Source organism: Massilia haematophila, assembly GCF_042647645.1.
GTDB lineage: Bacteria > Pseudomonadota > Gammaproteobacteria > Burkholderiales > Burkholderiaceae_D > Telluria > Telluria haematophila.
Map to the genome: position 1 here is coordinate 2,553,028 of NZ_JBHRVV010000001.1, position 227,564 is coordinate 2,780,591.

A 227,564-nucleotide genomic window follows, 5' to 3' on the forward strand; every position below is an offset into this window, starting at 1 on the left:
TGACGAGGATGAGGAGGATGAAGGTCTGGAAAAAGCTTTGTGTCATGGGTGTTCTTGTTCTTGGGTTCCCGACGATTCAGGCATTCGCGGCAATCTTAACCGATTTGCACCGGGGCTGTTGCCTGCATGACGTGCGTAAAGAAAAAAGGCCAGGCGCGTGAACGCACTGGCCTTTTTCCACGGCAGGTGGCGGCCGCTGGCCGCCCTCCTTGCGATTACTGCTCGAACTTCTTCAGCCACGCCGACAGCTGGTGCGGGCGCAGGCCGTCGTAGTCCTCGAACGGCTGGTGGATCCACGGATTGTGCGGCAGGTCTTCCATGTGGTAGTCCGGCTTGAAGGCCGAGGTGCCCTTGACCCAGAGAACGGCCGAGCGCACTTCGGTGACGTCGGGATAGTTCTCGGTCAGGTGCTCGCGCACTTTCTGCAGGGTGACGCCCGAATCGGCCAGGTCGTCGACCAGCAGGATCTTGCCCTGCAGCGGGCCCTTGGTCATCGTCATGTACTTGGCGATGTCGAGGTTGCCCTGCTTGGTGCCGGCTTCTTCACGGTAGGAGCTGGTCGACAGGATCGCCAGCGGCACGTCGAAGATGCGCGAGATCGCGTCGCCGGGACGCACGCCGCCGCGCGCCAGGCACAGCACCATGTCGAACTTCCAGTTCGATTCGTAGACTTTCAGTGCCAGGCGCTCGACCAGGCGGTTGTACTCGTCCCAGGAAACCCAGAGGTCCTTGTCGGTCGATGCAGGGGTATTCATTTCAGGTATTTCCTATTCTTGAACCTCTAAAAACCTACTGCGCGTTGCATTGTCGGCCTGCGATGCTCGCTGTACGTCCGTACAGCTGCGCTTCTCGGCCAACACTGCTGCCGCTCGCTACGGTTTTTTGAGGTCCTTATTTTAATTAGGCTGCGAACGGGTGACGCAGCACGATCGTTTCTTCGCGGTCCGGGCCGGTCGACACCATGTCGATCGGGATGCCGACCAGTTCTTCGATGCGCTTGATGTAGGCGCGGGCGTTGGCCGGCAGCTCTTCCATCGACTTGGCGCCGACGGTCGACTCGGTCCAGCCCGGCATCTCTTCGTAGACCGGCTGGCACAGCGCGGCTTCCTCGGCGCCGACCGGGAAGATGTCGACGTCGCGGCCGTCGATCTTGTAGCCGGTGCACAGCTTGAGCGACTCGATGCCGTCCAGCACGTCGAGCTTGGTCAGGCACATGCCGGTGACGCCGTTGATCTGGACCGAGCGGCGCAGCAGCGCGGCGTCGAACCAGCCGCAGCGGCGGGCGCGGCCGGTCACGGTGCCGAACTCGTGGCCCACGCGCGACAGGTGTTCGCCGACGCCCTGGTCGGTCGGCAGTTCGGCCGGGAACGGGCCGGAACCGACGCGCGTCGTATAGGCTTTCGTGATGCCCATGATGTAGTGCAGCATGCCCGGACCGACGCCGGCGCCGGCGGCGGCATTGCCGGCCACGCAGTTCGACGAGGTGACGAACGGATAGGTGCCGTGGTCGACGTCGAGCAGCGAGCCTTGCGCGCCTTCGAACAGCAGGTTGCCGCCGGCCTTATGCGCTGCGTACAGGGCGGACGACACGTCGCCGACCATCGGGCGCAGGCGCGGCACCAGGGCCATCGCGTCGTCGAAGGTCTGCTGGAAGTCGATCGCTTCGGCGCCCAGGAAGTTGGTCAGCACGAAGTTGTGGTACTCGAGGTTTTCCTTGAGCTTCTCGGCAAATCGATCCGCATTCAACAGGTCGGCGATACGGATCGCGCGGCGCGCGACCTTGTCCTCATAGGCCGGGCCGATGCCCTTGCCGGTGGTGCCGATCTTGTTCTCGCCGCGCTTGGCTTCGCGTGCCTTGTCGATGGCGACGTGGTAAGGCAGGATGACCGGGCAGGCTTCCGAGATCTTCAGGCGCGACGCGACTTCGACGCCGGCGGCCTGCAGCTTGTCGATCTCGCGCATCACGTCCGGCACGGAGACGACGACGCCGTTGCCGATGTAGCAGGCCACGCCTTCGCGCATGATGCCCGAGGGGATCAGCTGCAGCGCGGTTTTCTGGCCCTTGATGACCAGCGTATGGCCGGCGTTATGGCCGCCCTGGAAACGAACGACGCCGGCCGCATGGTCGGTCAGCCAATCGACGATTTTGCCCTTGCCTTCATCGCCCCACTGGGTGCCGATGACGACGACGTTCTTTGCCACGGTAGTATTTGACATCACTTAACCTAAGTTTTTGAGAATCCAATTTCCATCTTCGAGGACGAGCACGCGGTCGCACTCGAACTCGTCCTGAACATTATCGTGACCCGGCATGGACTGGATCACGACTTCGCCTGCCTTGCGCAGGTCAGCGATTTTTTCGCGCAGCTCGGGCGCGTTGCCCCACGGGGCGCGGATCGAATGCTTGCGCTCGGCCGTCGGCAAGAGGCGCGCCAGCTCGCGCAGGTCGAGCGAAAAGCCGGTCGCCGGACGCGCGCGGCCGAAGGCTTCGCCCACGTGGTCGTAGCGGCCGCCGCGCGCCACCGCGTTCGGCAGGCCGGGCACGTAGAGCGCGAACATGGCGCCGCTTTCGTATTGGTAGCCGCGCAGGTCGGCCAGGTCGATCGCCACCTCGGCGCGGCCGATGGCCGATGCCGCCAGCGCGGCCAGTTCGGCCAGCGCGCGGGTGACGCCGGGCAGCGCCGGCAGTACGTCCTTCGCCTTCGCCAACACCTCGACGTCGCCGTACAGGTTCGGCAGCGCGAGCAGCGCGTCGCGCGTCGCCGGTGCGTAATCGCGGGTGATTTCTTCCAGGCCCGGCACGTCCTTGGCGCGCAGCAGCGCGGTGATCCGGGTTTCGTCGCGGTGCGCGGCCTGGTCTTCGGCCAGCAGCGCACGCAGTATGCCGACGTGGGACATGTCGAGGCGCACGTCGGTGAAACCGGCCAGCGCGACCGAGCTCAATGCCAGTTCCTGGATCTCGGCGTCGGCTTCGAGGCCGGCGTGACCGTAGATCTCGGCGCCGATCTGGATCGGCTCGCGGGTCGCGTGCAGGCCGGAAGGACGGGTATGCAGGACGCTGCCGGCATAGCAGAGGCGGGTGACCGAGGCGCGGTTCAGCAGGTGCGCATCGATGCGCGCGACCTGGGTCGTCATGTCGGCGCGCAGGCCAAGCAGGCGGCCGGACAGCTGGTCGATCAGCTTGAAGGTGCGCAGGTCGGTGTCCTGGCCGGCGCCGGCGAGCAGCGACTCGACGTATTCGAGCATCGGCGGCATGACCAGCTCGTAGCCGTACAGGCGGAAGGTGTCGAGCATCAGGCGGCGCAGATCCTCGATCTTGCGCGCTTCGGACGGCAAGACGTCGGCGATATTCTCAGGCAAAAGCCAGTTCGGCATGGGCGACAGCGGATGAGTTGTTAAAGATGAGGCAATGTGGCGTGCTCGTGCAAGACGAAGTCAGCGCCGAATCGGCAATTTTACCCGAAAATGAAACGGGACAGGCAGCCGATGATGTCAGATGGGCTTGGCAAGTTGCCAAATGGCGACTGGAAATCGGTTGTATATGCCATTCATGAGGCGAATCAAGCCCCTCCGCGCCCCTCGATTCAAACGTAGGGTGGGCGCCCCTGTGCCCACGCGTGACGCATGCGTCCCGTCGGCCTTGTTGACGTCTCATCTGCTCGACGTTTACGCGTGGGCACAGGGGCGCCCACCCTACGCGCAAATAAAAAAGCCGCGCTGAGCGCGGCTTCCTTTTACTTGCTGCCCGGATTCTTGAAGTACTTGAAGAACTCCGAGTTCGTGTCGATCACCATCACGTCGCCCTGGTCCTTGAAGCTGGCGCGATAGGCTTCGAGCGAACGGTAGAACTTGTAGAACTCCGGGTTCTTCCCAAACGCTTCCGCATAAATCGCGGACGCTTTCGCATCGCCCTCGCCCTTGACCTTCTCGGCTTCGCGGAAGGCTTCGGCCAGGATCACGGTGCGCTGGCGGTCGGCGTCGGCGCGGATCTGTTCGGATTCGGCGGCGCCGGTCGAACGCAGTTCGTTGGCCACGCGAACCCGCTCGGCGCGCATGCGGTCGTAGACCGAGTCGTTGATCTGGTCGATGTAGTCGACGCGCTTGAGGCGCACGTCGACGATGCCGACACCGATCTGCTTGGCCTCGGCCACGACCTTGTCGCGCACCGCATCCATCACGCGGCCGCGTTCGCCGGAAATCACTTCGCGCACGGTGCGCTTGGTGATCTCGTCGTTCAGGGCCGCCTTGACGATCTGCGACATGCGGTTGCGCGCGGCGCGCTCGTCGCCGCTGAAGCTGACGTAGTACAGGCGCGGCTCGACGATGCGCCACTTGACGAAGGCGTCGACCAGGATGTTCTTCTTTTCGGACGTGATGAAGCGGTCGGCGTCCGGCGTATCCAGGGTCAGGATCCGCTTGTCGAGATAGAGCACGTTCTGGAACGGCGGCGGCAGCTTGAAGTGCAGGCCCGGCTCGGCGATCACCTCGCGTACTTCGCCCAGGGCGAAGACGATGGCGAAACGGCGCTGGTCGACCACGAAGACGGTCGAGGACAGCAACATCAGGGCAATAAAGCCCGCCACGAAAAGGGTTACGAGGCGGTTCATCAACGGGTCTCCCGGTCACGTGAGGTATCGCGGCTGCGGCTGTCGCGCTGACGCACCGCATCCAGGGCTTGGGTCACTGCCTGCGACGACGCCGAATCCTGCTGCGGCGACTGCACCGGGCCGGAATGGGCGCTGCCGACGGCGGCGCTGTTCGCGGACACCTGGGCAATCAGTTTATCGAGCGGCAGGTACAGCAGGTTCGAGCCGGACTTGGCATCGACCATCACCTTGCTGGTGTTGCTGAAGATCTGCTGCATGGTGTCGAGGTACATGCGGTCGCGCGTCACGGCCGGGGCCTTGGCGTACTCGACCACCACCTGGTTGAAGCGGGCCGCGTTACCGGTCGCGTTCTCGACCACCATCGAGCGGTAGGCTTCGGCGTCCTGCTGCAGGCGGAAGGCGGCGCCTCTAGCCTGCGGAATCACCTGGTTGGCATACGCCTCGCCCTCGTTGCGGGCGCGGGCGCGGTCCTGGCCGGCCTTGACGGCGTCGTCGAAGGCGTTCTGCACCTGCTCCGGCGGCTGCACGTTCTGCATCGTCACGTTGGTGATCAGGACGCCGAGCGCGTAGCGGTCGACGATCTGCTGCATCATGTTGTGGACGTCGACGGCGACCTTCTCGCGGCCCTCGTAGAGCACGAAGTCCATCTTGCTCTTGCCGACCACTTCGCGGATCGCGGTCTCGGCGACCTGCTGCACCGTGAGGTCCTGCTCGCGGTTGTTGAAGACCCAGGCCACCGGATCCTTCAGGGTGTACTGGACGGCGAACTGGATGTCGATGATGTTCTCGTCGTCGGTGAGCATCAGCGATTCGTTGGGCTGCTTGTTGCGCACGTTGTCGCGGTAGCCGATCTCGGCGGTGCGGACCTGCGAGACGTTGACGGTCTCGTGGGCCTGGATCGGGGCCGGCCAGCGCCAGTTGAAACCGGCGCCGGTGGTATGCGACAGGCGGCCGAAGGTGGTCACGACGCCGACCTGGCCCTCCTGGACGATGAAGGCGCCGCTGGCGAGCCAGATCAGGGCGATGATGAAGGCGATCACCGTGGCGGTGATGCCGGTGCCGCGCCCTTCCCCGCGGTAGGGGCCGCCGGCGTCGCCGCCGTTGTTGCCGCGGCTGCCGAACAGGCGGTTCAGGCGCGCATTGAAGTCGCGCCACATCTGGTCAAGGTCGGGTGGACCTTCACCCGGACGGCGGCCCTCCTGGGCCTTGTGGTCACCGTCGGGGCGATGGCCCCAACGTGGATCGTTCAGCGACAATTTGAGGCCGAACCGTTTAAGTAAGGAAACGAACATAGGCTTTTAATGGGGCCCGAGATGGGTGGAGGTTGGAATACTTTCGCCGGGATTCTCCGGGGAGAAATCCGGCGCGGCATCGTCCTGCTCTTCGTTTTCAGGGCTCAGGCCTGGCGCGGAAGAAGCCTCGAATGCGTCTTGCGGGGCTCCCTGCGAGGCTGCCTCGACGATCGCATCACGCAGCAGATCGAGGCCGGCGCCGCTGCGGGCGCTGATAAAAACGCGGCTGATTTTATCATATTCATCACGTTCGACCCCTGGCTGGAGGTCGGCCGCATCAATCTTGTTCCATACAAGGATCTGGGGAATATGGTCGGCGCCGATTTCGCGCAGGACGTCGTTGACCTGTTCGATCTGCTCCATGCGCACGTCCGAGGAACCGTCGACCACGTGCAGCAGCAGGTCGGCATGGATGGTTTCCTCCAGCGTGGCGCGGAAGGCGGCGACCAGCTGGTGCGGCAGCTCGCGGACGAAACCGACGGTGTCGGAGATCACCACGCTGCCGACCTCGTCGTTCAGGTAGAGGCGGCGGCTGGTGGTGTCCAGGGTCGCGAACAGCTGGTTGGCGACGTAGACGCCGGCCTTGGTCAGCGTATTGAACAGGGTCGACTTGCCGGCATTGGTATAGCCGACCAGCGACACCGAGAACGTGGCGTTGCGGTTGCGCGCGCGGCGCTGGGTTTCGTGCTGCTTGCGCAGCTTGGTCAGGCGGGCGCGCAATGCCTTGACGCGCTCGCCGATCAGGCGGCGGTCGGTCTCGAGCTGGGTTTCGCCGGGACCGCGCAGGCCGATACCGCCCTTCTGGCGTTCGAGGTGGGTCCAGCCGCGGATCAGGCGCGTGGCCAAGTGCTGCAACTGGGCCAGCTCCACCTGCAGCTTGCCCTCGTGGCTCTTGGCGCGCTGGGCGAAGATGTCGAGGATCAGGCTGGTGCGGTCGATGACGCGGCGGTTCAGGCGGCGTTCGAGGTTACGCTGCTGCGCGGGCGACAGTGCGTGGTTGAAGATGACGATGTCGACGTGGTCGACGGTGGCTGCCTGGGCGATTTCGTCGGCCTTGCCGCTGCCGACGAAATACGCGGGATCCGGGCTGGCGCGTTTAGCGGTGATCGTGGTGATCGGCTCCGCGCCGGCGGAGCGCGCCAGCAAGGCCAGCTCTTCGAGACTGGCGCCGAAGTCGACGGCGCCAAAATCGACGCCGACCAGCGCGGCGCGCAGCATGGGAGTGCCGGGGGCGTCAGCCATCGGCCTTACTCAGCTTCGGAATCGAGGTTGAGATTGACGGCGCGGGCCGGCACGACGGTGGAAATGGCATGCTTGTACACCATTTGGGTCACGGTATTGCGGAGCAGGACGACGTACTGGTCGAAGGACTCGATATGGCCCTGCAGTTTGATCCCGTTGACGAGGTAGATCGAGACGGGTACATGCTCTTTGCGCAAGGCATTGAGGAATGGGTCTTGTAACAGTTGCCCTTTATTGCTCATAACAGCTCCGTAATGTTGTTGTAGTTTAAAAATTGGAGGCAAATGCCTCCTTTTCAAGTGCACGGGGCAAGATTCAGCTTTGCGAATGATGGCCTGCGGTTACTGTAACCTGTTTTAATGCTTTTTGTCGTACTGCTAGACTTAAGGATTTATTAAACAGGCCCATGCGTGGCCGATTTCTCGCCTGCATTTCAGTCCGATTATTTCTGTTCCTTGGCAAACGGGTTCTTTCCGCTGCGCAGCTCGATGCGCAGGGGCGTACCGACCAGGCTGAAGGTGTCGCGGAAGTGCTTTTCCAGGTAACGTTTATAGGGCTCGGTAACCCCTTCCAGCGCATTGCCGTGGATGACGATGACCGGCGGGTTCTGGCCGCCCTGGTGGGCATAGCGCATCTTCGGACGGGTGCTGCCCTTGCGCTTCGGCTCCTGCTTCTCGATCGCTTCCTGCAGCGCGCGCGTCAGGCGCGGCGTCGACAGGTTCGCGGTGGCTGCCGCATAGGCCGCGTCGACCGCGGTCATCAGCTGCTTGATGCCGGTGCCCTTCAGCGCCGAGATGAACTTCAGCTCGGCAAAGCCGAGGAAGTCGAGCTTGCGGTCGATGTCCATCTTGACCTGGTCGCGCTGGTCGGAAGTCAGGCCATCCCACTTGTTGACGGCCACCACCAGCGCCCTGCCCGACTCCAGGATGAAGCCGGCGATGTGGGCGTCCTGCTCCGAGATGTCCTGCTGGGCGTCGAGCATCAGCACGACCACGTTCGCTTCCGACACCGATTGCAGGGTCTTGACGACCGAGAACTTCTCGATCGCCTCGAACACCTTGCCGCGGCGGCGGATACCGGCGGTGTCGATCAGGGTGTAGTGCTTGCCGTCGCGCTCGAACGGGACCTCGATCGAGTCGCGGGTGGTGCCCGGCATGTCGAAGGCGATCACGCGCTGCTCGCCGACCAGGGTGTTGATCAGGGTCGACTTGCCGACGTTCGGACGGCCGACCAGGGCGATCTTCACGCCGCGGTCGGCGGGCTCCAGCTCTTCTTCGTCTTCCGGGCGCTGGGCAAAGGCCAGGTCGAGCGCCTCGTTGACCAGGTCGTGCACGCCGTCGCCGTGGGCGGCCGAGATGACGTAAGGATCGCCCATGCCCAGCTCGTAGAACTCGGCGGTGACCGAGGTGTACTTCATGCCCTCGGACTTGTTAATGACGAGCATGACCTTGCGGCCGGACTTGCGCAGGAAGTCGGTAATGGTCTTGTCATGCGGGGTCAGGCCCTGGCGGCCGTCGACGATGAAGACGACGATGTCGGCTTCCGCCACCGCCTGCTTCGTCTGCAGCGCCATTTCGTGCATGATCCCTTCCTTCGCGACCGGCTCGAAACCGCCGGTGTCGATGACCAGGAACGGACGCTCGCCGATGCGCCCTTCGCCGTAGTGGCGGTCGCGCGTCAGGCCAGGGAGGTCGGCCACCAGCGCGTCGCGCGAACGGGTCAGGCGGTTGAATAGGGTCGACTTTCCGACGTTCGGGCGACCAACGAGTGCAATTACCGGCTTCATGTATTTATTCTATTCGACCGCGATCGCGGCCACAGTTCCATTTTGTGTTTGAAAAATCAGGTTCGATCCGGCCACCAGCGGCGTGCCGCTGACGGCGCTCCCGTCAAGCGCCGCGCGCGCCAGGAAGACGCCGTCCTCGCGCGACAGGAAGTGGATATAACCCTGGTAGTCGCCGACCGCGACCGCGCGGCCGTAGGACAGCGGAGTCGACAGGCCGCGGAAGGCAAGCTTGTCGTTCTTCCAGACGCTGGTGCCGGTGTCGCGGGCGAACGCGTGCAGCGCGCCCCGGTCGTCGGCGGCGAAGACGAAACGCTGGTCGACGGCCACGCCCACTTCCGAGGACAGGTCGCGGTTCCAGCGCGGCGAGCCCGAGGCCAGGTCGAAGCAGGAGACGCGGCCCTGGTAGGACACGGCGCAGACGTCGGATTCGAAGATCACCGGTGCGCCGCCGATGTCGGTGACGCGCTCCAGTTCGGTGGCGCCACGCGCCACGCCCACTTCGACTTCCCAGCGCGGGGCGCCGGTGGCGAGCAGGAAGGAGGTCAGCTTGCCGGCCGGCTGGGCGACGATCACGTCGCGGTCGTGCACCACCATGCCCGGCGCATTGCGCAGGGTCAGCGGCGGCGACGGGCGCTGCACGGTCCACTTCGTCTCGCCGGTCCTGGCGTCGATGCCGACGATGCGGTTGTCGATCGAGCGCGCCACGACGACGCCCTCGCCCACGGCCGGGCTCGACAGGATTTCGCTCGACAGCTGGGATTTCCACAGCGCCTTGCCGTCCATGTCGAAGGCCATCAGGACGCCCTTGGCGCCGCCGACGACGATCACGTTGCCGTCGGTGCCCACGCCGGCGGTCAGGTTCGAACCGGCCTTGATGCGCCACATCGCACGGCCATCGAGCGCTTCGACACGGACGATGGCGCCGTCGGCGCTGGCCACGACCAGGGTATTGCCGGCCAGCGCAGGCGAGAACTGGTAGCCCCGGGCCTTGCCGATGTCGAGCTTCCACGCGGTACGCACGGCCATGGTCGCTTTCAGTTCTTCCAGCTTGGCCGGCTCGTTGGTCTTGTCCTTCGAGGAGAACGGGTTGAGCGAACTCAAGGTCGAGCAGCCCGTCATCAGGGCCAGGACACCGACACCAACCAGCTTACGGGTAATACGCATTTTCTTTAGCCTTGTTCTTAGTCTGAAGTGTATAAGGACGCAAAGCCAGCGCCTGCCGAAAGGCAGGCCCTGGCTGTGGGGTTACCTTAATTCAAGTGCAGGATTACGCTGCCTTCGGCTCGGCCGGGGCGCTGCCGCCGATCGCTTCGAGCTTGATGCGCACCAGCTGGCTGCCCGGATGCTTCGGACCCATGGCGGCCAGCGCGGCCACGTAGGCGTTGCGCGCATCGGCAATCTTGTTCTGCGCGACCAGCACGTCGCCCTTGCGGTCCTGCACCTCGGCGGAGAACTGCGGCAGGAACTTACCGTCCAGCAGCTTCATGGCGCCGTCATAGTTCTTCTCGTCCAGCAGCACGCCGGCCAGGCGCAGCTTGGCGACCGACTGGTATTCGTCGTCGCCGTTGTCGACCACCCATTGCAGCTGGGTCTTGGCGGTCTTCAGGTCGTTCGCCTCGAAGGCGGTCTTGGCCGCGCCCAGGGCGCTCATCTGGGCGTAGGCGGTGCGCTTGAACTTGTCCTGGATGTCGGACGCGACGCGCTGGGCCTTGGCGTTGTCGTTCGCGGTGACGGCGTCGGTCAATTCGTCGTACAGCGCCGACGCTTCCACCGACTGCTTGCGCACGTGCTGGTTCCAGAAGTTGTAGGCGGCGAAGGAGCCGAGCGCGATGATCAGCACCCAGATGATCAGGTTGCCGTACTTGGACCAGAAAGCCTTGAAGGAGGCTATCTGTTCTTGTTCTTCGAGGTCGTATGCCATGGTTCGTCTAATAGTTATCGATGGATCGGAGACTTGAATGCTTCTGGTACTGTCTTACGGGTGGTAATGCACGTGGTCGTGGTCATGGTCGTGCGCGCCGATGATGGCGTCGACCACGTGGTCGACCACCGCGTCGAAGGGCACGCTGGCCTGCTGCTGCTCGCCGGACTGGCCCTCGACCGCGCGCAGCGACTTCACCGCCGCCACGCTGTTGGCGACCTCGTCTTCGCCGAGGATGACCGCGAACGCGGCGCCGCTGGCGTCGGCCTTCTTCATCTGGCTCTTGAAGCTGCCCGCGCCGCTCGGCGTTGCGCAATGTAGCACAACATCCAGGCCCGCATCGCGGAAACGCTCGGCCAGGATGAAGGCCTGCATCTGGGCTTCCTCGCCCTGGTGCACCATATAGACGTCGCACCCGCTCGGCGGGAGCGGCTCGCCCTTGGACTTCATCAGCTCGATGATGCGCTCGATGCCCATGGCGAAACCGACGCCCGGCGTGTTCTTGCCGCCGAAGGTTTCGATCAGCGGATCGTAGCGGCCGCCGGCACAGATCGTGCCCTGCGAGCCCAGCTCGTCGGTGACCCACTCGAACACGGTGCGGTTGTAGTAATCGAGGCCGCGCACCAGGCGCGGGTTGACGGTGTACTGCACGTTGTTACGGTCGAGCAGTTTTTTCAGGCCGTTGAAGTGGGCCAGCGACTCCTCGCCGAGGTAAGCCAGCAACTGGGGGGCACCATTGACCATCTCCTGCATGGCCGGGTTCTTGGTGTCCAGGATGCGCAGCGGGTTGCTGTGCAGGCGGCGCTTGGCTTCGGCGTCGAGCACGTCCATGTGCTGTTCGAAATAGGCGATCAGGTCGGCGCGGTGGCGGTTGCGCTCCTCGGCGTTGCCGATCGAGTTCAGTTCCAGGCGCACGTTCTGCAGGCCCAGGTCGTCCCACAGGCGGCGGCACAGCATGATCAGCTCGGCGTCGATGTCCGGACCGGCAAAGCCCACGGCTTCGGCGCCGAACTGGAAGAACTGGCGGTAGCGGCCGCGCTGCGGACGCTCGTGGCGGAACATCGGGCCCTTGTACCACAGGCGCTTCGGACCTTCGTAGACGAGGTTATGCTCGATCACCGCGCGCACCACGCCGGCCGTGCCTTCCGGGCGCAGGGTCAGCTGGTCGCCGTTCATCGAATCCTCGAAGGAATACATTTCCTTCTCGACGATGTCGGTCACGGCGCCGATGGCGCGCGCGAACAGGCGGGTTTCCTCGACGATGGGGGTGACAATCTTCTGGTAGCCGTAGCTTTTCAGGATCGTTTCGGCGGTGTTTTCGAACAGCTCCCACAGCGGCGCATCGGCCGGGAGGATGTCGTTCATGCCTTTGATGGCGGCGATTTTTTCGGGTTTGGACATGTTTGCGTTCTTCGGTTCTGTAGGGTGGGTTCTTGAACCCACCGGTACGGCATTCGATCAATCGGGCGTCGTCACGCGCTACGGTACGCAACGGCACGACCGGTGGGTTCGAGAACCCACCCTACCTTATTTGCTGTAATTCTTCTTCACATACTCCAGAACGATGTTCTGGAACTCCTCGACGATCCGCTCGCCGCGCAGCGTGGCGACCTTCTGGCCGTCGACGAACACCGGCGCGGCCGGCGATTCGCCGGTGCCCGGCAGGCTGATGCCGATATTCGCGTGCTTCGACTCGCCCGGACCGTTGACGATGCAGCCCATCACGGCCACGTTCATCGCCTCCACGCCCGGATACACCTTCTTCCACTCCGGCATCTGCTCGCGCAGGAAAGTCTGGATATTGTCCGCCAGTTCCTGGAACACGGTCGAGGTGGTGCGGCCGCAGCCCGGGCAGGCGATCACCATCGGGGTGAACTTGCGCAGGCCCATGGTCTGCAGGATTTCCTGCGACACCACGACTTCCTTGGTGCGGTCGCCGCCCGGTTCCGGGGTCAGCGAAACGCGGATGGTGTCGCCGATGCCTTCCTGCAGCAGCACCGACAGGGCCGCGGTCGAGGCGACGATGCCCTTGCTGCCCATGCCGGCCTCGGTCAGGCCCAGGTGCAGCGGATAGTCGCAGCGGCGCGCCAGTTCGCGGTAGACCGCGATCAGGTCCTGCACCGCCGACACCTTGCACGACAGGATGATCTTGTCCCTGGCCAGGCCGATCTCCTCGGCCTTGACCGCGTTCTCGATCGCCGACGTGATCAGGGCCTCGTACATCACGGCCTGGGCGCTGTACGGGTTCGCGCGTGCGGCGTTCTCGTCCATGATGCGCGCCAGCAGGCTTTGATCCAGGCTGCCCCAGTTGACGCCGATGCGCACCGGCTTGTCGTACTTCATCGCCACTTCGATCATCTGGGCGAACTGGGTGTCGCGCTTGGCGCCCTGCCCCACGTTGCCCGGATTGATGCGGTACTTCGACAGCGCCTGCGCGCACTCGGGAAAGTCGCGCAGCAGCAGGTGGCCGTTATAGTGGAAGTCGCCGACCAGCGGCACATCCACCTCCATCTTGTCGAGCTGTTCGCGGATGAGGGGCACGGCGGCCGCGGCTTCCGGATTGTTGACGGTCAGGCGCACCATCTCGGAACCGGCGCGCGCCAGCTCCTTGATCTGGATCGCGGTGCCGATCACGTCGGCGGTGTCGGTGTTGGTCATCGACTGCACGACGACCGGGGCGTCGCCACCGATCCAGACCTTGCGCGCGCCGTGCTGGACCAGCACGCGGCGGCTGGCGCGGCGCGCCATCGGACCGGATGGAATGGGCAGGTTCGTTGAAGTCATTCTGGGCTTTCGATTCTTTGCAGGTACGGCTTGTTGATCGCTGGTCTGTTCGTTACTTGATCGTCACGCGCGCGATCGTCTTGCCCGGCAGTTGCGGCAGCTCGACGGCGGCGCCGCGCAGCGTGGCCGAGACGCCTTTCGGGTTGCCGACCACCAGGGTCGCGCTGCCCGGCACCTCGAACGTCTCGGTGCTGCCAGCCTTGACCAGGCGCGAGATCAGGGCCTTGCCGCCCTGCGGACGCACTTCGATCCACGAGTCTTCGCGCACGTTCAGCACCAGGGTATTGGCGCCGGCGGCGGCTGCGGCCGGGGTGGCGGTGACGACCGCGGCCGGCGCGTTCGCAGCCGGGGCATTGGCAACCGGAGCGTTCGCAGCCGGCGCGTTGGCGCCCGGCGCGGCAGTGGCCGGGGCAGCGCCTGGTGCGGCGTTCGGCGCAGTGTTCGGCGCAGTGTTCGGCGTGGCCGGCGTGGCCGGTGCAGGCGTGCCGCCCGGCGCCGGCACCGAGATCAGCGGCACGGTCGGGTTATGGGCGGCGCCGTCCGTGGCGCCGGCGCCGACGCTGTCGGCAGGCACGGTGGTGATGACCTCGCCGCCGTCCGCAACCTCGCCGCCCGGCAGCGCGATCAGGCCGAAATGCCAGGCGGCGCCGGCGGCGGCGGCCACCAGCACGGCGGCCCCGACCCAGCGCAACGGCAGGCTCGAACGCCTGCCGTGGGTCGGGAAACGCGAATGCGAGAACGAGGTCGGGCGTTCGCGGCGCACGACCGGGCCGCTTTCCACCGGGGCCGGCTCGTCCATCTTGATCATCGCCACCAGCGGCGCGGCGTCGAGCTTGAGGATCTTGGCGTAGGCGCGCACGAAGCCGCGCGTCACCGCGGGGCTGGGCAGCGACGCATAGTCGCCGGCCTCGATCGCCACCACCTGGCGCACCGCCAGCTTGAGCTGCTCGGCCACCTGCTCGACCGACCAGCCCATCGCTTCGCGCTGGGCCGCCAGGGTCGCGCCGGGATGGCCGTGCTGGGGGTGGTTGTCGGGCGTGGCGCTTTGGTCTGCGCGCTCTGAAGTCATTGTCGTCTCACTCATCGAATGCCCCGCGCTCGTACGCCGCGAATTCGGGCGAGCCGGGGAAGCGCCGCCGCAGCTGCGCCAACAGGCTGGCTTCCATCGAGCGGTCGCCCAACTTGCGCTGGACCCGGATGGCCAGCCACAAGGCGTCGGCGGACAGGGTGTCGAGCTTCGACACCTCCGTCAGGCGGTGTATGAAAAAACCGGCGCGCTGGTAGTCGCGCCGCTCGTAGTACACCCGTGCCAGCCCGGCGCTGGTCGCCGGCAGGTCGGGGTTGTAACGCAAGGCGTCGAGCAGGTAGCGCTCGGCTGCGTCGAATTGGCGGGTCTTCAGGCTGCACAGCCCGGCGTTCGCGAGGGCACTCACCGGCGTCCGGTAGGCCGGATTCTTCAGCGCGGACTCGAACTGGCGCAGCGCATCAAGCGGGCGGTTCACGCTCTGGCACAGGAAGGACCCGTAGTTGTTGGCCAGCTCGGGATTGCGCGGCGCCAGGCGCAGCGCATGCTGGTAGTTCTCTTCGGCCAGCGGCAGCTGCCCCATCGCGGTGTAGATCAGCGCACGCACGCCGTAGGCGTCGGCGTAGTCGGGATCGGCCGCGATGGCCTTCTTGATTTCGTCGAGGGCAATGTCGTACTTGCCCTGCTGGTAGTACTCGACCGCCAGTTGCAGGCGGATCGCGGCGCGCTTCTCGGCCGCGGTCTGGTCGGACACGGTCTTCAGCTCGGCCGGCGCGTTGCCGGGGCTGGCGCAGGCGGCCAGCACGGCCAGCGCAAGCGCGGCCGCAAGACGGTTTGCTACGGTCCGACCCGCCGCGTTCAAGAAGGGATCTCCACGATGCGGCCGAAGTCGGCGCCGAACTTCTTCTGGTACTCGGCCATCTTTTCCATGCGCTCGGCGACCCGGGTGCGGTCCTTGACCTCGCCCGCCAGCTGGCCGCAGGCGGCATCGATGTCGTCGCCGCGCGTCTTGCGCACGGTGGTCACGATGCCGGCATTCATGAGCACTTCGGCGAAGGCCTTGATGCGCGGGTTCTTCGAACGGGTCAGGCCCGATTCCGGGAAGGGATTGAACGGGATCAGGTTGAACTTGCAGTTCACGCCGACGATCGGATCGTTCACCAGCGCGATCAGTTCGCGCGCGTGCTCGTCGCTGTCGTTGAAGCCGTCGAGCATGCAGTATTCGAAGGTGATGAAGTCGCGCGGCGCAAACTCGAGGTAGCGCTTGCAGGCGGCCATCAGCTCGCGCAGCGGGTATTTTTTATTCAGCGGGACCAGGATGTCGCGCAGGGCGTCGTTCGACGCGTGCAGCGACACGGCCAGCGCCACCGGCACGTCCTGCGACAGCTTGTCGATGTTCGGCACCACGCCCGAGGTCGACAGGGTCACGCGGCGGCGCGACAGGCCGTAGGCGTTATCGTCGAGCATGAGTTTCAGCGCGGTGACGGTCGGCTCGTAGTTCAGCAGCGGCTCGCCCATGCCCATCATGACCACGTTGGTGATCTGGCGTTCGCCCTTCGGGCCGGGCTCGATGCCCTTCGTGCGGCGCAGCTCGAACTCGGCCATCCACAGCTGGCCGATGATCTCGGCGACCGTCAGGTTGCGGTTGAAGCCCTGCTTGCCGGTCGAGCAGAAGCGGCAGTTGACGGCGCAGCCGGCCTGGGTCGAGATGCACAGCGTGCCGCGGTTTTCTTCCGGGATGAACACGGTTTCCACGGCGTTGCCGTTGCCGACGTCGACCAGCCACTTGCGGGTGCCGTCGCTCGAGGTATGGTCGCTGATGATGCCCGGCGCACGGATCTCGGCGCGGGTCTTCAGCTTTTCGCGCAGCGACTTGGCCAGGTCGGTCATGTCGTCGAAATTCGACGCGCCGAACTGGTGGATCCAGCGTTGCAGTTGCTTGGCGCGGAACGGTTTCTCACCCAATTCGGCGCAGTAAGCGACAAGTTGCGCGGGATCGAAGTCCAGCAGGTTGGTGAGAGTCGTCATGGCAATATTCCTATGTATTACAGAGCCCGCTTGCCCGCGGCCATCGGCCGAAGTCAAGCGGTTTACTCTTTTCAATTAGTCCGGGGAGAAGTCGACCGGGGCGCGCCCGGACTGCGCTCCCCCTGACCAATTAACGCGAGTAGACGTTCAGTGCTGGGAAGAAGTAAGCGATTTCCACGGCGGCGGTTTCGGCAGCGTCCGAACCGTGCACGGCGTTGGCGTCGATCGAATCGGCGAAATCGGCGCGGATGGTGCCGGCTTCAGCCTTCTTCGGATCGGTTGCACCCATCAGGTCGCGGTTTTTCAGGATGGCGCCTTCGCCTTCCAGCACCTGGATCATGACCGGGCCCGAGATCATGAAGTTGACCAGGTCCTTGAAGAAAGGACGGGCAGCGTGCACGGCGTAGAAGCCTTCGGCTTCAGCTTGCGACAGCTGGGTCATGCGAGCGGCAACGATCTTCAGGCCAGCGCCTTCGAAGCGGCTGTAGATTTGGCCGATCACGTTTTTTGCAACTGCATCTGGTTTGATGATCGACAGGGTGCGTTCGATTGCCATGTAAAACTCCAATAAAAAGAAAGGTTTAAATCGAGAAGTTGAGAACTCAATCAACCTTTGATTTTACCATACCTCGCCCCATATAGCCGATATTGCGGCGGCACGCCGCAAAGTGATAGAGTGGCGGCCGAAAACCGCCTTGTCAATGCAGCATCGATCCGCAAGCAAGGCGACAGGCATTGACTTAAAGCATGAAATTGGCTGCCATCTTGCGCGGCCTGACTTATGCTTGGCTTAAGACTGGAACTTGCGGTACGTACGCCATGCTATGCTTGAGTGGAATACCAATCATCCAACCGGAGGCAACATGAACCCCATCCTGCAAAAGCAACCCGCTTACGACGTGGCCGTAGGCCAGGTCGCGCGCAACAAAGTCCTGCGCAACACCTTCTGGCTGCTTGCGCTGTCCATGGTCCCGACCGTGCTGGGCGCCTTCATCGGCGTGTCGATGCAGTTGCCGATGCTCAGCGGCGGCATGGGCTTCGTCATCTTCCTCGCGGTCGCCTTCGGCTTCATGTTCGCCATCGAAAAGACCAAGCACTCCGCCGTCGGCGTGGCCGTGCTGCTGGGCTTCACCTTCTTCATGGGCCTGATGCTCACCCCGCTGCTGCGCCATACCCTGGGCTACAGCAACGGCGGCCAGCTGATCATGACCGCTTTCGGCGGCACCGCCGTCGTGCTGGCCGTGATGGCAAGCATCGCCACCACCAGCAAGCGTGATTTCTCGGCCATGGGCAGCTGGCTGTTCGCCGGCGTGATCGTGCTGCTGCTGGCCGGCGTGGCCAACATCTTCCTGCAGATCCCGGCGCTGACCATCGTGTTCTCGGTCCTGGCGATCGGTATCTTCTCGGCCTTCATCCTGTACGACGTGCAGCGCATCGTGAACGGCGGCGAAACCAACTACATCAGCGCCACCCTCGCGATCTACCTCGACGTCTACAACATCTTCAGCAACCTGCTGGCCCTGCTGGGCTTCGCCGGCGGCGACCGCGACTAAGCGCAACAGCATCACGAAAGCCGACCTGCGGGTCGGCTTTTTTTAATGCCTGGCGGATAAAAATACTTCCGCATGGTTATGCGCAGCAGATTCAACGTATCATTGGGCTTTCTTCTCGCGTAACAATGCATGCAAGCAGCACCTCGCCCCTTCGACCTGCTCGCCAGCGCTAGCGCCATCCGCGTCGGTTACGCCTCGCGCGACTGGTCACGCAGTCCCGCCGGCCATCCCAACACCTGGGGACCCGTGCTGCGCAGCTCGGTCGGCATGATCCTCGACTCGCGCTTCCCGATGTTCATCGCCTGGGGGCCGGAGCTGGCGCTACTCTACAACCACGCCTACATCGAACTTCTCGAAGCGAAGCACCCGGCGGCACTGGGCAGTCCGCTGCGCGCGGTGTGGCCGCAATTGTGGAACGGCGTGCAGCCGCTGGTCGAGCAGGCCCTGGCTGGCCGGCCGACCTATGGCGAAGACGTGGCGCGCACGATCACCCGCAACGGCCAACCGTTCGAAGGCCGCTTCACCCTGGCCTACTCGCCCCTGCGCGACGAAAGCGGCGCAGTGGCCGGCGCGCTGTGCGTGATCAACGAGACCACCGCCCGCTTCGCCCTCGAAAACCGCCAGGCGCTGCAGCTACAGCTGGCCGAGCGCCTGCGCGGCCTGACCGACGCCGACCAGATCACCGCCGTCGCCAACGACATGCTGGGGCATTACCTGGGCGCGTCGCAGATCTTCCACGGCATTAACGACGAGAGCATCGGCCGTTTCCGCATCCACGCCCACTGGACGCCCACCGGGGCCGGTGACCTGGTCGGCCGGGAAGCCATGCTCGACGATTTCGGCCAGGAAGTGCTGCGCGAGCTGCGCGCGGGCCGCCAGGTGGCGATCGACGACATTGCCAGCGATCCACGCACGGCGCCGTATGCCGCCGCCTACGCCAGCCTCGGCATCGGCGCGCTGCTGGTGCAACCCTACGCGCGCGAAGGGCGCCTGCTGGGCGCCATGAACGTCCTCGACGACAGCCCGCGCCACTGGAGTCTCGAGGACCGCAAGCTGGCCTCGGACATCGCCGAGCACGTCTGGAGCGCGAACGAGCGCGCGAATGCGGGCCAGGCGCTGCGCGCCGCGGTGGCGCGCCAGTCCTCGCTGCTGGCCGTGTTCGAATTCCAGCTGAACCTGGCCGACCTGCTGCGCCGGCTCGACAACGTCGACGCCATCCTGCGCGAGAGCGGCGCCCAGCTTGCCCGCTTCCTGCAGGTCAGCCGCGTGGTGTTCGGCGACTTCGACGCCGGGCGCAAGCTGCTGACCTTCCACACCAACCACGTCGACGGCGTCGAGGCACTCGGCGGCACCCACCCCACGGCCGCCTTTGGGCAGGAAAACTTCGCCGTGCTCGAGCGCGGCGACCTGTGGGTGTCGAACGACCTGGCGCAGGACCCGCGCACTGGCGGCGCGCAGGTCTGGCCCGCATTCGCGGCGCGCCACGTGCACGCGGCCGTGGGGGCGCCGCTGAACCGCCACGGCGCCGTGATGACCTGCCTGTTCGTCCACCATGCCGCGCCGCGTGCCTGGAGCGAGGACGAGGTGCGGGTCGTCGCCGACGTCGCCGAGCGCACCTGGAGCGCCATCGAACGGGTGCGCGCCGAGGAAGCGCTGCGCGCGGCCGACCGCCGCAAGGACGAGTTCCTCGCCATGCTCGCGCACGAATTGCGCAACCCGCTGGCGCCGATCGCGGCGGCGGCCCAAATCCTCAACATGGGACAGGCGGATGGCCAGCGCATCGCCCGCACCAGCGGCATCATCACGCGCCAGGTGGCGCACATGACGGGCCTGATCGACGACCTGCTCGACGTCTCGCGCGTGACGCGCGGCCTGGTCGTGCTGCAAAGCGCGCCGGTGGACCTCAAGCGCGTGGTGGCCGACGCCGCCGAACAGGTGCGCCCGCTGGTCGAGGCGCGCCGCCACGCGCTCGCGCTGCACCTGGCGGCCGAGCCGGCGTTCGTCGAGGGCGACCACAAGCGCCTGGTGCAGGTGCTGGCCAACCTGCTGAACAACGCTGCCAAGTACACGCCGGAAGGCGGCCGCCTCAGCCTGGCGATGACGGTCACGCCCGAACAGGTCGCGATCGTGGTCAGCGACAACGGCATCGGCATCGACGCCGCGCTGCTGCCGACGGTGTTCGAACTGTTTGCCCAGGCGGAGCGCACGCCCGACCGCACCCAGGGCGGACTGGGCCTGGGACTGGCGCTGGTGAAGAGCCTGGTCGAACTGCATGGCGGCAGCGTCGGCGCCGACAGCGGCGGGGACGAGGCCGGCAGCCGCTTCACGGTGCGCCTGCCGCGCCGGACCGCGCCCGCGGCAGTGGACGCCGACACCGCAGCCGCGCACGTGTTCGCGCCGGCGCCGGCGGCCGGCCTCGATGTGCTGGTGGTGGACGACAATGTCGATGCGGCGACGACGATCGCGATGCTGCTCGAATCGAGCGGCTACCGCGTCACCGTGCTGCACGATCCGAAGGAGGCGCTGCTGGCCGCGCAGGCGGGCCGCTTCGATGCCTGCGTGCTCGACATTGGCCTGCCGGGCATGGATGGACATGAACTGGCGCGCCGCCTGCGCGCCTTGCCGGGAACCGCGAACGCCCTGTTGCTGGCGCTGACCGGCTACGGGCAGCGCGAGGCGGCGCCGCATGCCAGCCCGGCCTTCGACCATTTCATGGTCAAGCCGGCCGACCCGGCCCGGCTGTTTGCGCTGCTGGCAGGCGGCGCCAGCGCGAACCGGGCCGGCGCCTAAGGCTTAAGCGGCGTCGCCTTCCGGCAGCTCGAACACGCCGATCGATTCGACGTGCGAGGTATGCGGGAACATGTTGACCACGCCCGCCTTCTGCATCACATAGCCGGCGCGGTGCACCAGGATCCCGGCGTCGCGCGCCAGCGTCGAGGGGCTGCACGAGACGTACACGATCCGCTTCGGCAGGAAGGCGGTCTGGCCGCTTTCGCGCAGCTCGGCCAGGGCCAGCGCCAGCGCGATCGCACCGTCGCGCGGCGGATCGACCAGCATGCGGTCGAAGCGGCCCAGCGCCACCAGGTCGGCGGCCGTGACTTCGAACAGGTTGCGCGTGTAGAAGGTGGTCTTCTCCGCCAGGCCGTTGGCTTTCGCGTTTTCCAGCGCGCGCGTGGTCAGCGTGGTGCTGCCCTCGATGCCCACGACCTCGCGCGCCTGGGTCGCCAGCGGCAGCGTGAAATTGCCCAGGCCGCAGAACAGGTCGGCGACGCGCTCGTCCTTCTGCACTTCCAGCAGGCGCAGGGCCTTGTGCACCAGCACCCGGTTGATCTGGTGGTTCACCTGGGTGAAATCGGTCGGCTTGAAGGGCATGCGCACGCCGAACTCGGGCAGCGTGTAGTACAGCTCCTGGTCGAGCGGGTAGAACGGGTAGACGGTGTCCGGGCCCTTCGGCTGCAGCCACCACTGGATGCCCCATTCGTCGGCGAAGGCCTTGACCAGTTCCTCGTCCTTGGCGCTTAGCGGCGCCATGATGCGCAGCACCAGCGCCGTGGTTTCCTCGCCGACCGCCACTTCGATCTGCGGCATCTGGTTGTAGATCGACAGCGAGCCGACCAGTTCGCGCAGCGGCATGAGCATGCCGCCCAGGTGGGGCGGCAGGATGTGGCAGTAACGGATGTCGGCCACGTAGGAGGAGGCGCGCTCGTGGAAGCCGACCAGCACCGTGCCCTTCTTCTCGACGTGGCGCACCGACAGGCGCGCGCGGAAGCGGTAGCCCCAGGTCGGGCCCTGCAGCGGGCGCATGATGTTGCCGGCCTTGACCTTCGAGAGGTGCCAGAGGTTATCTTCCAGCGTGCGCTGCTTGATCGCCACCTGCGCGGTCGGTTCCAGGTGCTGCATCGAGCAGCCACCGCAATAGCCGAAATGCTCGCAGCGGGCTTCGACGCGCATCGAGGAGGCGCGCTGCAGGGTCACCATGCGGCCCGACTCCCAGTTCTTCTTCTTGCGCTTGACCTCGTAGCTGACGCGCTCGCCCGGCAGTGCGTCCTCGACGAAGATCACCTTGCCCGGGGTGCCGTCCTCGTTCTCGAGGTGGCCGACGCCGCGCGCATCCGCGTCCAGCGACTTAATTTCGATAAAAGTTTCTTGCATTGATAGAGATGAGGTAACGCGAATCGGAGAGAGAACGTAGGGTGGGCACTCCGTGCCCACGCGGAACGGTGATCATTGTTGGCGCATCAAACGGCGCACCACCAACTTCAACTGCGGCCTGCGGCCACAAAATTGGACAACCGCCAGATCAGACGCAAAACCGCCGCATCATAACAAGGAATCGCGCACGACGCCACGGGCCGCCATCGCCCGCTTGAGCTTGACGAGCGCCTCCTGCTGGATCTGGCGCACGCGCTCGCGCGTCACGCCCATCTCCTCGGCCAGGGTTTCGAGCGTGGCCGGGTCGTCGTTGTCCAGGCCGAAGCGGCGCATCACGACCACGCGCTGCTTCTCGGGCAGGCGGGTCAGCCAGTCGCGCACCAGCAGGGTCATCTCGTGCTGCTCGGCGCGCGCGTCGGGACTGTCGTCCGCTTCGCCGGGCAGCATGTCCATCAGGCTCGAGCCGGGATCGTTGTCGAGCGGGGCGTCGAGCGAGGCGGCGTGCTCGGACAGCGCCAGGATGTCCTGCACTTCCTCGACCGGACGGCCGACCAGGCTGGCGATATCCTCGACGCTGGCATCCTTGCCGTCGTGGTGCTGGGCCTCGAGGTGGTACTTGGCGCGCAGCACGGCATTCAGTTCGCGCACCATGTGCACCGGCAGGCGCACGGTGCGCGCCTGGTTCATGATGGCGCGCTCGATGCTCTGGCGGATCCACCAGGTGGCGTAGGTCGAGAAGCGGAAACCGCGCTCGGGCTCGAACTTGTCGATGGCGCGCATCAGGCCGATGTTGCCCTCCTCGATCAGGTCGAGCAGCACCACGCCGCGGTTGATGTAGTGCTTGGCGATCGAGACCACGAGGCGCAGGTTATGCTCGATCATCTTCTGGCGCGCGTCGAAGTCGCCGGCCTTGGCCAGGGTTGCGTAATGCGTCTCCTGCTGGGCCGAGAGCAAGGGCCGGGTGCCGATCTGGTTCAGGTAGTGCTGGGTGGTGTCGGTGGACAGCTCGGCGGCCAGCACGGTCTTGAGTTCGTCGACGCTGTCGACGCCGGCGCCGGGAAGCACGTCCGCGCTATCGGCCGCCTCGTCGCCGGACCCGCCCTCGCCGGGCGCAGCGCCGCCGGACGCGCCGTCGCTCTCCAGCTCGTCAGGCAGATCGTCCGAAGCGTCGTGGTCCTGGGAGTGCGGCGGCAGCGTCATTGGCCCTCTCTAGCGGCTGGGCAGGAACCTCGCCGGATCGACTGGCTTGCCCTGCTGGCGAATCTCGAAGTGCAGCTTCACCGTATCGGCGTCGGAATCGCCCATCTCGGCGATCACCTGGCCCTTGGTCACGTTGTCGCCTTCCTTCACGACAATGGCGCGGTTATGGGCATAGGCCGACAGCAAGCTGTTGCTGTGTTTGACGATGACGAGGTTACCATAACCCCGGATGCCACTGCCAGCATACATTACCTTGCCGGCGCCGGCGGCCATCACCTGCTGGCCCGGACGGCCGGCGATGTCGATCCCCTTGTTCTTGCCTTCGTCGAAGGTGGCGATGATACGCCCGTCCGACGGCCACATCCAGCTCAGCTTCTCGTCGTCGGTGGCGGTGACGGTGGCGCCCACGCGCGAAGCGGCGGGCGCCGCGGCGCTGGCGACAACGGTCTCGGCCTTCTCGCCGCGCTGGCTTTCCGCGACGTTTTCTTCGCTATACGGCTTCTTGTCGGCGCGCGGCGCGGTCTTGCGCGGCGCTTGCGGCGGCATCGGCACCGGCTGGGTCACGACATTGTTACCGGCGGCGACCTTCTCGCCCGGCGGATCGACGCGCAGCACCTGGCCGACCTTGATGTCGTCCGGGTTGGCCAGGTTGTTCCAGGCCACCAGGTCGCGGTAGCTCTGGCCATGGTCGAGCGCGATGCGCAGCAGGGTGTCGCCGCGGCGCACGGTATAGGTGCCGCGAGCGTCCGGGCGCGGCGCTTCCACGCGCGGCGTCGCCGGACGGGCCGCGCTGGACGACGAAATCGGGCGCTCGACGACAGGCGCCTTGCGGGTAGCGGTGTTGCAGCCCGCGAGCAGGCCAAGCAGAAGGGTGAGCAGGACTAAACGGGGTGGTTGTTTCATTCTCTCTTTATTACCTATCACATACGGGCAGCGCTTAGACGGTGCCGGGGCGCAAGGGGACGAAATGGCAGGCTTCCAGCGTCTCGCTGGTCCATTCGGACTTGCCGGTGCGGGTAATCCGCTGCAAATGCTGCACCTGCCCCCCTACCGGGGCCACCAGGCGCGCGCCGATGGCAAGCTGTTCGAGCAGTGCACGGGGCACTTCCAGGCCGGCCGCCGCCAGGATGATCCCGTCGAAGGGCGCGACTTGCGCGAGCCCGAGCATACCATCTCCGTAGTGCAAACGCAGATTGGAAATACGCAAGGGCCGCAGGTTGGCCTTGGCCAGCTCGTGCAGCGGCTTGATGCGTTCGATGGAGTAGACCTCCTTCGCCACGCGCGCCAGCACGGCCGCCTGGTAGCCGCAACCGGTGCCGATCTCCAGCACGCGGCTGGGAACGGTGCCGTTTGAAAACTTGCCGTCGCGCATCGCCTCAATCATACGCGCAACAATATAAGGCTGGGAAATAGTTTGATTGTGCCCGATTGGCAGCGAGGCGTCGATATATGCCTGGCTCGACAGTGCAGGTTCGATGAACAGGTGGCGCGGCACGGCTTCGAGTGCCGCCAGCACGGCCGCATCCTTGACGCCTTGCCCGGCCACCCGCGCCACCATCGCGCGCCGGATTGCCTCGGTCGCCATCAGTTCCGAGCGCTGGGCGGTTGGCGCCGCCTGCGCGGGCGGCGCGTAGCCCGGCGGCTTCGGTCCCGGCTGCGGCGGCTTGGGTGGCTGGGCGTGGGCGCCGACCGCGCGTGCCGCGTTCTGGGTCGCGGTCTGCGGCGTCGCCACCGGCGCCGGCGCGCCCGGCTTGCGCGCGCCTCCGGTCACCGAGGACAGCGGCAAAGGAAAACGCTTCCCTTCGGGGTTGTCGGCGCGGTCGGTCATGTCAGCCCCTGGGCCAGCAGCTCGAGTTGCGGCCTGTGCGTCAGGTCGACCTGCAGCGGCGTGATCGAGATCCGCCCCTGCGACGTTGCGTGGAAATCGGTCCCCTCCCCGGCGTCGCGGCAGGCGCCGGGCGCACCGATCCAGAAGATCTCGCGCCCGCGCGGGTCCTGCGAGCGGATTACCGGCTCGGCCTGGTGGCGCCGTCCGAGCCGGGTCGGCGTAAGCGGCCCGAGCTCCTCGTACGGGAGATTCGGGATGTTGACGTTCAGTAGGTAGGGCGCAGGCAGCATCTCGAAACGGCGCAGGACGATGTCGCGCGCCGCCCTTGCTGCGGCATCGATGTGGGCCCAGCCGGAGTGGACCTGGGAAAACGCGATCGCCGGAATGCCGAACAGGAAAGCCTCGGTGGCGGCGGCGACGGTGCCGGAGTACAGGGTGTCGTCGCCCATGTTCTGGCCGTTGTTAATGCCGGACACCACCAGGTCGGGCGGCGCTTCCTGCATGCCGGTCAGGGCGATATGGACGCAGTCGGTCGGGGTTCCATTGACAAAATAGAAACCGTTGGCAGCCTTGGTGACCGACAGCGGACGGTCGAGCGAAAGCGAGTTGGACGCGCCGGAGCGGTTGCTTTCCGGCGCGACAACGATGATCTCGGCCACCGCCGCAAGGGCGTCAGCCAGGGCGTTAATACCAGGGGCGAGGTAGCCGTCGTCGTTACTGATAAGAATTCGCATCACGCGATTTTACCTGAAGCAACGGCCGCGTCGCGCGCCGGCGGTACATAAATTCTGCCCTGCGGGCGGGAACGCCGTTGCCCGCATACGACGCTGCCGGGCAAAGCTGGCAAGCCCGGCAACATGCTAGCGCAGCGCCAGCGACCGCCCTCCCGCCGCCTCGATCAGCGCGCCTTCGAGCGAAGCGACCTCGTCTTCGGTGAAGGCCAGCAAGGCATCCTTGTCGCCATCGTCGAGGTAGACCTGCTTGATCATCGTGATCCCGCGCCGGCGCAGCGGCTGGGCAACGGTCGGACGCAGGATGGTTTCGCGCAGGCTGTCGGCAAGCGCCCGGGCTTCGTTCGCGCGTCCGCTGTCGATCAACTTTTGCAATTGCGTCAACTTATGGTCCAGCATATCCGGGGACGGCTGGTGGGACCCCTCGCGCCCGCCGCGCTGTCCGCCGCCGCCCATGCCACCCGTGCCACCCGTGCCACCCGTGCCACCCGTGCCACCCGTGCCCGAGCGGGGAAAGCCGGCCTGGCCCAAGGCCGCATGCGCGGAGCTGGGCACGGCATGCGAGGCCGGCGCGCCGGGTCCGGAAAACCCGGGCGCATCCTCGGCCGGCGTCACCAGCCGCGGCGCGAGGCCGCCCGCCGTGGTGACGCCCGGTGTGCCGACATGCGGCGCCGCGAAGCGCGACGTAGCGACGCCCGGCGTGGCGACACCCGAGGCGGACACACGCGCCGCCGCCACGCCGTGGGCAGGGCTGCGCAACGCCATGCCCGACGTAGCGGGGCCCGGCGCACCCAGGCCCGAGGTGGCAAGGCCGGACGAATCCGGCAATCCAGCCGACATCGCGCGGATGTTCAACAGGCGGCTGCTGCCCTCCTCCACGCTTTCCTCGAGCCGGCGCGCGGCCTGGCTATGCCCCTGGCTCGACAGGGTCCGGGCCAGCATTTGCTTGCTGCGCAGGGTTTCTTGATCGTCCATGCCGCGCAGGCGTTCGTGCAGGCTGACCACGTGCTGCTGGAGCCGGCGCGCTTCCTCGAGCTCGCCCTGTTCGGAGAGCGTCGAAGCCAGCCGCAGCAGGATGCTCAGGGTGTCGGGATGCTCGGAACCGAAACGCCGTTCGCGGGCGGTGGCGAGCGACTGCTGCATGTCGCGCACCGCGGCCAGGTCGCCCTGGGCGGCGAAGATCTCGGCCAGCGCCTCGCGCGCCTGCAGGGTGGCGGGCGCATCCGGTCCGGCCTGGCGCTCGCGCACCCGCACCACCAGTTCCTGGAGCTTGCGCGCGTTGCCGAGGTCGCCCATGTCGCGCAGCAGCGCCGCCAGCAGCTGGGTGCAACGCAGCGTGTCCTCGTGTTCGGTGCCGAGGATGCGCTGGCGTCCCTCGAGCACGCGTTCGTAGACCATGCGCGCGCGCGAATACTCGCCCTGGCGCGCCAGGGTGCGCGCCTGTCCGGCAAGGGCGTCGAGCGTGACGATATGGCCCGGGCCGAACAGGCGCTCGCAGGCCTCGACCACCTGTTCGTGCAGCGCCAGCGCGCGCGGGAACTCGTCGAGCGCCGCCAGCGTGGCCGCCAGTCCGGACCGGGCGCTCAAGGTCTCGGCGTGTTCGGCGCCGGCGTCCTGGGCGCAATGCTCGACCAGCAGTTCGTACTGGGCGCGCGCCTCGCGCAGGCGGCCGCTCTCGCGCAGCAGCGCCGCCAGCGCCGATCGGCTGGCGCGGGTGTCGGGATGGGCGTCGCCGAGCAGGCGCTGGCGTAGCGCGGTGCTCTCCTCGAAGCATTCCTGGGCCAGGGCCGTGCGTCCCTGCTGGCGGTGCAGTTCGCCCAGGCGCAGCAGGTCGCGCGCCAGCGGCGCCGCGTTCGGATCGGGCGCGCTGCCGCCCAGCAGGCCGCCGCCCGCACTGCGCTCGCCGGCCGCCAGCGCGGCGCGGGCCGCGGCGACGGCGGCGAGCAGGTCGAGCTCGGCACGCGACTGCCAGGGAAAGCGCCCCTGCCCCACCCAGCCCAGCAGGGCCGCGACGCTGCGCGCGCTCGAATAGCGGTCGGTGTCGCGCTGGACCGTGCCGGCGAAGGGTTCGGACGGGACGCCGAGCGCGTGCAGCTGCACCTCGTCGAGGTAGCTGTCGAGCGACAGCTGGGACAGGCCATAGCAGTTGCGCAGCAATTGTTCGAGCACGCTCTGGTAGCCCTGGACGCCGCGCTGCGGGTCGCCGCGGCGCCACAGGGCGCGCCGCTCGGCATCGGCGCCGTCGAGGCAAGGCACCGGGTAGACCAGCAGCGGCCGCTGCTCGTCCTCGTGGCTGCAGCGGTACTCGACGGCGCGGGTGACGACGCCGGCCAGCCCGTCGAGGCTGCGCCCGCCGGGCGTGAACAGGCCGACCAGCCGGTCCGGCAGCAGCGTGGTGCACACGCTCACCGCCGCCGAGCGCCCGCCGCGGGCGTCGATCAGCACGTGGCGGAAATGGCGCGCCAGGTGGGCGGCGAAGGCGCGGTACAGCGCCGGGCAGGCGGCGAACAGTCCATCCCAGTCCATGCGGTCGGCGCGTTCGCCATAGCTGTCGTCGAAGCGGCCGGCGCGCATCAGGTAGAGCGAGCGACTCTGGTCGACCCGTTCGACGTAGGCTTCCCAGTCGATGGCCTCAAGCACCAGGCGGGCACGCTCCTCGTGGTCGAGGTCGGCGCCGGCGCGGCCCAGCGACTGCAGCTGCTCGCGGCAGGCCTCGAAGTATTCGAGCAGGCCGGGGCGCGCGGCGCCGGCGGCCGGGTGCATGTGCTCGAAACGCTCGTCCTGGGGCGGGAAATAATGGTGCAGGCCGGGCGCCTCGGTGTCCCAGTCGATCATCAGTACCGGTACCGTCGCATTCTGGCCTCCCGCCAGCAGCACGGCCGCATGGGCCAGCGCGACGCTGCGCGCGGTGCCGCTTTCGAACGAATAGAAGGTCGTCACTTCGCCGGGGCTGGGGATCGGCGGAAGCGTTATGCGGTTGATTTCCATGTAGCTCCTCATTTTTTGGGAAAAGTCAGATCCGGGATGGCGCGCCATTCAGGTGGGACATCGGGAAGCACGAATTGGTTGCAATCATGACCAGGCGGCATGTAGAGCTTCTGGTACTGGTAGTGCGTCGCGATCCGTTTCACCATCTTGTCGATGTCGGGAAGGAAATCGGGATTCGATTTCAGGTCCGCGGTGGCCATCGTGAAATGCGAGAAGTCGACATAGAAGCTGGACGACGCGATCTGCGGCGGCAGCTTGTCGGGATGTTGGGTCATGATCACCGGAATGATCAGGTGGCTGGGCAGCGTGTACCACTTGCTGCGCTCGGCCTCGAGCAGGCGCATTGCAGCGTACTCGCGGCGCGTGTAGGCATGCGCCTCGTACTTCGGCGTGTAGATGAGGATCATGCAGACGCTCTCGCACATCGCGCGGGCGATCTTGCGATCGAGATCGTCGCCGCCGCCAAGCTGCTCGGTGTCGACGAACAGCTCGTCCTCGTTGTCGAAATATGGTTCGAGGTAGCAGCGCAGCGCATCGGCCAGCGCTGTCTTGAACCGCTGCATCAACGCATGGCGCCCATGGGCGTAGCTGAAGAAGCAGCCGTACCGAATTGTCATTGCCTTTCCCCTGTTCAATACGCCGGCTGGCGCGCATGCGCATCCATCACTGTAGCGTCGCGGACCCTCCCCATTTTGCGGGCGCACAAACGCGCCGGACACCGCGCTGCCGGCACACTGAAGCATTCCGTGAGGCATAATCATTGCGATCCATAGAACAACCACCACCAAGGAGATGCAAATGAAAGCCATCGTATGCAAGGACTGGGGCCCGCCCGACAGCCTGGAACTGCAAGACCTGCAGGACCTCGTTCCCGATGCCGGCGAAGTCGTGGTCGACGTGCGCGCGGCCGGGGTCAACTTCCCCGACGTGCTGACGGTGCAGGGCAAGTACCAGTACCGTCCCGAGCTGCCCTTCACTCCCGGCAATGAATTCGCGGGCACCGTGCGCGCCGTCGGCGCCGGCGTGAACGGCCTCAAGCCGGGCGACCGCGTGATCGGCTTCACCCGCGTCGGCGCCTTCGCCGAGCAGGTGCGCGCGCTGGCCGAGGTCATGATGCCGATGCCGCCGGGCATGGACTTCGACATCGCCGCCGCCATCACCCTCACCTACGGCACCTCGCACCACGCGGTTGTCGACCGCGCGCAGCTGAAGGCCGGCGAAACCATGCTGGTGCTGGGCGCGGCCGGCGGCGTCGGCCTGGCGGCGATCGAGATCGGCAAGGCGCTCGGCGCGCGCGTGATCGCGGCTGCCTCCAGCGCGGAGAAGCTCGAGGTCTGCCGCGCCCACGGCGCCGACGTGCTGATCGACTACACGAAGGAAGACCTGCGCGAGGCCCTGAAGGCGGCCACCGGCGGCCGCGGCCCCGACGTGATCTACGATCCGGTCGGCGGCCCCTACAGCGAGCCGGCGCTGCGCTCGATCGCCTGGCGCGGCCGGCACCTGGTGGTGGGTTTCGCCGCCGGCGATATCCCGAAACTGCCCTGGAACCTGATGCTGCTGAAGGGGGCCTCGGTGGTCGGGGTGTTCTGGGGCGAGTTCGCCAAGCGCGAGCCGAAGGCGAACCTGGCCGCGATGCGCGAGATGCTGGGCTGGATGGCCGAGGGCAAGCTCAAGCCGCTGGTGTCGAAGCGCTACCCGCTGGGCGAGACGGCGCAGGCCCTGAACGACATGGCCGAGCGCAAGGTGACGGGGAAAGTGGTGATCGTGCCGTAACGGCACAGACGTAGGGTGGGCACTCCGTGCCCACGCGTGAACGGTGGGCATTGTTGGCCTGCCTTTCGCGCCAACATGACGCAGACTTCACGCGTGGGCACGGGGGCGCCCACCCTACTGCGCGTCCGGCTTGAAGAACTTGATGACATCCTCCTGCACCCGCGTCCGCTTGAACGGCGGCAGGCTCTGCCAGATGCGGCGGCCGTAGGGCTTGCTGATCAGGCGCGGGTCGCAGATCATCAGGACGCCGCGGTCCTCGACGTCGCGGATCAGGCGCCCGGCGCCCTGCTTGAGCGTGATGATCGCTTCCGGCAGCTGGTGGTGCATGAAGCCGTTCAGGCCCTGCTTTTCCATCACCTCGATGCGCGCCGCCAGCACCGGATCGTCCGGCGGGGCGAACGGCAGCTTGTCGATGATGACCAGCGAGAGCGCCTCGCCGCGCACGTCCACGCCCTCCCAGAAGCTCTGGCTGCCCACCAGCACCGCGTTGCCGGCGTTGCGGAAGGAGTCGAGCAATTCGGTGCGGCCGCGCTCGCCCTGCACGAACAGGGGGAAGTCCAGGCCGCGCTCGGCGAACTCGAGACGCAGGCGCTCGGCCACCTTGTTTACCGCGCGGATGGTCGTGCACAGGAAGAAGGTGCGCCCGCCCGCCGCCTCGATCACCGGCAGCGCGATGTCGACCACCGCATCGGTGTACTGGAAGGAGTTCGGTTCCGGCAACCCGGTCGGCACGTACAGGATGCCCTGCTCGCCGTAGTTGAACGGGCTCGGCCAGGTGCGCGCCGGCTCGCCGGTCAGGCCCATCTGGTCCGAGAAATGCTTGAAGTCGTTCTTCACCGCCAGCGTCGCCGAGGTAAAGATCCAGCTGCGCGGCGTGCCTTCACGCTGGTTCTGGAAGATCGGCGCGATCGACAGCGGGGTCTTGTGCAGCTGCAACGAGGAATTGAAGGCCTCGACCCAGAGCACGGCCTGGTCGCCCTCGACCACTTTGCCCTTGGGCGCGGGATCGGCTTTCCATGCGTCGTAGGACGCCTTCAGCTCGACCGCGCGCACGCGGCAGGCTTCCAGGGTTTCGGCGCGCTCGGCGTTTTCTTCCAGTACCTCGATCAGGCCGTCGAGTTCTTCCTTGAGCTTTTCCAGGGCGGGAAAGAAGGCCGAACCGGGCAGGACTTGCGGCAGCGACAGGCGGGTGCTGCCTTCCGGGAAGGTCAGGCGCAGGTCGCGCGCGGCCTTCTCGACCACGGTCACGACCTTGGCCCAGTCCGGGCCGCCGCGCGCGTGCGCCAGGCCTTCGGCCAGCACGTCGCGGCACAGTTCCAGCACCTGGGAAGTCGAGACCGACTGGCCGAAGAACAGGGTCGCGGTGTCGGGCAGCTGGTGCGCCTCGTCGAAGATGATGGTGTTGGCCGACGGCAGCAGCTCGGCCACGCCGGTGTCCTTCAGCGCCACGTCGGCGAAGAACAGGTGGTGGTTGACCACCACCACGTCCGCCTGCTGGGCTTCCCTGCGCGCCTTCATCACGAAGCAGTCCTGGTAGTACTGGCATTCGGCGCCCATGCAGGTGTCGCGCGTCGAGGTGACCAGGTTCCAGACGCTGGCGTTTTCCGGCACCTTGGCCAGTTCCGCCTTGTCGCCCGAATTCGTCATCTTCATGAAGCGCGAGATCTCGCGCAGGTGGCCGACGTCGTCGCGCGAGGTCAGGCGCCCGTTCTGCAGGGTGCGCTCGAGGTGGAAGTGGCAGACGTAGTTGGAGCGGCCCTTGAGCAAGGCTACCGAGACCGGCGCCTTCAGGGCCTTGCGGATGGTCGGGATATCGCGCAGGAACAATTGGTCCTGCAGGTTCTTGGTCCCGGTCGAGACGATGGTCTTGCCGCCCCACAGCAGCGCCGGGACCAGGTAGGCGAAGGTCTTGCCGGTGCCGGTGCCGGCCTCGGCCATCAGCACTTGCTGGTCGGCGATGGCCTGGGCAATGGCTTTCGCCATCTCGGTTTGAGACTGGCGCGGCTTGAAGGTGCCGACGGCGGGCGCGAGCGGGCCGCCGACGCCGAACAGGCGGTCGAGTTCTTCGTCGTACTTGCCGACAGGAGCGGATGGCGTCGCGTCGGCGGACACGTCCGACGACGCGACGCTTGGCACAGGGAGGTGATCGGTCAAAATGGGCGTTTCTTGATGCGAAGAGAACTTACGCCGGCACGTCCGGCACCAGTTGCATCTTCAACAGGGTGATATGGTCTTTCAGCTGCAGTTTACGCTTCTTGAGGCGGCGCAGCTGAAGCTGGTCGGCATGGCCATCGGCCGTCAGCATGGCGATGACCGCATCCAGGTCACGGTGTTCGACGTCGAGTTCGATAATGCGGCGCTGGATGTCTTGGACATCGGTCATGATGGCGGTTCCAAACAGGTTTTTCAACAGGCGGGGGATGGCGGGACAGCAGGCTGGCGCCGTGCCGCGTGCACCTTACGGCTTGCAACACGGTGGCTTCTCGGTGCATAGTTTAATCTACAGCGACGTTGCCGCCAACAAACAATGGCTGTCAAGCCACGGAAAGCATCAAGTTTATGAATCTCTTCAAGATCGAAGCGGGGACTGCGCAACACATCGGTAACCGTCCGCGGCAGAACGATCGGGTCGCCATCCTGACCGGCGCGCGCGCGCCCGGACATGTGCTGGCGGTGCTGTCGGACGGCATCAACGGCGCGGCGGCAGCCGAGCAGGTACTGCACACGGCCAAGCAGGTGTTCGACAGTTTCAAGCCGGGCGACGGCCCGCATCCGGAGCGCCTGGCCCAGCTGCTGCGCGAGATCGTGCGGGAAACCCACCTCGTCATCCAGATGAATTCCGTCACCACCGGCGAAGAGGCCCAGGCCAGCTTCGTCGGGCTGCTGCTCTCGCCCCACGGCGAGGCGGTCTGGGCCCACGTCGGCGATTCGCGCCTCTACCGTTTCGAGAATGGCCAGTGCAGCCACCGCACGGGCGACGCCGCCTACATCGAGCACCTGGTGGGGGACCGCCTGCCGCTCGACGCGGCGCGCAACCACCGGCGCTCGAAATTACTGCTCAATGTGCTGGGCAATAGTCGCAAGGAACCATTCGTGACCGTGGGCATGCACACCGGCGCCGCGGCGGGCGACCACTTCCTGCTGTGCTCGGACGGCCTGTGGCATTTCTTTACCGACGCCGAGCTCGGTGCCGCACTGTCGCGCTCGACGCCACGCCAGGCCTCGGAGATGCTCATCGAGAAGGCGACGGAGCGTTCCCAGGGCAAGGGTGGCAATTGCTCGATGGCGATCGTGAAACTGGTCAAGCCAGCGTAGGCCCGTAGGGTGGGCACTCCGTGCCCACGCGTAAACGATGAGCAGACGCGGCGCCTTTGAAAACGCCAACTTGACGCCGGCTTCACGCGTGGGCACGGGGTGCCAGATTGCGCCAACGCGATGCGTGCGTCACGCGTGGGCACGGAGTGCCCACCCTACTGCGCCGGTGACGTTTTCTCTGCAGCCGCCTTGTCCTGCTCGGCCTTGGCCGCCTGCTTCGCCTCGCGTTCGGCCTTGCGCTCGGCGACGTCGCGCTGGCGCTCCTCCGACTTGCGGCGGCGTTCCTCGTAGGCGGCGGCGTTGGCGGCGCGCTTCGGGGCATCGGCCGCTTCCTTCGCAGCAGCCTCCTGCGCGCGTTGCTTGTGGCGCGCCATGCGGTTGGCCACCGGCGCCGGGCGCGGCGGCGGGGTCAGGTTCGGCGCCTTGGGCGGGGCCGGCGGCTCGGCGGCCAGGCGCGCCTCTTCCGCCTGGTAGGCGGCTTCGGCCTCGGCCATCGCGCGGTCGCGCTCCTCGACCTTGTGCTGGCGCTTGAAGCGTTCGGCCTCGATCTCGATTGCGCGCTGCACCGCCAGCGCGCTGCGGCGGGTTTCCTTGGCCTGGTCCAGGCAGTTATTCACGAAGAACTTCTCGTAGCAGACGGCTTCGCGCTCGGCAAACCGCGCCTCGATCGCGGCGCGCTCGGCGGCGACCGCGGACAGGCGTTCGTCGGCCTGGGCCACCGAGGTGGTCGGCGAGGCCGGCGCCAGCGGCGGCGCCTGGCGCTCGCTGGCGCAGGCGGCCAGCAAGCCCAGGACCAGGGTGCAGGCTGCGCTGCGCAATAGGGACTGTGCTTTTCTCATCTTGTTCCTTGTGGCCTTGTTACCTTGTTGATCATGCGATGGCGTCGGCCGCGCCGCGCCGCTCGGCGAGCATGTACTCGCGCGACTGCATCTCAATGATACGCGAGACGGTACGGTGAAATTCGTTCGCCAGCATGCCCTGGGTATACAGCTCCTCGGGTTCGCTGGCCGCCGACATGATGAGCTTGACCTTGTGGTCGTAGAACACGTCGATCAGCCAGGTGAAGCGGCGCGCTTCCGAGGACTGGCCGGCCGACATCACGGGGATGCCGGACAGGATCACGGTGTGGAAGCGCGTGGCCAGTTCCAGGTAGTCGTTCTGCGAACGCGGCCCGCCGCACAGGGTCGCGAAATCGAACCAGATCACGCCGCCGGCCCGGCGCAGGGCGCGGATCTCGCGGTTCTCGATGTGGACGATCGGGCTTTCGTCGGCGGTGTCGGCCACCTTGGCATAGGCCTCGCGGAGCAGGTGGTCCGACGCGGCGTTCAGCGGCGTGTAGTACGCCTGCACCTGCTCGAGCGCGCGCTTGCGGTAGTCGTTGCCGGCGTCGACGTTCATGACGTCGAGCTTTTCCTGCAGCAGTGCGATGGTCGGCAGCATGCGGTCGCGGTGCAGCCCGTCCGGATACAGCGTGGACGGCTCGTAGTTCGAGGTCATCACGAAGGACACGCCGTTGTCGAACAGGGCATTGAGCAGGTTATACAGGATCATCGCGTCGGCGATGTCCGAGACGTGGAATTCGTCGAAGCAGATCAGGCGGTATTTTTTGGCGATGCGCTTGGCGACCTCGTCGAGCGGATTGGCGACGCCCTTGAGCTCGTCGAGTTGGCCATGCACGGCGCGCATGAACTCGTGGAAGTGCAGGCGCGTCTTGCGCACCACCGGCACCACCGAATAGAAGCTGTCCATCAGGAAGGACTTGCCGCGCCCCACCCCGCCCCACATGTAGACGCCCTTCGGCACCTCGGGACGGTTGATGAGGCGCCTGAAAGCGGACGACCGCTGGGCCTTGTACTGGACCCAGTCGTCGTACGCCTGCTGCAGCCGCTCGACCGCACGGGCCTGGGCTGGGTCGGACTTGAAGCCGCGCTCGGTCAGCGCGTGCTGGTAATACTCTTGGACGTTCATGAGATGTGCAATTCAAGACGTGCGTGACCGTCGTAGCCACGAACGTGGATAAACGTAGGGTGGGCGCCCCGTGCCCACGCGTGACGTTTGCATGGCGTTGGCACAGGAATCAAGCCAACAATGTCCATCGTTCACGCGTGGGCACAGGGGCGCCCACCCTACCGACATGCGATTGTCGTCTTAGAAGTTCAGCGAACGCTTGTCGACCGCCAGCGCGGCTTCCTTGACGGCTTCCGACAGCGACGGGTGCGCGTGGCAGATGCGGGCGATGTCTTCCGACGAGGCCTTGAATTCCATCGCGACCACGGCTTCCGAGATCAGTTCCGAAGCGACCGGGCCGACGATGTGCACGCCCAGGATTTCGTCGGTCGTGGCATCGGCCAGGAACTTGACCATGCCCGAGGTGTCGCCCAGCGCGCGCGCACGGCCGTTGGCCATGAACGGGAAGGTGCCGGCTTTATACGCCACGCCTTCGGCCTTCAGCTGCTGCTCGGTCTTGCCGACCCAGGCGATTTCCGGCGAGGTGTAGATGACCCAGGGGATGGTGTTGAAGTTGACGTGGCCGTGCTGGCCGGCGATGCGCTCGGCAACCGCGACGCCCTCTTCTTCCGCCTTGTGCGCCAGCATCGGGCCGCGCACGACGTCGCCCACCGCCCACACGCCCGGCAGGCTGGTGCGGCATTCGTCGTCGACGACCACGAAGCCGCGCTCGTCGAGCTGCAGGCCGACGGCTTCGCCGTTCAGGCCGGTGGTGTTCGGCACGCGGCCGATCGAGATGATCAGACGGTCGAACGTCGCGGTCTGCTCGGCGCCGGTGCTGTCGGCGTAGGCGACGGTGACGTTGTTCTCGCCCTTGGTGATCGCGCCGATCTTGCAGCCCAGGTTGATCTTCAGGCCCTGCTTGGTGAACAGCTTGTGCGCTTCCTTGGCGATCTGCTCGTCGACCGCGCCCAGGAAGGTCGGCAGGCCTTCGAGCACGGTGACGTCCGCGCCCACGCGGCGCCACACCGAACCCATTTCCAGGCCGATGACGCCGGCGCCGATCACGCCCAGCTTCGACGGAACCGCGTCGATGGCCAGCGCGCCGGTGTTCGACAGGATGATCTTCTCGTCGAACGGTGCGCCCGGCAGTTCGCGTGCGTTCGAGCCGGTGGCGACGACGACGTTCTTGGCCGTCAGGGTCTCGGTGCTCGGACCGGTGACGTTGATGGTGTAACCGCCTTCCGCCTTGCCGGCGAACGAGCCGCGGCCGTGGAAGAAGGAGACCTTGTTCTTCTTGAACAGGTAGAGAATGCCGTCGTTGTTCGCCTTGACGACCGAATCCTTACGCTTGAGCATCTGCGGCAGGTTCAGTTCCAGGCTCGACACGTTGATGCCGTGCTCGGCGAAGGCGTGGCCGGCGTGCTCGAAGTGTTCCGACGACTGCAGCAGCGCTTTCGACGGGATGCAGCCGACGTTGGTGCAGGTGCCGCCCGGGGCCGGCTTGCCTGCCGCGTTGCTCCACTCGTCGATGCAGGCGGTCTTGAAGCCCAGCTGGGCCGCGCGGATGGCGGCGATGTAGCCGCCAGGGCCGCCGCCGATGACGACGACGTCGAATTGTTTCTCGTTACTCATGAATAGCTTCCTTATTTATTCTTCTGGGACAAAAATCCACATCAGCAGGTAGACCAGTGCGCCGAACCCGGAGGTCAGCAGGGAGAACAGCACGAAGACCAGGCGCCAGACCCAGGCCTCGATGCCCAGCACGCCGTTCAGGCCGCCGCAGACACCGCCGATCCAGCGGTCGGTACGCGAACGGCGCAGCGCGCGCAACTGGGTTTCGACCACGGTGCAGCCGGCCTTGAACTCGCTCGCGCCCTTGTTCAGGTTGACGCGCGGCCCGGCGCTGGTGCCGGCGCCGGGTGCCGCACCCGATAACACCCTGGCCTTGGCCTGTTCGAATTCGGCGTCGCTCAGGGCGCCGGCCTGGTGCAGCTCGTGCAAACGCCGGATTTCATCGGAGATCATGGCAGTCCTCACTAGTCGGTGAACATGCGCGCTCGGCGCGCATGTCCGGGTACTACTTAAATACCTACCTGCTACGTTGCTGCGGAATTACAGGTCGAGCAGCAGGCGCGCCGGATCTTCCAGCGCTTCCTTCATGGCGACCAGGCCCAGCACGGCTTCGCGGCCGTCGATGATACGGTGGTCGTACGACATGGCCAGGTAGTTCATCGGGCGGATGACGATCTGGCCGTTTTCCACGACAGCGCGGTCCTTGGTGGCGTGCACGCCCAGGATCGCCGACTGCGGCGGGTTGATGATCGGGGTCGACAGCATCGAGCCGAACACGCCGCCGTTCGAGATCGAGAAGGTACCGCCCGACAGGTCTTCCAGGGTCAGCTTGCCGTCCTTGGCCTTCTGGCCGAATTCGCCGATCTTCTTCTCGATCTCGGCGATCGACATCTGGTCGGCGTTGCGCAGGATCGGCACCACCAGGCCGCGCGGCGAACCGACGGCGATACCGATGTCGAAGTAGCCGTGGTAGACGATGTCGTTACCGTCGAGCGAGGCGTTCAGGATCGGGTACTTCTTCAGTGCGGCAACGGCGGCCTTGACGAAGAAGGACATGAAGCCCAGCTTGACGCCGTGCTCTTTCTCGAACTTGTCCTTGTACTTGTTGCGCAGTTCCATGACCGGGGCCATGTTCACTTCGTTGAACGTGGTCAGGATCGCGTTGGTCTGCTGCGACTGCAGCAGGCGCTCGGCGATACGGGCGCGCAGGCGGCTCATCGGCACGCGCTCTTCCGGACGGTCGCCCAGGTTCGCGACCGGGGCGGCGACTTGCTGCAGGGCCGGCTTGGCGGCAGCAACAGGTGCAGCAGCAGCGGCAGGTTTGTTGGCAACAGCAGCCAGGGCGTCGCCCTTGGTCACGCGGCCGTCGCGGCCGGTGCCGGTGGCATCGGCTGCGCTCATGTTGTTGTCGGCCAGGATCTTGGCGGCGGCCGGCATGGCGACGTCGCCCTTCGAGCCAGTCGAGGCGGCTGCCGGAGCGGCGGCCGGTGCTTCAGGGGCTTGCTGCACCGGGGCCGAACGCACGGCGACCGGGCTGGTCTGGGCCGAGGCTTCGGTGTCGATGATGGCGATGACTTCGCCCGAGGTGACGGTGGCGCCGTCGTTCTTGATCAGTTGCACGATCACACCGGCGCTCGGGGCCGGCAGTTCCAGGACCACCTTGTCGGTCTCGATGTCGATCATGTTCTCGTCGCGGTCAACCGACTCGCCGACTTTCTTGTGCCAGGACAGCAGGGTCGCTTCAGCAACCGATTCCGACAGTTGGGGGACCTTGACTTCGATTTGTGCCATTTTTATGTAACTCCGTTATGTATTCTGTACAAAACCCCCGGCGCATGCGCGCACGGGGGCGTGGTGTGTCTTCTTACTTGGTCAGGATGAAACCCTTGAGCTTCGAGAACGCGGTTTCCAGCAGTTCCTTCTGCTGCGCCACGTGCTTGTCGGCATAGCCGACCGCAGGCGACGAGGAAGCAGGACGGCCGGCATACGCCAGGCGCTGGCCTTCGTCCATGCTTTCGAAGATGTTGTGCTGGATCTGGAACCACGGACCCTGGTTCTGCGGTTCATCCTGCGTCCACACCACTTCGGTCGCGTTGCTGAACTTCTTCAGCTCGGCCGCGAACGACTTGTGCGGGAACGGATACATCTGTTCGATACGGATGATCGCCACGTCGTTGGCATTGCGGGCCTTGCGGGTGTTGACCAGGTCATAGTAGACCTTGCCCGAGCAGACCAGCACACGCTTGACCTTCGAGGCCTCGATCTTCTCGTCGACTTCGCCGATCACGGTCTGGAAACCGCCCTTGGCCAGGTCGGTCAGCGGCGAGCCGGCGTCCTTGTTGCGCAGCAGCGACTTCGGCGTGAAGATCACCAGCGGCTTACGGAACTGGCGCACCATCTGGCGGCGCAGCAGGTGGAAGATCTGGGCGGCCGTGGTCGGCTGCACCACTTGCATGTTGTTGTCGGCGCACAGCTGCAGGAAGCGCTCGATACGGGCCGACGAGTGCTCCGGACCCTGGCCTTCGTAGCCGTGCGGCAGCATCATGGTCAGGCCCGAGGCGCGGCCCCACTTCACTTCGCCCGAGGCGATGAACTGGTCGATGACGACCTGGGCGCCGTTGACGAAGTCGCCGAACTGGGCTTCCCAGATGGTCAGCGTGTTCGGTTCGGCGGTCGAGTAGCCGTACTCGAAGCCGAGCACCGCTTCTTCCGACAGCACCGAGTCGATCACGGTGAAGTTGGCCTGGTTGTCCGAGACATTCGCCAGCGGCAGGTAGATGCCCTGGTCCCAGCGCTCGCGGTTCTGGTCGTGCAGCACGGCGTGGCGGTGCACGAAGGTGCCGCGGCCGGCATCCTGGCCCGACAGGCGGATCGCGTAGCCCGAGGACAGCAGCGAGGCGAAGGCCAGGTGCTCGCCCATGCCCCAGTCGAGGTTCATCTCGCCCTTGCCCATGTTGGCGCGGTCGTTCAGGACCTTCTCGACCAGCGAGTGCGGCTTGAAGCCTTCCGGGACCTTGGTGATGCGTTCTGCCAGGCGCTTCAGCTCGGTCAGCGGCACGGCGGTGTCGGCGGCGTCGGTCCACTTCTTGTTCAGGAACGGCGCCCAGTCGACGGCGTACTTGCCCTTGAAGTTGGTCAGGACCGGATCGACGGTGTGCTTGCCGGCGTCCATCGCGTTGCGGTACTCGGCGACCAGCTGGTCACCGGCCTCGGCCGGGATGGTGCCCTGGGCAGCCAGCTTCTCCGCGTACAGCTTGCGGGTGCCCGGGTGCTTGGCGATCTTCTTGTACATCAGCGGCTGGGTCAGGGCCGGGGTGTCCTGCTCGTTGTGGCCCAGCTTGCGGTAGCAGACGATGTCCACGACCACGTCCTTGCCGAATTCGGTGCGGTAGTCCATCGCGATCTGCGATGCCAGCACGACCGCTTCCGGATCGTCGGCGTTCACGTGCAGCACCGGCGCCTCGATCATCTTGACCACGTCCGAGCAGTAGATGGTCGAACGGGCGTCGCGCGGGTCGGAGGTGGTGAAACCGATCTGGTTGTTGATGACGATGTGGACGGTACCGCCGGTGCCGTAGCCGCGGGTCTGGGCCAGGTTCAGGGTTTCCATGACCACGCCCTGGCCGGCGAATGCGGCGTCGCCGTGCACCAGGATCGGCAGCACTTCCTTGCCCTTGCGGTCGCCGCGGCGTTCCATGCGCGCCTTGACCGAACCTTCGACGACCGGGTTGACGATTTCCAGGTGCGAGGGATTGAAGGCCAGCGACAGGTGGACCGGGCCGCCCGGGGTCGAGATGTCGCTCGAGAAGCCCTGGTGGTATTTCACGTCGCCTGCCGGCAGGTCGTCGGCGTGCTTGCCTTCGAATTCTTCGAACAGGTCGGCCGGGCTCTTGCCCAGGGTATTGACCAGCACGTTCAGGCGGCCGCGGTGGGCCATGCCGATGACGATTTCCTGCACGCCCTTTTCACCGGCGCGCTGGATGACTTCGTCGATCGAGGCGATGAAGGATTCGCCGCCTTCCAGCGAGAAACGCTTGGCGCCGACGTACTTGGTGTGGAGGTAGCGCTCCAGGCCTTCGGCCGCGGTCAGGCGCTCGAGGATGTGCTTTTTCTTGTCGGCCGAGAAGGTCGGGGTCGAGCGGATCGATTCCAGGCGCTCCTGCATCCAGCGCTTTTCCGTCGGATCGCTCATGTACATGAACTCGGCGCCGATCGAACGGCAATAGGTGTCGCGCAGCCAGTTCAGGATGTCGCGCAGTGGCGCGGTTTCCTTGCCGAAGTAGGTATTGCTGATGGTGAAGACGGTGTCGAGGTCCGCTTCGGTGAAGCCGTAGAAGCTCGGGTCGAGTTCCGGGAGGGGTGGGCGTTCCTGGCGCTGCAGCGGGTCGAGATTGGCCCAGCGGGAGCCGAGGTAGCGGTAGGCAGCGATCAGCTGGGTGACGGCCACGCGCTTGCGGCCGAGTTCGGCGTCCGGGGAAGCGATCACGGTGCGGATCGGACCCTGTTTCGCGCGTTCCGCGAACGAAGCGACCACCGACGAGTGGACCACGTCCGGGCGGTTCGATCCGTCGACCGCTGGCACGTGCTGCATCTGGTCAAAGTATGCGCGCCAGTTTTCCGGAACCGATCCCGGATTGTTCAGGTACGCTTCGTATAACTCTTCCACGTAGGGCGCATTACCGCCGAACAGGTACGAGTTCGCATTCTGTTGCTGCATCATTCTTGCTCACCTTTCTTCGCGCTTCGCGAGTATGGGGCGGGTTAATCTAACCTTCCGCGACACGGCCTGACCGGTTAGCGGATCGCACTTACTACATCAAGTTGTGGGGGAAGGGCGTGTTACAAGGCAAAGGAATTCCCGACCACGGCATGGCGGGGCTTGGCCCGCAACATTGTAACGCAAGCGCAGTAATGAGGCGGACTCTGAGGGTAGAAATTAATTATTTCTAATTGTAAAGCCACATTTCACACCGCATTGCGCTGTTGACCAGGTAAATGATAATCGTTATCATTTGAAGATGAGCTCAAGCGGACCATCTTCCCTATCAACGCCAGGCGCCCTTCCCGGTGCCCGCCGTGCCGTCTATCTCAAGCAGCTGCACCAGTGGCACTGGATCAGCTCGGCGATCTGCCTGATGGCGATGCTGCTCTTCAGTATCACCGGCTTCACCCTGAATCACGCGGCCCAGATCGGCGCCACGCCCGAGGTCACGAAACTGGCCGCCAGCGTCCCGCCGGCGCTGCTGCCGCAACTGCGGGCCTTCGCCGAGGAACATGCCGACGCCGAGGCGCCGCTGCCGGACGGCATCGCCAGCTGGGCCGGCGGCGCCTTCGCGGTCGACCTGCGCGGCCGCGCCGCCGAATGGACCGAGGAAGACGCCTACGTCGCCCTGCCGCGCCCGGGCGGCGACGCCTGGCTGCGCATCGGCGTCGACGGCAAGGCCGAATACGAGAAGACCGACCGCGGCTGGATCTCCTGGCTCAACGACATGCACAAGGGGCGCAACACCGGTCCGGTATGGAGCTGGTTCATCGACATCTTCGCGCTCGCCTGCGTGGTGTTCTGCATCACCGGTTTCCTGATCCTGAAGTACCACGCGGCCAACCGGCCGTCGACCTGGCCCGTGATCGGCCTCGGCATCGTGTTGCCGGCCGTGCTCGCGCTGTTATTCGTTCACTGATATGAAGAAGGCATTCATGAAACTGTCCCCATCGCTCGCCGTCCTGTCGCTGCCGCTGGTCACCAGCAGCGCGCTGGCGGCCGACCTGTCCGTCAAGTTCGAACTGCCGCGCCTGAACGTGGCCGAATACCACAAGCCCTACGTCGCGATCTGGATCGAGCGTGCCGACCAGAGCGTGGCCGCCAACCTGGCCGTGCTGTACGACCTCAAGATGAAGAACCGCGAGGGCGAGAAGTGGCTGAAGGACCTGCGCAGCTGGTGGCGCAAGGCCGGCCGCGAAGCCACCATGCCGATCGACGGCGTCAGCGGCGCGACCCGTCCGCCGGGCGCGCACACGATGAAGTTCGACGCCGCACGCCATGGCCTGGACAAGCTGGCGGCCGGCGACTACACGCTGGTGGTCGAGGCGTCGCGCGAATCGGGCGGGCGCGAAGTCGTGAAGGTCCCATTCAACTGGACCGGCAAGGGCAAGCTGAGCGCCAGCGCGGCGGGCAAGGACGAACTGGGCGCCGTGTCGCTCCAGATGCAATGACAGACCAGACAACACCACAGGAGAACCCCATGCAACAACACCGCCTCACCAAGACCATCGCCCTCGGCCTGATGTTTGCCGGCCTCTCGCTGACGGCCCAGGCGCACAGCCCCTGGCTGCTGCCGAACGCCGCCATGGTGGACGCCAAGGAAGCCTGGGTCTCGCTCGACGCCGGCATCTCGAACCAGCTGTTCGAATTCAACCATGCCCCGCTGCGCCTGGACAACCTGACGGTCACCGATCCGGACGGCGTCACCACCAAGGCCGAAGGCGCGGTGCTGGGCAAGTTCCGCAGCACGCTCGACCTGCGCCTGCCGAAGGACGGCACCTACCGCCTGGCGATCGTCAACAACAACGTGATGGGCAGCTACAAGCTGAACGGCGAAACCAAGCGCTTCCGCGGCGCCCAGGGCAGCCCCGGCGCCCAGGTCCCGGCCGGTGCCACCGACGTCCAGACCACCAACACGCTGGCGCGCATCGAGACCTTCGTCTCGGCCAACAAGATGAACGAGACCGCACTCAAGCCTAGCGGCGTCGGCCTCGAGATGATCCCGGTCACCCACCCGTCCGACCTGCGCGTCGGCGAGCCGATCCGCGTGCGCTTCCAGCTCGACGGCAAGCCTGCCGCCAACCTGCCGTTCAGCGTGATCGGCGGCACCGCCAAGTACCGCAGCGGCGCCGGCGAACAGCGCCTGAACACCGACGCCAAGGGCGAAGCCTCGTTCACCGTGACGGCGCCGAACATGTACTGGCTCAGCGCCGCCTTCCCGCACGGCGAAGGCAAGGACAAGCCGCAGGCGGGCGCCAAGCGCTACACCTACGCGGCCACCTTCGAAGTGCTGCCGCAGTAAGCAGCGGCCAGCAGCCAAGCCGTAAAGCAGCATGCGCGACGTCCTGGTCCCCCACGCGATCGACCTGGCCCTGCCCGCCCCGGGCAGCCGGCTGCGCCAGGCGGGCGGCCTCACCATGGGCACCAGCTGGTCGGCCCGGATGGCGGTGCCGCCCGGCGCGACGGCGGACCTGGACGCCCTGCTCCAGCGCGAGCTGGACGGCGTCGTGGCCCAGATGAGCCACTGGGACGAGGACTCGCTGCTGTCGCAGTACAACCGGGCAGATGCCGGCAGCTGGCATGCGCTGCCGTCCGGCTTCTACGACGTGATCGACTTCGGGCTGCGGGTGCATGAAGACACGGCCGGCGCCTACGATCCGGCCGCGGGCGCCCTGGTTGGCCTGTGGGGCTTCGGTCCGCGAGGACGCCACAGCCACGCCGGCTTCGCGCCGCCTTCGGCCGGCGCCGTCGCGGAGGCACTGGCGCGGCGTGCAAGCGCCACTCCACGGCTCGACCGCGCCGGCCGCCGCCTGCTGCAGCCGGGCGGCGCCCGGCTCGATTTTTCCTCGATCGCCAAGGGCTACGCCGTGGACCGCCTGGGCGCCTGCCTCGAACAGGCCGGCGTGCGCCACTACCTGGTCGAGGTCGGCGGCGAGCTGCGCGGCGCCGGGGTCAAGCCGGACGGCGACCCGTGGTGGGTCGAGATCGAGGGCGTGCCCGATGCCGGCGCCGATGCCGACGCCGGCCCGGGCCAGGTCGTCGCTGCCCTGCATGGCCTGGCGGTCGCCACCTCGGGCGACTACCGCAGCTATTTCCACCAGGGCGCGCGCCGCGTGTCGCACACCCTCGACCCGCGCAGCGGCCATCCGATCGCCAACGGCGTTGCTTCCTGCACGGTAGTGGCCAGCACCTGCATGGCGGCCGACGCGCTCTCGACCGCGCTGACCGTGATGGGCGCCGGGGACGGCATCGCCTTCGCCGACGCGCGCGGCATCGCCGCCCGCTACCTGGTCCGGCGCGACGGCGGCCTGGTCCAACACACTTCCGCCGCCTGGCGCGACCTGCTGCAATGATGCTGACGATCGACCCCGTGCGCCTGGGCGGCGCGCTGGCCCTGTCCGGCGGCTACCTGGCGATGTGCGCCGCCATCTGGCGCGCCCGCATCGGTTCCCGCCGCCCGTTGCCGGCAAGCGGCGCCGACTGGCTGGTGGTGCACGCCAGCCAGACCGGCAGCGCCGAATACCTGGCCGGGCAGACCGCCGCCACCCTGGCCGCCGGCGGCCTGGACGCCCGCGCGCTGTGCATCTCGACGCTGACGCCGGAGCTGCTCGCCGGCGCCAGCCGCGTCCTGTTCATCGCCAGCACCTATGGCGAAGGCGACGCCCCCGACGCGGCGGCGCGCTTCGCCGGCGTGACCATGGCCGGCGACGCCGACCTGTCGCGCCTGCACTACGGCGTGCTGGCCCTGGGCGACAGCAGCTACGCGAATTACTGCGGCTTCGGCCGCGCGCTCGACGCCTGGCTGCGGGGGCGCGGCGCCACGCCGCTGTTCGAGCGCATCGAGGTCGACCGCGGCAACGTCGATGCGATCGCCGGCTGGCAGCACCAGCTCAGCCACCTGGCCGGCACCAGCGACGCGCCGGACTGGGAAGCGCCGGCCTATGGCAAGTGGCGCATCCTTGATCGCACCCTGCTCAATCCCGGCAGCGCCGGCGCGCCCCTGTACCGCATCGCGCTGACACCGTCGGAGGGTTCGCTGCCCGCCTGGGAAGCGGGTGACCTGGTGCAGGTCAGCGCCCCGAGCGACCCGGAACTGCCGCGCGAATACTCGATCGCCTCGATCCCGGGCGAAGGCAACATCGAATTGCTGGTGCGCCTGCAGCGCCATGCCGATGGCAGCGCCGGCGCCGCGTCCGGCTGGCTGTGCCTCGACGCCGGCCTCGAGGACGAGATCGCCCTGCGCGTGCGCGGCCACGCCCGCTTCCGCCTGGGCGAGAACGCCACGCGCCCCCTGATCCTGGTCGGCAACGGCACCGGCCTGGCCGGCCTGCGCGCCCACCTGAAAGCGCGCATCGGCGGCGGCGTCTTCGACAATTGGCTGGTCTTCGGCGAGCGCAACGCCGCCCACGACTTCCTCTGCAGCGACGAGCTGCAAGGCTGGCTGGAAGACGGCAAGCTGGCGCGCCTCGACCTGGCTTTTTCGCGCGACGGCGCGGGGCCGCGCTACGTGCAGCACCTGCTGCGCGAACGCGCCGGCGAACTGCGCGCCTGGGTCGAACGCGGCGCCGCGATCTACGTGTGCGGCAGCCTGCAGGGCATGGCGACCGGGGTGCACGAGGCGCTGGCCGACGCGCTGGGGCCGGATGCCCTCGACGCCTTGACGGCCGAGGGCCGCTACCGGCGCGATGTGTACTGAACGCCCCCTTTCCTCACTTCTTCACATAGCCATCCACCGCTGCCCGCCCTACCGCCGGGTCGTCGGTAAAGAAGCCATCGATTCCGGCGTCCAGGAAGGCGCGGATCTCGGTCACGCTATTTCCGCGCTGGCTGGGCGAGTCGAGCGGCGCCGCGCGCAGGTTCGCCGGCAGGAAGGGATTCTCGGGACGCAGCGTCCAGGTGTGCACGGCCAGGCCGGCGGCGCGCGCGTTGGCGACAAAAGCCGTCGGCGCGCTCAGGTTGTTCGCCGCGTTGCGCGGGATGATCACGTCCTTGTAGGGCGACACCACGTCGGCATAGGTCGCCACTTCCTTCAGGCCGCTGGCCGTCACCAGGTCGGCGTAGGTACGGCCGTTACGCGCCAGCACGAAGTCGTAAGGCGCGTTGCGCGGCGTGCCGTTCGCCGCCGGCGGGTTGGCCGGATTGTCGATCAGCTGCACCAGGCGGATGGCCGTCATGCCGCGCAGCTCCTTCAGGTTCGCCACCTCGAAGGACTGGATGAAGACCGCCGCCTCCCTGCCCCGGTAGCCGGCCGCCGCCAACTGGTCGACCAGGCGCTTTTCCAGCGGCAGGCCGATCGCCTTGAAATAGCTCGGGTGCTTGGTTTCCGGATACAGGCCGATGACCTTGTCGCGCGACTTGCTCTCGGCCTGCACCAGGTCGATCACTTCCTGCAGCGTCGGGATCTGGAACTGGTCGTTGTAGGCGACGTTGGCCGGGCGGTTGGCCGGAATGCGCTCGCGTGCGCGCAGGGTTTTCAGTTCGGCCAGCGTGAAGTCTTCCGTGAACCAGCCGGTCACCGGGATGCCGTCGATGGTCTTGACCGTCCTGCGCGCGGCGAACTCGGGCCGCTCGGCCACGTTGGTGGTGCCGGAAATCTCGTTCTCGTGGCGCGCCACCAGCACCCCGTCTTTCGTCACCACCAGGTCTGGCTCGATCACGTCGGCGCCATCCTCGATGGCCTTGCGGTAGGCCTCGAGCGTGTGCTCGGGGCGCACGGCCGAGGCGCCGCGGTGGGCGGTCACGGTGCGCGCCGGCGGCCAGGAAGCGCCCGGATTGACCAGGTCGCGGTCGCCGCCGCAGCCGGCGAGCAGGCCCAGGCCCAGCCCGGTGAGCGACAGCGCAAGGATCGCGCGGCGGGAAAAAGCTCGGTTCGTTACATGTTTCAGCACGGTTGGCTCCTGTTGACAATCATGCGAAAAATATAACTGCCGCGTATGACCGGGCCGTGACAGCAGCTCGGCCGCGCTCATCCAGATCGCACTTCGTTCAGCGCACTGAATGCAAATGATAACGATTCTCGTTTACATATGAAACGATTCTCATTACCATATTGCTCAGTTCGACAAGCCGGCCCCGCGCACGGCGGGCCCCATAACAATCAGAGAGAAAACAGACCATCCATGCAAGCCATCACCAGCCGCAAACATGCCCACAACCACGCCGTCAGCCGCCTCCAGGTCCAGATGAGCGCCGCGCTCGCGACCATGCTGCTGCCGCTCGCGGCCGGCGCCGCCGAGACCACGGCGCCCGCCCTTGACGATGCCTCCAGCGCCGTGCCGATGGCAAAGGTCGAAGTCGCCGGCAAGAGCGAGGGCGGCTTCCTCGCCGAGCGCCCGTCCTCGCCGAAGTACACCGAGAAGCTGGTCGACACCGCGCAATCCGTGCAGGTCATCAGGAAGGAACTGATCGAGCAGCAAGGCGCCCTCACCCTGACCGAGGCGCTGCGTAACACCCCGGGCGTGGGCGCTTTCTTCCTGGGCGAGAACGGCAACACGAACACCGGCGACGCCATTTTCATGCGCGGCTTCGACACCTCGGGCAGCATTTTCGTGGACGGCGTGCGCGACGTCGGCTCGATCTCGCGCGACGTCTTCAACCTCGAGCAGATCGACGTGGTCAAGGGCCCGGCCGGCACCGACAATGGCCGCGGCGCGCCGACCGGCTCGGTGAACCTGGTGAGCAAGAAGGCGCGCCTGGACGAGGTCTCGAGCGCCTCCGCCACCGTCGGCAGCGCCTCGCAGAAGCGCCTCACCGCCGACATCAACCGCGTGCTGGTCGCGCAAAACGGCATCGCCCTGCGCCTGAATGCGATGGCCCAGGATTCGGGCCGTGCGGCGCGCGACGTCGTCAACGACAAGCGCTGGGCCGTGGCGCCGAGCATCGCCTTCGGCCTGAACGGACCGACCCGCGTGATCCTCGACTACCTGCACGTCAAGCAGGACAACATCCCCGACGGCGGCGTGCCGACCGTGGGCCTGCCCGGCTACACCAGCCCGGACCGCGCGAACAAGCCAGAGCTGTCGAACGCCGCGCCGGTCGACCCGCAGAACTTCTACGGCTCGCACAGCGACTACGACAAGGTGAAAGCCGACATGGCCACCGTGCGCGTCGAGCACGACTTCTCGCCGCGCTTCAGGCTGCACAACATTGCGCGCTACGGCCGCACCAGCCAGGACTACCTGCTGTCGGCCTTCCTCGCCAGCGGCGCCAACCTCACCCTGGTCAACCCGGCCGATCCCGCGACCTGGACCCTGGTGCGCAATACCCGCACCGTGAAGGACCAGGAAAACCGCATCCTCACCAACCAGACCGCGCTGACCTCGCAGTTCGACACCGGCAGCCTGCGCCACACCCTGGTGACCGGCATCGAGTTCACCAGCGAGAAGCAGGTCACCCACGGCCTCACCGGCCTGGGCACGCTGCCGGCGGCGAACCTCTACCGTCCGGATGCGGGCGTGCCGGTCACCGGCCTGGCGCCGCGCCGCACCGGCGCCTTCAACCAGGGCGAGATCGACACCCAGAGCCTGTACGCCTTCGACACCATCAAGTTCGGCGAACAATGGATCGTCAACGCCGGCCTGCGCGCCGACCATTACAGCGGCGACTACACGGTGGTCGCGCTGACCAGCAACGTGCTGACGCCGACCCGTTTCACGGTCGGCGACACGGTCGTCAACGGCAAGCTGTCGGTGCTGTACAAGCCGACCGCCAACAGCAGCGTCTATGCGATGGCGGCCACCTCGAAGCAGCCGCCGGGCGCGAACTTCACGGTCTCGGGCAACGCCAACAGCGCCCAGAACCCGATCTACGACCCGCAGGAAACCCTCACCACCGAGGTCGGCGGCAAGCTCGACCTGTTCCGGGGCAAGCTGGGCCTGACCGCCGCCCTATTCCGCAGCGAGGTGAAGAACGAGGTCGAGCAGGATCCGGTCGACCTCACCTGGTCGCAGTCGGGCAAGAAGCGCGTGCAGGGCGTGGAACTGGGCGCCACCGGCGAACTGGCGCGCAACTGGATGGTCAGCGCCGGCTACCTCTACATGGACACCAACGTCGAGGCCGGGCGCCTGCTCACCGCGAACGGCGAGAACCAGCTCACCTACACGCCGAAGCAGTCGTTCACGCTGTGGACCTCCTACCAGCTGCCGATGGGCCTGAAGATCGGCGGCGGCGCGCGCTTCAGCGACAAGCTGCTGCGCGGCACCGATGGCGCGGTAGGCACCCCGGCCTATACCGAGTCGTACTGGGTGTTCGACGCCATGGCCTCGTACGCGATCAACCGCAACGTCGACCTGCGCCTGAACGTCTACAACCTGGCGGACGAACGCTACGTCGCCAGCATCAACAAGAGCGGCTACCGCTACAACCCGGGCACGCCGCGCTCGGCCAGCCTGACGGCGAACGTGCGCTTCTAAGCGTATTGTTCCGTCTTCCGTCAACGCCCTCGCCAACCCGGCGCAGGGCGTTTTTCCTTGTGATGACCTGGACCGCGGCTTCGCCTAGAATGGGGTGCTTTCAATCCGCCCTGGCGCCTCCTTGAAGATCTCGATCGGCCTTCGCCTGTTTATCTCGGTCCTGTTGGCCATCCTGGCCGTGGCGGCCAGCGCCGTCTGGCTGCTGCGCCAGAACGTACTGGAGAGCTTCGGCGTCTATGCGACCGAGATCGAACTCGACCGACTGACGGAACTGAACGCCGACCTGGCGCGACGCTATGCCGCCCACGGCGGCTGGGGCTTCGTTCCGTCCGGGGACAAACGCGGCTGGATCGCGGCCGAACTGGGCAGGCTGAAAGACGCACGCACAGCGCGCCCCGACGTCGCTCCGGCAGCCGCCCCGCGTCCGCCCGCACCGGCGCCACGGCCTGCCGGCCCGGCTGCCGCTTTCCCCCACACCTCACCTGTCCCGCCGCCTCCACCCGCCCTGCCCGCCCTGCCCGCCCTGCCCGCGCCGCCGGCCCCGCCTTTGCCGCCGCTGCCGCCCCCGGCGCCTGGAATCGACGGCATGCCGTCCAGCCTCGACCGGCGCATCGCCCTGCTCGACGCGCAGGGCCGGTGGCTCGCGGGCCAGCAGCCGGGCGCCTTGCCGCTGGCGCGCCGCCCGATCCTGGTCGATGGCCGCACGGCGGGCTTCCTGGCGGTCGCGCCCGCGGCCGGGCCGACCGATGCCCTGGCTGACGCTTTCCTGGAGCAGCTGCGCGCCAGCCTGTGGCCGATCTCCGCCGCGGCCGTCATCCTGAGCGCGCTTGCCGCCACCTTCCTGGCCGCCCACTTCCGGCGTCCGATCGGGCGCCTGGCCGAGGGCGCGCGCGCGCTCGCCGAAGGCCGCTTCGAGACCCGTCTGCCGCAGGACCGCAGCGACGAGCTGGGCGAACTGGCGGGCCACTTCAACATGCTGGCCGGCCGCCTGGCCAGCGCGGAAGCGGCGCGCCGCCAGTGGGTGGCCGACACCTCGCACGAGCTGCGCACGCCGCTGGCGGTGCTGCGCGCCCAGCTCGAGGCGGTCCAGGACGGCGTGCGCAGCGCCGACCCGGCCCACGTCGGAGCGATGCTGCGCCAGGTGCTGGCCCTGAACCGCCTGATCGACGAGCTGTACACGCTGGCGCGCGCCGACGTCGGCGCGCTCGACCTGCGGCGCGAACCCGTCGATTTGTGGCAGCTCGCGCTCCAGGAAGCCCAGGCCTACGGCGAGCGTTTCGCCGCGGCCGGCCTGGCGCTCGACGTCAAGCCCGCGCCGGCGCGGGCGACGGTCGCGGCCGATCCGGACCGGATGCGCCAAGTGCTGCGCAACCTGCTGGAAAACAGCTTGCGCTACACCGCGGCCGGTGGCCGGGTGGCGCTGTCGGCGCGCATCGAAGGGGACAGCCTGCAGCTGATGCTCGACGACAGCGCGCCCGGCGTACCGGAAGATGCCCTGGCGCGCCTGGGCGAACGCTTCTACCGCGTCGACACCTCGCGCAGCCGCGCCGGCGGCGGGGCCGGGCTGGGACTGGCGCTGTGCCTGCGCCTGGTCGAGGCGCAAGGCGGCAGCCTGCGGCTCGCGCACTCGCCGCTCGGCGGCCTGCGCGCCACGCTGTCGTTCGCGCTGGAGGGGCCATGAGCGCCGCGATCTACATCGTCGAGGACGAACCGGCGCTGGCCGAGCTGATGGCCGACTACGTCCGCGCCGCCGGCTGGGTCCCGACCGTGTTCGGCGACGGCGCGCTGGCCCTGGCTGCGATCCGTGCCAATCCCCCGGCCCTGATCGTGCTCGACCTGATGCTGCCCGGACTCGACGGCCTGGCCCTGTGCCGCGCCGTGCGCGAGCATTCCGACCTGCCGATCATCATGGTGACGGCAAGGGTCGAGGAGATCGACCGCCTGCTGGGCCTGGAGCTGGGCGCCGACGATTACCTGTGCAAGCCGTTCAGCCCGCGCGAACTGGTGGCGCGCATCAAGGCCATCCTGCGCCGCGCGCGGACAGAGGCGCAGGAGCAGATCCTTGCCATCGACGCCGCTGGCCGCCGCGCCCTCGTGCGCGGCGCGCCACTCGACCTGACGCCGAGCGAATTCGACCTGCTGGCGGCGCTGGCGCGGCGCCCCGGCCAGGTGTTCTCGCGCGCGCAGCTGTTGGAATTGGCCTATCAGGACAGGCTCGACGTCCACGACCGCGCGGTCGACAGCCACATCAAGAACCTGCGGCGCAAGATCGAGGCGCTGGCGCCGGGGCTCGATCCGATCGTCTCGGTCTACGGCGTCGGCTACCGCTTCGAACTGTAGTCTCCATTTTTCCTCCACATTTCGCGCGCACCATGGCTGTGTGGCGCGACGCCCGCTCGCGCCGGACCGAAGGAGGAAACATCATGCATATTCGTTTACTTGTCCCGCCCCTGTTCCTGGCCCTGCTGTGCACCGCCGGCGCCGGCAAAGCGGCAGTGCGCATCGACTGCCGGCCGGCAGGCAGCGGCCCTTGTGTTGCACCGCCCGCGCCTCCCGCACCGCCGGCCCCTCCAGCACCGCCGCCCGTGCCTGCCGCACCTCTTCCCGGCAGCATGACAACGGCGATCGCACCGCCGCCGCCGCCCGCGCTTCCCACGCTGCCCGCACCGCCGGCGCCGCCAGCGCCACCGCCCTTGCCCGACATCCCCGCACAAGCGCACGCCGCCTGCGCCGGCAAGGCAAACGGCAGCGCGGTCACGGTCCAGCTGACCCCGGGCGAGACGATGAGCGGCCGCTGCGAGCGCGTCGACGGGAAAGCCGTTTTCCGGCTGCGCAGCTACCGCCACGACTGAGCGGACGAACGGGCATGTGGCGCCCGGCATTGCCGCGGCCGAAGCGGGCGGCATCTTGTTGCCGGCTTGATTAGAATGAGCCCATCAGTTTGTCATTGCCGGAGGTCTTATGTTCGACATGGATTTGCCGTGGTGGGAATTCATCGTGCGCGGGGCGGTCGTCTACCTGGTGCTGCTGGTGATGGTGCGCCTCTCGGGCCGGCGCACGGTCGGGCAGTTCACGCCCTTCGACCTGATCGTCATGCTGCTGCTGTCGGAAGCGGTGTCGAACTCGATGACCGGCGGCGACAATTCGCTCGGCGGCGGCCTGATCATCGCGGCCACGCTGCTGGCGCTGAACACGCTGGTGGCCATGCTGTCGGCGAACAGCCGCGGCATGGCCAAGGTGCTGGACGGCACCGCGGTCCTGATCGGGCGCGACGGCCAGTTCTTCGACAAGATCGTGCGGCGCTGCCACATCACCGAGGCCGACCTCGAACAGGCCCTGCGCGCGGCGGACTGCCCGCGCCACGACATGCAAACGGCCTTCCTGGAAGCCGACGGCGACATCACGATCCAGAAGAAAAAGTAGCGGCCTAGTCTGAGGAAACATGATTCGGTTTTTCGGCATTTGCTGCCAAAATTGAATCATGATCCAAGCAGTCCTGCATCGTTTCACTGCTGCGGTAACATTCCCGGCCGAGCCAATTGTTCAGTAGCCAGTGCCCATCCGTATGGTGTGGTCCCCCTCCATCCAGCGTGCTAGTTTTTTGTGCAGCGTCACGTCGTGGCGCGTTGGATTCTTTCCTGATCAGGAGGTCTACCATGAAACGCAGCTTGACCATACTTGCACTGGCCGCGGCCGCGGCCTGCGCGCCGGTCCTGGCGCAGGCCCAGACCATCATCAAGGCGACCGCCAGCGGCCCGGGCGAAAGCCCGCCGAACGGCTCGCCCGGCTCGAGCGTGGCCACGTTCGAACTCGACGGCACCATCCTGCGCGCCGAAGTGCCGTTCCGCGACCTGCTCAGCGACACCGTCGCGGCCCACATCCACTGCTGCACGACGGCGTCGTTCACCGGCGTGGCGCCGGTCGCGCTGCCCTTCGTCGACTTCCCGCTCGGCGTCAGCGGCGGGCTGTACACCCACGCCTTCGACCTGAGCGACGCCAGCGTCTACGATCCGGCCTTCCTGGCCGCGTACAACGGCACGCCGCAGTCGGCGAGCGCCGCGCTGATCGACGCCATCAACGCCAGCGAGGCCTACCTCAACATCCACACCAACCGCTATCCGCAAGGGGAAATCCGCGGCTTCATGGTCGCCGCGCCGATTCCGGAGCCGGCAACCTGGGGCATGCTGGGGATGGGCCTGGCGAGCCTGGGGATGATGGCGCGCCGCCGCCGGGCCCAGGCGCCGGACAACTAGGGGCGCACCTCCCGCTCGGCCAGCAGCGCTGACCAGGCGGGAATCGCCGCACGCCAGAAGCTGGCGAGCGTATCGGGGCGTTCGAGGGGCAGGCCGAGGAAACGCGCGGCCTCGAGCAGGGCCTGTACCGCCGCCGGCTCGTCGCCGGGCAGGACCGCCAGCGCGCCGGTCTGCTTCGACAGCTTCTCGCCGTCGGCATTGCGCACCACCGGCACGTGCAGGTAGCGCGGCGTCGGCACCCCGAGCAGGCGCTGCAGGTAGATCTGGCGCGCGGTCGAGTCGATCAAGTCGGCGCCGCGCACGATGTCGGTCACGCCCTGGTCGGCGTCGTCGACCACCACCGCCAGCTGGTAGGCCCAGTAACCGTCGGCACGCTTCAGGACGAAGTCGCCGGCCTCCAGGGCCAGGTGCTGGGTCAGCGTCCCCATGAAGCGGTCGGTGAAGGTGATCGCATCCTGGCCCGCGTCCGGCACCCGCAGGCGCAGGCTGCGCATGCCGCGGCCCTCGGGCAGGCCGGCGCGGCAGGTGCCCGGATAAATCGCGGCGCCGTCGGGCGCAACGCCGAGTCGCGAGTCGATGATCTCGCGGCGGTTGCACCCGCAGGGATAGGCGAGGCTGCCGAGGCGGTCGGCGGCGTCCTGGTAGCGCTGCTTGCGGCGGCTCTGCCAGACCACTTCGCCGTCGGCATGCATGCCGAGCGAATCGAGCAGCGCCAGGATCGCCGTGTCGGCGCCAGGCACGCTGCGGCCTTCGTCGATGTCCTCGATGCGCACCAGCCACTGGCCGTGGTGGGCGCGCGCGTCGAGGTAGCTGGCCAGCGCCGCCACCAGCGAACCGGCATGCAGCGGTCCGGTGGGCGATGGCGCGAAACGGCCGATATAGGTGTTGCTCACGTGTGGAACAGGATGCGTTTTACAGGGGCATCACGATACCACAGGGGTTCAGCGCCGGCTTTCCTTCCAGCCGTCCTTGGCCTCGAAATCCTTGATCAGGCGTGTCACCTGCCCGCCCACCTCGTTCGGCACCGCCATCGACAGCTGGTAGTGCACGATCTCGAAGCTGTCGCCCTTGCGCCGCATGACGCCGCTGGCCTGGCAGACGCCCATCTGGGTGTCGAGCAGCTCGTCGAACCAGACCATCGATCCGTCGTCGGAGGCGTAGACGTGGCGCTTGATGGCCTTGAAGGCCCAGGCCGACTTGCGCTTGAAATAGGGACGCGCCCAGGCCTTGAATTCGTCGCGCCGCCAGCGCTCGGTCTTGTCGGTGCCGATGTAGATGCCGTCCTTCGCGATCTTGTCGAAGTAGCTCATGCGCGCATGGGCCGCGTCGTCGTGCCAGCGGTCGACGAAGGCATCGACCTGGCGCTTCAGGTGCGGGTCCGCATGGGCGGTCATCATGGAGAACAGCAGACAGCAGGCGAGCAGCAGGCGTTTCATGGACATGTTCCGTTGACTGAAAGTGTCGATTGTACACAGCAGCATGTAACCGAATGTACAAACCACCACATGCAGTCGATGTTCGTGTACATTTGCCAACGTCCTTCCGATTCAGCCAACCATGCGCCGACCTGCCGTTTGCCTGTTCTGCCTTGCCATTGCCGCCCTCCCCGTCCAGGCGGCGCAGCCTGCCTCGGCGTCCATCCCCGTCGAATCCGAACTGAGCGGAGCGAAGAAACCGGAACTGCCGGCATCGGCGCCGCTGCGCGCGCGTATCGATGACGACGCCATTCGCAAGGCCGTCAGGGCGACGCTGGACGAAGCCAGGGAGCATCCACGCCAGGTCGACGGCGACACCATCAGCGGCACGCCCTACGAGGAGTTCGGGCGCGAATTTTCGGAAGCTAAGGTGCCCGACTGCCTGCATCCGGATGGCCTGAAGCGGCAGCCGACCTTCTTCCTGGGCGGCCTGCTGGCCTTGCCCTTCGTGGCGGTGGCGAAGATCCGCGGCAAGTGTCGCTAAAGCCGCCGCGCAATCCGCCGCCGCTCAAACAAACTCAGCGGTGCAATTCGCCCGCGCGTTCCGGCTGGTAGACGATGTCGAGCACGCGCACCTGGAAGGCGCCGCCGTCGGGACGTTTCCACTCGATGCTGTCGCCCACCTTCAGGCCGAGCAGCGCATTGCCGACCGGGGTCAGCACCGACAGTTTGTCGGCCGCGCCGTTCACGTCCTTCGGATAGGCCAGCTGCATGTCGAACTCCTCGGCCTGGCCGTCGAGCACGAAGCGCACGCGCGAATTCATGGTGACGACATTCGGCGGGATCTCCTGCGGCTCCACCATGTCGGCGCGCGACAGTTCCTCCAGCAGGTTCGCGCAGTTGTCGGCCTGGGCCGCCGGCAGCGAATCGATCAGCGCCTCCAGGCGCTCCATGTCCAGCGACGATACGATGATGTTCGGTCTCATGTTCTAACTCCAGTGTGTGTGGCCGCATCCATGGCGGCCGGATAAGGGAAACGTACCCGCAGGCGCGGGCAAAGGTCGATACGAGGGAGAGGCTCGGGAGGACGGGTGGCGTGGCGCCGACCGGGTTTATCCTCGCCGAGCCCCGGAGAGCCAGGCGAGATTTCGCGCGAAGCGCTGCACCGCGCGCGCGGCCATGATCGCGCGCTCGGACGGCGCGCGGGAAGAACGATCGAAACGAACGGGCACGCAAAGACCTCCCTCGTTCAGGGGCGAACCGCAATGCTGGCAATTGCTCAGTTGGTTCATGGTCTTTGACTTTCGTAGGGTGGGCTCTTGAGCCCACGCGGTACAACGCATGCGGTGTCGAACAAGGTGTAGGATCCGGCTTTGCGTAGGGTGGGTTCTCGAACCCACCTCCCACAACGCGTGCGATTCGATCAGCCGCACAAGAGCCCAGTATATCCCCCCTGCCCATTCCGTCAACACCACCCGTGCCGGCTTGACAATAAAAAAGCGGGCCGCAGCCTAATGCCGGTCACTTAAGGCATTGACCAGTCGGCGGTTTGAGCTAAAACGGATTCACGATCAACGTGAATCCGTTTTTTATTATGGCTCTCCAACTTGACCTGGACTATGCGGCTGAGCTGGCACCGCATGAGTTTGAACGCTTCGCCAGCCTGATCGATCCAGCCTGGATCGACGAAGCCTTGCAGCAGACCAGGACAGTGTCATTGCGGCGGCGGCGCTTGCCGGCCGAACGCATGGTCTGGCTGGTCATCGGCCTGGCTCTGTTTCGCAATGAACCGATCTGGCATATCGTCCAGCAGCTCGATTTGGCCGAGGGCCCGACACCCAGTGCTCCCGTGCCCAGTGCTGCTGTAGCAGGGCGAGAGCGCCTTGGTGAGGCACCGATGGCATGGTTGTTCGAACGCTTGGCAAGCTGCTGGGGGAGCACTGCCATACCTGAACAAGGGCTGTTTCATGGGTTGCGCAGTTACGCCGTCGACGGCGTGGTGTGGTCGCTGCCCGACACACCAGCCAACGGTGAAAAGTTTGGCCGAGGCTCGAACGCGCATTGCAAAGGCGCTTGGCCACAATTGCGCGCAGTCTGCTTGATGGACACCTACACTCACCTGATCCGCGCTGCCGAGTTTGGCGACTATGGCACCTCAGAGCTGAGCTTTGCCAAATCACTAATGCATAAGGTGCCAGATGGATCGTTGACGATCTTCGATCGTGCCTATCTCTCGGCAACCCTTCTTCTGGACTGGCAGCAGGCAGGTGAGCAAAGACATTGGCTCATGCGGGCTAGAAGCGGATTGCGTTATGAAGTGGTCTGCCAGTTTGCCCCTGACGACTGCCTGGTGAGTTTCGAGGTATCCCAGCAGGCACGCAAGCAGCGACCGGATTTGCCATCGCATTGGCAAGCACGACTCATTACCTGCATGGTTGGTGGAGAGCGCCGGCAGTACCTTACCTCTCTGTGGGACGCGCACCGTTTTCCAGCGCGTGAGATCGTTGCGCACTACATGCAGCGCTGGGAGATCGAATTGGGTTTCAGGGAAATCAAACAAGGCATGCAGAAGAATGCGACGACACTGCGCAGCAAGTTGCCTGCGCTGGTACGCCAGGAAGTATGGGGCACGCTCATCGCCTACAACCTGCTGCGCCATGAAATTGCCCAAATGGCCGATGAACTACACGTACCGCCACAACGCCTAAGCTTCCAGTGGCTGGCCCTGGCCATTACCACGGCCCTGTACCACTGGCCTCTGCAAACGCCTGGCACCTTCCCCAAGCGTCTGGCACTGCTACGCGAGCAGGCACGCGCCTATCTCTTGCCAGAACGTCGAACGCGGTCCTATCCCAGAGTCGTCAAACAGTGCAGATCCAAGTTTCCAATGAAAAATGCCAGTCAGCTTAACTGACTGGCATTAGGCCGCAGCCCGCTTCCTGATGACGCAGCGTGAAAATCAGCGCTTGTCCATGGCCGGCACGTCACGCACCGGCGAACCGACGAACAGCTGGCGCGGACGGCCGATCTTCTGTTCCGGATCGGCAATCATTTCGTTCCACTGCGCAATCCAGCCGATCGTACGGGCCATTGCGAAGATACCGGTGAACAGCGAGACCGGGATGCCCAGGGCCGACTGCACGATGCCCGAGTAGAAGTCGACGTTCGGGTACAGCTTGCGCGACACGAAGTATTCGTCTTCCAGGGCGATGCGTTCCAGTTCCATGGCCAGCTTGAACAGCGGGTCGTCCTGCAGGCCCAGTTCGTTCAGCACTTCGTGGCAGGTTTCGCGCATTAGCTTGGCGCGCGGGTCGAAGTTCTTGTAGACGCGGTGACCGAAGCCCATCAGCTTCACGCCCGAGTTCTTGTCCTTGACCTTCTCGATGAAGGCCGGGATGTTCTCGACCGAGCCGATTTCCTTCAGCATGGTCAGTGCGGCTTCGTTCGCACCGCCGTGGGCAGGGCCCCACAGGCAGGCGATGCCGGCGGCGATACAGGCGAACGGGTTCGCGCCCGACGAACCGGCCAGGCGGACGGTCGAGGTCGATGCGTTCTGCTCGTGGTCGGCGTGCAGGATCAGGATGCGGTCCAGAGCGCGCACCAGCACGTCGTTGACCTTGTACTCTTCGCACGGGTTGGCGAACATCATGTACATGAAGTTGGCGCTGTACGACAGGTCGTTGCGCGGGTACACGAACGGCTGGCCGATCGAGTACTTGTAGGCCATCGCGACCAGGGTCGGCATCTTGGCGATCAGGCGGATCGCGGAGATTTCGCGCTGTTCCGGATCGTTGATGTCGAGCGAGTCGTGGTAGAACGAGGCCAGGGCGCCGACGGTGCCGACCAGCACCGACATCGGGTGCGCGTCGCGGCGGAAGCCGCGGAAGAAGAAGTTCATCTGCTCGTGAATCATCGTGTGACGGGTCACGGTGTTCTCGAACTTGGCCTTCTGCTCGGCGTTCGGCAGTTCGCCGTTCAGCAGCAGGTAGCAGGTTTCCAGGAAGTCGCAGTTCACTGCCAGCTGTTCGATCGGGTAGCCGCGGTACAGCAGCTCGCCCTTGTCACCGTCGATGTAGGTGATGCTCGAATTGCACGAGGCAGTCGACATGAAGCCAGGATCATAGGTGAACTTGCCGGTCTGGCCGTACAGCTTGCGGATGTCGATGACGTCCGGGCCGATCGAGCCTTTGTAAATCGGCATGTCGACCGATGGGCTGCCGTCCGAGAACGACAGTGTGGCTTTGGTATCAGAGATATTCATGGCACTTCCTTCTTGGGAGTGGATCTACAAAATATAAAACGAAACCGGGTTTCGCTTACGCTTCGCGCAGGCGCGCCACCAGGGCGCGCACATGCGGCAGGTCGACGTCCCCTTCGGGCTCGGCGCGGCCCAGCAGCAGGTCCATCAGCGGATTGTCCGCCAGGTCCAGCAAGCGGGTCAGCGCATCGACCTCTTCGTCGGTCAGCTCCTCTTCGTGCGCATCCAGGAAGCGCGTGAGGATCAGATCGTTCTCGAGCAATCCCCGGCGTGCACGCCAGCGCAGGCGGGCACGGTTGGTGGGGTCGGATTGATGCGTGATGTGCTGCGGGTTTTGCTGTGCTTTCACACTAGAGTCCCTTGTTGGGTCAACACTATACTCCGGCTGCCGTCATTCGGCAGTACCGTATTTCTACTGTATTTATGACAATACAATGGGCGCAATCAGGCGGAGGATATCCGATTTTTGCGACGCGGGACGGACGCTTGACTGTTCGCCCTGCTTGTTACCTACACGGACGGATGTGTCCGATTGCACGCGCAATGGTGCGCTTGCTTCGTACCGCGTGGGTTCAAGAACCCACCCTACGATGCGTGGCGGATCTACCGCTGGCTGAACGCGTGGGCAGGAGACCTGCCCACCCTACGGTTCCGTTGCCGGGGTTCGTAGGGTGGGTTCTCGAACCCACCGCTCCACGGCCGGCAATACGGCGCCGGCCGCAGCAGCCAGGACCTTAGATCGCCCGGCGAACCAGCAATTCCTTGATCTTGCCGATTGCCTTGTTCGGGTTCAGGCCCTTCGGGCAGACGTCCGTGCAGTTCATGATCGAGTGGCAGCGGAACAGGCGGTACGGGTCTTCCAGGTTGTCCAGGCGCTCGTTGGTGGCTTCGTCGCGCGAGTCGGCGATGAAGCGGTAGGCCTGCAGCAGGCCGGCCGGACCGACGAACTTGTCCGGGTTCCACCAGAACGACGGGCAGGAAGTCGAGCAGCAGGCGCACAGGATGCACTCGTACAGGCCGTCGAGCTCTTCGCGCTCTTCCGGCGACTGCAGGCGTTCCTTCTCCGGCTTGATCGAGTCGTTGATCAGGAACGGCTTGATCGAGTGATACTGCTTGAAGAAGTTGGTCATGTCGACGATCAGGTCGCGCACCACCGGCAGGCCCGGCAGAGGACGCAGCACGATCGGCTGGCTCAGCTCGTTCAGGTTGGTGGTGCAGGCCAGGCCGTTCTTGCCGTTGATGTTCATCGCGTCCGAACCGCAGACGCCTTCGCGGCAGGAGCGGCGCAGGGCCAGCGAGTCGTCGACGTCGGACTTGATGCGCTGCAGTGCGTCGAGCAGCATCTTGTCGGTGTCTTTCAATTCGACGGTGACGTCTTGCATGTAAGGCTTCGTATCCTTGTCCGGATCGTAGCGGTAGATCTTCAGGTGGACTGTGCGTGCCATGTTTTACCTATCTAGTCAGGACGGGAGCTTGTGCCCCGTCCTCATCAATAATGTTGCGTGGATCAGAACGTACGTGGCTTCGGTTTGAAGGTATCGACCGTCAGCGGCTTGGTCACGACCGGCTTGTAGTCGAGACGGTTGCCTTCCGAGTAGAACAGGGTGTGCTTCATCCAGTTCTGGTCGTCGCGTTCCGGGAAGTCGCTGTGGGCGTGGGCGCCGCGCGATTCCTTGCGCGCCGCTGCCGAGACGATGGTCGCCTTGGCCACTTCGATCAGGTTGTCCAGCTCGATCGCTTCGATGCGGGCGGTGTTGAACACCTTCGACTTGTCCTTGAACGAGACGTGCTTGCGGCGCTCGTCGAGCTTCATGATTTCCCTGACGCCCTGGTCCATCAGTTCCTGGGTACGGAACACGCCGCAGTATTTCTGCATCGTGGCGCGGATGTCGTTGGCGACGTGCTGCACCTTTTCGCCGCCGGTCGAGGTTTCCTGGCGGTTCAGGCGGTCCAGCGCGTAGTCGGCGAAGTCCTTCGGCAGCGCGCGGTTGCCCTGCGCCTTCAGGTTCTGGCCGACGATGTGGTTGCCGGCGGCGCGGCCGAAGACGACCAGGTCGAGCAGCGAGTTGGTGCCCAGGCGGTTCGCGCCGTGCACCGAGACGCACGAGCATTCGCCGATCGCGTACAGGCCGTTGACGACCTTCTGGCCGCCGGTGCCGTCAGGGGTGACGACCTGGCCGTGGATGTTGGTCGGGATGCCGCCCATCTGGTAGTGGATGGTCGGGACGACCGGGATCGGTTCCTTGGTCGCGTCGACGTTGGCGAACTTGTGGCCGATCTCGAGAATCGACGGCAGGCGCTTCTTGATGGTGTCGGCGCCGATGTGACGCAGGTCGAGCAGGACGTGGTCCTTGTTCGGGCCGACGCCGCGGCCTTCCTTGATCTCCTGGTCCATCGAGCGCGAGACGAAGTCGCGCGGCGCCAGGTCCTTCAGGGTCGGCGCATAGCGCTCCATGAAGCGCTCGCCGTTCGAGTTGATCAGGATGCCGCCTTCGCCGCGCACGCCTTCCGTGATCAGCACGCCCGCGCCGGCCACGCCGGTCGGGTGGAACTGCCAGAACTCCATGTCCTGCAGCGGGATGCCGGCGCGCGCCGCCATGCCCAGGCCGTCGCCGGTGTTGATGAAGGCGTTGGTCGACGCGGCGAAGATACGGCCGGCGCCGCCGGTGGCGAAGATGGTGGTCTTCGCCTGCAGCATCATGACGTCGCCGGTTTCCATTTCGAGGGCGACCACGCCCAGCACGTCGCCGTCGGCGTTGCGGACCAGGTCCAGGGCCTGCCATTCGACGAAGAAGTGGGTGCGCGAACGGACGTTACGCTGGTACAGGGTGTGCAGCAGGGCGTGGCCGGTACGGTCGGCGGCCGCGCAGGCGCGCTGCACCGGCTTCTCGCCGAAGTTGGCGGTGTGGCCGCCGAACGGACGCTGGTAGATGGTGCCGTCCGGATTGCGGTCGAACGGCATGCCGAAGTGTTCCAGCTCGTAGACGACCTTCGGTGCTTCGCGGCACATGAATTCGATGGCGTCCTGGTCCCCCAGGTAGTCCGAGCCCTTGACGGTGTCGAACATGTGCCAGTACCAGTCGTCTTCGCTCATGTTGCCCAGCGAAGCGCCGATGCCGCCCTGCGCCGCCACGGTGTGCGAACGGGTCGGGAACACCTTCGACAGCACGGCCACGTTCAGGCCGGCTTCGGTCAGTTGCAGTGCGGCGCGCAGGCCGGAACCACCGGCGCCAACGATGACCACATCGAATTGACGGGTGGGGATTGCAGTATTGATTGCTGCCACGATTACACGCTCCAGAGAATTTGCACAGTCCACACGGCGTAGGCAATCAGCACGAGCACGGTGGCGATCTGCAGGGCCAGCTTGATGCCGGCCGGTTTGACGTAGTCCATCCAGATGTCACGGACGCCCACCCACACGTGGTAGAACAGGCCGAAGAAGGTGACAGCCGTGAAGAGCTTGAACCACTGGCGCGAGAACAGCGAAGCCCAGCCTTCGTAGGTGAAATTCTGTGCGGTCAGGAAGGTGCCCAGCAGGATGACGGTGTAGACCACCATCACGATCGCGGTGACGCGTTGCGCCAGCCAGTCCTTGACGCCGTAGTGTGCGCCGACGACGAGGCGGCGCGGGCCGATATTATTCTTGGTTGCCATGATTAGAATACTCCAAACAGTTTCAGGCCGACGATCAGGGTCAGCGCCAGGCTGATGACCAGCACCCAGCGTGCGGTCTTCTGCGCCGCGTCCTTGTCCAGGGCCATGTGGTTGTCCATGAACAGGTGGCGGATGCCGGCGGTGAAGTGGTGCAGGTAGGCCCAGGACAGGCCGAGCAGGATGATCTTGACGAAGACGTTGTCGACCACACCGGCGAAGTGGGCGAAGGAAATCTCCGAGCGCAGGCTTTCCTGCAGCAGGTAGAGCAGGAAAGGCAGCATCAGGAACATGGCGAACCCGCTGATGCGGTGCAGGATCGACACAATCGCCGAGGGCGGCTGGCGATAGTTCATCGTGATGTCGGTAATGTTGACATTACGAATCGGCTGCCCCCTCTTTTGCTGCTTTGTTATGGCTTCGGACATACAACACCTCCTTAACTGACAAAATTTAAATAACCCTTAATTTTCGCCGATTTTTTGATCCGCACCAATAACCGAAGCCCGATTATCAGGATGCAGCGCGAGGAACAGGGTTTTGTTCGGCGCTTTCTCCAAACCAACATATTTTAATCGCATGAAGCGATTGCTGCCGGGACCGACCTGGCCCTGGCAAATTCCTTCGCGGCGCCCCGTAGGGTGGGCACTCCGTGCCCACGCGTTACGTGCGCCGGCACGCTCGGGCGGCGGTCACATCACATCCGTTCGCGGCGCCGGGACCGTGATCGGGGCATCCCCGCACCGCTGCGGGTTTGCCATTTGTACGAATCGTCGTTGGGCCAACAATGATCCCCGTTCCGCGTGGGCACGGGTGCCCACCCTACGAAAACCGCTACGCCTTACGACAACTCGTTCTGGTAATGATGCTTCGCGGTCAGATACAATCCGCGCCGCAATTCCACTGCCTTGTCGCCATAGGTGAACGAGACCCGGTCCGCGCACAGCAGCGGGGTGCCTTCGGCCACCTGCAAATACTCCGCGGCCGCGCTGTCGGCGCCGACCGCGCGAATCTTCTCGGTCGCGCGGATCATGCGCGTGCCGAATTCGGATTCGAACAATCCATACATGGGACCCTTGTACTCGACCAGGCGTTCCGCGGTCAGCCCCTTGAACAGCTGGCCCGGCAGCCACAGCTCTTCCAGGATCGTCGGCGCGCCGTCGAAGGACTGGACGCGCTTGATGTAGACCACGGCGTCGCCCGACTTCAGCTCGAGCAAACGGGCGACCTCGGCCGGCGCACGGATGCGCTTGACCTCGACGATGCGGTTGTCGGGATGGTGGGGAACGCCCTCGTCGGGCATCAGTTTGAGGAAACGGAAGTGGGCGCGCTCTTCGTGGTGGGTGGCAACGAAGGTGCCCTTCCCTTGCCGGCGCACGACCAGGTTTTCGGCCGCGAGCTCATCGATCGCCTTGCGCACCGTGCCCTGGCTGACCTTGAAGCGGGCTGCCAGTTCGACTTCGCTGGGCATCAGTTCGCCGGGCTTCCACTCGCCCGCTTGCAGGCTCTGGGTGATCAGCGCCTTGATTTGCTGGTACAGCGGGCGGAACGAAGGCGAGCCGTTGCCGCTTGTGCCGTCGCTGGGCGGGTTGGACGAGACAGGATTCATAGACCGCGATTTCACCACAAAAGCACTGCCCCGTCCAGTGTATGCATGGCAATGACATGTGTCTTATATAAGACATATGATATCAATTGACAGGTAGAACTACCGAGGACTACACTCGCGGTCGATCGGACGCCAGCACGCCGCTGGCCGCGCTCCGGCGAAAAGCGCCGCGCGGCCGCCGCTGCCCAATTGGACGCGGTGCGGTTTTGGTATCATTGCAGTTTTCCCGAACAGGCGTATCCTCGGCTTCGACCGTTTTCATTCCCACTTTTGGAGATTCATCATGGCTAAAACCCCAATGCGCGTTGCCGTCACCGGCGCAGCCGGCCAGATCGGCTATTCCCTGCTGTTCCGCATTGCCAACGGCGACATGCTGGGCAAGGACCAGCCGGTCATCCTGCAGCTGCTCGAGATCGACAACGAGAAGGCACAGAAGGCGCTCAAGGGCGTCATGATGGAAATCGACGACTGCGCATTCCCGCTGCTGGCCGGCATGACCGCCCATAGCGACCCGATGACCGCCTTCAAGGATGCCGACGTCGCCCTGCTGGTCGGCGCCCGTCCGCGCGGCCCCGGCATGGAGCGCAAGGACCTGCTGGAAGCGAACGCACAGATCTTCACCGTGCAGGGCAAGGCGCTGGACGCCGTCGCTTCGCGCAACGTGAAAGTGCTGGTCGTCGGCAACCCGGCCAACACCAACGCCTACATCGCCATGAAGTCGGCCCCGAACCTGCCGGCCAAGAACTTCACCGCGATGCTGCGCCTGGACCACAACCGCGCCCTGTCGCAAGTGGCCGCCAAGGCCGGCAAGCCGGTCGGCGCGATCGAGAAGATGGTCGTCTGGGGCAACCACTCGCCGACCATGTACGCCGACTACCGCTTCGCCACCGTCGACGGCCAGTCGGTCAAGGACATGATCAACGACGACGCCTGGAACCGCGACACCTTCCTGCCGACCGTCGGCAAGCGCGGCGCCGCCATCATCGACGCGCGCGGCGCCTCGTCGGCAGCTTCGGCCGCCAACGCAGCGATCGACCACGTGCGCGACTGGGTGCTGGGCACCAACGGCAAGTGGACCACCATGGGCATCCCGTCGGACGGTTCGTACGGCATCCCGGAAGGCGTGATGTTCGGCTTCCCGGTCACCACCGAAAACGGCGAGTACAAGATCGTCCAGGGCCTGGAGATCGACGAGTTCTCGCAAGAGCGCATCAACCTCACGCTGAAGGAACTGACTGAAGAGCGTGAAGGCGTGGCACACCTGCTGGCCTAACTACGACGCGGCGTCCATGGAACCGGCCAAGCCGACCGTGCGCCGCAGCCGCCGTGCCCCTGAACAGGGCGCGGCGGCTTCTTCATTTCCCGCCAGCGTCTCTACCGATATATACATGCATCCTTCCGAGGTTTTATTCCAGGGCAAACGCCAGCCGCTCCTGCTTCCCGCCTGCGACCACTATTGCGGCTCCGAGAAGCTGATGCGCAAGTCGATGACCCTGCAACAAGAGCTTGGTCCCCTGTTCGACATCACCTTCGATTGCGAGGACGGCGCCGCCGCCGGCAACGAGGCCGCGCACGCCCAGCTCGTCGCCGATCTGGTGAACAGCGAGGACAACCGCCACAACCGCATCGGCGTGCGCCTGCACGACATCGACAGCCCCTTCTTCGAACAGGACGTCGCCACCATCGTCGGCGCCGCCGCGAACCGCCTGGCCTACGTGGTCCTGCCCAAGCCGAACGGCGTGGCCGACGTGCGGCGCGCCCTGGAGGTGATCAACCGCGCCGCGGTGCCGGCCGGGCGCGCGGCGCTGCCGGTGCACGTGCTGATCGAAACCCATGGCGCGTTGCGCGAAGCCTACGATATCGCCGCCCTGCCCCAGGTCGAATGCCTGTCCTTCGGCATCATGGATTTCGTCTCCGCCCACTACGGCGCGGTGCCGGCGAGCGCGATGCGCACTCCGGGACAGTTTTCGCATCCATTAGTTGTCCGCGCCAAGCTGGAAATGGTTGCGGCATGTCATGCGCACGGCAAGGTCGCCTCGCATAATGTGACGACCGAGATCAAGGACAGCGCGGTTGTGGCAAACGACGCACAACGCGCTGGCGCCGAATTCGGTTTCACGCGCATGTGGAGCATCCATCCGGACCAGATCAAGCCGATCCTGAAGGCGTTCACGCCGCGGCTGTCGGAGGTGAACGAAGCCACCAACATCCTGCAGGAAGCGATGGCCGTGAACTGGGGACCGATCGCTCAGCATGGGCGCTTGCATGACCGCGCCAGCTACCGATATTATTGGACCGTTTTGCAGCGCGCGAAGCTGGCCGGCCTGGCGCTGCCCGAATCCGCGACGGCAATCGTCAACCAAACGGAATCCAACTGATGGCCACCCCAGTCAAACACCTCCTCGCCGCCGGCACCTTCGTGCTCGCGGCTTTCGGCCTGTGCGCCGCGCCGGCATCGGCAGCCCCCGAAAAGAACCACCCGAAAGCCGCCGACGTCCTCAAGTCGAAGGCAAAGACCAAGTCCTCGAAGGCGAAGAAAGCCGCCGCAGGGGCAGCAGCAGCAGGGGCGGCAGCCGCTGCTGCTGCGGCTACTTCTCCTATCGACGAGCCGGAACCGGACATCACCGACACCCGGGTCACCGACTACGCCTGCGAGCTGGGCAACAAGATCACGATCTACACGAACGAGAAGGACGACTCGAACATCGCGCTGCGCTGGAAGAAGCGCCTGCACCGCCTGGCGCGGGTGGGCACCACCACCGGCGCGCTGCGTTTCGAGAACAAGAACTACGGCCTGGTCTGGATCGGCATCCCGTCGAAGGGCATCCTGCTCGACTCGAAGCTGAACCGCCAGCTGGCCAACGAATGCAAGAACGCCGACCAGGCCAAGCCGCTCGTCACGGCCGGGCTGGAGGAAAAGAAAAGCTGACACACAGAAGCGCCAATACTGCGCGTTACCCTACCGTTGCTGATTACGTCGTACTGAAGCAATAACAAGAGACCCCTACTGAAGGAGAGCTTATGTCTCGCAACACCCTGAACACGCTGAAGGACTTCCCGCTCGCGGGCGGCCAGTCCGGCCAGTTCTATTCGCTGCCGGCGCTGGGCGAAAGCCTGGGCGTGAACCTGTCGCGCCTGCCGGTGTCGATCCGTATCGTCCTCGAGTCCGTTCTGCGTAACTGCGACGGCAAGAAGGTCACCGAAGAACACGTCCGCCAGCTGGCGAACTGGGGCGCGACCGCCGAGCGTACCGACGAGATCCCGTTCGTCGTCGCCCGCGTCGTGCTGCAGGACTTCACCGGCGTGCCGCTGCTGGCCGACCTGGCCGCGATGCGCAACGTCGCCGCCAAGACCGGCGCCGATCCGAAGAAGATCGAGCCGCTGGTGCCGGTCGACCTGGTGGTCGACCACTCGGTCACCATCGACCACTTCCGCGAGCCGGGCGCGCTGGACCTGAACATGAAACTGGAATTCCAGCGCAACAACGAGCGCTACCAGTTCATGAAGTGGGGCATGCAGGCATTCGACACCTTCGGCGTCGTGCCGCCGGGCTTCGGCATCGTCCACCAGGTCAACCTGGAATACCTGGCACGTGGCGTCATGAAGAATGGCGACACCTACTACCCGGACACCCTGGTCGGCACCGACTCGCACACCACCATGATCAACGGCGTCGGCGTCGTCGGCTGGGGCGTGGGCGGCATCGAAGCGGAAGCGGGCATGCTGGGCCAGCCGGTCTACTTCCTGACCCCGGACGTCATCGGCGTCAACCTGAAGGGCAAGCTGCGCGAAGGCTGCACCGCGACCGACCTGGTGCTGACCATCACCGAACTGCTGCGCAAGGAAAAAGTCGTCGGCAAGTTCGTCGAATTCTTCGGCGAAGGCACCCGTTCGCTGTCGACCACCGACCGCGCCACCATCGGCAACATGGCCCCGGAATACGGCGCGACCATGGGCTTTTTCCCGGTGGACGAAGCGACCGTCGACTACTTCCGCGGCACCGGCCGTACCGAAGAAGAACTGGCTGCCTTCGAGAACTACTACAAGGCCCAGGGCATGTTCGGCATCCCGCAGGAAGGCGAGATCGACTACACCCGCGTCGTGACCCTCGACCTGTCGACCGTCACCCCGTCGCTGGCGGGTCCGAAGCGTCCGCAGGACCGTATCGAGCTGGGCCACGTGAAGAACACCTTCACCGAACTGTTCAGCAAGCCGACCACCGAGAACGGCTTCAACAAGTCGGCCGAAGACCTGTCGAAGGTCTACGAGACCACCAACGGCGTGCGCGTGAAGAACGGCGACGTCCTGATCGCCGCCATCACCTCGTGCACCAACACCTCGAACCCGAGCGTGCTGCTGGCTGCCGGCCTGCTGGCCAAGAAAGCCGTCGAGCGCGGCCTGACCGTCGCTCCGCACATCAAGTCCTCGCTGGCGCCGGGATCGCGCGTCGTGACCGAGTACCTGACCGCCGCCGGCCTGCTGCCCTACCTGGAAAAGCTGGGCTTCGGCGTGACCGCCTACGGCTGCACCACCTGCATCGGCAACGCCGGCGACCTGACCCCGGAACTGAACGCAGCGATCACGTCGAACGACATCATCGCCGCCGCCGTCCTGTCGGGCAACCGTAACTTCGAAGCGCGTATCCACCCGAACATCCGTTCGAACTTCCTGGCCTCGCCGCCGCTGGTCGTCGCTTACGCGATCGCCGGCAACATGACCCGCGACCTGATGACCGAGCCGGTCGGCAAGGACACCAACGGTGTCGACGTCTACCTGGGCGACATCTGGCCGTCGTCGCAGGAAGTGGGCGAACTGATGCGCTTCGCGATGAACTCGGAAGTGTTCAAGAAGAACTACGCCGACGTCAAGGGCAACCCGGGCGCACTGTGGGAACGCGTGTCGTCGACCGAAGGCCAAGTCTACAACTGGCCGGAATCGACCTACATCGCCGAACCGCCGTTCTTCGCCGACTTCGAGATGACCCCGAAAGCGGCCGCCACCGGCATCACCGGCGCCCGCGCGCTGGGCGTGTTCGGCGACTCGATCACCACCGACCACATCTCGCCGGCCGGTTCGATCAAGGAAGACGGTCCTGCAGGCAAGTGGCTGAAGGATCACGGCGTGCTGAAGGCCGACTTCAACTCCTACGGCTCGCGCCGCGGTAATCACGAGATCATGATGCGCGGCACCTTCGCCAACGTGCGTATCAAGAACAAGATGATCCCGCCGAAGGCCGACGGTTCCGCAGTCGAAGGCGGCATCACGATCCACCAGCCGACCGGCGAACAGATGTCGATCTACGACGCGGCCATGAAGTACGTGGCCGAAGGCACCCCGACCATGGTGTTCGGCGGCGAAGAGTACGGCACCGGCTCGTCGCGCGACTGGGCAGCCAAGGGCACCCAGCTGCTGGGCGTGAAGGCCGTCATCGTGCGTTCCTTCGAGCGTATCCACCGCTCGAACCTGGTCGGCATGGGCGTGCTGCCGCTGCAGTTCATCGGCAACGACAGCGTCGAAACCCTGGGCATCACCGGCAAGGAAACCTACGACCTGAAGGGCCTGGAAGGCGAGATCAAGCCGCAACAACTGGCGACCCTGGTGATCCACCGCGAAAACGGCGAGACCCAGGAAGTGCAAGTGCTGCTGCGTATCGACACCCCGATCGAAGTCGACTACTACAAGCATGGCGGCATCCTGCCGTTCGTGCTGCGCCAGCTGCTGGCTGCGTAATGCAGTAACAAAAGCGCCGTCAGGCGCCCCCGCTGGGGAGCCTGAACGAGCGACAAAAAGGCCGGAACCTGCAAAGGTTCCGGCCTTTTTTCTTTCTTCCCTCTTTCGCGTTCGCTAGCGTCCGATGCCGATGCCGATACCGATGCCACTGCGCCCGCCACTTCCCAGGCCGCCGAAAATGGAGGTCGATACGCCCCCGCGTGCACGGCCGTCCTGCCCGGCCGACCGGAGGATGCATTCCCGCCAGGGGTCGGTGTCCGGCGTAAAACCCACCTGCGCGCATGCGGGCCCGTATTCGGCCATCATGCGTTCCACTTGCGCTTGCTGGGCCAGTGCCCGGTCTTGTGGGGTCGCACATCCAATCAGGCACAGTGCACTTGCTGCCGCCAATATGAAAACGCGCATGATTGTTCTCCTTAAGCAATAGATCGAACCGGCTTCAGGCTGACAGCCCATGGAACGATCATACGCTTCTATTGAGCTCGCCTGATTGGCTGGGCCGCCCTATCGAGCGCTTCCCACCGGGCTGGCGGCAAGCCGCCCCTGCTTCCACACAATCGGGCGCGACGCCATTTGCAAATCCACTTATCATTGTTCCACTTCAAGACGAGATCGAACGGGGGCACGTGCGATGCGATCGAAGGACTTGCAATATGGCCACAGGTGCTGACTTGCTTGATGGGGCCGAGCCGGATTTTCGGCTGTTGTTCGATGCAACACCGGTTCCCTACCTGGTCCTGACGCCCGACTTCATCATGGTCGCCGCCAACGAGGCACGCCTGCGCGCAACGCTGACGACGCGGGAACAGATCCTGGGACGACACCTTTTCGACGTCTTTCCGGACAATCCCGCCGATCCCACGGCGACCGGCACCCGCAACCTGCGTGCGTCGCTGATGCGGGTACTGCAGAACCGGTGCGCCGACGCCATGCCCTTGCAAAAATACGATATTCCCATACCGGATTCGGCCGAGGGGGAATTCGAGGTCCGGTACTGGAAGCCGCTCAACAGCCCCATATTCGGTCCGACGGGCGAAGTCGCCTACATCATCCATAGCGTCGAAGACGTCACGGAACATGTGTTGAAGCAGCAGGCAGTCGAGGAAAGCGAAGCCCGCTTCCGCCTGATCGCCGATGCCATGCCGCAGATGGTCTGGTCAGCCCTGCCGGACGGTTATCACGATTACTACAACCGGCAACATTATGAATTTTCCGGCATGCCGGTCGGGGCCACCATCGGCCAGAATTGGGGATCCATATTGCATCCCGACGACCTGCCGCGCACCACGCAAGCCTGGGAACACAGCCTTGCCACCGGCGAGCCCTACGACATCGAGTACCGCTTGCGGCATCGCTCGGGCGAGTATCACTGGGTGCTGGCGCGCGCCCTGCCGGTCCGGAACCGGGCTGGCCTGATCGAACGCTGGATCGGCACCTGCACCGATATCCATGCCCAGAAAGTCCTGCGCGCACAACTGCAGGACGCGCAACTGCGGCTCGAAGGCACCTTGAGCGCCGCGGAAATCGGCACCTGGACCTGGGACATCCAGGCCGACCGCGTCTTTGCCGATTGCAACTTCGCGAAGCTGTTCGAGATCTCCGAGCAGGACGCCAGGGGCGGTCCGCTGGAGGCCTATCTCGCTCCCATCCATCCCGACGATCTCGCGGGGGTCCAGGCGCATGTTGCAGAGTCGCTCGGCACGCGCAAGCCCTACCAATACCAGTTCCGCCTGTGTCTCCGGGACGGCGGCATCCGCTACATCCATGCACGCGGCAAGATCGATGTCGGCGCCGATGGACAGCCTGCGTGGATGCCGGGCGTCGCCCTCGACATCACGCAACAGAAACTGGCGGAAGAAGCACGGCAACGCACCGAGTTCCAGTTCAAGACCATTACCGATTCGAACGTCATCGGGGTAATGCAGTATCGTTACGACGGCAGCATCGTCAAGGCGAATGACGCGTTCCTGCGAATGCTCGGTTATTCGCGCGAGGACTTCGAACGCAACGGCCTGTCCTGGCGCGACCTGACGCCGCCCGAGTGGGAAGACGTGGACAGGAAGAGCCTGGAGATCCTGCAGTCGACGGGCAGCGTGGAAGCGTTCGAGAAGGAATACCTCAGGAAGGACGGCAGCCGCCTGCCAGTGTATGTGGGCGCCGCCAACTACCGGGGCAACAGGGAGGAAGGCGTCTCCTATATCCTCGACATCAGCGAGATCAGGAAGGCCCAGTCGGCGCTCAAGGAAAGCGAAGTGCAGTTTCGCACCCTGGCGGAAAACATCCCGCAGCTGGCCTGGATGGCCGACAGCGACGGCGCCATTTTCTGGTACAACAACCGCTGGTTCGAGTACACCGGCACGACACTGGAAGAGATGCGCGGATGGGGCTGGGAACAGGTGCACCATCCCGACTTCGTGGAAGCGGCCAAGGCCAAGTACCGCAGCCAGATCGTCGAGCAACAGGTCGCGTGGGAAGACCTGTTCCCGTTGCGCAGCGCCAATGGCGAATACCGCTGGTTCCTGTCGCGGGCGGTACCGATCCGCGACCAGCACGGGCAAATCATCCGCTGGTTCGGCACGAACACCGACATCACCATCCAGCGCGAAGCGGAAGAGGACCTGGAAGCGGCGAATCGGCGCAAGGACGAATTTCTCGCCATGCTCGCGCATGAACTGCGCAATCCGCTGGCGCCGATCAGTACGGCGGCCAACCTGCTGGCGGTCGCCAGCCCCGACAAGAACACGATCAAGAAATATAGCGCGATTATCTCGCGGCAGGTCAGGCACATGACCGACCTGGTCGACGACTTGCTGGACGTGTCGCGCGTGACGCGCGACCTGGTGTCCATCGAAAAGTCGGCGCTCGGCGTCAAGGAGGTCATCCATAGCGCGATCGAGCAGTCGACGCCGCTGATCGACTCGCGACAGCATGCGTTCACCGTGCGCCTCGCGCCGGACGATGTCCTCGTGCTGGGCGACCGCACGCGCCTGATCCAGGTGTTGACGAACCTGTTGAACAATGCGGCGAAATACACGCCGATGGGCGGTCATCTGCTGCTCTGCATGGAAGTGCAAGCGCCCTGCGTCTGCATCAGCGTTGCCGACGACGGCATCGGCATGGATGCGCAGCTCGTACCGCATGTATTCGATTTGTTCACGCAGGCGGAACGCACGCCGGACCGGTCCCAGGGCGGCCTCGGGCTCGGCCTGGCGCTTGTCAGGAGCATCGTGACGCTCCATGGCGGCAATGTCACCGCCAAAAGCGAGGGCCCCGGCAAGGGGAGTACCTTCACGCTGTCGCTTCCGATGTTGAGCAGGGAACGGGGGGACGCCGACGGCCTCGCCCCGGCCACGGCGCAAGAGCGTGCGCTGCGGCCATTGAACATCCTGGTCGTCGACGACAATGCCGATGCGGCGGAATCGCTGGGAGCGCTGCTCCAGGCACAAGGCCATGACGTGACGATCCGCGAGAACGCACGAAGCGCCCTCGAGGAAGCGCACACCCTGCGTCCGGACGCCCTGATCCTGGATATCGGCCTGCCCGACATGGATGGCTACGAGCTGTCGCGGCGGCTGCACGGGATTCCCGGAACCAGGGACGCACTGTATATCGCCCTGACAGGCTATGGGCAGGCACACGACAAGGTGCTCGCCAAGGCGGCCGGCTTCCAGCACTACTTCGTGAAACCCGCCGACATGAGCGCGTTAGGCAGGGCGCTGGCGGAGGCGGCGCCGACGACCACGTCCACCTGGGCGACACCCGGCTGAGCGCGTTTTGCGCTGCCGGCAAGGCCAACGCGCGCCAGCGCGACATGCATACCCGGTTTTTCTTGAAACTGAACCAATAATCAGGAAAATGGATCCCACACAAAACAGGGAGGCCGCATGCGTACGACCGCGACGATCGTCATCACCGCCATCATGGCCTTGCTGCTGGGCTGGCAGCACCTCGACGGCGGCGTGCCCGCCCACCACCTGCTGGCCGATCCCGGCATGCCTGCCCTGTCGAACTGGTGGGGCCTCCTGAGCCTGCCCCTCCTCGCCTGGTACCTGCTCGGACGCATCGAGCGCCGCCGCGCCGGCGATCCGGCCAGCGCGCCGCGCATCCGGGGCGCATTCGGCGGCGCCCTGCTGTTCGGCGCCACGCTCGCCATCTTGTTTACGGCCGGGCAGCACGACGCCACCGACATGATGGCCCTGTCCCTGGCCGTGATCGCCCTGTTCTACCCGATCTACCGCGCCGAATACGTGCTCGGCTTCGTGCTCGGCATGACCTGGACCTTCGGCGCCGTGTTGCCGACGATCGCCGCCTGTGTTTTTGCGCTGGTGGGCGCCGTCATCCACGTCGGCGTGCGCCTGATCTACGCCCGCATGCTGCTGCTGCGCCGCTGAGCGCATTCAGCCCGCTGCATGGCGCTCGAAATGCAGCCTGTCGTACCACACGCCATGCAGCGCGAAGCTGCGGCGCGAGTGGCCGAACTGCGTGAAGCCGTTGCGTAGCAGGACGCGCACCGAGGCGGCGTTTTCGACCCGGCAGTCGGCCTCGAGCCGGGCGAGACCCAGTTCGCCGAAGGCGATCGCCAGCACCTGGCGCACCGCTTCGCCGGCATGGCCCTTGCCGCACTCGGACTGCGCGATCCGGTAGCCCAGCGTTGCCGAATGGAAGTGGGCGCGCCGCACCCCGCCCAGGTTCGCCCGTCCAAGTATCGTCCCCTTCCCGTCCTTGAGCAGGTATTGGTAGCCGCGGTCGCAGCGCGCGTCCTCGAGCGCCAGCACGATGGCCTGCTCGACACCTCCGGTGTCGTAGTAGGCCGCCGGGCGGGCGTTGATGGTGGCCTCGAAAAACGCGCGGTTGCGGGTCTCGAAGTCGCGCAATGCCGGGGCATCGGACAGCTGGATGGGGACGAGGATGGGCGTCATCGGAGCGAATGAAATTCGAAACGCTCATCCTCGCACGCCCGCCTTTGTCAAGGCAACAATTGTCGGGTGTAGCAGCCTGTCCACGCTTTCCATGCAGCATAACTAACGCCTGCCAACGCATAACATCCAGTTATGATGAGTTGTCGTTACAAATGACACATAGACACAATTGACGGCGTAACAAAGACAGGGGACGAACAATAATGAAGAAACAACACTTACGACGCGCGCTGCTCGCTTCCGCGATCATGGCGGCCTTTGCGCCGGCGCTGGCCCAGGAAGCCGAACCGACGGCCCAGGTGATCGTGCTGGGCTCGCGCACCCAGGCCAAGACCGCGCTCGACACCGCGGTGCCGGTGGGCCTGGTGAACCTGAAGGACATGCAGTCGACCGGGATGCAGGAACTGGGCAAGGTGCTGCAGGACCTGGACCCATCCTTCAACTTCAGCACCACCTTCATCAGCGACGGCACCGACATCATCCGTCCCGCCACCCTGCGCGGCCTCGGCCCCGACCAGCTGCTGGTCCTGATCAACGGCAAGCGCCGCCACCAGCAGGCGCTGGTGAACGTGCAGCAGACCATCGGGCGCGGCTCGGCCGGCACCGACATCAACGCGATTCCCCTGTCCGCAATCCAGAGCATCGAGGTGCTGCGCGACGGCGCGGCAGCGCAGTACGGCTCGGATGCGATCGCCGGCGTCATCAACATCATCCTGAAGAAAGGCGCGGACCTTGGCCAGCTCAGCGCCAACATCGGCACCACCGATGAGGGAGACGGCGACAACTATGCCGCCAGCGTGCACAAGGGCTTCGCCCTGGGCGGCGACGGCGGCTATCTGAACCTGTCGCTGGAAGGACGCAAGCGCAACGAGACGAATCGCGCCGGCGTGGACGCTGCGCGTCGATCCGCCGCGCGTGACCCAGCGCATCGGCGACAGCAACGCCAAGGACGCCTACCTGTGGCTGAACTCGGCCCTGCCGGTGCCGAGCACCGGCGGCGAGTTCTACCTGTTCGGCGGCGCCTCGCGGCGCAAGGGCGACTCGGGCGGCTTCTTCCGCCCGGCCGAGGACGCGCGCACCGTGCCCGAGATCTACCCGAACGGCTACCTGCCGAACATCATCACAACGGTGAAGGACGCCTCGCTGGCCTTCGGCTACCGGCACGAGCTGGGCCGCGAATGGAGCATGGACGCCAGCGTCAACCATGGCCGCAGCGAGCTGGCTTTCCACGAGCGCAATTCGATCAACGTCAGCTACTGGTACGAGGACAACCTGCGCGCGTCGCCGCTCGAGGCCGACACCGGCGCGTTGAAGTTCAACCAGACCACCTTCAACCTCGACTTCAAGGGTCCGGTCCAGCTGGCGGGCGCGCCGCTATACGTGGCGACCGGCTTCGAATGGCGCCGCGACGGCTACGAGATCGAGGCCGGCGACCCGGTGTCCTACCAGTACGGGCGCAGCAACAACCCGGCCAAGATCATCCGCGACCGCACCGGGGGCATCGCCGCCTCGGGCATCCAGGGATTCCCCGGCTACACGCCCGGCACCGAGGTCGACGAGGCGCGCCACAACATCGCCCTCTACCTCGACCTCGAGCGCAAGTTCGGCGAGCAGGTCTCGGTCGGTGGCGCGGTGCGCTACGAGCGCTATTCCGACTTCGGCTCGACCACCACGGGCAAGCTGAGCGCGCGCTGGGACCCCTCGCCCGTGCTCGGCGTGCGCGGCAGCGTCTCCACCGGTTTCCGCGCGCCGGGCGTGCAGCAGAAGTTCTACAGCTCGGTCTCGACCAACCTGAACAACGCAGGCGTGCTGACCGAGACCCTCACCGCGCGCGAGAACAGTGCCGTGACCCAGGCGTTCGGCATCGCGCCCCTGAAGGAGGAAACCTCGAAGAACGCCAGCATCGGCCTGGTCCTGCGTCCGGCGAAGAACTTCTCGGTCACCGCCGACCTGTACCGCACCAACATCGACGACCGCATCGTCTTCTCGAGCAACATCGCTCCGGAAACCGATGCGGCTGGCAATGTCTGCACGGATCCGGTGCGCTGCCCGATCGGCGCGCTCCTGGCGCCGCTGCGCGTGGGCCAGGCGCAATTCTTTACCAACGCGATCGACACCACCACCGACGGCTTCGACCTGGTGGCCCAGCACACCACGCGCGGGCAAGGCTCGACCCTGGTGCTGTCGGGCCAGCTCGGCTTCAACAAGACCAAGGTAAAGGCGCGGAACTCGCAGTCGCCGGTGCTGAGCGGCGTCCAGCTGTTCGACGACGCCCAGGTGACGCTGATCGAGCGTGGCCAGCCGCGCCAGCACCACGTGGTGGCCGCCGATTACACCGTCGGCGCCTGGAACGTGACCGGCCGCGCCAACTACTTCGGCGAGGTGCAGGGCCAGGGCTTCACGGCGCCTTTCGTGCAGACCTGGGACGCGAAGTGGATCGTCGACCTGACGGCGCGCTATGCGTTCAGCAAGGCGCTCGGTGTCTCGGCCGGCGTGAACAACCTGTTCGACACCTATCCGACGCGTTGGGATCCCGAGCGCGCCGCGCCCTTCCCGCAGATGGGTTTTACGCACTGCTGGGAGACCTGCCCGTTCGGCATCAACGGCCGCTCGATGTACGCGCGGGTGGATTACGCGTTCTGACGTAGCGCGTGGGCGGAGATCACACCTCCGCCCACATCCGCAGCAGGTTGTGATAATGCCCGGTCAACCCGACCGTGGCATCCGACTCCCCATACGTCCCGCGCAGCTTCTGGATGTTGGTATCGAGATCGAACAGCATCGCGCGCCTGCCGTCGTCGCGCACCATGCTCTGGGTCCAGAGGAAGGAGGCGATGCGCTCGCCGCGCGTGACCGGCAGCACCTGGTGCACGCTGCCCGCCGGGTAGACGATGGCGTCGCCGGCCGGCAGTTTCACTTCGTGGGTGCCGTAGGCGTCGACCACGACCAGCTCGCCGCCCTCGTACTCTTCCGGCTCGCTCAGAAAGACGGTCGTCGACACGTCCGCGCGCACCGGCGGCATGCCGGGCCGCTGGGCACGGATCGCGCCGTCGACGTGCAGGCCGTAGTGCTCGCCGCCGCCATAGCTGTTGAAATAAGGCGCCAGGATGCGCAGCGGCAGCACCGATGAGAAGAACAGCGGATGGGCCATCAGCGCCGCGCTGACGATGCCACCCAGCTCGACGGCCAGCGGCGAACCCTCGGCCAGCTGGCGGTTGCGTTTCACTTGCGCACCCTGCGGGCCGACGCTGGCGCGGCCGTCGACCCAATCGGTCTCTTCGAGGCGCTTGCGCATCTGCGCCACCTGTTCCGGGCTCAGGACGCCGGGAATGTGCACCATCATTTGTCGCTTCCTTTCGAAAACAGCACGGCCCTCCCCGCTTCAAGCCAGGAGGGCCGTGCAAAACTACGAATTCATGACTGGTCGCCTGGAGCCAGGCCCCTCCATCAGAACTTCAGGTTCGCGGTCAGGGTCGCCGACCGGCCGGCGCCCACACCCGCGTAGTGCGGCGAGGACAGGCGGTCGAAGTAGACCTTGTCGCCCAGGTTCTGGATGTTCAGCTGGAGCGACACGTTCTTGTTGACCGCGTAGCTGGCCATCGCATCGAAGCGGGTGTAGCCCGGCGCGTACTTGGTATTGTTGACGTTGGCGTAGACCTTGTCGACATAGTTCATGCCGATACCGGCGCTGATGTCCTTGGTGAACGCATACGAGGTCCACAGCGAGGCGCTCTGCTTCGGCGTGGTCGGGAACACGTTGCCGTTGTACGGCGACGGCTGGTACACCGCCGGGCTGCCGCTCGGCGCCACGTTGACGAAGCCGTTGTCCTTGACGATCGCATCCAGCCAGGTGTAGCCGCCGAACACTTGCCACGCATTGGTCAGCTTGCCCGAGAAGCCCAGCTCGACGCCCTTCAGGTCCTTCTTGCCGACGTTCTGGCTGGTGCCGTCCGGCGAGGTGACGCGGGCATTATCCATCTTGCTCTGGAAGATGGCCGCGTTCAGCGACAGGCGCCCGTTCAGCACTTCCCACTTGGTGCCGAGTTCAAAATTCTTGCTCGTTTGCGGCTCCAGGTTCTGGATCGCCACGGTCAGGCCATCGATGCCGTCGCCGCCGTCGTTGCCCGGCGGGGTGGCCGAGGTGGCGTAGGAGACGTAGATGCTGCCGTTGGCGGACGGCTTGAACACCAGGCCGGCCTGGTAGGTGTCGAAGGTGCTGCTGACACGGGCGTTCGAGGCCGGTGCGTTGCTCACGTTCAGTTTGCTCGTGAAGTCGTCCCAGCGCACTCCCAGGTTCAGCATCCACTGCGAATTGAATTCGATGGTGTCGAAAGCGTAGACGGCGCGGGTGGTGGTCTCGATCTCGTTCATGGCCGGCCCCACGCTGCGGGTGTATACCCACGGATCGTACGGGTTCGGGTTGTTCAGCGGCGCGCAGTTGTAGCCGGTGGCCGGCCCCGAGCTCGCGCAGACGGTGTTGTTGGTCAGCAGGTTGTTGGTGCCCGGCGTGAAGACGTAGGTGCCGCGCTCGGTGGTTTCCTTGCTGAACTCGACGCCGACGTTGTAGCTGTGCTTGATGCCGGCGGTGACCAGCTTGCCCGACAGGCTGGTCGCGTTGGCGGCCGTCTCGGTGTCGGTGAAGCGGGTGTTGGCGCGGCGCCAGACGGTATCGTAAAGGATCACGTTGCCCTTCGAATCGTCGGGCTGGGTCCAGACATAGTCGTTCTTCGACTTGCCGTAGCGCGTCACGTTGCGCAGCACCAGGCCGCCGCCGAAATCATGGCGCAGGTCGACGGTGCCGATGTCAGTCTTGGTGTCGCGGAAGTCGCGGTTGGCCAGGCCGTAGAAGGTCGAACGGTCGACGTTGACCGGGGTGCCGTTGCCGTTGCGGGCGACGTTGGGGCCGCTCGAGAACGGGTTGTTGAACGGGATGCCGGTGTCCGGGATCTCGCTCGTGGTCAGGTGGTAATAGCTCAGGATCGCTTTGGTCGGACCGGTCAGGCCGAAGGTGACCGTCGGCGCGATGCCCCAGCGATCGCCACCGACGACGTCGCGGCCGGCCACGTTATTCTCGTGCGCCATCACGTTCAGGCGGAAGGCGGCGTTGTTGCCCAGCGTGCGGTTGATGTCGCCGGTGACGCGGCGGTAGTCGTGGCTGCCGACGCCGACGCTGGCGTTCGAGAAATTGTCGGCCTGCGCGCTCTTGCTGACCAGGTTGATGCCGCCGCCGGCCGAGGAACGGCCGCCGTAGGCCGAGTTCGGGCCCTTCACGACTTCGACCTGCTCGAGGTTGAAGACTTCGCGCGACTGCGAACCGGAATCGCGGATACCGTCGACGTAGGTGTCGGTCTGGGCGTTGTAGCCGCGGATGAACAGGTTGTCGCCGACCGGGTTGCCGCCCTCGCCGGCGCCGATGGTGATGCCCGGCACAGTGCGCAGCGCGTCCGCCAGCGACACGGCGGCAGTCTGGGAAATCACTTCCTGGCCGATGACGGTGACCGACTTCGGCGTATCGAGCAGCGGCGCGGTGAACTTGTCCGAGCTCGACATCACCGGGGTTTGCACGTCGCGGTGCGCGGCACCGTTGATTTCGACCACGGGAACCGCCGGATCGATGTCCTTGTAGCCGCCCTCGGCCTGCACCGCCGGCGCCGCCAGCGTCGCCAGCACCGCCAGCGCGGAACCGGTCAGGCAAGGGGCCGCGCTGCGTGCGTGCTTGCGGCTGCGAATGAAAGAGGTGGCTTGCTGCACTGCTGGAGCTGCTTTGCTATTCATATTATTGGGGTGCCGTCAGGTCCTGGCGCCGGGGCGCGGATCGCGTAAATTTAATGAGAACGATTCGCATTATGATTTTTATTGCCCAGCTTGGCAAGCTTTGTACGCGAATCATGGCTGAGCGCGCGTGCAAAACAGCGGGCACGTGCGCTTTACACAACAAGAACTGGGGCGAGCTGCGGGTCCGCGTTGACGGCAGGACTGCCGTTGTGTTCGTGGCATGTGGCCGAATCAACTACAATACCGGGGATATGGGTTTATCATGACCCTTTAGGAAGTACTGATTTATTCGTGGCGGCCGTCTTGGCCCGGAAAAAAACGCCCTGCTGCGTTGCAAATCCTCGCCATACCACACGGTATGGCTGTGGTTTGCGCCTTGCCGGCCGCTTTTTTCCATGGCCAATCCCATCCGCCAGAATAAACCAGTGCTTCCCTTGGACTTCGTCCCTCACCTATTTACAAAGAGACTCTTTCAGCGCCATGCGTCGTCCCTCCAAAGATTCATCCCACAAACTCTCCGCAGAAAGCCAGCGTCTCTCCAGCATTGCCCAAGCCATCGTGCAGTCCGCCAGCCGCGTCGAAGAACGGGCCTGGGAACGGCAACTGGATACGCAACTGCAAAAGCTGCTCAAGACCAACCACCAGGACAGCATCGACGCCGCGCTCAACGCCTTGTTCAAGGACGATCTCGCCGCCTATGACGTGCTGATGGACGGCGTCGAAGCGGTCAGCGAATCCTCGACCATGGTGGAGCAGCAGGACGGCAAGGATGTTGCCTGGCAAGCCCTGCTGGTGGCCGCGCCGATCCTGGCCTGGACCCGTTTTTCGATCGGTTCCGGCACCATTCCGCAAGAGCTCTTGAACACGCTGTCGGCCCACTTCTCGGCCCACCTGCTGGCCGAAGGCACGCGGATGGCGATGGCCCCGACCCTGTACGCGATCGACCAGCTGCCGCGCAGCCATGCCGAAACCTATGCGCTGACCCACAAGCTGGCCCAGGCCGCGCACAAGGGCAGCAGCATCAAGCCGGCCGTGCGTGCGCCCGAGACGGCGCCTTTCCTGGCCGACACCCGCTACCTGCTGGTCGCCATCGTCGCCCCGGCGGGCGCGCCGCTGTTCCGCTGGCAGGAGCCGCAGCACCAGCTCGTCTTCGAGACCGAGCGCAACAACGCGCTGCTGGCCTGGCGCGACCAGGCCACGGCCAACGTCGCGCGCCTGCTGCCGGGCTGCGGCGTCGAGCTGTTGCTGCCGGAAGCCTATTACGTCGCCTGCCGCGAAGCCGACAAGCTGATCCGCCCGGTCTCGATCCGCGCCGCCGTGCACTATCTGACCAACACGCTCGACGTCGAGCCGTCCGACCTGCGCGCCGTGATCGCCGGCTTCGGCGAAGAAGCGGCCGACGGCCAGGTCGACGAATACCGCGTCGGCTTCACCATGCGCCAGAGTCCGGAAGTGGTGTACGGCATCGTCTGGCCGCTGTACGGCCAGGAAGACGAGGAAGGCAGCCCGATGGAAGGCGCGGGCTTCGGCGGCACGCTGCCGCCGCCGCTCACGCCGGTCAACGAGATCATCGCCTACCTGAACGAGGCCGGCGTCACCCACGTCAAGCGCATCAACGAGCGCTACGTGGTCGAGTATTGCGACGACTGCGGCGCGCCGCTGTTCGCCGACCCGACGGGGGAACTCGTGCACGCCGAAATGCCGGAGGACACCCCGGCCGGGACCGAGCACTTCCACTAATTAAAAGCAAGGCGTAACGAAAACGCCCCACGACTGCTTCGCGCAGTCGTGGGGCGTTGTTTTTCGTTCTTATTTTATTAGCGGATCGCCGCGATCACACGCTTGGTGAACTCGGCGGGGTTGCCGGCATGCCAGCGCCACACCACCACCAGGTCGTGATCCGGCGAGATCACGATGGTGTTGCTGCCTGCCCCCAGGGCGGCAAAGGCGTTCGCCGGCAGGCCCGGCAAATTCTTGCCCTTGGTATTGAGCCACCACAGGTAGCCGTAGTCCGGACCGTGGGCGCTCGGGGTCAAGGCTTCCTTGACGTAGGCGGCCGGCACGACGGTGCGTCCGTTCCACTGGCCGCCGCGCAGCCACAGGTAGCCGAAGCGCGCCATGTCCCAGGAATTGATCCACATGCCGCCGCCCCAGCGCGTGCCGCCGCTGACCGAGGGCGCTTGCTTGCCGTTCAGTTCTACGTAGCTGTTGTGGTAAGGCACCCATTTCCAGGTGTTCGAGGCGCCGATGACGTCCATCACCTGCTCCTGGAACACCTCGGGCACCGGCTTGTCCAGCACGCGCAGCAGCGACAGTGCGAAGCGGTTGATGCGCACGTCGTTGTACTCGTAGAAGCTGCCCGGCGCCTGCAGCGTGCGCGGCTTGCGCTCGCCCGCGCCGAACTCAGCCTTGCCGATGAAGTCGGCATTCTTGCCGAACAGGCTGCCTTCCCACTCGGTTTCCTGCTGCAGGTGCTGCTTCCAGGTGACCTGCGCATTGCGCGCCGAGGCATAGCCGCCATCGTTGACGCGCTTCGCGACGGGCTCGTCGAGGGCGCCGATGCGGCCGTCGCGCTGCGCCACGCCGGCCACGGTGGCCAGCATGCTCTTCGCCACCGAATAGGTCGGATCGACGAAAGCCGTGTCGCCGAACTCGGCCACGACATAACCCTTGTAGATCACCACACCGTTGGTATGGGCGCGGCGCGTCGGTAGCGAGCCCAGGGGCTTGCCGAAGGTTTTTTCCTGGTCGGAAAAATCGAGCGCGCGCTCGGTCTCGTGCGACTGGGCATACTGGACGGCGGCGGCCAGCGCGGCCGGATCCATGCCCAGCTCGGCCGGCGCCTTGCGCGCCCATTCTCCGGCCGGCGGGAAGTAGCTGGCTGCGGGTTTTGCGGGCTCGGCGGCCAAGCTTGCGCCTGCCGGCAACATCAATGCGAATCCAAGGGCCAGCGCCGTGCGCCGCGTGATCAGGGTCATGCCAAATCTTTCCATTGCGAATAAGGGTGACGAATCAGGTTGGAGTTGAAGTAGCGCGCCTCGCCCGTCACCTCGCGCCCGATCCAGTCGGGCTTGTCGAAGGCCTCGTCTTCGGAGGCCAGTTCGATCTCGGCGACCACCAGGCCGGCGTTCGCCCCCAGGAATTCGTCGACTTCCCAGGTGTGCGGGCCGGCTGCGATGCGGCGCCGCACCTTCTCGACCAGGGGCTGCTGGCACAGGCCGTCCAGCAGCTCCGCGGCTTCGGCCACGGGAATCGGGTATTCCCATTCGCCGCGGGACGCACCCACGCTCTTGCCCTTAATGGTGAGAAAAGCGCGTTCGCCGTCGATGCGCACGCGTACGGTGCGTGCCGGATCCGCGCTCAGATAGCCCTGGCGCAGCAGGGTCGCTTCGCCCAGCGTGCGCCAGGCGTCGCCATCGACCAGGAACTTGCGTTCGATTTCAACGCCCATGGACGATGCCGGCGATCAGTCCAGCGACTGCAGGATCGGCTGCAGCATCGCGGCGCCCAGGGCGGCGCTGCGTGCGCCGTTCCAGCCGGTGTACGGGTTCGGCAGGTTGGCGTTGTCCTTGAACGGCATTTCCAGGGTCAGCGACAGGCACTTGAAGGTGTGGCCGATGTACTTCGAGGCCAGGGTCAGCAACTCCTCGTTGTACTTGCTGGCCGCATAGCCGTAGACATTCTGGAAGTCCGGGCTGGCCGCCATGTAGCGCTCGATGAAGACGTTCTGCTCCGCCAGGCGCTCCGGGGTGAAGTCCGCCAGCATCTCGCTGCCGGCCACGAAGTTGTAGGGCAAGGCTTCGTCGCCGTGGATGTCGAAGAACATGTCGACACCGGTTTCGTGGATCTTGTTCTTCACGCACAGTACTTCCGGGCTGCGTTCAAGCGTCGGCGTCATCCACTCGCGGTTCAGGTTGGCGCCGGCCGCGTTGGTGCGCAGGTTGCCGCGCACCGAGCCGTCCGGGTTCATGTTCGGCACGATGTAGAACACTGCGCGCTGCAGCAGCTTGGCCGCGATCGGGTTGGCGTCGTCGAGCAGCGCATCCATCATGCCTTCGACGAACCATTCGGCCATGGTTTCGCCCGGGTGCTGGCGCGCGATGACCCAGATCTTTTTCTCGGCCTTAGGATTGCCGATCACGACCAGGTTCATGTCGCGGCCGTCGAGCGTGGTCCCGATGTCGTGCACGCGCGCGATCGGGTTCTCGGCCACTTCGCCCAGCAGGCGCAGATGGCGCTCCCAGGTGTAGGGCTCGAAGTAGGCGTAGTAGATGCTGTCGAGCTCGGGGGTGTGGTTGACGGTCATGACCTGGCCGTCGAAGCTGGTCGGCACGCGGAACCAGTTCTCGGTGTCGTAGCTGGCCGCCACCTGGTAGTCCTCGAAGCCCTTCGGATAGGTTGCCTGGCCGGCATTCAGGAAACGGATCGTGCAAGCCTGGCCACGTGCGCCCTGCAGGCGGAAGTGGAACCATTGGTGGATGTCCGCGTTGTTGTCGCGGCGCAGGTTCAGGTCGATCTGTTTCGCATTCTCGCAGGCGACCACCTCGATGGCGCCGGAGTCGAAATGCTGGCTGATTTTGATAGGCATGGCTGATCCTTTGTTGGCCTGTTCACAAAGTGGAGCATGATAACGCGAACCGCGCGTACCGCACGTATTGCGGATTTGACCACGCCCCTTTTCCGGCTGGATGCGGGATCGCTTAAGCGTCGAGGTTGATCAGCTCGCGGCTGTACATGACCAGGATCTGGCGCAGCAGCTCGACGTTGCTGCGGTCGAGCACCAGGACCAGGTCCGGCTTGCGGTCGAGGTTGAACGCCATGCGCAGCTTGCCCGGCAGTTCGCGGCAGTTCAGGCTGATCGCACGGGGATTGTTCGGGTTCTGCCAGTCGAACTGGGTGATCTGCGGCGGTGCCGGCGGCGCCTGCAAGGTCGGATCCTGGTTCACCGGCAGGTGCTTGATCAGCCAGAACACGATGTTGGCCGGGATGTGCAGGCAGACGTCGCTTGCGCCTTGCGTGGAAAATTTCGCGAGCAGCGTATTGCCGACGCGATCGCACGACATGGACATGCTCTTGACTTGACGAATGACCGCTTCTTTCACGACGATGTTCCTCAGTTTGGGTTGAAAAGGCGCAGCGATTCTACCTGATCCCATCCCTGAATTGTGTGTATCTTTGGAAAGAAAACGGGGAGCACTGGGCTCCCCGTCTTGCGGTCCTGCAGTGTGTTTGCCTACCGCCCCGATCGGCGGTAAGAGGCGCGTGCTGCCGGCACGGCCTTGGTCAACGGGGCGTGCGGCCCCGTTTTGCCCTTACTTCGAGCTACGGCTCTTCGACGAAGTACGCGAGCCGCTGGACGAGCCGGCGCTGGCCGACTGGCGGTTGCCGTGGCTCATGCTGCCGGCACGGCGTGCTTCTTCCGAAGTGAATTCATGGGCGGTGCCCTTCTGGTGCGCTGCCTTGCCACCCTGGCTGGCGATTTCGCGCTGGCGCGCCGGATCCATCGAAGCGAAACCGCGATTACGGGTGCCGCTGCTCTGGCTGTTGGACTGGTTGCCGCCCTGCTTGTTACCTTGGTTAGCCATGATCATGTTCTCCCTGTTCACTTGTAAAACCGCCGCGTCCTGCGGCAGGTGTACCCGATGCCCATCCGCAATTCGCCGATGAGCGTCCGGTTGAATTCATCTTAGGCAGGGCAATTGGATGAGGGTATAGGACGTTTTCAGATGACTTTGTAGGACTTAAGGAAGGAGAAAATGCACTTACGAAATGTACTGCCGCTCGACAAAAATACCCATCAGTTCTAGTCCTACACACTACCGCTGCGTCTTCCTATACTGGATGTCGGAAGGGGCGCGCATCATGGCGGGATCAGGCGGCGCCAACGGCGCACCGGGTTCCCATGCCCCGCCAGCGAACACGTTTTTTTGAAAGGAAACGATATGGACGCGAACCAACGCAGCGAGATGAACAACCAGACCAACAACGGCGGCAACGAGAAGTGGAACAAGAACGCCAAAGGCAAGACTGGTCCCGACGCACCGCTCGACCACACCTACCCGCAAGGCGCTTCGCAGCAGCAGGGGCGCCAGGGCATCGACCAGATGGGCACGCAGCAGAGCGGCGCCGGTCCCGGCCCCTGGCTTGAGGAAAGCAGCCGCTGGGACCTGCCGGGCGGCTCGATGCAGACCCAGCAGAGCGGCGGCAGCGGGCCGCAGCAGGGCATCACCGACAGCCACCAGGTGCAGATGGAGCAGCGCTCGCAAGCCTATGGCCAGATCGAACAGCCGGTCGGGCACCGCGCTGCCGACAACGGCACCGACCTCCTGCATCGCGAGGGCGAACATGCCGGCAACACCCAGGCCACGCAGCGGATGAACCCGCAGGATCCGCGCCAGCCCGAGCTGCAGGGCGGCTCGCTCGGCCATCACCACGGGGTGCAGCAGGAAGCCCTGCGGGCGATGCAACAGCCCCCGCGCGGCGCGATGCAGGGCGGCTCGGTCCAGGGCGCCCAGCAAAGCACCGACCGCGGCGGCTCGCAGACCGGCGCCGGCGGGCGCGAGCTGGGCACCGAGGGCCAGGCAGAAATGCACAAGTCGAACGACACCACCGGTGGCCTGCCGCGCAGCCCCGGCAACAGCGGTCCGACCACCGAAAGCGAGGGCTGGCGTCCGGGCGCCAGCATGCAGCAAGAACCGAATCCGGTGCACGACTCGAACGACGCGGCCGGCGGTTACCCGCGGAGCCCGGCAGGCGCGAACAAGCTCGCGGGCGACCGCAAGATGGACGACGACACCGGTTTCTCGCGCAAATAAGACCTTCGCTTTGAGCTGACTCCTACCTGCTCCCATAAGTTCCGGCGCCCGCCGGGCTTCCTCAACCGGCTGCCGCAAGGCGGCCGGTTTTTTTATCCGCGCGGCTTGCTTGATGCTCTCCTTCCCGGTTTTTCTTAGGCTCGCTGTAGGACAAATCCTTCTCAAGCTGAGAAACTTTCTGGGATCTGCATGCTGCCGCTTTCGGCCTGCGCTGCGTCTCCGGGAACCGATTCGGGACTGCGCGTGTTCATCCCGCCTGGCAAGCTTCTCGAAATAACCGAGCAGTATTTGAGCCATCACAGCAATCGAATGCGATGGCCACGCGCGTTCACGGTCCAACGACCAGGCCATCACGGGACGCGAGCGATGACGGGCAGCGCCAACCACAAGCGGGCGGACACGCGCATCAGCGCCGAGCTGTGGCAGGTGCTCGCGCGCCACCGCTGGCGCATCGTCGCGGCCGTGGTCCTGCTGCTGGTCGCCAAGCTCGCCACCGTCGCCGTGCCGCTGCTGCTCAAGCGCATCATCGACGCCTTCCCGCAGGGCGGCCTGCCGGCCCGTCTGCCGGCCTACCTTCTCGCCGGCTACGCCCTGCTGCGCTTCTCGTCGACCCTGTTCAACGAATGGCGCGACCTGCTGTTCGCACGCGTGACGCTGGCCGCCGTGTCGGCCTATGCGCAAAAGACCTTCGCCCACCTGCATGCCCTCGGCCCGCGCTTCCACGCGCGGCGCAAGCTCGGCAGCCTGCTGCCCGACATCGACCGCGGCACCAGCGGCATCGCCTTCCTGCTCGGCGTCGGCCTGTTCACCATCGTTCCCACCCTGGTCGAGATCGGCCTGGTGCTGGCCATCATGCTCAACCGCTACGCCGCCGGCTTCGCCGGCATCATCCTCGTCACCTTCCTCCTGTATGCCGGCTTCACCCTGGTGTTCACGGCGCGGCGCGTGGTCTACCAGCGCCGCGTCAACAAGCTCGATTCCACGGCCAAGGGCCGCCTGGCCGACAGCCTGATCAACTACGACACGGTCAAGTACTTCACCAACGAGGCGCTCGAGGCGGAGCGCTTCGCGGCCATCATGCGCGACTGGCGCGAGGCGGGGGCCGGCAACCAGCGCGCCCTGTTCACCCTGCACGTGGGCCAGAGCGCCGTCATCGCGGTCGGCGTGGGCGCGATCATGCTGCTGGCCGGGCAGGCGGTCATGGCGGGCCGCATGAGCGTGGGCGACCTGGTCCTGATCAACGCCTACGCGCTGCAGGTCTGCCTGCCGCTCAATGCCCTCGGCTTCGTCTACCGCGAGGCGCGCGACGCCTGGGTCAACACCGAGCGCCTGTTCGAACTGCTGCGCGAGCGCCCCGAGGTGGGCGACGCGCCGGATGCGCCGGCGCTGCGCATGGGCCGCGGCGAAGTCGTGTTCGAGCACGTCAGCTTCCATTACGAGCCCGCGCGCCCGGTGCTGGTCGACCTCAGCCTGCGCATCGCCCCCGGCACCACGCTGGCGGTGGTCGGACGCAGCGGCTCGGGCAAGTCCACGCTGGCCCGCCTGCTGCTGCGCTACTACGATCCGTCCCACGGCCGCATCCTGGTCGACGGCCAGGACATCCGCACGGTCAGCGCCACCAGCCTGCGCCGTGCGATCGGCGTGGTGCCGCAGGACACCGCCCTGTTCAACGACACGATCGGCAACAACGTCGCCTATGGCCGCATCGGCAGCACCCACGAGGAAGTGGTGGCCGCCTGCCGCGCGGCCCACGTGCACGAGCTGATCGTCTCGCTGCCCAAGGAACACGACACGCCGGTCGGCGAACGCGGCGTCACCATTTCCGGCGGAGAAAAGCAACGCATCGCGATCGCCCGCGCCATCCTGAAGGATCCGCCCATCCTGATCTTCGACGAAGCGACGTCGGCACTTGATTCAGATTCAGAGCACGCCATCACGCAGGAACTCGACCGTTTGTCGCGCAATCGAACCACCCTGATTATTGCGCACCGGCTGTCCACCATCGTTAATGTCCACGTGATCGTCGTCATGGATCGCGGCCGCATCGTCGAACAGGGCAATCACGCCGAGCTGCTGCGCCACAAGGGCATGTACGCACGACTGTGGCTGCTGCAGCAGCGCATGGACAAGGATATGGCGAGGTAGAGCGCGCCCCGCCTTGGCGCTCCGCCCTGGCAACCGCCTGGCGACCAATCGACATGGAGACGAGGATGCCCACAACGAATGCAGCGACGACCAGCAGCACGCTAGCGGTCTCGGTCGTGGTGCCAACCTGCGGCCGCATGGACCTGCTCGACCGCTGCCTCGATGCCCTCACCCGCCAGACGCTGCCGGCCGGCGCCTACGAAGTCATCATCGTCGACGACGAACCCAACCACAACACCCTGCACCTGGTCGCCGGCTGGCGCGCACGCACGGTCGAGCGCGGGCCGCGCCTGGTCTACCTGGCCAATTCCGGTCAGCATGGTCCAGCCGCCGCGCGCAACCTCGGCTGGCGCGCGGCCCAGGCGCCGATCGTCGCCTTCACCGACGACGACACCGTGCCCGCGGTCACCTGGCTGGCCCAGGGCCTGGGCGCCTTCGACGAACAGGTCGACGTCCTGTGCGGGCGCATCGAGATGCCGGTCCCGCGCAAGCTCACCGACTACCAGCGCGAGGCGCGCCGCCTGGAAACCGCCGAGTTCGTCGCCGCCAACTGTTTCTGCCGCAAGAGCATCCTCGAGCGGCTGGACGGTTTCGACGAACGCTTCACCGAGCCCTGCAGGGAGGACAGCGACCTGTATTTCCGCCTGCTCGGCATCGGCGCGCGCATCGCCCGCGCGCCCGAGGCGCTGGTCGTGCACCCGCTGCGGCCCGCGCCCTGGGGCGTGAGCCTGCTGCAAACGCGCAAGGCCGTGTTCGACGCCCTGCTCTACAAGAAGCACCCGGAGCTGTACCGCGCCAGGATCGAGCCCATGCCGCGCTGGGACCACTACCTGGCGGTGGCGGCGCTGCTGGTGACGCTGCTGGCCGGCAGCGCCGGCGTCACGCTCGCGGCCGGCCTCGCCTGGCTGGTCCTGACCGCGCGCCTGTGCCTGACGCGCCTGCGCGGCACCGCGAAAACCGCATCCCATATCGCCGAGATGATCGTGACCTCGGCCCTGATCCCTCCGCTGGCCGTGTTCTGGCGCCTGGCCGGGGCCATCCGCTACCGCGTCCGTTTCACCTGAGGTTCCCATGCGCCGACTCAAGGTCCTTACCTGGCACACCCACGGCAGCTACCTGTACTACCTGTCGCAGGCGCCGCACGAGTTCTTCGTCCTCTCGAAACCCGGCCGTCCGCCCGGCTACGGCGGCCGCTGCGGCCATATTCCCTGGGGCGACAACGTGCACGACCTGCCGCTGGCGAACGTGCGCGGCCAGGAGTTCGACTGCATCCTGTTCCAGGACGACCACCAGTGGGAAAAGGACCAGTACGAATTCCTCACGCCGGCGCAGCGCGCCCTGCCCCGCATCTACCTCGAACACGACCCGCCGCGCGCCCACCCGACCGACACGCCCCACCTGGTCGACGACCCGAACGTGCTGCTGGTGCACGTCACGCCGTTCAACGCGCTCATGTGGGACAACGGCCGCACGCCTACCCGCGTGATCGAACACGGCGTGCTGGTGCCGGACGGCGTGCGCTACCGGGGCGAACTCGCGCGCGGCCTGGTGATCAGCAACCACCTCGGCCGGCGCGGCCGGCGCATGGGGCCCGACCTGTTCCTGCGCGCGCGCGCCGAGCTGCCGCTCGACCTGGTCGGCATGGCCGCCGAGGAGCTCGGCGGCATCGGCGAAATCGAGCATGCCCGCCTGCCGGCCTTTGCCGCGCACTACCGCTTCCTGTTCAGTCCGATCCGCTACTCCAGCCTGGGGCTGTCCGTGATCGAGGCGATGATGGTCGGCATGCCGGTGGTGGCGCTGGCCACGGCCGAGATGGCCACCGTGATCGAGGACGGCGCCAACGGCTATTCCGACACCCGCTTCGAGCGGCTCGGCGAATGCATGCGCGAACTGCTGCGCAGCCCCTCGCTGGCGCGCGACATCGGACAGGCCGGCCGCCGCCGCGCCCAGGAGCGCTTCTCGATCGAGCGCTTCAGCGCCGACTGGGATGCCGCGCTGCGTTACGTGACCGGCCACGGCGGCTAGCGGGAGGACGCATGAGACTGAACGAACATCCCGCCCGGGCGCCGGCCGGCGCGCCGCTGCGCCGCATCGCCATCATCAGCGACCATGCCTCGCCGCTGGCGCAGCCGGGCAGCATCGATTGCGGCGGACAGAACGTCTACGTGGCCAACCTGGCGCGCGAACTGGCGCTGGCCGGCTACCTGGTCGACGTCTTCACGCGCCGCGACGCGGTATCGCAGAAGACCCTGGTGCGCTGCCCCGGCAACGTGCGCGTGGTGCACGTGCCGGCCGGCCCGGCCCACTACGTGCCCAAGGAACACATGCTGCCCTACATCGGTCACTTCTCGCGCTTCGTCGCCCGCTTCTGCGCGCGTGCCGCGCGCGGCCAGCAGGGCGGCTACGACATCGTCCACGCCAACTTCTTCATGTCGGGCATGGTCGCCCAGCACCTGAAGCACACCCTCGGCATCCCTTTCGTCATCACCTTCCACGCGCTCGGCCACGTGCGCCGCCTGGCCCAGGGCGCGGCCGACGCCTTTCCCTCGGCGCGCATGTGCATCGAAAGCGCGCTGATGCGCCACGCCGACCGCATCATCGCCGAGTGCCCGCAGGACCGGCTCGACATGGAGCAACTGTACGGCGCCCACGCCGACCGCATCCGCATCGCGCCCTGCGGCTTCGATCCCGAGGAACTGTGGCCGGAACCCCAGGACCAGGCACGCGCGCGGCTCGGCATCGCCCCGGGCCGCTTCGTCGTGCTGCAGCTCGGGCGCATGGTGCCGCGCAAGGGTGTTGACACCGTGATCCAGGGCGTCGCCCTGCTGCGCGACCGTCACGGTGTCGATGCCGAGCTGCTGGTGGTCGGCGGCGACCACGAACGTCCCGACGGACGGGACCTGCCCGAGATGGCGCGGCTGCGCACGCTCGCGCACCAGCTCGGTATCGCCGAACACGTGCGCTTCGTCGGCCAGCAGCCACGCGCCGCCCTGCGCCACTATTTCAGCGCCGCCGACGTTTTCGCCACCACGCCCTGGTACGAGCCCTTCGGCATCACCCCGGTCGAGACCATGGCCTGCGCGCGTCCCGTGATCGGCGCCGAGGTCGGCGGCATCAAGAGCACCGTGGTCGATGGCGTGACCGGCTTCCTGATCCCCTCGCGCGACCCGCGCGCGCTGGCCGAACGGCTGGCGCGGCTGCAGGCCGATCCGGCGCTCGCGCGGCGCATGGGAGAAGAAGGCCTGCGCCGCGCCTACCGCCACTACACCTGGCGCGCCGTGGCCCAGGAGGCCGCCGCCATCTACGCCGCCGTGCTCGAGGAAACGCGCGCACGCCACCTCAGCGGAGTTTCCACGTTTTAGCGGAATGTCCACTTTTTTTTACCCTCTTCAGGAGCAGACATGCTTGTAGCGCAGGCAGCAAGGCAGGACCACACCCCGGCATCGCTTCGCGGCCAGGCCGTCTTCATCACGGGCGCGGCCAGCGGACTGGGCGCGGCGCTGGCGTCGACCCTGGCGCGCGCCGGGGCCGACATCGTCGCCGCCGACATCCGTCCCCAGGCGCTGACTGCCGCGGCGGCGCAATGGCGCGAAGCCGGCGTGCGCGTGCACCCGATCGGCCTCGACGTCGCCGACCCGACCGCCGCCCGCCGCGCGATCGAGGAAGCGGTCGACACCATGGGCCGGCTCGACGTCCTCGTCAACAATGCCGGCACCGACGTCATCCTGCCGATCTCCGAATTGTCCGAAGAAGAATGGCTGCGCGTCATCGGCACCAACCTGAACGGCCCTTTTCTCCTCGCCAAGCACGCCGCGGCCCACATGCGCACCCTGGGCGGCGGCCACATCGTCAACGTCGCCTCCACCGCCGCCAAGCGCGCCTGGCCCAACGCGGCGGCCTACCACGCCAGCAAATGGGGATTGCTCGGACTCTCGCATGCCCTGCATGCCGAGCTGCGTCCGCAGAACATCCGCGTCACCGCCGTCGTGGCCGGCGGCATGCGTACGCCCTTCCTGCTCGAACGCTTTCCCGAGCTCGACCCGGCACAGCTCCAGGACCCGGCGAACGTCGCCGAAGCCATCCGCGCGGTCCTCTGCATGCCGCCCGCGACCGTGATCGCCGAACTGACCGTGCTGCCGATGCGTGAAACCTCCTGGCCCTGACATGAAAGCCATCTTTCTCGACAAGGACGGCACCCTGATCGACAACCTGCCGTACAACGTGGAGCCGCGCCGCATCCGCCTGGCGTCCGGCGCCGGCGCCGCGCTGCGCCTGCTGACCCGGCTCGACTACCGCCTGTTCGTCGTCAGCAACCAGGCGGGTATCGCCGAAGGCCGCTTCCCGGAAGACGCGATGCACGCGGTCGGCGACCGGATTGCCGACCTGCTGTTTCGCGAAAACCTGCTGCTCGACGGCTTTTATTACTGCCCGCATCATCCCGGCGGCACGGTTGCCGCCTATGCCATCGAATGCGATTGCCGCAAGCCGCTGCCCGGCCTGCTCTTGCGGGCGGCGTCCGAGCACGGCGTGGACCTGCGTTCGTCCTGGATGATCGGCGACATCCTGCACGATGTCGAAGCGGGCAACCGCGCCGGCTGCCGCACCATCCTGCTCGACAACGGCAACGAAAGCGAATGGCGCCTCGGCCCGCGCCGCATCCCCACCCGCATGGCGCCCGATCTCTACGCGGCCGCCGTGCTCATCGCCAGCCACGAAAACGAATGACGCCCGCCCCGTCCTCCCCCGCCTCCTCTTCCTCCTCCTGGACGCAGGCGCGGCACGTCTTGTGCGTGCGCCTCGACGCGCTCGGCGACGTCCTGATGTGCACGCCGGCGCTGCGGGCCCTGCGCGCCCAAGCCCCCGAGCGCCGCCTCACGCTCCTGAGCTCGCCGGCGGGCGCGGCCCTCGCGCCCTACCTCGACGACGTCGACGCCGCCATCGCCTGGGAAGCGCCCTGGATGAAGAGCAGCGCGGTCCTCGCATCGCAGCAGCACCTGGACTGGATCGCCATGCTCGCCCGCCAGCGCTTCGACGCGGCCGTCGTGTTCACCTGCTACAGCCAGAGCGCGCTGCCGGCCGCCCTGCTGTGCCAGCTCGCAGGCATCCCCCTGCGCCTGGCCTATTGCCGGGAAAAGCCCTACCAGTTGCTGACCGACTGGATCGCCGATCCCGAGCCGGGCGCCATGGTCCGCCACGAAGTGCAGCGCCAGCTCGACCTGGTGCGCCACGTCGGCGCCGAGATCGCCGACGAGCGCCTGGCGTTCACCCCGAGGGAAGCCGACCACGATGCGGTACGCGCGCGCCTGCGGCAGGCCGGCATCGATCCGGAGGGGCGCTGGCTGGTGCTGCATCCCGGCGCCAGCGCGCCCTCGCGCCGCTATCCGGCGCATCACTGGCGCACGCTCGCGCGCGCTCTCGTCGAGCGGCTCGGCTGTCCACTGGTCTTCACCGGCGCCACGCACGAGGAGGCGCTGATCGCGCAGGTCGCGCCGCCCGGCGCCGCGTCCATGCATTCGCTGGCCGGACAACTCGGCATCGGCGAACTGGGCGCCCTGCTGGCGCAATCCTCGCTGGTGGTCAGCAACAACACCGGCCCGGCCCACCTCGCGGCGGCGGTCGGTGCACCCGTGGTCGACCTCTACGCCCTGACCAATCCCCAGCACACGCCCTGGCGCGTGCCGAGCCGGGTGCTGAACCACGACGTCGACTGCCGCAACTGCGAACGCAGCGTCTGCCCCCAGGGCCACCACGACTGCCTGGAAAAACTGCTGCCCGAGCAGGTCGTCGATGCGGTCTGCAGCCTGCTCAAGCAGACCGAGCCCTACAGGCGAAAGGAGGCGCGAACGAGAATGTGAGCGGCGCCGCTTGAACTTTCGTAGGGTGGGCACTTGTGCCCACGCGGTCTCACCGGTTGATAAACCTGCGCGCCGTGATCTCGCCCACGATCGAACCAATCCGCGAACGACTATTTCTGTCCGCGCGTTCCCGATGACGCCTGCACGACGTGATTGCATCGACTATGCGCCATCGACCGCTGTCCTTTGCCACGCTCGCGTGCTTCATGCGCGCCGTCTGGATGTTGCAGTTGTAGGGTGGGCACTTGTGCCCACGCGGTCTCATCGTTTGATGGCCTGCGCCTCGTGATCTCGCCCGCAGCTGAACCGATACGCAAAAGAATTTCTATGCACACATTCTCGATCACGCTTGCGCGCCGTCTGACGAACCAAACGGCGCGCTCCCTACCCCCGCAAACTCACTTGCGCTTCTGCTGCCCGGCCGGCAGCGCCGCCACACTACCGCGGAACAATTCGAGCGGAATCGCATTCGCCATCGCCTGCATGCCCAGGTCATTCGGATGCAGGTGGTCGCCGCTGTCGTAGGCCGGCAGCATGCGCGTCGGGTGGGACGGGTCGCGCACGGCGCGGTCGAAGTCGATCACGGCGTCGAACTCGTCGCTGGAACGGATCCAGTTGTTCACGGCCTGGCGCACCGCTTCCTTCTCGGGCGTGTAATAGCCGGGGAAGACCGTGCCCTCGAACGGCGTCAGCGTCGCGCCATAGACAGGGATACCTTTGGCGTGGGCACGCGCGATCAGCTGGCGGTAGCCGGCGATCAGGTCCTGGGCGGTCACGCTTTCCGAAACCGGAATCGTCCCGGTGCCCGGATGGCCGATGTCGTTGATGCCGATCAGGACGATCAGGTAGCGCACGCCTGCCATGGCCAGCACGTCGCGGTCGAAGCGGGCCAGGGCGGCGCGGCCGAACAGGGGCTGCTCGCCCGGGTCGCGCAGCAGGCGGTTGCCGCCGATGCCCCGGTTGACCACGCCCAAGCGGCTGTTCAGCGCCTGCAGGGCGGCCGACGTGGAGGCCGAAGGCGCGCCCGGGCTGGCCTTGGCGCCGGCGACCTGGTCGCGCGTGGTCTGCAGGCGCAGGGCCAGCAGGTCGGGCCAGCGGCGGTTGGCGTCGATCGTGGTCACGGCGCCGTCGGTGATCGAATCGCCCAGGGCGACGATGGCGCCCGCGCCCGGGGCATCGACGTCGACCTCGGTCAGGAAAGGCCAGGCGTTAATGGTGCGCTGGGTCGGCAGCGTGGCCGCGCCGGTAAAGTTGCCCGGCAGGGACACATAGTTGGTCTGGAAGGCCGAGCCATGGATGGTGGTGGCCTGCACCTCGCCCGGCAGGTAGAGGCTGACGGCGAGATCGCCCAGCGCCGGCACGTTCAGGGCGACCGGATCGGACAGCACCGGCGCGCCCGGCGGCACCGTGATCGAGGTGGCGCCGCTGAAGGTCAGCACGCGGTCGCTGCCCGGCACGATGTCGGCGCCGCTCTGGCGCAGCGCGATGTGGGCGGCGCCGATGCGCAGCGGCGTGGTGCCGAGCTCGTTCGACACGCGGATGCGCACCTGCGAGCCACCGATGCTGGTGTGCACGATCAGGCGCAGGGTCTGGTCGGTGAAGGTTTGCGTCTGCGCCGGCAGCGGCGGCCCGGCGGGCGCCGTGCCCCAGGTGCCGACCCACTGCTGGCTGGTGTCCCACAAGCCCTTGTTGTCGGCATGGACGCTCAGCGGCAGGGCCAGGCCGGCCAGCGCCAGCGCGCCGGCGGCCAGCACGCCACGGCGCGTCCGGCGCAAGGCCGCCAGCGAGCCCGTCACCGACTGCCCTAGCGACTGCACCAGCGACTGCATGAGCGAACCGCGCGCACGCGGCGCCGGATACACGGGACTGGACCGAGACTGCAACATCATCTTCATGTTTGCGCTCCTCAATATTTTTCGATGGACACCGGTGCCGCGCGTGCGGCTTTCCGGCGGAACGCCCAATCTATCGAGCTCGACCGTTACGGACAAGCCGCGCGCAGCGAGCGACATTGCGCGATGTCGAATCATACGTAGAAACCTGATGAGTTCAGGGAACTTTATTGAAGGGGGAGAATAATGCGGGAACCAGTCCGCACTTGGAGCGTAAGGAATGGACGGCAGGACGGGCAACGTAACAAGACAAGGCCGCCATCGACGGTACGCCCCGGAACAGAAATAAAAAAGGCCAGCTCGAAAGCTGACCTTTTCCACTGATTCTATGGTCGGGGCGAGAGGATTCGAACCTCCGACCCCCTGCACCCCATGCAGGTACGCTACCAGGCTGCGCTACGCCCCGACTAGCCAGCAATTATACCAGAGCCAGGAAAATTTCTTAGGTTTTTGTCACACGTTATCTGTTGAGGTCCGCCAAGCGCGCTGCCGCCGTCCATGACGAGCCAGTCGGCTACGGCAACGCGCCCTATTTCCAGTCCCCGCGCAGGGTGCGCACCTGCTCGTACAGGTACTCGGGCGTCGCCTCCTGGGGCGGCACCGGCACGCCGACGGCGAGCGCCAGCTTCGAGCGCCAGCCGCGTGCGAACGAGCGCTCGAACAGGTTGCCGGGGTCGCGCGTGAAAACGCTGCCCCACAGGCCGCGCAGGGCCATCGGGATCACCGGCACCTTGCTCCGTTCGACGATCCGGGCGACGCCGCTACGGAATTCGTTCATCTCGCCGGTCGAGGTCAGCTTGCCTTCGGGGAAAATGCAGACCAGGTCGCCCTGGTGCAGGGCCTCGGCGATGTCGACAAAGGCGCGCTCCATCTGGAACGGGTCTTCCTTGGCCGGGGCGATCGGGATTGCCTTGGCGGTGCGGAAGATCCAGCCCAGGAAAGGCGTCTTGAAGATGCGGTGATCCATCACGAAGCGGATCGGGCGCGGGCTGGCGGCGCCGATGACCAGGGCGTCGACATAGCTGACGTGGTTGCACACCAGCACGGCCGGGCCTTCTTCCGGAATGCGCTCGACGTCGACGGTCTTCACGCGGTGGATGGTATGGATCAGCAGCCAGGCCAGGAAGCGCATCAGGAACTCCGGCACCAGCGAGAAGATGTAGATCGCCACCAGGGCATTGAGCAGGGCCGTCACCAGGAACATCTGCGGGATCGTGAAGCCCTGCCCCAGCAGCAGGATGGCCACGCCGGCGGCGGCCACCATGAACACGGCGTTCAGGATGTTCATGCCGGCAATCGTGCGCGAGACGTGCTTCGGGTCGCAGCGGGTCTGGATCAGGGCGAACAGCGGCACGATGAAGAAGCCGCCGAAGACGCCGATCAGCACCAGGTCGGCCAGGATGCGCAGCGTGCCCGGCAGCGCCAGCAGCGCGAACGCGTCCACCGTCACGGTGTTGGTGAAGGCCTGGCTGGCGAAATACAGGTCGATGCCGAACACCGACAGGCCGATCGAGCCGAAGGGCACCAGGCCGATCTCGACCTTGCGGCCGGACAGTTTTTCGCACAACAGGGAGCCGGCGCCGATGCCGAGCGAGAACACGGTCAGCAGCAGCACGAAGACGCTGTGGTCGCCGTGCAGGTAGTCCTTGGCGAAGACCGGGAATTGCGACAGCACCAGGGCGCCGTAGAACCAGAACCAGGAATTGCCCAGCATCGAGAGGAAGACGGTGCGATTCTGGGCCGAATAGCGCAGGTTGCGCACCGACTCGGCCGCGAAATTCTTGCTGATGCGTAGTTCAGGGACCGGCGCCGGCGACGCCGGGATGCGCCAGCTCGCCGCCAGGCCCAGCAAGGCCATGAGCAGGCTGCCGCACGCGACCAGCTCGATTCCCCAGGGCTTCTGGGCCACCAGCAGCGCGCCCATCACTTCGCCCAGCAGGATGCCGACGAAGGTCCCCATCTCGACCACGCCGTTGCCGCCAACCAGTTCTTCGGGTTTCAGGTGCTGCGGCAGGTAGGCGTACTTCACCGGGCCGAACAGGGTCGAATGCACGCCCATGCCGACCACCGCCGCGATCAGCAGCCACAGCGTGTGGGTCAGCCAGCCGATCGCGGCGATCGCCATGATCGCGACTTCCAGCAGCTTGACGAAGCGCGCCAGCCTGCCCTTCTCGACCTTGTCGGCGATCTGGCCGGCAGTGGCGGAGAAGACCACGTAGGGCAGGATGAACAGGCCCGGGATCAGGTTGTTCAACAGGCTTGGCGACAGCGTGGTCCAGGACAGGGCGTCATAGGTCAGCGCGACCATTAGCGCGGTCTTGAACAGGTTGTCGTTGAAGGCGCCCAGGAACTGGGTCCAGAAGAAGGGCGAAAAACGGCGCTGGGTCAGCAGGGAAAACTGGCTCGATTGGCTCATTCTCAGTCTCAAAAGCGGGTCTCGAAAGCGGGTCTCGGAAAACGGGGGCTCGATAAGCGGGTTTCAATAAGCGAACGCTGCGTAATCTACAGCACCGGCCTGGCTTGCACATCAATATTTCCTGCGGTGCAACGTACCGGCCGAATAGTAATACTTCCGGTGGCGCAGCGCGATACCCGCCGCAAGGGCAACAGGCTCCTTGCGGTCGCACAAAGCAAAAAGAACGATGGGGACAAGAAATCGGCAAACAAAGAGCAATGTCCACCGTGCAAATGCAGCGCCATTGACACGCTTCAACGCGCTTGAGACAAGACAAGGGCGGCCAGCGTATGACTTGTTGTGCAGTGCAGCGTGAGTAGAATGCTCGGATGAATTCGCCCAACCTCCAAACCACACAACACGGCGCACCGGATGCGCTGTTCGACGACATCGAGCAGGAACTGCTCGCGCTCACCACCGCCTCGCTCGACGAGGACGGCGCCGTCTCCGGCGCTTGCGTGGACGAGTTTGCCGATGAATACCTGGCCGAACTGGGCCTGACGGAAACCATCCGCCCCTGGCGGCCGGGCCAGGTGCCCGGCTAGCCGAACCTCCTGCCCGACGCCGGAGCGGCGCCCCCGGTCAGCTGAGCGTTTCCAGCCTGATGCGAATGACCTTGCCGACGACCGAAACAAGCGCCTCGATGCGCTCGATGGCGGCATCGACGTTCTTCTCGCGCGTCTGGTGCGTGATCATGATGATGTCGGTGCGGGCGCCGCCGCGGGTGCCCTTTTGCAGCACGGCGTCGATCGAGATGCCGGCGTCGGCCAGGATGCGGGTCAGGTCGGCCATCACGCCGAGCTGGTCGTTCACGTACACGCGCAGGTAATAGCTGGTCGTGATTTCCGACATCGGCAGGATCGCCACGTCGCTCATCTGGTTCGGCTGGAAAGCCAGGTGCGGCACGCGGCAGTAGGGGTCGACCGTGGCCAGGCGCGTCACGTCGACCAGGTCGGCGATCACGCTCGACGCGGTCGGTTCCGAGCCGGCGCCCTTGCCGTAATACAGGGTCGAGCCGACCGCGTCGGCCTCGACCAGCACCGCGTTCATGGCGCCCTCGACGTTGGCGATCAGGCGCTTGGCCGGGATCAGGGTCGGGTGCACGCGCAGCTCGATGCCGGTGTCGGCGCGGCGAGTGATGCCCAGGAGCTTGATGCGGTAGCCCAGTTCTTCGGCGTAGCGGATGTCGTCGGCCTGCAGCTGGCTGATGCCTTCCACGTGGGCCTTGTCGAACTGGACCGGAATGCCGAAGGCGATCGCCGACATGATGGTCAGCTTGTGGGCCGCGTCCACGCCCTCGATGTCGAAGGTCGGGTCGGCTTCGGCATAGCCGAGTTCCTGGGCCTGCTTGAGCACGGTGGCGAAATCCAGGCCCTTGTCGCGCATCTCGGACAGGATGAAGTTGGTGGTGCCGTTGATGATGCCGGCCACCGATTCGATGCGGTTCGCGGTCAGGCCTTCGCGCAGCGCCTTGATGATCGGCACGCCGCCGGCCACCGCCGCCTCGAACGCGACCATCACGCCCTTCTCCTGGGCGGCGGCGAAGATCTCGTTGCCGTGCAGGGCCAGCAGGGCCTTGTTGGCGGTCACCACATGCTTGTTGTTGGCGATCGCGCGCAGTACCAGTTCGCGCGGCAATTCGTAGCCGCCGATCAGTTCCACGACGATGTCGACCTCGGGGCTGTCCACCACCAGGAAGGGATCGTCGACCACGCGGCACTGGCCGCCGGTCAGCTGGGCCGCGCGTTCCAGGTTGCGCGCGGCGACCATGGTGATCTCGATGCCGCGGCCGGCGCGGCGCCGGATGTCTTCCTGGTTGCGTTGCAGGACGTTGAAAGTGCCGGCACCGACGGTGCCGATGCCGAGGAGGCCAACTTTGATGGGTTTCATGTGGTTCGTGTCTGTTCTAGCGCGCGTGGCGTCGTCGGTAACCGTCGAGGAAGCGTGCGATACGGCCGCAGGCGTCGGTCAGGTCGTCGGAATTGGGCAGGAACACCAGCCGGAAATGGTCCGGGGCGATCCAGTTGAAGCCGGTGCCTTGCACCAGCAAGACCTTTTCCTCGGCCAGCAGCTCGCAGATGAACTGCTGGTCGTCGGCGATCGGATACATCGCCGGGTCCAGGCGCGGGAACATGTAGAGCGCCGCTTTTGGCTTGACGCAGGACACTCCCGGAATTTCGGTAAGCAGCTTGTAGGCCAGGTCGCGCTGCTTGAGCAGGCGGCCGCCCGGGCGGACCAGGTCGTCGATGCTCTGGTAGCCGCCGAGCGCGGTCTGGATCGCGAACTGGCCCGGCGCGTTGGCGCACAGGCGCATCGAGGCCAGCATGTTCAGGCCCTCGATATAGTCTTTCGCGTGGCGCTTGTCGCCGGAAATCACCATCCAGCCGGCACGGTAGCCGCAGGAACGGTAGTTCTTCGACAGGCCGTTGAGCGTCACGAACAGCACGTCGTCGGCCAGCGAGGCGATCGACTCGTGCACGTTGCCGTCGTACAGGACCTTGTCGTAGATCTCGTCGGCATAGATGATCAGGCCGTGCTGGCGCGCCAGCTCGATGATCTCGAGCAGGATCTCGCGCGGATACAGGGCGCCGGTCGGGTTGTTCGGGTTGATGACGACGATCGCGCGCGTGTTCGGCGTGATCTTGCGGCGCATGTCGGCGATGTCCGGCAGCCAGTCGGCCTGCTCGTCGCACACATAGTGGATGGGCGAACCGCCGGCCAGGCTGACGGCGGCGGTCCACAGCGGATAATCCGGCGCCGGCACCAGCACTTCGTCGCCGTTGTTCAGCAGGCCCTGCATGGCCATCACGATCAGTTCCGATGCGCCATTACCCAGGTAGATGTCGTCGATGCGCACGCCCGAGATCTTCTTCTGCTGGGTATAGTGCATGACCGCCTTGCGCGGCGCGAACAGGCCTTTCGAGTCCGTGTAGCCGGCGGCGCCGTGCATGTTGCGGATCATGTCCTGCATGATCTCGTCGGGCGGATCGAAACCGAAGACGGCCAGGTTGCCGATATTCAGCTTGATGAGCTTGTGGCCGTCGTCTTCCATCTGGCGCGCCTTTTCCAGCGCGGGGCCGCGGATTTCATAACACACGTCGTCCAGCTTGTTCGATTTGCGAATCGGTCTCACATTGTCACCCGTGGTTGGCCTGCATGTTGCAGTGCGAAAAATACCATTCTGCCGAAAGCGCCTCATTTGCGCAACCTTGCACCAATCGCCGGCGAAAACGGCCTGCGCGACGAAAAGTTTATAATCGTCTTCCATGGCCGCCCAGCGCGGCGCTTCCCGCCATCACTGCGGCGCATGCCGCCCCAAGCCACCGACGACATGAAGCTTCACTCCGACAACACTCAACAATACCAGACCGTGACCGGCTACGACGCTTCGGGTGTCGAAATCAATGCGGAACGTTTCAACTACAGCCTGCTCGTGATGCCGGAGACGCCGCCGCGTCCCTGGAACGTGACGCGCTTCGAGGACCTCACGGGCGAGCACTTCGAGCAAATCGCGCTTGATGAGCCGGACGTCGTCATCCTCGGCACCGGCGAGCGCCAGCGCTTCGTGCACCCGCGCCTGATCGCCAGCCTGAGCGCGCGCCACACCGGCGTGGAAAGCATGGACAGCCAGGCCGCCTGCCGCACTTATAACGTGCTGATGGGCGAAGGACGCAAGGTGACGCTGGCGCTGATCATCGATCCGGCCTGAGCCGGTGACGAAAAACGGTGGGCACGGGGCGCCCACCCTAATGTGATGGACTCCACCCTCCTGATATCGGCATCATTGTGCCAAGCGTGCCAGATTGGACTGGCAAGCTAAAACAAGAGGGGGAGTCACCATGAATGCTAGCGCAAAAGTGGTTGGTTTGGATATTGCGAAGGACGTGTTCTTCGCGGTCGGGCTCGATGGACACGGCAAGCGGGTGTTCAAGCGTAAGCTTTCTCGAGACCAGGTGCTTGCGCAGTTCGCGCAGATGGCCCCGGCGATGATTGGTATCGAAGCCTGCGCAGGTTCGCATTACTGGGCACGCAAGCTCGTGGAAATGGGGCACGACGCCAAACTGATTGCGGCCCAACACGTCAGGGCATATGTCACTGGTAACAAAAACGACATGAACGACGCTGCTGCAATTGCCGAGGCACGCTCGCGCGGTTCGACCAAGTATGTGCCGATCAATACGGCTGCACAGCAAGATTTACAGATGCTGCACCGCGCTCGCAGCGCCCTGATGACAGAACGGGTGGCGATGATCAACAGGATCCGGGCATTTGCCGGCGAATATGGCCGGGTATTTCCCAAGCGCGTGGAAAGATTGCGCGACGGACTGAAAGCATGGCTGAACGATCCGGACAATGGTTTGTCTGGTATGGCCCTGGAGACATTCCGGGAGCTCAAGGCCCAGCTGGACGACAAGGACGAGAGGATTCAGGCGTACGACCGACGTTTGAATCAGGCAGCCAGGTCGGAACTGGCGAAGAAACTGATGGAAGTGCCGGGTGTAGGGCCGTTGACGGCAACGGCAGTGCAGGCAACGATCGCCGATCCGCACCACTACAAGAGCGCGCGAGACTTTGCAGCGAATTTAGGCCTCGTGCCACGCGAGCATAGCAGTGGAGGCAAGCAGCGCTTGTATGGCATTACCTGCAGGGGCGACAGCTACCTGCGCACCCTGCTCATACACGGAGCGCGCAGTGCGCTGAGAACAGCAAGCGGCAAGCCCGACAAGCTGCTGCAATGGGCAACAAGGCTGGCAGAACGGCGCAGTTTCAACGTTGCCGCGACTGCGCTGGCCAACAAGATGGCCAGGGTGATCTGGGCGCTGATCGCGCACGGACGTCCTTATGTTCCGGCCTGGTCGAAAGACACGCCCAGGCCGGCCTGAAAAGACTGTCGAGTAACTCAGCAACAACAAGGAGCAATCGCCAAGTTTGCGACGAGAAGAACGAATGATGCCAACAGGTCGAACCGGCGTCGGGTGAATCCGTAAACTGTAGTGGCCATCAAGGCCGTCACCCTATGAGGATCCTGACGCGCGTATCACATCAGGGCCAGAGCACTGGAAACGCTCAACATACAGGCCGAATAGATACAAGCAAACTCTTCCTAACGGCAAAAATTCAATCTTCTTCTTGCAAATCGGGTGGAGTCCATAGATACGGTACTTCTACGCTAACCATGAGGATCGTAGGGTGGGCGCCCCTGTGCCCACGCGTAAAGTTTGCATTATGCTGGCGTTCATAAAGCGCTGCGTCTGCTCATCGTTCTATCCCACGGCAAACGATATTTGCCTCTTCCGCTCCCTGTGCAAATATCCTTTGCACCTGTCCCCAATCGAACCACCCTCCTCCGGTTTTCTCGTGTAAATTCCGACTATTGTGGTTGAAAGGCAATTTTTCGGCCCCATCTAGTCCGCCAACGCGCTGCAAACGTGCCAATTCGACGGTGTAAGTACTACCGCCCGGCAGCGCCGCAGATTATGATGAGGGCTAACCAGATAGCCCGATACCAGTCCAGGAGAATCCACGTGGCCGACAGCCCCAGCGCAGTAACCGTAGAGAACTTTAGTGCCGCCATGACCGGCGACCAGACCTTCCAGCTTGGCGGGCGTCCCGCGAAGTACACGGTGCTGTATTTTTATCCAAAGGACAATACCCCGGGCTGCACCACCGAGAGCATGGCCTTCCGCGACAAGCACGAGGAATTCCTCGCCGCGAACACCGAGATCTACGGCATCAGCCGCGATTCGCTGCGCTCGCACGAGAACTTCAAGTCGAAGCTGGGCCTTCCCTTCGAACTGATCTCCGACCCTGACGAACTGGTCTGCAACCAGTTCGGCGTCATGAAGATGAAGAACATGTATGGCAAGAAAGTCAGGGGGGTCGAGCGCAGTACGTTTGTCGTTGACGCTCAAGGCCGATTGGTGAAAGAATGGCGTGGCGTGAAAGTCAACGATCACGTCGATGAAGTGCTGGAATTTGTGAAGAGCCAGCCCTGAACGGATGGCTCCCAGTCGATCAACCTGCTGGTCCAACCACCTATTTTGAGTCGAAGCGTTTTATCCCTGCATCATTCCAATCTGGCTGCCTGCCAAGCCGGTGCTCATCCGGCCCTGGTCCGCGCCCCCAAGTATTTTCCAGTTGCATCGATCCCGCCCGGCAGCGCGTCCCGCGACGCGCTGGCGCGAGGCGTCCTCCACTTTTTCTAGATTGAGAACCTGATGCCACTACCCAAAATCCCGACCAAACCGGCCACCCTGCTGCCGGTCAGCGATTACCCCAAGGCCGAACCCGGCAAGTCTCCCGTGCGCGCCGTGAGCGCAGCGCCGGTCGAGGCCGATCCGGTCGAAGACCTCATCAGCGGCAAGGCCGTGCCCGCCGCAAAATCCACCCGTGCCCGCAAGCCCAAGGCCACGCCGCTGGCCGCGGTGCCAAGCGCCCAGGCGGCGCCCGAGCGTGCCGCCAAGCCGGAAACGGTCGCCAAGCTGCGCGAAACCGACATCGACGTGCCGCATCCGGTCAAGCACAAGCCGGTCGAAGTCAACGTCAAGTCCTCGGCCAGCCGCAAGGCCGACAAGGCCGGTGCCACCAAGGTCTTCGTGCTAGACACCAACGTGCTGATGCACGACCCGACCTGCCTGTTCCGTTTCGAGGAACACGACGTCTACCTGCCGATGATGACGCTCGAGGAGCTCGACGACCACAAGAAGGGCATGTCCGAAGTCGCGCGTAACGCGCGCCAGGTGTCGCGCACGCTGGACGCCCTGATCGCCGACATCGACGACGACGCCATCGAGGCCGGCATCGAGCTGGCCAAGCTGGGCAACAAGGATGCCAAGGGCCGCCTGTTCTTCCAGACCAGGCTGCAGAACGGCCCCGCCCTGCCCGAAGGCCTGCCGACCGGCAAGGCCGACAACCAGATCCTCGGCGTGGTGAAAGCCTTGGCCGCGGATCAACCGGATCGTGCGATCGTGCTGGTGTCGAAAGACATCAACATGCGCATCAAGGCGCGCGCCCTGGGCCTGCCGGCCGAGGACTATTTCAACGACCACGTGCTGGAAGACACCGACCTGCTGTATTCGGGCATCAATCAGCTGCCGGAAGACTTCTGGGACAAGCACGGCAAGAACATGGAGTCGTGGCAAGACACCCGCAACGGCACCACCTTCTACCGCGTCACCGGCCCCTTCATCCCCAGCCTGCTGGTGAACCAGTTCGTCTACCTCGAGCAGAACGGGGGAGAAGCGCCGTTCTACGCACAGGTGAAAGAGATCAACGGCAAGACCGCCGTGCTGCAGGTGCTGCGCGACTACACCCACACCAAGAACAGCGTCTGGGGCATCACCGCGCGCAACCGCGAGCAGAACTTCGCGCTGAACCTGCTCATGAACCCGGAGTGCGACTTCGTCACCCTGCTCGGCCAGGCCGGTACCGGTAAAACCCTGCTGGCCCTAGCCGCCGGCCTGGCGCAAGTGCTGGAGACCAAGCAGTACAACGAGATCATCGTCACCCGCGTGACGGTGCCGGTCGGCGAGGACATCGGCTTCCTGCCGGGCACCGAGGAAGAAAAGATGTCGCCGTGGATGGGCGCCTTCGACGACAACCTGGAAGTGCTGAACAAGTCGGACAACGACGCAGGCGACTGGGGCCGCGCGGCCACCCAGGACCTGATCCGCTCGCGCATCAAGATCAAGTCGCTCAACTTCATGCGCGGCCGTACCTTCGTGAACAAGTTCCTGATCATCGACGAGGCCCAGAACCTGACGCCGAAGCAGATGAAGACCCTGGTCACCCGCGCCGGCCCCGGCACCAAGATCCTGTGCCTGGGCAATATCGCCCAGATCGACACGCCGTATTTGACCGAGGGCTCGAGCGGCCTGACCTATGTGGTCGACCGCTTCAAGGGCTGGTCGCACAGCGGTCACGTGACCCTGGCGCGCGGCGAGCGTTCGCGCCTGGCGGATCACGCGAGCGACGTGTTGTAAGCGTCGCCGCTTCAACAAAAAACCTGCGCGCCGGAAGGTTCGCAGGTTTTTTTTACGTCTAGGATCGGTGAGGTAGGCGTAGGGTGGGGACTTGTCCCCACGCGGTACGGCGGTGGATACCCGATTGCGTACGCAGATAACCGGTCCGCAAGCATGGCGGCTCGCGTTCATTGGCGCCGCCCATACAGGGTGAGACCGCGTGGGCACAAGTGCCCACCCTACGAAAATCAACACCCGGTTTCAGGACCTCACCCCACCCGCCGTCTCGAACGCGCGCCCGGCCTGCGGCTGGCTTTCCCCCGGCGGCACCGGGCGCGAAAAGAAATAGCCCTGCCCTTCGTCGCAGCCGAGCGTCTTGAGCAGCTGCATCTGCGCCTGGCTCTCGACGCCCTCGGCCACCACGCGCATGCCCAGCGCATGCGCCATCGCGATCATCGAGGCGATCAGGGTGTCGCCTTCCGGGTTCTCGATGCGCAGCACGAAGGCGCGGTCGATCTTCAGGACGTCGAAGCGCAGGCGCTGCAGTTGCGACAGCGAGGAGTAGCCGGTGCCGAAGTCGTCGATGCACAGCTTGATCCCGAGTTCGCGCAGCTGGCGGAACACGGCCGACTCCACGATTCCCTCCTGCATCATCGACGACTCGGTCACCTCGATTTCGAGCAGCGCGGGGTCGATGCCATGGCGTTCGATGGCGCCCCGAAACAGCGCCAGGATGTCGGACTGGCTGAACTGGCGCGGCGAGACGTTGACCGAGACCGGCACCAGCGCCCCGCCGTCGCGCGCCCAGTGGGCCAGCTGGTGGCAGACGCTGTCGATGACCTGCTCGCCCAGCCGCACGATCAGCCCGGTCTCCTCGAGCAGGGGGATGAAACCGTCGGGCCCGGTCAAGCCCTTGCCAGGGCGCTCCCAGCGCACCAGCGCCTCCATGCTCGAGGCCGTTCCGGCGGCCAGGTCGACGCGCGGCTGGTAGTGCACGACGAACTGCCGCTGGTCGAGGGCGTGGCGCAGTTCCATCTCGGTTTCCAGGCGCGTGCGGATGGCCTCGAAAAAGCGCGCCTGGAAGAAGCGGAAGTCGCCCTTGCCGCCCGTCTTGACCGAATACATCGCGATGTCGGCGTTCTTCAGCAGGGTCTGGGCATCGTCGCCATGCTCGGGAAACAGGCTGATCCCGATCGAGGCGTTCAGTACCTGGGTCGACTGCTGCAGGTGGAAGCCGTCGCGGAAGGCGCCGAGCACGCGCCCGGCGACCTGCTCGATATCCTCGACGCTGCCGGCCTGTTCCAGCACCACCACGAACTCGTCGCCGCCCAGGCGCACCACATGGTCGCGCGGGCGCACCGCGGTCTTGAGGCGTTTGCCGACGGTGCGCAGCAGTTCGTCGCCGGCCGCATGGCCGAGCACGTCGTTGACGGTCTTGAAGCCGTCGAGGTCGATGAACAGCACCGCCAGCCGCTGCCCGCCCGCGCGCGCATGCTCGATCGCCCCCGGCAGGTAGTGCTGGATCCAGTAACGGTTGGGCAGGCCGGTCAGCGCGTCCGAATTGCTCCTGCGCTCGAGTTCGGACAGGTGCGCTTTGCTCTCGCTGATGTCGCGGATCGTGACCGCCAGGTCGTCGCCGGCGCGCACCGCCTTGTAGCGGATCCATTGCGCCTTCAGCGGCTGGTCCGGCGCCTGGTGCACCGGCAATTCCTGGTCGTAGACGCCGGTCTCGAGCGCCTGGCACAGCCGGGTGCAGGCCGCCTCGAACAGCTTGCCGTGGTAAAACTCGGACAGGCGGTGCCCGATCAGCTGCACCGGGTGCTTGCCGAACATGTCGGCCCCGTACTGGTTGCAGTCGACGATGTCGAAATCGCGCACCACGCCGCGGGCGTCGCGCACTGGCCGATTGATGAAGAAGCCCTCCCCCGCTTCCTCGGTCGCGCGGCGGTAGGTGGCGCGGATGGTTTCGATCTGGTGCTGCTTCCACTTCGCGTGCACGTGGAGGCTGGTGGCAAGCAGCGCGGCCAGCACCAGCCAGGCGGTGTTCCACCAGGCGTTGTTGATGGCGGCCTGGCGCCTGGCGCGATAGGGCGCCAGCGCCGCGTTCTCGTCCACGCCCACCATGCCGACCAGGCCCACGTCAGGCAACGGATGCCAGCCCACGATCCGGGTATGCCCGTCCGCGAACCAGCGCCGGCCATCGAGGCGGGCGACGCCCACCGGCCGCTCGGCCGGCAGCGGCGCCAGCAGGAAGGGCGAGCGGCTGGTGTGGACGATGCTCCCGCTACGGGTGGCCAGCATCGCGCCATTGTCGCGCACCAGCCCGGTAAAGCCATATTCGCCCAGCACCGGCTCGGCGTAGTGCTGGGTGAAGAAGGACGGAAGGACGGCGACCAGCACGATGCCGTCGAACTTCCCTTCCGGCGTCAGCAGCGGGCGCGAGAAGGCGATGACTTCCTGGCCCGTCAGTTTGCCGGCGAGGGGACCACTCAGGTACAGCCTGTCGCCGGCGGTGCTCTGCGGCGCGGCGAAATATGGCCGGTTGCCGAAATACTTGCCGACGACCTCGGGCTGCGAGCAGGTCGTGACGATCCCGTTGCGGTCGAGGATCGCCACCGCGGAAATGTACTGCTCGGAGAAGATGCCGGCATCGATCGTGCCCTCCAGGCGCAACTGCTTGCCGGCATGCGCCCACTGGTGGCGCAACAGCAGCAGCAGGCGGTCGGTATCGTCGATCGAGCGGCGCGCACGGATGACCATGCTGCGCGTATAGGCATCGACCTGCTGCTCCAGCTCGACCTGGCGGTCGCGCTGGTCGTGCTGGAGGTCGAGCAGCACATAGCCCCATAACGCGCCGATCGCGGCCAGCGCGAGCGCCGGCCACACCAGCAGCAGCGGCAGCCGCCGGCGCACGAATGCGAGGAAGGGGCGCAGGCGGCCGAGTGCACGACGCCAGCGTGCAGCCGCCGTCGCCTTGTCGATACGCAAGTCCATCGGGTTCCAGCATGTCGAGGCACAGGAACAGAGTATGACACGCCGGCACCGCGGCGGATGAACGCCGTCGCGCAGGCGGACGGAATCCGGCGCGGCAAGTCGCATGGCCTTTGACTTGCCCACTTGTGGGGAAACACCTTGGTCACGATGATCGGTTGACGCAGCAACATTCCCCATCATTAAAGGCGAGGACACCATGAAGGCGCTCATCCAGGACATCGCGCGACGTTTCGGCAGGCTTCCCAGGGGGTATCGGGCCATCGTGGCCGGCATCCTGGCGGTGCTGGTGCTGTACAAGGCCATCGACATCGGCGCCGCCTGGTACTGGTTTGCGCCTTGACACGGCACCAGAAATGATGAGGGCGCCAGAAACGAAAACGCCCGGCGCGTGGCCGGGCGTTGTCGGGTCAGGCGAGACCGCGATTACATGATGTGGGTGCCGATCCACCAGGCGATCGCCGCCATGAAGGCCGACGCCGGGATGGTGAAGATCCAGGCCCAGACGATGTTGCCCGCCACGCCCCAACGCACGGCCGAGGCTTTCTGCGAGGCGCCCACGCCGACGATGGCGCCGGTGATGGTGTGGGTAGTCGAGACCGGGATGCCCCAGAAGCTCGCCATCAGCAGGGTCATGGCGCCGCCGGTTTCGGCGCAGAAGCCGCCGACCGGTTTCAGCTTGGTGATCTTCTGGCCCATGGTCTTGACGATGCGCCAGCCGCCGAACAGCGTGCCGAAGCTGATCGCCGCGTAGCAGGAGATGATGACCCAGGCCGGCGGATGCGTGTCGGCCGGGTTGGTGTAGCCGGCGGCAATCAGCAGCATCCAGATGATGCCCATGGTCTTTTGCGCGTCGTTACCGCCGTGGCCCAGCGAGTAGCCGGCGGCCGAGGCCAGCTGCAGGCGGCGGAACCAGACGTCGACCTTGCGCGGCGTGCTCTTCACGAACACCCAGGAGACAATCAGCATGATGATCGACCCGAGCACGAAGCCGAGCAGCGGCGCGACGACGATGAAGATGACGGTCTTCCACAGGCCGGCGGCGATCAGGGCGCCGGTGCCCGACTTGGCGACCGCAGCGCCGACCAGGCCTCCGATCAGGGCGTGCGAGGAGGACGAAGGAATGCCGTAGTACCAGGTGATGATGTTCCAGACGATGGCCCCGACCAGGGCCCCGAAGATCACGTAATGGTCGACCACATGAGGGTCGATGGTGCCCTTGCCGATGGTTTGCGCCACCTTCATGCTGACCACGAAAATGGCCATGAAGTTGAAGAAGGCGGCCATGGCGACGGCCGATTGGGGCTTGAGCACGCCGGTCGAGACGACCGTGGCGATCGCATTCGCCGAATCGTGAAAGCCGTTCATGAAGTCGAATACCAGTGCCAGCAGCACCAGCATACCCAGCACGTAAATGCTGATATGTAGAGATTCCATAATTATTCTTGTTCTGGGTACGCGTTACGCGTTTTCGACGATGATGCCTTCGATGATGTTCGCGACGTCTTCGCAGCGGTCGGTGACGGTCTCGAGGATCTCGTAGATCGCCTTCATCTTGATCAGGTTGCGCACGTCCGGTTCGTCGCGGAACAGCTTCGACATGGCGGCGCGCATGACGTGGTCGGCGTCCGACTCGAAGCGGTCGATCTCTTCGCAGATGGCGACGATCTTCTGGGCGTTGCCCATGTCGTGCAGCAGGGCCACGGCTTCCTGGACCTTCTGGCAGGCGGCCAGGCACAGCTCGGCCAGGCGCTTGGCTTCCGGCGTGACGGCATGCAGGTCGTACAGGGAAATGGTCTGGGCCGCGTCTTCCATCATGTCGAGGATGTCATCCATGCGGGTGATCAGCTTGTGGATGTCGTCGCGGTCGAGCGGGGTGATGAAGGTCTTGTGCAGCAGGTCGACGGTGGCGTAGGTGATCTTGTCCGCCTGTTTTTCGATGCTCTCCACGGCGTGGGTGCGGTTTTCCAGGTCGTCGAAGTTGGTCATCAGACCAACCATTTCCTGTGCACCCTTCACGCACAAAGCGGCGTGCTGGTTGAACAGATCAAAAAACTTGCCCTCAGTGGGCATCAGGCGTCCAAACATTTAACTCTCCGTTGTAAAACTCTTGGGACTGCGAGGGGCCGTGGACCAACAGGGACCACGGCGACGCAATATCGGCTTAATCGCCCTGGTAGATGGCGAGGTTGCCGCTGTAGTTGCCGAACTTGGTGTACTGGCCTATCCAGGTCAGTCGGATGGCCCCGATCGGACCGTTACGCTGCTTGCCGATGATGATTTCGGCGGTTCCCTTATCGGGCGAGTCGGGGTTATAGACCTCGTCGCGATACAGGAAGATGATCACGTCCGCATCCTGCTCGATAGCGCCGGATTCGCGCAAGTCGGACATCACGGGACGCTTGTTCGGCCGCTGTTCCAGCGAGCGGTTCAGCTGGGACAGTGCGATGACCGGACAATGCAATTCTTTCGCCAGGCCCTTGAGCGAACGCGAGATCTCGGAGATCTCGGACGCGCGGTTGTCGCCCGGCTGGCTACCCTGCATCAGCTGCAGGTAGTCGACGATGATAAGGCCGAGCTTGCCACATTGGCGGGCAAGGCGGCGCGCGCGTGCGCGCATCTCGATCGGATTGAGCGCCGGCGTCTCGTCGATGTAGAGCTGGGCATCGTTCATTTTCTGGATGGCGTGCGTCAGGCGCGGCCAGTCCTCGTCGTTCAGGCGGCCGGTACGCAGGCGGTGCTGGTCGAGCTGGCCGACCGAACCGAGCATACGCATGGCCAGCTGGGCGCCGCCCATCTCCATCGAGAACACGGCCACCGGCAGGCCGGCTTCGATCGCGACGTTCTCGCCGATGTTGACCGAGAACGCGGTCTTGCCCATCGAGGGACGGCCGGCGACGATCACGAGGTCGCCCGGCTGCAGGCCCGAGGTCATGCGGTCGAGGTCGATGAAGCCGGTCGGCACGCCGGTGATCTCGCCCTGGTTCTCGCGCGAATACAGTTCGTCGATGCGCTCGACGACCTGCGTCAGCAGCGGCTGCACCGCGGTCCAGCCCTGGGCGCCGCGCGCGCCCTGCTCGGCGATGGCGAAGATCTTGGATTCGGCTTCGTCAAGCATCTGCTTGACTTCCTTGCCTTGCGGATTGAACGCATTGCCCGAGATTTCGTCGGCAACGGTGATCAGCTTGCGCAGCACGCCGCGGTCGCGGACGATCTCGGCGTAACGGCGGATGTTGGCGGCCGACGGCGTGTTCTGCGCCATCGCATTCAGGTATTGCAGGCCGCCCACGTCTTCCGCCTTGCCGAGCGAAACCATCGCCTCGTAGACGGTGATGACGTCGGCCGGCTTGCCGCTATTGATCAGGCGCACCATCTGTTCGAAGATGATGCGGTGATCGTAACGATAGAAATCGTCCGCGTGCATGAAGTCGGCAATGCGGTCCCAGGCCGCATTATCGCGCAGCAAACCGCCGATGACGGACTGTTCTGCTTCGATGGAGTGCGGGGGGATGCGCAGCGATTCGATTTGCGGATCTGCGGGGGTATTCATGGCGGGCATTATACCTTCTCCGGTCACACGGCTGAAATAATTGGCGAGTTTCTGGGAATAAAAAAAGCCGGGCAAGCCCGGCTTTTTCCTTTTTGCAACAGCTCCAAAGGAGCTGTGCGGTCATACTTGCTTAGGCAGCTTCGCCCACGACAGCGATGGTGACATCCACCACGACGTCGGTGTGCAGAGCGACAGCAACCGGGTGCTCACCGGTGGTCTTCAGCGGGCCGGTCGGCATGCGCACTTGCGCCTTTTCGACGGCGAAACCTTGCTTGCTCAGGGCTTCAGCGATGTCGAAGTTGGTGACCGAACCGAACAGACGGCCGTCGACGCCGGCTTTCTGCGCGATGGTGATGGTCATGCCGCTCAGCTTTTCGCCCTGGCCTTGTGCAGCAGCCAGCTTCTCGGCAGCAGCTTTTTCCAGTTCGGCGCGCTTGACTTCGAACTCGGCCACAGCAGCCTGGGTAGCGCGGCGGGCCATTTTTTGCGGGATCAGGAAGTTACGTGCGTAACCGTCCTTGACCTTGACGACGTCGCCCAGGTTGCCGACGTTGACGACTTTTTCCAGCAGGATAACTTGCATATTATTCTCCAGTATTTACTTGTGCTCGTTGCCGTAGCGACTTAAGCGTTGTGCAGGTCGGTGTACGGCAGCAGGGCCAGGTAACGTGCGCGCTTGATCGCGGTGTCCACTTGACGCTGGTAGTGCGCTTTGGTGCCGGTCAGGCGTGCCGGCATGATCTTGCCGTTTTCCTGGACGAAGTCCTTCAGGGTGTCGACGTCTTTGTAATCGACCTGTTCAACGCCGGCGGCGGTGAAGCGGCAGAATTTCTTGCGCTTGAACAGCGGGTTCTGCTGTTTGCGCTTCAGTTTTTCTTTGGCTTTGTTTTTGTCGAACTTTTTACCGAATGCCATTTTGAGGCTCCTGTATATCTAAAAGGTGGGCCGCTGGGTAATTAAGCGGCAGCACTGAAATCAATGATGTGAAACACCAGGGCTTTGCTGTTGCGGTTCTTCCTGGCCAGGAATCCCGTGAACTGGTGTGCGGCGCCGAGCTCGGCGCTGGCGAATCGGCCCGAAATCTCGCCCGCGGCGAACGCGGAAATCTCGAACTCGACCAACCTCGTCACCCCTGCCTCGACCTGCTGCGAACTGTGCATCAGGATTGCCGAGACGACCGGCACGCCGGCGGGGGTGTAGCGCAACAGGTCGCGTTCAGCGATGGTAGCGACGACCTGGAGCTGGTTCACTGCACGTCGGGCACTGGGCCCGTCCACGAAATCTGGCGAAAGACCTTAGGCAGCGGCGGCCGGGGCAGCAGCCGGAGCTTCTGCGCGGTGGCTCTTGGCTGCGTCTTCGCGCTGGACCGACTTCATCATTGGCGACGGAGCGGTTTCAGCTTTCTTCATCTTCACGGTCAGGTGACGCAGCACGGCATCATTGAACTTGAATGCGGTTTCCAGCTCGACCAGGGTCTCGTTGTCGCACTCGATGTTCATGCAGATGTAATGTGCCTTCGGCAGCTTCTGGATCTGGTAAGCCATCTGGCGACGGCCCCAGTCTTCCACGCGATGGATGTTACCGCCGCGGCTGGTCACCGTGGTCTTGTAACGCTCGATCATCGCCGGGACTTGCTCGCTTTGGTCCGGGTGGACGATAAAAACGATTTCATAATGACGCATGCAACACTCCTTGAGGACGTTTAAACAAATGCCCACCTCGGCGTCAAGACGAGTGTGGGAAGGGAAAGCCTGCAATTATAACCCGAAGCGGACAGCAACACAATCCGGGGCCTGCCGTCCCGCTTTCGCGACAGCCACGCCCGAAAAAGCGCGGAAAAATGCCGGAAAAAGGCCGATTCCCCTTGCATTCTTCGGACTACTGTACAAAAATACAGTCTGAATCGATAACCAGTGGTACATCCATGCTCAAGCTCACTGCACGGCAAGAACAGATCCTCAACCTGATCAAGGAAGCGATCGACAACACCGGCTTCCCGCCGACCCGCGCCGAAATCGCGAAGGAATTGGGCTTCAAGTCGGCCAACGCGGCCGAGGAGCACCTGCAGGCGCTGGCCCGCAAAGGCGCGATCGAGATCGTCTCGGGCACCTCGCGCGGCATCCGCTTGATCGGGGCGGCATCGGAGCCAGCGGTTCCGGCCATCCCGCCTGCCCTGCTGATGTCGCTGCCGCTGGTCGGCCGCGTCGCCGCGGGCTCGCCCATCCTGGCCCAGGAACATGTGGAGGCAACCTACAACGTCGACCCGGCCATGTTCGGCGCCCGCCCCGACTTCCTGCTGAAGGTGCGCGGCTGGTCGATGCGCGACGCCGGCATCATGGACGGCGACTTCCTGGCGGTCAAGAAAATTGACAGCGCCAAGAACGGCCAGATCGTCGTCGCCCGCCTGGGCGAGGACGTGACCGTCAAGCGCTACCGCAAGACCGGCGACGTGATCGAACTGCTGCCGGAAAACCCGGACTTCAAGGTGATCCGCGTCGAACCGGAAGACGAGTTCGCGCTCGAAGGGCTGGCGGTGGGGCTGATGCGTAGCTGGCACTGAGCCGCACATACCAAGTCGAACGCTGAAAGGGCCGCTAACGCGGCCTTTTTGCTTGATGGGATTTGTGCGGGGAACGGTATTGGCGAAGCGTCGCATTGCCGGGTTCCGTAGGGTGGGGTCTCGACCCCACGCGGCGCAAGGCTTGCAACTCGCCACCTCATCCGGCAGGCCGACCGTATCACTGCTGCGCGACATGGCGCGGCTGATCAATCGCTGTACCGCGTGGGGTCGAGACCCCACCCTACGAAAACAAAAGGCCGCTGACGCGGCCTTTTTGCCTTACCTCTGCGCTTACTTCGTGCGCAACGACTGGTCCTTCGGCGCCTTGTTGACGATCGCATTGTGCTCCGCGATGTAGGCCTCGGTGGCGCTGCGCCATACGGCGACGTCGGCCAGCACCATCTTGGCGCCGACCTTGGCGTCTTCCGACAGGTTTTCCTGGACCTGGGCCAGGTGGGCCTTGGCCTTTTCCATTTCCGCCAGGTTCATCAATTTGGCGACGTCAGGCGGGATCTGTTTGTCGAGCGGCGATGCGGCGTTCAGGTTCTGCACGAAGCCGTTGTAGCAGTCCTGCCACTTGTTGATCGCATTCGAGACCCGGTCGATCTCCTCGGCCTGCTTCGAGATCGCGGGCACGCGCGGCTTGGGGCAGCGGAACTTGCCGGACCGCAGTTCCTCGCCGTCGTACTTCGACATCCAGTAATCGATGTCGGCGCGGCGCGCCACGCGCTGCTTCATGATCTCGAGCGACGCGTCGGCGACCTTGTTGCCGCCGGCGGCGGCCTTCTGGAACCACATCGTCGCCTTGGCCTCGTCGACCGTGCCGGCTTCGCCATACCAGTACATCTGGCCCAGGAGCTGTTGGGCTTCGACGTTGCCGGCGTTCGCCAGCTTGGTGTACACGGCCATTGCTTCAGGATACTTCTTCTGCTCGAACAAGGCCTTGGCATTCTCCAGTTCGCCGGCATGGGCCAGGCCCGCCTGCAGCAGGCCGGCCAGCAGCAGGCCCGCAAGTGTCAGCGCATTCTTTTTCATGTATTCGCGTCGTCCAGTCAGGTGATTGAGGTCGATCAGGCGTCCAGCGCTGCCCGGAAGTCTTCCAGCAGGTCCTCGGTATCTTCGATGCCCACCGAGACCCGGATCAGGGACTCGGCGATGCCCATGCTGGCGCGGCGCTCGGCCCCCATCTCGAAGAAGATGGTGTGCGCCACCGGAATCACGAGGGTGCGCGTGTCGCCCAGGTTGCTCGCGGGGATGGCCAGCTTCAGGCGGTTCAGGTAGTCGAAGCAGTCGATGCCGTCCTTCAGCTCGAAACTGAGCAGCGAGCCGCCGGCGCGGAACAGTTCGTCCGCGATGCCGTGCTGCGGGTGCGATGCCAGGCCCGGATAGTGGACGGCGGCGACGCGTGGGTCCGCTTCCAGCATGCGCGCCAGCGCCAGCGCATTGGCGGTGGTGCGCTCCATGCGCAGCGCCAGCGTTTCGGCGCCGACCGCAATGTGGTGCGCCGCTTCCGGCCCGAGCGAGGCGCCGAAGTCGCGCAGGGCTTTCGCGCGCAGCTGGGCCATGCCCTGGGCCGCGGGCGGCTGCTTGCGGAAGTTGGCGGCGATGTTCGGGTAGGCGCTCCAGTCGAAGAGGCCCGTGTCGGTCAGCGCGCCGCCGAGGGCGATGCCGTGGCCGGCGATCGACTTGGTCAGCGAATTGACGACCAGGCCGGCACCGACCGTCTTCGGACGGAACAGATACGGCGTGGTCATGGTGTTGTCGACCACGTAGAGGATGCCGCGCTCGCGGCACAGCGCGCCGATGCGCGCCAGGTCGGCGACCTGGGTGCGCGGATTGGCGATCGTCTCGACAAACACGAAGCGGGTGTTCGGCTGCAGCGCCGCCTCGACATTGGCGACGTCGGTGGCGTCGACAAAACTCACCTGCACGCCCTGCCCCGCCACCGTCTGCCACAGGCTGTTGGTGTTACCGAACAGGAAGGAAGACGAGACGATGTGGTCGCCCTCGCGCAGCAGCGCCTGGAACAGCGCGCCGATGGCGGCCATGCCGGTGCCGAAGCACAAGGTGGCGACGCCGTCTTCCATCTTCGTGACCTTGTCTTCCAGTGCGGCGACCGTCGGGTTGCCCTGGCGGCCGTAGCGGAAGCCAGGCTCCTTGCCCTGGAACACAGAGGCAAGCTGGCGCGCATCGCCGTAGCCGAAGGCCACCGAGGTGTGGACCGGCTTGTGCAGCGAGCCTTGCTCGATCGTCTTGCGGCGATCATTGTGCAGGATGGTGGTGGTGAAACCGTACTGTTTGGTGTCGCTCATGATGCAGTCGTCCCAGCGTTATTCGGCGGCGACCGGGGGATTCAGGTTCAGCTGGGTGCGCACCACGTCGTCCGAGGACTTGCCGGAACTCTTGTGGCGATGGTGCTCCAGCTTGTCCAGGTACTCGGGCGTGACGTCGCCGGTGACGTAGACGCCGTCGAAGCAGGACGCCTCGAAGTTGGTCAGGGCCGGGTTGACGTCCGAGATCGAACGCTTCAGCGCGTCGATGTCCTGGTACACCAGGCGGTCGGCCGTGATTTCCTTGCAGACTTCCTCGACCGTGCGGCCGTAGGCGATCAGTTCGTCGCGGGTCGGCATGTCGATGCCGTAGACGTTCGGGAACAGCACCGGCGGCGCGGCCGAGGCGAAGAACACTTTACGGGCGCCGGCGTCGCGCGCCATCTGCACGATCTCGCGGCTGGTGGTGCCGCGCACGATCGAGTCGTCGACCAGCAGCACGTTCTTGTCCTTGAACTCGGAACCGATCGCGTTGAGCTTCTGGCGCACCGACTTCTTGCGCATGCCTTGGCCCGGCATGATGAAGGTGCGGCCGATGTAGCGGTTCTTGATGAAGCCTTCGCGGTATTCGACGCCGAGCTTCAGCGCCAGCTGGATCGCGGCCGGGCGCGAGGAATCGGGAATCGGCATGACGACGTCGATGTCCTCGACCGGGATTTCCTTACGGATCTTGTCGGCCAGGTATTCGCCCATTTTGAGGCGGGTGGCGTAGACCGAGGCGCCGTCGATCACCGAATCCGGACGCGCCAGGTAGACGTACTCGAAGGCGCAGGGATTGAGCGACGGATTCTCGGCGCACTGGCGCTCGTGCAATTGGCCGTCTTCGCCGATGAAGATGGCTTCGCCCGGGGCGATGTCGCGCACGAAGCGGAAACCGATGCCCTCCAGCGCCACCGATTCGCTGGCGACCATGTATTCGACACCATTCTCGCCTTCGTTCATGCCCAGGCACAGCGGACGGATGCCGAACGGATCACGGAAGGCCAGCATGCCGTGGCCTGCGATCTGGGCCACGACCGCGTAGGCGCCACGCACGCGACGGTGCACCACGCCGACCGCCTTGAACACGGCTTCGGGGGTGAGCGAGAAGCCGTCGGCGGCTTCCTGGATCTCGTGCGCCAGCACGTTGAGCAGCACCTCCGAGTCGGAATTGGTGTTGATGTGGCGGCGGTCGTTGCGGAACAGCGCCTCCTTCAGCTCGGCCTGGTTGGTCAGGTTGCCGTTGTGGGCCAGGGTGATGCCGAACGGGGCGTTCACGTAGAACGGCTGCGCCTCTTCCTCGCTCGACGAGCCGGCGGTCGGATAGCGGCAGTGGCCGATGCCGGTGTTGCCCTGGAGCGAACGCATGTTGCGGGTACGGAACACGTCGCGCACGAGGCCATTCGCCTTGTACATCGAGAACATGCTGCTGTGATTGGTTGCAATCCCCGCCGCGTCCTGGCCGCGGTGCTGCAACAGCAGCAATGCGTCATACAACAGCTGGTTGACGGGAGTTTGCGAGACGACGCCGACGATGCCACACATGGTGTGCTCCTAAGAACAGAATGCTGTTACGGAAAAGTTCAAAACTGCAGGTGCTGCGCCAGCGCAGCAGGGAGGAAGGGCTTGACGGTACGCGCGCCGGTCTCCACCAGCGGAGACAGCAGCGCGTCCTTCCAGAAATCTTGTTGGGGGATGGAAGTCATCGAACACAATATGACGGCGGCCAGCACGATTACAACGCCGCGCGCGAGGCCGAACAGGCCGCCGAGGCCACGGTCCGCCAGCGACAGTCCGGAGGCCTCGATCACGGCGCCCAGCGCCAGCGACAGCAGGCCCATCAGGATGCGCACGCCGAGGAACAGGGCGACGAAAGCGACCATCAGGCGCAGCGTTTCGCCGGGGATCAGTTCGGGCAACATCGGACCCAGTTGCGCGCCGTAGGCGTTGGACACCACGAAGGCGATCACCCAGCCCAGCAGCGACAGGATCTCCTTCACCAGGCCGCGCATGGTGCTGATGACGACCGAGGAAACCAGCACGAACAATACCAGATAATCGAAAATCGTCACGCCGCCCCGACCAAGCTTAAACCGGTACCAGGAAACCGCTGAAGCCCTGGGCGCCGAGCTTGGCGCGTGCCTTCTCGGCCTCTTCGCGGCTGCCGAACGGGCCGACCTGCACCCTGATCAGCTCGCCCGACTTGCGGGTATGAGCGCTGACGCCGGCTGCGCGCAGGCGCGCCTGCAATTCCTCGACCTTCTCCTGGCTCGCCAGGGCGGCGACCTGCACCACGAAGCGCTGGGCGGCTTCCGGCTTGTTGGCCCACTTCTCGGCGGGCTTCTCGGCCGGCTTCGCGGCGCTCTTGCCTTCGAGCAGCGCCAGTGCGCGCGCCGCATCCTCGTCCTTGGCGCGCGCCGGCAGCGGCTTGTCTTCCGCTTTCTTCGGCGCCGGCTTCTCGACGGGCTTCTCGGCCACCTTCGGTTCTGGCTTCTTCGGTTCGCTCTTGTGCTCGGCCGGCTTCGGCTCGGGCTTCTTCGGCTCGGGCTTTTTCGGCTCGGGCTTCGGCTCGGGTTCGATCCGCACCGGCTCCCTCGGATCGGCCTTGGCGACCTCGACGGTCTTGACCGGCGGCGGCAGCGCGGCCGGGGCTGGGGCAGGCGGCGCCTCGACGATTTCCTCGCCCTGGTCGACGCTCTCGGCGGCCGGCACCGGGTCGGACGGCACCGGCAGCGCCGGCGCCTTGTCCTTCGCGGGAATCTGGATCGCGATGTCGCCCACCAGCGGGCGCGGTTCGGAATCGAGCAGCATCGGCAGGCCAACGGCGGCCGCCAGCGCCAGGGCGATCGCGCCTACCAGGCGGCGGCGCGCGCGCTTCTTCTCGGGCAGCATGGGATCGCCGCCGCTGCGGCTGCGGCGCGAAGCGGCCGCGGCCTCTCCCGCGTAGGCGGCACGCTTGGCGCGGGCGCGTTCGGCGAGATTGTCGTCATCGCGGGAAAAACGGCCACTGTCCTGGGCGCTGCTTTCTTGCTTGTTTTTACTAAAGATCGAGAACAAGCCCATGCGTCTTTAATCAGTGAAGAGAGTTTTTTCGGGCCGCCATCACGCCGGCGACGGTATAGAACGAGCCAAAGACCACAATTCTATCATTCTCCCCGGCACGGCTGACGGCATTTGCGAAGGCGGCGGCCGGATCGGCAAAGTTTGTAACCGAAAAGTCGCCCTCTTTCGCACCCGCCGGGCGCAGCGCGGCCAGCTGGCACGCCAGATCCTCGCCCTTGGCCGAGCGCGGGGACGGCAGGTCGGCCACGCACCAGTGGTCGACGTACTGCGCCATCGGCGCGATCACGCCCTCGATGTCCTTGTCGGCCATGATGCCGAACACGGCGTAGGTGTAGCGGTGGAAGCCCATGTTGCCCAGGTTCTGGGCCAGCGTGGCCGCCGCATGCGGATTGTGCGCGACGTCGAGCACGGTGGTCGGACGCCCCGCCAGCACCTGGAAGCGTCCCGGCAGCTCGACCAGGGCCAGGCCGGTGCGCACTTCCTGGGCGCCGGCCGGCAGTTGCAGGCGCAGCACTTCCAGCGCCGCCAGCGCGGCCGAGGCGTTCAGCAGCTGGTTCGCGCCGCGCAAGGCCGGATAGGCCAGCGCATTGCGGCGCTGGCTGCGTCCGCCATAGCTCCACTGCTGCTGGTCGCCCTGGTAATTGAAATCGCGGCCGATCAGCCAGAGGTCGGCGCCGATGTCCTCGGCATGCTTGATCAGCGTGCTGGGCGGCATCGGGTCGCTGCAGATCGCGGCCTTGCCCGGACGGAAGATGCCGGCCTTCTCGAAGCCGATCGCTTCGCGCGTGTCGCCCAGGTAGTCGGCATGGTCGATGTCGATGCTGGTGACGATGGCGACATCGGCGTCGACCACGTTGACCGCGTCCAGGCGCCCGCCCAGGCCCACCTCGAGGATCGCGACGTCGACGCCGGCCTTCGAGATCAGGTGCATGATGGCCAGCGTGGTGAACTCGAAATAGGTCAACGAAATGTCGCCGCGTTGCGCCTCGACGACATTAAAGGCGTCCACCAGCATGGCGTCGCTCGCCATCTCGCCGTTGATGCGGGCGCGCTCGTTGAAGTCGAGGAAGTGCGGCTTGATGTACAGGCCGACGCGGTAGCCGGCGTGCAACAGGACCGATTCGAGCATCGCGCAGGTCGAGCCCTTGCCGTTGGTACCGGCGACCATGATGACCGGGCATTCGAAAGCCAGGCCCATGCGTTCCTTGACGGCGCGCACGCGTTCCAGGCCCATGTCGATGTGGGTTTCGGCGTGGCGCGACTCGATCAGCGCCAGCCAGTCGGGCAAGGTGGTGGGGAGGTTTTGCATGGGATCGTGGTAAGGATGAAACTCAAACGGAGAAAAAAACGGCCGGCAGTCCGCAAGGCGGAGGCCGGCCGTTTCGTAATTCTACAAGGACTTAGGCGATGCTTTCGGCCGGCTGATTTTGCAGCAGGGCCAGCAGGCGGGCGATTTCCTCGCGCATCTTGCGGCGGTCGACGATCATGTCGACGGCGCCCTTCTGTACCAGGAACTCGGCGCGCTGGAAGCCTTCCGGCAGTTTCTCGCGCACGGTGTTCTCGATGACGCGCGGGCCGGCGAAACCGATCAGGGCCTTCGGCTCGGCGATCACGACGTCGCCCATGAAGGCGAACGAGGCAGAGACGCCGCCCATGGTCGGGTCGGTCAGCACGCTAATGAAGGGCAGTTTCTTCTCGGACAGCTTGGTCAGCATGGCGGTGGTCTTGGCCATCTGCATCAGCGACAGCAGGCCTTCCTGCATGCGCGCGCCGCCGGTGGCGGTGATGCAGATGAAGGGCACCTTCTGCTCGAGCGCGATCTGGGCGCCGCGCGCGAAGCGCTCGCCGACGACCGAGCCCATCGAGCCGCCCATGAATTCGAATTCGAAGCAGGCGACGACGACCGGCAGGCTCATGATCGAGCCGCCCTGCACGATCAGCGCGTCGGTTTCGCCGGTGGCATCCATCGCGGCCTTCAGGCGGTCCGGGTATTTCTTGCTGTCTTTAAACTTGAGGGTGTCGACCGGCAGGGTTTCCTGGCCGATCTCGTAGCGGCCTTCCGCGTCGAGCAGCGCGTCGAGGCGCTCGCGGGCGCGGATGCGCATGTGGTGGTCGCACTTCGGGCACACGTGCAGGTTCGACTCGAGGTCGGCGCGGTACAGGACCGCTTCGCACGACGGGCACTTGACCCACAGGCCTTCCGGCATGGTCTTGCGGTTGGCAGCATCGGAGCGCTGGATTCGGGGGGGCAGCAGTTTTTCCAACCAACTCATGTTCTCTCCTTTGCGGCAATTCTTGGGGTGGCGCGTAGTGTAGCCGCTAGCGCCGGGCTTGTCGACCGCTTGAAATTCCGACAATTAGTCCTTGGCGAAGTTCCTGCCCGCCTCGGCCGTGGTGAACTCGAAACCGCCGATGCGCGCCGCAATGAGGTTATACACCCATGCGCCAAAGAGGGTGAACACGAAGCCGAACAGGGTGTAGAACAAGGGCATCAGCACCGCTGCCATCAGCGACACCCCGACGCCCTGCGTCAGCAGCGCGGGAATGGTCATGAACAGGGTGAGCGGGATCGAAATGACCAGATACAGCGCTGCCATCACCTTGGCGTTTTGCAGAATGGATACACTGACTACTTGCTTCTTCATGGAATGCCTCGTCCGTACAAACATTGAGTTTGGTTAATGTACCGTACTCGATAGCAACAAGACAAGGAAAATTGTGGGTACCAAGGCTAGAACCTTGCAGGCCTAGTCTGGCAAACAAAAAGCCGGCAGCGCGTTACCGCACGGCCGGCCTGATTGCAACGCGGGCGAGATCTACTTGATGCTGACTTCCTTGGTGGTGAACTCGAATCCGCCCACCATCGACGCCACGAGGTTGTAGATCCATGCGCCGATCAGCGTGAACACGAAGCCTGAAGCGGCGTACAACAGCGGGAACGCGATCATGGCGGCGACAGACATGCCTGCCTGGCCGGTCACGGACGCCACGGCAAGCAGAATGGCGACCATGGGCGCGGATAGCACGAGATACAGCACCGACATCGTCTTAGCGTTTTGTACTAACGAAACACGTTGGATTTGCTTTGTCATCTTGCTGACTCCGAGCAATATTGAAGTGGGGAAACCAATATAGCCCGGTCAGGGGAGTGGCATGCCGCGCCGGCTGTGCACTCCCGCTTGATCGACCTCAGGAAATTCGCTCAAAAGGATCGTGTTTAAGCCCCATCCAGCGCCGTACGGATGCCGCTCACGAAATCGCGTACCGCCGGCACGGCAGCTGCGGCGCCGGCGTTCTCGATCTCCTGGATGATGCGGCTGCCGATGACGACCGCGTCGGCCACCGATGCGACCGCCTTCGCCGTCTGGCCGTCGCGGATGCCGAAGCCGACGCCGATCGGCAGGCGCACGTGTTCGCGGATGGCGGCGACGCGGCGCGCCACGTCCTCGGTATCGATGCTGCCGGCGCCGGTCACGCCCTTGAGCGAGACGTAGTAGCTGAAGCCGCTGCCGTAGCGCGCCACCTGCTGGATGCGTTGCGTGGTGGAGGTCGGCGCCAGCAGGAAGATCAGGTCGAGGTCGTTGGCGCGCATGGCCTCGGCAAAGGCCTCGCACTCTTCCGGCGGGTAGTCGACGACGATGGCGCCGTCCGCGCCGGCTTCCTTCGCGCAGCGGATGAATTCCTCGGGACCGATGCGCTCGATCGGGTTGGCGTAGCCCATCAGGACCACCGGCGTCGTGGCGTTCGTCTTGCGGAATTCGCGCACGAAGCCGAAGACATCCTGCAGGCCGATGCCGAATTTGAGGGCGCGCTCGCAGGCGCGCTGGATGACCGGGCCTTCGGCCATCGGGTCGGAGAAGGGAACGCCGAGTTCCAGGACATCGGCGCCGCCCTCGACCAGGGCGTGCATCAGCGGCACGGTGAGGTCGGGGCCGGGGTCGCCGGCGGTGATGAAGGTGACGAGGCCGGTCTTGTTCTGTTCGCGCAGGGCGGCGAAGGTGGGTTCGATGCGGGACATGGTTGTTTTCTCTATCTTGGTAGTCGGGACGGTCGTGGACTGCAGCTCGTAGTTGAACGCTTGCATATCGCGTCAAGCGTTCAACGATGGATCAGCTGAAATCCAGCCCCATCCTTTGCGCCACCGTGTGCATGTCCTTGTCGCCACGGCCCGACAGGTTGACCAGGATGATCTCGTCCTTCTTCAGGCTCGGCGCCAGCTTCACCGCGTAGGCGATCGCGTGCGAGGATTCCAGCGCCGGGATGATGCCTTCGATGCGGCAGCAGTCGTGGAAGGCGGCCAGCGCCTCGTCATCGGTAATCGACACGTACTGCGCGCGCGCCGTGTCCTTCAGCCAGGCGTGCTCGGGACCGACGCCCGGATAGTCCAGGCCGGCCGAGACCGAATGGGTCTCGATGATCTGGCCGTTCGCATCCTGCAGCAGGTAGGTGCGGTTGCCGTGCAGGACGCCGGGGAAGCCCGCGCTCAGCGAGGCCGCGTGCTTGCCGCTCTCGATGCCCTCGCCCGCCGGTTCGACGCCGACCAGCTTGACGCCCGGCTCGTCGATGTAGGGGTAGAAGATGCCCATCGCGTTCGAGCCGCCGCCGACGCAGGCCAGCACGTAGTCGGGCTGGCGGCCGGTCATGGCCGGCATCTGCACGCGGCATTCCTCGCCGATCACCGACTGGAAGTCGCGCACCATCATCGGGTACGGGTGCGGACCTGCCACCGTGCCGATGATGTAGAAGGTGTTTTCGATGTTGGTGACCCAGTCGCGCATCGCTTCGTTGAGCGCGTCCTTGAGGGTCTTGCTGCCCGACTCGACCGGCACCACGGTCGCGCCCAACAGCTTCATGCGGTAGACGTTCTGGGCCTGGCGCTTGACGTCCTCGCTGCCCATGTAGACCACGCACTCCATGCCGAAGCGGGCGCAGATGGTGGCGGTGGCCACGCCGTGCTGGCCGGCGCCGGTCTCGGCGATGATGCGCTTCTTGCCCATGCGGCGCGCCAGCAAGGCCTGGCCGATCACGTTGTTGATCTTATGGGCGCCGGTGTGGTTCAGGTCTTCGCGCTTGAAGTAGATCTGCGCGCCGCCGGCCAGTTCGGACCAGCGCTTCGCGTGGTACACCGGCGACGGGCGGCCGACGAAGTGGGCCAGCTCGTAGCGGAATTCTTCGAGGAATTCGGGGTCGGTCGAGAAACGGGCATAGGCCTCGTTCAGCTCGGCCAGCGCGTGCGACAGGGTCTCGGCGACGAAGCTGCCGCCGTAAGGACCGAAATGGCCGCGCGCGTCGGGCAGTTGGTAATCAGGGGTCTGGAACAATGCGGCGGCGGCGCCCTCAGTTCCTCGGGTCAGGTTGGTGTCTTTCATGATCGTGCTCGCTTTCGATGATGGCATCGGCTGCCCGCACCGCGGCAATGAAGTCCGCGATCTTGCGGGCGTCCTTGATCCCCTTGCTCGCCTCGACACCACTGCTGATGTCGACGGCGTAGGGACGTACGCTGGCCACCGCGTCAGTCGCGTTCTGCACGCTCAACCCACCACTCAAAACGACCCGAGGCGCGAGCTCTTTTGGGATAAGAGACCAATCGAAGACCTTTCCTGCACCGCCGTAGGCGTCCACGTAAGCGTCGAGCAACAGGCTCGAAAACCAGGGACTGGCGGCGCGGTATGCGAGTTCGCATTCTAGCAGCTGATTAGGCGTCGTGTCCGGCTTGACGCGGTAGGCCCGCACGAAAGGACGCTTCACCGCGTCCGCGATCGCCGCGCACTGTTCAAACGTCTCGTCGCCGTGGAACTGCAGCAGCGCGACCGGGGCCGCCTCCACCACCGCCCTCACCTCGTCGAGCGTCGGGTTGACGAACAGGGCGGTCGAGCTGACGTAGGGCGGCAGCGCGCGGCCCAGCGCGGCAAAGGTGTCGAGGCTCACGTAGCGCGGGCTCTTCGGGTAGAACACGAAGCCGAGCGCATCGGCGCCGGCAGCGACGGCGGCGAAGAGGTCCTGTGCGCGGGTGATGCCGCAAATTTTGACGCGGGTACGATGCATGGATAAACCTACAATTTACAGCCAGGGCAAGGGCGAGAGCAGCTCCTGCGGCAGCCCCCACTTCGGATCGTAATCGATTTTCGCGAAGTACAGGCCGTCCGGCATGAAGGTGGGCGCGGCGGCGTCGCGGTCGCGCGCGGCCAGCACCTCGGCCATCCAGTCGGGCGCGTTGCGGCCGGTGCCGACATAGACCAGGGCGCCGACGATGTTGCGCACCATGTGGTGCAGGAAAGCGCTGGCGCGCACGGTGAAGACGATGATGTCGCCGCGCCGCTCGATCGAGATTTCCTGCATGTCCTTCACCGGCGTGTTGGCCTGGCAGCCGGAAGCCCTGAACGAGCTGAAGTCGTGCAGGCCGATCAGGTGGCGCGCGGCGGCGCGCATGCGCTCGACGTCGAGCGGGCGGAACACCCAGCCGGCGCGCCCGGCCAGCAGCGCCGAGGGATTCGGGTTGTTGTACAGGACGTAGTGGTAGGTGCGCGCACGGGCCGAGAAGCGGGCGTGGAACTGGTTGCCCTCCAGGTCTGGCGCGACTTCCGCCGCCCAGCGCACCGAGATCGAATCGGGCAGGAAGGTGTTGGTGCCGCGCACCCAGCTCTGCATCGTGCGGTCCAGCTCGGTGTCGAAGTGGACCACCTGCTCGACCGCGTGGACGCCGGCGTCGGTACGGCCGGCGCAGGTCGTGTGCAGGGGCGTGCAGGCGAACTTCGCGAGCGCGATCTCGAGGGCGTCCTGCACGGTGTCGCGGGTCGGCTGTTTCTGATATCCATTCCAGCCGGTGCCGACGTACTGGAGTCCGAGTGCGATGCGCCTCACGCTACGCATCAAGCCAATTTTGCGCGCATGGCGCTGGCACGGCTGGCCTGCTCGCCGCTGCCGCCCTTGATGACTTCATCGAGCAGCTCGCGCGCGCCTTCCTTGTCGCCGATCTCCTGGTAGGCGATCGCCAGGTCGAGCTTGGTCTCCATCTCCATCTGGGCCGGGGTCAGCCCGTTCGGGATGCCCTGCTCCTGGGGCGCACTCTCGACCGCCTGCTCGAGGTCGCCAAGGTCGCCCGCGGGCAGGTCGAGGTCGAAGCCCGACATGTCGAAGCGCGGCACCGGCGTGCCCGGGTTCGGGATGGCCGGCACGTCCGGCAGCGCGAACGGATCGTCCTGCGGCGCGGCAGGCGCGGCAGGCTGGCCGAAGTCCATGGCGTCGAGGTCGAACAGCGGGTCCCTGGCCTGTCCCGAAGTGGCCGCATCGGCGACGGCTGCCTCCGGAGTCGCCGTGGCAAAGTCGAGATCGGTCGAGAAGTCGAAGTTCTGTCCTGGCGCGGCCGGGGTGGCCGGCGTCACCGGGGCAGCGTCGGCCAGGCTGAAGTCCATGGCGTCGAGGTCGAACAGCGGGTCCTTAAGCTCGGCCGCCTGCGGGGTCTGCGGCACGTCCGGCAGCGGCGGCAGTTCGAATTCCTTGGCCAGCTGGGCCATGTCGATGTCGGTCGACGGACCGCTGCTCGACAGGTCGAGGACGAAACCGTCGTCGTCGTCCTGCGGGGTCGCCGTGGCCGCGGCCGCCTGCGGGGCGGCCGGCGCGTCGAACTCCATGTCGAACGCCAGGTCGTCGAGGCTGGTGACCGGAACGTCCGGGCTCGCGGCCGTCGCCGGCGCCGGTTCCAGCGGCGCGAACGGCTCCATGTCGAACTGCAGGTCGGGAACCGCGGTGGCGTCGGCAGATGCGACCGCGCCCGGTTCGGCGACCGGGACCGGTTCGAAGCTCAGGCCGCCCAGGTCGAAGTCGAGGAGGTTGTCGTCCCTGGCGTCGGCTTTCGGGTCGATTTTCGCTTCCGTGCCCGCCTGCGGCAGCGCGGTGGCGTCCGCGCCCAGGCCCAGGCTGTCGAAATTGAACGTGGTGTCGAGCGGCGCGCCGGTGACTGCGTCGAGCGTTGCGGCCGGCTCGACGATCTCGGTGTGCTCGCCGCGGTTGCGGAAAGCCTGTTCGAGCTGCTGCGACAGCAGGGTTTGCGGATTCGCCTCGGGTGCGGCGGCAGCGGCAGCGGCAGTGGCAGCAATACCTGCGCCGGCAGCCAAGCCGCCGGCCGCGGCGCCCGCGCCGTACATCGGATTGGCCGGATCGAGCGCGCGGCCCAGGCTGGCGGCCTGCGCCCATTCGTCGCCCTTGCCGCCGGTCAGGCTGTACAGCTCGGTCGCCTGGGTTTCGAAGGCGCGCACATCCTTGCGCGCAGCATAGATTTCGAGCAGCTTGAGGCGCACCGGATGGCGGTGCGGATCGTTGCGCAGGGCTTCCTTGAGGATGTCCTCGGCCTGGGTGTCGAAGTTATACGCCAGGTAGAGCTCGGCCTCGGCCAGCGGATCGACCTCGTTGGTGTCGAGCTGGCTTGCCGACGGCGCGAAGCTGGAGTTGAACACGCTGTCGTTGGTGTCGACGCTCTGGCCGCCGGTCTCGGCGAACAGCGCCTGGCCTGACGCCGGCTGGGCGGCGCCACCCAGGATGCTCGGCTCGGCGGCGGCCACCTTCGGCGCGGCCTGCTTGCGGCGGCGCTGCGACAGGCCCAGCGCGGCCAGCAGCAGCACGGCCGCGCCGGCGCCGATGTAGACGATGTTGTCCATCAGCGTGTCGAGCAGCGACTTTTCCTGCGGCGCGGGCTTGGTCTTCGGCTTGATCTTCGGCGCCGGCTTGGCGGCTTCTTCGGTCGCGGCCGTACCTGCAGCGGCGCCTGCAGCCGAACTCTCGGCCGGCTGGGTCGGCTTCATGCCCTCGGCTGCGCGCTGGGTGGCGGCGGCGCCGGTGCCGCTCTTTACCGTGATCAGCTCTTCGAGCTGGTTCACGTTCTTTTCCAGCTCCTTGACGCGCTGCTGGGCGTCGGCCAGTTCCTTTTCCTTGGCGATCGTGTCTTCGGCGCTGGTGGTTGCACCGGCTTTATCGCCCTCACCCGCTGCCGCCGGCGCCGGCAGCGCCTTCGACAGGCGCAGCTGGTCCTGCGATTCGTTGGCGGCGGTCGGGCGTTCCTCGACCTTGGCCGTGATGCGCCCGGTCGCGCTCTGCCCGGCCGGGGCCTCGCGCGCCGGCGTGCTGGTGGCGACCTGCCCGGCCAGCTTGGCACGGTAGGCGTTGAAGTCGGCCGCATGGGCAACGACCGTGCCGCGGGCTTCGCCGCCGTCGATGTCGCGCAGGGCATCGCCGGCGGGCACCGACAGGATCTGGCCCGACTTCAGGCGGTTCATGTTGTTGCCGATAAAGGCGTCCGGGTTGGCGCGGTACAGGGCGACCAGCATCATGTCGAGCGAGACGTCGACCGGCTTGATGCGGGTGGCGATGCCGCTGAGCGTATCGCCCGACTTGACGCGGTAGCGCGACGCCGCGGCAGGCGCGCGTGGCGCGGCATTCCCGGTGGCGGCGGTCTCGTCGGCGCGGGCGCCGCTCTGCGGACGGGCCGGTGCCGGGGCCGGCTGGGCCGGCGCCTCGGCTGCCGGCGTGGCTGCGCGCGGACGTCCTGCGGCAGTGGCGGAACCGGCGGCAGCTCCGGCGGCAGACCCGGCGGCGACCTGGGCCGGCTGCGGCGCGCGCAGGTCGGCCGGGTCGAGCAGGAAGGTGTATTCGCGCACCAGGCGGCCGTTGTCCCAGGCCAGCTCCAGCAGCAGGTCGACGAACGGCTCGTTCAGCGGCTGGGTCGAGGTGATGCGGACGAACTGGCGTCCCCCGCGCTGCTCGACGTTAAAGCGCAGCGACAGCAGCGCCGGATTGAATTCGATGTTCGCCGCGCGATAGGCATCCGCCGACGCCAGCCTGGCGACCAGGCCCTTCGCTTCCTCGTTCGACACCGCCGTCAGCTCGATCTCGGCGCGCAGCGGCTGGCCGAGGGCGGACAGTACGGTCAGCTTTCCCAATCCCGCTGCAGTCGCCGCCGACGACAGCAGCACTGCACTGGCGACCGCGGCGGTGAGTGTTTTCAACGCGGACGACACGATCTGAGGGCGGCGGTTCAATGACATAGTTGAGAGCGGAAATGGTTAGCTGCGGAAAGGACGGTTTCCCGGAAGTCTCAACATATCATCATGCACTGTGGCATGCAAGCTCCACGGGGCGTAGCGAGGTCAAACTGTGGGAGGGATGCGCGAACGATGACGAATCGATATCGTCGTGGAAGGCGGGGAATTGGCGGGGTGTTAACGGGTGTGATCGGGTGATCAATGTAGGGTGGGCACTCGTGCCCACGCGGTATGGTGCGGATGATGAATCGTGAACTCTGCCATCCCAATACGTTTGCGCCTTGATTGTGCCGGAATATCGATTGATCGAAAGCCGCACCGCGTGGGCACGAGTGCCCACCCTACGAAAACCAGCGCCGTGGTTTGCTTGCGGCGCCGGCTCCGAACAACTTACTTGTCCAGCACGATGCGCAGCATGCGGCGCAGCGGCTCGGCGGCGCCCCACAGCAGCTGGTCGCCGACGGTGAAGGCCGACAGGTAGTCCGGGCCCATCGACATCTTGCGCACGCGGCCGACCGGGATGCGCAGGGTGCCGGTGACGGCTGCCGGGGTCAGGTCGACGATCGAGGCTTCGCGCGTATTCGGCACGAACTTCACCCACTCGTTGTCCGAGGCGATAATGTCGTTGATCTCGTCGAGCGGCACGTCCTTCTTCAGCTTGATGGTCAGCGCCTGCGAGTGGCAGCGCATCGCGCCGATGCGCACGCACAGGCCGTCGACCGGGATCGCCTTATTTGCGTCACCCTTGCCGAAGCCTTCGCCGCGGCCGAGGATCTTGTTGGTCTCGACGCCGGCCTTCCACTCTTCCTTCGACTGGCCGTTGCCCAGGTCCTTGTCGATCCAGGGGATCAGGTTGCCGCCCAGCGGCACGCCGAACTGTTTCGTTTCGTCGGCGCTCAGGCCGTGCTGGGTCGCCAGCACGGTGCGGTCGATTTCCAGGATGGCCGAGGCCGGGTCGTCCAGCAGGTGCTTGACGCTGCTGTTGATGGTGCCGAACTGGGTCAGCAGTTCGCGCATGTGCTGGGCGCCGCCGCCCGACGCCGCCTGGTAGGTCATGGACGTCATCCATTCGACCAGGTCGTTCTTGAACAGGCCACCCAGGCCCATCAGCATGCACGAGACGGTGCAGTTACCGCCGACGAAGTTCTTCACGCCGCGGCCCATGGCGTTCTTGATCACGTCCAGGTTGACCGGGTCGAGCACGATGACGGCGTCGTCCTTCATGCGCAGGGTCGAGGCGGCGTCGATCCAGTAGCCGTTCCAGCCGGCTGCGCGCAGCTGCGGATAGACTTCCGTCGTGTAGTCGCCGCCCTGGCAGGAGATGATGATCTCGCACTTCGACAGTTCGGCGACATCAAGCGCGCTTTTCAGTTTGGTCTCGTTCTTCGCCATCTTCGGGGCGTCGCCGCCCGGGTTCGACGTGGTGAAGAACACCGGCTCGATATGGTCGAAATCGCCCTCGTCCTGCATGCGCTTCATGAGGACCGACCCGACCATCCCGCGCCAACCCACTAGGCCTACTAACTTCATTTTGTTCCTTCACATTTCAATGATGATCATCGTTCACGCGTGGGCACGGGGCGCCCACCCTACGGTTCTCGGATTGTCAACATTGCGTGCGGGCGCGCAGCCCGCATCGCGTTATTCTAAGCGTTTCGCATTAACGCCGCTTCAGCCCAACGCGTTGACCACCGCGTCGCCCATCTGCCCGGTCGAGACACGGGTCGTGCCTTCCTCGTAGATGTCGGCGGTGCGCAGGCCTTGCGCCAGGACCCGCTTGACGGCGGCTTCGATGCGGTCGGCCTGTTCGGTTTTACCCAGCGAGAAGCGCAGCATCATCGCGGCGGACAGGATGGTCGCCAGCGGATTGGCGATGCCCTGCCCCGCGATGTCCGGCGCCGAGCCGTGCGAGGGTTCGTACAGGCCCTTGTTGTTGGCGTCCAGCGAGGCCGAGGGCAGCATGCCGATCGAACCGGTCAGCATGGCGGCGGCGTCGGACAGGATGTCGCCGAACATGTTGCCGGTGACGATGACGTCGAATTTCTTCGGTGCGCGCACCAGCTGCATCGCGGCGTTATCGACGTACATGTGCTCGAGCGCGACGTCCGGATAATCCTTGTGCACGTCGGTGACGATGTCGCGCCAGAACTGGAAGGTTTCCAGCACGTTCGCCTTGTCGACGCTGGTCACGCGCCTGTCGCGCTTTTGCGCGGCCTGGAAAGCGACGTGGGCGATGCGGCGGATCTCGCCTTCTGCATAGCGCATGGTGTCGAAGCCTTCGCGCTGGCCCTTGAACGGGCCGTCCGGGCATTCGCGCACGCCGCGCGGCTTGCCGAAATAGATGTCGCCGGTCAGTTCGCGGATGATCAGGATGTCCAGGCCCGACACCACTTCGGGTTTCAGGGTCGAGGCGCCGGCCAGTTCCGGATACAGGATGGCCGGACGCAGGTTGGCGAACAGGCCCAGCTCGCGGCGCAGGCCGAGGATCGCCTGCTCGGGGCGCAGCGCGCGCTCGAGCGTGTCGTACTTGTAGTCGCCGACGGCGCCGAACAGGACCGCGTCGGCTTCTTTCGCCAGCTTCAGGGTCGACTCGGGCAAGGGATGGCCATGGGCCGCGTAGCCGGCCCCGCCCACTTCCGCGCGCTCCATCTCGAAGGATTCGCCGAGCGCTTCCAGCACGCGCACGGCCTGGGCCATGATTTCGGGACCGATGCCGTCGCCCGGCAGGATGGCGATCTTACTCTTATGCGTCGTCATGCGTTCGTCTTTCAGATGGTGTTGGCCAGCCAGGGCTGGCGCGCCAGGTGGCGTTCCTCGAAGGCGCGGATCTCGTCGGCGTGGCGCAGGGTCAGGCCGATGTCGTCCAGGCCGTTGAGCAGGCAGTACTTGCGGAAGTCGTCGATGGCGAACTCGAGCTTGACGCGCCCGTCGGGCGTGCGCAGCACCTGGTTTTCCAGGTCGACAGTCAACTTGAAACCAATGGACGCCTTCACCTCGTTGAACAGCTGGTCGACCTGGGCTTCGGTCAGCACGATCGGCAGCAGGCCGCTCTTGTAGCAGTTGTTGAAGAAGATGTCGGCAAAGCTCGGCGCGACGATCGCCCGGAAGCCGTACTGCTGCAGCGCCCAGGGCGCGTGCTCGCGCGAGGAGCCGCAGCCGAAGTTCTTGCGGGCCAGCAGGATCGACGCACCCTGGTAACGCGGCTGGTTCAGCACGAAGTCCGGGTTCACTGGGCGGTTGCTGCAGTCCTGGCCCGGCTCGCCGTGGTCGAGGTAGCGCCATTCGTCGAACAGGTTCGGGCCGAAGCCGGTGCGCCGGATCGACTTCAGGAACTGCTTCGGAATGATGGCGTCGGTATCGACATTGGCGCGGTCGAGCGGCGCCACCAGGCCTTCGTGTACGGTGAATTTATCCATGCTCCTGCTCCCGAATCTGTTGTCTTCGTTGTTACTTGCCGCCGGCGCCGGTGACCACCTGGCCGACTTTCTGCACATCGCGGCCGAAGCCGGAAATCGTGTTGCAGCCTGCGAGAGCGATGGCAATCAGGGAGAGGGCGAATACTTTTTTCATGTTCTGTCGATGCGTTGAATGTGAATGAAAGAATGCGAATCAGAGGGCGCGCACGTCGACGAAGTGACCCGCGATGCCCGCCGCGGCGGCCATGGCCGGCGACACCAGGTGGGTGCGTCCGCCCTGGCCCTGGCGACCTTCGAAGTTGCGGTTCGAGGTCGAAGCGCAGCGCTCGCCCGGTTCGAGGCGGTCGGCGTTCATCGCCAGGCACATCGAGCAACCCGGTTCGCGCCACTCGAAGCCGGCGGCCTTGAAGATTTTATCAAGACCTTCGCGCTCGGCCTGCTCTTTCACCAGGCCCGAGCCCGGCACCACCAGCGCCAGCTTGACGTTCGAGGCGCGCTGGCGGCCGCGCACGACGGCGGCGGCAGCGCGCAGGTCCTCGATGCGCGAGTTGGTGCAGGAGCCGATGAAGACCTTGTCGATGCGGATGTCCTCGATCGCGGTATTCGGCGTCAAGGCCATGTAGGTCAGCGCCTTTTCCATGGCGTCGCGGCGCACCGCGTCCTTTTCCTGCTCGGGATCGGGCACGCGGCCGTCGATCGAGGTGACCATCTCGGGCGAGGTGCCCCAGGTGACCTGCGGCCGGATCTCGGCGGCGTCGAGCGTGACGACCATGTCGAACTTCGCGCCCGGATCGGTGTGCAGGGTGCGCCAGTAGGCGACCGCCTGCTCCCACTGCGGGCCGACTGGCGAGAACGGACGGCCCTTCACGTAATCGATGGTGGTGTCGTCGACCGCCACCATGCCGGCGCGCGCGCCCGCTTCGATCGCCATGTTACAGACCGTCATGCGCCCTTCCATCGACAGCGAGCGGATGGTCGAGCCGGCGAATTCGATGGCGTAGCCGGTGCCGCCGGCGGTGCCGATCTTGCCGATCACGGCCAGCACGATGTCCTTCGCGGTCACGCCCGGCGGCAGCGCGCCGTCGACCTGCACCAGCATGGCTTTCGACTTCTTGGCCAGCAGCGTCTGGGTCGCCAGCACGTGCTCGACCTCCGAGGTGCCGATGCCGTGCGCCAGGCAGCCGAAGGCGCCGTGGGTCGAGGTGTGCGAGTCGCCGCAGACCACCGTCATGCCCGGCAAGGTGGCGCCCTGCTCCGGGCCGATCACGTGGACGATGCCCTGGCGCTTGTCGTTCATGTTGAAGTAGGTGAGGCCGAAGCTCCTGGTGTTGGCGTCGAGCGTCTCGACCTGCAGGCGCGAAGTCGGGTCGGCGATGCCTTCGCGGCGGTCGGTGGTCGGGACGTTGTGGTCGGCCACCGCCAGGTTGGCGGAGGTGCGCCAGAGGCCGCGGCCGGCTTCGCGCAGGCCCTCGAAAGCCTGCGGGCTGGTGACTTCGTGGACCAGGTGGCGGTCGATGTACAGCACCGTCGTGCCGTCGGCGTCGGCACGCACGACGTGGGCATCCCAGAGTTTGTCGTAGAGGGTCTTTAACATGCGGTTTCCTGTGGCAGGCGCCTGAAAATGGGGAGCGCTTTTGATTATGCACATAATTGTGCAGTGCGGCAAGCGCCCCCTTTCCGCATGATCCTGCCAATTACTCTATTTCAATGCAAATTTTATTTGCACGTAAAGATAGGTATGCAAATAAAAAAAGCCTGTGCAGGAAATGCACAGGCTTTTTGTTGCATGGGCCCGCTGGCCCGATTTCACCGAAAAGGTGCGTTCCCGGGGCCTTAGGCGGCCATGCGCACCGTGCTGCGGCAGCCGTCCATCAGGAAGGACAGGCCGACCACCAGCACCAGTTCGCCTTCAGCGGAACGCGCGGTGCCGGTGATGCCTTCGACGGTCAGCGCCGTCATCGGCTTGATCACCAGGTCGGCGGTGCCGTCGACCGCTTCCACCGCCAGGATGTAGGGCTGCGGCGCGTTGATGACGATGCCGACGCGTTCCGGGGCTTCCTCGTAGCCGAGGGCGCCGGCCAGCGAGCGCACCGGCAGCGGACGGCCCTGGTCCTTCAGCACCGGGGCGCCGCCGACGTTCGAGAAGGTCTCGGGCAGCTCGACCACGCGCTCGACCACCGCCATCGGCAGCGCCAGCGAGGCGCCCGAGGTGGAGACCAGCATGGTCGGCACGATCGACAGTTCGATCGGCAGGCGGATCGCGAACTTGGTGCCCGAACCGAGCTGGGAATCGATGCGGATCGCGCCGCGGTTCTTTTCCACCGCGGTCTTGACCACGTCCATGCCCACGCCGCGGCCCGAGACCGAGGAAGCCACTTCCTTGGTCGAGAAGCCCGGCAGGAACACCAGCTGGTAGGCGTCCTCGTCGTTCGGGGCGCCGTTCTCGCCGATCAGGCCCTTCTCAAAAGCCTTCTTGCGCAGCTTGACCGGGTCCATGCCCTTGCCGTCGTCCTGCAGCACGATCATGACGCTGTTCGCTTCCTGCCAGGCTTTCAGCAGGATGAAGGCCTTGGCCGGCTTGCCGGCGGCGAGGCGGTCCTGCGGCGACTCGACGCCGTGGTCGAGCGCGTTGCGCAGCATGTGCACCAGCGGGTCGTACAGGCTGTCGACGACGACGCGGTCGACTTCGGTCTCGGCGCCTTCGATGGTCAGCTCGACGTCCTTGCCGAGGTCTTTCGCCAGCTCGCGCACCAGGCGCGGGAATTTCTGGAACAGGCGGCCCACCGGCTGCATGCGGGTCGCCAGCGTGGCGCGCTGCAGTTCGGCCGAGTAGCGCGAGGCGCGCTCCAGGGTTTCGGTCAGCGTCGCCATCAGGGTCGCGGCCTGCCCTTCGAACTTGAACTGCGACAGGCGCTCGAGCAGCACGGCGGCCTGGTTGGCGGCCTGCACCGATTCGCCGGCCACTTCCAGCAGCGCGTCGAGCTTGACCGCGTCGATGCGGATGCTCTCGTCCTTGGCCGGGGCGGCGGCGGCGCGCGCTTCGGCCACCTTGTTGTCCTGGCGGCGCTCGATGCCGTCCCAGCCCGGCTTGGCGCCGGCTGCGGCAGGGGCGGCGGCAGGCGCGGCTTCCGCTTGCGCGGCCGGGGCCGGCGCGGCAGGCGCCGATGCGTCGGCGCCGATCGCGTTCGCGGCCGGCACCACGGCGTTGTACATCGCGGTCCAGTCGAGGCCGTCCTCGCCCGCCGCGGCGGCGGCAGGTGCCGGCATGGCGGCCGGCACAGGCTCGGCTGCAAACGCGACTGCAGGCGCAGGTTCGGCAGGGGCAACCTGGGCTGCCGGCGCGGCCTCGGCCTTGCCTTCGATCGCGTCCATCAGGATGCGTTCCAGGTCCTGGGGCATCGAGGCCAGCTGTTCCGGCGCGGTGCCGTTGTTCAGGTCGCCCAGCTGGTCGGCCACGAAACCCGAGGCCTGCAGCGCCGCCTCGATCGCCAGCGGCGTCACGGGAGCGGCGCCGGTGCGCAGCGCGTCGAACAGGTTTTCGGTCAAATGGCAGGCCGCGACCAGGGCCGGCAGGCCCATGAAGCCGGCGCCGCCCTTGATCGTGTGGAAGGAGCGGAACACCGCGTTCAGCGTTTCCTTGTTTTCGGGGTCGCGTTCGAGGCGCAGCAGATGCTCTTCAACATTGACTGCCAGATCCATCGCCTCGACGACGAAATCCTTGAGCATATCGTCCATTAGAATCCCAGCTCGGCAAGAAGGTCGTCGACATTGTCCTGGTCCAGCGCCACTTCCGGCACGGACGGGCCCTGCATCAGCGGCGCCGGTGCGGCTTCCTTCTCGGCCAGCTTGGCACGGGTTTCCGGCGGCGCGTTGTCGCGCAGCAGCTGGGCCAGCTCGTTCTCGACGGTCTTGGTGATCGCGACCACTTTCTTGATCAGCTGGCCGGTGATGTCCTGGAAGTCCTGGGCCATCATGATCTCGAGCAGGCGCGCCTTTTCGGCTTCGGTCGCTTCCGAGACGGCTTGCGCGAACTGGCGCGAGTCGCCGGCCAGGGCCTTGAACTGCTCCAGGCTAAGCTTGCCCGAGAACAGGTCGTCCCAGCGCGTTTCCATGTCCTGGGCCTGCTTCGACAGCTTGTCCTGGGCCGGCATGCCGTCGTCCAGGGTGTTGAGCACCTTGTTGGCGGCCTGTTCGGTCAGCGTGGCGACGTATTCCAGGCGGTCCTGGGCGTCGACGATCTGCGACGAGGCTTCGGTCAGCGCGCGGTCGTAGCCCAGCTCGCGCAGCGAGTCGTGCAACAGGCGCACGATGCCGCCCAGGCGTTCGTACATGTTCTTGTCGCCCTCGCCTTCGGCGGAAGGTACGGCGCTAAGCGCCACATCGGTTGCCGGGGCGGCGGCCGATGCGGCGGCGGGGGCGGCGCTTTGGCCTGCGGCCACCTGCTCGAACAGCGCTTCCAGGTCGTCCTCGTCGGCGCTGGCGGCTGCCGGGGCAGGCGCGGCGGGAGCCGGCGCGGCACTGGCACGCTGGGCCGCCACTTCCTCGAAAAGTGCGTCGAAATCGTCAGCGGCGTCGGTCATAATCCCTGCTTCTCCATAATATAAATGTCGCGGTCTGCGTGCTTTGGTCCGATGGGTAATGCGGACTTTCGCGCGCGTGAACCACCTCGCTGAAAGCCCAAATAGTAGTTGGCGAGTGTAGCAGCGCAGTTGCCGTAGGTAAATGTCGGAGATCGCGTTACAACAAAATGGACAAGGAAACTTAATTCCGCGACAATAAAACCGGGCGGTTACTGAATCTTTTCACAAGCCAGGTGTTGTTTTTGTGGTCGTGCCGATTGTGCGCCGTTTTCCCGGGGGCTCTTGCTCAAGCGAGCTCATGTTTGACCAAAATCAACTGGTTGCGCTATCACAATCAAACGACCGCGTACTAGGCGCCACAATAGGTGCCTCAGGGAGGGCTCATCATGTACCGGAAAATTCTGATCACCACCGACGGTTCGGCCGTGTCGCAACACACGGCCTGCGCCGGCGTCAAGTTCGCGCAGCAAATGGGCGCCGAAGTGCTGGCCCTGTTCGTCGCGCCGGAGTACCAATATCCCGTTTACGTCGAGATCATTCCACCCTCCTACCCGAGCGAGGAGGAATACGTGGCGCAAATGAAGCGCATGGGCGAGGACTACATGGGCCGCATCATGCGATCCTGCGCCGCCGCCAGCCTGCAGCACAGCTGCATGACGGCGTTTTCCGACGCTACCGCCCTGAAGATCGTCGAGGTCGCCGAGCAGCAGGGCTGCGACCTGATCTTCATGGGTTCGCACGGGCGCAGCGGCTGGGGCCAGCTCCTGCTCGGCAGCGTGACCAACAAGGTGCTGTCGCAAACGACCAAGCCGGTGCTGGTGCACCGCCTGATCAGCGAACCGGCCGCCAGCTGAAGCGGCGCGTGGTTAAATCGAAGAGACGGCCGCGGCATGCCGCGGCCCAAGGGGGGAAGCAACATGATAAGAATCGTCATCGCAGATGATCACACCATCATGCGCGAGGGGCTCAAGCGCATCCTCGACGGCGCGCTCGACGTCGAGATCGTCGGCGAGGCCACCAACGGTTTCGAGGTGCTGTCGCTGGTGCGCCAGGGCGGCTTCGACCTGCTCCTGCTCGACCTGTCGATGCCGGGACGCAGCGGCGTCGACCTGATCCGCCAGGTGCGCAGCGAAGCGCCGAAGCTGGCGATCCTGATCCTCACCATGCACGAGGAAGAACAATACGCGGTGCGCGCGATCCGCGCCGGGGCCCAGGGCTACCTGACCAAGGAAAGCGCGGGCACCCAGCTGGTCGGCGCCATCCGCAAGGTCGCCTCCGGCCGGCCCTACATCAGCACCGAGGTCGCCGAACAGCTGGCGCTGAACATCATGGCGCCGAACGAACAACTGTTGCACAAACAACTCTCGGACCGCGAGTTCGAGGTATTTTCGCTGCTGGTGGGGGGGCAAGTCGATCACCGAGATCGCCAACAACCTGCACCTGTCGGTGAAGACGGTCAGCACCCACAAGACGCGGATCATGCAGAAGATGGGCATGACCTCGCTGTCGGAAATGGTGCAGTATGCGGTGGCGCACCGCCTGTTGGCGCCCATGAAAGCCTAGTACAGCGGCCCGGGCAAGAAGCGCCGGGTCAACACAATTTGACACCGTCCAGTCGCATTCGTGCCACCGGCGCCACACGCAGCTTGCGCAAAGCGGTATCCTGCCCGGTATCTCCTTCCCCGCCCTTCCCTCGGTAGTACGCATTTTCGGTAAGAATATTCCTACAGTCCTACCAACCCTCCTACCTACACATTCAGCCATTGCTGATACCCCTGCCGAACTCGTGTTGGCATACTGAATCCAGCGTTTCGACTTGCTTGCGATCTACTTTCCCACCGTAAGCCAAGCCTGCCGCTTTTCTGGATTCCTATTGAAGCACCGGCAAGGCCCGCATGGCCAAGCCCGAAAGTTTTCTTCACTGGAGATGAGCATGCAGTCCCAGCCAACGACAGATCAACGCAGTGCCAGCACGTCGACCATGCATTCCGCCCCGATGGAAGCCGGGCGCCAACGACAAGGCCGGCTGTGGTCCAACCTGAAGGAGGTCTGCGACCTGCTCCATATTCAGGCCGCCGTCTCGGTCAACTCCGAAGAGTTGCTGTTCCAGCACGTACAGTTCAAGACCGGCCAGCGCGTCCACACCATCGGCCAGGCCTTCGACACCCTGTACATCGTCAACTCCGGCTTCCTGAAAACCGTCCTCATCGACGAGTTCGGCAACGAGCAGGTCCTGAGCTTCCCGATGAAGGGCGACATGCTCGGCGTCGACGGCATCCACACCCGCCACTATGCTTCGGAAGCGGTGGCGCTGTCGGACTGCGACCTGATCCTGCTGCCGTTCAAGAAGCTGACCGCACTCGGCCGGGTGCACATGGAGCTGGAAAACCTGATGTACGGCGTGATGAGCCGCGAACTGGTGCGCGAACAGGCCATGATCGGCATGCTCGGCGCGCTGTCGGCCGAAGCCCGGGTGGCGCGCTTCCTGGTGTCGCTGGCCGACCGCTTCGCGGCAATGGGTTACTCGAGCAAGCTGTTCAACCTGCGCATGACGCGCCACGAGATCGGCAGCTACCTCGGCCTGACCCTGGAGACCGTGAGCCGCACCTTGTCGGCCTTTAACGAAATCGGCCTGATCACCGTCGACCAGCGCACCATCGGCATCAAGGACGCCGAGGCCCTCAAGACCCTGCGCCGCCTGCCGCCCTCGCGTTCGCGCACCAAGCAGGCCGGCGCCAAGCAGAAGGCCGAACTCGACGCCGCCGGCGACGACCAGATCCTGGCCACGGCTTGAGCGGCCCGCATCGCCGGGACAGGCCCGGCCGATGGGCGGCTCCGGAAGTTCGCGGTTTCGCAAGGAGACCGTGAACCTCCGGGGCTGTTTTTTTTGTTACTGGCGCTTGCGCGGTTTTACTGGTCGCGCGAGAGCACGCCGTCGTTCACGCGCACGGCCTCGCCGACACGGAAGCCCGGATCGTTGTCGTACTGCAGGGTCTGGGTAGCGCCGTTGCCTGCATAGCGCACCACCACTTCGTAGCGATCCTTCGCGCGGGCATTGCGTTCGACGCTGCGCCCCACCATCGCGCCGCCAACGGCGCCGGCCACCGTGGCCGCGGTGCGGCCGCTGCCGCTGCCGACCTGGTTGCCCAGCAAACCGCCGACCACGGCGCCGCCGGCCGTGCCCAGCATGCTGCTCTCCCCTTCGGCCCGGACCACGTTCACCGATTCGACCGTCGCGCAATTGGTACAGTAGCGCGCCGTTCTCGGCGCCGTGGTCGTGCGCTGGGCCGTCAGCTCGCGCCGCGCAACCGGCGGCGCGCCGTTGCGCACCAGGGTTTCGCGCAGCGTCTCGCTGGCGAAGCGGGTGCCCAGGCGCAGGTCGGCGCTGGTCCTGCTGTCGTTCCTGATGCGGTCGTGGGCGCCGACGGTATAGGTGCCGACGTACTGGCCGGGATCGGTCTCGGTCAGGTGCAGGTTGCGCGTTGCGCCGTCGATCTTGACGGTCGCGTTGCCGCCGGGCGTGCCGTACAGGTCGAAGTGCAGCTCGACGCCGGGCGCGATGCGCGGCACCTCCTCGACGTTGAAGCCGCGGATCACCGGCGTGGCCAGGCTGTCGCGCGCGTCGTATCTTGCCTGTGACTGTGACTGTGCCTGCGTCGACAGCGGCGCCAGCGCCATCGGAGCCAGCGGCAACAATGCGCACAGCAGGCTGGACAGGGTAGCTCGTACTTTCATGATTGCCTCCATCGGATAGGACAAGTCCGATACCTGGCCTTCAAGGTACGCCTGAGGGCGCGCGCCGACCGTGCGCCAGCGTACCGTGCGCAGCGAGCACAGCCGTATTAGATCCGATGACCTTACATTTGGCGGAATAAATGCGCGTAAACCGGACTCACGCGAAGCTTTTCGGGACGGTTGCGCAGCACCAGCACCACCTTCCCCATCGTATCGCGCGAGGCGGCCGACACGCAGCGCATGTTCACCACCGTCCCGCGGCTGACCTGGTGGAAGCGCTCCGGGTCCAGCTGGGGCAGCAATTCCTTCAGCGACAGGCGGATCAGGGCTTCGCTGTCGGCGGTAGCGACGTTCACGTACTTGTCGACCGCCTGGAAGAAGACGACCTCTTCCACCGGGATCATGCGCACCATGTTGCCGACCGCGGCGCGGATTACCGTCAGGCGCTCGGGCGCCGCCACCGCCGGCAGCAACGCCTGCAGCTGGGTCAGCAGACCGTCCAGGCCGCCGTTGCCCTGGCGCGCGGCCAGCAGCGCGCGCAGGCGCTCGACCGTGCGCGCCAGGCGCGCCTCGTTCGCCGGCTTGAGCACGTAGTCGGCGGCGGCCTGCTCGAAGGCGCGGACCGCGTACTCGTCGTAGGCGGTGACGAACACCACCTGCGGGAAGGGCTCGGGACCGTCCCAGCGCTCGGCCAGCTCCTCGGCCGCCTCTAGTCCGGTCTGGCCCGGCATCTTGATGTCGAGGAAGAGCACGTCAGGCTTGAGCGCCAGCGCCTGCTCGACCGCGGCCAGCCCGTTGGGCGCGGTGGCGGCGATCTCCAGCTCCGGCCACAGGCGCTGCAGGCTGCGCGCCAGGGTGGCGGCGAGGATCGGTTCGTCTTCGGCAATCAGGGCGCGGATGCTCATGGGGTCTCCAGTGGAAGGGTGAGTCGGACGATGGTGCCTTCGGGCTCCGCCTGGGCAAGGACGACGGCGGCGCGCTCGCCGTACAGCACCTGCAGGCGTTCGCGGGTGGTGGTGACGCCGACGCCGCCACCGCGGCGGGTGCCAGCCTGCCCGGCCTGGTTCAGGCCGAGCCCGCTGTCGCGCACGGTGATCTCCAGCAGGCCCTCGCTGGCATGGGCGGAAATCAGGATCTCGCCGCCGTCGATCTTCGCTTCCAGTCCATGCACGATGGCGTTCTCGACCAGCGGCTGGAGCAGCAGCGGCGGCAGGGAAGCCGCGCGCAGCGCCGGCGGCAGCGCCAGGCGGTAGGCCAGTCGCTCGCCCATGCGCACCTGCATCAGCCCGAGGTAGGCGTCCATCGCCGCGAATTCCTGTTCCAGCGTGGTGCGCTCCGAGCGCGTGGCGCCCAGGGTGGCGCGCAGGTACTGGATCAACTGGTCGAGCATCAGGCCGGCCCGGTCCGGGTCCAGCGCGATCAGCCCCTGCAGGTTGGCCAGGGTATTGAACAGCATGTGCGGCTCGATCTGCGCCTGCAGCAGGCGCAACTGGGCCTGCACCGCCTGGCGCTCGACCACTTCGGCGCGCAGGCGCGCCTCCTGGTGCTCGCGCCGGATACGGGCGACGCGCTCGCGGTGTTCGACCAGCAGCACCATCAGGCAGATGCAGAGGAAGGTCAGGACCACCATGCTCAGGCGGCCGATGGTCGGGTAGTCGACCAGGGCCGGCGGTTGGTGGCCGAACAGCAGGCCGCCCAGCCTGGTGCCAGTGTAGTGCGTGACCGCGGCCGTGACCAGCATCAGCAGCAGGAAGGCGGCCCACTGGCCGGGACGGCGTCCCGGCCCCGGCCAGAGCCGCAGGCGCGCCAGGTCGACGATGAAAAAGGCACCCACGCCGATGAAGCAGGAATACACGAGCTGCTCGTACAGGGTCTCGGGCTGGCCGACGACCAGGGTGATGCAGACCGCCGCCGCGATGCTGATGGCGGCGGCGACGCCCAGGTCCGGGAGCATGCGCGCCAGCAGGGAGCGGTGGACCCCGTCGGAGTCGGAATGGAGGGACATCGGCGCTCTCATGTTAATGAAAAGGAATGAGCGCATTGTGCCGATGCGGCTCCTGCCGGGCAAGCCGCCTGCGACGAAGCCCGCGACGACGGCGACGAAACAGGGGGCGAGCGGCGCGAAACGTGGCTTGCTAGCGTACTACTGCGTGAACCGCCTCGCCCGAGGTGACGTAGATGACGTCGCCCGCCTCGCGCGTGACGACGTGCCCGCCTGTGAAGGAGCCGAAGGACGGCAGGATCATGCGCCCGCGCCCGACCACGAAGCACGGCAGGCGCAGCGCGTCGAAGCGCGTGGCCAGCACCCAGGCCGGGTGCACGTGGCCGGCCAGCGCATAGCCGGGCGTGTCCAGGTCGGGGTGGTGGCAGAAGGCGAAGGGGCCGGCCGCGTGCGGCTCGTCCACCAGCGCGATGCCGAGGGCGGCGGCCGGGTCGCCCGCGTGGCGGTCGTGGTTGCCGCGCACCAGGGTCAGCTGCAGGTCCGGCCGGGTATGGCGCCAGGCCAGCATCGCCTGCTGCGTGCTCGACGCGTGCGCTGCGCGCGCATGCAGGAAGTCGCCCAGGAACATCACCTCGCGCGCCCCGTGGGCCTGGACCAGGGCGTCGAGCGCGTTCAGGTTCTCGGTGGTGGTCCCGCGCGGCACCGGCACCCCGAGCGCGCGGAACGAAGCGGCCTTGCCGAAGTGGATGTCGGCGATGACCAGCATCTCCCGCGCCGGCCAGTAGACCGCCTTTTCCGGCAACAGCAGCAGGCGCTCGCCCGCGACCTCGACGGCGACGTGAGCGGAACCCGCGCTCATGCGGCGGCCGCCTTTTCCAGTTCGCGCACCATGCGCGCCACCCGGTCGGACAGCTTCTCGGTGCTCACTTTCTCGCGGAAGCGCTCGACCATCAGGGCGAAGCCGAAGGGCGTGGCGCGCCGCACCTCGCGGTAGGCGATCTTCCGGGCATGCAGCTCGACCAGGGTGTCGCGCAGGCGGGTCAGTTCCAGTTCCTGTTCCAGCACCTCGCGCTCGGCTTGCGTGAGCAGCAGGTTGGCGCGGTCGTGCTTGCGGAAGACCTCGAAGAACAGCGAGGACGAGGCCTGCACCTGGCGCGTCGACTTCGGCTGGCCCGGATAGCCCTGGAACACCAGCCCGGCAATGCGCGCCACCTCGCGGAAACGCTGCTGCGACAACTGGGTCGCGTTCAGGCTCTCGAGCACGTCCTCCAGCAGCCGGCTTGTCTCGAACAGGCCGACTTCCAGCCCGGTCTCGCCGTCGAATTCGCCGGCCCAGTCGACCGGATCGGGCGAGAGCAGCTCGAAGCCGTAGTCGTTGACCGCGATCGAGAAGGTGATCGGCTGGCGCCGTCCGATGCGCCAGGCGAACAGCGAAGCCAGCCCGGTGTGCACCGAGCGCCCGGCGAACGGATAGACGAACAGGTGCCAGCCTTCGCGGCTCTTCATGGTCTCGAGCACCAGGGTGTCGCGGGTGGGCAGCGCCGACCAGCGTTGCTGGATCTCGATCAGCGGCCGGATCGCCTGCATTTCCGGCCCCTCGAAGCGCCCTTCGCCAGCCTGGCGCAGCTGCTCGAGAGCCGCGTGCGCCAGCTCCGAGGACATCGGCATCTTCGCGCCCTGCCAGCGCGCGATCGCGCCGCGGCTGCCGGTCGCGCGTTTCACGAACGCCGTCATCTCGTGCACGCGCACGAACTCCAGGATGCGCCCGCCGAACAGGAAGTGGTCGCCCGGCTTCAGGCGCGAGATGAAGGATTCCTCCATGCTGCCGATGCGCCCGCCGCTGACGTACTTCACCTGCATGGTCGCATCCGAGACGATGGTGCCGATGCCCATCCGATGTCGCCGTCCAATGGCGACATCGGGTACGCGATAGACGCCCTCCTCGTCCGGCAGCACGCGCCGGTACTCCGGGTATACGGTCAGGCTCTGCCCGCCGCGCGCGACGAAATCCAGCGCCCACTGCCACTCTTCCTCGGTCAGCTCGCGGTAGGACCAGGCGCGCCGCACTTCCTCGAACAGCTCGCCGGAGCGGAAGCCGCCGCCCAGCGCCACCGTCACCAGGTGCTGCACCAGCACGTCGAAGGGTTTGTTCGGCACATAGCGCCCTTCGATCCTGCGCTGGGCGACCGCGACCTTGGCGCCCGCCGCCTCCAGGATTTCCAGGCTGTTGGTCGGCACCAGGGTGACGCGCGAGACCCGCCCCGGCGCGTGGCCGCTGCGCCCGGCGCGCTGCAGCAGGCGCGCGATGCCCTTGGCGCTGCCGACCTGCAGCACGCGCTCGACCGGCAGGAAGTCCACACCCAGGTCGAGGCTGGCGGTGCAGATCACGGCCTTGAGTTCGCCCTTCTTGAGGCCCATCTCGACCCAGTCGCGCACCTCGCGCGCCAGCGAGCCGTGGTGCAGCGCGATCACCCCGGCCCAGTCGGGACGCGCATCGAGGATGTTCTGGTACCAGATCTCGGACTGGGCGCGGGTATTCGTGAACACCAGGGTCGCGTCGTAATGCTCGATCTCGTCGATGACCGGCTGCAGCATCTGCATGCCCAGGTGGCCGCCCCAGGGAAAGCGCGAGACGTCCTTCGGGATCAGCGAGTCGACCACGATCTGCTTCTTGGTATCGCCCTCGACCAGCACGCCCGGCGCATCCCCCAACAGCACCTGGCGTGCCAGCGTCAGGTCGCCCATCGTCGCCGAGACGCCCCAGGTGACCAGCTCCGGCCGCCAGGTGCGCAGGCGCGCCAGCGCCAGCTGCACCTGCACGCCGCGCTTGCTGCCCATCAGCTCGTGCCACTCGTCGATGACGATCATGTCGAGGTGCTTGAACTGCTCGCGGGCGGCGGCATGCGAGAGCAGCAACGACAGGCTCTCGGGCGTGGTGACCAGCGCCGTCGGCCAGCTGCGCGACTGCCGTGCGCGCTCGGCCGAGCCGGTGTCGCCGGTGCGCGCGCCGATCGTCCAGCCGGGCGCCAGCTCGGCCGCGGATTCCTCGAGTGCGCGCTGGGTGTCGGCGGCCAGTGCGCGCATCGGCGTGATCCACAGCACGCGCAGCCCGCCCGCCCGTTTGGCCTTGGCGAGGCCGCCGCGCTGCAGGGCGGCGAGCCAGACCGCGAAGGTCTTGCCGGCGCCGGTGTTCGCGTGCAGCAGCCCGGACTGCCCGGCCAGGGCAGCCTTCCATACTTCGCGCTGGAACGGAAAGGCTTTCCAGCCGCGCGCGGCGAACCAGGCGCGCACCATTGCGGGCGTCGGGCCGCTCATGCCCCCGCAGCTGCGGACGAGGCGGCCCGGCCTCGGAAGGGATCGAAATAATTGTGATTCAAGGTTTCCTGTGTCATGTCGCTTACATTCCAGTATGCCGCCGTGGCGGCCGGGGCCGCGCGGGGCTGGTCAAGGCTGCTGTTCTCGCCCGAGTGTATCGCGATCCCGGCAAAACGTCGGGACATTGACGTGCGGCATCCCACGAGAAAACGCTAGGCGAAGTGACGCGATGCGTGTATCGTCAATCGACACATTGGCATGCCATCGCCAGCCCCCTGAATGAGATGATGCAATGATTAAACGTCAACAGCGGACCGACGCCGGTCTTGCCAATGCGGTCGTACGTGGCATCAACATTCTGTCCATACGAAATCGCTCAATCGCGCAATCGTACATGGAATACAAGGAAGTGCCGCCGCGCGTCATCGAGCGCGTGCTCGACGCGCCGGCATTGCGTCGCAAGCCAAGCGAAGAGCAGGTGGCGTCGGAAGCAATCACGCCGGGCCTTTCCGGCCCTGCGGACAAATAGGCGGACGCTGTGCGGATGCAGCGCACATGCCGCAAGGCCAGCCTTGGTGATGATCGAGTTCTGGTACCCGCGCCGCTTTCCCCTCTCTCGTCGAGAACGCCATGGAAACTTCCCCTACCCTGCCAGCAGCCGCCTCGTCGCTGGGCATCTCGTTCGACGGCCGCGCCTATCACTACGAATCCCACACCTACGACCGGCTGGCGGACGCGCTCGCTTATGCGAGGCTCGACCGTGCGCGCCCCGGGCTAAGGGAAGAAACGGCGCCCCACCACTGGCGGCAATGGCCCGGCCCAACCCCCGAAGAAGCGCTGCGGATGGCGGAGCACGGGATCGCCTACGAAAGCGGCTATTACCGGTACGGGCCATACCGCTATGAGCAGCTGGCGGCCGCGATCGACTATGCCCGCCGCGAGCCCGGCCTGGCGACGGCCCGGCCGGCGAACGGCCAAGAGCAAGGGCAATGAAGAGCGCACCTGAAACGCCGCGCCCGCTCGACGCGGACCAGCTGCGCAAACTCCTGGCGCTGGCGCGCGAGCTGTTCCAGACCGACGATACGGACTACTCGCTCGCCCTGCTTGGCCGCACGCTGACCGACCTGCTCCACCCCGATTCGGCCCTATTGCTGCTGCGCGGCGCGCGGCTCGACGCCGTCGGGTTCGATCAGCGCGGCGCGGCCCGGCACACCGGGGCCGACCACCCGCTTTACGATGCCGGCATGTCCGTGCTGTCCGGCGTGACGCCTCCCGCCGGCGCAAGCAGCGGCCAGTGCGAGAACGGCAGCGCGCGCATGCTGGCCCTGGCGCTGCCGGCGCAGGACGCCGTCGCGGGCCTTGCCGTTGCGTGGCAGCACGACCTGGACCAGGCACAGCGCGACGGGAGCCGGCAGGCGCTGCTGTCCATCCTGGAACTGGGCGCCGCCGCGCTGGGCAAGATCGACGCGCGCAGCACATTGGAACGGCGGGTATCGGACCAGCAGGCACAGCTCGCGTCCACTTCGCAGGCGCATGCCACGGAACTGGCGCAGCGGGACGAGGCGGCGGTCGAGATGCGCACGCTGTCGCTGACCGACGTGCTGACAGGCTTGTACAACCGGCGCGGCTTTTTTCTACAGGCAGAACAGATTTTCAAGGTAGCCCGTCGCAAGCGCACGAAGAGCGCCGTCATCTTTGCCGACATCGACGGCCTCAAGAGCATCAACGACAAGCTCGGCCACGACATCGGCGATCGCCTCATTTGCGACGCCGCGCTCGTGTTCCGCCAGTCCTTCCGCCAGGCCGATGTGGTATCGCGCCTGGGGGGCGACGAATTCGCCGCCTTCACGCTGGACGACGAGCAGCCCGACATCATCCTGGAGCGTATCCAGGCCAACCTGCGCGCCTTCAACCTGATGGGAGAGCGGCCCTACCCGGTGTCGATCAGCGCAGGCGTGGTGCAGTGCGACCCGTGGGACGAGCATCCTCTGTCACACTATGTGGTGCTGGCAGACAAACAGATGTATTTCCACAAGCGCAGGCGGCTGCATTAGCGCGCATGCTGGGGAAGCGTGTGATCGGCCTCGATCGATTCCTCGTGCCGCGCCGTCGTGCGCTCGGCGGCCGTGCTGTCCTCCGATGACTGGAGATCGTCGTCGGCCACTTCCGGCGGGTCCAGCATATCGCGCAGCATCGCCTGCAATTCGGGCGTGTCCCAAGGTGCGCCCTGACGCTCTTTCGTATGGATGTAGTGCCTGATTTCCCGCTCCTGCTCTTCGCTCAAGGGCAAGCCGCGGAAAGTGGTTCCCGGGTTAGTCTCGTTCATGATGCTCACGCTTTCGATCGGCAACGCCACCCTGTTGCGGTCGTGCTCGACGCGGGGCGCTGCGCTGTCGGCGGCGAGACGAGGGACTGGTTCGAGCAGTCCAATCTACGCCCAATCCCTCCCGGCAGGCGCGCGCTTGCCCCGGCATGGCTGTGCGCCGGCGGAGAATGATCGCGCCGCGCTCAGGCGCGCGCCGCCGCGAGCAGGCCCTTGAGCGTATCGAGGGTATCGGCATCCTCGACCGGCTTGTCGTCGCGCCGGCGCAGGATGCGCGGGAAGCGCACCGCGATGCCCGCCTTGTGGCGTGGCGACAAGGCGATGCCCTCGAAGCCGATCTCGAACACCATGGTCGGCTTTACCGAACGCACCGGGCCGAACTTCTCGACCGTGGTCTTGCGGATCGCATTGTCGACCTGGGCGATCTCGGCGTCGGTCAGGCCGGAATAGGCTTTCGCGAACGGCACCAGCCTGCGTTCGCCGTCCTCGCCGTCCCAGACCGCGAAGGTATAGTCGGTATACAGCGAGGCGCGGCGGCCGTGGCCGGCCTGGGCATAGATCAGCACGGCGTCCACCGTGTAGGGGTCGATCTTCCACTTCCACCAGGTGCCGACGTCCTTGGTGCGTCCGACCCCGTACTGGGCGCTTTTCGCCTTGACCATCATGCCCTCGACGCCGCGCGCGCGCGATTCGGCGCGCAGCTCGGCCAGCGCTTCCCAGGAATCGGCATGCACCAGCGGCGAGATTTTGATCTGCGGCTGGTCGAGCTGGGCGACCTGGGTTTCCAGCAGCGCGCGCCGTTCAATCTGGGGCAGCGCGCGCAGGTCGACGCCGTCCAGTTCCAGCAGGTCGTAGCAGACCAGCACCGCAGGCAGCTCGGCCAGCAGCTTGGCCGACAGGGTCTTGCGGCCGATGCGGCGCTGCAGCTCGGCGAACGGGGCCGGTACGTCATGCAGGTGGTCCCAGACCAGCACCTCGCCATCGAGCACGGTGCCCTCCGGCAGGCGCACGTTGCACAGCTCCGGGAAACGCTCCGAGATCAAATCCTCGCCGCGCGACCACAGGTAGTTCTGGCCGCCGCGCCGCACCAGCTGGGCGCGGATGCCGTCGTACTTATCGTGGTTCAATGTACGTGTCTCATACTCGATTGAGGCCCAGAAACACCGGTTATGCCTAGTAGCCAAAGCCATCTTACCCGGTCAGAACCCTTGAGACAGGCTCAAGACCTCAGCAGATCGACTTTTTGAGACACGCCGCTCATGATGGGCTAAAGACAAGACCAGAGCGCCAAAATTCGTTAACAATCAGTGAGTTGCTGCAGACGTGCTCACAACGATCGAAAGTAGCTCATCGCTCTCAATAATTGGATCGGCCTATCCTAATGTGCCTCGCCCGCAGCAACTGGAGCAGTACTGCTGTCAAACGATGTTACCTCCGCAGCAATTGCAGCCCATAATTGGTCTCGTTCTGCCTGGCTCGAAGGAAGGTATGCATACGCAATCAGCGACAAAGGATGTACGCCGATTACTGTAGCGATTTGGTCAACTTTTGTGATCGTAGGTGCCTTCATTCCACGCTCTAAGCTACTCAGGTACGTTCGGCTCGACACCTCCGAGAAGTCTTCTTGAGGCCATCTCGAAAAACCTCGGCCAAGATGCGTACGGCTGGGTAGAATCCTGACATCGAACCAAGCCAGCGAGTGCCGTCATGATGAAACCCCGGGTCAGCCTATTTGCCGAGCAGGAGCGTGAAGATCGGCGTGCAAAACTGGGCGATCCATTGGTAGGCCTGGTCGAGCACGTGGATTTCGAGGCGCTGGCGGCACGCATCGATGCCGCCGCGCCGCGTCCTTCGCGCGCCAAGGGCGGCCGACCGCCGTACCCGACAGTCCTGATGATCAAGATCCTGGTGCTGCAACAGCTCTACAACCTGGCCGACGACGCGCTGGAGTATCAGTTGCTGGACCGTCGCAGCTTCCTGCGTTTTCTGGACCTGACCGAAAGCAGCAGCATCCCGGACGCCAAGACGATCTGGCTGTTTCGTGATCGGCTGGCCCAGGCTGGCGTTGGCAATCAGGTATTCGAGCAGGTCCAGCAACAACTGCTGTCGCAAGGCTATCTGGCTCGCTGCGGCCAGATCGTCGACGCCTCGCTGGTCCAGGCCCCGGTCCAGCGCAACAAGCGAGAGGAAGCTGAAATGGTCAAGGAAGGCACGATGCCGCTGGGCTGGAAACCGCACAAGCGCGCGCAAAAGGATGTCGATGCCAAGTGGACCAAAAAGCACGGCAAGAACCACTTTGGCTACAAGCTGCACGCCAGCGTCGACAAGCGTTGCAAGCTGATCCGCAAGATCGCCATCACGCATGCTGCCGTGGCCGATACCAGTGTCTTCGAGGAGTTGCTCGACCTGAGCAACACCAGCCGGGATGTCTATGCCGACCGTGGCTACCCCAGCATTGAACGCGAAGCCCGGTTGAAGGAAGCCGGCTGGCGCGTGCATATTCAGCGGCGCGGCCATGCGACCAAAGGCATTTCCGAGACGCAGAAACGGCGCAATCGCGCAATTGCGACCCCACGTGCTCGTGTCGAGCACGTGTTTGGCGCCTTGGCTCAAATGGGTGGCAAACTGGTGCGCTGTCTGGGAATTGTGCGCACCACGTTCGTCTTGCAGTTGAAGGCTGCCAGCTACAACCTCAAGCGACTCGTGTTTTTGAAAGAACGAGGCCTGGCGCCGTTCTAAAACGGCAGTTTGGCAGCCTGCGGCTGCCGAATATGCTCGGCCCGACATGCTCGGCGCTTTCAAAATCCGGCTACCAAGGCGATGCTGGAACGCGGAATCACGCTTCACATTGCATTGCTGATGTGGAAAGCGGGTTATTCGAGGTGACCTTGAGTTAGCTCGCGGCTCTTCCGTGCTTTCTGCAGTCCTAGTCCAAACCGTTTGAGTAACACCACATGTACCTCCGCACAAAAGGTACGATGTACTCACGTCGAACACTTTAGGGCTACAATCTATAGTGTTCATTGATGACTTTCGGGGAAGCAGATGATTACGACGCATGAGGCTCATGAGGCACCGATGTTCTCAATAGGGCCTAGATTTTCGACCTGGCGTACTGCAACCCTTACTTTCGGAATGCCTTACGTCTTCGTCAACTATGGTCTAAAGGAAGGGCGCCTTTGGGTCTACCAGACCTCGATTCTTTGGGATAGCAACGACGTGCTAGATTTTTGCCGGCGTTTGAAAGCTAACAAGTTTGCAAAAATCGTTGATATTTCTGTGTTGGAACCTTTTAGACGGGAAAAAAAACAAACATGGCGTTGGACAAAGGTTCTGGAAGTTCGCTCGTATGAAGAGGATTCTGTAGAGCACCCAGTCTATATTAACGAGGCTGGTGAAGCAGTAGGGCTAACTCCAGAAGAGGCAAAGCGAAAAATGAAGCTGATCTGCAAGACCCCTCGCAATTCTGCTTGATGCACAGTGCTTGATCCGTGTTTACGGCGATAGGTAATTCGCCAACGCGGTCAAATGAGCTCGGCTCTTACGGGTAGCTCAACCTTTATGTGTCCCCCCGGGGATGCGTTCTTCACGAGTGTAAAGTTGGATATTCCAACAGTTCGTGTCTGCTTCCGACCCAAAGAGGACATTGCAGTTCCCTCAGTCAACCCTGCGGCTGTCGAATAGGTGTAAATGCAACCTCCGCCTTCGAGGTCGTATAGCCTTCGATAAACCCGCTTGAAATTTCTTCCATTGCGCCGGGTGCAAGCCATATAAAGGCCGCTATCGCAAGCAAGTCTCGGTTATTTTTTTTGAAGCCGTACACTAGAACGGCGGCCCCCGCCACGAAGTAAAACAGAGAAACTAAAAACATCCTGCCCCCTTCGATTTCAAAGTTAATTTTAGTTGGAGGCCACGCACCAGAGCCTCCGCTTCCGACTGCAAGTGGGCGAGCGACGACTAGGCGTTAGGAACTGATAGAGCGCAGCTTGCATATGCGCAGCAGCATGCGCCCAGTTGCAAACAGGGCAACGGCGATCAATACGACGTTGCGAACCATCAGCAGAGGCGTATCCCACGCACGTGCACCTTGGTCGATCAGCCCGAAGTAAAAGATTGACTGGCAGATAATGAGCACCCACAGCAGACGCTTATACTTGGCGACCTGCGATGCTGTGTCAGTAAAGATTTCCGGCGTGCGCGTGGCGTTCCGCGGGGTGCGCCACACATGCCAGCCAACCGAGCTGTCAACATGATCCCATCCGGCGTCGGCAAACAACTGAAGGTAATCTGCGGAGGCCTTCCATACGCGGAAGTCAAGGCGATAGGTCATTTCCGCCGGTTCGCCGCGCTTGAATACCCATCTAGAACGCAGGCAGTCGACGCGCTGCAAGTGCAGCCCTTGATGCGCCAATTCCTCCAGCCAACGGTCCAGTGCCTCGTCGTTGTCATCCAAGACGATCTTGAACTTAGTGACCAATTGATCGCTCATACTCCATTTTCCTTCTTCAAAAACGTAGCAGTTTCATTCCCGCTTCGAACCATGATGTTCAACCGGCGCAGTTGTTCGGCCAGCACGTCCCGCCCTCGGTCTGTCAATGCATAAGACTTACGGCGTGCTTCTTCCTTGACCATCACAATCAAGCCCTGCTTTTCCAAAGTGGCAAAGGCGCCGTATAGGGTGCCGGGCCCAATGACCACGGTGCCTTCGCTCATCACCTCGACCTTTTGCATGAGGGCGTATCCATGCAGGGGTTCGTTGAGGGCGACCATGATGTAATAGGTCGCTTCTGACAGAGGAAGGTATTTCAAGTAATCGTGCGTCGACATGCGTACTCCTCATTTTTTGCATTGGCACCCGATATATCTTTATTCGGTACATTGCATTCCGATATAACGAGTAACGATATAGTAGCAGAGTTAAGTTGCTTGTCAGCAAAAAATACCGCTGGTATTGGGGGAAAGACTTCGGGGATATTCCACAGGCCCATGACCGACACACGATGCGCGCCGAAGTCAGCGCTGTCTCAGCTGGGTTCGTCTTGTGAGGAGATCGTAGGGCGAATCAACGACTTGCGCGCTAGAGCTTTGAGCTACCGGTCGCAGCTTACGCCGATCGCCCAGTCAATGACGATATGTAAAGCTGACTTGCAGTGATGCGGCGCGAATGTCCGCTTTTGGCCCAGGCTGTGTAAAAACGCCACCCTAGGCGAAATCGCTGTGCGTCTTCGATTGTTTGCGCCACGGCTTTCAGAACCTCATCGCCAACCTCGTGACCATGCGTATCGTTAACGCGCTTGAAAAAATCAATTTCGAGCACGGCAAAGACGAGGTCGTGCGATAGCGCCGGACTGCAGAGAATGCCTGCGCGGCCTGCTGGGCCAGCCAGCTGCGGTTGTGGATGCCGGTCAGCGGGTCATACGTGGCGTCCTGGAGCAGCTTCGTTTCAACCGACAAGGCATGACTGCGAATGGCGACTGAAATGCGCATCTGCATGAAAGCCACCGCGATTGCGGAGCCGTGCAGGAGCAGGCCCCTCGCCAGCTCAGGCAAGGTGCATTGCACGACGCTGCACAGGATAAATAGTACACCCGGCGGTGCGATGACCATTGCAAAACGGCCGGACCCGTTGGCAATAAATGGAATCAGGAAAAGGCCGATGACGATACCCCCCACTCCCTCGACGAGACCGCCGTCGAGCTGGGCGGTTGCAAGGATGACGCCACTGGAGAACATCTAGTGTATCCACGCTGCTCGAAACTGCGCGGACCAGCTGGAAATGAGCGGCCAAAATCCTATTGCAGCCAATCCGGCAAACAGCACGCGGGTCATGCCCGATTGCAGTGAGTTTGCGGGATCGCGCAAGAGGTCCCACACCGAATAGACGATGAGCAGCGCGGCCAGTGCCGGTCCCAGGGCTGCGGAGTTGGCCAAGCGAAAAGAAGCTGTAGCCACGGCGGCTGCCAGCATACGCCTTCAAGGGTTCCATCCGGATTCCTGAAGCGGAAGTCATCAACGCCCTGCACGTGAATGGGGAGATTGATGCAGCGGTGCAGGAGCGTCGAATTTTGGAGTCGGTGGGCCGGAAGGCAAAGTAGGTGTCTCCCGAAAATCTCGTACTCTTCTAGCCCTTCTTGGGACACGCTGCCACGCCGTTGTTGCTGAGCTCACACATATATGTCTAAGGCAAAATTTATGCAGTCATTTCTATTGCCTGTAGGAATGTTCTTACGTAGACTCATGGTCTTGCCTTTAACGTTGGCGGTCGTCGACGTCCAACCCATTTCTGAGCAGCCTTCCACGAAAGTACTTGTATGAAACTCAGCCGTAAACTTCCTCTCTGCTTCGCAGCCGTCGCCTTGGTGGTGGCGTGCGCCGGTTTCTTCGGCCTGGCAGAGCTGAACCGTTCCATCAGTACCTACGAGGGGGCAGTGACCAGCTACAGCCACGCCCAAGGAGTCGAGACCCTGCAATCGAGCTTCAAGACCCAGATTCAGGAATGGAAGAATACGCTCCTGCGTGGCAAGGATGATGCCCAGCGCGCCAGGTTCTGGAAATCGTTCCAGGACGGCGAACGCAAGGTGGCCGACGAAGTGGCAAGCCTGGTCAAGGCGCTGCCGTCTGGCCAGGAGCGCGAGGTCCTCGAACAGTTCGCACAGGCGCACGCGCAGATGGGCCAGGACTACCGCAAAGGTTTCGAGCAATTCGAGGCCGCCGGCTTCGATTCGGCAGCAGGTGACAATGCCGTCAAGGGCAAGGACCGCGCGCCGTCCGAATTACTGGTGAAGGTACGCAAGCAGATCGTGGCCAAAACAGAAAACAATGTTGCGCAAGCTGCCGCGAGCAGCGAGCGCGCGACATCGCTGAGCCTGCTGGCCATGGTGCTGGGTGCCGGTGCCGCGATCCTCGCCGGGGTCGTTGTGTCGCGCTCGATCGTGCGGCCGATCGACCACGCAGTCAAGGTGGCACAGGCGGTCGCCGGGGGCGACCTGCGGGCCCGCATTGACGTGACATCGAACGACGAAACAGGCCAGATGCTCGACGCGCTCAAGACGATGAATGCCAGCCTGACGGGCATCGTGGCGAAAGTGCGCAGCGGCGCCGAGACGATCTCGGTGGCGTCGAGCGAAATCGCGCAGGGCAACCTCGACCTCTCGAGCCGTACCGAACAGCAAGCCAGCGCGCTGGAAGAAACCGCGGCATCGATGGAAGAACTGACCTCGACGGTGAAACAGAACGCGGAAAATACGCGCCAGGCAAACCAGCTGGCCGCCAGTGCCTGCGACATTGCGGTCAAGGGCGGCGACGTCGTCGAGCGCGCGGTGGGCACGATGGCATCGATCACGGAATCGTCGAAACAGATCGCGGACATCATCGGCGTCATCGAAGGCATCGCGTTCCAGACGAATATCCTGGCGCTCAACGCGGCAGTGGAAGCGGCCCGTGCCGGTGAACAGGGACGCGGCTTTGCCGTCGTCGCCTCCGAAGTGCGCAACCTGGCCCAGCGTTCGGCAACGGCGGCCAAGGAAATCAAGACCCTGATCGGCGCTTCGAGCGAGCGCGTCGAGGCCGGCAGCGTCCTCGTCAATGAGGCGGGCGCGACCATGAAGGAAATCGTCGCCAGCGTCCAGCGGGTCATGCAGGTCATGACCGAAATTAACGCCTCGACTTCGGAGCAGGGTGCGGGCATCGATCAGGTCAACCGTGCGGTTGCGGAAATGGACAGTGCAGTCCAGCAGAACGCCGCCCTGGTCGAGGAAGCGGCGGCAGCTGCCCAGGCGCTGAGCGAACAGACAATCGCCCTGAACCAGGTCGTGAGCGTGTTCAAGCTCGATGGCGATGCGCATGCGGCCAACGATCACCTGCCGGCACGAAGCCGCCAACCGGCGCGCGCCGCTGGTGCGGCCGGTGGCGGTTTGGTCCGGATCGCCTGAACGAAGCACCGCAGCCGGGGAAGCCCGGACCGGCTGCGTGCACAATCCGTCGCGCCCCGGGGCCCGGCGAATTTTTATCGTCAGCGCCGGCGCCGGAGAAGCATCCTGCGGTTCCGGCGCAATCAGCTGCTTGGCGCCAGCGTCTTTTCGCGGAACTCGCACAGGTCGTTAGTGATGCCGTTCCGGCAGTGCTGGACGGCCACCAAGCGGCCCAACCCATGGCTCGCCCGTCAACGGGACCATGCTAATGCAGTCGGCGGGTACGGCGCCAGGCACAGGTCGCACCCCGTGCACGGGCTCGGCACTATGGTATGCATCTGCTTGGCTGGCCGATAATCGCATCCACCGGATAGGCCTGGATGCACAAAGTGCAGCCGATACAGAGCGATTCGTCGAGACGCTTTATATCGCACATTACCGGCAAAACCTTGCACGATCGTACAGGCAGAATGCCCGGTACCGGGCAAAATCTCGCACGATCCGTGCAAGGCAGTGCACCTCCTATTCGTGAAGTCTAGTCAGAAGTGCTCGGCCATGGCATTCAATCCATCTGCGAACACGGTCGCAATCTTAACACCCGCACTCTGCCCGCGTACGTCCGCTAACGACCCAAAGCAGACATAGTTGGAGAGGTCCATAGCAGCGCTCGCGTGTCTAAAGAGGCCATGGCGATTCAGTCCATAATCGCGCATGTGTTCAGTATTAATGTGCAAAACAGTGTTTGAAGAGTTGCACTTTTCGTTGAAAGCAGACACTACGTGTACCATTAGCAGAACAATCGTCGAGAATTAACCCGTGCTCTGTCTGCTCAGGAGGAGACGCGCCGCAGGACAGCAACGAGATGCTCTGGATCTACTGGTTTGATCAAGTGTTCGTCGAAACCGGCGGAGGCTGACTCTGCAAGGTCTTCCTTTCGGGCGCGTCCCGTCAATGCGATAAGAAAAGGTCTTGGTGAAATGAGCGTGAGCTGCCGTGCGACCTGGAGCCCGTCGGTACATGGCATGCCAAGGTCGAGAATGGCAACGTCAAATCGACGCTCGCTAAACATTTGCAGGGCCTGGTCTCCATCATAGGCTACTGCAACATCCGCACCACGGGCGCGAAGCAACAGAGCTAATGAGTCGGCTGCGTCGACGTTGTCATCGGCGACCAATATAGTCGTGTTCAACTTCGACGTTGCCGCGTCGTTCGTGGATGGAGCAAATGCCGCCTGCTGGTTAGCCGCCAAGGGTAAATCGAAGGTAAACGTGCAACCTTTGTTCTTCCCTTCGCTCTTTACAGTTAGCGTTCCGCCATGCAGCTCTGCCAGTCCCCGCGAAAGCGACAAGCCGATTCCCAGGCCTCCTTGTGCCAGGTGGCGCGCACTTCCCACCTGTACAAATGCTTCGAAGACGTGGGGCAACATTTTGGATTCGATGCCGATGCCGTTGTCACGAACGATGAACGCGCAGCTTTGGTCTGCCGCCTGCAACTGGACCTCGATTCGCCCGCCTGGCGGCGTGTACTTAGCCGAATTGTTCAACAGATTCGACATGATCTGTGCAATTCGCACCGGGTCAGCATTGACCCATATCGGTCCGTCCGGTAGTTTGACTTCGACATGGTGCCGTGCGGCCTCGAGAAGAGGCATGCTAACCTGAAGTGCCTCATGTACCAGGCTGGTCATATCTACCAGCTCTTTACGCAGTTGGATCTTGCCGCGACTGATACGCGATACATCGAGCAGGTCATCGAGCAAGCGCGCCATGCGAGTGCTCTGCCGACTGATCATCGAGGCGATCCACGTGACTCGCGCCGGATCTGCACCTTGACTTAGCAGAAGAGAAGCTGCGTTGGCGATTGGCGCCAAAGGATTGCGCAGTTCGTGCGCCAACGTGGCAATGAACGTATCCTTTCGCTGCTCGGCTTCCTTGACCTGTTCCATTGCCGTCTTGCGCTCGGTAATATCGAGAGCGAGGGAAAAGAGGGCGTCGACCTCACCCGATTCATCACGCAAGACCGAATTATGCCATTCGCATTCAATGACGCGCCCATCACGCGTGAGGTTGCGGTTCTCGCTTTTGATGTAGTTCGCTTCGCCGCTGATGAGCGCCTCCGCTATCGCGTGTACGGCCGGGATGTCATCTGGATGAACGAATTTCAGCGTATCGATCGACTTGCCGATTACCTCGGCAGCCGAATAGCCGAACAGCTCTTCTGCACGCTTGCTCCACCTGCGCACGATACGATCGCGATCCCATTCAACAGCAGTCAAGGGGGTGTTTTCCAGAAGGGCCTGCAGGCGCGCGAGGTAACGCTGCAGCGCCTGATCGGCCTGAATCCGCTCGGTAACATCATTGACGACGACAACTTTCGCTGCTAGGCCACCTGCGGCATCATGTATCGCCGTGCCACTTACCGAAACGACCCGCTTAGCGTCATCATCGAACAGTTCCATGATCTGACCTTCAAACGAGCCCTGGGCGCCGACTCGACGGGCCTGGGCGACGACCAGATCCATGAAACTGGAATTGCCATGGCCGCCCTCATTGCCCGTCGCGCGGGTACTGATAAGTGCCATCCCACGTTCATTGATGATGGGAGAGTCCCGGCTTTCATCGAAGACAAAAACACCCTCAGGCAGCTTGCGTAGAACTGCCGCGAGTAGTGTGTTGGATTTTTCGCGAACGCGGACCTCGATAATGCTGTCGACTGCCGCCCTAAGTCTCGCGTTCATGGTCAGGTTTTCCATGCCAAGAATGCCTAGCATCAGAATCGAGCCCAGCAAACTAGCCAATCTGCCGACATAAAACCCGAGGTCGAATGACTGGTTCTCGAACGAAGTCGCCAGCGCGACGTCGAAAATCCATGTCAGCATAGCCACGCTCAGCCATCCGTCGAGCAGCGTACAGGGCCGCTTTGCCAGCACTGCTGCAAACCCCCACAGTGAGATGAGGATAACAACGCTGATTCCAATTTCGTAGTTTGCCGCATGACGGTTCGCCGCTAGCGCAGGCACGATGGTATCGAGCCCGGAAAGAACGGCGACCCCGGCAACCGACAAGATAAAAACGAGCACGATCAGCTGGCGCCGGAGCAATGGGCCTGACAGCTCCATGCTTGTTAATGCATAGCCGAGCACTGCTAGAGAAAACGTGCCGTGCCAGATAAGGTAGAGCCAGTCGTTCAGCTGAATGCTCTCGCTAACCTCGGAAAAGGCAATGAGTTCCGGGAAAAGGAAGGTGTAGACGCAAGCGCACACAGAAGAGACAAAGTAACCAAAGGAAAGTAGAGAGACGGCGACAGAACGACGTAGTTGCAGCTGCCCCAGCAGGAGCAAGGCGGTAAGCAGGTTCGTGATTGCAAGCCCTACACTCTGCATCGCGATTGTGCCGAGTGCAGGACTGACAAGCTTTCCGACGTATGGGAGAACGGCGATATATCCGGCGATGCCCGCTGACAGGACAAGCACTATGACGACCCACTGGCTTTTTTGCAGCCTTCTGTTTGCGAGGTCTACCAAATCGGTCTCAATGCTAAGGGGCATGTCTGCTCTGTCGGTGTCGTGGGCGCGCTCGCGCAGTCGGAGAATGGCTCCTCAATCCTACAACAAAATCTTCCTTACAGTTGATCAAACGAAATAAAATTCGGTGTCGGGGGGGCTTGCTTCAGATGTCAACGAAAGAAACATACTGGACACATAAGCTATGCAAGGCTGCAACCAGCAGGCGTTTCGACACTGGCAGGAGCTGGCTCGTCAGGCGAGTTCAATATGCGCGCATGTCCGCGACGTCTTACCGACCGCGTGAAACGAAGAGTTAGGTTAATTGTCGTATCGACGCAAATTCGCCACATCATATAAGTTTCCACTGGGAAACTATCTTATAATAAATCCTAGGCGCCCGCAGAAGGGCCATTTATCAAGGCCTGGAACCATGTTGTATCGTCGCTATCAAATTTTTCCGCACTGTCGCGCCATTGCGGTGCTGGCCGTACTTCTTTGTGTAGGCGGACCAGCATTTGCTCAAATGACACCGCTGCGTGAGCGCTTGGTTGAGATTGAAGAAGTTACACGTATTTCGCCTCAGCGTGCTCTGCGTCAGCTCGACGAAATAAAGCCAGAGGTAGAGCGCGCAAGCCCGGCCGAGCAAGCCGCGTTTCTGAGCGCGTCCAGTGACGCCCTGCATCGTTCAGGACGAAATGCGGAAGCCATTGCACTGTCTGATCGTGCAATGAATATCGGTGCACGTCTTCACGACACCGACGTTATCGCACGTGCCTCTCTTGCAAAGGCTTATGCCCTATTTCGGTTAGACAAAGTCGCTGAAGCACATCGTCTTGTCTGGGAAGCCGAAAAACTTGCCAGCAACACCAAGGACGCCCGCCTTCGTGTTTTGCTGCTCATCGCATCTGGGGATTCATACGTTGACGAGGGCAACTTCACTAATGCACTCGAGAAGCTCCAGTCCGCCACTACGGTCGCACGCAACAGCGGTGATCCGCTGCTGGCCGTAATTTCACTGCGCTCGCTCGCGCTGTTGTATGACCGTATGCGCGAGTACGACAAGGGTTTCGCGTTGCTGGACGAAGCGGTGATTGCCGCAAAAAAGACTAACTCGCTTGGGCGTCTGGCGCTTCTGAAGAGCACTGAATATGCGCTCGCGATGGACTCCAATCAACTACCGCGTGCCTTGAAGGCTATGCTCACTGCCCTCCAGCTGCAGCGCAAACTCGATGCAGGTCCCTTGATTGGCGTCTCGCTGGTCAACTTGGCCGATTGCTATTTGAAACTGCATGACTACCCGAAAGCATTGTCGTATGCTCAGCAGGCGCTAGAGCAAGCGAACCGCTTCAATGACGAGCCCTTGGCTGCGACTGCACGCTTGAACATTGGCCAAGCTTATCTGCACATGGGACGTCGGCTCGAAGGGAAGAAATACATGCAGTTGGGCATGAACCAGTACGAGAAAGCGGGTAGTAAACCAGAACTGCAAATGGTAATGGGTGAGTATGCAGATGCCTTGGCAAATGCAGGGGATTTTCCCAGCGCGGTGACTGCTTACAAGCGTGAGCGCACACTGCTGAGCGAGCTTTTCGAGGAGCGCCGCCAGAAAGCGATGTCTGAGCTGCAGGAACGGTACGAGGCAGACAGCAGGCAGCGCCAGATCGAGATGCTGCGCAAGGAAAATCAAGTCAAGTCGGTAGAAATTGACAACCGTCGACTTCAGCAGCGTGTCTGGTGGTTGCTGGCAGTAGTATCCGCTCTAGTTTCGATCATTGTGGCAGCGCTGTATCGCAAAGTGCGCCAAGCCAACGCGCAACTCGAAACCAAGAATCAGGAGCTCAAGCAGCAGAGTGCTCGGGATCCCCTGACTGCACTGTATAACCGACGCCATTTCCAAGAGTTCATGCGCGGGCATCAGGAAATCGTTCAGCGGACTATGAGCTCCAGCGAAGACATGGTCAGCGCGATTTTCTTGCTTGACGTTGATCATTTTAAGACCATCAATGATACCCATGGACATGCCGCTGGGGATGCAGTGCTTAAAGAGATCGCTAGTTCAATGCGTGACATCCTGCGCGAAACAGACATGATCGTGAGGTGGGGAGGTGAAGAGTTCCTGGCTTTCCTGCCCTCAGTGCGTCGAGGAAGCCTGGAGGATGTCGCATACCGCCTGCTTACGGGCATTCCAGCCCGTTGCATTGATTACCAGGGCACTAAATTGTCAGTCAATGTATCAATTGGCTTTGCACCCTTCCCCTTGACGCCAGGTTCGTCGGCAGTTTCTTGGGAGCGAGCGATCAATCTCGTCGATATGGCGCTATACCTGGCCAAGGGACATGGACGGAATCGCGGATATGGCGTGCAGAGCTTCTGTGACGTTAACGATGCTGCGATGACAGAAATCGAGCTCGATATCGAAGCTGCGTGGAAGGCAGGGAAAATTGATCTTTTAATGGTTCACGGCGCCCCAATGCAGATGCTGTCAGTTGCATGAAGAGCATGCATACGCTTCTAAGCAGATGCGCGATAGATAGCAATTGAAATCGGCTGCCATGACTGACCTATACATGCTGCTCTTAGGTCAAAAACATATGTAGTAGGGCAAGGAAAAGATTAGCCCTATAGTCAAGCATTAACAACGAGAAAAAATTTGCGACTGAGGCTTTAGCGCGACCCCAAGCGCATTGGTACAGAACGCGATGACCTTTCGGATGTATCGCCAACACCATGACCTGCGACAGCTTTACACAGTTGAAGGTTTCCCTTTTGTCGGGTGTACCGGACTTAACAAAGGATTTTGTTCTAAGGAGTTCTGTCTTGTGCCACCTGATGTCTCCCCTAGGACGCGCATGGTAACGTCGAGCGGCACGCAGTGCTTGTCCATGAAACGTGCAACAGCCAATTTTCCGCTAGTTCTCATCATATGGATTGCAATATCGACTTTGAAGGCCGTAGCTTTGTCACGTCGTTCAATCATGTTCAGTTCCTCGCGGCGCCTTACTGATTACATACTGCTGATCAGACGCTGACCATGCTACCATTGGTAGCTTACTGCTGCCCAGTGCACAATAGCTGTCCATTCTAGGCAATGGAAGAGCTGCGTTGATCCGCCCCATTAAAAGCCCAATGTCTTCAGGATTCCTTGATTCATCGGTTAAACGCAACCACAAGCCGATAGCCCCACAAGCCTTAGCAAGCGCATCCTCACGTTGATGAGCGTCTGCAGCTCTGCGCATTTGGGCATCAACCTCGGCTAGTGTACAGCTCAGCAGATCACGATAAGTCCAATTAGGTTCGTTGTTCAACATCGTGCAGTCTCCTATGCTCTCATTGTCTAGCTCACTGTCTATTTTTGGACAACTACAGCCGGGTCACGTTATTTCAAATACGTAGGCCGTTTGTATGAGTCAACTTGCTTTTTGATTGTTCTTACAAAGCAAAGTAGACGATGGAACTTAAGTACTTTTAGCCTACGAAGGCACGCTTACATAACAAGTCAAAAATATCGTTGCAAAACCCGTGCAATTGCAGCAGGTAAAAATCTTTATCCAGCTGCCACATGGTTTTCGTACTCAGGGGTTGACTAGCAAGGCCGTTTAGCATCGGTAGAAACTGCGGCTCAACGTTGCGCGGCAGGGCGCGTTTACGGTTCCGAACTGTGGTGGAAATACAAAAACAGCATCCACAAGGCTGCAGCTACTTTCCGTTGGAAGCGCTAAGCCGGCATTGAAAAAAGAGGCAGTGATTCTTTTCAACCATCTGCCCCACAACGGAGAACCACCACTTTACCTCATGCGCTAGTGTTCGATCCTCACTAAAAGTCACAATTTTGTCAAACTTGTGTGATAGTTAGGTGGTCAAAAGGCAACCCGATCCAACGGCCAAGAGCGCGCTTAAAAGGTGATCATACCAACCACATCGTGTGGTACTTGATCACGCTCGAAAAATGAACCTGGACATCCAGCTACACCGGTTGCCAGCTGGGTTGTAGCTCAGCTAGCACACGGACGAGCGATTCTTTCGCCGGTGCGCCGATGTTTCGGTGCATTATGAAATGACCGTCCCGATGCCCCTCCTTCGTCGCTGTTGAAGCAAAGTCTGGCGCCTGTTCACTTGTTGGAATGAGTTAAAAACGAAGAGTGACTCTAGCGCAATCTCTCATAATGGAGAGTGAACAAGGATTGCTGTATATGCAATAGTAGCGCCACGTAAAAGTACGGCAGCGCAAGACTGTCACTTCATCTTCTGAAGTCTTAATACTTTGCGGAGTCCAAAAATTATGTCCTCAAAAATCGAGCTGCAATTGATGCTCATCGATTCCGATGTTGACTTACTGTTCCTCTTAAAAGCCTTGCTCGAGTTGACCGGTTGTAAAGTACAAACTGCCAAAAGTTACACCGAAGCTTTTGAATTGATTGAAGCAGGTACACCCGATGTTATCTTCACTGAACTTTTCTTGAACCAATTAACAATTCTCGAGTTGAGCAAGAAAATTCGATCGATGCCTCGTGCCAACGATACATTGCTTGTTGCGCTAACCGGTCACTACTACAGCGGCATAGCACAAGATGCTTGGACAGCCGGGTTTGACAGGTTTTTACTCAAACCAGTTCAATTTGATCAGATCCTAGTTATCCTAAGGCGTGTAGCAAAAATAAGTAGGCGCAATGTTGGCGAATCGGTCAGTCTGCCTAAGGCGGCTGCTTAATTGGCTAGCATTGTTCAAGCAAGGACCTTGTGCCGGTCATCATGAGGCGAATCGAGGACAAATATGAGGACTCGTTGAACGTTTTAATCGTAGCTGACTGTTTCAATGCCTATCACCATCGCTAGAACGCACATTGATATTGCTCAAGCTAAGTGTCGCCCACGGCAGGGAAGTCATTTGCCCATAAATAATAATTTCGCATACTGAGCAGACGTCCGGTTCTGGCCAATCTCGGCCCTTGATCTCAGCATAGCAGGTCAACATGGCCGAAAAATCGCAGACTGTCACGAAGGACCGGGTCCGACCCAGAGCGGACCTATCCGGTTAAGTCAGAGTTGCTTTGCGCGCAGCGTTAGGCACTGCAGTGCGGTGCTTACAGTCGGCGGCCTGCCTGTTCCCTGAACAATCCGCATCAACCCGTGGGTTAAACTAGCGTATTCAGATCTACCGACTTTACGCATGCTCTACAAGTACCTTAGCCCTGAGCGCATCGATGTACTTCAGAATCTCAAGATTCGTTTCACTCAGCCTTGCAGCCTAAACGACCCGTTCGAGTCCGCGCTGCTCATCCGGACGGATGCTTTCCAGACGTTTAAAGAGAACTTGGAGAGGGAAGCTGCGAACCTCGCTCCCAAAAGCGAACAGGACAGGCAGCTTCTCGAGGAAACCAAGGCCGAGTTGCTCGAGCAGGCAAAGCATTCCATGGCGCCGCACGCGGTTGGACGGGAACTAAGCGATTACCTGAACCGGTCGCAGGGTGTGCTGTCACTGTCGCGGACGAACGATAGCCTGTTGATGTGGGCGCATTATTGCAATTCGCATCGAGGATATGTGCTGGGCTTGGACGACACCCATCCATGGTTTTACCAACAGAACGGGCTCGGCGAATCTACGCGGCCGCACAACGTGATCTACACCTCTAGGCGTATCGCCGTTCAAGAGGATGCCGAGGATCTCTACGACAGACTGCTCTGCTACAAGTCCCTCGAATGGGCGTATGAGCAGGAAGTGAGAATATTCAGGACCTTTGGTGCGCATGACGAACCATCTGTCGACAACGACATCAACAAGGTACATCTCTTCGATATTCCAAAGGAATGCATCAAGGAGATCTACATCGGCGCCAACGCCGATTCCTCATTATTTAATGCGGTTTTCGAGGCCATCTTCCGCAAGAAACTGGACGTCAAGATTTTCGTGGCCTACGTCGACGACGAGCGGTACGCGTTGAATTTCCGCCCTATCGAGGACCATTCACCGGATTGAACGGCTCCTAGCCTTTCACGCGCCTCCACGCCGTATCGCGCAATACGTGCTGCGATGCCCCGTCGGCGCAGCCAAGCCCGATATGCACGTGAAGCGTAGGCCCGATCGGCATGCAACTTAGCTGGACGTTTGCGTGCACGGTTGCGAAGCCCCCTGATCTACAGCTGCCGAGCTCGCCACAATCTTCCCTCTCTCACTCAAATTCATGTTGTGTATAGCCGAGCCGCGGAGCTTGCGACGTTCATTGGGCGGCGATCGCCTCGATCCATTCCTCGCTCGTGATTTCCAAGCGCTTGAGGATATTCGCGGCGAGGAAGGCGGGAATTGTCGGATTGTTGCCGTAATGGTCGCCCAGTCGGAACGGCCGCTTGGCCTTGCGCAGCAACTTGATCTCTGAGCCTTTACCTTGAGCGATCTCAACACCGCAATATTCCAGCAGCTTGAAAAAGTATCGTCGTCGCAGCTGCGGCAGCCTGACGGTTCCCGTACTGACATCCTCGGCAAGTGCTGCGGGCGTCTCGACGAGATCGGCTTCCTGTGCGGGCTGCTGTCCATCCGATGCCCTGGCCAGCGATACATACAGCAGGGTTTCGTCCGCCGAGGCACCTATATCGACCTCCACTGGCTCGACATCGGTTCGGTCTAAGTAATAATGCTGAATGTTGAGGTAATCCTTGACCAGCTGCGCATGGACTTGCTTGAGTAGCCACCAGGACAGCGTCACCGCGGCTTCCGCGCCAAATACCTTGTCGAGCGTAAGCCAAGGATGCATCCACCAGCTGACGCGACCATCATATCGGCTTTGTTGAGCAAATCGAGTGAAGGCCGAGCTGACGCTGTTTGTAATCAGTTTTACAACACTGGGACCGTGACCGGGGTACCCAGCCGAGTGAAGCGGTTGAGCACGGCAGCGCGTATCTGCAATTCGGCCACCTGACGATCGAAGTCGCGTGCCATGACCCGTTCGCCCAACAGCTTGAAGCAGCGCATTTTGGTTTCGACAAGACTGCGCCGGTGGTAGCCGCTCCACTTTTTCCAGATCGCCCGACCCAGTCTGCGCGTCGTGTGCAAGATCTCGTTGCGTGCATCGGCACCGCAGCGGTTCGCCTTCCAGGGCTTGGCGTTCTTGCGGGTTGGGATGATGGCATGGGCGGCGCGCAAGGCGATCGCCTCGTGACAGTCCTTCGTGTCGTAAGCCCCATCGCCACTAACGCTGGCGATGGACTCGTCGGCTGGAATTTGATCCAGCAGCGCTGGCAGGACAGGCGCGTCGCCGATACTGTTGTCGGTTACTTCCATCGCCCGGATCTCGAGCGTGGACGCGTCGATCCCGAGGTGCACCTTGCGCCACTGGCGGCGATAGTCCGCGCCATGCTTTTTCGTCTTCCATTCGCCTTCGCCCAACATCTTGATGCCCGTGCTGTCCACCAGCAAATGCAAGCCTGTCGTAGTCGGCGTGGCGCCAATGGCCACCTGTAGTGTTTTTTGCCGCCGACTTACCGTGCTGTAGTCCGGCACCGGCCAATGAAGTCCAGCCAAGCGCAGCAGGCTTTGCGCCATGCCCATGGCCTGCCGTAATGGTAAATTGAAGAGGCACTTGATGCTCAGGCAGAACTGGATCGCCTCGTCGCTGAACGTCTGGCTGCGCCCGCGCTTGCCGCTCGGCTGGCCGTGCCAGTTCATCTTCGGATCAAGCCAGATCAGCAGCGAACCGCGTGACTTGAGGGCTTCGTTGTACGTCTTCCAGTTGGTCGTGCGGTACTTCTGTGGGGCTGGTTTCATCCGCTCAGGCTACCAGACCTGCGGGAGCTACGCTGGTCGAGCCTGATTTGCGCAACAAAGCCGCCCTCTTATGTACTTTGGTAAGGCCTGGAACCAGCGTGTAACAAGGATGGGTTCTACGTAGCAGAAAAGATTTGATGTGCGACAGCGATAGACCCCGACGCGGCTGATTTTTCAACTGGCTCAATGTCCGCTTCTGGCCGATAGCGGACGGTCGGAACTGCTCAGTGTACTCGGCTGTTGCCTGCTGAGCAACTACAGGGTTTTGTTAGGCGCTCTAAGTAACCGAGCTTGAAACAAGAGTGTCCGCTATTAACAGTACACTTCACCCACCTTTGGCCGACTCAATCAAGTGAACGTTTGTCGAAACTAGGTTCTCCCGCGCCCCGCCCGCTCTATGTGCCTGGTTTTCGTGACGTTGGAGCAACAACGTGAGGACCTGAACCTGATTTGCCAGCTTCTCGTTGAGCGCGCGTAGAGAGCGAATCTCCTCGCGATACCGATCCTCGACAGGTTCTGTCGCGTTGTTGATCAAACGGCGGAAATTGGCCGAAAACGGAGCTGCGCCCCTCACACTGGACGGACCACTCCTGCCATCGCAGAAAATTGGTCGGCGAACGACATCGCCTCGGCGCCGTCGATCTCGAACTGACCTTTGCGGATCATGTGAATCAGCTCAATTCCAGCCAGCACCGAACTGGCGGACCGGAACGATTTGAAGTTGAGCATCGGCCTGGTCACCCGCTTAATAGCCCGATGGTCCTGCTCGACGATGTTGTTGAGGTATTTGACTTGGCGTACCGCAATCCGGACGTCGCGACCAGCGTTGACCTCGTCGATCGCCGCCTTATTGGCACCACTCTTGTCCATCGCGATCTTGTCGGGATTGCCGTTCGCACCCATCGCCTTTTCGAAGAAGCGCTTCGCTGCAGGCATGTCGCGCTTGGCCGTTAGCAGGAAGTCGACAGTCTTGCCCTGCTTGTCGACGGCGCGGTAGAGGTATTTCCAGACCCCTTTGACCTTGATATAGGTCTCATCCATTCGCCAGCTGCCACCGACGGGGCGCTTGTATTTCCGGGCCATCTTCTCGATGAGCGGCAGGAAACGAACCGCCCACCGGTTGATCGACGAATGGTCGACCGACACGCCGCGCTCTTCCATCATCTCCTCGAGGTGCCGGTAACTCAGCGGGTAGGCTGCATACCAACGGATGCAGACCAGGATCACGTCGATAGGAAAACGCATCCCTTTGAAGTTGAGCATATCGATTCGTCCTGGGTTCGGGCGCCGCAGTTTACCCGATTGACCCGTCGACGTTCCCTAATGCGACAGAACCGGCAGGTCGGCCTGTCTTCGCCGGCGCCACCCGCGTAAAACCCATACTGGCAAGATCAAGCTCTTCGACAAAAACATCAACTACACGGACTGGATTATCTTCAGTCACGTAGTCGTCCAAATGCTCAGGCAGCAGCGTGCCTTGTCCGCGTTCTTCGCCTTCAATAAAGCGCTTCATTTGGGACCCTAGTGATGAGATACTTCCTCAACGTTTACCGGATCGGTTTCGTTTACATCGGCCTACGTTTTTACACAGCCTGGGCCGAGAGCCGACACTCAAAATGCTCAGTGAACGGGGGCATTGTCTCCAAAAGCAGCGGTCTTGTTGATTAATGTAAAGACGAGTCACTTCCGATTCGTGGAACCTGGCCCCTTGAGCAGTGGCTGTACTAAGCGGTCGTCTCGAGTCACGCCGTCACAGACTCATGCGATTTTACGGTGTCGGAATCTTTTACACGTTTTTTTCAGGAAAATCTTAACGCACTGAATTGAATCATATTTTCTATGTGGCATGGTTATTGCTATGACGTAATCACTAAAAGTTAACTTGAAAGGGTAACTCCACATGGGAAGCGGAAAAATTTCTAACGTTTTGTGGAACGCGATGCGCCATCAGGTGGGTGCAGCTCTTCGAACCCAACCCGCCGTCCGAGACGCGGCCGCCAAGGTAGAAACTTGGATGTTGAGGCAACAACATTCGGTTGGAAGGATCGCTCCCTCGGTGATTCGACCAAGTCCCCATCTGATCATGCTTGCCCTAACAAGTTATTGCAATTTGCGCTGCCAGGGGTGCAAATACGGCCGGGATTTCATGGCAGGTTCGCAGTTGAGCTGGGAACACATCCGGGACGTGCTCGACGATGCCAGGGAAGCGGGCATCTACAATGTCCGGCTCTACGGCGGGGAGCCGCTACTTCACCCGGATCTGCCAAGGATCGTCGCCTACTGCAAAGAAATTGGGCTTTCGCCTATGGTAACCACCAATGCCGTCGTCCTCTCGTCTCGAATCGACGAGCTGTATGCGGCAGGGCTGAGAGACCTGTCCATCGGTTTTTACGGAGTTGGCGCCGAATACGACGAGTACACCCAGAGGCCCGGGCGCGCAAGGCGAATGGAGGCGAGTATTGCCGATGTCAGGCAAAAGTATGGCGATACAGTCAAGATGCAGCTCAACTGGTTACTGCGGCGCCAAACCTGTAATCGGGAATCCCTCCGGGAGGCATTCGAATTTGCGCGCAAGTACAACACGACCTTGCAGGTCGATATGGTGCACTACTCCTTGCCCTACTTTACAGAGGGTCCGGATCGCGAACTCCAGTTCCGCGATGAGGACAGGGAAGCGATTGATGTCGTTATCAATGACTTGCTAATGTTAAAAGAGCAGTACCCCGAGATGATTCGCCATACACCTGAAGCGATTCGTTCGATGCCGGACTGGTTGCTGCTCGGTCCGAAAATGAAGGTTCCCTGTGCCGCCCGCGAAATGATATGGGTGGGCGCAGATGGTACGGTGCAGCTGTGCTACGTCACGTTCAAGCTCGGAAACCTGCATGACATGCGCCTGCGCGACATGCTGTACACGCCGACACATACTGCAGCTTCGCGTGCCGCATTTTCGGTTGACTGTCCAAACTGTCATTGTGGCGCCGGCGATCGGATCATGCGCGATGCACGGTCCGTTGGCAAATATAAGGCGTAAGCCGCCAACTGCGCAACACGGCGATGTGGCAAAAAAATAAAACGGCTGACCAGACACGAACCATCCAGGCAAGGCCAGGCTTCCCCGATGCTGCATGGAAGGATGCGCCGCTCATCGTGCACGTCATTTACCGGTTCGATTTTGGCGGACTGGAAATGCTGCTTGCCGAGTGTATCCGCCGCATCCCTCGACAGAGATATCGCCACGCTATCATCTGCATCAGCGGGTATTCCGCTTTTGTGGAAAAAATCGAGGGCACCGGCACGCCTGTTTATAGCCTCGACAAACCAGCCGGTCTGGGCCTTTCCGCGCACCTCAGGCTCTGGAAACTGCTCAGAACGCTACGTCCGACGATCTTGCATACCTACTGCATAAGTGCCGTCGAATATACGGCGACAGGAATGTTGGCAAGCGTGCCGGTCCGCTTCCATTCCGAACACGGTCGTAACCTGAACGAAGCAGACGGACGCAATCTCAAGTACAACGTATTGCGCCGTGTGATGGCGCTGTTGATGCATTCCTGCATTGCGGTGTCCAGTGACTTGCAAAGCTGGCTTGCGGACATCGTTCGCGTGCCCCGGTCGAAAATCTCCTGCATTTCAAATGGGGTCGATACAGACAAGTTCTCGCCAGGTTCGATGCAGCTTCCCCCAGGGCCTGCACATGCCTCCCGGCCGAACCGTTTCGTGATCGGGACGGTAGGTCGTGTGTCTGAGGTGAAAAATCAGGCGGCCCTTGTTGACGCCTTTGTCCTTTTGCTGGACCGTTTAAGGGGGAGCAGGCCGGAACTGTCACTGACCATTATTGGCGACGGGCCGCTGTTGACGCCATTGAAGGAAAAAATCTCCGCCTTGGGGATTGCTCATCTAGTATCTACCCCAGGGGCTCGCAATGACATCGCGGAAATTATGAAAACATTCTCCGTGTTTGTACTGCCGTCACTCTCGGAAGCAATGCCAGTAGCGGCGCTGGAAGCGATGGCAACCGGAGTGCCGGTAATTGCTTCCCGTGTGGGCGGACTTCCCGATATCGTCAAGGAAAACATAACCGGCATGTTGGTAGACTCGCCGTGTCCCGAGTATCTCGTAGAAGCAATTGCTGAGTATGTTCAAAATCCGGATATGGGAAAACGGCATGGTGCAGCCGGTCGCAAGTTCGTCGAACAACATCATGGTATTGATCGGATGGTAAACGAATACTTGGCTCTTTACGATGCCGCTGCGAGACACAATTAATGAGCTAAGTTCGTTTGTAACTGCTACAACTGTCCTTGACGTGACGTCTGCATTGATGCGTGCACGCTTTCGGCCCACCGTGCATTCGGTGGGCAAGCACGACCAGCCGGGTCACAGCCCTTAACTAGAGTACGTTCCTCCAACAACCAGCGGCACTGCGATTTACAGACCGGCTAAATCCGATATGGGAATCGGCCAACACGATGCTCCCCAATGCTGGGCTGATGACTGCTCCTGGCCGATAGCGGACGGTCGGAACTGCTCAGTGTACTCGGCTGTTGCCTGCTGAGCAACTACAGGGTTTTGTTAGGCGCTCTAAGTAACCGAGCTTGAAACAAGAGTGTCCGCTATTAACAGTACACTTCACCCACCTTTGGCCGACTCAATCAAGTGAACGTTTGTCGAAACTAGGTTCTCCCGCGCCCCGCCCGCTCTATGTGCCTGGTTTTCGTGACGTTGGAGCAACAACGTGAGGACCTGAACCTGATTTGCCAGCTTCTCGTTGAGCGCGCGTAGAGAGCGAATCTCCTCGCGATACCGATCCTCGACATTCGCCAACTCGTCCCGCAGGCGATCTGCAACAACCTGCGGGTGGGAGGCTGCCGCGTTGGTTTGAAGCTGCTTTACATTTGCAAAGAACTCGTCACGTAAGTCGATAGCGCGATTGAGCGTCGCCCTCCCGATCCCCGCTTCCACGGCAAGGTTGGTTGCGGTCAGTTCATGACTGCTCGATACGATGGGCTTTCCGGCAAGGAGGCGCGTCGCTGCAGCCTTAATCTTTGCACGGGCCTCATCTGACACCTTAGACGGTTTCTGATTCGTCAATTTGACCTCTCTTCCTTCCGTGTGTCTTCCTCCAGCACCATGGACACTTCCTGGCGAGCTTGCATAATCCGCTCGATCTGTCCGCTCGGCAGCTCTTTGTGATGGACAAGGTACTGATCGAGTTCTCCGGCGTGCTTCAGCCAGCGCACCTTATGCTCGGCTGTGACGTAAGAGTTCGCACAACTGTTCGGGCGGCATGCTTCACGGCGCGGTGCCGTGGAACCACCGCACTGTGCATAGTTCGGGTCAAAGCTACAGTCGCTCAACAAGCCCGGATACAAGTGCTTAGCTCGATGCTTGAGCAGCGCGCGCAACCGTGCTCCGTCGGCGACCATGGGTCCGCCTCCGATCGATGTCTGTATGGATTCGAATTCACGCTCGAGTACGACCGCTCCTGGTCCGGCGAGTTTTACTCCCCGATGCCAGTCATCGTATCGGTCGACCAGACTGTCAAGCGCGCCAAGCATCCGCTCTTCGTCCAACTCGGCTGCAAAACCGGAGGCACTCATGCCACCGTAGCCTTCCATGATTTGTATTCCAAGATGCTTGAAGTGCCGCATACCTGCCACAGTGCCAAACGGACGATTGACAATGTGCCACGCAAGGGTGCGGCGGAATTGTCGGGAACCAAAGCTCCAAACCTGCCCTTCCCATTCCGGAATGGGTTGTGTCATCGTTGAGCGCTTCGCCAGGACGTTGACATGGTCTCGGAACAGGTCGAGCAGACGACCGATGCCTTGCCCAATTGGCAGATCGTCGCGGCTCTGCTTGAACGAATCGGAGAGCCTGAGCCCGAACAAATAGCATTCCTTCGGTGACCCCATGACCTCGTGCAAGCGCTCAATGACCTGAACCGTTTTTGCTACCTCATCGATCGCGACCCACTGCTCCGGATCTCCCATCACGTTGCGCGCTTTCCACACACGGCTCCGGATATACCAACGTGTGTGGCCACCGTCATCCGATCCCTGTCGACGCAAACATCCTCGACGCATATCTTGTACTTCAGAGTCACGCATGCCGGTCAAATACGCAACAACAATAAATCCTGCGAGTACCAGCATGGTCATCTCCCGGACCAGCGCCTTGCCGATAAGGGAGCCGCGTCGGAGCATAACCAGCGTTTCCCTAGGCAATTTCGCAGCACACTGCCAGTCCAATCCGATTTCATCGGCCGCCTGTAGCAAGAGCCCCTGAATGTGCGCTGAATTGGTCGCACTTTCGCCGATAATCTTTTTCTTCAGGTGGGTTACAGCAAGGAGAATTTGCGCATCACTCATGGTTTCACTTGCCCAAGCCCGCGTACGGGTCACCCAACCAGTGGCAGCCCTCGTCTTCCTGTCATTGACTAGCGCCTCAAATTGGTCGTCTGTCGGAAGTACGGGAGAATGCGACGGCAATCCGCCCCCTGTGACCCTTAAGTGTGTCAGGTACTGCTCCAGTCGTTGCTCGACGCGCCGAGCATTGATACCGTCGGCCGCCGGACGCTTGTTCAGCTGAGCTTCCAAAGCGTGAATGATGTCTGCGCTGAATTCGTCGATATACCGAAACGCCCATTGCAACAACGGGCCGGCAAGGGCCTCTGGAATTCGCGGAGTCGTGTTCTCTGGATTCTTGGCGCCATGCTGCACGCCGGTCACGCGAGAGCCGCTGCGTCCTCTCCATGGGTTGAATTGCAGCGGTTCCGAAATATGATCACGATAGGCGTAGAGAAGCTTCAACTGATAAACGTGAGCCTCCACGGGTATACCTTCGACCTTGGAGCGAGCCAGCCAGCAGTCCAACATCTCTTGGGTAACCTCGGCCATGGACTCTATTCCTTCTGCTTCATGCAAAGCTGCGAAAGTCCTAATCAGTCCTGTCGTATTTGAGTGCATAGTCGCCGGCTTGCTGACGCGATAGCCCCCTGCCGCGAAGCGGACACGTGTGTAGGAAAACTCCTTGAGGGCGACCTGGATTGCCGCCGGACCGACTCGGGCAAAGTCAATTCGGTACGGAACATCGTGCTGATTGGGGGCGAGAATGACCTCGTTCACATGCCATACGTCTTGTCCGAACCGGAGTACGCTGGGCTCGCCCGACTTCGTTGCAAACCCAGCGAACACAAGCGCGTTGTCGGGGACTCGTTGGTTTGGGTGGCCTTGGATCTTGGGCTTCGTACGCGCGCGCTCAGGCATTACACCATCCCATTCAAGATGATTGCCGGAGGCAGGATAGGGACGTCGTGATCAGCGTTAGCAACCGCTTGCGCTTGCGTGATCATCGGCTCGGGAAATCTCGGCAAGATGACACGTTCAATATTCAAGTAGCCCATGCCGTGCAAGTGGTTCCATTCGGCGTCACCCATGGTCTCCCGCTCGTTTTCAAGCCAAGTCCGGTACGCTAAGATTTTGGGCAGATGTCGCTCAAGGACCACAGCGTTGTTGCACTCAAGGCATATTCCGGGTCGCGATGTACAGGTCTCCCCCTTCTTGCCAAAGGGCGATGTGTGCAAGTCCAGACATCCGGACACCCACATATCACGCGCGCCTGTCGCCAGTTCTTTGGCGTCTGAGACGTCCAGCCCAGCTTCTTCGGCAATCCCTTCCGCAGTTGTCGATACCGCGACTCGAGGTTGCAGTACAGCCTGCATCGCCGCACGCTGCGCGTCTTCAATTGTTGAGTCGTGGGTCTCAGCAAGCGCGGGAATGTTTCCGTAATTCGCAGCTGCTACGGCCCGGCTGTGGTCCTGACGTGCGAACCTGTCGATTTGCCCGCTAGTAGTCTTATACCAGCGCTCCTTGTGGGATTTACGAAGACGCGCTGGCTCTAAAGTCGTGAGAAGCGTGCCGTCGTCGCCCGCAAGCCCGATCTCCGCGCAGAATGTCCCTAACGCCTCTTTTACTTGGGCACGAAAACGAACCTGATGTACTCTTGGACCAGATGCCGCAACGAAAAGGAACGGTAGTTGAGTGAATCGTCGCACGCGTTCGGTAATTGCGATGACCTTTGCAACTAGGCCGCCTGCACTGAAGTATCCATTTGCCCTGAACCGTTCACTGTGCCGCTTATGCCCCGCCCGGTACTTTGTCGTTGTAAGCGTCACATGATTTCGAGTGATGTTGCTTCGGCAGTCGACATGAAGCTCCATGATTTCGGCGGGTGTCCAGCCGGTCTCAAGTGCGATCAGGATAAAGAACGGGGTGAGATCAATGGGAGTTGGGAAGATCCTCGTGTTTACCGATGTCAGCGACTCCGCTCCCCGCTCTCGTAACGACGTCCTCATACCTTGGGCAAGGTAAGTGGACGGCAGGGGACCGATCTCGTTCGCAAGCCAAGCCTGATTCGCCGGTTGGCACCACGCCTCGATGTCGCGCCCCCGCGGGTCAGTGCCAGAGGACAGCAGTTGCTCTGCTTCGACCGCCAGTCGCGCGACTATCTTTGGGATTCTTTCGCGGCATGCAACTACCAGCTGATCGACCACATGTGGGGAGTAGCTGTCCCTCGGGGTACGGGTTGGACTGCCCTGCGGATGGATATATCCCAATCGCTCCTTGGCGGGCCCGTTTAGCGCATGCTCGGGCAACTCTTTAAGCACGCGGAAGACGTCCATGCAGGTATCGTACGCCGACCACCCAGAAGCTGGCCCTTGAGGCATCGTTCGCAGAACCCAGTCATCAAAGATCCTTGCAGTGAGGTCCTCCGTCCTGACGACATCTGGGTCCCGCTCTGCCAGATCTTTCAGAAATCCCAGAAGGTCCCGGTTGGTACGATTCGCCTGGCCAGCCATGACACGCAGCCCTTCGAGCGTTTTGCTAAAAGCCAGCACTATGTCCCGCTCCAGGCGCGTTCCGCGGAGTGCTGTGAAGTCCATTTCTGCCTTGCCCGACAAGGTGGACACCGCGAACCTCAATAAGCCGATCTGCGAAGTCTTCGACGCATCCGCCGTCGGCGCTATGGACTTAAAGTTATGGCGGCTCATGCGACCTCTAGCTCATTGGGATGGAGTTCGCTCTGCAGAGCGTCATGTGCCTTCAGAGCAATTTCAACTGCTTCGTCAAGATGTGTCAGGTAGCGATACGTGGTCGTGATCGAACGATGACCAAGCATTCGTTGCAGTTGTCGCAATGGGTCACCGATCAGTCGCCTGTAGGCTCGAGCTCCTGGCGCGCTCTTTAGTTCGTTATGGTCGGTCGTCGCAAGCATCGCTCGGATGAGCTTTTCGAGCATGTTTACCGCGAAGGTGTGCCGTAACGTATGTGGTGACACGTCCATCGGATAACCCATGTCTGTACAGCGTTTAGAGGCAGCTGCAAAGATATCGCGCCAGCGCTCGGGCGATAACATGGAGCCGTGCTCTCCAAGCCAAAGTGCGACGGGCTGAACGGACCCGTCTTTATGACGCTCAACAAAGCGTCGGCGAGCGCCAAGGGAAACCTCGGCGAACTTACTTCTCTTCTTTGCTCCTTCATAGACGAACTCCGTTACGGAAACGCGCGATACGCGTATGGCATCCGGCGTCTCGTTTTGCTCCGAAATCACATTGGCACGTTCAATCTCGATGTACTCGTGGAGTCTTCGTAGCAGCCGAGCATGTACTCGAACCTTCCGGGACTTGCGGCCCTTTGCCAGGGCAGGCGCAAGGGCACATTCAACGCTGCCGCTATTTGCGCGGTGCGGCGCCAGCTCCGGGACTTCCCAAGTGAGTTGCCCTGCCGCTTCAGTGACCCGAAGACCAGTTTCTATCAGCATGTCAGCGAACAACGCATCACGAATGGAGTGCCGTCGTTCCACGCCGGGTTCCTGTGTGCCATCAGGAAGCAGACCCCGGAGCCCCACATCCCGGAAAATTCGGTATTGTTCAAGAGTGATGCAACGTATCGTGTCGCCGCTCGCGTGTTCAGGATCCCGGAGTCGGTTACGCCTCACACCGGCCGGTGCACCACTGTGGCTGGTCCGTACTACTGTGTCCCGGTATCGAAACGGGGTTCGGTCGATCCAGCCTTCTTCTACTGCGAACCGATAAAGCCGTTCAAGTGCTGCCAGAGCACGGTTCCACGACGAACCGCTGATCTTCGTATTGTGCTTTTCAGCGTCGTCCCCACGCCGAATCTGCCGATAATGAGTGAGATGCCTGTTATCGGCGTCCAACCAATGGACCTCGTACACGTCGTGCAGGAAGGTGAGGAACGCGTCGATGTCCCTCGCGTACGCCAGCCAAGTTCTAGGGGAGTGGCAGCCGTCACTTGGTAAGTACCTGAAGAACGCGTTCAGGTCGTCCAACGGATATTTGCCGTCGGTTGTCACGAAGAATGGCATGCCCTCCACCAATTGCAACTGACGGTCGAAAGGCGACACTGGATTGCCTATGCCCGTTGTATCGGACGACACCAATCGCGTGAAGAACAGTTCGTAACGCCCCGTGTAGCGCGCTGTGTCTGCCTGTTCCAAGATACTCGAAGCCACAAGATCCTTACGTCATTGTTGAGACACCTAATCTTACCTCGGATAACACATTCCAGTGAGCCATTTTTAAATAGCAGCGATAATCGTACTTCCACTCGACCTGCCAGTCGGCCAGGTCGCCCAGCGCCGCCGGCTCGCCCTGCAGCTGGTGGGCCAGGAAGAAGGGGTACGGCTGGCCGCCGCGCAGCTTGTGCTCCTCGTCGCTCTGCGCGGCGATCAGTTGCAGGAAGCGTGGCGCCGTGGGCCGCACGCTGCCGTCGGTCCAGCCCATCAGGCGCTGGGCGATCAGCTTGCTGTCCACCGCCGCGATGTGCGCCAGCGCGCGCGTCACCAGGAGTTTCGAGACGCCGACGCGAAAGCCCCCGCCGATCAGTTTGCAGAACAGGAAGCGCTCGCGCCAGTCGAGCTCGTTCCAGTAGCTGAACAGGGCTTCGCGGATGGCGCCCGGGTCGGCGCCGCGCAAGGGACCGATGCGCTCCTCCATCCAGACGGCCAGGCCGACGTCGCTGCGCTTTTCCGGCGGCGGCAGGATGTGGGCGATGGTCTCGGCCAGGTCGCCGACCGCGTTGTACGACTCGTCGAACAACCACTCGTCGAGCACCGCGTATTCGATGGCGTACTGGCGCAGCAGCTTCGTCGGCACGGCCTGGCGCGGCTTGCCGCCGGCCAGGAAGTAGACCGCCCAGGCGGCGTTTTCGGGGGCCGCGGTCGAGAAGTACTGCTGCAGGGCTTCGAGCTTGCGGTTGGTGGCGGTGGTTTCGTCGAGTTCGGCGTACAGGCGGGCGAATTCACGCATCGCTCGCCTCCTTTGCTTCCTTTGCCTCCTGTCCTTGGACAGATTCCTCGGCCGGCTGCGGCGGGATCGCGACGTCGTCATCGTCGTCGCCATACTCCGTGTCGAAGCCGGCCGCATCCAGCCCCTGCTGGCACAGCCAGCGCACCAGCACCGGAATCGAGCCGTGGGTGACGATGATGCGCCCGGCGCCGGTGGCGCCGATGGCCGACATCAGGCCGGGCCAGTCGGCATGGTCGGACAGCACGAAGCCGCGGTCGACCCCGCGCCGCCGGCGCGCCCCGCGCAACTGCATCCAGCCGCTGGCAAAGGCGTCGCTGTAGTCGCCGAAGCGCTTCATCCAGGGCGAGCCGGAGGCGGACGGCGGCGCGACCACGATCGCACGCTTAAAGTCCGCCTTGCTCACGTCGCTCACCATCAGCGTCGGCGGCAGGGCGATGCCGCCCTCGCGGTAGACCCGGTTCAGCGGTTCGACCGCGCCGTGGCAGACGATGGGGCCGATCGCGGGATCGAGCCCGGACAGGATGCGCTGGGCCTTGCCGAAGGAGTAGCCGAAGATCACGCTGCAGCGCCCCTCGTCGGCGTTCTTGCGCCACCAGCGGTTGATGTCGTCGAAAATGCTCTGTTCTGGCTCCCAGCGGTAGATCGGCAGCCCGAAGGTCGATTCGGTGATGAAGGTATGGCAGGGCACCGGTTCGAAGGGCGCACAGGTTTTATCGGGCTCGACCTTGTAGTCGCCCGAGGCGACCCAGACTTCGCCGCCGCATTCCATGCGTACCTGGGCTGAACCCAGCACGTGGCCGGCCGGGTGCAGCGAGATCGTGACGCCGTTGTGGACGATGCGCTCGCCATATTCCAGCCCGTCGACGGTGATCTCGCCCAGGCGCGAGCGCAGCACGTGCACGCCGGGCGCGGCCGTCAGGTAGCGTCCGTGGCCGTAGCGCGCGTGGTCGCCGTGCGCGTGCGTGATCACGGCCCTGTCCACCGGCCGCCAGGGGTCGATATAGAACTGGCCAGGGACGCAGTACAGGCCTTCCTTGCGCACCACTACCATGTCGCCCATACGGTCCTTTCGCGTTATGCAGGTGAGACAAAGTCTGCCATGAAACTGCGGTGCTCGCCGTCCGGGAAATCGATGCCGACCTGGTCGCCGGCCACGCTGGTCACGACGCCCTCCCCGTACTTCGCCACCTTCACACGCATGCCGGTGTCGAACTGCGGGCCGGCCGGTTCCGGTTCGGGCTCGTGGTCGAACTCGTCGTCGCGGATCTCGATGTCTTCCAGCGCCAGCGCCGGCGGGTTCAGGCAGTTGTCGCAGCGGCAGCACTTCTCGAAGCCCTCGACCTCGTCGCCGAAGTAGTCGAGCAGCAGCTTCCAGCGGCAGAAGCCGCTCACCGCGTAACTCACCATCTTCTCCAGTGCCTCGCGGTCGTGTTCCTGCTTCTGCACGTAGACCTCGGCCAGCTGCTCGAAGGTGACCGCCTTCGGTTCGGCGTTGGTCAGGACAAATTCGAGCTTGCGGTTCTGGCGCACCAGCTTGGCGTCTTTCAGCAGCTTGAGGCAGACCTTGACCTTGGCTTCGTTCAGGTCGCCGAGCTTGTCCTCGATGCGCTCGCTGGTCACCGGCCCCTCCTCGGCCAGTTCCCTGGCGGCCTCGTAGACCGAGCGGATCTCCGCCGCGTCGGGGTAATGCTTCACCAGAAAGAACTGCTGGACGCGCTTGTCGTCTTGCAGGAACAGCAGCGTGCACTTGGCGTCCCCGCCGTCGCGCCCGGCCCGTCCCGACTCCTGGTAATAGGATTCGAGGTTGGCCGGGATCTGCAGGTGGACCACGAAGCGCGTGTCGGGCTTGTCGATGCCCATGCCGAAGGCATTCGTCGCGACCATCACGCGCCGCTCGTCGTTCATGAACAGGTCCTGGTTGGCGCGGCGCTCGGCGGCCGGCAACTTGCCGTGGTAGATCGTCACCGACTCGCCCGCCTCTTCCAGGATGCGGTGCATTTCCTCGGCCGCCTTGACGGTGGCGGCATAGACGATGCCGACGCCCTCGGTCTCGGCCACCAGACGGCGCGCCTCGGCGAACTTCTCGTCCAGGCTCGTTACCTGCAGCACGCTGTAGTGCAGGTTGGCCCGGTAGATGCCGGTATTGATGACCTTCATGCGCGTCCGGTTCAGCTGACGGCCGATGTCCTCGATCACCTCGTCGGTGGCGGTGGCGGTCAGCGCCAGCACGGTCGGGCTGCCGATGGCCGCGATCGCCGCCGCCATCTCGATGTAGGCCGGGCGGAAGTCGTGGCCCCATTGCGAGATGCAATGGGCCTCGTCGATGGCGACCAGGCTCACGTTGGCGCCCTTCAAGATGGCGATGAACTCCGGCGAAGCCAGGCGCTCGGGGGTGCAGAACACGATTTCGCAGGTGCCGCCACTGATCGACTCCAGCGCCTGGTGCTCTTCTTCCGCATTCAGGCTGCTGTTGACCTGGCAGGCGCGCACGCCGAGCTCCTCGAGCTTGCCGAGCTGGTCCTTCATCAGCGAGATCAGGGGCGAGACCACGACGGTGGTGCCGCCCAGCATGCGGGCCGGGATCTGGTAGCACAGCGACTTGCCGCCGCCGGTGGGCATGATCGCCAGCGTATCCTTGCCGTCCAGGACGCTGTCGATCACGCGTTGCTGCCCTTCGCGCAGGTGTTGTATGCCAAACACGGAGCGCAGCAGCTTGCGGATGGAATTACGGCGCACCGCGAGGAGGCCGTTATGGAGGAGTTTGGGTTCGTGTCGGGTCATGATGGCCCTACTCTAGGTCGCGCGCGCGAACCCGGCTATAGGAGACAAGCCATGAAAGATGTAGGAGCGCCGCTGTCGGCGCCGCCGTTCGCCCGTGCCCGCTCATGTTGAGACAGGGGGACAAGGCTTTTTCCTACACAACGGCGGAGTCCGCGCCGATGTCCGGAAAGCGCAAGTGTGTCTAAGATGGCACTGTACACAACGAAAACAACGAACGACACACCGCCCCGGAGAACGATCATGATGCGCTCAATCCCCACCACCCTGACCGCACTGCAACTTGCCCTCGCCAGCGCCGCCGCCTGGCTCCTGTACGAGACCAACGCCCTGCAAGGCGCGGCACTGATGATGTTCCACTGATTTCGGGCCGAATACTTGCCTGCGAGGCAAGTTCGATAGCCCATTCTACTGTAGCCGCGGCCTGAAGCCGCGCACGATAAGGGAAGCGCCGTACCACTGACGTGGCATGGCGCTTTTTGTATGTCGCGCTTGGTTTTCGTAGGGTGGGCACTTGTGCCCACGCGGTCTCACGGGTTGAAACCACGCGGCACGAGGCGCAGCCCGGCGATGTGTCACCGTTGTTTTCAATTGCCGACACATAGCAAGCGCCGTACCGCGTGGGCACGAGTGCCCACCCTACGAAAAACGCCATCGCGACAATGTCGGGATGGCGTTTTCACTTTCATGCATGCGGCCCGCGGGCCGCACCGTCTTACGCTGCCTTGGCGTCCAGCGCCTCGGTCTCTTCCGTCGGCAGGCGCATCAGGTAGTCGAAGGATGCCAGGGAAGCCTTGGCGCCCTCGCCCACGGCGATGACGATCTGCTTGAACGGCACGGTGGTCACGTCGCCGGCCGCGAACACGCCCGGGATCGAGGTTTCGCCGCGCACGTCGACTTCGATCTCGCCGTACGGCGACAGCTCGAGCGTGCCCTTGAGCCATTCGGCGTTCGGGACCAGGCCGATCTGGACGAAGACGCCGGCCAGTTCGACGCGGTGGATCTCGCCGCTGTTGCGGTCCTTGTACGACAGGGCCGTCACCTTCTTGCCGTCGCCATGGATTTCCGTGGTTTGGGCGCTCTTGATCACGTTCACGTTCTTCAGGCTGTAGAGCTTGCGCTGCAGGACCGCGTCGGCGCGCAGTTCCGCGCCGTATTCGATCAGGGTCACGTGCTCGACGATGCCGGCCAGGTCGATTGCCGCTTCCACGCCCGAGTTACCGCCGCCGATCACCGACACGCGTTTGCCCTTGAACAGCGGGCCGTCGCAGTGCGGGCAGTAGGCCACGCCGTGGTTCTTGTACTCTTTCTCGCCCGGCACGTTGATTTCGCGCCAGCGGGCGCCGGTCGAGATGATCACCGACTTGGCCTTCAGCACGGCGCCGGACTCGGTCGTCACTTCGAACAGCTTCGCATCCTCGTTCTTTTCCAGCTTGGCGGCGCGCTGCAGGTTCATGATGTCGACGTCGTAGTGCTTGACGTGCTCTTCCAGCGCCACCGCGAACTTCGGCCCTTCGGTTTCCTTGACCGAGACAAAGTTCTCGATCGCCAGGGTATCCATCACCTGGCCGCCGAAACGGTCGGCAATGACGCCGGTACGGATGCCTTTGCGCGACGAGTAGATCGCCGCGGCCGCGCCGGCAGGACCGCCGCCGACGATCAGCACGTCGAACGGGTCTTTCTGGCTCAGCTCGGCTGCCTTGGCGGCGCCGGCGCCGGTGTCCAGCTTGGCGAGGATTTCCTCGACGCTCATGCGGCCCTGGCCAAAGTGCTCGCCGTTCAGGAACATCATCGGCACCGCCAGGATCTGGCGCGACTCGACTTCATCCTTGAACAGGCCGCCGTCGATGGTCGTGACCTTGATGCGCGGATTGATGATGGACATCGAATTCAGCGCCTGCACCACTTCCGGGCAGTTATGGCAGGACAGCGAGATGAAGGCTTCGAAGACGAAGTCGCCCTTCAGGTTCTTGATCTGGTCGATGACAGGCGCATCGAACTTGATCGGGTGTCCGCCGACTTGCAGCAGGGCCAGCACCAGCGAGGTGAATTCGTGACCCAGCGGGATCGCCGCGAATTCGATGCCGATGTCGGTGCCGACCCGGTTGATGGCGAAGGACGGCTTGCGGGTCGCACTGCCGCCATCGCGATAAGTAATCTTGTCGCTCAGGGAAGTGATTTCCTTGAGCAGTTCTTCCATTTCCCGCGCTTTCGGCGAGTCATCAAGCGACGCAACGATCTCAATCGGCTGCACCACTTTTTCCAAATAGGCTTGTAACTGCTTCTTGAGGGTTGCTTCGAGCATGGTTATTCCTTTTATTCAGTGATGGACACCCGCAGGTGAGCGAGTGTCCGTACTACGAGGTATTGCTAAGGTATTACTTGGGTCTTACTGTGCTACTAGTTGGCTTATCGGGACCTCGAGAAACCGTAGCGAGCGGAAGGAGTGGCGTTCGAGAAGCGCAGCTGTACGGAAGTACAGCGGGCTATCGCCTTGGCGGCGCAGGACGCCAATCCGACGCGCAGTAGGTTTATCGAGGTCCACCGCCACCTTAGATTTTGCCGACGAGATCGAGCGACGGGGTCAGGGTCTCGGCGCCTTCGGTCCACTTGGCCGGGCAGACTTGGCCCGGGTGAGCGGCCACGTACTGGGCAGCCTTGACTTTGCGCATCAGTTCCGAAGCGTCGCGGCCGATGCCGTTGTCGTGCACTTCCATCACTTTGATCTGGCCTTCCGGATTGATCACGAAGGTGCCGCGCAGTGCCAGGCCTTCTTCTTCGATCATGACTTCGAAGTTACGTGCCAGGGTGCCGGTCGGGTCGCCGATCAGCGGGTAGTTGACCTTCTTGATGGCGTCCGAGGTGTCGTGCCATGCCTTGTGGGCGAAGTGGGTGTCGGTCGACACGCCGTAGACCTTGACGCCCATCTTTTCGAATTCCGGCTGGAAGTCAGCCAGGTCTTCCAGTTCGGTCGGGCAGACGAAGGTGAAGTCGGCCGGGTAGAACATCAGGACGGACCAGGTGCCTTTGAACTGCTCTTCGGTCAGATCGATGAACTTGCCGTTGTGGTAAGCGGTTGCCTTGAACGGCTTGATCTCGGTATTGATAAGGGACATGGAATCTCCTGTTGGTGGGTCAAAAGTTGATAAAAGAGAGTGTAGACTCTTGCTGATGCTTTGTAAAATTAATTGATCGGATGCCTTCGATTAATTTTAGCTATCGTGCAGAGGTGACAGGACCTGCATGGACAGGATGTCGGTCTCGCAAGAGACCAGTCAGTGTGAGGGAAATGGGCGGTCTTTGCAACCACCGCCCGAATGGGGCCCTTCCCTAGGCCGTGACCTCGGTGCAGGAAACCACCTCGTTGCAGGGCAGCGACAGCCTGAACGTCGAGCCCTGGCCGGGGGTGCTGCGCACCGTCAGTTCGCCGCCGTGGGCCGTCGCCAGCTGGCGCGAGATGTACAGGCCCAGGCCCAGGCCCTTCGGCTCGCCGTTGCGGGTGCCGCGCTCGAAGGGCTGGAAAATGCGCTCGATGTCCTCGGGCGAGATGCCCTTGCCCTGGTCGGCGACGTCGATGCTGGCGCAGCCGCCCTCGACGTGCACGCTGACCTCCACGTTGCAGCCGCCGCCGTAGCGCAGGGCATTCGTCAGCAGGTTGACGATCACCTGCTCGATGCGGAATTCGTCCCAGTGCCCGGACACCGGCCCGTGCGGCGCCAGCGTGATGGCGCAGCCGCTGGCCGCGGCCTGCAGCGACAGGTCGGCCACCACCCGCTCGAGCATGCCCATCAGCTCGACCTGGGCCGGGCGCACCGACAGCGTGCCGTTCTTCATGCGGCTGACGTCGAGCATGTCGTCGATCAGGCGGATCATGGCCTTGATCTGGCGTTCGTCGCGCTTGATCATCGCCCCCATCTGCTCGGCGTTGAAGGCCTGCAGGTTGCCGCGCTTCAGGTGCAGGGTGCGCATCTGGGTTTCCAGGAACAGCGTGTTCAAGGGCGTGCGCAGCTCGTGGGCGACGAGCGACATGAACTCGTCGCGCATGCGCAGCGAGCGCTGCAGCTCGGCCTGGGTCGCGTTCAGCTCCTGCACCAGCAGTTCCTGCTCGCGCCGGCTGCGCTCGAGCGCCTCGACCTGGCGCTGGGTCTCGCGGCGCTGCTGGTCGAGCGCGACGAAGACGTTGACCTTGCCGCGCACCGCATCCGGGTCGAGCGGCTTGTAGAGGAAGTCGACGGCGCCCGTTTCGTAACCCTTGAAGGCGTAGTTCAGCTCGCGCCCGGCGGCCGAGACGAACACGATCGGGATATGGCGGGTGCGGGAGGTAGCACGCATCAGCTCGGCCAGCTCGAAGCCGTCCATGCCCGGCATCTGCACGTCCAGGATGGCCAGCGCGAACTCGTGCTCCAGCAGCAGCGCCAGCGCCTCCTCGCCCGAGTGGGCATGGAATACGAGGCGGCGCTCGTCGCGGATCAGGGCGTCGAGGGCGCGCAGGTTGTCCGGCAGGTCGTCGACGATTAACAGTTTGCTTGGCTCTTGGACGCTCATGATGTTGTTATCTCCAGCAGGGGCAGCAAGGCCCGGATGTCGGCCAGCGGCAGGACCAGGTGCGGCGCGCTCAGGCGGATCGCCTGCGCGGGCATGGTGGCGGCCTGCGCTTCGCCCGGGTCCTGCACCACGGTCAGGCCGCCGCGCTGCCTGATCCTTTGCATGCCCTCGGCGCCGTCGGCATTGGCGCCGGTGAGCAGGATGCCGGCCAGGGCCGGGCCGTAGGCGTCGGCGGCCGACTCCATCAGCACGTCGATGGCCGGGCGCGCATAGTGCACCGGCGGCTCGCAGCTGAGTGAAAATACATGACCCTGTTCGATCGACAGGTGGTAACCGGCGCCGGCGAAATACACGGTGCCCGGCTCCACCGGCTCCTTGTCCATCGCCTCGCGCACTGGCAGCGCCAGGCGCGCGTCGAACAGCTCGGCCAGGCGGCTTTCGCGGTCGCTCGGCACGTGCAGGATGCAGACCGTCGCCAGCTTCGAGGCGGCCGGCAGCGCCGGCAGCAGCTCGACCAGCGCGTCGACGCCGCCGGCCGAGGCGCCGATCACCAGCGCCTCGATCCGCCGCCCGGCCAGGACCGGGCCGAACCTGTCCGCGGCTGCCATCATTCGGCCGCCTTGCGGAACAGGCGCTCGCGCCGCGCCAGCGGCTCGAAGCGGCCCGCGTAGGTGGAGAAGTCGATGCTCTCCTTGCTGCCCAGGCCGAGGAAGCCGCGGTGGCACAGCGACTCGTGGAACAGGCCCAGCACGCGGTCCTGCAGGCGCCGGTTAAAGTAGATCATCACGTTGCGGCAACTGATGAAATGGGTTTCCGAGAACACGCTGTCGGTAGACAGCGAATGGTCGGCAAAGGTCACGTTCTCGACCAGGGCGCGCTCGAACAATGCACCGCCATAGGCCGCCGTATAGTAATCGGAAAAGGCGCGCCGCCCGCCCGATTTCTGGTAATTCTCGGTGAACAGGCGCATCCGGTCGAGCGGGAACACGCCGCGCCGCGCCGCGTCCAGCGATTCCGGGTTGATGTCGGTCGCATAGATCGTGGTGCGCTCGAGCAGGCCCTCCTCGTGCAGCAGGATGGCCAGCGAATACACTTCCTCGCCGGTGCTGCAGCCGGCCACCCAGACCTTCAGCGAAGGATAGGTGCGCAGGTGCGGCACGACCTGGCTGCGGATCGCCGCGAAATACTCCGGGTCGCGGAACATCTCGGTGACGGGAATGGTCAGGTATTGCAGCAGCCGCGAGAACGCCTCGGGCTGGTGCAGCACCCTGGCCTGCAGTTCCGACACGGTGGCGCATTCCATTTCGCGCATGGCCACCAGCACGCGGCGCTTCTGCGAGGCGCCAGTGTAGTCGCGGAAGTCGTAGTTGTACTTGAGGTAGACCGCCTCAACCAGCATCCGCAGTTCGATGTCGATGTCGTCCGGACGATTCTTCAAACGCGCTCCATCGTGGGCATCCAGACCCGCAGCAGCGAGTACAGGCGGGCCAGGTCGATCGGCTTGGCCAGGTAATCGTTGGCGCCGGCGGCCAGGCATTGCTCCTGGTCATCCTTCATCGCCTTGGCGGTGATGGCGATGATCGGCAGGCGCTCGAAGCGGCCGTCCGCACGGATGCGGCGCGTCGCTTCCAGGCCATCCATGCCCGGCATCATCACGTCCATCAGCACCAGGTCGATGCCCGGCTCCTCGTCGAGCTTCGAGATGGCCTCGAAGCCATTGCGTCCGACCACGACGTTGGCGCCGCGCTGTTCGAGCGCGGAAGTCAGCGCGAACACGTTGCGCACGTCGTCGTCGACCAGCAGGATTGTACGCCCTTCGAACACACGGTCGCGTCCGCGCACGGCTTTCAGCATGTGCTGGCGCTCGGTCGAGAGCTGGGATTCGACCTTGTGCAGGAACAGGGTCACCTCGTCGAGCAGGCGCTCGGGCGAGCGCGCGCCCTTGATGATGATCGAGCGCGAATACTTCATCAGCTCGGCTTCCTCGTCGCGCGTCAGGTTGCGGCCGGTGTAGACGATCACCGGCGGGAAGGAGCACAGCTCTTCCTGCGACATGCGTTGCAGCAGCTCGTTGCCCTGCATGTCGGGCAGCTTCAGGTCGATGATCATGCAGTCGAAGATCTGGTCGTGCAGCAGGGCCAGCGCTTCCTCGCCCGAGCCGACCGCGGCGATCCGCACGTCCTCGTCGGCGATCAGCTGCACCACGCTGTCGCGCTGGCGCTCGTCGTCCTCGACCAGCAGCACGCGCTTGATCTGCTGCGCCGATTTTTCCTGCAGCTTGCGGAACACCTGCTCGAGCTGCTCGCGCGTGGTCGGTTTCAGGGCATAGCCGATCGCGCCCAGGTGCAGAGCCTCGCCGCCGTTGTCCATGCTCGACACCACGTGCACCGGGATGTGGCGGGTGGCCGGATTGTCCTTCAATTGCTGCAGCACCGACAGGCCGGAACCGTCCGGCAGGCGGATGTCGAGCAGGATCGCGTCCGGGCTTTGCGACGCGGCCAGCTCCAGGCCCTCGCCGGCGGTCAGCGCCACCAGGCAGCGGTAGTCGAGATCGTGCGCCAGGTCGTACAGGATGCGCGCGAAGTCGGGCTCGTCCTCGACCACCAGCACGGTGCGCACGCCCTCGCCGCTCTGCTCGCGGTCGTCCGGGAAGCGCGCGGAGGCCGCTTCGTCGGAGGCCGGGGCGGCCGCCGGCGGCGGCACCGGAATGCTCGGCCGGGGGGCACGCGGCAGTTGCGGCTCGTTGCGCGGCGGCGGCGGCGTGGCCGAGACCGCGCCGCTCTTCGGCAGGCTCAGGGTGAAGGTGCTGCCCTCGCCCGGTGTGCTCGCCACCACCAGGGTGCCGCCCAGGAGTCCGGTCAGGTCGCGCGAGATCGACAGGCCCAGGCCGGTGCCGCCGAAGCGGCGGCTGGTGGTGCCGTCGGCCTGGTGGAAGGCCTCGAAGATGCGTTCCTGCTGTTCGGGCGCGATGCCGATGCCGGAGTCGCTGACGCTGAACTGGACCCAGCCCTCGTCGGTCGCGCCCACGTGCAGGCTGACCGCGCCCTGCTCGGTGAACTTGACCGCGTTCGACAGCAGGTTCTTCAGCACCTGCTCGAGGCGCTGGCGGTCGGTGTGGATGGTGGCGGGCACGTTCGGCTCGACCGTCAGGCTGAAGGAGAGGTTCTTCTGCTTGGCCAGCGGTTCGAAGGTGCGGCCCAGGCCCTCGACGGTGCGGCGCAGCGGCAGGTCTTCCGGCAGCAGTTCGAGCTTGCCGGCCTCGACTTTCGAAATATCGAGGATGTCGTTGATCAGGTGCAGCAGGTCGTTGCCGGCCGAATAGATGGTCTGGGCAAAACGGACCTGCTCCTCGTTCAGGTTGCCAGGCACGTTGTCGGACAGCAGTTTCGCCAGGATCAGCGAGCTGTTCAGCGGCGTGCGCAGCTCGTGCGACATGTTGGCCAGGAATTCGGACTTGTAGCGGCTGGCGCGTTCCAGTTCCAGGGCGCGCGCGCGCAGCTGTTCCTGGGCCTCGGTCAGGGCCGCGTTCTTCATGTCCAGGTTCAGGGCCTGTTCGGCCAGCTGGTCGTTGGTCTGCTCCAGTTCCGCCTGCTGGTTTTCCAGGCTGGTCTGCGATTCTTCCAGCGCGCGCGACTGTTCTTCCAGTTCCTCGTTGGCGGTGCGCAGCTCTTCCTGCTGGACCTGCAGTTCCTCGTTCAGGGCCTGGGTTTCGGACAGCGCGTCCTGCAGGCGCTGGCGGTAGACCACGGCCGCGACCGAGGAGCCGACGGCGTCGCCGATCAGCTTCAGGAACTCGATGTCGCGCTCGCGCACGCCGTGCAGGAAGCCGATCTCGAGCACGCCCTTGACCTTGCCGAAGTTCGCGAACGGCGCGATCACCACTTCGCGCGGGGCGGTTTCGCCCAGGCTCGATGCGACCTTGATGTAGTCTTCCGGCAGTTCCTTGATCGTCAGCAGGCGGTTCTCGTTGGCCGCCTGGCTGGCCAGCGAGGCGCCCGGCGCGATGATCTTCGCGCGCTCCTCCTCGTTCGAGAAGCCGTAAGCGCCGATGCGGCGCAGCACGCCGTCGTCGCTGCGCACATACATGGCGGCGACGGAGCCGCCGAGGTAGCGCACCACCTGGTCGAGCACCGCCGGGGCCAGGCCCTCGAGGGTGTGCAGGCCGGCGCTCTTCGCCGCCAGCTCGGCCTGGCCGCTGCGCAGCCAGCCCTGGTGGCGCAGCTCGGCGTTGTGCTCGGCTTCGTTCTCCAGCACTTCCGTGTACGAATCCGACAGGCGCACCAGTTCGCGGCGGCCGAAGGCGGCCAGGGTGCCGCCCACGATCAGGGTGAACAGCAAGTAGAAGCCGACCGACCAGGTCGTCACCGAACGCGCGTCCTCGTTGCGCTCCTGCAGCACGGCGGTTTCGTTGACAATGAAGGCATTGAACTGGCCGCGCATGTCGTCGGTCAGGATCTTGCCGCGGCCGCTCTTGACAGACTCGGTCACGTCCTGCCCCGTGCGGCGGCGCTCGATCATCTCTTCGGTGTACTTGACCCATTCGGCGTGGGCGCGCCGCACCCGCGTCAGGCGGTCGGCCTGGGCCGGGTTGTCGTCGACCAGCTTGATGAGCCCGTCCAGTTCGGCCTCGACCTTGGGCTTGGAGACCACATAGGGACCGAGGAAGCTTTCGTCGCCGGCGATCAGGTAGCCGCGCATGCCGGTTTCCATTTCGGATACCAGCTTGCTGACTTCGGTGGCGCTGCCGATCACGCGCTGCGAATGCTCGACCCAATTGAGCACATTGATCAGGTAGGCGATGATCGCAACGAACACGCCGGCACTCAGCACGCTCAGGCCGAGGGGCAGCGCGACATTGCGTGTCAGGATGCGGCGAAACTGGGAATTATCGATGGAGGAGCCGGTCATTCGTTGCGATTATCTTAAGAAAAATATCCTAAGTTTAACGCAATTGTGAAATTGTTGGTCGGCTCAAGCGTGCGCGGGCTCATCCTTTGCGATTGTACTTACAACTGTAAATAGGGTCGCAGGTAAGGCGCGGTCCGGCTGGTCCGGTTCCGTGCGACCTGCTCGGGCGGACCGGCCGCGACCACGGTCCCGCCCTCGTCGCCGGCGCCGGGCCCGATGTCGATCACCCAGTCGCAGGCGGCAACCACGCGCATGGTGTGCTCGACCACCACCACCGTGTTGCCGGCATCGACCAGGCGCTGGAGCTGGACGATCAGGCGGTCGACGTCGGACGGGTGCAGGCCGGTGGTCGGCTCGTCCAGCACATATAAAGTGTTGCCGCGCCCGGTGCGCTGCAGCTCGGTGGCCAGCTTGATGCGCTGCGCCTCGCCGCCGGACAATTCCGTGGCCGGCTGGCCCAGGCGCAGGTAGCCCAGCCCGACCTCGCGCAAGACTTCCAGCGAGCGCTCGACCAGCGGCTCGCCGGCGAAGAAGTCAAATGCCGCGTCCACCGTCATGCCCAGCACCTCGGCGATGTTGCGGTCCTTGTAGGTCACTTCCAGCGTCTTCGCGTTGTAGCGTGCGCCGTTGCAGACCGGGCAAGGCGCATACACGCTGGGCAGGAACAGCAGCTCGACCATGACCGAGCCCTCGCCGGCGCAGTTCTCGCAGCGGCCCTTGGCGACGTTGAAGGAAAAGCGGCCGGCGTCGTAGCGCCGCGCCTTGGCCGTCTTGGTTGCGGCGAAGAGTTTGCGCACCTGGTCGAACAGGCCGGTATAGGTGGCCAGGTTCGAGCGCGGCGTGCGCCCGATCGGCTTCTGGTCGACCCGCACCATGCGCCGCACGGCGTCCATGCCGGCGACGATGCGGCCTTCGAGCGGCAGCGCCGCTTCCTGCTCCAGCTCGTCGCCTTCCTCGACTTCCGCTGCGGGCGCGCCCTGCCCCAGCGCCTGCGCCACCAGCTCGACCAGCACCTGGCTGACCAGGCTCGACTTGCCCGAACCGGAGACGCCGGTCACGGCCGTGAGCACGCCGAGCGGGAAGTCGACGTCCAGTTTATCGAGGTTGTTGCGGGTCACGCCTGCCAGGCGCAGCCAGGCGGCCGGCGCGCGTCGCGTGCGCGCTTCGGGCGCCGCCGTGTCGAACAGGTAACGGCGCGTCTGCGAGGCCTCGACCTTCTTCAGCCCTTGCGGCGGGCCGCTGTAGAGCACTTCGCCGCCGCGCTCGCCGGCGGCCGGGCCGACGTCGACGATCCAGTCGGCGCAGCGGATCACGTCCAGCGCATGCTCGACCACGAACAGCGAATTGCCCGAGGCTTTCAACTGGTCCAGCGCCGTGAGCAGGGCTTCGGTATCGGCCGGGTGCAGGCCGGCCGAAGGTTCGTCGAGCACGTAGACCACGCCGAACAGGTTCGAGCGCACCTGGGTCGCCAGGCGCAGGCGTTGCAGTTCGCCGGGCGAGAGCGTCGGCGTGCTGCGCTCCAGCGCCAGGTAGCCCAGCCCCAGGGCGAGGAGCACGTCGAGGCGCGCGACCAGGTCCTCGGCGATGCGGCGCGTGACGATCAGCTGCTCGGGATGCAGCTTCGCCTGGCGCGCAAGGTGTGGCAAATGCGCGGCGGCATCGCCGCTGGCATAGGGCTGCAGGAGACTGTGCAGGCGCGCCAGCGGCATGCGCGAGATGTCGGCGATGTCGACGCCGGCGAAGGTGACCGACAATGCTTCCTGGCGCAGGCGCTTGCCGCGGCACAGCGGGCACTCGGCACTGACCATGTAGCGCGCCACGCGCTTCTTCATCGAGGCGCTTTCGGTGTTGGCGAAGGTCTGCAGCACGTAGCGCTTCGCGCCGGTGAAGGTGCCCTGGTAGCTCGGCGTGTCCTTGCGCTTCAGGGCCTGCTTCGTTTCCTCGGGCGTGAGGCCGGCGTACACCGGGACGGTGGGCGTTTCGTCGGTGAACAGGATCCAGTCGCGGTCCTTCTTCGGCAGGTCGCGCCAGGGCGTGTCGACGTCGAAACCCATGGTGACCAGGATGTCGCGCAGGTTCTGGCCGTGCCAGGCCGGCGGCCAGGCGGCCACGGCGCGCTCGCGGATGGTGAGCGTATCGTCCGGCACCATCGACTGCTCGGTGACCTCGTACACGCGGCCCAGGCCCGAGCACTCGGGACAGGCGCCTTCGGGGGTGTTCGGCGAGAAGGATTCGGCGTAGAGCAGCTCCTGGCCCGGCGGATAGTCACCGGCGCGCGAATACAGCATGCGCAACGAGTTCGACAGGGTGCTCACGCTGCCGACCGAGGAGCGCGTGGTCGGCGAGCCGCGCTGCTGCTGCAGGGCGACCGCCGGCGGCAGGCCGTCGATCTCGTCGACTTCCGGCACCGGCATCTGGTGGAACAGGCGGCGCGCGTAGGGCGAGACCGATTCCAGGTAGCGCCGCTGGGCTTCCGCGTACAGGGTTCCGAAGGCGAGCGAGGACTTGCCCGAGCCGGAGACGCCGGTGAACACGACCAGGGCGTCGCGCGGGATCTCGAGTTCGACGTTCTTCAGGTTGTGTTCGCGCGCCCCGCGCACGCGCACGTAGCCGGGGCGGCCCTGGCCGCCCTGTGCCGGTTTGCTCGGGTTGTCCTCGGTTTTTCGGCGCATCGTTGTTCCTGTTTCCTTCGTTATCGTCATTAAAGCGTGCCCGGCCGGGGAAGACGGTGCGGTAACACACGCACCGCTTTCGTAGGGTGGGTTCTCGAACCCACGCGGTACGGCACATGCGCTGCGTGGACGCATGCATGCAACCGATGAGCACGCGCGCCGAGGGCGTCGTGCGAGATCGCCGCTGCGCCGCCGGTGAGACCGCGTGGGTTCGAGAACCCACCCTACCAGGGCGCGGTCAATACACCCGTCGGGTGGACAGCGCGGTGGACAAGGTTTCCAGCGCCGTCACCACCGCGTCCATGCCGGGATCACTTCCGAAGTTCTGCGCCACAGCCCGGCAATGCCCGCGCAGGTGCTCGTCGTCGAGCAGCTTGCCCAGGCAGCGCACCAGGCGCCTAGAGCTGACGCGGGTCGCCGGCAGGCTGTGCCCCACGCCGAGCGCCTCGACCCGCGCGCCGTTGTCGAACTGGTCGTGCGCGAGCGGCACCACCAGTTGCGGCGTGCCCGCCTGCAGGGCTTCGGCCGTGGTGCCGATGCCGCCGTGGTGCACCAGCACCGACACCTGCGGCAACAAGGCGCGCAGCGGCACGTAGTCCTGCCACAGGACGTGGCGCGGCAAGGGGTCCGGCAGCTGGTCGCGGTGCGGCGTCAGGAACACGGCGCGCTCGCCGAGCAGGCGCGCCGCCTCGGCCGCGTGTTCGAAATAGCTGCGCGCCTGGCGGTTGCCGGTGCCGGGCGTGAACGCCAGCGGGCGCCCGCCCTGGCGCAGGAAGTGACGCAACTCCTCGGACAAGGGCGCGTCCGGGTCCGGGTCGTACAGCGGGAAGCTGCTGCGCACCAGCGGCTGCGGCCAGTCCGGCTGGGTCGGCGCGAACCACTCGGGAAACAGCGCGATCGACAGGTCGGCCACCCCCGGAATGTAGTCGACCAGGGACGCGACCGGCGCCAGGCCGGCCCGGCGGCGCGCCGCGTTCACGTCGGGCAGCGCCACCGGGTCCAGCAGGCGCGCGCCGATGCCGCGCCACAGCCGGCGCCGCAAGCCGTGCGGCACCCAGCGCGGCACGCGCCAGGGGCCCAGCATCAAGGGGTCGTGCACGGTCGGCAGGTTGGACGGCGCGAGATAGGCGGCGGCGATGCGCAGGCCGGGCCGCGTGGCGCGGCACAGGTCGGCCTCGGGCAAGGCCAGCGGGTGGACCAGCATGGTGCACTTCTCCCCTGCCGGCAACGCCTCGACAAAGGCCGGCACGCGCGCCATGGCCGGACGCGTCGCGCGCCAGACCACGGCCAGGCCGCGGGTCGGATGCCACAGGTCGGGATGGTCGAGCACCGCCTCGTCCGCCGGCAGGCCGTGGAAAGGCAGGCCGGCGGCATCGACGAAGGGGCCGTGCTGCTCCGGCCCGAGGAAGCTGACGCGGTGCCCGGCCGCGCGCAGCGCCAGCGCCATGCGCAGGAAGGGAAACAGGTCGCCGGCCGAGCCGATCGTCACCAGCACGATGTGCATCGGAGTGCGGGCGATGTCCACGGCCGGCCTCCCCGTCAGGCTCCGCTTATGGAATCAGCCGCTCGGCGCGCAGGCGCGCGAACAGGTCGAAGAAGGAGTCGTCGGTGGCCTGGTAAGCGCTGAAGCCGAGACGGCGGCTGTTGGCCATGTCGGTCATGACTTCGAGCGGACGGCCGAGGTCGAGATCCGTGTGCCAGGCCGAGGCCAGGCGGTCGAGGTCGGGCTCGGCCAGGTCGTGGCGGGTGGCGATCTCGCGCCAGAGCGCGTGGTCGTTGCCCATCGCGGCCTCCAGCGGCTGGACCTGCCCGTTGTAGCCGGCCGCCTCCACGCCGAACCAGTCGGCCAGTTTCGGCCACAGCCAGCTCCAGCGGAACACGTCGCCGTTGACGATGTTGAAGGCCTCGTTTTTCGCCGCGTCGGTATCGGCGGCCCAGGCCAGCTGCTTGGCCAGCATGCGCGCATCGGTCACGTCGGACAAGCCTTTCCACTGCGCCTCCGAGCCGGGGAACTGGAACGGGCGCCCGGTCTCCTTGCAGATGCTGGCGTAGACGGCCAGCGTGGTGCCCAGGTTCATGGCATTGCCGACCGCCAGGCCGATGATGGTGTGCGGGCGGTGGATCGACCAGGTGAAGCGGTCGCGTTCGGCGGCGGCGTAGACCTCGTCTTCCTGGGCGTAATAGAAATTCTCCAGCGGCAGGCGCGGCTGGCTTTCGCGCAGCGGCGTGTCGGGCAGCGTGCCCGAGCTGGCATAGGCCTCGAAGGGGCCGAGGTAGTGCTTCAGGCCGGTGACCAGGGCGACGTGGCGCACGCTCTTCTGCAGCGACAGCGCGTCCAGCAGGTTGCGCACCAGCGCGGCGTTGACGCGGATGTTCTCGGCTTCGGTGTCCTGGCGCATCCAGGTGGTGATGAAGACGTGGGTCGGCGCAAGGTCCGCCAACGCGCGGCCGAGGGCGGCAGGGTCCATCAAGTCGGCTGCGACGTGGCGCACGCCCGGCAAGTCCTTCGGCGCGCGGCGCGACAGGCCGACCACCTCCCAGCCATTGGCAAGCAGTTCGCGTGCGAGATGATTACCGCCGATGCCGGTCACGCCCGCGATCAATGCTGTCCGTTTCATGAAACCCCCTTCTGTTCAAAAGTGGGCCCATTCTACTGGTTAGACGCAAATCGGGTGCACGGGTGCCCACGATGCGAACGGCCGGGGCCGTCGCATCGTGGGCACCATCGTCTCATTTCCTTTCAGGCGATGACGCGGCTGACGACGCCGTAGCGGTTCGGACGCGGCTCCTGGGCCAGGAACACGATCAGGATGATCCAGCCAACGATGGGGACGAACCAGATCAGCTGCCACCAGCCGCTGCGGTCGGTGTCATGCAGGCGGCGGGTAGCGGCGGCGATGTTCGGGATGAGCGTGGCGATCGAGAACAGCATCGACAGGCCATCGCTGATCAGGCTGAGGCCGAAGTTGCCGACGACAATAAACAGAAAGAACCACCAGTACTCGGAACGCGAAGCGGTTCCATCAAAGGTGGCGTATTTCTTGAAGCATTGCTCGATCGATTCGGTAAAGGTCATCCAGGGCTCCAGGCGGGACGGCCGCGCGCGGCGTGACCGTCGTGGTTAAATGCTCAACGCAAAGAGTATGTCACCGTGCAACAGTTTGCGCTATATCAAAGGAAAAATTACCCTGTGAGCATAGTCGATGGGATAAGCCTAGAGCGTGAGCCGGCCTTCGATCGAATCGTCCAGGGTCTTGCCGACCGCTGCGCCGACCAGCATCTTGGCGCCGGCCACTGCCTGGCCATGCTTGTTGTCCCAGTAATAGCCTTCGCGCGGCGTCACCTTGATGAGAGTGATGCGCGGATCGTCTTCGCCTTCCGTGAACCAGGTCTTCAGCGTGAAGTCCCACAGTTCCTTGATCTTCGCCTTGTCCCGCGAAATCGTCGCCTCGCCGTCCAGCTGGAGGAAACCGGCGTGCTTACTTTCCTGGAAGAACAGGATGACGGCGGGGTTGGCGGCCAGCTCCTGGTTCTTGTGGCTGTCGCTGGCGCTCATGAACCACAGGTTGCCGGCTTCATCCGCCTGCAGCACGCTCATCGGACGCACGCCGCGGCTGGGACCGGTATTCCCGCCGGTGCAGAAAAAGCAGGTCTTGGCCGTATCGGCGGTGTCGCGGATGCGCGCGATGGCATCAAGACCGCTCAGGTCGCGGCGGTTGGTTTCCGGCTGTTGCTGGTTGATCGAATCCATGGATGCCTCCTGGCAGGTGACGGTTCGCCAACTCTAGCGCCGCCGCCCGCCCCCGTATGTGCTGTGCTTCACCCAGCCGGTCGCTCTCCTCCCTGGCCTTCCGAACGCGTGCGCGGATAGGCCGGCAGGCCATCGCTCATGCGCATCCACGGCAGCCGATATTGATCGAAGGTATGGTCGCCGGGCGGCATGCGCGCCGGGTCGTCGAGCGTGGCGCTGGCGATGTCGATCTCGTCCGGATAGCGGCCGTCCTGGAAAGTCAGGGTGGTGCCGCAGGTCGCGCAGAAGCTGCGCAGGATGTGCTCGCTCGAACGGAAGGTGGCGGCGTTTCCCTGCGAAAAGCGGAAACCATCCATGCCAGTGCTGAACCAGGCCACGGCCGGCGCGCCGGCGATGCGCCGGCAATCGCTGCAATGGCACAGGGTGCTGTTGAAGGTGTCGCCGTCGACGACATAGCGCACTGCGCCGCAATAACATCCACCTTGCAAGATCATGATCGCTCCCGTTGGCCAACGCTGGCGTTCAGGATAAGCCAGCGCGCGCCGCGCTTCAAGCGCGCACGCCTCAGGCGTCCGCTCCCTGCCCCGCTCCGGTCACGCGCGCGCTGTGTTCCAGCCAACGCGCCACCACTTGCAGCTCGTCCTGGCTGAAGCCTGCCGTCAGTTGCGCGTTGAGTTCGGCCAGCACGACGTGCGCGCGGTCGCTGGCCTGGCGGCCGGCAGCGGTCAGGCGCAGGCGCGTCAGGCGCGCGTCGAAGGCATCGCCGACGCGCTCGACCAGCCCGGCCGCCTGCATGCGCTTGGACAGGTTGGTCACGGCGGCCGGCGCCACGTCCAGCGCCTGGGCGATCTCGCCGATGGCCGCCTCGTCGCGCGCGGCCAGCACGAACAGCAGCCCGGCCTGGGCGCCGCTGGCGCCTTCCCAGGCGTCTGGACGGCACTCGATCCAGCGCGCGATCGCCCGCTGGGCGCGGTTGACGAGGTAGACCAGGCGCGGCGGCCTGGCGCCGGGCGTTGTGCTGTCTTTCATGCTGTCTTTCATGCCGTCGCTCCGGCCGCCGCGCGCGGCGCGCCGAGCCTGGCCAGCAGCCAGGCGCCGGCATCGATCCACAGCGCCGCTTCGCAACGGCGCCGGAAAAAGCCCATGTGGCCGATACCGGCCAGGCCCAGCGCGCGCGCATCGACCTGCCGGCGCTCGAGCGGCGCGCCGGTGTAGCGCGACAGCAGGATGTCCATCGCCTGCTGATTGGCCCAGGGGTCGTCGCCGAAACCGAGCGCCAGCAGCGGGATGCGCACCTGCGCCATGCGCCCGGCCGCGTCGAGTGCGGGGTCGTCGAAGAAATAGCGCGGCAGCGTGGTCCAGCGGCTCCACTCCAGCATCACGCCGCGCGGCAGGTCTTCGCCGAGCCCGATGCGCCGGCCCGGCATGTAGCCGCAGACCGCGCACAGCAGCGGCGCGAGCAAGCGCATCACGCACCACACGCGCAGGCGCTCGGCGCGGCCGCGGATGGTGCGCGTGATGCCGGCATGGGTGGCCACCAGCAGTGCCGCGCGCAGCCTGCCGGTTTCGGGCGAAAGGCCGATCGCGTGGCCGCCGACGCTGTGCCCGACCGCCAGCAGCGGCAGATCGGGAAAGCGCGCCGCCGCCCAGCGCGTCACCGCGCCGACGTCTTCCAGCATCCACTGCGACATCGTCGCCTCGAAGCCGCGCAGATCGGACGGCCGCGACTGGCCGGTGCCGCGGTAGTCGTAGGTCAGCACGTGCAGGCCGAGGCCGCACAGGTAGCGGGCGAAAGCCTCATAAAAGCCTTGCGTCACCGCCGTGGCGGGATGGACCAGCACGAGGCCGCGCGCCTGCGGTGCGCGGAACAGCCGCGCGCCTGCGGTGCGCGGAACAGCCGCGCGCCGAGCTCGAAGCCGTTGGCGGTGGCAATGCGGATCGGTTCGGCGCTCATCGCGGACTCCATTATCGTTAACATGTTAACGACATTAGCAGCCCGGCGCCGGGCGGGCAAGCAAACGGCATGACGATTGGAGGAAGTACTCGAAAAAAGAACCGCCGCGGGGCCTGTTGGCCGTGCGGCGGTTTCAGTGCGTTTTTTGGTGCGCTTACAAGAAGCGATCCAGAATCTTGCGGCTGCCCTTGTCGATCTTGAACATGTCGCGCACCAGGAAATTGATGCCGTGGCTGTCCGCGATCAGCAGCGAAGCCTCGCCCACGCGGCGGATGTCCTCGTCGACCTTCAGCACGAACGCGGTGTCGCCGCGGTCGGTCGCCACAAGCCAGGTGCAGGGCGTGGCGAAGCTCGACACGCTCTTGATGGTGAGGATCTCGGGGATGAATTCGCGTCCTTCGAGTTCCTCGGTGACGAGCGTGCGGATCTCCTCGGGCACGGCCGCCAGGTCGTCGATCCAGGCGACTTCCTTGCCGCCGTCGCGCAGCAGCGAAATGCCGCGCGTTGGCGCCTGGATCGGGAAGGCGCGCACCGGCGTGATGCCGATCACTTCCTCTCCTTCCGTGCTGGTGAAGACCAGTTTGCCGAAGCTGTCGCGGCGCAATTGAAACGGGGTAGTCATTCTTAATCGTCCTTGTTGCCGTCGTCCATGTCCTGGTCCACGTTGCGCGCCTGCGCTTCGTAGAGGCGGTGGTAGGCGCCCTCGCGCGCCATCAGTTCGTCGTGGCTGCCCTCTTCCACCACCACGCCGCGGTCCAGCACGACCAGGCGATCCGCGCGGTGCAGGGTCGACAGGCGGTGCGCGATGGCGATCGTGGTGCGGCCCTGCACCAGGTTGTCGAGCGCCTTCTGGATTTCCTTCTCGGTTTCCGAGTCCACCGACGAGGTCGCTTCGTCCAGGATCAGGATCGGCGGATCGATCAGCAGGGCGCGCGCGATCGAGATGCGCTGGCGCTCGCCGCCCGACAGGCCCTGGCCGCGCTCGCCCACCATCGAATCGTAGCCCTGCGGCAGGCGCAGGATGAATTCGTGGGCGTGGGCGGCGCGTGCGGCGGCAATGATCTCCTCGCGCGTCGCATGTGGTTTACCGTAGGCGATGTTCTCGGCGATCGTGCCGAAGAACAGGAAAGGCTCCTGCAGCACCAGGCCGATGTTGCGCCGGTAATCGGCCACCGCAAACGATCGGATATCCTTGCCGTCGAGCAGGATCGCGCCTTCGGCCACGTCGTAGAAGCGGCAGATCAGGTTTACCAGGGTGCTCTTGCCCGAGCCGGAATGCCCCACCAGGCCGACCATCTCGCCGGCCTTGATGTTGAGCGAGATGCCGCGGTTCACCGCGCGGTTGCCGTAGCGGAAACCGACTTCGCGCAGCTCGATGTTGCCCTGCACCTTGTCGACCTTGATCGGGTCGACCGGGTCCGGCACGCTCGAGACATGGTCCAGGATGTCAAAGATGCGCTTGGCGGCCGAGGCCGACTTCTGCGTCACCGAGACGATGCGGCTCATGGAATCGAGCTTCACGTAGAAGCGGCCGCTGTAGGCGATGAAGGCTGTCAGGGTACCGACGGTGATGTCGCCGCGCGAGACCTGCCAGATGCCGAAGCACCAGATCACCAGCAGGCCGAGTTCGGTAAGAAAGGAAACCGTCGGCGAGAACAGCGACCAGACCTTGTTCAACTTATCGTTGACCGCCAGGTTGTGCTTGTTCGCCTCGCGGAAGCGCGCGGCTTCGCGCTTTTCCTGAGCAAAGGCCTTCACCACGCGGATGCCGGGGATGGTATCGGCCAGCACATTGGTCACTTCGCCCCAGACGCGGTCGATCTTCTCGAAGCCGGTGCGCAGCCTGTCGCGCACGACGTGGATCATCCAGGCGATGAAAGGCAGCGGCACCAGCGTGACCAGGGCCAGCCAGGGGTTCATGGAGAACAGGATCACGCCCGTCATGATGATCAGGAGGACGTCCGACAGGAAGTCGAGCAGGTGCAGCGACAGGAACACGCTGATCCGGTCCGAGCCGCTGCCGATGCGCGCCATCAGGTCGCCGGTACGCTTGCCGCCGAAGTATTCCAGCGACAGGCGCAGCAGGTGTTCATAGGTGGTCGAGCGCAGGTCGGCGCTGATGCGCTCGGAAGCCAGCGCCAGCACGTAGGTCTTGCCCCAGCCCAGCGCCCAGGCCAGCAGCGCCGCCCCGAACAGGCCGCCCATATATAGAAAGACGAGCGAGGTGTCGATGGTCTGGCCGTTCTGGTACGGGATCAGGACATTGTCCATCAGCGGCTTGGTCAGGTAGGGCGGGATCATGTGGGCGCCGGTCGAGCCGAGCATCAGCAGGAAGCCCAGGATCAGCTGGCCCTTGTAGGGCCTGGCGAAACGCCACAGCCGGAACAGGGTCCAGGTCGAGGGCGGCGTGTGCAGCACCTTGGTGCAGATCGGACAATCTTCCTGGTCCGGCTCGAGCGGCGCCTTGCAGCTCGGGCAGGTGTGCTGCTCGGGCGGCTGCACCGCGACGCCGGTGGCGACGCTTTTCACCTGCTCGTTGAAGCCGTCCACCACCCGGATCGCGTGCAGGTTCTGGCCCAGCGTGAAACGCCAGGACGCCAGCAGGCCCTGCTGGTCGACCAGTTCGATGTGGCCGACGCCGGCGTGGTCGTGGTGGCGCAGTTCCAGGCCCGGCTGGTAGGGCCAGGCGCGCCAGGCCGTGTCGCCCGGCGCGCGCGCCAGCAGACGGCTTGTCGTGACGACAATAATTCCTTTGACGAAACGTAATTTCGCGTCGAGGTCAACCTCCACGCTGTTTAAAACGTTTTCCCCTGGTGCAAGCTGTTTCCGCACCTCATCCTGCCACGCATCGGGCAGGAAACTGGCGGCGAGCGCCAGCGCGGTCGGAGAAGCAAGTTGTTGAGTTGTCATTATGTGATGCCGCCCTTGACGGGCTAGTCCTGAATAGAGGGGTAACGCGGTGACCGGCTCGGCGGTTTACTTGAAAGGTGGAATTATTTTGCCGGGGTTGACACCTTGGCACGTCGCTGCGAGTGCCGGAAAACCGGCGACGAAAGCGAATTGGCAGAATCCGGCGCGCCGCTGTAAGCTTCGCGCCGGCAAAAGTATACAGCATGCGTACCGCAGCGACCCGCATCGACCCGTTTGGGTGCGGTAACGCACAGGCAGAAAAACATAGGCAACGCCATCATGGTGCACGAGCGGACCGTGGCGGCAAGACATCGATACATGACAAAGAAGAATGACATCAAGTTTCTCCGTGTGACTCACCTGCGCGGCCCGAACATCTGGACCTACCGTCCGGTGATCGAGGCCTGGCTCGACATCGGCGAGCTGGAAGACTTCCCCTCGAATAAACTGCCTGGCTTTACCGAACGCCTCACGGGCTGGCTGCCGGGCCTGGTCGAACACCGCTGCGGCGTCGGCGAGCGCGGCGGCTTCATCGAACGCCTGCACGGCGGCACCTGGGCCGGCCACATCCTCGAACACATCGTGCTCGAGCTGCAGAACATGGCCGGCATGAAGACCGGCTTCGGCAAGACCCGCTCGACCGGCGAACACGGCGTCTACAAGATGGCCTTCCGCACCCGCGACGCCGTTGTCGGCCGCGCCGCGCTGGAGGCCGGCCACCGCCTGATGATGGCCGCCATCAATGACGAAGCCTTCGACCTGCCCGCCACCGTGAAGCAGCTGACCGAGCTGGTCGACCGCTACTGCCTGGGCCCCTCGACCGCCAACATCGTCGACGCCGCCACCGATCGTCGCATTCCCTCGATCCGCCTGACCGAAGGCAACCTGGTGCAGCTCGGCCACGGCGCCGCCCAGCGCCGCATCTGGACCGCCGAGACCGATCGCACCAGCGCCATCGGCGAAGGCATCGCCAGCGACAAGGACCTGACCAAGAGCCTGCTCGCCTCGTGCGGTGTGCCGGTGCCGGAAGGTGCCCTGGTACGCAGCGCGGACGCGGCCTGGGAAGAAGCCCAGGACATCGGCCTGCCGGTGGTAATCAAACCCGTCGACGGCAACCATGGCCGCGGCGTGACCCTGAACCTGATGACTGAAGCCGACGTGCGCGCCGCCTATGCGATCGCAGCGAAGGAAGGCGACAGCAGCGCGGTGCTGGTCGAGCGCTTCATTCCGGGCAACGAGCACCGCCTGCTGGTGGTCGGCAGGAAGGTCGTGGCCGCCGCGCGCGGCGAAGCGCTGTGGGTGACGGGCGACGGCAAGTCCAGCGTGAGCGCGCTGTGCGACAGCCAGATCAACATCGACCCGCGCCGCGGCGACAGCGAGGAATTCCCGCTCGGCCGCGTCGATCCGAAGGACCCGGTGATCCTGCTCGACCTGCAGCGCCAGAACCTGACGCCCGACGCGATTCCGCAGGACGGCCAGCGCGTACTGATCCAGCCGAACGGCAACGTCGCCGACGACGTCACCGATATCGTGCATCCGGACGTGGCCCATGCCGCCGCCCTGGCAGCGCGCGTGGTGGGACTCGACATCGCCGGCATCGACCTGGTCTGCGAAGACATCACGCGCCCGCTGCAGGAGCAGCGCGGCGCCATCATCGAAGTCAATTCCAGCCCGGGCCTGCTGGCCCACATCAAGCCGGCCAGCGGCGAGCCGCGCAACGTCGGCAAGGCCATCGTCGAACACCTGTTCGCGGACGGCGAGACCGGCCGCATCCCGCTGGTGGGCGTCACCGGCACGCTCGGCACCAGCCTGATCGCGCGCCTGCTCGGCTGCCTGCTCAATGCCGCCGGCAAGCATGCGGGCGTGGCCAACGGCGAGGGCCTCTACCTCGACGGCCGCGAAGTGCAGAAAGGCGACTGCACCGGCTTCGCCGCGGGCGAACGCCTGCTCATCAACCGCAACATGGAAGCGGCCGTGTTCGAATCGAACGCGCGCAGCATCCTGCTTGAAGGCCTGCCCTACGACCGCTGCACGGTGGGCGTGGTGACCGACATGGGCAAGCTCGACGACGTGGCGGAGTTCCACATCCGCGACCAGGAGGCGCTGGCCAACGTCGTGCGCAGCCAGGTCGACGTCATCCTCTCCGAAGGCGCGGCGGTGCTGAACGCGGCCGATCCCGAAGTGGTCAAGCTGGCCGAACTGTCCGACGGGCGCGTGATCTTCTACGCGATGGACGAGCAGAACGACGCCATGCAGGCCCACCGCGCCGCCGGCGAGCGCGTCGTCTTCGCCCGCGACAACCACATCATGCTGGCCGAAGGCGCGCGTGAAACCGCCCTGCTCGACCTCGGCAAGATCAAGCCGGCCACCGTCAAGCACCCGGCCAGCATCCTCGCGGCGGTCGCCGCGGCCTGGGCGCTCGACCTGCCGCACGACCTGATCTGCGGCGGCCTGCGCGCTTTCGATGCCACGCCGAAGAAAACGATTTATTGAACACACGGCCCGGTGCGCCGGAGCCGAAGAACATGACGCCGCCGCTGCCCGCCCCCGGGCACAGGCCGGCTGTCCCTAAAAGGATTGAAGGTTTATGGAAGTATCACGCGTACGGGCCCTGCGTGGCCCCAACCTCTGGAGCCACCACACCTCGGTCGAGGCCATCGTCGCCTGCACGCCCGAGGAAGAATCGATCGGCAGCCTGCCAGGCTTCGAGACGCGCCTGCGCGCCCGCTTCCCCCAGCTCGGCCAGCTGCAGCCTTTCGGCCACGACGACACCATCCCGCTGGCGCACGTACTCGAGATCGCCGCGCTCGAGCTGCAGGCCCAGGCCGGCTGCCCGGTGACCTTCTCGCGCACCACCGCCACCGTCGAAACCGGCATCTACCAGGTGGTGGTCGAGTACTCCGAGGAAGACGTCGGCCGCCTGGCACTGGAACTGGCCCGGCAACTGATCGAGGCCGCGCGCAGCGACGCGCCCTTCGACCTGCAGGCGGCGCTCGCCCAGCTGCGCGACCTCGACGAGGACGTGCGCCTCGGCCCGTCGACCGGTTCCATCGTGCAGGCCGCCGTGGCCCGCAACATCCCCTACCGCCGCCTGACCGAGGGTAGCCTGGTCATGTTCGGCTGGGGCAGCAAGCAGCGCCGCATCCAGGCCGCCGAGATCGACGCCACCGGCGCGATCGCCGAGACCATCGCCCAGGACAAGGAGCTGACCAAGAAGCTGCTCGATGCCGCCGGCGTGCCGGTGCCGCTGGGCCGCACCGTGACCGATCCGATTGATGCCTGGGCGGCGGCCCAGGAAATCGGCCTGCCGGTGGTGATCAAGCCGAAGGACGGCAACCAGGGCAAGGGCGTGACGGTCAACATCACGACCCGCGAACAGATCGTGGCCGGCTTCAACGCCGCCTCCGAATTCCGCGACGACGTCATGGTCGAGCGCTACCTGCCGGGCCACGACTACCGCCTGCTGGTCATCGGCGACAAGCTGGTGGCCGCCGCGCGCCGCGACCCGCCCAGCGTGGTCGGCGACGGCGTGCACACCGTGCGCCAGCTGGTCGACACCGTGAATCTCGACCCGCGCCGCGGCAGCGGCCACTCGACCTCGCTGACCAGGATCCGCTTCGACGACATCGCCCTGGCCAGCCTGGCCAAGCAGGGCATGAACGCCGACTCGGTGCCGCCAAAAGGCCAGCGCGTCATCCTGCGCAACAACGCCAACCTCTCGACCGGCGGCTCGGCCACCGACGTCACCGACGACGTGCATCCGGAAGTGGCGGCGCGCGCGATCGCGGCGGCGCACATGGTCGGCCTGGACATCTGCGGCGTCGACCTGGTCTGCGACAGCGTCCTGAAACCGATCGAAGACCAGCGCGGCGGCATCGTCGAAGTAAACGCCGCGCCGGGCCTGCGCATGCACCTGGCGCCCTCGTTCGGCAAGCCGCGCGCGATCGGCGAAGCGATCGTCGACATGCTGTTCGAGGAAGACGACGACGGCCGCATCCCGGTGGTCGCCGTGACCGGCACCAACGGCAAGACCACCACCGTGCGCCTGATCGCCCACATGCTCGGCACCTCGGGCCTGCGCACCGGCATGACCAACACCGACGGCGTCTACATCGAAGGCCGCCGCATCGACAGCGGCGACTGCAGCGGCCCGCGCAGCGCGCGCAACGTGCTGCTGCACCCGGACGTGGACGCGGCCGTGTTCGAGACCGCGCGCGGCGGCCTGCTGCGCGAAGGCCTGGCCTTCGACCGCTGCCAGGTGGCGGTGGTGACCAACGTCGGCGCCGGCGACCACCTCGGCCTGAACTACATCACCACGCTGGAAGACCTGGCGATCCTGAAGCGCGTGATCGTGCAGAACGTCGCCGAGGGCGGCATGGCGGTGCTGAACGCCGCCGACCCGATCGTCGCCGACATGGCCAGCTTCACCCGCGGCGACGTCACCTTCTTCGCCCAGGACGGCACCCTGCCGCTGATGGCCATGCACCGCGCGCAAGGCCGCCGCGCCGTCTTCGTCGAGGACGGCTTCCTGGTCTGCGCCCAGGGCAAGTTCGAACACCGCATCCCGCTGGCCGAGGTGCCGATCACCCGCGGCGGCGTGGTCGGCTTCCAGGTCGAGAACGTGATGGCTTCGGTGGCCGCGGCCTGGGGCGTCGGCATTTCCTGGGACAAGATCGCGCTCGGCCTGAAGACGTTTGTCGGCGAGAGCGACAATGCGCCGGGCCGCTTCAACGTCTTCGACTATCGTGGCGCGACCCTGATCGCCGACTACGGCCACAACCCGGACGCGATTTCCGCCCTGGTGTCGGCGGTGGAGAACATGCCGGCCAGGCGCCGCTCGGTCGTGATCAGCGGCGCCGGCGACCGCCGCGACCAGGACATCACCCAGCAGACCCAGATCCTGGGCGCGGCCTTCGACGAGGTCCTGCTGTATGAAGACCAGTGCCAGCGCGGCCGCGCCGACGGCGAAGTGGTGGCGCTGCTGCGCCAGGGCCTGCAGGGCGCAGTGCGCACCGGCCACGTCGAGGAGATCCAGGGCGAGTTCGTCGCGATCGACCGCGCGCTGGCGCGTTTGAGCGAGGGCGATTTGTGCCTGATCCTGATCGACCAGGTCGACGAGGCGCTGGCGCATATCGCCAAGCGCGTCGCGGAGGCTTGATCCGCGGCTGTGTCATCGATTGCCAAATGCGTCGTTGACGCACGATAATCGATCAACGTAGGGTGGGCGCCCCGTGCCCACGCGTGGCGTTTGCGTCGTGTTGGCGTTTATGAAGCGCAGCGTCAAATCATCGTTCACGCGTGGGCACGGGGCGCCCACCCTACAAATACCGCCATGCTCGCACCCGAACAATTCCTGGGCTTCCTGCTCGCCGCCGTCCTGATCACCGCCTCCCCGGGCCCCGACAACCTGATGGTGCTGGGCCTGGGCATGTCCAAGGGCCGCAGGCAGGGCATGGTGTTCGGCCTGGGGTGCGCGCTCGGCTGCCTGAGCCACACGCTGCTGGCCGTGCTCGGGGTGAGCGCGCTGATCGCCGCTTCGCCGGTCGCCTTCACGGCGCTGCGCGTGGGCGGCGGGCTGTATCTGGTCTGGCTGGGCTGGAACGCGCTGCGCAGCCAGGGCGGCAGCAAGGCCGCCGACGGCGCGCAAGCGCCGCAGACGCTGCGCAGCCTGTTCGCCAAAGGCCTGGTCGCGAACGCGATCAACCCGAAAGTGGTGCTCTTCTTCCTCTCGCTGCTGCCGCAGTTCGTGATTCCCGCCAACGGCCAGGTGCCGGGCCAGATGCTGGCCCTGGGCGTGACCTTCACGCTCCAGGCGGCGATCCTGTTCGGCCTGCTCGGCTATTTTGCCGGGGCGATTGGCGCCTGGCTCAATCGCAAGCCCGGCGCCGGCAAGTGGCTCGACCGCATCGCCGGCACCGTGTTCGTCGCGCTGGGCGTGAAGCTCATCGTGGCGCGTTAGGACGACGTACTCACGAGCGCTTGCGCACCGCGCGCATCCCCAGCAATCCCAGTCCCAGCAGCGCGAGCGAGGCCGGCTCCGGCACCGGCGCCGGCGGGTCGGTCTCGACGTCCAGCCGCGCCGAGAAGAATTCGAGCGGATCGCCCGGGAAGAAATCCTGGATCAGCAAGGTCCAGCGTCCATACACGTCCATGCCGTCGAAGGCGGACAGCGCGCCGGCCGGACGGAAACTTCCCGCCGCGAGATGCGGGCCGGCGTCCTGCTCCGCCTCGTCGTCGAAGACCAGGCGCACCCGTCCCGCGCCGGCGTTGCCCGCGCCGTAGGTGTCGTAGGCGCGCACCAGGTCGACCGTCGTGCCGTCCGGCGCCATCAGCGCCAGCGAGAATTCGTCCTCGTAGGGCGCGCCCTGGCCGCGGCAGGCGCCGCCTTGCGGTCCGAGCGGCGGGTCGTCGCATTTCGACAGGCTGACGATGAGGTTGAGGTCGAGGATACTGCCGTGGAATCCGACGTTGAAACTGCGCGTTCCTTCGCTGCCGTCGAACACGCCGTAGCGCGTGTTGCTGGCGATGACGGTGGCCCCGGCGCCGGCCGGGAAGAGGCAGGCAATCAACGGGATCGCGGCGGCCGCAGCGGCGGCAAGGTGGTGCTTGGCTTTGCTCATGACGCTCCTTTCGTGTGATTGAAAGGAGGAAGCAAGTTCTGCACCACGGCCGGCAGCCCATGCAGAATCAATAACTTACGGGATTATTGTTAAATATCTACCCGGAAAATGTAAAAATTACCGTCACCACCCGGACAGCCGCCCGCCCAGGCAGGAGCGACGGGCCTCAGGCGTTCTCGCCGGTCTCGCGGCGCGGCAGCAGGCCGTGCACGATCACCGACAGCCGCTCCACCGACAGCGGCTTGCCGAGGTGGGCCGAGTAGCCGGACGCGCGGGCCTCGGCGATGTCGCCGTCGCGGCGCATGCCGCTGATCGCGATCGCCGGCAACTTGGCCAGTTTCGGGTTGGCGCGCACGCGGCGCAGGAAGTCGTAGCCGTCGATCTCCGGCATCGAGATGTCGGAAATGAGCAGGTCGACCTGTTCGCGCTCGAGGATCTCCAGGCCCTTGGCGGCGCTGGTGGCCTCGAACACGATGGCGCCGCTGGTCTCGAGCAACGACTTGAAGATGAGCAGCATCTCTTCCATGTCGTCGACCACCAGGATGCGCAGCCCGGCCATGCTGTCGTCGCCCCTGCCGCCCTCGCCCGGCAGCGGCGCGGCATCGCTGTCGAGCAGTGGCAGCCAGAGGGTGAAGCGCGCGCCCTTGCCGATGCCTTCCGAGTGGGCCTCGACGCGGCCGCCGTGCAGGGCGGCGATCTCGCGCACCAGCGCCAGGCCGATGCCCAGCCCGCCCTTGGAGCGCGTGGTCACCGCGACGCTCTGCCCATACATGTCGAACACGTGCGGCAGGAAGGACGGCGCGATGCCCTGGCCGCTGTCGACGACGTCGATACGCACTTGGCCTTCCTCGCGGCCGAGATGCACCTCGATGCGCCCGCCCTTGGGCGTGAACTTCAGCGCATTGCTCAGCAGGTTCATCAGGACCTGCTCCAGGCGCACGGCGTCGGCCATCACGTACACGCCGTCGACGCCGCCGCTCAGCGCGATGTCGACGTCGTTCGCGGCCGGATCGGCGCGCATCACCTCGACGATGCCGCGCACCACCATGTCGGGCAACACCGGCGCCATCGTCAGCGACAGCTTGCCGGTACGCACGCGCGACATGTCCATCAGGTCGTCGATGATCTTGGCCTGGCTCATCACCGAATTGCGGATGATCGATGCGGCGCGCAGGAACGTCGGCGAGAGGCGCAGTTCGGGCATGCGCGCCAGCAGCTCGATGTTAATGTTGATCATGTTCAGCGGATGGCGCAGCTCGTGCGCCATCACGGTCAGGAATTCGTCCTTCAGCGCGACCGCGTTGGCGGCGTCCGAGCGCATCGCCTGCTCGCGCGCGGCCGAGGCATGCTCGCGCGCCTGCTCCTGGCGTTCGCGCGCGGTCACGTCGCGCGCGATCTTGGCGTAACCGTTGATGTCGCCGTTGCGCAGCGGCGTGGTGACGCCGCTGCAGAAGAAGCGGCTGCCGTCCTTGCGCAGGTGCCAGCGCTCGTCCTCGGCGCGGCCGTCCGCGCGCGCGCGGCGCAGCTCCCTGGCCGGCACGTCGGCCGCGCGGTCTTCGGGCACGAACAGCATGTCGAGCTTCTGGCCGAGCATTTCCTGCTCGCCGTAGCCGAACAATTGTTCCGCCCCTTTGTTCCAGCTGGTGGCGCGGCCCTCCTCGTCCATCGTGATGATGGCGTAGTCGTAGGCGCTCTCGGCCACCAGGCGCATGCGCGCTTCACTGGCGCGCGCCTGTTCCTCGGCCTGGCGGCGCGCCGTGATGTCGAAGAAGGTCATCACCGCGCCTTCGATGCGGTCCTCGTTGGTGCGGTAGGGCAGCAGGCGCACGATGTAGTAGCGGCCCTCGATCGAGCGCACCTCGCGCTCGACCAGGCGCAGCGTGTCGAAGGTGGCGCCGACGTCCTCGGCCAGCTGGTCGTAGTCGAGCTTGTGGGTCAGGTCGAGCAGCGAACGGCCGACGTCGGAGGCGATGATCGAGAACAGGTCGGCCGCGCGCGGCGTGAAGCGCTTGATGCGCAGGCCGCTGTCGACGAAGATGGTGGCGATGTCGGTCGAAGCGATCAGGTTGTTCAGGTCGTCGTTGGCCTTGCCGGTCTCCTCGACCTTCACCTTCAGTTCATCGTTGACGGCGACAAGCTCCTCGTTGACCGATTGCAGCTCTTCCTTGCTGGTTTCCAGTTCCTCGATGGCCGAGCGGAGTTCCTCGTTGAAAGCCAGAAGTTCCTCGAACGAGACTTCAGCGTTCCCGATTGTTTCCGGCAACCGCTCGCGCTTGTCGACGATCGGAAAGTCGAGGCTCCCGGGGACAATGCCGGGCTCGGCGGGTGGCGTAACGGGCGCGTTCGCAGGATCGTGCATCGTCGGCAGGTCGATTGGTCAAGGCGCAAGTCTGGACGAAGAGTGACACGCTTTTAGCGCATTGTAAAAAGTTTTATGCAACCCGGCTGAAGGATTGAAGATGAACAACGATTCCAGGACGACAATTCCTTCCCGGCTCAGCCTTGCACCGCTGCCCGCGCCAGGATCGCCGCCACCTGCTCCGGCATCGCCGGCTTGAGCAGGTGCGCGTCGAAGCCGGCCTCGCGCGAGCGCCGCCGGTCTTCCTGGGCGCCCCAACCGGTCACGGCGACCAGCGGCACGGCCGCCAGCCCCGGCAGGCCGCGGATCGCGCGCCCCGCCTGGTAGCCGCCCATGCGCGGCATGCCGATGTCGAGGAAGACCAGTTCGGGCTGCATGTTGCCGGCAAGTTCGACCGCCTCCCGGCCGTCGTGCGCCACGCGGACCTCGTGGCCGCCCAGTTCCAGCAGCGCGCGCAGCGTGTCGGCGGCGTCGACGTTGTCGTCCGCGACCAGCACGCGCAAGGGCCGGATGGGCACGGCCGGCGCCGGCGCGGCCGCCGGGTCGCGCGCCGGGGCCGGCGCCGTGCCCAGCGGCAAGCGCACGGTGAAGGTGCTGCCCAGGCCCGGACCGGGACTGGCCGCGGTGACGCTGCCGCCGTGCAACTGCACCAGGTGGCGCACCAGCGCCAGGCCGATGCCCAGCCCGCCGCGCGAGCGGTCGATGCTGCGCGCGACCTGGGTGAACATGTCGAACACCGCGGGCAGCGACTCGGCGCCGATGCCGATGCCGATGCCGGTGTCGCTGACGGCGATCACGGCCTGCCCGTCCTCGACCCGCGCCTCGACCGCGATGCGCCCGCCGCGCGGCGTGTACTTGGCCGCGTTCGACAGCAGGTTGCTCAGCACCTGGCTGATGCGCACCCGGTCGACCTCGAGCGGGAGCGGCGCCTCGGGCAGGCGCACCGACAGCGCGTGCCCGGCCGCCTCGACCAGCGGCAGGCTGGTCTCGACCGCGCCGGCCACCACCGCCTCGAGCGTGACCGGCTCCGTCTTGAGCACCAGCTTGCCGCTGGAGACGCGCGCGATGTCGAGCAGGTCGTTGATCAGGTGGACCATGTGGCCGACCTGGCGCTCCATCATGGCGCGCACGTTGGCCTGGGTTTCCGGCTTGTTCGCCGCCAGGCGCAGCAGCTCGAGGCCGTTGCGGATCGGCGCCAGCGGGTTGCGCAGCTCGTGCGCCAGCGTCGCCAGGAATTCGGACTTGCGGCGGTCGGCCTCGCGCAGCGCCTCGGTCGAGCGCACCCGCTCGATGTGGGCCCAGCAGCGCTCGACCACGGCCTCGACCAGCGCCACTTCGCCTTCGGTCCAGGCGCGCGGATGGCGCTGGTGCACCGCCATCATCGCCACCAGCCTGCCCTGCTTGACCAGCGGGCAGCAGATGATGGCCTTGATGCCGATCCGGTTGAACATCTCGAAGCCGTCGCCGGCGGACAGCTCGGCATCGACGTCGTCGATCAGGAGCGTGCGCCCGATGCGCAGGTTGGAGGTGGCGCGGGAGCCGAACAGGTCGAGCGAATACACGCCGACGCTGCTCGCCACGCCGGCCTCGTGCCAGTCGTGGCGGATGGTGAAGCGGTCGTTGTCGGGTTCGAGGTCGGCATAGGCGACGCGGGTGACGCCCAGGTGCTCGCCGAGCAGGCGCGTGGCCTCCTCCATGATCGCCGCCGGGTCGGCGGCGATGCGGGTCGCCTCGCCGATCTCGTCGAGCAGGCGCAGGCGCTCCTCGACCCGGCGGCGCTCGGTGATGTCGAGCGTGGTGCCGATCAGGCGCAGCGCCTGCCCGGCCGCGTCGCGGATCATGCGGCCGCGCACGCTGATCCAGCGCTCGCGGCCGTCGAACCGGCCGACGGTGCGGAACTCGTCGGCGTACACCTCTTCCAGCGCCGCTCCGGTCGGCGCCAGCAGCGCCTGGAAACGCGCCCCGACGCGCACGCGGTCCTTCGGATGGAGCGCCTCGTTCAGGGTAAACACCGTCGGCATGACGCCGGGCGGCAGCCCGTAGTGCTCGCGCGTGCGCGGGCTCCAGACCACTTCGCCGGTCCGCATGCCGAATTCGAACATGCCCAGCTGGGCCGCATCGGCGGCGATTTCCAGCTTTTCCTTGCTGGCCGCCAGTTCCGCCAGCGCGGCGTCGCGCTCGGCCTGGGAGGCCACCTTGGCCGTCGTTTCGGTGCAGGCGCAGAACACCCCGGCAATGACGCCGCGCTCATCGCGCACCGCGCTCAGGGAAAGGCTGGCGTACATCTGCTCGGGGTAGCCGTTGCGCTGCAGGACGAAAGGATGGTCCTCGACCTGGAAGGGCTCGCCGCGCAGCGCCGCCGCCAGCATCGGCTCGACGGTCTCCCAGATGTCGGCCCAGACTTCGCGGAAGGGCTGGCCGAGGATGCGTTCCGGCCGACGCGCGCGCGCGCCGAGGATCTGGCGGTAGGCATCGTTGTAGAGCAGGCAGAGTTGCGGCCCCCAGGCGACGTACATCGGCTGGCTCGATCCCAGCATGATGCCGACGGCGGTGCGCAGCGGCTGCGGCCAGCCGGCGAGCGGCCCGAGCGGGCTGGCGCGCCAGTCCAGGCCGCGCAGCACCGCGCCCATCTCGCCGCCGCCGGAAGCAAATGCGAGGTCGCCGGCGTGCGGGTCGGATGGATGGGCTGGCAGGTGGTTCATCGGTGAGCTGGACGGAATTCTGAGATGCGAAAAAATGTTTTATCGTTGGCACAATAGCACTTCCGCACGGGCGCCGCACGGCGGACGCCGCCGCCATGGTCGCATTGTTATAATTTCCGATGGGGTCGGACCGTCATTGACCTTGAATCGATCACACGACAAGGGACAGGAAGATGACCACCGGCGGCAGCAAGCAAGAACGCGAGCACATGCCCACCGAGCAGGAGGGCGGCGGCCAGAGCCAGGGCGTGCCAGCGCTCGGGCAATTGGAGGGCAACAGCTACCATCCGCTGGGCGACGTGGGCATCCGCCACTGGCAAGCGAGCCAGGTGTCGCGCCCCGGCCTGGAGGACCGCGGCAACGTCTTCTTCGCCGCCATCGAGATGACGCGCATGCCGATGGTCCTGACCGACCCGAACCAGCCGGACAACCCGATCGTCTTCGTGAACCGCGCCTTCCTCGACCTGACCATGTACCGGGAAGAAGAGGTCCTGGGGCGCAATTGCCGCCTGCTGCAGGGCGAGCAGACCGACCCCGCCACCGTGGCCGAGCTGCGCGTCGCGGTCGAGGAGCAGCGCGCGGTGGCGGTCGACATCCTGAACTACAAGGCCAACGGCCGGCCGTTCTGGAACGGCCTGTTCTGCGGCCCGGTGTTCGACGCCGACGGCAAGCTGCTGTACTGGTTCGCCTCGCAGATGGACATCACCCGGCGCCGCGTTTCCGAGCAGTCCTACCTGCAGGCACAGAAGATGGAAGCGATCGGCCAGCTCACCGCCGGCCTCGCGCACGACTTCAACAACCTGCTGCAGGTCGTGGCCGGCAACCTGGAGGTGGCCGGCAGCTCGGTGCACGACCCGGTGGCGACGCTGCAGTCGATCGAACGCGCCCGCCTGGCCAGCGACAAGGCCAGCAAGCTGACCCAGCAACTGCTCACCTTCGCGCGCAAGCAGCGCCTGGAGCCGAAGCGCCTGAACTTGAATTCGCTGGTGGTCGAGTTCAGCGAAATGCTGGTGCGCACGCTCGGCGACAAGGTCGACCTGCACCTGGACCTGAAGCCCGGCCTGCCCTCGTGCACGCTGGACGCCACCCACATGGAGATGGCGCTGCTGAACGTGCTGATCAACGCGCGCGACGCCATGCCGAAAGGCGGGCGCGTGACGGTGGCCACCTCGACCATGGCCGACAGCGAGCGCCTGGAGCGCCACGGGCTGGCGCCGGGCACCTACGTCGTCATCTGCGTCATCGACGAGGGCGAAGGCATGCCGCCGGAAGTCGCCCAGCGCGCCACCGAACCCTTCTTCACCACCAAGGGCCCGGGCACCGGCCTCGGACTGGCGATGGTGCACGGCTTCGTCCAGCAGTCGCACGGCCGGCTCGAGATCGACAGCGTGCCGAACCAGGGCACCACGATTCGCATGATCTTCCCGCTGGCCCAGCAGTCGGGCATGGAGATCATGGCCGACCGGGTGGGGAACAAGGGCATGAACTGGAGCCCGGAAGCGATCCTCGGCCGGAAAACCATCCTGGTGGTCGACGACAGCCACGACGTGCGCGAACTGGCGGAAAACCACCTGCGCGACCTCGGCTACCGGGTGCTGGCGGCCCAGAGCGGCGAGGAAGCGGTGGAACTGGTCGAACGCTACGGCGACATCGACCTGCTGTTCAGCGACATCATCATGCCAGGGGGGATGAACGGCATCCGCCTGGCCGAACTCGTGCGCGAGCGCCAGCCCGACGTGCCGGTGATCCTCGCCACCGGCTACATGAGCGAACTGCCGGTCACGGCCAACGCCGGTCCGACCTGGACGACCATGGCCAAGCCCTACCGCCTCGCCGACCTCGCCGAGCGCATCCGCATCTCGCTGAAGGTCGAGGCCCGCAAGGGCTCGGCATCCGGCTTCCAGCACGAAGGATAATTTTGAAACGCATCCTGTTGGTCGAGGACGACCCGGCCGTCAGCTACATCCTCCAGCGTTACCTCGAGGCTGCCGGCTTTGCCGTGCTGGCGGCCGGCGGCGGCAAGGAGGCGCTCGGCCTGTTCGCCTCCTCCTCCATCGACCTGGTCGTCACCGATTACCGCATGCCCGGCATGAACGGCGAGGAACTGCTGCTCGAACTGCGCGCCCGGCGCCCCACCCTGCCGGCGCTGATCGTGTCCGCCTATGGCCACGAACTGTCGATCCGGATTCCGGGCGTGCCGGTACTGTCCAAGCCGGTCGATCCGGGAGTGCTGGTGGAACTGGTGAACAACCTGCTGCTGGATGCGGAGACGGTGGCATTGAACAAGGCGGACAGCGCCGGTTGACGAACAGGCGCGGACGCATGCCCGTAGCCTGGCCGATGCATGGGCACGACACGCTGCTCAGCCGCGCGCGGGCAATCCGGGCGACGGCGCCGGCACGTCCGGATTGGCGGCCACCCATGCCATGAACAACTGGTAGCCCACGGTGAGCAGGACCGCGCCTACGAACATTCCCATGATGCCGGCGCTCGCCAGGCCGCCCAGCGCGCCGATCAGGATGACCGGCATCGGCGCATGGACACCCCGCCCCAGCAGGAGCGGCTTGAGCACGTTGTCGAGCATGCCGGCGACGAGCAGCAGCACGGTGTAGGCGATGGCCGGCGTGGTGGCGTAGTCGCCGCTCGCCCAGAGGTAGACGATGACCGGCAGGGTCACCAGCGCTGCCGGGACCTGGGCGATGCCCAGCACCAGGACCAGCAAGGCGAGCACGCCGGCAAACGGTATGCGGGCAGTCACCATCACCAGACCGACGACGATGGCCTGGATGAACGCCACCCCGAGCACGCCCAGCGCCACCGCACGGATCGTCTCGGTGGACAGCCTGGCGAATTCGTCGCCGCGCCCGACGCCCACGATGCGGGCGAAGATCGCACGGATGCTGTCGGACCCGGCCTGGCCGAAGGCCATGATGATGCCCGCCACGATGAACGAGGCCAGGAACAGCAGCGCCCCGCTGGCCATGCTGGCGACCACCCCCAGCGCCATCCTGGCCAGGCCGCCGAGTTGCGGCTGCACGCTGCGCACGAATGCCGGCAGGTCCGTGTGCGCCTGCGACCAGAAGCCGTGGATGCGTTCGCCGACGACAGGCCATCCGGCCACCGTCGACGGCGGGGCCGGAATCCTGATCACGTTGCCGCGCACGCTGACGATGAAGTGCTGGGCCGATTCGCCCACCGAGGACATCAGCACGGCAGTCGGCAAGCCGATCAGGACGATCCCGCCCACCACCATCAGGGTGGCAGCCAGCCCCTGCCGCCCACCCAGCGCGCGTGCCAGCCTTTGATGGCCCGGATACAGGGTCACCGCCAGGATCAGGGCCCAGACCATCAGCGAAATGAACGGCGAGAACACCCGGTAGCACAAGGCCGCCAGCGCGAACGCCAGTCCGGCCCGGATGAAGACGTCCAGCAGCTTCCTGAACAGGCGTTGTTCGAGATCCGGATCGGGCGCATAGGGCGCATTCATGGCGCGGCTCCTTGACAAGGGTATGCACGAACCGGACTCGATGATGCTCGATGGGCCAACATGCCTGCATCGCTCGAAGAGCGCGGCGATGCATCCGGCGCCCGGATCTGCGCTGCATTGTAGGAATGCTGTTCTGTGCGGTGCAATTGGACCTTGGACCATGGCGGGCATGCGTGTTTAGCGCGATGCGCCGGGTATGCTGGCTTGAAGTCGCTTGACGTCTGCCCACCAACTGATTGACGGTGTGCAATTCTCATTTCCTCAAGAGCTGGATACTCCTCTGATCATTTGGAGGAGACGCCATGGCTATCGATGTGTACTTGCAGATCGACGGTATCAAGGGTGAGTCGCAGGACGCGAATCATCAGGAATGGAACGAATTTCTGGCCTTCGGCTACGATGCGTAACCCGTTCAGATGCCGGACGGCTGCCGTTTTGCTCGCCGTGCTGCTCGCAGGTGCCAGCCAAGCGCAGAACCGCGATAAGGAACATCCGTTCCGGATGCCGGGAACGCCTGCGAAAGTCGTGCCGGCACCAACGCCTTGGATGAGCGGTGCACAGTTGTTGCAACAGCTGGACCCGCCAGTTCGGACAGCCAACCGCCAGGCGACGGTCGACGAAGCCACCAGATATCTCATGGGGATTCACGACGCCACTGAGAGCGGGCTTTGGTGCTACACGGACGGACGACCGAGACCAACGCCGAAGCAGTCGCCGAAGACCATGCGCTCCAGCACGTTGGCTTATCTGCGCAAATTGCCGGCAGAAAGACTGAACGAAAAGGCGGCTGTGCTGATAATCCGGATGTGGCAGGAAAAGTGGTTCTTCGCGGGGAATGGGGGAAGACGGGATTGACGAACTGAGCAGGAGGTGGTGGCGGAGGTCTGATGTTGGTAGATTGATAGTCGCCAAACAAATCAGTCTGTCAAACCACCGCCATGCTCAATGCTATGCCGTCTGTCCCGTTTTGGGAAGGCCATATTGTCGATGCCGTCCACGAACAAGAGGACGGGTCGCTGTTAATCGTTCTCGATACCAGCCCTTCAAGCGAAGCTTTGTGCGGGGCATGCCGCCAGCCTTGCGCTCTGGTTCATGAGCGCCGAAGGCGTAAGGTGCGTGACCGCGACATTCTGGATAGGCGTGTCTGGCTCGATGTGCCGGTGCGGCGACTGGACTGCCATCACTGCGACGCACGGGTAGCCGAGCACATTGTTTGGCTCGACCGCCGGGCGCGCATCACGCACCGCGTGCGCCTCTGGGTGGAGGCGCTGGCACAGCTGCTTCCGATAGCCCATGTGGCCCGGTTGACCGGCCTGCACTGGCATACCATCAAGGACATCGATCATCGGCGCTTGCAGCACCTGCATGGTGGCTTCTCGGCAGAAGGCGTACGGCGCTTGGTCATGGACGAATTCGCCCTGCACAAGGGGCACCGGTACGCCACTGTCGCCCTGGATGCCGAACGAATGCGGGTGCTATGGGTGGGAGAAGGCAATAGCCGGGAAGCGATTCGGCCGTTCTTCGAGTTGCTGGGAGAGGAAGGCTGCCAGCGGATCGAAGCCGTTGCCATGGATATGAACACGGCCATGGACCTCGAAGTTCGCCAGCAATGTCCAAACGCAGAAGTCGTCTACGACCTGTTTCATGTGGTGGCGCGCTTCGGTCGCGAAGTGGTCGACCGGGTTCGTGTCGACCAGGCCAATGCCTTGCGTGCCGAACCAAAAGCCCGCCAGGTCATCAAGCGCAGTCGCTGGCTGTTACTGCGCAATCGTGACAACCTCAAGGCCGAGCAGGCCGTCAAGCTCGAAGAGCTGTTGGCTGCCAACCAGCCCTTGGCAACGGTTTACCTGCTCAAGACCGAGCTGAAGGAAATCTGGTATGCGTCATCAGTCCGGGACGGTGCCCGGCGGTGGAAAGCCTGGCTCAAGCTCGCCTTGCAAAGCCAGATCGCACCGCTGATCCAGTTTGCCAAACGCCTGGCCAAATATCGCCGCGGCATCCTGGCATCAGCCATCTATCCGATGAGCTCATCGATCCTTGAAGGCGTCAACAACCGCATCAAGGTCATCAAGCGCATGGCCTACGGTTTTCGGGACGCATCCTACTTCTTCCTGAAAATCAAGGATGCGTTCCCCGGCAAAGTGCGATGAACCGGAAAAGTGGCCATGCCCGCCTGATGGATGCTGCCCCGGTCGCGGCTACTGAGCACCAGGAGGCACGACAGGCCGCTTTACCGCCCGGCTATTCGCAAGTCAGCTTCGCGTCCTGCGGCCTGCTCTTCACTTCCCGAACGCGGAGCACGCAACGTTGAACACTGTCGTTGGGCTTCACTTCGATCCAGCGCTGCGTCCCGCCAATAGCGCCGTATTCACACACAAGCCACTGCACGTTTAACGGCAGCTCGACGCGATAGCCGCCCTTTTCGCCGAAGCGTACGCCCTGGATTTCGGTCTGCTTGTCGAAGTAAGCGCCGACACCTGCGAGCGGCTTGCCTTCCGAAGCCTTGGGGCATTCAACCGTTTTAGCGACCACCGGCTGGAGGCACATTGCAAACAAGATGAAAAGAATGGTCTTCATGGCACGTTCACGATGTAATACTGTTCCGCGTCGTCGCTCGGCCGGATATGGAACCGCTCGCTTTGCTCCGCCGTCCAGGCATTCTTGTTCCGCCTCGCTACAGTCTTGCCCTGCCACTGGTCGAGCACCCAAAAATGCGTATAGCCGCCGCCCGGCCGCCTGTTGCCGAATTCGAGAAAGATCGCGACATGGTAGCCATGTTGATTCGGGAAGCGTGCCCGGCCGTTCTCGAATTTGAAATTGGCGATCACTGTGCCCGGAGCAATGTGGCTTTGCTCGATCACTCTCGCGCCGGCTTGCCATTGGCTGGTGTGACCGACGCTTGTCACTGCTTGCGGAAAGGCGACGCACTCTTGATCCCTGCCGGCGTAACGTCCTAGATACTTTGCCAGCAGCTCGCCAAGGTCGCCTTCGTAGAGAACGGGCCGCATGGGCCGGCCTCATGCCGCAATCTTGTTGGTAGCGGCATCCCACCCGCCAGAGGTATTGCCGCTCGCGCCGCCGGCAACTTTCTGTTGCGTATAGCTCCATTTGATCTTCGAATAAGCGAGAGACACACGCTCGGTCAGAATGCCGCCGTCGCCGCATGACGGGCTGACGGACGACACCATGACATTCTCGAGCTCGATGCTGTAATACTTGATGGGCTCGCCATTGCCATCCGCGCGCATGAACTCGAACTTGGCCTTGGGAATGGTTTTGCCGGTTGCACAGGTCTGTTGCAGCAGCGGCGACGAGAGATCGGCCAGCTTCTTGAACGAGATTTCCGACAGCTCGGCCTTGCCGGCAATATGGCCGGACGAAGAGATCGACAGTGCGCGCGGCTGGTGAACGCTCCAGTCCACATTCGACACTTCGATCCAATCCTTATGTTTCGAGTCGGCGCTTTCGCCTTTGATGCCGTCGATCTGCAAGTATGCGTCGTTTGCCATGTTCATGCCTTGGTAGTGAATGAGAGAGTCGTCATCATCCGGCTTTGGCAGGCTGGACATTTAACTCGGATCAACAACCCAAAGCAGTGGTCGCCAAGGTGGGGATTGGCTTAATCTCGCGCAGCCCTACCACTAAAGGCGTCCCTCGCGACCATTTGACGCACCGAACCGGGAAGTGTATCCGCAGGAAAAGTAGTTGCTCTGTCATCACGATTGGCGTCGCCAACACCACCACCGACGGGCGAACTGACGCATGAGGACGGAAAATCCCGCGAGAACCAAAGCTGCGGCCCCCCGTCGCCAGACTCGCTGTCCGGCTCGGCATTCCAACACCTCGCAGCCCAGCCGATGCGGTTAAAATGACGGTCTTGGCAAGTCAATGCCCCTGCCTCACCGAATACGACCGACATGACCACCGTTTCATCCGACATCAACGCCGCCGCAGTCAAGAGCAGTCCGGCAGAAAAAGTCACACCCATGATGCAGCAATACCTGCGCATCAAGGCCGACTACCCCACCATGCTGGTGTTCTACCGCATGGGCGACTTCTACGAACTCTTCTTCGAAGACGCCGAAAAGGCCGCGCGCATCCTTGGCATCACGCTGACCGCGCGCGGTTCCTCGGGCGGCAATCCGATCAAGATGGCGGGCGTGCCCTTCCATTCGCTCGATCCCTACCTGGCCAAGCTGGTGAAACTCGGCGAATCCTGCGCGATCTGCGAGCAGATCGGCGACCCGGCGCTCTCGAAAGGCCCGGTCGAGCGCAAGGTGGTGCGCGTGGTCACGCCCGGCACCCTGACCGATTCCGACCTGCTGCCCGAAAAGGCCGAGCGGCCGCTGCTGGCGGTCTGCACGCTGGCGCAACGTAAAAATGTGACCGTCGGCCTGGCCTGGATGTCGCTGGCCAGCGGCGCGCTGCGCCTGATGGAATTCTCCGGCGACGAGCGCACCGTCAACACCCGCCTGGCCCAGGAACTGGAACGCATCGCGCCGGCCGAGATCCTGCGCGCCGACGACGGCGACCTGTTCGAGGACAGCCCGGTCGCCCACACCCAGCGCGTACCCGAGTGGCATTTCGACGTGGTCAAGGGTCACAAGGCGCTGGTCGACCAGCTGGCGGTGGCGACGCTGACCGGCTTCGGCGCCGACGGCCTGGGCGCCGCCTTCGGCGCGGCCGGCGCGCTGCTGCGCTATGCGCACTCGACCCAGGGCCGCGGCCTGCAGCACGTGAACAGCCTGACGGTCGAAAGCGAGAACGAATTCATCGGCCTGGACGCGGCCACGCGCCGCAACCTGGAGCTGACCGAGACCATCCGCGGCCAGGAGTCGCCTACTTTATTTTCGCTGCTCGACGGCTGCCGCACCGCGATGGGTTCGCGCCTGCTGCGCC

Annotated in this window: 196 protein-coding genes, 1 tRNA gene and 8 pseudogenes (2 of these 205 only partly in view); 64 read left to right on the forward strand and 141 right to left on the reverse strand. The window is 64.6% G+C overall.

What is annotated here, in order from left to right; translation table 11 throughout:
- The 17 genes from ACFOPH_RS11375 to ndk all read right to left on the reverse strand — a co-directional run.
- Positions 1-46, reverse strand: the 5' portion of a protein-coding gene (locus ACFOPH_RS11375) for a MarC family protein (protein WP_312549751.1). Its footprint begins 551 nt before the window's first position; 46 of the gene's 597 nt are visible here — the first part of the coding sequence; its start codon is at positions 44-46; the stop codon falls past the left edge of the window.
- A gap of 169 nt (positions 47-215) precedes the next feature.
- Positions 216-755, reverse strand: coding sequence for a phosphoribosyltransferase (locus ACFOPH_RS11380; RefSeq protein ID WP_312549750.1), 540 nt, complete (start codon positions 753-755; stop codon positions 216-218).
- Between the two features lie 145 nt (positions 756-900).
- Entirely contained in the window at positions 901-2,217 is a 1,317-nt protein-coding gene (locus ACFOPH_RS11385) for an adenylosuccinate synthase (RefSeq protein ID WP_312549749.1), read from the reverse strand.
- 3 nt (positions 2,218-2,220) lie between these two features.
- Positions 2,221-3,375: an ATP phosphoribosyltransferase regulatory subunit gene (locus ACFOPH_RS11390; RefSeq protein WP_312549748.1), complete on the reverse strand. Its 1,155-nt coding sequence runs from the start codon at positions 3,373-3,375 to the stop codon at positions 2,221-2,223.
- Between the two features lie 359 nt (positions 3,376-3,734).
- Entirely contained in the window at positions 3,735-4,607 is an 873-nt protein-coding gene (hflC, locus tag ACFOPH_RS11395; protein WP_312549747.1) for a protease modulator HflC, read from the reverse strand.
- Entirely contained in the window at positions 4,607-5,899 is a 1,293-nt protein-coding gene (hflK, locus tag ACFOPH_RS11400; RefSeq protein WP_312549746.1) for an FtsH protease activity modulator HflK, read from the reverse strand. The genes hflC and hflK overlap by 1 nt, the downstream gene beginning before the upstream one ends.
- 6 nt (positions 5,900-5,905) lie before the next feature.
- Positions 5,906-7,114, reverse strand: coding sequence for a GTPase HflX (gene hflX, locus ACFOPH_RS11405; protein ID WP_312549768.1), 1,209 nt, complete (start codon positions 7,112-7,114; stop codon positions 5,906-5,908).
- 32 nt (positions 7,115-7,146) lie between these two features.
- On the reverse strand, positions 7,147-7,383 hold the full coding sequence (hfq, locus tag ACFOPH_RS11410) for an RNA chaperone Hfq (protein WP_026354376.1): 237 nt from the start codon (positions 7,381-7,383) through the stop codon (positions 7,147-7,149).
- A 200-nt stretch (positions 7,384-7,583) separates the two neighbouring features.
- Positions 7,584-8,927: a ribosome biogenesis GTPase Der gene (der, locus tag ACFOPH_RS11415; protein WP_312549735.1), complete on the reverse strand. Its 1,344-nt coding sequence runs from the start codon at positions 8,925-8,927 to the stop codon at positions 7,584-7,586.
- Between the two features lie 9 nt (positions 8,928-8,936).
- Complete coding sequence (bamB, locus tag ACFOPH_RS11420) at positions 8,937-10,091, reverse strand: outer membrane protein assembly factor BamB (RefSeq protein ID WP_379735320.1); 1,155 nt, start codon at positions 10,089-10,091, stop codon at positions 8,937-8,939.
- A 103-nt stretch (positions 10,092-10,194) separates the two neighbouring features.
- Complete coding sequence (locus ACFOPH_RS11425; RefSeq protein ID WP_379735322.1) at positions 10,195-10,848, reverse strand: YfgM family protein; 654 nt, start codon at positions 10,846-10,848, stop codon at positions 10,195-10,197.
- A gap of 54 nt (positions 10,849-10,902) precedes the next feature.
- The gene (hisS, locus tag ACFOPH_RS11430; protein WP_379735324.1) at positions 10,903-12,249 is read right to left on the reverse strand and encodes a histidine--tRNA ligase; all 1,347 of its coding nucleotides are present in this window, start codon (positions 12,247-12,249) and stop codon (positions 10,903-10,905) included.
- Positions 12,250-12,375: 126 nt separating this feature from the next.
- Complete coding sequence (ispG, locus tag ACFOPH_RS11435; protein WP_312549728.1) at positions 12,376-13,632, reverse strand: flavodoxin-dependent (E)-4-hydroxy-3-methylbut-2-enyl-diphosphate synthase; 1,257 nt, start codon at positions 13,630-13,632, stop codon at positions 12,376-12,378.
- A 52-nt stretch (positions 13,633-13,684) separates the two neighbouring features.
- The gene (locus tag ACFOPH_RS11440; RefSeq protein WP_379735326.1) at positions 13,685-14,701 is read right to left on the reverse strand and encodes a helix-turn-helix domain-containing protein; all 1,017 of its coding nucleotides are present in this window, start codon (positions 14,699-14,701) and stop codon (positions 13,685-13,687) included.
- A gap of 7 nt (positions 14,702-14,708) precedes the next feature.
- Positions 14,709-15,518, reverse strand: coding sequence for a type IV pilus biogenesis/stability protein PilW (gene pilW / locus ACFOPH_RS11445; RefSeq protein WP_379735328.1), 810 nt, complete (start codon positions 15,516-15,518; stop codon positions 14,709-14,711).
- Positions 15,515-16,684 (reverse strand): 23S rRNA (adenine(2503)-C(2))-methyltransferase RlmN, encoded by a 1,170-nt coding sequence (rlmN, locus tag ACFOPH_RS11450; protein WP_312553863.1) that lies wholly within the window; start codon positions 16,682-16,684, stop codon positions 15,515-15,517. The genes pilW and rlmN overlap by 4 nt, the downstream gene beginning before the upstream one ends.
- 130 nt (positions 16,685-16,814) lie before the next feature.
- Positions 16,815-17,240, reverse strand: coding sequence for a nucleoside-diphosphate kinase (ndk, locus tag ACFOPH_RS11455; protein ID WP_036249276.1), 426 nt, complete (start codon positions 17,238-17,240; stop codon positions 16,815-16,817).
- A 307-nt stretch (positions 17,241-17,547) separates the two neighbouring features.
- On the opposite strand from ndk, the gene ACFOPH_RS11460 reads away from it, so the two are divergent.
- Positions 17,548-18,237 carry a Bax inhibitor-1/YccA family protein gene (locus ACFOPH_RS11460; RefSeq protein ID WP_379735331.1) on the forward strand — a complete coding sequence of 230 codons (690 nt, stop codon included), beginning with the start codon at positions 17,548-17,550 and terminating at the stop codon, positions 18,235-18,237.
- Positions 18,238-18,366: 129 nt separating this feature from the next.
- Positions 18,367-21,027, forward strand: coding sequence for a hybrid sensor histidine kinase/response regulator (locus tag ACFOPH_RS11465; protein WP_379735333.1), 2,661 nt, complete (start codon positions 18,367-18,369; stop codon positions 21,025-21,027).
- 3 nt (positions 21,028-21,030) lie between these two features.
- Here ACFOPH_RS11465 and rlmD read toward each other — a convergent pair whose 3' ends face one another.
- The 7 genes from rlmD to ACFOPH_RS11500 form a co-directional block, all read right to left on the reverse strand.
- Positions 21,031-22,389, reverse strand: coding sequence for a 23S rRNA (uracil(1939)-C(5))-methyltransferase RlmD (rlmD, locus tag ACFOPH_RS11470; RefSeq protein WP_312553668.1), 1,359 nt, complete (start codon positions 22,387-22,389; stop codon positions 21,031-21,033).
- A 168-nt stretch (positions 22,390-22,557) separates the two neighbouring features.
- Complete coding sequence (gene rpoS / locus ACFOPH_RS11475; RefSeq protein WP_312553670.1) at positions 22,558-23,589, reverse strand: RNA polymerase sigma factor RpoS; 1,032 nt, start codon at positions 23,587-23,589, stop codon at positions 22,558-22,560.
- A 9-nt stretch (positions 23,590-23,598) separates the two neighbouring features.
- Positions 23,599-24,492 carry a peptidoglycan DD-metalloendopeptidase family protein gene (locus ACFOPH_RS11480; RefSeq protein ID WP_312553671.1) on the reverse strand — a complete coding sequence of 298 codons (894 nt, stop codon included), beginning with the start codon at positions 24,490-24,492 and terminating at the stop codon, positions 23,599-23,601.
- Positions 24,493-24,526: 34 nt separating this feature from the next.
- Positions 24,527-25,417, reverse strand: coding sequence for a protein-L-isoaspartate(D-aspartate) O-methyltransferase (locus tag ACFOPH_RS11485; RefSeq protein ID WP_379735336.1), 891 nt, complete (start codon positions 25,415-25,417; stop codon positions 24,527-24,529).
- The gene (gene surE, locus ACFOPH_RS11490) at positions 25,414-26,151 is read right to left on the reverse strand and encodes a 5'/3'-nucleotidase SurE (RefSeq protein ID WP_379737912.1); all 738 of its coding nucleotides are present in this window, start codon (positions 26,149-26,151) and stop codon (positions 25,414-25,416) included. The genes ACFOPH_RS11485 and surE overlap by 4 nt, the downstream gene beginning before the upstream one ends.
- Positions 26,152-26,277: 126 nt before the next feature.
- Complete coding sequence (locus ACFOPH_RS11495; protein WP_379735338.1) at positions 26,278-29,136, reverse strand: tetratricopeptide repeat protein; 2,859 nt, start codon at positions 29,134-29,136, stop codon at positions 26,278-26,280.
- A gap of 8 nt (positions 29,137-29,144) precedes the next feature.
- The gene (locus ACFOPH_RS11500) at positions 29,145-29,897 is read right to left on the reverse strand and encodes a toll/interleukin-1 receptor domain-containing protein (RefSeq protein ID WP_379735340.1); all 753 of its coding nucleotides are present in this window, start codon (positions 29,895-29,897) and stop codon (positions 29,145-29,147) included.
- Positions 29,898-29,934: 37 nt separating this feature from the next.
- On the opposite strand from ACFOPH_RS11500, the gene ACFOPH_RS11505 reads away from it, so the two are divergent.
- Positions 29,935-30,909, forward strand: a complete 975-nt coding sequence (locus tag ACFOPH_RS11505; protein WP_379735342.1) for an NADPH:quinone oxidoreductase family protein — start codon at positions 29,935-29,937, stop codon at positions 30,907-30,909.
- Between the two features lie 114 nt (positions 30,910-31,023).
- On the opposite strand, the gene ACFOPH_RS11510 is transcribed toward ACFOPH_RS11505, so the two are convergent.
- Both ACFOPH_RS11510 and ACFOPH_RS11515 read right to left on the reverse strand, forming a co-directional pair.
- Positions 31,024-33,021: an ATP-dependent DNA helicase gene (locus ACFOPH_RS11510; RefSeq protein ID WP_312553156.1), complete on the reverse strand. Its 1,998-nt coding sequence runs from the start codon at positions 33,019-33,021 to the stop codon at positions 31,024-31,026.
- A gap of 70 nt (positions 33,022-33,091) precedes the next feature.
- Positions 33,092-33,292 (reverse strand): YdcH family protein, encoded by a 201-nt coding sequence (locus ACFOPH_RS11515; RefSeq protein ID WP_056333185.1) that lies wholly within the window; start codon positions 33,290-33,292, stop codon positions 33,092-33,094.
- A gap of 176 nt (positions 33,293-33,468) precedes the next feature.
- Between ACFOPH_RS11515 and ACFOPH_RS11520 the strand changes: the two genes are divergently transcribed.
- On the forward strand, positions 33,469-34,224 hold the full coding sequence (locus ACFOPH_RS11520; RefSeq protein WP_379735344.1) for a PP2C family protein-serine/threonine phosphatase: 756 nt from the start codon (positions 33,469-33,471) through the stop codon (positions 34,222-34,224).
- Positions 34,225-34,379: 155 nt separating this feature from the next.
- On the opposite strand, the gene ACFOPH_RS11525 is transcribed toward ACFOPH_RS11520, so the two are convergent.
- The 6 genes from ACFOPH_RS11525 to ACFOPH_RS11550 form a co-directional block, all read right to left on the reverse strand.
- Positions 34,380-35,063 carry a hypothetical protein gene (locus ACFOPH_RS11525; RefSeq protein ID WP_379735346.1) on the reverse strand — a complete coding sequence of 228 codons (684 nt, stop codon included), beginning with the start codon at positions 35,061-35,063 and terminating at the stop codon, positions 34,380-34,382.
- Between the two features lie 31 nt (positions 35,064-35,094).
- Entirely contained in the window at positions 35,095-36,192 is a 1,098-nt protein-coding gene (gene zapE, locus ACFOPH_RS11530) for a cell division protein ZapE (RefSeq protein WP_379735348.1), read from the reverse strand.
- A 180-nt stretch (positions 36,193-36,372) separates the two neighbouring features.
- The gene (lpdA, locus tag ACFOPH_RS11535) at positions 36,373-37,806 is read right to left on the reverse strand and encodes a dihydrolipoyl dehydrogenase (protein WP_379735350.1); all 1,434 of its coding nucleotides are present in this window, start codon (positions 37,804-37,806) and stop codon (positions 36,373-36,375) included.
- Positions 37,807-37,821: 15 nt separating this feature from the next.
- The gene (locus ACFOPH_RS11540) at positions 37,822-38,199 is read right to left on the reverse strand and encodes a PspC domain-containing protein (protein ID WP_379735352.1); all 378 of its coding nucleotides are present in this window, start codon (positions 38,197-38,199) and stop codon (positions 37,822-37,824) included.
- 87 nt (positions 38,200-38,286) lie between these two features.
- Complete coding sequence (gene odhB, locus ACFOPH_RS11545; protein WP_379735354.1) at positions 38,287-39,537, reverse strand: 2-oxoglutarate dehydrogenase complex dihydrolipoyllysine-residue succinyltransferase; 1,251 nt, start codon at positions 39,535-39,537, stop codon at positions 38,287-38,289.
- Positions 39,538-39,610: 73 nt separating this feature from the next.
- A complete protein-coding gene (locus tag ACFOPH_RS11550) occupies positions 39,611-42,466 on the reverse strand; it encodes a 2-oxoglutarate dehydrogenase E1 component (RefSeq protein ID WP_312552173.1) in 2,856 nt (951 codons plus the stop codon).
- 298 nt (positions 42,467-42,764) lie between these two features.
- Here ACFOPH_RS11550 and ACFOPH_RS11555 point away from each other — a divergent pair, with 298 nt between their 5' ends.
- From ACFOPH_RS11555 to ACFOPH_RS11575, 5 genes are read left to right on the forward strand one after another with little or no spacing between them, the layout of a single operon-like run.
- Positions 42,765-43,427 carry a PepSY-associated TM helix domain-containing protein gene (locus ACFOPH_RS11555; protein ID WP_312552174.1) on the forward strand — a complete coding sequence of 221 codons (663 nt, stop codon included), beginning with the start codon at positions 42,765-42,767 and terminating at the stop codon, positions 43,425-43,427.
- Positions 43,428-43,443: 16 nt separating this feature from the next.
- A complete protein-coding gene (locus tag ACFOPH_RS11560) occupies positions 43,444-43,959 on the forward strand; it encodes a DUF2271 domain-containing protein (protein ID WP_312552176.1) in 516 nt (171 codons plus the stop codon).
- A 29-nt stretch (positions 43,960-43,988) separates the two neighbouring features.
- Positions 43,989-44,810, forward strand: coding sequence for a DUF4198 domain-containing protein (locus ACFOPH_RS11565; protein ID WP_379735357.1), 822 nt, complete (start codon positions 43,989-43,991; stop codon positions 44,808-44,810).
- A gap of 31 nt (positions 44,811-44,841) precedes the next feature.
- Positions 44,842-45,861, forward strand: a complete 1,020-nt coding sequence (locus ACFOPH_RS11570; protein ID WP_379735359.1) for an FAD:protein FMN transferase — start codon at positions 44,842-44,844, stop codon at positions 45,859-45,861.
- Entirely contained in the window at positions 45,858-47,204 is a 1,347-nt protein-coding gene (locus ACFOPH_RS11575; RefSeq protein ID WP_379735361.1) for a sulfite reductase subunit alpha, read from the forward strand. Before ACFOPH_RS11570 ends, ACFOPH_RS11575 begins: the two co-directional genes overlap by 4 nt.
- Positions 47,205-47,217: 13 nt before the next feature.
- Here ACFOPH_RS11575 and ACFOPH_RS11580 read toward each other — a convergent pair whose 3' ends face one another.
- Positions 47,218-48,396: a glycerophosphodiester phosphodiesterase gene (locus tag ACFOPH_RS11580; RefSeq protein ID WP_379735363.1), complete on the reverse strand. Its 1,179-nt coding sequence runs from the start codon at positions 48,394-48,396 to the stop codon at positions 47,218-47,220.
- A 231-nt stretch (positions 48,397-48,627) separates the two neighbouring features.
- Here ACFOPH_RS11580 and ACFOPH_RS11585 point away from each other — a divergent pair, with 231 nt between their 5' ends.
- From ACFOPH_RS11585 to ACFOPH_RS11610, 6 genes are all read left to right on the forward strand, one after another.
- Entirely contained in the window at positions 48,628-50,919 is a 2,292-nt protein-coding gene (locus ACFOPH_RS11585; RefSeq protein ID WP_379735365.1) for a catecholate siderophore receptor Fiu, read from the forward strand.
- Between the two features lie 121 nt (positions 50,920-51,040).
- Complete coding sequence (locus tag ACFOPH_RS11590) at positions 51,041-52,600, forward strand: ATP-binding protein (RefSeq protein ID WP_379735367.1); 1,560 nt, start codon at positions 51,041-51,043, stop codon at positions 52,598-52,600.
- Positions 52,597-53,259 carry a response regulator gene (locus ACFOPH_RS11595; RefSeq protein ID WP_379735369.1) on the forward strand — a complete coding sequence of 221 codons (663 nt, stop codon included), beginning with the start codon at positions 52,597-52,599 and terminating at the stop codon, positions 53,257-53,259. The genes ACFOPH_RS11590 and ACFOPH_RS11595 overlap by 4 nt, the downstream gene beginning before the upstream one ends.
- A gap of 83 nt (positions 53,260-53,342) precedes the next feature.
- A complete protein-coding gene (locus tag ACFOPH_RS11600) occupies positions 53,343-53,771 on the forward strand; it encodes a hypothetical protein (RefSeq protein ID WP_379735371.1) in 429 nt (142 codons plus the stop codon).
- A gap of 109 nt (positions 53,772-53,880) precedes the next feature.
- The gene (locus ACFOPH_RS11605) at positions 53,881-54,342 is read left to right on the forward strand and encodes a DUF421 domain-containing protein (RefSeq protein WP_312548877.1); all 462 of its coding nucleotides are present in this window, start codon (positions 53,881-53,883) and stop codon (positions 54,340-54,342) included.
- A 233-nt stretch (positions 54,343-54,575) separates the two neighbouring features.
- Complete coding sequence (locus tag ACFOPH_RS11610; RefSeq protein ID WP_379735373.1) at positions 54,576-55,172, forward strand: CHRD domain-containing protein; 597 nt, start codon at positions 54,576-54,578, stop codon at positions 55,170-55,172.
- Here ACFOPH_RS11610 and gluQRS read toward each other — a convergent pair.
- Together gluQRS and ACFOPH_RS11620 are read right to left on the reverse strand one after the other, a co-directional pair.
- Positions 55,169-56,065: a tRNA glutamyl-Q(34) synthetase GluQRS gene (gluQRS, locus tag ACFOPH_RS11615; protein ID WP_379735375.1), complete on the reverse strand. Its 897-nt coding sequence runs from the start codon at positions 56,063-56,065 to the stop codon at positions 55,169-55,171. The two genes, ACFOPH_RS11610 and gluQRS, sit on opposite strands and share 4 nt — an antisense overlap.
- A gap of 48 nt (positions 56,066-56,113) precedes the next feature.
- On the reverse strand, positions 56,114-56,608 hold the full coding sequence (locus ACFOPH_RS11620; protein WP_312548881.1) for a nuclear transport factor 2 family protein: 495 nt from the start codon (positions 56,606-56,608) through the stop codon (positions 56,114-56,116).
- Positions 56,609-56,729: 121 nt separating this feature from the next.
- Between ACFOPH_RS11620 and ACFOPH_RS11625 the strand changes: the two genes are divergently transcribed.
- Positions 56,730-57,131, forward strand: coding sequence for a hypothetical protein (locus tag ACFOPH_RS11625; protein ID WP_312548882.1), 402 nt, complete (start codon positions 56,730-56,732; stop codon positions 57,129-57,131).
- Between the two features lie 34 nt (positions 57,132-57,165).
- Here ACFOPH_RS11625 and rnk read toward each other — a convergent pair whose 3' ends face one another.
- Together rnk and ACFOPH_RS11635 are read right to left on the reverse strand one after the other, a co-directional pair.
- On the reverse strand, positions 57,166-57,573 hold the full coding sequence (rnk, locus tag ACFOPH_RS11630) for a nucleoside diphosphate kinase regulator (protein ID WP_379735377.1): 408 nt from the start codon (positions 57,571-57,573) through the stop codon (positions 57,166-57,168).
- Between the two features lie 126 nt (positions 57,574-57,699).
- Entirely contained in the window at positions 57,700-57,879 is a 180-nt protein-coding gene (locus ACFOPH_RS11635) for a hypothetical protein (protein WP_379735379.1), read from the reverse strand.
- 284 nt (positions 57,880-58,163) lie between these two features.
- On the opposite strand from ACFOPH_RS11635, the gene ACFOPH_RS11640 reads away from it, so the two are divergent.
- Positions 58,164-59,501: an IS4 family transposase gene (locus tag ACFOPH_RS11640; protein WP_379732757.1), complete on the forward strand. Its 1,338-nt coding sequence runs from the start codon at positions 58,164-58,166 to the stop codon at positions 59,499-59,501.
- Positions 59,502-59,546: 45 nt separating this feature from the next.
- On the opposite strand, the gene gltA is transcribed toward ACFOPH_RS11640, so the two are convergent.
- The 7 genes from gltA to ACFOPH_RS11675 all read right to left on the reverse strand — a co-directional run bounded on the left by gltA (position 59,547) and on the right by ACFOPH_RS11675 (position 66,108).
- Positions 59,547-60,848 (reverse strand): citrate synthase, encoded by a 1,302-nt coding sequence (gene gltA / locus ACFOPH_RS11645; protein ID WP_313703276.1) that lies wholly within the window; start codon positions 60,846-60,848, stop codon positions 59,547-59,549.
- Positions 60,849-60,903: 55 nt separating this feature from the next.
- Entirely contained in the window at positions 60,904-61,194 is a 291-nt protein-coding gene (locus ACFOPH_RS11650) for an FAD assembly factor SdhE (RefSeq protein ID WP_379735381.1), read from the reverse strand.
- Positions 61,195-61,579: 385 nt separating this feature from the next.
- Complete coding sequence (locus ACFOPH_RS11655; RefSeq protein ID WP_312548890.1) at positions 61,580-62,290, reverse strand: succinate dehydrogenase iron-sulfur subunit; 711 nt, start codon at positions 62,288-62,290, stop codon at positions 61,580-61,582.
- A gap of 62 nt (positions 62,291-62,352) precedes the next feature.
- On the reverse strand, positions 62,353-64,131 hold the full coding sequence (gene sdhA, locus ACFOPH_RS11660; protein WP_312548891.1) for a succinate dehydrogenase flavoprotein subunit: 1,779 nt from the start codon (positions 64,129-64,131) through the stop codon (positions 62,353-62,355).
- A 2-nt stretch (positions 64,132-64,133) separates the two neighbouring features.
- Positions 64,134-64,502 carry a succinate dehydrogenase, hydrophobic membrane anchor protein gene (sdhD, locus tag ACFOPH_RS11665; RefSeq protein ID WP_312548893.1) on the reverse strand — a complete coding sequence of 123 codons (369 nt, stop codon included), beginning with the start codon at positions 64,500-64,502 and terminating at the stop codon, positions 64,134-64,136.
- Positions 64,503-64,504: 2 nt separating this feature from the next.
- Entirely contained in the window at positions 64,505-64,927 is a 423-nt protein-coding gene (gene sdhC, locus ACFOPH_RS11670; RefSeq protein WP_312548894.1) for a succinate dehydrogenase, cytochrome b556 subunit, read from the reverse strand.
- A gap of 413 nt (positions 64,928-65,340) precedes the next feature.
- Positions 65,341-66,108 (reverse strand): GntR family transcriptional regulator, encoded by a 768-nt coding sequence (locus ACFOPH_RS11675; protein ID WP_312548896.1) that lies wholly within the window; start codon positions 66,106-66,108, stop codon positions 65,341-65,343.
- A gap of 283 nt (positions 66,109-66,391) precedes the next feature.
- Here ACFOPH_RS11675 and ACFOPH_RS11680 point away from each other — a divergent pair, with 283 nt between their 5' ends.
- The 4 genes from ACFOPH_RS11680 to acnA all read left to right on the forward strand — a co-directional run bounded on the left by ACFOPH_RS11680 (position 66,392) and on the right by acnA (position 71,838).
- Positions 66,392-67,381: a malate dehydrogenase gene (locus tag ACFOPH_RS11680; RefSeq protein WP_312548897.1), complete on the forward strand. Its 990-nt coding sequence runs from the start codon at positions 66,392-66,394 to the stop codon at positions 67,379-67,381.
- 115 nt (positions 67,382-67,496) lie between these two features.
- Positions 67,497-68,486, forward strand: coding sequence for an HpcH/HpaI aldolase/citrate lyase family protein (locus ACFOPH_RS11685; RefSeq protein WP_379735385.1), 990 nt, complete (start codon positions 67,497-67,499; stop codon positions 68,484-68,486).
- Positions 68,486-69,037: a hypothetical protein gene (locus tag ACFOPH_RS11690; protein WP_379735387.1), complete on the forward strand. Its 552-nt coding sequence runs from the start codon at positions 68,486-68,488 to the stop codon at positions 69,035-69,037. The genes ACFOPH_RS11685 and ACFOPH_RS11690 overlap by 1 nt, the downstream gene beginning before the upstream one ends.
- Before the next feature lie 92 nt (positions 69,038-69,129).
- A complete protein-coding gene (gene acnA, locus ACFOPH_RS11695; protein WP_379735389.1) occupies positions 69,130-71,838 on the forward strand; it encodes an aconitate hydratase AcnA in 2,709 nt (902 codons plus the stop codon).
- Between the two features lie 114 nt (positions 71,839-71,952).
- On the opposite strand, the gene ACFOPH_RS11700 is transcribed toward acnA, so the two are convergent.
- Positions 71,953-72,243, reverse strand: a complete 291-nt coding sequence (locus tag ACFOPH_RS11700; protein ID WP_379735391.1) for a hypothetical protein — start codon at positions 72,241-72,243, stop codon at positions 71,953-71,955.
- Between the two features lie 266 nt (positions 72,244-72,509).
- On the opposite strand from ACFOPH_RS11700, the gene ACFOPH_RS11705 reads away from it, so the two are divergent.
- Entirely contained in the window at positions 72,510-75,605 is a 3,096-nt protein-coding gene (locus ACFOPH_RS11705) for a hybrid sensor histidine kinase/response regulator (protein ID WP_379735393.1), read from the forward strand.
- A gap of 117 nt (positions 75,606-75,722) precedes the next feature.
- Positions 75,723-76,229 (forward strand): hypothetical protein, encoded by a 507-nt coding sequence (locus ACFOPH_RS11710; RefSeq protein WP_379735395.1) that lies wholly within the window; start codon positions 75,723-75,725, stop codon positions 76,227-76,229.
- A 6-nt stretch (positions 76,230-76,235) separates the two neighbouring features.
- Here ACFOPH_RS11710 and ACFOPH_RS11715 read toward each other — a convergent pair whose 3' ends face one another.
- The gene (locus ACFOPH_RS11715; protein ID WP_379735397.1) at positions 76,236-76,757 is read right to left on the reverse strand and encodes a GNAT family N-acetyltransferase; all 522 of its coding nucleotides are present in this window, start codon (positions 76,755-76,757) and stop codon (positions 76,236-76,238) included.
- Positions 76,758-77,152: 395 nt separating this feature from the next.
- On the opposite strand from ACFOPH_RS11715, the pseudogene ACFOPH_RS11720 reads away from it, so the two are divergent.
- Both ACFOPH_RS11720 and ACFOPH_RS11725 read left to right on the forward strand, forming a co-directional pair.
- Positions 77,153-77,398: pseudogene (locus ACFOPH_RS11720) on the forward strand (TonB-dependent receptor plug domain-containing protein); the annotation flags it as partial.
- A gap of 274 nt (positions 77,399-77,672) precedes the next feature.
- Complete coding sequence (locus ACFOPH_RS11725) at positions 77,673-79,400, forward strand: TonB-dependent receptor plug domain-containing protein (protein WP_379735399.1); 1,728 nt, start codon at positions 77,673-77,675, stop codon at positions 79,398-79,400.
- Between the two features lie 19 nt (positions 79,401-79,419).
- On the opposite strand, the gene ACFOPH_RS11730 is transcribed toward ACFOPH_RS11725, so the two are convergent.
- The gene (locus tag ACFOPH_RS11730) at positions 79,420-80,100 is read right to left on the reverse strand and encodes a Fe2+-dependent dioxygenase (RefSeq protein ID WP_379735401.1); all 681 of its coding nucleotides are present in this window, start codon (positions 80,098-80,100) and stop codon (positions 79,420-79,422) included.
- Between the two features lie 104 nt (positions 80,101-80,204).
- Positions 80,205-82,508, reverse strand: coding sequence for a TonB-dependent receptor (locus ACFOPH_RS11735; protein WP_379735403.1), 2,304 nt, complete (start codon positions 82,506-82,508; stop codon positions 80,205-80,207).
- 504 nt (positions 82,509-83,012) lie between these two features.
- Between ACFOPH_RS11735 and ACFOPH_RS11740 the strand changes: the two genes are divergently transcribed.
- Positions 83,013-84,272: a DUF2863 family protein gene (locus ACFOPH_RS11740; RefSeq protein WP_379735405.1), complete on the forward strand. Its 1,260-nt coding sequence runs from the start codon at positions 83,013-83,015 to the stop codon at positions 84,270-84,272.
- 77 nt (positions 84,273-84,349) lie between these two features.
- Here ACFOPH_RS11740 and ACFOPH_RS11745 read toward each other — a convergent pair whose 3' ends face one another.
- The 5 genes from ACFOPH_RS11745 to ACFOPH_RS11765 all read right to left on the reverse strand — a co-directional run bounded on the left by ACFOPH_RS11745 (position 84,350) and on the right by ACFOPH_RS11765 (position 88,117).
- Positions 84,350-85,510, reverse strand: a complete 1,161-nt coding sequence (locus ACFOPH_RS11745; protein WP_379735407.1) for a serine hydrolase domain-containing protein — start codon at positions 85,508-85,510, stop codon at positions 84,350-84,352.
- Entirely contained in the window at positions 85,507-85,983 is a 477-nt protein-coding gene (locus ACFOPH_RS11750; protein ID WP_312548913.1) for a CYTH domain-containing protein, read from the reverse strand. Before ACFOPH_RS11750 ends, ACFOPH_RS11745 begins: the two co-directional genes overlap by 4 nt.
- Before the next feature lie 15 nt (positions 85,984-85,998).
- A complete protein-coding gene (locus ACFOPH_RS11755) occupies positions 85,999-87,120 on the reverse strand; it encodes a M14 family metallopeptidase (RefSeq protein ID WP_379735409.1) in 1,122 nt (373 codons plus the stop codon).
- 112 nt (positions 87,121-87,232) lie between these two features.
- The gene (locus ACFOPH_RS11760; protein ID WP_312548917.1) at positions 87,233-87,595 is read right to left on the reverse strand and encodes a hypothetical protein; all 363 of its coding nucleotides are present in this window, start codon (positions 87,593-87,595) and stop codon (positions 87,233-87,235) included.
- Positions 87,596-87,844: 249 nt separating this feature from the next.
- Complete coding sequence (locus ACFOPH_RS11765) at positions 87,845-88,117, reverse strand: KGG domain-containing protein (protein WP_312548918.1); 273 nt, start codon at positions 88,115-88,117, stop codon at positions 87,845-87,847.
- 357 nt (positions 88,118-88,474) lie between these two features.
- On the opposite strand from ACFOPH_RS11765, the gene ACFOPH_RS11770 reads away from it, so the two are divergent.
- From ACFOPH_RS11770 to ACFOPH_RS11805, 8 genes are all read left to right on the forward strand, one after another.
- Complete coding sequence (locus tag ACFOPH_RS11770) at positions 88,475-89,347, forward strand: hypothetical protein (RefSeq protein ID WP_379735411.1); 873 nt, start codon at positions 88,475-88,477, stop codon at positions 89,345-89,347.
- A 366-nt stretch (positions 89,348-89,713) separates the two neighbouring features.
- Positions 89,714-91,492: an ABCB family ABC transporter ATP-binding protein/permease gene (locus ACFOPH_RS11775; RefSeq protein WP_379735413.1), complete on the forward strand. Its 1,779-nt coding sequence runs from the start codon at positions 89,714-89,716 to the stop codon at positions 91,490-91,492.
- Between the two features lie 65 nt (positions 91,493-91,557).
- A complete protein-coding gene (locus tag ACFOPH_RS11780; RefSeq protein WP_379735415.1) occupies positions 91,558-92,556 on the forward strand; it encodes a glycosyltransferase family 2 protein in 999 nt (332 codons plus the stop codon).
- 7 nt (positions 92,557-92,563) lie between these two features.
- Positions 92,564-93,517, forward strand: coding sequence for a glycosyltransferase family 4 protein (locus ACFOPH_RS11785; RefSeq protein ID WP_379735417.1), 954 nt, complete (start codon positions 92,564-92,566; stop codon positions 93,515-93,517).
- Between the two features lie 11 nt (positions 93,518-93,528).
- The gene (locus tag ACFOPH_RS11790) at positions 93,529-94,854 is read left to right on the forward strand and encodes a glycosyltransferase (protein WP_379735419.1); all 1,326 of its coding nucleotides are present in this window, start codon (positions 93,529-93,531) and stop codon (positions 94,852-94,854) included.
- A gap of 39 nt (positions 94,855-94,893) precedes the next feature.
- Positions 94,894-95,655, forward strand: a complete 762-nt coding sequence (locus ACFOPH_RS11795; protein ID WP_379735421.1) for an SDR family oxidoreductase — start codon at positions 94,894-94,896, stop codon at positions 95,653-95,655.
- Position 95,656: 1 nt separating this feature from the next.
- Positions 95,657-96,217, forward strand: coding sequence for a D-glycero-alpha-D-manno-heptose-1,7-bisphosphate 7-phosphatase (locus tag ACFOPH_RS11800; protein ID WP_312548928.1), 561 nt, complete (start codon positions 95,657-95,659; stop codon positions 96,215-96,217).
- Positions 96,214-97,347, forward strand: coding sequence for a glycosyltransferase family 9 protein (locus ACFOPH_RS11805; RefSeq protein WP_312548929.1), 1,134 nt, complete (start codon positions 96,214-96,216; stop codon positions 97,345-97,347). Before ACFOPH_RS11800 ends, ACFOPH_RS11805 begins: the two co-directional genes overlap by 4 nt.
- 398 nt (positions 97,348-97,745) lie before the next feature.
- Here ACFOPH_RS11805 and ACFOPH_RS11810 read toward each other — a convergent pair whose 3' ends face one another.
- The 3 genes from ACFOPH_RS11810 to ACFOPH_RS11820 all read right to left on the reverse strand — a co-directional run bounded on the left by ACFOPH_RS11810 (position 97,746) and on the right by ACFOPH_RS11820 (position 101,655).
- Positions 97,746-99,242 carry an SGNH/GDSL hydrolase family protein gene (locus tag ACFOPH_RS11810; protein WP_379735423.1) on the reverse strand — a complete coding sequence of 499 codons (1,497 nt, stop codon included), beginning with the start codon at positions 99,240-99,242 and terminating at the stop codon, positions 97,746-97,748.
- Between the two features lie 326 nt (positions 99,243-99,568).
- Positions 99,569-99,645 (reverse strand) — tRNA-Pro (locus tag ACFOPH_RS11815).
- Positions 99,646-99,768: 123 nt separating this feature from the next.
- A complete protein-coding gene (locus ACFOPH_RS11820; protein WP_312549328.1) occupies positions 99,769-101,655 on the reverse strand; it encodes an MFS transporter in 1,887 nt (628 codons plus the stop codon).
- Positions 101,656-102,023: 368 nt separating this feature from the next.
- Between ACFOPH_RS11820 and ACFOPH_RS11825 the strand changes: the two genes are divergently transcribed.
- On the forward strand, positions 102,024-102,239 hold the full coding sequence (locus tag ACFOPH_RS11825; protein WP_312549327.1) for a hypothetical protein: 216 nt from the start codon (positions 102,024-102,026) through the stop codon (positions 102,237-102,239).
- A 37-nt stretch (positions 102,240-102,276) separates the two neighbouring features.
- Here the strand turns inward: ACFOPH_RS11825 and ACFOPH_RS11830 are convergent, their stop codons facing one another.
- Both ACFOPH_RS11830 and ACFOPH_RS11835 read right to left on the reverse strand, forming a co-directional pair.
- A complete protein-coding gene (locus ACFOPH_RS11830; protein WP_312549325.1) occupies positions 102,277-103,584 on the reverse strand; it encodes a homoserine dehydrogenase in 1,308 nt (435 codons plus the stop codon).
- Between the two features lie 16 nt (positions 103,585-103,600).
- A complete protein-coding gene (locus tag ACFOPH_RS11835; RefSeq protein WP_379735425.1) occupies positions 103,601-104,827 on the reverse strand; it encodes a pyridoxal phosphate-dependent aminotransferase in 1,227 nt (408 codons plus the stop codon).
- Between the two features lie 198 nt (positions 104,828-105,025).
- Between ACFOPH_RS11835 and ACFOPH_RS11840 the strand changes: the two genes are divergently transcribed.
- The 4 genes from ACFOPH_RS11840 to ACFOPH_RS11855 all read left to right on the forward strand — a co-directional run bounded on the left by ACFOPH_RS11840 (position 105,026) and on the right by ACFOPH_RS11855 (position 109,676).
- On the forward strand, positions 105,026-105,403 hold the full coding sequence (locus tag ACFOPH_RS11840; protein ID WP_312549323.1) for an Mth938-like domain-containing protein: 378 nt from the start codon (positions 105,026-105,028) through the stop codon (positions 105,401-105,403).
- A gap of 130 nt (positions 105,404-105,533) precedes the next feature.
- Positions 105,534-106,577, forward strand: a complete 1,044-nt coding sequence (locus ACFOPH_RS11845; protein WP_379732773.1) for an IS110 family transposase — start codon at positions 105,534-105,536, stop codon at positions 106,575-106,577.
- Between the two features lie 642 nt (positions 106,578-107,219).
- Positions 107,220-107,690 carry a peroxiredoxin gene (locus ACFOPH_RS11850; RefSeq protein WP_379735427.1) on the forward strand — a complete coding sequence of 157 codons (471 nt, stop codon included), beginning with the start codon at positions 107,220-107,222 and terminating at the stop codon, positions 107,688-107,690.
- A gap of 222 nt (positions 107,691-107,912) precedes the next feature.
- Positions 107,913-109,676 carry a PhoH family protein gene (locus ACFOPH_RS11855; RefSeq protein ID WP_312549320.1) on the forward strand — a complete coding sequence of 588 codons (1,764 nt, stop codon included), beginning with the start codon at positions 107,913-107,915 and terminating at the stop codon, positions 109,674-109,676.
- 240 nt (positions 109,677-109,916) lie between these two features.
- Here ACFOPH_RS11855 and ACFOPH_RS11860 read toward each other — a convergent pair whose 3' ends face one another.
- On the reverse strand, positions 109,917-112,649 hold the full coding sequence (locus ACFOPH_RS11860; RefSeq protein WP_379735430.1) for a bifunctional diguanylate cyclase/phosphodiesterase: 2,733 nt from the start codon (positions 112,647-112,649) through the stop codon (positions 109,917-109,919).
- Positions 112,650-112,845: 196 nt separating this feature from the next.
- Between ACFOPH_RS11860 and ACFOPH_RS11865 the strand changes: the two genes are divergently transcribed.
- A complete protein-coding gene (locus tag ACFOPH_RS11865) occupies positions 112,846-112,989 on the forward strand; it encodes a hypothetical protein (protein ID WP_312549318.1) in 144 nt (47 codons plus the stop codon).
- An 83-nt stretch (positions 112,990-113,072) separates the two neighbouring features.
- On the opposite strand, the gene ACFOPH_RS11870 is transcribed toward ACFOPH_RS11865, so the two are convergent.
- The 7 genes from ACFOPH_RS11870 to rpsF all read right to left on the reverse strand — a co-directional run bounded on the left by ACFOPH_RS11870 (position 113,073) and on the right by rpsF (position 117,878).
- Positions 113,073-114,083 (reverse strand): inorganic phosphate transporter, encoded by a 1,011-nt coding sequence (locus ACFOPH_RS11870; protein ID WP_312549316.1) that lies wholly within the window; start codon positions 114,081-114,083, stop codon positions 113,073-113,075.
- 24 nt (positions 114,084-114,107) lie between these two features.
- Positions 114,108-114,734: a DUF47 domain-containing protein gene (locus ACFOPH_RS11875; protein WP_312549315.1), complete on the reverse strand. Its 627-nt coding sequence runs from the start codon at positions 114,732-114,734 to the stop codon at positions 114,108-114,110.
- Positions 114,735-114,810: 76 nt separating this feature from the next.
- On the reverse strand, positions 114,811-116,196 hold the full coding sequence (locus ACFOPH_RS11880) for a replicative DNA helicase (protein WP_312549314.1): 1,386 nt from the start codon (positions 116,194-116,196) through the stop codon (positions 114,811-114,813).
- Between the two features lie 130 nt (positions 116,197-116,326).
- Positions 116,327-116,779, reverse strand: coding sequence for a 50S ribosomal protein L9 (gene rplI / locus ACFOPH_RS11885; protein ID WP_312549313.1), 453 nt, complete (start codon positions 116,777-116,779; stop codon positions 116,327-116,329).
- Positions 116,780-116,820: 41 nt separating this feature from the next.
- Positions 116,821-117,111, reverse strand: coding sequence for a 30S ribosomal protein S18 (gene rpsR / locus ACFOPH_RS11890; protein WP_036249492.1), 291 nt, complete (start codon positions 117,109-117,111; stop codon positions 116,821-116,823).
- Between the two features lie 41 nt (positions 117,112-117,152).
- A complete protein-coding gene (priB, locus tag ACFOPH_RS11895) occupies positions 117,153-117,446 on the reverse strand; it encodes a primosomal replication protein N (RefSeq protein ID WP_312549312.1) in 294 nt (97 codons plus the stop codon).
- A 45-nt stretch (positions 117,447-117,491) separates the two neighbouring features.
- Entirely contained in the window at positions 117,492-117,878 is a 387-nt protein-coding gene (gene rpsF / locus ACFOPH_RS11900; RefSeq protein WP_136219823.1) for a 30S ribosomal protein S6, read from the reverse strand.
- Positions 117,879-118,120: 242 nt separating this feature from the next.
- Between rpsF and lexA the strand changes: the two genes are divergently transcribed.
- Complete coding sequence (gene lexA, locus ACFOPH_RS11905) at positions 118,121-118,756, forward strand: transcriptional repressor LexA (RefSeq protein WP_312549310.1); 636 nt, start codon at positions 118,121-118,123, stop codon at positions 118,754-118,756.
- Between the two features lie 291 nt (positions 118,757-119,047).
- Here lexA and ACFOPH_RS11910 read toward each other — a convergent pair whose 3' ends face one another.
- The 21 genes from ACFOPH_RS11910 to ACFOPH_RS12010 form a co-directional block, all read right to left on the reverse strand.
- Positions 119,048-119,791 (reverse strand): sel1 repeat family protein, encoded by a 744-nt coding sequence (locus tag ACFOPH_RS11910; RefSeq protein WP_312549309.1) that lies wholly within the window; start codon positions 119,789-119,791, stop codon positions 119,048-119,050.
- Between the two features lie 35 nt (positions 119,792-119,826).
- Positions 119,827-121,068 (reverse strand): cystathionine gamma-synthase family protein, encoded by a 1,242-nt coding sequence (locus ACFOPH_RS11915; RefSeq protein ID WP_379735435.1) that lies wholly within the window; start codon positions 121,066-121,068, stop codon positions 119,827-119,829.
- An 18-nt stretch (positions 121,069-121,086) separates the two neighbouring features.
- Positions 121,087-122,610, reverse strand: a complete 1,524-nt coding sequence (gene purF, locus ACFOPH_RS11920; RefSeq protein ID WP_312549307.1) for an amidophosphoribosyltransferase — start codon at positions 122,608-122,610, stop codon at positions 121,087-121,089.
- A gap of 38 nt (positions 122,611-122,648) precedes the next feature.
- Complete coding sequence (locus ACFOPH_RS11925; protein ID WP_379735437.1) at positions 122,649-123,137, reverse strand: CvpA family protein; 489 nt, start codon at positions 123,135-123,137, stop codon at positions 122,649-122,651.
- A 16-nt stretch (positions 123,138-123,153) separates the two neighbouring features.
- Positions 123,154-124,128 carry an SPOR domain-containing protein gene (locus ACFOPH_RS11930; RefSeq protein ID WP_379735439.1) on the reverse strand — a complete coding sequence of 325 codons (975 nt, stop codon included), beginning with the start codon at positions 124,126-124,128 and terminating at the stop codon, positions 123,154-123,156.
- A gap of 10 nt (positions 124,129-124,138) precedes the next feature.
- On the reverse strand, positions 124,139-125,437 hold the full coding sequence (folC, locus tag ACFOPH_RS11935) for a bifunctional tetrahydrofolate synthase/dihydrofolate synthase (protein ID WP_379735441.1): 1,299 nt from the start codon (positions 125,435-125,437) through the stop codon (positions 124,139-124,141).
- Positions 125,438-125,528: 91 nt separating this feature from the next.
- Positions 125,529-126,401 (reverse strand): acetyl-CoA carboxylase, carboxyltransferase subunit beta, encoded by an 873-nt coding sequence (gene accD, locus ACFOPH_RS11940; protein ID WP_312549300.1) that lies wholly within the window; start codon positions 126,399-126,401, stop codon positions 125,529-125,531.
- Positions 126,402-126,485: 84 nt separating this feature from the next.
- Positions 126,486-126,773, reverse strand: coding sequence for a hypothetical protein (locus ACFOPH_RS11945; RefSeq protein WP_379735443.1), 288 nt, complete (start codon positions 126,771-126,773; stop codon positions 126,486-126,488).
- Positions 126,774-126,944: 171 nt separating this feature from the next.
- A complete protein-coding gene (locus tag ACFOPH_RS11950; protein WP_312549297.1) occupies positions 126,945-127,220 on the reverse strand; it encodes a hypothetical protein in 276 nt (91 codons plus the stop codon).
- 125 nt (positions 127,221-127,345) lie between these two features.
- Positions 127,346-128,146: a tryptophan synthase subunit alpha gene (trpA, locus tag ACFOPH_RS11955; RefSeq protein WP_379735445.1), complete on the reverse strand. Its 801-nt coding sequence runs from the start codon at positions 128,144-128,146 to the stop codon at positions 127,346-127,348.
- 91 nt (positions 128,147-128,237) lie between these two features.
- Complete coding sequence (trpB, locus tag ACFOPH_RS11960) at positions 128,238-129,497, reverse strand: tryptophan synthase subunit beta (protein WP_312549292.1); 1,260 nt, start codon at positions 129,495-129,497, stop codon at positions 128,238-128,240.
- A complete protein-coding gene (locus ACFOPH_RS11965) occupies positions 129,466-130,173 on the reverse strand; it encodes a phosphoribosylanthranilate isomerase (protein WP_312549291.1) in 708 nt (235 codons plus the stop codon). The genes trpB and ACFOPH_RS11965 overlap by 32 nt, the downstream gene beginning before the upstream one ends.
- Positions 130,174-130,188: 15 nt before the next feature.
- Positions 130,189-130,989, reverse strand: coding sequence for a tRNA pseudouridine(38-40) synthase TruA (truA, locus tag ACFOPH_RS11970; protein ID WP_379735448.1), 801 nt, complete (start codon positions 130,987-130,989; stop codon positions 130,189-130,191).
- An 8-nt stretch (positions 130,990-130,997) separates the two neighbouring features.
- Positions 130,998-134,126, reverse strand: coding sequence for a FimV/HubP family polar landmark protein (locus tag ACFOPH_RS11975; protein ID WP_379735450.1), 3,129 nt, complete (start codon positions 134,124-134,126; stop codon positions 130,998-131,000).
- 426 nt (positions 134,127-134,552) lie between these two features.
- Positions 134,553-135,692 carry an aspartate-semialdehyde dehydrogenase gene (gene asd, locus ACFOPH_RS11980; protein ID WP_379735452.1) on the reverse strand — a complete coding sequence of 380 codons (1,140 nt, stop codon included), beginning with the start codon at positions 135,690-135,692 and terminating at the stop codon, positions 134,553-134,555.
- 141 nt (positions 135,693-135,833) lie between these two features.
- Positions 135,834-136,919 carry a 3-isopropylmalate dehydrogenase gene (leuB, locus tag ACFOPH_RS11985; protein WP_312552904.1) on the reverse strand — a complete coding sequence of 362 codons (1,086 nt, stop codon included), beginning with the start codon at positions 136,917-136,919 and terminating at the stop codon, positions 135,834-135,836.
- A gap of 11 nt (positions 136,920-136,930) precedes the next feature.
- Entirely contained in the window at positions 136,931-137,578 is a 648-nt protein-coding gene (gene leuD, locus ACFOPH_RS11990) for a 3-isopropylmalate dehydratase small subunit (protein WP_312552906.1), read from the reverse strand.
- Positions 137,579-137,609: 31 nt separating this feature from the next.
- Positions 137,610-137,732, reverse strand: a complete 123-nt coding sequence (locus tag ACFOPH_RS11995; protein WP_312552909.1) for an entericidin A/B family lipoprotein — start codon at positions 137,730-137,732, stop codon at positions 137,610-137,612.
- A 39-nt stretch (positions 137,733-137,771) separates the two neighbouring features.
- Positions 137,772-139,172 carry a 3-isopropylmalate dehydratase large subunit gene (gene leuC / locus ACFOPH_RS12000; protein WP_379735455.1) on the reverse strand — a complete coding sequence of 467 codons (1,401 nt, stop codon included), beginning with the start codon at positions 139,170-139,172 and terminating at the stop codon, positions 137,772-137,774.
- Positions 139,173-139,411: 239 nt separating this feature from the next.
- Positions 139,412-141,313 carry a chemotaxis protein CheA gene (locus ACFOPH_RS12005; RefSeq protein ID WP_379735457.1) on the reverse strand — a complete coding sequence of 634 codons (1,902 nt, stop codon included), beginning with the start codon at positions 141,311-141,313 and terminating at the stop codon, positions 139,412-139,414.
- Entirely contained in the window at positions 141,313-142,158 is an 846-nt protein-coding gene (locus tag ACFOPH_RS12010) for a protein phosphatase CheZ (RefSeq protein WP_379735459.1), read from the reverse strand. Before ACFOPH_RS12010 ends, ACFOPH_RS12005 begins: the two co-directional genes overlap by 1 nt.
- 386 nt (positions 142,159-142,544) lie before the next feature.
- Between ACFOPH_RS12010 and ACFOPH_RS12015 the strand changes: the two genes are divergently transcribed.
- From ACFOPH_RS12015 to ACFOPH_RS12025, 3 genes and pseudogenes are all read left to right on the forward strand, one after another.
- Entirely contained in the window at positions 142,545-143,012 is a 468-nt protein-coding gene (locus tag ACFOPH_RS12015; protein WP_312549551.1) for a universal stress protein, read from the forward strand.
- A 63-nt stretch (positions 143,013-143,075) separates the two neighbouring features.
- Positions 143,076-143,721 (forward strand): annotated as a pseudogene (locus ACFOPH_RS12020) (response regulator).
- A gap of 433 nt (positions 143,722-144,154) precedes the next feature.
- A complete protein-coding gene (locus ACFOPH_RS12025; RefSeq protein WP_312549556.1) occupies positions 144,155-144,952 on the forward strand; it encodes a Crp/Fnr family transcriptional regulator in 798 nt (265 codons plus the stop codon).
- Between the two features lie 116 nt (positions 144,953-145,068).
- Here the strand turns inward: ACFOPH_RS12025 and ACFOPH_RS12030 are convergent, their stop codons facing one another.
- From ACFOPH_RS12030 to ACFOPH_RS12050, 5 genes are all read right to left on the reverse strand, one after another.
- Positions 145,069-145,893, reverse strand: coding sequence for an outer membrane lipoprotein (locus tag ACFOPH_RS12030; protein WP_379735461.1), 825 nt, complete (start codon positions 145,891-145,893; stop codon positions 145,069-145,071).
- 122 nt (positions 145,894-146,015) lie between these two features.
- Positions 146,016-146,798 carry a LytR/AlgR family response regulator transcription factor gene (locus ACFOPH_RS12035; protein WP_312549547.1) on the reverse strand — a complete coding sequence of 261 codons (783 nt, stop codon included), beginning with the start codon at positions 146,796-146,798 and terminating at the stop codon, positions 146,016-146,018.
- Positions 146,795-147,898, reverse strand: coding sequence for a sensor histidine kinase (locus ACFOPH_RS12040; RefSeq protein ID WP_379735463.1), 1,104 nt, complete (start codon positions 147,896-147,898; stop codon positions 146,795-146,797). Before ACFOPH_RS12040 ends, ACFOPH_RS12035 begins: the two co-directional genes overlap by 4 nt.
- Before the next feature lie 130 nt (positions 147,899-148,028).
- Positions 148,029-148,694: a ligase-associated DNA damage response endonuclease PdeM gene (gene pdeM, locus ACFOPH_RS12045; protein ID WP_312549544.1), complete on the reverse strand. Its 666-nt coding sequence runs from the start codon at positions 148,692-148,694 to the stop codon at positions 148,029-148,031.
- Positions 148,691-151,150, reverse strand: a complete 2,460-nt coding sequence (locus ACFOPH_RS12050) for a ligase-associated DNA damage response DEXH box helicase (RefSeq protein ID WP_379735465.1) — start codon at positions 151,148-151,150, stop codon at positions 148,691-148,693. The genes pdeM and ACFOPH_RS12050 overlap by 4 nt, the downstream gene beginning before the upstream one ends.
- A 292-nt stretch (positions 151,151-151,442) precedes the next feature.
- Between ACFOPH_RS12050 and ACFOPH_RS12055 the strand changes: the two genes are divergently transcribed.
- From ACFOPH_RS12055 to ACFOPH_RS12065, 3 genes are all read left to right on the forward strand, one after another.
- Positions 151,443-151,679 (forward strand): hypothetical protein, encoded by a 237-nt coding sequence (locus ACFOPH_RS12055; protein WP_312549540.1) that lies wholly within the window; start codon positions 151,443-151,445, stop codon positions 151,677-151,679.
- A gap of 101 nt (positions 151,680-151,780) precedes the next feature.
- Positions 151,781-152,143, forward strand: a complete 363-nt coding sequence (locus ACFOPH_RS12060) for a hypothetical protein (protein WP_379735467.1) — start codon at positions 151,781-151,783, stop codon at positions 152,141-152,143.
- Positions 152,140-153,204, forward strand: coding sequence for a GGDEF domain-containing protein (locus ACFOPH_RS12065; protein WP_379735469.1), 1,065 nt, complete (start codon positions 152,140-152,142; stop codon positions 153,202-153,204). The genes ACFOPH_RS12060 and ACFOPH_RS12065 overlap by 4 nt, the downstream gene beginning before the upstream one ends.
- Here the strand turns inward: ACFOPH_RS12065 and ACFOPH_RS12070 are convergent.
- From ACFOPH_RS12070 to ACFOPH_RS12080, 3 genes and pseudogenes are all read right to left on the reverse strand, one after another.
- Complete coding sequence (locus tag ACFOPH_RS12070) at positions 153,201-153,476, reverse strand: hypothetical protein (protein ID WP_379735471.1); 276 nt, start codon at positions 153,474-153,476, stop codon at positions 153,201-153,203. The genes ACFOPH_RS12065 and ACFOPH_RS12070 overlap by 4 nt on opposite strands.
- Positions 153,477-153,658: 182 nt before the next feature.
- Positions 153,659-154,588: pseudogene (locus ACFOPH_RS12075) on the reverse strand (cisplatin damage response ATP-dependent DNA ligase); the annotation flags it as partial.
- A gap of 263 nt (positions 154,589-154,851) precedes the next feature.
- Positions 154,852-155,169, reverse strand: a complete 318-nt coding sequence (locus ACFOPH_RS12080) for a helix-turn-helix domain-containing protein (RefSeq protein ID WP_379737915.1) — start codon at positions 155,167-155,169, stop codon at positions 154,852-154,854.
- A gap of 14 nt (positions 155,170-155,183) precedes the next feature.
- Between ACFOPH_RS12080 and ACFOPH_RS12085 the strand changes: the two genes are divergently transcribed.
- Positions 155,184-156,212 (forward strand): IS5 family transposase, encoded by a 1,029-nt coding sequence (locus tag ACFOPH_RS12085; protein WP_379737917.1) that lies wholly within the window; start codon positions 155,184-155,186, stop codon positions 156,210-156,212.
- Between the two features lie 306 nt (positions 156,213-156,518).
- Positions 156,519-156,947, forward strand: coding sequence for a hypothetical protein (locus ACFOPH_RS12090; RefSeq protein WP_379735473.1), 429 nt, complete (start codon positions 156,519-156,521; stop codon positions 156,945-156,947).
- Between the two features lie 187 nt (positions 156,948-157,134).
- Here ACFOPH_RS12090 and ACFOPH_RS12095 read toward each other — a convergent pair whose 3' ends face one another.
- From ACFOPH_RS12095 to ACFOPH_RS12120, 6 genes are all read right to left on the reverse strand, one after another.
- Positions 157,135-157,344: a hypothetical protein gene (locus ACFOPH_RS12095; RefSeq protein WP_379681050.1), complete on the reverse strand. Its 210-nt coding sequence runs from the start codon at positions 157,342-157,344 to the stop codon at positions 157,135-157,137.
- A 93-nt stretch (positions 157,345-157,437) separates the two neighbouring features.
- Complete coding sequence (locus ACFOPH_RS12100) at positions 157,438-157,962, reverse strand: DUF2812 domain-containing protein (protein ID WP_312487918.1); 525 nt, start codon at positions 157,960-157,962, stop codon at positions 157,438-157,440.
- The gene (locus ACFOPH_RS12105; protein ID WP_312487920.1) at positions 157,959-158,300 is read right to left on the reverse strand and encodes a PadR family transcriptional regulator; all 342 of its coding nucleotides are present in this window, start codon (positions 158,298-158,300) and stop codon (positions 157,959-157,961) included. Before ACFOPH_RS12105 ends, ACFOPH_RS12100 begins: the two co-directional genes overlap by 4 nt.
- 277 nt (positions 158,301-158,577) lie before the next feature.
- Positions 158,578-158,790: a diguanylate cyclase gene (locus ACFOPH_RS12110; RefSeq protein ID WP_370662476.1), complete on the reverse strand. Its 213-nt coding sequence runs from the start codon at positions 158,788-158,790 to the stop codon at positions 158,578-158,580.
- Entirely contained in the window at positions 158,721-159,206 is a 486-nt protein-coding gene (locus ACFOPH_RS12115) for a hypothetical protein (RefSeq protein WP_379735475.1), read from the reverse strand. The genes ACFOPH_RS12110 and ACFOPH_RS12115 overlap by 70 nt, the downstream gene beginning before the upstream one ends.
- Positions 159,207-159,440: a hypothetical protein gene (locus tag ACFOPH_RS12120; protein WP_312487924.1), complete on the reverse strand. Its 234-nt coding sequence runs from the start codon at positions 159,438-159,440 to the stop codon at positions 159,207-159,209.
- A gap of 344 nt (positions 159,441-159,784) precedes the next feature.
- Between ACFOPH_RS12120 and ACFOPH_RS12125 the strand changes: the two genes are divergently transcribed.
- On the forward strand, positions 159,785-161,404 hold the full coding sequence (locus ACFOPH_RS12125; RefSeq protein WP_312487926.1) for a methyl-accepting chemotaxis protein: 1,620 nt from the start codon (positions 159,785-159,787) through the stop codon (positions 161,402-161,404).
- A gap of 202 nt (positions 161,405-161,606) precedes the next feature.
- Here ACFOPH_RS12125 and ACFOPH_RS12130 read toward each other — a convergent pair.
- Together ACFOPH_RS12130 and ACFOPH_RS12135 are read right to left on the reverse strand one after the other, a co-directional pair.
- Positions 161,607-161,810, reverse strand: a pseudogene (locus ACFOPH_RS12130) (RnfABCDGE type electron transport complex subunit B); the annotation flags it as partial.
- A 402-nt stretch (positions 161,811-162,212) separates the two neighbouring features.
- Entirely contained in the window at positions 162,213-164,930 is a 2,718-nt protein-coding gene (locus ACFOPH_RS12135) for a PAS domain S-box protein (protein ID WP_379735477.1), read from the reverse strand.
- Between the two features lie 388 nt (positions 164,931-165,318).
- On the opposite strand from ACFOPH_RS12135, the gene ACFOPH_RS12140 reads away from it, so the two are divergent.
- Positions 165,319-167,382, forward strand: a complete 2,064-nt coding sequence (locus ACFOPH_RS12140) for a diguanylate cyclase (RefSeq protein ID WP_379735479.1) — start codon at positions 165,319-165,321, stop codon at positions 167,380-167,382.
- A 249-nt stretch (positions 167,383-167,631) separates the two neighbouring features.
- Here ACFOPH_RS12140 and ACFOPH_RS12145 read toward each other — a convergent pair whose 3' ends face one another.
- Both ACFOPH_RS12145 and ACFOPH_RS12150 read right to left on the reverse strand, forming a co-directional pair.
- The gene (locus tag ACFOPH_RS12145) at positions 167,632-167,865 is read right to left on the reverse strand and encodes a hypothetical protein (RefSeq protein WP_379735481.1); all 234 of its coding nucleotides are present in this window, start codon (positions 167,863-167,865) and stop codon (positions 167,632-167,634) included.
- Positions 167,858-168,196 carry a hypothetical protein gene (locus tag ACFOPH_RS12150; RefSeq protein WP_379735483.1) on the reverse strand — a complete coding sequence of 113 codons (339 nt, stop codon included), beginning with the start codon at positions 168,194-168,196 and terminating at the stop codon, positions 167,858-167,860. The genes ACFOPH_RS12145 and ACFOPH_RS12150 overlap by 8 nt, the downstream gene beginning before the upstream one ends.
- A gap of 971 nt (positions 168,197-169,167) precedes the next feature.
- On the opposite strand from ACFOPH_RS12150, the gene ACFOPH_RS12155 reads away from it, so the two are divergent.
- On the forward strand, positions 169,168-169,596 hold the full coding sequence (locus ACFOPH_RS12155; RefSeq protein WP_379735485.1) for a response regulator: 429 nt from the start codon (positions 169,168-169,170) through the stop codon (positions 169,594-169,596).
- 459 nt (positions 169,597-170,055) lie between these two features.
- A complete protein-coding gene (locus ACFOPH_RS12160; protein WP_379735487.1) occupies positions 170,056-170,862 on the forward strand; it encodes a DUF2971 domain-containing protein in 807 nt (268 codons plus the stop codon).
- A gap of 5 nt (positions 170,863-170,867) precedes the next feature.
- Here the strand turns inward: ACFOPH_RS12160 and ACFOPH_RS12165 are convergent.
- The 5 genes and pseudogenes from ACFOPH_RS12165 to ACFOPH_RS12185 all read right to left on the reverse strand — a co-directional run.
- Positions 170,868-171,020 (reverse strand): annotated as a pseudogene (locus ACFOPH_RS12165) (IS5/IS1182 family transposase); the annotation flags it as partial.
- Positions 171,021-171,103: 83 nt separating this feature from the next.
- Positions 171,104-171,634 (reverse strand): hypothetical protein, encoded by a 531-nt coding sequence (locus ACFOPH_RS12170; protein ID WP_379735489.1) that lies wholly within the window; start codon positions 171,632-171,634, stop codon positions 171,104-171,106.
- Between the two features lie 80 nt (positions 171,635-171,714).
- Positions 171,715-172,644, reverse strand: a complete 930-nt coding sequence (locus ACFOPH_RS12175) for an IS5-like element ISJsp2 family transposase (RefSeq protein ID WP_258848426.1) — start codon at positions 172,642-172,644, stop codon at positions 171,715-171,717.
- Positions 172,645-173,214: 570 nt separating this feature from the next.
- Entirely contained in the window at positions 173,215-173,907 is a 693-nt protein-coding gene (locus ACFOPH_RS12180) for an IS6 family transposase (protein ID WP_081925863.1), read from the reverse strand.
- A 73-nt stretch (positions 173,908-173,980) separates the two neighbouring features.
- Positions 173,981-174,157 (reverse strand): annotated as a pseudogene (locus tag ACFOPH_RS12185) (IS5/IS1182 family transposase); the annotation flags it as partial.
- Between the two features lie 570 nt (positions 174,158-174,727).
- On the opposite strand from ACFOPH_RS12185, the gene ACFOPH_RS12190 reads away from it, so the two are divergent.
- Both ACFOPH_RS12190 and ACFOPH_RS12195 read left to right on the forward strand, forming a co-directional pair.
- Positions 174,728-175,678 (forward strand): radical SAM protein, encoded by a 951-nt coding sequence (locus ACFOPH_RS12190; protein ID WP_379737919.1) that lies wholly within the window; start codon positions 174,728-174,730, stop codon positions 175,676-175,678.
- A 23-nt stretch (positions 175,679-175,701) separates the two neighbouring features.
- Entirely contained in the window at positions 175,702-176,913 is a 1,212-nt protein-coding gene (locus ACFOPH_RS12195) for a TIGR03088 family PEP-CTERM/XrtA system glycosyltransferase (RefSeq protein ID WP_379735492.1), read from the forward strand.
- Between the two features lie 363 nt (positions 176,914-177,276).
- Here the strand turns inward: ACFOPH_RS12195 and ACFOPH_RS12200 are convergent, their stop codons facing one another.
- The 24 genes and pseudogenes from ACFOPH_RS12200 to ACFOPH_RS12315 form a co-directional block, all read right to left on the reverse strand.
- Positions 177,277-177,738, reverse strand: a complete 462-nt coding sequence (locus ACFOPH_RS12200) for a hypothetical protein (protein ID WP_312487928.1) — start codon at positions 177,736-177,738, stop codon at positions 177,277-177,279.
- On the reverse strand, positions 177,735-179,774 hold the full coding sequence (locus ACFOPH_RS12205; RefSeq protein ID WP_379735494.1) for a hypothetical protein: 2,040 nt from the start codon (positions 179,772-179,774) through the stop codon (positions 177,735-177,737). Before ACFOPH_RS12205 ends, ACFOPH_RS12200 begins: the two co-directional genes overlap by 4 nt.
- A gap of 140 nt (positions 179,775-179,914) precedes the next feature.
- Positions 179,915-181,699 carry a hypothetical protein gene (locus ACFOPH_RS12210; RefSeq protein WP_312487932.1) on the reverse strand — a complete coding sequence of 595 codons (1,785 nt, stop codon included), beginning with the start codon at positions 181,697-181,699 and terminating at the stop codon, positions 179,915-179,917.
- Entirely contained in the window at positions 181,696-183,168 is a 1,473-nt protein-coding gene (locus ACFOPH_RS12215) for a tyrosine-type recombinase/integrase (protein ID WP_379735496.1), read from the reverse strand. Before ACFOPH_RS12215 ends, ACFOPH_RS12210 begins: the two co-directional genes overlap by 4 nt.
- 97 nt (positions 183,169-183,265) lie before the next feature.
- Positions 183,266-183,979: pseudogene (locus ACFOPH_RS12220) on the reverse strand (ATP-dependent DNA ligase); the annotation flags it as partial.
- Entirely contained in the window at positions 183,972-185,039 is a 1,068-nt protein-coding gene (locus tag ACFOPH_RS12225) for a ligase-associated DNA damage response exonuclease (protein WP_379735498.1), read from the reverse strand. The pseudogene ACFOPH_RS12220 and the gene ACFOPH_RS12225, both read right to left, overlap by 8 nt.
- 14 nt (positions 185,040-185,053) lie before the next feature.
- Positions 185,054-186,760: a RecQ family ATP-dependent DNA helicase gene (locus ACFOPH_RS12230; protein WP_379735500.1), complete on the reverse strand. Its 1,707-nt coding sequence runs from the start codon at positions 186,758-186,760 to the stop codon at positions 185,054-185,056.
- Positions 186,761-187,472: 712 nt separating this feature from the next.
- On the reverse strand, positions 187,473-189,062 hold the full coding sequence (ahpF, locus tag ACFOPH_RS12235; RefSeq protein WP_312549533.1) for an alkyl hydroperoxide reductase subunit F: 1,590 nt from the start codon (positions 189,060-189,062) through the stop codon (positions 187,473-187,475).
- A gap of 247 nt (positions 189,063-189,309) precedes the next feature.
- The gene (gene ahpC, locus ACFOPH_RS12240) at positions 189,310-189,873 is read right to left on the reverse strand and encodes an alkyl hydroperoxide reductase subunit C (RefSeq protein WP_312549532.1); all 564 of its coding nucleotides are present in this window, start codon (positions 189,871-189,873) and stop codon (positions 189,310-189,312) included.
- A gap of 214 nt (positions 189,874-190,087) precedes the next feature.
- Positions 190,088-191,302, reverse strand: coding sequence for a hybrid sensor histidine kinase/response regulator (locus ACFOPH_RS12245; protein ID WP_312549531.1), 1,215 nt, complete (start codon positions 191,300-191,302; stop codon positions 190,088-190,090).
- Positions 191,299-191,913: a chemotaxis protein CheB gene (locus ACFOPH_RS12250; RefSeq protein WP_379735503.1), complete on the reverse strand. Its 615-nt coding sequence runs from the start codon at positions 191,911-191,913 to the stop codon at positions 191,299-191,301. The genes ACFOPH_RS12245 and ACFOPH_RS12250 overlap by 4 nt, the downstream gene beginning before the upstream one ends.
- Complete coding sequence (locus ACFOPH_RS12255) at positions 191,910-192,701, reverse strand: CheR family methyltransferase (protein ID WP_312549554.1); 792 nt, start codon at positions 192,699-192,701, stop codon at positions 191,910-191,912. Before ACFOPH_RS12255 ends, ACFOPH_RS12250 begins: the two co-directional genes overlap by 4 nt.
- 35 nt (positions 192,702-192,736) lie before the next feature.
- Positions 192,737-196,210 carry a response regulator gene (locus ACFOPH_RS12260; RefSeq protein ID WP_312549529.1) on the reverse strand — a complete coding sequence of 1,158 codons (3,474 nt, stop codon included), beginning with the start codon at positions 196,208-196,210 and terminating at the stop codon, positions 192,737-192,739.
- Between the two features lie 98 nt (positions 196,211-196,308).
- Positions 196,309-198,882, reverse strand: a complete 2,574-nt coding sequence (gene uvrA, locus ACFOPH_RS12265; RefSeq protein ID WP_379735505.1) for an excinuclease ABC subunit UvrA — start codon at positions 198,880-198,882, stop codon at positions 196,309-196,311.
- A gap of 238 nt (positions 198,883-199,120) precedes the next feature.
- A complete protein-coding gene (locus ACFOPH_RS12270; RefSeq protein ID WP_379735507.1) occupies positions 199,121-200,407 on the reverse strand; it encodes a glycosyltransferase in 1,287 nt (428 codons plus the stop codon).
- A gap of 25 nt (positions 200,408-200,432) precedes the next feature.
- Positions 200,433-201,500, reverse strand: a complete 1,068-nt coding sequence (locus ACFOPH_RS12275; RefSeq protein WP_379735509.1) for an SDR family oxidoreductase — start codon at positions 201,498-201,500, stop codon at positions 200,433-200,435.
- A 122-nt stretch (positions 201,501-201,622) separates the two neighbouring features.
- A complete protein-coding gene (locus ACFOPH_RS12280; RefSeq protein WP_312551400.1) occupies positions 201,623-201,958 on the reverse strand; it encodes a DUF805 domain-containing protein in 336 nt (111 codons plus the stop codon).
- 138 nt (positions 201,959-202,096) lie between these two features.
- Positions 202,097-202,633 (reverse strand): pyridoxamine 5'-phosphate oxidase family protein, encoded by a 537-nt coding sequence (locus tag ACFOPH_RS12285; RefSeq protein WP_312551398.1) that lies wholly within the window; start codon positions 202,631-202,633, stop codon positions 202,097-202,099.
- Between the two features lie 68 nt (positions 202,634-202,701).
- Positions 202,702-203,127 (reverse strand): GFA family protein, encoded by a 426-nt coding sequence (locus ACFOPH_RS12290; protein WP_312551396.1) that lies wholly within the window; start codon positions 203,125-203,127, stop codon positions 202,702-202,704.
- A 70-nt stretch (positions 203,128-203,197) separates the two neighbouring features.
- Complete coding sequence (locus ACFOPH_RS12295; RefSeq protein ID WP_312551394.1) at positions 203,198-203,662, reverse strand: MarR family winged helix-turn-helix transcriptional regulator; 465 nt, start codon at positions 203,660-203,662, stop codon at positions 203,198-203,200.
- Positions 203,663-203,670: 8 nt separating this feature from the next.
- On the reverse strand, positions 203,671-204,474 hold the full coding sequence (locus tag ACFOPH_RS12300; RefSeq protein WP_379735511.1) for an alpha/beta hydrolase family protein: 804 nt from the start codon (positions 204,472-204,474) through the stop codon (positions 203,671-203,673).
- Positions 204,447-204,587 (reverse strand): hypothetical protein, encoded by a 141-nt coding sequence (locus ACFOPH_RS12305; protein WP_379735513.1) that lies wholly within the window; start codon positions 204,585-204,587, stop codon positions 204,447-204,449. Before ACFOPH_RS12305 ends, ACFOPH_RS12300 begins: the two co-directional genes overlap by 28 nt.
- Positions 204,588-204,741: 154 nt before the next feature.
- Positions 204,742-205,209 carry a cyanophycin metabolism-associated DUF1854 family protein gene (locus tag ACFOPH_RS12310; protein WP_379735515.1) on the reverse strand — a complete coding sequence of 156 codons (468 nt, stop codon included), beginning with the start codon at positions 205,207-205,209 and terminating at the stop codon, positions 204,742-204,744.
- A 2-nt stretch (positions 205,210-205,211) separates the two neighbouring features.
- A complete protein-coding gene (locus ACFOPH_RS12315) occupies positions 205,212-207,497 on the reverse strand; it encodes a cyanophycin metabolism-associated ABC transporter (protein WP_312551390.1) in 2,286 nt (761 codons plus the stop codon).
- Positions 207,498-207,815: 318 nt separating this feature from the next.
- Here ACFOPH_RS12315 and ACFOPH_RS12320 point away from each other — a divergent pair, with 318 nt between their 5' ends.
- The 3 genes from ACFOPH_RS12320 (at position 207,816) to ACFOPH_RS12330 (ending at position 213,456) form a co-directional block, all read left to right on the forward strand.
- A complete protein-coding gene (locus ACFOPH_RS12320; RefSeq protein ID WP_379735517.1) occupies positions 207,816-209,990 on the forward strand; it encodes a cyanophycin synthetase in 2,175 nt (724 codons plus the stop codon).
- Between the two features lie 94 nt (positions 209,991-210,084).
- Positions 210,085-212,655, forward strand: a complete 2,571-nt coding sequence (cphA, locus tag ACFOPH_RS12325; RefSeq protein WP_312551386.1) for a cyanophycin synthetase — start codon at positions 210,085-210,087, stop codon at positions 212,653-212,655.
- Between the two features lie 174 nt (positions 212,656-212,829).
- A complete protein-coding gene (locus ACFOPH_RS12330; protein ID WP_312551384.1) occupies positions 212,830-213,456 on the forward strand; it encodes a LysE family translocator in 627 nt (208 codons plus the stop codon).
- 10 nt (positions 213,457-213,466) lie between these two features.
- On the opposite strand, the gene ACFOPH_RS12335 is transcribed toward ACFOPH_RS12330, so the two are convergent.
- The 3 genes from ACFOPH_RS12335 to ACFOPH_RS12345 form a co-directional block, all read right to left on the reverse strand.
- Positions 213,467-214,117, reverse strand: coding sequence for a PEP-CTERM sorting domain-containing protein (locus ACFOPH_RS12335; protein ID WP_379735519.1), 651 nt, complete (start codon positions 214,115-214,117; stop codon positions 213,467-213,469).
- Between the two features lie 166 nt (positions 214,118-214,283).
- Entirely contained in the window at positions 214,284-216,476 is a 2,193-nt protein-coding gene (locus tag ACFOPH_RS12340; RefSeq protein ID WP_379735521.1) for a PAS domain S-box protein, read from the reverse strand.
- Positions 216,477-216,613: 137 nt separating this feature from the next.
- A complete protein-coding gene (locus ACFOPH_RS12345; RefSeq protein ID WP_379735523.1) occupies positions 216,614-219,178 on the reverse strand; it encodes a hybrid sensor histidine kinase/response regulator in 2,565 nt (854 codons plus the stop codon).
- 173 nt (positions 219,179-219,351) lie between these two features.
- Here ACFOPH_RS12345 and ACFOPH_RS12350 point away from each other — a divergent pair, with 173 nt between their 5' ends.
- Positions 219,352-221,094 carry a histidine kinase famiy protein gene (locus tag ACFOPH_RS12350; RefSeq protein ID WP_379735525.1) on the forward strand — a complete coding sequence of 581 codons (1,743 nt, stop codon included), beginning with the start codon at positions 219,352-219,354 and terminating at the stop codon, positions 221,092-221,094.
- Positions 221,095-221,096: 2 nt separating this feature from the next.
- Positions 221,097-221,483: a response regulator gene (locus ACFOPH_RS12355; RefSeq protein WP_312551741.1), complete on the forward strand. Its 387-nt coding sequence runs from the start codon at positions 221,097-221,099 to the stop codon at positions 221,481-221,483.
- Positions 221,484-221,540: 57 nt separating this feature from the next.
- Here the strand turns inward: ACFOPH_RS12355 and ACFOPH_RS12360 are convergent, their stop codons facing one another.
- Positions 221,541-222,665, reverse strand: coding sequence for an AI-2E family transporter (locus ACFOPH_RS12360; protein ID WP_379735526.1), 1,125 nt, complete (start codon positions 222,663-222,665; stop codon positions 221,541-221,543).
- A gap of 302 nt (positions 222,666-222,967) precedes the next feature.
- On the opposite strand from ACFOPH_RS12360, the pseudogene ACFOPH_RS12365 reads away from it, so the two are divergent.
- From ACFOPH_RS12365 to ACFOPH_RS12375, 3 genes and pseudogenes are all read left to right on the forward strand, one after another.
- Positions 222,968-223,051 (forward strand): annotated as a pseudogene (locus ACFOPH_RS12365) (Hcp1 family type VI secretion system effector); the annotation flags it as partial.
- Positions 223,052-223,109: 58 nt separating this feature from the next.
- Positions 223,110-223,520, forward strand: coding sequence for a Rap1a/Tai family immunity protein (locus ACFOPH_RS12370; protein WP_379737921.1), 411 nt, complete (start codon positions 223,110-223,112; stop codon positions 223,518-223,520).
- 83 nt (positions 223,521-223,603) lie between these two features.
- The gene (locus ACFOPH_RS12375; protein ID WP_379735527.1) at positions 223,604-224,815 is read left to right on the forward strand and encodes an ISL3 family transposase; all 1,212 of its coding nucleotides are present in this window, start codon (positions 223,604-223,606) and stop codon (positions 224,813-224,815) included.
- Between the two features lie 91 nt (positions 224,816-224,906).
- Here the strand turns inward: ACFOPH_RS12375 and ACFOPH_RS12380 are convergent, their stop codons facing one another.
- The 3 genes from ACFOPH_RS12380 to ACFOPH_RS12390 are packed head-to-tail and all read right to left on the reverse strand — an operon-like array spanning position 224,907 to position 226,174.
- Entirely contained in the window at positions 224,907-225,242 is a 336-nt protein-coding gene (locus ACFOPH_RS12380; protein ID WP_379735528.1) for a hypothetical protein, read from the reverse strand.
- Positions 225,239-225,673 (reverse strand): BPSL0067 family protein, encoded by a 435-nt coding sequence (locus ACFOPH_RS12385; RefSeq protein WP_312551744.1) that lies wholly within the window; start codon positions 225,671-225,673, stop codon positions 225,239-225,241. Before ACFOPH_RS12385 ends, ACFOPH_RS12380 begins: the two co-directional genes overlap by 4 nt.
- A gap of 9 nt (positions 225,674-225,682) precedes the next feature.
- On the reverse strand, positions 225,683-226,174 hold the full coding sequence (locus ACFOPH_RS12390; protein WP_379737923.1) for an Hcp family type VI secretion system effector: 492 nt from the start codon (positions 226,172-226,174) through the stop codon (positions 225,683-225,685).
- Between the two features lie 408 nt (positions 226,175-226,582).
- Here ACFOPH_RS12390 and mutS point away from each other — a divergent pair, with 408 nt between their 5' ends.
- Positions 226,583-227,564, forward strand: partial view of a DNA mismatch repair protein MutS gene (gene mutS / locus ACFOPH_RS12395; RefSeq protein WP_379735532.1) — the 5' end (the start) only. The gene runs 1,685 nt beyond the window's last position; the window shows 982 of its 2,667 coding nt (coding positions 1-982); the start codon lies at positions 226,583-226,585; its stop codon lies beyond the right edge, outside the window.

What these genes read in the sequence shown, in the direction of transcription:
- ACFOPH_RS11380 (WP_312549750.1), bottom strand. Translation starts at nt 755, where the DNA reads ATGAATACCCCTGCATCGACCGACAAGGACCTCTGGGTTTCCTGGGAC.
- ACFOPH_RS11385 (WP_312549749.1), bottom strand. Translation starts at nt 2,217, where the DNA reads ATGTCAAATACTACCGTGGCAAAGAACGTCGTCGTCATCGGCACCCAG.
- ACFOPH_RS11390 (WP_312549748.1), bottom strand. Translation starts at nt 3,375, where the DNA reads ATGCCGAACTGGCTTTTGCCTGAGAATATCGCCGACGTCTTGCCGTCC.
- hflC (WP_312549747.1), bottom strand. Translation starts at nt 4,607, where the DNA reads ATGAACCGCCTCGTAACCCTTTTCGTGGCGGGCTTTATTGCCCTGATG.
- hflK (WP_312549746.1), bottom strand. Translation starts at nt 5,899, where the DNA reads ATGTTCGTTTCCTTACTTAAACGGTTCGGCCTCAAATTGTCGCTGAAC.
- hfq (WP_026354376.1), bottom strand. Translation starts at nt 7,383, where the DNA reads ATGAGCAATAAAGGGCAACTGTTACAAGACCCATTCCTCAATGCCTTG.
- der (WP_312549735.1), bottom strand. Translation starts at nt 8,927, where the DNA reads ATGAAGCCGGTAATTGCACTCGTTGGTCGCCCGAACGTCGGAAAGTCG.
- bamB (WP_379735320.1), bottom strand. Translation starts at nt 10,091, where the DNA reads ATGCGTATTACCCGTAAGCTGGTTGGTGTCGGTGTCCTGGCCCTGATG.
- ACFOPH_RS11425 (WP_379735322.1), bottom strand. Translation starts at nt 10,848, where the DNA reads ATGGCATACGACCTCGAAGAACAAGAACAGATAGCCTCCTTCAAGGCT.
- hisS (WP_379735324.1), bottom strand. Translation starts at nt 12,249, where the DNA reads ATGTCCAAACCCGAAAAAATCGCCGCCATCAAAGGCATGAACGACATC.
- ispG (WP_312549728.1), bottom strand. Translation starts at nt 13,632, where the DNA reads ATGACTTCAACGAACCTGCCCATTCCATCCGGTCCGATGGCGCGCCGC.
- ACFOPH_RS11440 (WP_379735326.1), bottom strand. Translation starts at nt 14,701, where the DNA reads ATGACTTCAGAGCGCGCAGACCAAAGCGCCACGCCCGACAACCACCCC.
- rlmN (WP_312553863.1), bottom strand. Translation starts at nt 16,684, where the DNA reads ATGACGACTCTCACCAACCTGCTGGACTTCGATCCCGCGCAACTTGTC.
- ndk (WP_036249276.1), bottom strand. Translation starts at nt 17,240, where the DNA reads ATGGCAATCGAACGCACCCTGTCGATCATCAAACCAGATGCAGTTGCA.
- ACFOPH_RS11460 (WP_379735331.1), top strand. Translation starts at nt 17,548, where the DNA reads ATGAACCCCATCCTGCAAAAGCAACCCGCTTACGACGTGGCCGTAGGC.
- ACFOPH_RS11465 (WP_379735333.1), top strand. Translation starts at nt 18,367, where the DNA reads ATGCAAGCAGCACCTCGCCCCTTCGACCTGCTCGCCAGCGCTAGCGCC.
- rlmD (WP_312553668.1), bottom strand. Translation starts at nt 22,389, where the DNA reads ATGCAAGAAACTTTTATCGAAATTAAGTCGCTGGACGCGGATGCGCGC.
- rpoS (WP_312553670.1), bottom strand. Translation starts at nt 23,589, where the DNA reads ATGACGCTGCCGCCGCACTCCCAGGACCACGACGCTTCGGACGATCTG.
- ACFOPH_RS11480 (WP_312553671.1), bottom strand. Translation starts at nt 24,492, where the DNA reads ATGAAACAACCACCCCGTTTAGTCCTGCTCACCCTTCTGCTTGGCCTG.
- ACFOPH_RS11485 (WP_379735336.1), bottom strand. Translation starts at nt 25,417, where the DNA reads ATGACCGACCGCGCCGACAACCCCGAAGGGAAGCGTTTTCCTTTGCCG.
- surE (WP_379737912.1), bottom strand. Translation starts at nt 26,151, where the DNA reads ATGCGAATTCTTATCAGTAACGACGACGGCTACCTCGCCCCTGGTATT.
- ACFOPH_RS11495 (WP_379735338.1), bottom strand. Translation starts at nt 29,136, where the DNA reads ATGGAAATCAACCGCATAACGCTTCCGCCGATCCCCAGCCCCGGCGAA.
- ACFOPH_RS11500 (WP_379735340.1), bottom strand. Translation starts at nt 29,897, where the DNA reads ATGATTATGCCTCACGGAATGCTTCAGTGTGCCGGCAGCGCGGTGTCC.
- ACFOPH_RS11505 (WP_379735342.1), top strand. Translation starts at nt 29,935, where the DNA reads ATGAAAGCCATCGTATGCAAGGACTGGGGCCCGCCCGACAGCCTGGAA.
- ACFOPH_RS11515 (WP_056333185.1), bottom strand. Translation starts at nt 33,292, where the DNA reads ATGACCGATGTCCAAGACATCCAGCGCCGCATTATCGAACTCGACGTC.
- ACFOPH_RS11520 (WP_379735344.1), top strand. Translation starts at nt 33,469, where the DNA reads ATGAATCTCTTCAAGATCGAAGCGGGGACTGCGCAACACATCGGTAAC.
- ACFOPH_RS11525 (WP_379735346.1), bottom strand. Translation starts at nt 35,063, where the DNA reads ATGAGAAAAGCACAGTCCCTATTGCGCAGCGCAGCCTGCACCCTGGTC.
- zapE (WP_379735348.1), bottom strand. Translation starts at nt 36,192, where the DNA reads ATGAACGTCCAAGAGTATTACCAGCACGCGCTGACCGAGCGCGGCTTC.
- lpdA (WP_379735350.1), bottom strand. Translation starts at nt 37,806, where the DNA reads ATGAGTAACGAGAAACAATTCGACGTCGTCGTCATCGGCGGCGGCCCT.
- ACFOPH_RS11540 (WP_379735352.1), bottom strand. Translation starts at nt 38,199, where the DNA reads ATGATCTCCGATGAAATCCGGCGTTTGCACGAGCTGCACCAGGCCGGC.
- odhB (WP_379735354.1), bottom strand. Translation starts at nt 39,537, where the DNA reads ATGGCACAAATCGAAGTCAAGGTCCCCCAACTGTCGGAATCGGTTGCT.
- ACFOPH_RS11550 (WP_312552173.1), bottom strand. Translation starts at nt 42,466, where the DNA reads ATGATGCAGCAACAGAATGCGAACTCGTACCTGTTCGGCGGTAATGCG.
- ACFOPH_RS11555 (WP_312552174.1), top strand. Translation starts at nt 42,765, where the DNA reads ATGAGCTCAAGCGGACCATCTTCCCTATCAACGCCAGGCGCCCTTCCC.
- ACFOPH_RS11560 (WP_312552176.1), top strand. Translation starts at nt 43,444, where the DNA reads ATGAAACTGTCCCCATCGCTCGCCGTCCTGTCGCTGCCGCTGGTCACC.
- ACFOPH_RS11565 (WP_379735357.1), top strand. Translation starts at nt 43,989, where the DNA reads ATGCAACAACACCGCCTCACCAAGACCATCGCCCTCGGCCTGATGTTT.
- ACFOPH_RS11570 (WP_379735359.1), top strand. Translation starts at nt 44,842, where the DNA reads ATGCGCGACGTCCTGGTCCCCCACGCGATCGACCTGGCCCTGCCCGCC.
- ACFOPH_RS11575 (WP_379735361.1), top strand. Translation starts at nt 45,858, where the DNA reads ATGATGCTGACGATCGACCCCGTGCGCCTGGGCGGCGCGCTGGCCCTG.
- ACFOPH_RS11585 (WP_379735365.1), top strand. Translation starts at nt 48,628, where the DNA reads ATGCAAGCCATCACCAGCCGCAAACATGCCCACAACCACGCCGTCAGC.
- ACFOPH_RS11595 (WP_379735369.1), top strand. Translation starts at nt 52,597, where the DNA reads ATGAGCGCCGCGATCTACATCGTCGAGGACGAACCGGCGCTGGCCGAG.
- ACFOPH_RS11600 (WP_379735371.1), top strand. Translation starts at nt 53,343, where the DNA reads ATGCATATTCGTTTACTTGTCCCGCCCCTGTTCCTGGCCCTGCTGTGC.
- ACFOPH_RS11605 (WP_312548877.1), top strand. Translation starts at nt 53,881, where the DNA reads ATGTTCGACATGGATTTGCCGTGGTGGGAATTCATCGTGCGCGGGGCG.
- ACFOPH_RS11610 (WP_379735373.1), top strand. Translation starts at nt 54,576, where the DNA reads ATGAAACGCAGCTTGACCATACTTGCACTGGCCGCGGCCGCGGCCTGC.
- ACFOPH_RS11620 (WP_312548881.1), bottom strand. Translation starts at nt 56,608, where the DNA reads ATGAAACGCCTGCTGCTCGCCTGCTGTCTGCTGTTCTCCATGATGACC.
- ACFOPH_RS11625 (WP_312548882.1), top strand. Translation starts at nt 56,730, where the DNA reads ATGCGCCGACCTGCCGTTTGCCTGTTCTGCCTTGCCATTGCCGCCCTC.
- rnk (WP_379735377.1), bottom strand. Translation starts at nt 57,573, where the DNA reads ATGAGACCGAACATCATCGTATCGTCGCTGGACATGGAGCGCCTGGAG.
- ACFOPH_RS11635 (WP_379735379.1), bottom strand. Translation starts at nt 57,879, where the DNA reads ATGAACCAACTGAGCAATTGCCAGCATTGCGGTTCGCCCCTGAACGAG.
- gltA (WP_313703276.1), bottom strand. Translation starts at nt 60,848, where the DNA reads ATGAATATCTCTGATACCAAAGCCACACTGTCGTTCTCGGACGGCAGC.
- ACFOPH_RS11655 (WP_312548890.1), bottom strand. Translation starts at nt 62,290, where the DNA reads ATGGCACGCACAGTCCACCTGAAGATCTACCGCTACGATCCGGACAAG.
- sdhD (WP_312548893.1), bottom strand. Translation starts at nt 64,502, where the DNA reads ATGGCAACCAAGAATAATATCGGCCCGCGCCGCCTCGTCGTCGGCGCA.
- sdhC (WP_312548894.1), bottom strand. Translation starts at nt 64,927, where the DNA reads ATGTCCGAAGCCATAACAAAGCAGCAAAAGAGGGGGCAGCCGATTCGT.
- ACFOPH_RS11675 (WP_312548896.1), bottom strand. Translation starts at nt 66,108, where the DNA reads ATGAATCCTGTCTCGTCCAACCCGCCCAGCGACGGCACAAGCGGCAAC.
- ACFOPH_RS11680 (WP_312548897.1), top strand. Translation starts at nt 66,392, where the DNA reads ATGGCTAAAACCCCAATGCGCGTTGCCGTCACCGGCGCAGCCGGCCAG.
- ACFOPH_RS11685 (WP_379735385.1), top strand. Translation starts at nt 67,497, where the DNA reads ATGCATCCTTCCGAGGTTTTATTCCAGGGCAAACGCCAGCCGCTCCTG.
- ACFOPH_RS11690 (WP_379735387.1), top strand. Translation starts at nt 68,486, where the DNA reads ATGGCCACCCCAGTCAAACACCTCCTCGCCGCCGGCACCTTCGTGCTC.
- acnA (WP_379735389.1), top strand. Translation starts at nt 69,130, where the DNA reads ATGTCTCGCAACACCCTGAACACGCTGAAGGACTTCCCGCTCGCGGGC.
- ACFOPH_RS11700 (WP_379735391.1), bottom strand. Translation starts at nt 72,243, where the DNA reads ATGCGCGTTTTCATATTGGCGGCAGCAAGTGCACTGTGCCTGATTGGA.
- ACFOPH_RS11710 (WP_379735395.1), top strand. Translation starts at nt 75,723, where the DNA reads ATGCGTACGACCGCGACGATCGTCATCACCGCCATCATGGCCTTGCTG.
- ACFOPH_RS11715 (WP_379735397.1), bottom strand. Translation starts at nt 76,757, where the DNA reads ATGACGCCCATCCTCGTCCCCATCCAGCTGTCCGATGCCCCGGCATTG.
- ACFOPH_RS11730 (WP_379735401.1), bottom strand. Translation starts at nt 80,100, where the DNA reads ATGATGGTGCACATTCCCGGCGTCCTGAGCCCGGAACAGGTGGCGCAG.
- ACFOPH_RS11740 (WP_379735405.1), top strand. Translation starts at nt 83,013, where the DNA reads ATGCGTCGTCCCTCCAAAGATTCATCCCACAAACTCTCCGCAGAAAGC.
- ACFOPH_RS11745 (WP_379735407.1), bottom strand. Translation starts at nt 85,510, where the DNA reads ATGACCCTGATCACGCGGCGCACGGCGCTGGCCCTTGGATTCGCATTG.
- ACFOPH_RS11750 (WP_312548913.1), bottom strand. Translation starts at nt 85,983, where the DNA reads ATGGGCGTTGAAATCGAACGCAAGTTCCTGGTCGATGGCGACGCCTGG.
- ACFOPH_RS11755 (WP_379735409.1), bottom strand. Translation starts at nt 87,120, where the DNA reads ATGCCTATCAAAATCAGCCAGCATTTCGACTCCGGCGCCATCGAGGTG.
- ACFOPH_RS11760 (WP_312548917.1), bottom strand. Translation starts at nt 87,595, where the DNA reads ATGTCGTGCGATCGCGTCGGCAATACGCTGCTCGCGAAATTTTCCACG.
- ACFOPH_RS11765 (WP_312548918.1), bottom strand. Translation starts at nt 88,117, where the DNA reads ATGGCTAACCAAGGTAACAAGCAGGGCGGCAACCAGTCCAACAGCCAG.
- ACFOPH_RS11770 (WP_379735411.1), top strand. Translation starts at nt 88,475, where the DNA reads ATGGACGCGAACCAACGCAGCGAGATGAACAACCAGACCAACAACGGC.
- ACFOPH_RS11775 (WP_379735413.1), top strand. Translation starts at nt 89,714, where the DNA reads ATGACGGGCAGCGCCAACCACAAGCGGGCGGACACGCGCATCAGCGCC.
- ACFOPH_RS11780 (WP_379735415.1), top strand. Translation starts at nt 91,558, where the DNA reads ATGCCCACAACGAATGCAGCGACGACCAGCAGCACGCTAGCGGTCTCG.
- ACFOPH_RS11785 (WP_379735417.1), top strand. Translation starts at nt 92,564, where the DNA reads ATGCGCCGACTCAAGGTCCTTACCTGGCACACCCACGGCAGCTACCTG.
- ACFOPH_RS11790 (WP_379735419.1), top strand. Translation starts at nt 93,529, where the DNA reads ATGAGACTGAACGAACATCCCGCCCGGGCGCCGGCCGGCGCGCCGCTG.
- ACFOPH_RS11795 (WP_379735421.1), top strand. Translation starts at nt 94,894, where the DNA reads ATGCTTGTAGCGCAGGCAGCAAGGCAGGACCACACCCCGGCATCGCTT.
- ACFOPH_RS11800 (WP_312548928.1), top strand. Translation starts at nt 95,657, where the DNA reads ATGAAAGCCATCTTTCTCGACAAGGACGGCACCCTGATCGACAACCTG.
- ACFOPH_RS11805 (WP_312548929.1), top strand. Translation starts at nt 96,214, where the DNA reads ATGACGCCCGCCCCGTCCTCCCCCGCCTCCTCTTCCTCCTCCTGGACG.
- ACFOPH_RS11810 (WP_379735423.1), bottom strand. Translation starts at nt 99,242, where the DNA reads ATGAAGATGATGTTGCAGTCTCGGTCCAGTCCCGTGTATCCGGCGCCG.
- ACFOPH_RS11820 (WP_312549328.1), bottom strand. Translation starts at nt 101,655, where the DNA reads ATGAGCCAATCGAGCCAGTTTTCCCTGCTGACCCAGCGCCGTTTTTCG.
- ACFOPH_RS11825 (WP_312549327.1), top strand. Translation starts at nt 102,024, where the DNA reads ATGAATTCGCCCAACCTCCAAACCACACAACACGGCGCACCGGATGCG.
- ACFOPH_RS11830 (WP_312549325.1), bottom strand. Translation starts at nt 103,584, where the DNA reads ATGAAACCCATCAAAGTTGGCCTCCTCGGCATCGGCACCGTCGGTGCC.
- ACFOPH_RS11840 (WP_312549323.1), top strand. Translation starts at nt 105,026, where the DNA reads ATGAAGCTTCACTCCGACAACACTCAACAATACCAGACCGTGACCGGC.
- ACFOPH_RS11845 (WP_379732773.1), top strand. Translation starts at nt 105,534, where the DNA reads ATGAATGCTAGCGCAAAAGTGGTTGGTTTGGATATTGCGAAGGACGTG.
- ACFOPH_RS11855 (WP_312549320.1), top strand. Translation starts at nt 107,913, where the DNA reads ATGCCACTACCCAAAATCCCGACCAAACCGGCCACCCTGCTGCCGGTC.
- ACFOPH_RS11860 (WP_379735430.1), bottom strand. Translation starts at nt 112,649, where the DNA reads ATGGACTTGCGTATCGACAAGGCGACGGCGGCTGCACGCTGGCGTCGT.
- ACFOPH_RS11865 (WP_312549318.1), top strand. Translation starts at nt 112,846, where the DNA reads ATGAAGGCGCTCATCCAGGACATCGCGCGACGTTTCGGCAGGCTTCCC.
- ACFOPH_RS11870 (WP_312549316.1), bottom strand. Translation starts at nt 114,083, where the DNA reads ATGGAATCTCTACATATCAGCATTTACGTGCTGGGTATGCTGGTGCTG.
- ACFOPH_RS11875 (WP_312549315.1), bottom strand. Translation starts at nt 114,734, where the DNA reads ATGTTTGGACGCCTGATGCCCACTGAGGGCAAGTTTTTTGATCTGTTC.
- ACFOPH_RS11880 (WP_312549314.1), bottom strand. Translation starts at nt 116,196, where the DNA reads ATGAATACCCCCGCAGATCCGCAAATCGAATCGCTGCGCATCCCCCCG.
- rplI (WP_312549313.1), bottom strand. Translation starts at nt 116,779, where the DNA reads ATGCAAGTTATCCTGCTGGAAAAAGTCGTCAACGTCGGCAACCTGGGC.
- rpsR (WP_036249492.1), bottom strand. Translation starts at nt 117,111, where the DNA reads ATGGCATTCGGTAAAAAGTTCGACAAAAACAAAGCCAAAGAAAAACTG.
- rpsF (WP_136219823.1), bottom strand. Translation starts at nt 117,878, where the DNA reads ATGCGTCATTATGAAATCGTTTTTATCGTCCACCCGGACCAAAGCGAG.
- lexA (WP_312549310.1), top strand. Translation starts at nt 118,121, where the DNA reads ATGCTCAAGCTCACTGCACGGCAAGAACAGATCCTCAACCTGATCAAG.
- ACFOPH_RS11910 (WP_312549309.1), bottom strand. Translation starts at nt 119,791, where the DNA reads ATGAAAAAGAATGCGCTGACACTTGCGGGCCTGCTGCTGGCCGGCCTG.
- ACFOPH_RS11915 (WP_379735435.1), bottom strand. Translation starts at nt 121,068, where the DNA reads ATGAGCGACACCAAACAGTACGGTTTCACCACCACCATCCTGCACAAT.
- purF (WP_312549307.1), bottom strand. Translation starts at nt 122,610, where the DNA reads ATGTGTGGCATCGTCGGCGTCGTCTCGCAAACTCCCGTCAACCAGCTG.
- ACFOPH_RS11930 (WP_379735439.1), bottom strand. Translation starts at nt 124,128, where the DNA reads ATGGGCTTGTTCTCGATCTTTAGTAAAAACAAGCAAGAAAGCAGCGCC.
- folC (WP_379735441.1), bottom strand. Translation starts at nt 125,437, where the DNA reads ATGCAAAACCTCCCCACCACCTTGCCCGACTGGCTGGCGCTGATCGAG.
- accD (WP_312549300.1), bottom strand. Translation starts at nt 126,401, where the DNA reads ATGAGTTGGTTGGAAAAACTGCTGCCCCCCCGAATCCAGCGCTCCGAT.
- ACFOPH_RS11945 (WP_379735443.1), bottom strand. Translation starts at nt 126,773, where the DNA reads ATGAAGAAGCAAGTAGTCAGTGTATCCATTCTGCAAAACGCCAAGGTG.
- ACFOPH_RS11950 (WP_312549297.1), bottom strand. Translation starts at nt 127,220, where the DNA reads ATGACAAAGCAAATCCAACGTGTTTCGTTAGTACAAAACGCTAAGACG.
- trpA (WP_379735445.1), bottom strand. Translation starts at nt 128,146, where the DNA reads ATGTCCCGCATCGAACCCACCTTCGCCGCCCTGCGCGAACAGAACAAG.
- trpB (WP_312549292.1), bottom strand. Translation starts at nt 129,497, where the DNA reads ATGAAAGACACCAACCTGACCCGAGGAACTGAGGGCGCCGCCGCCGCA.
- ACFOPH_RS11965 (WP_312549291.1), bottom strand. Translation starts at nt 130,173, where the DNA reads ATGCATCGTACCCGCGTCAAAATTTGCGGCATCACCCGCGCACAGGAC.
- asd (WP_379735452.1), bottom strand. Translation starts at nt 135,692, where the DNA reads ATGAAGTTAGTAGGCCTAGTGGGTTGGCGCGGGATGGTCGGGTCGGTC.
- leuB (WP_312552904.1), bottom strand. Translation starts at nt 136,919, where the DNA reads ATGACGACGCATAAGAGTAAGATCGCCATCCTGCCGGGCGACGGCATC.
- leuD (WP_312552906.1), bottom strand. Translation starts at nt 137,578, where the DNA reads ATGGATAAATTCACCGTACACGAAGGCCTGGTGGCGCCGCTCGACCGC.
- ACFOPH_RS11995 (WP_312552909.1), bottom strand. Translation starts at nt 137,732, where the DNA reads ATGAAAAAAGTATTCGCCCTCTCCCTGATTGCCATCGCTCTCGCAGGC.
- leuC (WP_379735455.1), bottom strand. Translation starts at nt 139,172, where the DNA reads ATGTTAAAGACCCTCTACGACAAACTCTGGGATGCCCACGTCGTGCGT.
- ACFOPH_RS12005 (WP_379735457.1), bottom strand. Translation starts at nt 141,313, where the DNA reads ATGGACGATATGCTCAAGGATTTCGTCGTCGAGGCGATGGATCTGGCA.
- ACFOPH_RS12010 (WP_379735459.1), bottom strand. Translation starts at nt 142,158, where the DNA reads ATGACCGACGCCGCTGACGATTTCGACGCACTTTTCGAGGAAGTGGCG.
- ACFOPH_RS12015 (WP_312549551.1), top strand. Translation starts at nt 142,545, where the DNA reads ATGTACCGGAAAATTCTGATCACCACCGACGGTTCGGCCGTGTCGCAA.
- ACFOPH_RS12025 (WP_312549556.1), top strand. Translation starts at nt 144,155, where the DNA reads ATGGAAGCCGGGCGCCAACGACAAGGCCGGCTGTGGTCCAACCTGAAG.
- ACFOPH_RS12030 (WP_379735461.1), bottom strand. Translation starts at nt 145,893, where the DNA reads ATGAAAGTACGAGCTACCCTGTCCAGCCTGCTGTGCGCATTGTTGCCG.
- ACFOPH_RS12035 (WP_312549547.1), bottom strand. Translation starts at nt 146,798, where the DNA reads ATGAGCATCCGCGCCCTGATTGCCGAAGACGAACCGATCCTCGCCGCC.
- ACFOPH_RS12040 (WP_379735463.1), bottom strand. Translation starts at nt 147,898, where the DNA reads ATGTCCCTCCATTCCGACTCCGACGGGGTCCACCGCTCCCTGCTGGCG.
- pdeM (WP_312549544.1), bottom strand. Translation starts at nt 148,694, where the DNA reads ATGAGCGCGGGTTCCGCTCACGTCGCCGTCGAGGTCGCGGGCGAGCGC.
- ACFOPH_RS12050 (WP_379735465.1), bottom strand. Translation starts at nt 151,150, where the DNA reads ATGAGCGGCCCGACGCCCGCAATGGTGCGCGCCTGGTTCGCCGCGCGC.
- ACFOPH_RS12055 (WP_312549540.1), top strand. Translation starts at nt 151,443, where the DNA reads ATGATTAAACGTCAACAGCGGACCGACGCCGGTCTTGCCAATGCGGTC.
- ACFOPH_RS12060 (WP_379735467.1), top strand. Translation starts at nt 151,781, where the DNA reads ATGGAAACTTCCCCTACCCTGCCAGCAGCCGCCTCGTCGCTGGGCATC.
- ACFOPH_RS12065 (WP_379735469.1), top strand. Translation starts at nt 152,140, where the DNA reads ATGAAGAGCGCACCTGAAACGCCGCGCCCGCTCGACGCGGACCAGCTG.
- ACFOPH_RS12070 (WP_379735471.1), bottom strand. Translation starts at nt 153,476, where the DNA reads ATGAACGAGACTAACCCGGGAACCACTTTCCGCGGCTTGCCCTTGAGC.
- ACFOPH_RS12085 (WP_379737917.1), top strand. Translation starts at nt 155,184, where the DNA reads ATGAAACCCCGGGTCAGCCTATTTGCCGAGCAGGAGCGTGAAGATCGG.
- ACFOPH_RS12090 (WP_379735473.1), top strand. Translation starts at nt 156,519, where the DNA reads ATGATTACGACGCATGAGGCTCATGAGGCACCGATGTTCTCAATAGGG.
- ACFOPH_RS12095 (WP_379681050.1), bottom strand. Translation starts at nt 157,344, where the DNA reads ATGTTTTTAGTTTCTCTGTTTTACTTCGTGGCGGGGGCCGCCGTTCTA.
- ACFOPH_RS12100 (WP_312487918.1), bottom strand. Translation starts at nt 157,962, where the DNA reads ATGAGCGATCAATTGGTCACTAAGTTCAAGATCGTCTTGGATGACAAC.
- ACFOPH_RS12105 (WP_312487920.1), bottom strand. Translation starts at nt 158,300, where the DNA reads ATGTCGACGCACGATTACTTGAAATACCTTCCTCTGTCAGAAGCGACC.
- ACFOPH_RS12115 (WP_379735475.1), bottom strand. Translation starts at nt 159,206, where the DNA reads ATGTTCTCCAGTGGCGTCATCCTTGCAACCGCCCAGCTCGACGGCGGT.
- ACFOPH_RS12120 (WP_312487924.1), bottom strand. Translation starts at nt 159,440, where the DNA reads ATGCTGGCAGCCGCCGTGGCTACAGCTTCTTTTCGCTTGGCCAACTCC.
- ACFOPH_RS12125 (WP_312487926.1), top strand. Translation starts at nt 159,785, where the DNA reads ATGAAACTCAGCCGTAAACTTCCTCTCTGCTTCGCAGCCGTCGCCTTG.
- ACFOPH_RS12135 (WP_379735477.1), bottom strand. Translation starts at nt 164,930, where the DNA reads ATGCCCCTTAGCATTGAGACCGATTTGGTAGACCTCGCAAACAGAAGG.
- ACFOPH_RS12140 (WP_379735479.1), top strand. Translation starts at nt 165,319, where the DNA reads ATGTTGTATCGTCGCTATCAAATTTTTCCGCACTGTCGCGCCATTGCG.
- ACFOPH_RS12145 (WP_379735481.1), bottom strand. Translation starts at nt 167,865, where the DNA reads ATGATTGAACGACGTGACAAAGCTACGGCCTTCAAAGTCGATATTGCA.
- ACFOPH_RS12150 (WP_379735483.1), bottom strand. Translation starts at nt 168,196, where the DNA reads ATGTTGAACAACGAACCTAATTGGACTTATCGTGATCTGCTGAGCTGT.
- ACFOPH_RS12155 (WP_379735485.1), top strand. Translation starts at nt 169,168, where the DNA reads ATGTCCTCAAAAATCGAGCTGCAATTGATGCTCATCGATTCCGATGTT.
- ACFOPH_RS12160 (WP_379735487.1), top strand. Translation starts at nt 170,056, where the DNA reads ATGCTCTACAAGTACCTTAGCCCTGAGCGCATCGATGTACTTCAGAAT.
- ACFOPH_RS12170 (WP_379735489.1), bottom strand. Translation starts at nt 171,634, where the DNA reads ATGCATCCTTGGCTTACGCTCGACAAGGTATTTGGCGCGGAAGCCGCG.
- ACFOPH_RS12175 (WP_258848426.1), bottom strand. Translation starts at nt 172,644, where the DNA reads ATGAAACCAGCCCCACAGAAGTACCGCACGACCAACTGGAAGACGTAC.
- ACFOPH_RS12180 (WP_081925863.1), bottom strand. Translation starts at nt 173,907, where the DNA reads ATGCTCAACTTCAAAGGGATGCGTTTTCCTATCGACGTGATCCTGGTC.
- ACFOPH_RS12190 (WP_379737919.1), top strand. Translation starts at nt 174,728, where the DNA reads ATGCTTGCCCTAACAAGTTATTGCAATTTGCGCTGCCAGGGGTGCAAA.
- ACFOPH_RS12195 (WP_379735492.1), top strand. Translation starts at nt 175,702, where the DNA reads ATGTGGCAAAAAAATAAAACGGCTGACCAGACACGAACCATCCAGGCA.
- ACFOPH_RS12210 (WP_312487932.1), bottom strand. Translation starts at nt 181,699, where the DNA reads ATGAGCCGCCATAACTTTAAGTCCATAGCGCCGACGGCGGATGCGTCG.
- ACFOPH_RS12225 (WP_379735498.1), bottom strand. Translation starts at nt 185,039, where the DNA reads ATGGGCGACATGGTAGTGGTGCGCAAGGAAGGCCTGTACTGCGTCCCT.
- ACFOPH_RS12230 (WP_379735500.1), bottom strand. Translation starts at nt 186,760, where the DNA reads ATGACCCGACACGAACCCAAACTCCTCCATAACGGCCTCCTCGCGGTG.
- ahpF (WP_312549533.1), bottom strand. Translation starts at nt 189,062, where the DNA reads ATGCTCGAAGCAACCCTCAAGAAGCAGTTACAAGCCTATTTGGAAAAA.
- ahpC (WP_312549532.1), bottom strand. Translation starts at nt 189,873, where the DNA reads ATGTCCCTTATCAATACCGAGATCAAGCCGTTCAAGGCAACCGCTTAC.
- ACFOPH_RS12245 (WP_312549531.1), bottom strand. Translation starts at nt 191,302, where the DNA reads ATGAGCGTCCAAGAGCCAAGCAAACTGTTAATCGTCGACGACCTGCCG.
- ACFOPH_RS12250 (WP_379735503.1), bottom strand. Translation starts at nt 191,913, where the DNA reads ATGATGGCAGCCGCGGACAGGTTCGGCCCGGTCCTGGCCGGGCGGCGG.
- ACFOPH_RS12255 (WP_312549554.1), bottom strand. Translation starts at nt 192,701, where the DNA reads ATGCTGGTTGAGGCGGTCTACCTCAAGTACAACTACGACTTCCGCGAC.
- ACFOPH_RS12260 (WP_312549529.1), bottom strand. Translation starts at nt 196,210, where the DNA reads ATGACCGGCTCCTCCATCGATAATTCCCAGTTTCGCCGCATCCTGACA.
- uvrA (WP_379735505.1), bottom strand. Translation starts at nt 198,882, where the DNA reads ATGCGCCGAAAAACCGAGGACAACCCGAGCAAACCGGCACAGGGCGGC.
- ACFOPH_RS12275 (WP_379735509.1), bottom strand. Translation starts at nt 201,500, where the DNA reads ATGAAACGGACAGCATTGATCGCGGGCGTGACCGGCATCGGCGGTAAT.
- ACFOPH_RS12280 (WP_312551400.1), bottom strand. Translation starts at nt 201,958, where the DNA reads ATGACCTTTACCGAATCGATCGAGCAATGCTTCAAGAAATACGCCACC.
- ACFOPH_RS12285 (WP_312551398.1), bottom strand. Translation starts at nt 202,633, where the DNA reads ATGGATTCGATCAACCAGCAACAGCCGGAAACCAACCGCCGCGACCTG.
- ACFOPH_RS12290 (WP_312551396.1), bottom strand. Translation starts at nt 203,127, where the DNA reads ATGATCTTGCAAGGTGGATGTTATTGCGGCGCAGTGCGCTATGTCGTC.
- ACFOPH_RS12295 (WP_312551394.1), bottom strand. Translation starts at nt 203,662, where the DNA reads ATGAAAGACAGCACAACGCCCGGCGCCAGGCCGCCGCGCCTGGTCTAC.
- ACFOPH_RS12305 (WP_379735513.1), bottom strand. Translation starts at nt 204,587, where the DNA reads ATGAGCGCCGAACCGATCCGCATTGCCACCGCCAACGGCTTCGAGCTC.
- ACFOPH_RS12310 (WP_379735515.1), bottom strand. Translation starts at nt 205,209, where the DNA reads ATGACTACCCCGTTTCAATTGCGCCGCGACAGCTTCGGCAAACTGGTC.
- ACFOPH_RS12315 (WP_312551390.1), bottom strand. Translation starts at nt 207,497, where the DNA reads ATGACAACTCAACAACTTGCTTCTCCGACCGCGCTGGCGCTCGCCGCC.
- ACFOPH_RS12320 (WP_379735517.1), top strand. Translation starts at nt 207,816, where the DNA reads ATGACAAAGAAGAATGACATCAAGTTTCTCCGTGTGACTCACCTGCGC.
- cphA (WP_312551386.1), top strand. Translation starts at nt 210,085, where the DNA reads ATGGAAGTATCACGCGTACGGGCCCTGCGTGGCCCCAACCTCTGGAGC.
- ACFOPH_RS12330 (WP_312551384.1), top strand. Translation starts at nt 212,830, where the DNA reads ATGCTCGCACCCGAACAATTCCTGGGCTTCCTGCTCGCCGCCGTCCTG.
- ACFOPH_RS12335 (WP_379735519.1), bottom strand. Translation starts at nt 214,117, where the DNA reads ATGAGCAAAGCCAAGCACCACCTTGCCGCCGCTGCGGCCGCCGCGATC.
- ACFOPH_RS12340 (WP_379735521.1), bottom strand. Translation starts at nt 216,476, where the DNA reads ATGCACGATCCTGCGAACGCGCCCGTTACGCCACCCGCCGAGCCCGGC.
- ACFOPH_RS12345 (WP_379735523.1), bottom strand. Translation starts at nt 219,178, where the DNA reads ATGAACCACCTGCCAGCCCATCCATCCGACCCGCACGCCGGCGACCTC.
- ACFOPH_RS12350 (WP_379735525.1), top strand. Translation starts at nt 219,352, where the DNA reads ATGACCACCGGCGGCAGCAAGCAAGAACGCGAGCACATGCCCACCGAG.
- ACFOPH_RS12360 (WP_379735526.1), bottom strand. Translation starts at nt 222,665, where the DNA reads ATGAATGCGCCCTATGCGCCCGATCCGGATCTCGAACAACGCCTGTTC.
- ACFOPH_RS12375 (WP_379735527.1), top strand. Translation starts at nt 223,604, where the DNA reads ATGCTCAATGCTATGCCGTCTGTCCCGTTTTGGGAAGGCCATATTGTC.
- ACFOPH_RS12380 (WP_379735528.1), bottom strand. Translation starts at nt 225,242, where the DNA reads ATGAAGACCATTCTTTTCATCTTGTTTGCAATGTGCCTCCAGCCGGTG.
- ACFOPH_RS12385 (WP_312551744.1), bottom strand. Translation starts at nt 225,673, where the DNA reads ATGCGGCCCGTTCTCTACGAAGGCGACCTTGGCGAGCTGCTGGCAAAG.
- ACFOPH_RS12390 (WP_379737923.1), bottom strand. Translation starts at nt 226,174, where the DNA reads ATGGCAAACGACGCATACTTGCAGATCGACGGCATCAAAGGCGAAAGC.